This window comes from Pseudoalteromonas sp. Ld19 (assembly GCF_045064135.1).
GTDB classification, from domain to species: domain Bacteria; phylum Pseudomonadota; class Gammaproteobacteria; order Enterobacterales; family Alteromonadaceae; genus Pseudoalteromonas; species Pseudoalteromonas aliena.
In genome coordinates this window covers 1-230,686 of the sequence record NZ_JBISHA010000011.1, presented here as the reverse complement: position 1 = coordinate 230,686, position 230,686 = coordinate 1, and the positions used below count along the sequence as shown (strand labels likewise).

The 230,686-nt window shown below is 38.9% G+C and carries 202 protein-coding genes and 3 pseudogenes (1 of these 205 cut by a window edge); 77 read left to right on the top strand and 128 right to left on the bottom strand.

Going from position 1 to position 230,686, the window contains the following annotated elements; translation table 11 throughout:
• Positions 1 to 85, top strand: partial view of an NAD(P)/FAD-dependent oxidoreductase gene (locus ACJJVZ_RS02445; RefSeq protein WP_405597817.1) — the 3' end only. 1,523 nt of this gene lie to the left of the window's left edge; the window shows 85 of its 1,608 coding nt (coding positions 1,524-1,608); its start codon lies off the left edge, out of view; the stop codon is at positions 83 to 85.
• 130 nt (positions 86 to 215) lie between these two features.
• Here ACJJVZ_RS02445 and ACJJVZ_RS02440 read toward each other — a convergent pair whose 3' ends face one another.
• The 21 genes from ACJJVZ_RS02440 to dapA form a co-directional block, all read right to left on the bottom strand.
• The gene (locus tag ACJJVZ_RS02440; RefSeq protein WP_193156623.1) at positions 216 to 1,520 is read right to left on the bottom strand and encodes a DEAD/DEAH box helicase; all 1,305 of its coding nucleotides are present in this window, start codon (positions 1,518 to 1,520) and stop codon (positions 216 to 218) included.
• A gap of 90 nt (positions 1,521 to 1,610) precedes the next feature.
• Complete coding sequence (locus tag ACJJVZ_RS02435) at positions 1,611 to 2,840, bottom strand: beta-ketoacyl-ACP synthase (protein WP_405597815.1); 1,230 nt, start codon at positions 2,838 to 2,840, stop codon at positions 1,611 to 1,613.
• The gene (gene fabG / locus ACJJVZ_RS02430) at positions 2,840 to 3,565 is read right to left on the bottom strand and encodes a 3-oxoacyl-ACP reductase FabG (RefSeq protein ID WP_405597813.1); all 726 of its coding nucleotides are present in this window, start codon (positions 3,563 to 3,565) and stop codon (positions 2,840 to 2,842) included. The genes ACJJVZ_RS02435 and fabG overlap by 1 nt, the downstream gene beginning before the upstream one ends.
• Positions 3,562 to 4,017 carry a 3-hydroxylacyl-ACP dehydratase gene (locus tag ACJJVZ_RS02425; protein ID WP_405597811.1) on the bottom strand — a complete coding sequence of 152 codons (456 nt, stop codon included), beginning with the start codon at positions 4,015 to 4,017 and terminating at the stop codon, positions 3,562 to 3,564. Before ACJJVZ_RS02425 ends, fabG begins: the two co-directional genes overlap by 4 nt.
• The gene (locus tag ACJJVZ_RS02420) at positions 4,010 to 5,179 is read right to left on the bottom strand and encodes a beta-ketoacyl-ACP synthase (protein WP_405597809.1); all 1,170 of its coding nucleotides are present in this window, start codon (positions 5,177 to 5,179) and stop codon (positions 4,010 to 4,012) included. Before ACJJVZ_RS02420 ends, ACJJVZ_RS02425 begins: the two co-directional genes overlap by 8 nt.
• Complete coding sequence (locus tag ACJJVZ_RS02415; RefSeq protein ID WP_405597806.1) at positions 5,176 to 5,736, bottom strand: DUF3261 domain-containing protein; 561 nt, start codon at positions 5,734 to 5,736, stop codon at positions 5,176 to 5,178. Before ACJJVZ_RS02415 ends, ACJJVZ_RS02420 begins: the two co-directional genes overlap by 4 nt.
• The gene (locus ACJJVZ_RS02410) at positions 5,724 to 6,962 is read right to left on the bottom strand and encodes an NAD(P)/FAD-dependent oxidoreductase (RefSeq protein ID WP_405597804.1); all 1,239 of its coding nucleotides are present in this window, start codon (positions 6,960 to 6,962) and stop codon (positions 5,724 to 5,726) included. Before ACJJVZ_RS02410 ends, ACJJVZ_RS02415 begins: the two co-directional genes overlap by 13 nt.
• Positions 6,955 to 9,204 carry an MMPL family transporter gene (locus ACJJVZ_RS02405; protein WP_405597802.1) on the bottom strand — a complete coding sequence of 750 codons (2,250 nt, stop codon included), beginning with the start codon at positions 9,202 to 9,204 and terminating at the stop codon, positions 6,955 to 6,957. Before ACJJVZ_RS02405 ends, ACJJVZ_RS02410 begins: the two co-directional genes overlap by 8 nt.
• A 46-nt stretch (positions 9,205 to 9,250) precedes the next feature.
• Entirely contained in the window at positions 9,251 to 9,760 is a 510-nt protein-coding gene (locus ACJJVZ_RS02400) for an outer membrane lipoprotein carrier protein LolA (protein ID WP_405597800.1), read from the bottom strand.
• 24 nt (positions 9,761 to 9,784) lie between these two features.
• A complete protein-coding gene (locus ACJJVZ_RS02395; RefSeq protein ID WP_405597798.1) occupies positions 9,785 to 10,213 on the bottom strand; it encodes an acyl-CoA thioesterase in 429 nt (142 codons plus the stop codon).
• Entirely contained in the window at positions 10,206 to 11,750 is a 1,545-nt protein-coding gene (gene hutH, locus ACJJVZ_RS02390) for a histidine ammonia-lyase (protein WP_405597796.1), read from the bottom strand. The genes ACJJVZ_RS02395 and hutH overlap by 8 nt, the downstream gene beginning before the upstream one ends.
• Positions 11,743 to 12,711: an acyltransferase gene (locus tag ACJJVZ_RS02385; RefSeq protein WP_405597794.1), complete on the bottom strand. Its 969-nt coding sequence runs from the start codon at positions 12,709 to 12,711 to the stop codon at positions 11,743 to 11,745. Before ACJJVZ_RS02385 ends, hutH begins: the two co-directional genes overlap by 8 nt.
• Positions 12,701 to 13,450 (bottom strand): glycosyltransferase family 2 protein, encoded by a 750-nt coding sequence (locus tag ACJJVZ_RS02380; RefSeq protein ID WP_405597792.1) that lies wholly within the window; start codon positions 13,448 to 13,450, stop codon positions 12,701 to 12,703. Before ACJJVZ_RS02380 ends, ACJJVZ_RS02385 begins: the two co-directional genes overlap by 11 nt.
• The gene (locus tag ACJJVZ_RS02375; RefSeq protein WP_405597790.1) at positions 13,443 to 13,808 is read right to left on the bottom strand and encodes a thioester dehydrase; all 366 of its coding nucleotides are present in this window, start codon (positions 13,806 to 13,808) and stop codon (positions 13,443 to 13,445) included. Before ACJJVZ_RS02375 ends, ACJJVZ_RS02380 begins: the two co-directional genes overlap by 8 nt.
• Positions 13,792 to 15,156 carry an AMP-binding protein gene (locus ACJJVZ_RS02370; protein ID WP_405597788.1) on the bottom strand — a complete coding sequence of 455 codons (1,365 nt, stop codon included), beginning with the start codon at positions 15,154 to 15,156 and terminating at the stop codon, positions 13,792 to 13,794. The genes ACJJVZ_RS02375 and ACJJVZ_RS02370 overlap by 17 nt, the downstream gene beginning before the upstream one ends.
• Positions 15,149 to 15,685, bottom strand: a complete 537-nt coding sequence (locus ACJJVZ_RS02365) for a hypothetical protein (protein WP_405597786.1) — start codon at positions 15,683 to 15,685, stop codon at positions 15,149 to 15,151. The genes ACJJVZ_RS02370 and ACJJVZ_RS02365 overlap by 8 nt, the downstream gene beginning before the upstream one ends.
• A gap of 34 nt (positions 15,686 to 15,719) precedes the next feature.
• Positions 15,720 to 15,965, bottom strand: coding sequence for an acyl carrier protein (locus ACJJVZ_RS02360; RefSeq protein ID WP_077535173.1), 246 nt, complete (start codon positions 15,963 to 15,965; stop codon positions 15,720 to 15,722).
• Between the two features lie 22 nt (positions 15,966 to 15,987).
• Positions 15,988 to 16,245, bottom strand: coding sequence for a phosphopantetheine-binding protein (locus ACJJVZ_RS02355; RefSeq protein ID WP_405597784.1), 258 nt, complete (start codon positions 16,243 to 16,245; stop codon positions 15,988 to 15,990).
• Positions 16,242 to 17,024, bottom strand: coding sequence for a lysophospholipid acyltransferase family protein (locus tag ACJJVZ_RS02350; protein WP_405598167.1), 783 nt, complete (start codon positions 17,022 to 17,024; stop codon positions 16,242 to 16,244). The genes ACJJVZ_RS02355 and ACJJVZ_RS02350 overlap by 4 nt, the downstream gene beginning before the upstream one ends.
• Positions 17,017 to 17,730 (bottom strand): beta-ketoacyl synthase chain length factor, encoded by a 714-nt coding sequence (locus tag ACJJVZ_RS02345; protein ID WP_405597781.1) that lies wholly within the window; start codon positions 17,728 to 17,730, stop codon positions 17,017 to 17,019. Before ACJJVZ_RS02345 ends, ACJJVZ_RS02350 begins: the two co-directional genes overlap by 8 nt.
• 117 nt (positions 17,731 to 17,847) lie before the next feature.
• On the bottom strand, positions 17,848 to 18,765 hold the full coding sequence (gene dapA / locus ACJJVZ_RS02340; protein WP_405597779.1) for a 4-hydroxy-tetrahydrodipicolinate synthase: 918 nt from the start codon (positions 18,763 to 18,765) through the stop codon (positions 17,848 to 17,850).
• A 172-nt stretch (positions 18,766 to 18,937) separates the two neighbouring features.
• Between dapA and ACJJVZ_RS02335 the strand changes: the two genes are divergently transcribed.
• The 3 genes from ACJJVZ_RS02335 to ACJJVZ_RS02325 all read left to right on the top strand — a co-directional run bounded on the left by ACJJVZ_RS02335 (position 18,938) and on the right by ACJJVZ_RS02325 (position 21,252).
• Positions 18,938 to 19,591, top strand: a complete 654-nt coding sequence (locus ACJJVZ_RS02335) for a DUF6058 family natural product biosynthesis protein (RefSeq protein ID WP_405597777.1) — start codon at positions 18,938 to 18,940, stop codon at positions 19,589 to 19,591.
• 73 nt (positions 19,592 to 19,664) lie between these two features.
• On the top strand, positions 19,665 to 20,525 hold the full coding sequence (locus ACJJVZ_RS02330; protein WP_405597775.1) for a delta-class carbonic anhydrase: 861 nt from the start codon (positions 19,665 to 19,667) through the stop codon (positions 20,523 to 20,525).
• Positions 20,526 to 20,661: 136 nt separating this feature from the next.
• On the top strand, positions 20,662 to 21,252 hold the full coding sequence (locus ACJJVZ_RS02325; RefSeq protein WP_405597773.1) for an alpha-ketoglutarate-dependent dioxygenase AlkB: 591 nt from the start codon (positions 20,662 to 20,664) through the stop codon (positions 21,250 to 21,252).
• Positions 21,253 to 21,359: 107 nt separating this feature from the next.
• On the opposite strand, the gene ACJJVZ_RS02320 is transcribed toward ACJJVZ_RS02325, so the two are convergent.
• The 6 genes from ACJJVZ_RS02320 to ACJJVZ_RS02295 form a co-directional block, all read right to left on the bottom strand.
• Positions 21,360 to 21,764 carry a hypothetical protein gene (locus ACJJVZ_RS02320; RefSeq protein ID WP_405597770.1) on the bottom strand — a complete coding sequence of 135 codons (405 nt, stop codon included), beginning with the start codon at positions 21,762 to 21,764 and terminating at the stop codon, positions 21,360 to 21,362.
• A gap of 444 nt (positions 21,765 to 22,208) precedes the next feature.
• Entirely contained in the window at positions 22,209 to 23,102 is an 894-nt protein-coding gene (locus ACJJVZ_RS02315) for a hypothetical protein (RefSeq protein WP_405621573.1), read from the bottom strand.
• Between the two features lie 89 nt (positions 23,103 to 23,191).
• A complete protein-coding gene (locus ACJJVZ_RS02310; RefSeq protein ID WP_405597766.1) occupies positions 23,192 to 23,542 on the bottom strand; it encodes a PDZ domain-containing protein in 351 nt (116 codons plus the stop codon).
• Positions 23,543 to 23,957: 415 nt separating this feature from the next.
• Complete coding sequence (locus tag ACJJVZ_RS02305) at positions 23,958 to 24,245, bottom strand: putative quinol monooxygenase (RefSeq protein WP_405597764.1); 288 nt, start codon at positions 24,243 to 24,245, stop codon at positions 23,958 to 23,960.
• A gap of 79 nt (positions 24,246 to 24,324) precedes the next feature.
• On the bottom strand, positions 24,325 to 25,140 hold the full coding sequence (gene dkgB, locus ACJJVZ_RS02300; RefSeq protein ID WP_405597762.1) for a 2,5-didehydrogluconate reductase DkgB: 816 nt from the start codon (positions 25,138 to 25,140) through the stop codon (positions 24,325 to 24,327).
• A 424-nt stretch (positions 25,141 to 25,564) separates the two neighbouring features.
• The gene (locus ACJJVZ_RS02295) at positions 25,565 to 26,737 is read right to left on the bottom strand and encodes an MFS transporter (protein ID WP_405598164.1); all 1,173 of its coding nucleotides are present in this window, start codon (positions 26,735 to 26,737) and stop codon (positions 25,565 to 25,567) included.
• 116 nt (positions 26,738 to 26,853) lie between these two features.
• On the opposite strand from ACJJVZ_RS02295, the gene ACJJVZ_RS02290 reads away from it, so the two are divergent.
• A complete protein-coding gene (locus ACJJVZ_RS02290; protein ID WP_405597760.1) occupies positions 26,854 to 27,741 on the top strand; it encodes a LysR family transcriptional regulator in 888 nt (295 codons plus the stop codon).
• 16 nt (positions 27,742 to 27,757) lie between these two features.
• Here the strand turns inward: ACJJVZ_RS02290 and ACJJVZ_RS02285 are convergent, their stop codons facing one another.
• Both ACJJVZ_RS02285 and ACJJVZ_RS02280 read right to left on the bottom strand, forming a co-directional pair.
• Positions 27,758 to 28,237 (bottom strand): hypothetical protein, encoded by a 480-nt coding sequence (locus ACJJVZ_RS02285; RefSeq protein WP_405597757.1) that lies wholly within the window; start codon positions 28,235 to 28,237, stop codon positions 27,758 to 27,760.
• Between the two features lie 315 nt (positions 28,238 to 28,552).
• Complete coding sequence (locus ACJJVZ_RS02280; RefSeq protein ID WP_405597756.1) at positions 28,553 to 28,819, bottom strand: hypothetical protein; 267 nt, start codon at positions 28,817 to 28,819, stop codon at positions 28,553 to 28,555.
• 240 nt (positions 28,820 to 29,059) lie between these two features.
• On the opposite strand from ACJJVZ_RS02280, the gene ACJJVZ_RS02275 reads away from it, so the two are divergent.
• Both ACJJVZ_RS02275 and ykgO read left to right on the top strand, forming a co-directional pair.
• Complete coding sequence (locus ACJJVZ_RS02275) at positions 29,060 to 29,323, top strand: type B 50S ribosomal protein L31 (protein ID WP_077535161.1); 264 nt, start codon at positions 29,060 to 29,062, stop codon at positions 29,321 to 29,323.
• 1 nt (position 29,324) lies between these two features.
• Complete coding sequence (gene ykgO, locus ACJJVZ_RS02270; protein ID WP_007378871.1) at positions 29,325 to 29,459, top strand: type B 50S ribosomal protein L36; 135 nt, start codon at positions 29,325 to 29,327, stop codon at positions 29,457 to 29,459.
• 83 nt (positions 29,460 to 29,542) lie between these two features.
• Here ykgO and ACJJVZ_RS02265 read toward each other — a convergent pair whose 3' ends face one another.
• The 8 genes from ACJJVZ_RS02265 to ACJJVZ_RS02230 form a co-directional block, all read right to left on the bottom strand.
• On the bottom strand, positions 29,543 to 29,929 hold the full coding sequence (locus ACJJVZ_RS02265; protein WP_138585408.1) for an OsmC family protein: 387 nt from the start codon (positions 29,927 to 29,929) through the stop codon (positions 29,543 to 29,545).
• Positions 29,930 to 29,938: 9 nt separating this feature from the next.
• Positions 29,939 to 30,328, bottom strand: coding sequence for a cytochrome b562 (locus ACJJVZ_RS02260; RefSeq protein ID WP_182703301.1), 390 nt, complete (start codon positions 30,326 to 30,328; stop codon positions 29,939 to 29,941).
• Between the two features lie 134 nt (positions 30,329 to 30,462).
• The gene (locus tag ACJJVZ_RS02255) at positions 30,463 to 32,241 is read right to left on the bottom strand and encodes a sugar phosphorylase (RefSeq protein ID WP_405597752.1); all 1,779 of its coding nucleotides are present in this window, start codon (positions 32,239 to 32,241) and stop codon (positions 30,463 to 30,465) included.
• A 55-nt stretch (positions 32,242 to 32,296) separates the two neighbouring features.
• Positions 32,297 to 33,517 carry a glycosyl transferase gene (locus tag ACJJVZ_RS02250; RefSeq protein ID WP_138585411.1) on the bottom strand — a complete coding sequence of 407 codons (1,221 nt, stop codon included), beginning with the start codon at positions 33,515 to 33,517 and terminating at the stop codon, positions 32,297 to 32,299.
• On the bottom strand, positions 33,510 to 35,255 hold the full coding sequence (locus ACJJVZ_RS02245; protein WP_405597750.1) for an HAD-IIB family hydrolase: 1,746 nt from the start codon (positions 35,253 to 35,255) through the stop codon (positions 33,510 to 33,512). Before ACJJVZ_RS02245 ends, ACJJVZ_RS02250 begins: the two co-directional genes overlap by 8 nt.
• Positions 35,256 to 35,400: 145 nt before the next feature.
• Positions 35,401 to 36,639, bottom strand: coding sequence for a uracil-xanthine permease family protein (locus tag ACJJVZ_RS02240; protein ID WP_405597748.1), 1,239 nt, complete (start codon positions 36,637 to 36,639; stop codon positions 35,401 to 35,403).
• 9 nt (positions 36,640 to 36,648) lie between these two features.
• Complete coding sequence (gene upp, locus ACJJVZ_RS02235; protein ID WP_193156612.1) at positions 36,649 to 37,278, bottom strand: uracil phosphoribosyltransferase; 630 nt, start codon at positions 37,276 to 37,278, stop codon at positions 36,649 to 36,651.
• A 146-nt stretch (positions 37,279 to 37,424) separates the two neighbouring features.
• Complete coding sequence (locus tag ACJJVZ_RS02230) at positions 37,425 to 38,393, bottom strand: kinase (RefSeq protein WP_405597745.1); 969 nt, start codon at positions 38,391 to 38,393, stop codon at positions 37,425 to 37,427.
• 422 nt (positions 38,394 to 38,815) lie between these two features.
• Between ACJJVZ_RS02230 and ACJJVZ_RS02225 the strand changes: the two genes are divergently transcribed.
• On the top strand, positions 38,816 to 39,250 hold the full coding sequence (locus tag ACJJVZ_RS02225) for a hypothetical protein (protein ID WP_193156610.1): 435 nt from the start codon (positions 38,816 to 38,818) through the stop codon (positions 39,248 to 39,250).
• 484 nt (positions 39,251 to 39,734) lie between these two features.
• Here ACJJVZ_RS02225 and ACJJVZ_RS02220 read toward each other — a convergent pair whose 3' ends face one another.
• The 3 genes from ACJJVZ_RS02220 to ACJJVZ_RS02210 all read right to left on the bottom strand — a co-directional run bounded on the left by ACJJVZ_RS02220 (position 39,735) and on the right by ACJJVZ_RS02210 (position 42,535).
• Complete coding sequence (locus ACJJVZ_RS02220; RefSeq protein ID WP_405597743.1) at positions 39,735 to 40,709, bottom strand: transposase; 975 nt, start codon at positions 40,707 to 40,709, stop codon at positions 39,735 to 39,737.
• Between the two features lie 42 nt (positions 40,710 to 40,751).
• On the bottom strand, positions 40,752 to 41,249 hold the full coding sequence (locus ACJJVZ_RS02215; protein WP_405597740.1) for a hypothetical protein: 498 nt from the start codon (positions 41,247 to 41,249) through the stop codon (positions 40,752 to 40,754).
• 266 nt (positions 41,250 to 41,515) lie between these two features.
• Positions 41,516 to 42,535 (bottom strand): DUF4365 domain-containing protein, encoded by a 1,020-nt coding sequence (locus ACJJVZ_RS02210; protein ID WP_405597737.1) that lies wholly within the window; start codon positions 42,533 to 42,535, stop codon positions 41,516 to 41,518.
• 247 nt (positions 42,536 to 42,782) lie between these two features.
• Between ACJJVZ_RS02210 and ACJJVZ_RS02205 the strand changes: the two genes are divergently transcribed.
• On the top strand, positions 42,783 to 43,751 hold the full coding sequence (locus ACJJVZ_RS02205) for an integron integrase (RefSeq protein ID WP_405621569.1): 969 nt from the start codon (positions 42,783 to 42,785) through the stop codon (positions 43,749 to 43,751).
• 177 nt (positions 43,752 to 43,928) lie between these two features.
• On the opposite strand, the gene ACJJVZ_RS02200 is transcribed toward ACJJVZ_RS02205, so the two are convergent.
• The 5 genes from ACJJVZ_RS02200 to ACJJVZ_RS02180 form a co-directional block, all read right to left on the bottom strand.
• A complete protein-coding gene (locus ACJJVZ_RS02200) occupies positions 43,929 to 46,184 on the bottom strand; it encodes an acyl-CoA dehydrogenase (protein WP_405597732.1) in 2,256 nt (751 codons plus the stop codon).
• A gap of 494 nt (positions 46,185 to 46,678) precedes the next feature.
• Positions 46,679 to 47,707: a zinc-binding dehydrogenase gene (locus ACJJVZ_RS02195; RefSeq protein ID WP_182703134.1), complete on the bottom strand. Its 1,029-nt coding sequence runs from the start codon at positions 47,705 to 47,707 to the stop codon at positions 46,679 to 46,681.
• A 10-nt stretch (positions 47,708 to 47,717) separates the two neighbouring features.
• Positions 47,718 to 49,133, bottom strand: a complete 1,416-nt coding sequence (locus tag ACJJVZ_RS02190; RefSeq protein ID WP_405597730.1) for a TolC family protein — start codon at positions 49,131 to 49,133, stop codon at positions 47,718 to 47,720.
• Positions 49,126 to 52,278, bottom strand: coding sequence for an efflux RND transporter permease subunit (locus ACJJVZ_RS02185; protein WP_138586271.1), 3,153 nt, complete (start codon positions 52,276 to 52,278; stop codon positions 49,126 to 49,128). The genes ACJJVZ_RS02190 and ACJJVZ_RS02185 overlap by 8 nt, the downstream gene beginning before the upstream one ends.
• A gap of 9 nt (positions 52,279 to 52,287) precedes the next feature.
• Positions 52,288 to 53,457 (bottom strand): efflux RND transporter periplasmic adaptor subunit, encoded by a 1,170-nt coding sequence (locus ACJJVZ_RS02180; RefSeq protein ID WP_405597726.1) that lies wholly within the window; start codon positions 53,455 to 53,457, stop codon positions 52,288 to 52,290.
• Between the two features lie 119 nt (positions 53,458 to 53,576).
• On the opposite strand from ACJJVZ_RS02180, the gene ACJJVZ_RS02175 reads away from it, so the two are divergent.
• A complete protein-coding gene (locus tag ACJJVZ_RS02175) occupies positions 53,577 to 54,515 on the top strand; it encodes a LysR family transcriptional regulator (protein WP_077535139.1) in 939 nt (312 codons plus the stop codon).
• Here the strand turns inward: ACJJVZ_RS02175 and ACJJVZ_RS02170 are convergent.
• Together ACJJVZ_RS02170 and ACJJVZ_RS02165 are read right to left on the bottom strand one after the other, a co-directional pair.
• On the bottom strand, positions 54,512 to 55,549 hold the full coding sequence (locus ACJJVZ_RS02170; RefSeq protein ID WP_405597722.1) for a GGDEF domain-containing protein: 1,038 nt from the start codon (positions 55,547 to 55,549) through the stop codon (positions 54,512 to 54,514). The genes ACJJVZ_RS02175 and ACJJVZ_RS02170 overlap by 4 nt on opposite strands.
• A 164-nt stretch (positions 55,550 to 55,713) precedes the next feature.
• A complete protein-coding gene (locus tag ACJJVZ_RS02165; protein WP_182703140.1) occupies positions 55,714 to 56,577 on the bottom strand; it encodes a DUF6279 family lipoprotein in 864 nt (287 codons plus the stop codon).
• Positions 56,578 to 57,562: 985 nt separating this feature from the next.
• On the opposite strand from ACJJVZ_RS02165, the gene ACJJVZ_RS02160 reads away from it, so the two are divergent.
• Complete coding sequence (locus ACJJVZ_RS02160; RefSeq protein ID WP_077538754.1) at positions 57,563 to 58,288, top strand: tetratricopeptide repeat protein; 726 nt, start codon at positions 57,563 to 57,565, stop codon at positions 58,286 to 58,288.
• 112 nt (positions 58,289 to 58,400) lie between these two features.
• Here the strand turns inward: ACJJVZ_RS02160 and ACJJVZ_RS02155 are convergent, their stop codons facing one another.
• From ACJJVZ_RS02155 to dnaK, 12 genes are all read right to left on the bottom strand, one after another.
• Positions 58,401 to 59,819, bottom strand: a complete 1,419-nt coding sequence (locus ACJJVZ_RS02155) for a coniferyl aldehyde dehydrogenase (RefSeq protein ID WP_405597719.1) — start codon at positions 59,817 to 59,819, stop codon at positions 58,401 to 58,403.
• A gap of 175 nt (positions 59,820 to 59,994) precedes the next feature.
• A complete protein-coding gene (locus tag ACJJVZ_RS02150) occupies positions 59,995 to 61,470 on the bottom strand; it encodes an SLC13 family permease (protein WP_405597716.1) in 1,476 nt (491 codons plus the stop codon).
• An 8-nt stretch (positions 61,471 to 61,478) separates the two neighbouring features.
• Positions 61,479 to 62,435, bottom strand: a complete 957-nt coding sequence (locus ACJJVZ_RS02145; protein WP_405597714.1) for a porin — start codon at positions 62,433 to 62,435, stop codon at positions 61,479 to 61,481.
• Positions 62,436 to 62,612: 177 nt separating this feature from the next.
• On the bottom strand, positions 62,613 to 63,977 hold the full coding sequence (locus tag ACJJVZ_RS02140) for a sigma-54-dependent transcriptional regulator (RefSeq protein ID WP_405597711.1): 1,365 nt from the start codon (positions 63,975 to 63,977) through the stop codon (positions 62,613 to 62,615).
• Positions 63,970 to 65,700, bottom strand: coding sequence for an ATP-binding protein (locus tag ACJJVZ_RS02135; RefSeq protein ID WP_405597708.1), 1,731 nt, complete (start codon positions 65,698 to 65,700; stop codon positions 63,970 to 63,972). Before ACJJVZ_RS02135 ends, ACJJVZ_RS02140 begins: the two co-directional genes overlap by 8 nt.
• A 327-nt stretch (positions 65,701 to 66,027) precedes the next feature.
• Positions 66,028 to 66,291: a hypothetical protein gene (locus tag ACJJVZ_RS02130; protein ID WP_077535131.1), complete on the bottom strand. Its 264-nt coding sequence runs from the start codon at positions 66,289 to 66,291 to the stop codon at positions 66,028 to 66,030.
• 161 nt (positions 66,292 to 66,452) lie between these two features.
• Complete coding sequence (locus ACJJVZ_RS02125) at positions 66,453 to 66,704, bottom strand: hypothetical protein (RefSeq protein WP_282130358.1); 252 nt, start codon at positions 66,702 to 66,704, stop codon at positions 66,453 to 66,455.
• Between the two features lie 100 nt (positions 66,705 to 66,804).
• Positions 66,805 to 67,182 carry a response regulator gene (locus ACJJVZ_RS02120; RefSeq protein ID WP_405597706.1) on the bottom strand — a complete coding sequence of 126 codons (378 nt, stop codon included), beginning with the start codon at positions 67,180 to 67,182 and terminating at the stop codon, positions 66,805 to 66,807.
• Positions 67,183 to 67,289: 107 nt separating this feature from the next.
• Positions 67,290 to 67,694 carry a DUF1761 domain-containing protein gene (locus ACJJVZ_RS02115; protein ID WP_273050258.1) on the bottom strand — a complete coding sequence of 135 codons (405 nt, stop codon included), beginning with the start codon at positions 67,692 to 67,694 and terminating at the stop codon, positions 67,290 to 67,292.
• Between the two features lie 95 nt (positions 67,695 to 67,789).
• The gene (ybaK, locus tag ACJJVZ_RS02110; protein ID WP_405597702.1) at positions 67,790 to 68,251 is read right to left on the bottom strand and encodes a Cys-tRNA(Pro) deacylase; all 462 of its coding nucleotides are present in this window, start codon (positions 68,249 to 68,251) and stop codon (positions 67,790 to 67,792) included.
• A gap of 97 nt (positions 68,252 to 68,348) precedes the next feature.
• Positions 68,349 to 69,488 (bottom strand): molecular chaperone DnaJ, encoded by a 1,140-nt coding sequence (dnaJ, locus tag ACJJVZ_RS02105; RefSeq protein ID WP_182702703.1) that lies wholly within the window; start codon positions 69,486 to 69,488, stop codon positions 68,349 to 68,351.
• A gap of 203 nt (positions 69,489 to 69,691) precedes the next feature.
• On the bottom strand, positions 69,692 to 71,608 hold the full coding sequence (gene dnaK, locus ACJJVZ_RS02100) for a molecular chaperone DnaK (protein WP_405597698.1): 1,917 nt from the start codon (positions 71,606 to 71,608) through the stop codon (positions 69,692 to 69,694).
• 240 nt (positions 71,609 to 71,848) lie between these two features.
• Between dnaK and ACJJVZ_RS02095 the strand changes: the two genes are divergently transcribed.
• Positions 71,849 to 72,664, top strand: coding sequence for a thioesterase family protein (locus ACJJVZ_RS02095; RefSeq protein ID WP_405597695.1), 816 nt, complete (start codon positions 71,849 to 71,851; stop codon positions 72,662 to 72,664).
• Positions 72,665 to 72,817: 153 nt separating this feature from the next.
• Here ACJJVZ_RS02095 and ACJJVZ_RS02090 read toward each other — a convergent pair whose 3' ends face one another.
• Positions 72,818 to 73,597: an amino acid ABC transporter substrate-binding protein gene (locus tag ACJJVZ_RS02090; protein ID WP_405597692.1), complete on the bottom strand. Its 780-nt coding sequence runs from the start codon at positions 73,595 to 73,597 to the stop codon at positions 72,818 to 72,820.
• A gap of 222 nt (positions 73,598 to 73,819) precedes the next feature.
• Between ACJJVZ_RS02090 and ACJJVZ_RS02085 the strand changes: the two genes are divergently transcribed.
• From ACJJVZ_RS02085 to ACJJVZ_RS02075, 3 genes are read left to right on the top strand one after another with little or no spacing between them, the layout of a single operon-like run.
• Positions 73,820 to 74,986 carry a paraquat-inducible protein A gene (locus tag ACJJVZ_RS02085; RefSeq protein ID WP_259399006.1) on the top strand — a complete coding sequence of 389 codons (1,167 nt, stop codon included), beginning with the start codon at positions 73,820 to 73,822 and terminating at the stop codon, positions 74,984 to 74,986.
• Positions 74,983 to 76,638, top strand: coding sequence for an intermembrane transport protein PqiB (pqiB, locus tag ACJJVZ_RS02080; protein WP_405597690.1), 1,656 nt, complete (start codon positions 74,983 to 74,985; stop codon positions 76,636 to 76,638). Before ACJJVZ_RS02085 ends, pqiB begins: the two co-directional genes overlap by 4 nt.
• Positions 76,638 to 77,246, top strand: coding sequence for a PqiC family protein (locus ACJJVZ_RS02075; protein WP_405597688.1), 609 nt, complete (start codon positions 76,638 to 76,640; stop codon positions 77,244 to 77,246). The genes pqiB and ACJJVZ_RS02075 overlap by 1 nt, the downstream gene beginning before the upstream one ends.
• Positions 77,247 to 77,250: 4 nt before the next feature.
• Here ACJJVZ_RS02075 and ACJJVZ_RS02070 read toward each other — a convergent pair whose 3' ends face one another.
• The 3 genes from ACJJVZ_RS02070 to ACJJVZ_RS02060 all read right to left on the bottom strand — a co-directional run bounded on the left by ACJJVZ_RS02070 (position 77,251) and on the right by ACJJVZ_RS02060 (position 81,965).
• Complete coding sequence (locus ACJJVZ_RS02070) at positions 77,251 to 77,769, bottom strand: GNAT family N-acetyltransferase (RefSeq protein WP_405597686.1); 519 nt, start codon at positions 77,767 to 77,769, stop codon at positions 77,251 to 77,253.
• Between the two features lie 198 nt (positions 77,770 to 77,967).
• A complete protein-coding gene (locus tag ACJJVZ_RS02065; RefSeq protein WP_405597684.1) occupies positions 77,968 to 80,850 on the bottom strand; it encodes an insulinase family protein in 2,883 nt (960 codons plus the stop codon).
• Positions 80,851 to 81,218: 368 nt separating this feature from the next.
• Positions 81,219 to 81,965 carry a peptidylprolyl isomerase gene (locus ACJJVZ_RS02060; RefSeq protein WP_405597682.1) on the bottom strand — a complete coding sequence of 249 codons (747 nt, stop codon included), beginning with the start codon at positions 81,963 to 81,965 and terminating at the stop codon, positions 81,219 to 81,221.
• Positions 81,966 to 82,203: 238 nt separating this feature from the next.
• Between ACJJVZ_RS02060 and ACJJVZ_RS02055 the strand changes: the two genes are divergently transcribed.
• Both ACJJVZ_RS02055 and ushA read left to right on the top strand, forming a co-directional pair.
• Positions 82,204 to 82,374 (top strand): hypothetical protein, encoded by a 171-nt coding sequence (locus tag ACJJVZ_RS02055; RefSeq protein ID WP_167368296.1) that lies wholly within the window; start codon positions 82,204 to 82,206, stop codon positions 82,372 to 82,374.
• 92 nt (positions 82,375 to 82,466) lie between these two features.
• A complete protein-coding gene (gene ushA, locus ACJJVZ_RS02050; RefSeq protein WP_405597681.1) occupies positions 82,467 to 84,098 on the top strand; it encodes a bifunctional UDP-sugar hydrolase/5'-nucleotidase UshA in 1,632 nt (543 codons plus the stop codon).
• Positions 84,099 to 84,265: 167 nt separating this feature from the next.
• Here the strand turns inward: ushA and ACJJVZ_RS02045 are convergent, their stop codons facing one another.
• Both ACJJVZ_RS02045 and ACJJVZ_RS02040 read right to left on the bottom strand, forming a co-directional pair.
• A complete protein-coding gene (locus tag ACJJVZ_RS02045; protein ID WP_077538750.1) occupies positions 84,266 to 85,210 on the bottom strand; it encodes a hypothetical protein in 945 nt (314 codons plus the stop codon).
• Entirely contained in the window at positions 85,203 to 86,081 is an 879-nt protein-coding gene (locus tag ACJJVZ_RS02040) for a hypothetical protein (RefSeq protein ID WP_405597679.1), read from the bottom strand. The genes ACJJVZ_RS02045 and ACJJVZ_RS02040 overlap by 8 nt, the downstream gene beginning before the upstream one ends.
• A gap of 239 nt (positions 86,082 to 86,320) precedes the next feature.
• Here ACJJVZ_RS02040 and ACJJVZ_RS02035 point away from each other — a divergent pair, with 239 nt between their 5' ends.
• The 3 genes from ACJJVZ_RS02035 (at position 86,321) to ACJJVZ_RS02025 (ending at position 93,939) form a co-directional block, all read left to right on the top strand.
• A complete protein-coding gene (locus ACJJVZ_RS02035; RefSeq protein WP_405597676.1) occupies positions 86,321 to 87,187 on the top strand; it encodes a S1/P1 nuclease in 867 nt (288 codons plus the stop codon).
• A gap of 33 nt (positions 87,188 to 87,220) precedes the next feature.
• Positions 87,221 to 90,457, top strand: a complete 3,237-nt coding sequence (locus ACJJVZ_RS02030; RefSeq protein WP_138585281.1) for a TonB-dependent receptor — start codon at positions 87,221 to 87,223, stop codon at positions 90,455 to 90,457.
• A gap of 335 nt (positions 90,458 to 90,792) precedes the next feature.
• Positions 90,793 to 93,939: a carboxypeptidase regulatory-like domain-containing protein gene (locus tag ACJJVZ_RS02025; protein ID WP_405597674.1), complete on the top strand. Its 3,147-nt coding sequence runs from the start codon at positions 90,793 to 90,795 to the stop codon at positions 93,937 to 93,939.
• 51 nt (positions 93,940 to 93,990) lie between these two features.
• Here ACJJVZ_RS02025 and ACJJVZ_RS02020 read toward each other — a convergent pair whose 3' ends face one another.
• Entirely contained in the window at positions 93,991 to 94,422 is a 432-nt protein-coding gene (locus ACJJVZ_RS02020; RefSeq protein WP_405597672.1) for a MarR family winged helix-turn-helix transcriptional regulator, read from the bottom strand.
• Positions 94,423 to 94,572: 150 nt separating this feature from the next.
• On the opposite strand from ACJJVZ_RS02020, the gene hmgA reads away from it, so the two are divergent.
• Both hmgA and maiA read left to right on the top strand, forming a co-directional pair.
• Entirely contained in the window at positions 94,573 to 95,874 is a 1,302-nt protein-coding gene (gene hmgA / locus ACJJVZ_RS02015; RefSeq protein ID WP_405597669.1) for a homogentisate 1,2-dioxygenase, read from the top strand.
• A gap of 2 nt (positions 95,875 to 95,876) precedes the next feature.
• Positions 95,877 to 96,506 (top strand): maleylacetoacetate isomerase, encoded by a 630-nt coding sequence (maiA, locus tag ACJJVZ_RS02010; protein WP_273048123.1) that lies wholly within the window; start codon positions 95,877 to 95,879, stop codon positions 96,504 to 96,506.
• Positions 96,507 to 96,518: 12 nt separating this feature from the next.
• On the opposite strand, the gene ACJJVZ_RS02005 is transcribed toward maiA, so the two are convergent.
• Positions 96,519 to 96,752: a TIGR02647 family protein gene (locus tag ACJJVZ_RS02005; protein ID WP_182702720.1), complete on the bottom strand. Its 234-nt coding sequence runs from the start codon at positions 96,750 to 96,752 to the stop codon at positions 96,519 to 96,521.
• Between the two features lie 114 nt (positions 96,753 to 96,866).
• Here ACJJVZ_RS02005 and ACJJVZ_RS02000 point away from each other — a divergent pair, with 114 nt between their 5' ends.
• Both ACJJVZ_RS02000 and ACJJVZ_RS01995 read left to right on the top strand, forming a co-directional pair.
• A complete protein-coding gene (locus tag ACJJVZ_RS02000) occupies positions 96,867 to 97,169 on the top strand; it encodes a DUF1496 domain-containing protein (protein ID WP_077535109.1) in 303 nt (100 codons plus the stop codon).
• 54 nt (positions 97,170 to 97,223) lie between these two features.
• Positions 97,224 to 97,532 carry a VF530 family DNA-binding protein gene (locus tag ACJJVZ_RS01995; RefSeq protein WP_138585276.1) on the top strand — a complete coding sequence of 103 codons (309 nt, stop codon included), beginning with the start codon at positions 97,224 to 97,226 and terminating at the stop codon, positions 97,530 to 97,532.
• 52 nt (positions 97,533 to 97,584) lie between these two features.
• Here ACJJVZ_RS01995 and ACJJVZ_RS01990 read toward each other — a convergent pair whose 3' ends face one another.
• From ACJJVZ_RS01990 to ACJJVZ_RS01965, 6 genes are all read right to left on the bottom strand, one after another.
• The gene (locus ACJJVZ_RS01990) at positions 97,585 to 99,204 is read right to left on the bottom strand and encodes a diacylglycerol kinase family protein (RefSeq protein WP_405597666.1); all 1,620 of its coding nucleotides are present in this window, start codon (positions 99,202 to 99,204) and stop codon (positions 97,585 to 97,587) included.
• Between the two features lie 844 nt (positions 99,205 to 100,048).
• Entirely contained in the window at positions 100,049 to 100,672 is a 624-nt protein-coding gene (locus tag ACJJVZ_RS01985) for a TetR/AcrR family transcriptional regulator (protein ID WP_077535107.1), read from the bottom strand.
• A 171-nt stretch (positions 100,673 to 100,843) separates the two neighbouring features.
• Positions 100,844 to 102,244, bottom strand: a complete 1,401-nt coding sequence (locus ACJJVZ_RS01980) for an efflux transporter outer membrane subunit (RefSeq protein WP_405598160.1) — start codon at positions 102,242 to 102,244, stop codon at positions 100,844 to 100,846.
• Between the two features lie 11 nt (positions 102,245 to 102,255).
• Positions 102,256 to 105,390, bottom strand: a complete 3,135-nt coding sequence (locus tag ACJJVZ_RS01975) for an efflux RND transporter permease subunit (protein WP_405597663.1) — start codon at positions 105,388 to 105,390, stop codon at positions 102,256 to 102,258.
• Between the two features lie 12 nt (positions 105,391 to 105,402).
• The gene (locus tag ACJJVZ_RS01970) at positions 105,403 to 106,572 is read right to left on the bottom strand and encodes an efflux RND transporter periplasmic adaptor subunit (protein ID WP_138585920.1); all 1,170 of its coding nucleotides are present in this window, start codon (positions 106,570 to 106,572) and stop codon (positions 105,403 to 105,405) included.
• A 349-nt stretch (positions 106,573 to 106,921) separates the two neighbouring features.
• Complete coding sequence (locus ACJJVZ_RS01965; RefSeq protein ID WP_138585919.1) at positions 106,922 to 108,220, bottom strand: hemolysin family protein; 1,299 nt, start codon at positions 108,218 to 108,220, stop codon at positions 106,922 to 106,924.
• A 690-nt stretch (positions 108,221 to 108,910) separates the two neighbouring features.
• Here ACJJVZ_RS01965 and ACJJVZ_RS01960 point away from each other — a divergent pair.
• Entirely contained in the window at positions 108,911 to 110,089 is a 1,179-nt protein-coding gene (locus ACJJVZ_RS01960) for an IS4 family transposase (RefSeq protein WP_405596959.1), read from the top strand.
• A 167-nt stretch (positions 110,090 to 110,256) separates the two neighbouring features.
• On the opposite strand, the gene ACJJVZ_RS01955 is transcribed toward ACJJVZ_RS01960, so the two are convergent.
• Complete coding sequence (locus ACJJVZ_RS01955; RefSeq protein ID WP_405597659.1) at positions 110,257 to 111,366, bottom strand: arginase family protein; 1,110 nt, start codon at positions 111,364 to 111,366, stop codon at positions 110,257 to 110,259.
• Between the two features lie 456 nt (positions 111,367 to 111,822).
• Here ACJJVZ_RS01955 and udp point away from each other — a divergent pair, with 456 nt between their 5' ends.
• Entirely contained in the window at positions 111,823 to 112,578 is a 756-nt protein-coding gene (gene udp, locus ACJJVZ_RS01950) for a uridine phosphorylase (RefSeq protein ID WP_077535101.1), read from the top strand.
• A 53-nt stretch (positions 112,579 to 112,631) separates the two neighbouring features.
• On the opposite strand, the gene cdd is transcribed toward udp, so the two are convergent.
• On the bottom strand, positions 112,632 to 113,561 hold the full coding sequence (gene cdd / locus ACJJVZ_RS01945; RefSeq protein WP_405597656.1) for a cytidine deaminase: 930 nt from the start codon (positions 113,559 to 113,561) through the stop codon (positions 112,632 to 112,634).
• 121 nt (positions 113,562 to 113,682) lie between these two features.
• Complete coding sequence (gene ppc, locus ACJJVZ_RS01940; protein ID WP_077535099.1) at positions 113,683 to 116,328, bottom strand: phosphoenolpyruvate carboxylase; 2,646 nt, start codon at positions 116,326 to 116,328, stop codon at positions 113,683 to 113,685.
• A gap of 384 nt (positions 116,329 to 116,712) precedes the next feature.
• On the opposite strand from ppc, the gene ACJJVZ_RS01935 reads away from it, so the two are divergent.
• Genes ACJJVZ_RS01935 through ACJJVZ_RS01925 form a run of 3 tightly spaced genes read left to right on the top strand, consistent with a single transcriptional unit; the run spans position 116,713 to position 118,454 of the window.
• Entirely contained in the window at positions 116,713 to 117,111 is a 399-nt protein-coding gene (locus ACJJVZ_RS01935) for a thiol-disulfide oxidoreductase DCC family protein (protein ID WP_138586567.1), read from the top strand.
• A complete protein-coding gene (locus tag ACJJVZ_RS01930; RefSeq protein WP_405597652.1) occupies positions 117,108 to 117,836 on the top strand; it encodes an SDR family NAD(P)-dependent oxidoreductase in 729 nt (242 codons plus the stop codon). Before ACJJVZ_RS01935 ends, ACJJVZ_RS01930 begins: the two co-directional genes overlap by 4 nt.
• A 9-nt stretch (positions 117,837 to 117,845) precedes the next feature.
• Positions 117,846 to 118,454, top strand: coding sequence for a flavin reductase family protein (locus ACJJVZ_RS01925; protein ID WP_077535096.1), 609 nt, complete (start codon positions 117,846 to 117,848; stop codon positions 118,452 to 118,454).
• 37 nt (positions 118,455 to 118,491) lie between these two features.
• Here ACJJVZ_RS01925 and ACJJVZ_RS01920 read toward each other — a convergent pair whose 3' ends face one another.
• Positions 118,492 to 119,571, bottom strand: a complete 1,080-nt coding sequence (locus ACJJVZ_RS01920) for a M24 family metallopeptidase (RefSeq protein WP_405597650.1) — start codon at positions 119,569 to 119,571, stop codon at positions 118,492 to 118,494.
• Between the two features lie 74 nt (positions 119,572 to 119,645).
• On the opposite strand from ACJJVZ_RS01920, the gene ACJJVZ_RS01915 reads away from it, so the two are divergent.
• Together ACJJVZ_RS01915 and ACJJVZ_RS01910 are read left to right on the top strand one after the other, a co-directional pair.
• Positions 119,646 to 119,804 carry a hypothetical protein gene (locus tag ACJJVZ_RS01915; RefSeq protein ID WP_405597648.1) on the top strand — a complete coding sequence of 53 codons (159 nt, stop codon included), beginning with the start codon at positions 119,646 to 119,648 and terminating at the stop codon, positions 119,802 to 119,804.
• Positions 119,791 to 120,450 carry a DsbA family oxidoreductase gene (locus ACJJVZ_RS01910; RefSeq protein WP_282130336.1) on the top strand — a complete coding sequence of 220 codons (660 nt, stop codon included), beginning with the start codon at positions 119,791 to 119,793 and terminating at the stop codon, positions 120,448 to 120,450. The genes ACJJVZ_RS01915 and ACJJVZ_RS01910 overlap by 14 nt, the downstream gene beginning before the upstream one ends.
• A 155-nt stretch (positions 120,451 to 120,605) precedes the next feature.
• Here the strand turns inward: ACJJVZ_RS01910 and ACJJVZ_RS01905 are convergent, their stop codons facing one another.
• The 10 genes from ACJJVZ_RS01905 to ACJJVZ_RS01860 form a co-directional block, all read right to left on the bottom strand.
• A complete protein-coding gene (locus ACJJVZ_RS01905) occupies positions 120,606 to 121,106 on the bottom strand; it encodes a hypothetical protein (RefSeq protein WP_405597646.1) in 501 nt (166 codons plus the stop codon).
• Entirely contained in the window at positions 121,106 to 121,660 is a 555-nt protein-coding gene (locus tag ACJJVZ_RS01900; RefSeq protein WP_405597644.1) for a hypothetical protein, read from the bottom strand. The genes ACJJVZ_RS01905 and ACJJVZ_RS01900 overlap by 1 nt, the downstream gene beginning before the upstream one ends.
• Positions 121,661 to 121,923: 263 nt before the next feature.
• On the bottom strand, positions 121,924 to 122,202 hold the full coding sequence (locus ACJJVZ_RS01895; RefSeq protein ID WP_008171402.1) for a peptidylprolyl isomerase: 279 nt from the start codon (positions 122,200 to 122,202) through the stop codon (positions 121,924 to 121,926).
• 237 nt (positions 122,203 to 122,439) lie between these two features.
• Positions 122,440 to 124,152, bottom strand: a complete 1,713-nt coding sequence (locus ACJJVZ_RS01890) for an FAD-dependent oxidoreductase (RefSeq protein WP_405597643.1) — start codon at positions 124,150 to 124,152, stop codon at positions 122,440 to 122,442.
• Positions 124,149 to 125,906: a thiamine pyrophosphate-binding protein gene (locus ACJJVZ_RS01885; RefSeq protein ID WP_405597641.1), complete on the bottom strand. Its 1,758-nt coding sequence runs from the start codon at positions 125,904 to 125,906 to the stop codon at positions 124,149 to 124,151. Before ACJJVZ_RS01885 ends, ACJJVZ_RS01890 begins: the two co-directional genes overlap by 4 nt.
• Positions 125,896 to 127,686 carry a flavin monoamine oxidase family protein gene (locus tag ACJJVZ_RS01880; RefSeq protein ID WP_405597638.1) on the bottom strand — a complete coding sequence of 597 codons (1,791 nt, stop codon included), beginning with the start codon at positions 127,684 to 127,686 and terminating at the stop codon, positions 125,896 to 125,898. Before ACJJVZ_RS01880 ends, ACJJVZ_RS01885 begins: the two co-directional genes overlap by 11 nt.
• Before the next feature lie 241 nt (positions 127,687 to 127,927).
• Complete coding sequence (locus tag ACJJVZ_RS01875) at positions 127,928 to 128,350, bottom strand: thiol-disulfide oxidoreductase DCC family protein (RefSeq protein ID WP_405597637.1); 423 nt, start codon at positions 128,348 to 128,350, stop codon at positions 127,928 to 127,930.
• Between the two features lie 27 nt (positions 128,351 to 128,377).
• Positions 128,378 to 128,905, bottom strand: coding sequence for a response regulator transcription factor (locus tag ACJJVZ_RS01870; RefSeq protein ID WP_405597635.1), 528 nt, complete (start codon positions 128,903 to 128,905; stop codon positions 128,378 to 128,380).
• Positions 128,902 to 130,143 (bottom strand): ATP-binding protein, encoded by a 1,242-nt coding sequence (locus tag ACJJVZ_RS01865; protein WP_405598157.1) that lies wholly within the window; start codon positions 130,141 to 130,143, stop codon positions 128,902 to 128,904. Before ACJJVZ_RS01865 ends, ACJJVZ_RS01870 begins: the two co-directional genes overlap by 4 nt.
• Before the next feature lie 61 nt (positions 130,144 to 130,204).
• Entirely contained in the window at positions 130,205 to 130,609 is a 405-nt protein-coding gene (locus ACJJVZ_RS01860) for a DUF4440 domain-containing protein (protein WP_138586579.1), read from the bottom strand.
• Between the two features lie 316 nt (positions 130,610 to 130,925).
• Between ACJJVZ_RS01860 and ACJJVZ_RS01855 the strand changes: the two genes are divergently transcribed.
• Together ACJJVZ_RS01855 and ACJJVZ_RS01850 are read left to right on the top strand one after the other, a co-directional pair.
• Positions 130,926 to 132,005, top strand: a complete 1,080-nt coding sequence (locus tag ACJJVZ_RS01855; RefSeq protein ID WP_405597633.1) for a ketoacyl-ACP synthase III — start codon at positions 130,926 to 130,928, stop codon at positions 132,003 to 132,005.
• Between the two features lie 89 nt (positions 132,006 to 132,094).
• Positions 132,095 to 132,358: pseudogene (locus ACJJVZ_RS01850) on the top strand (VOC family protein); the annotation flags it as partial.
• 43 nt (positions 132,359 to 132,401) lie between these two features.
• Here ACJJVZ_RS01850 and ACJJVZ_RS01845 read toward each other — a convergent pair.
• On the bottom strand, positions 132,402 to 133,766 hold the full coding sequence (locus ACJJVZ_RS01845; protein ID WP_193156563.1) for a M17 family metallopeptidase: 1,365 nt from the start codon (positions 133,764 to 133,766) through the stop codon (positions 132,402 to 132,404).
• Positions 133,767 to 133,854: 88 nt separating this feature from the next.
• Positions 133,855 to 134,277: a hypothetical protein gene (locus tag ACJJVZ_RS01840; RefSeq protein ID WP_138583955.1), complete on the bottom strand. Its 423-nt coding sequence runs from the start codon at positions 134,275 to 134,277 to the stop codon at positions 133,855 to 133,857.
• 92 nt (positions 134,278 to 134,369) lie between these two features.
• Here ACJJVZ_RS01840 and ACJJVZ_RS01835 point away from each other — a divergent pair, with 92 nt between their 5' ends.
• From ACJJVZ_RS01835 to ACJJVZ_RS01825, 3 genes are all read left to right on the top strand, one after another.
• Entirely contained in the window at positions 134,370 to 134,546 is a 177-nt protein-coding gene (locus tag ACJJVZ_RS01835) for an oxidoreductase-like domain-containing protein (protein ID WP_404936257.1), read from the top strand.
• A 337-nt stretch (positions 134,547 to 134,883) separates the two neighbouring features.
• Entirely contained in the window at positions 134,884 to 137,460 is a 2,577-nt protein-coding gene (locus ACJJVZ_RS01830; RefSeq protein WP_405597629.1) for a TonB-dependent receptor plug domain-containing protein, read from the top strand.
• Between the two features lie 85 nt (positions 137,461 to 137,545).
• Positions 137,546 to 138,976, top strand: coding sequence for a tetratricopeptide repeat-containing sulfotransferase family protein (locus ACJJVZ_RS01825; RefSeq protein WP_405597626.1), 1,431 nt, complete (start codon positions 137,546 to 137,548; stop codon positions 138,974 to 138,976).
• Here ACJJVZ_RS01825 and ACJJVZ_RS01820 read toward each other — a convergent pair.
• Entirely contained in the window at positions 138,973 to 139,881 is a 909-nt protein-coding gene (locus ACJJVZ_RS01820) for an alpha/beta fold hydrolase (protein WP_405597624.1), read from the bottom strand. The two genes, ACJJVZ_RS01825 and ACJJVZ_RS01820, sit on opposite strands and share 4 nt — an antisense overlap.
• Positions 139,882 to 140,009: 128 nt before the next feature.
• On the opposite strand from ACJJVZ_RS01820, the gene rlmF reads away from it, so the two are divergent.
• Together rlmF and ltaE are read left to right on the top strand one after the other, a co-directional pair.
• On the top strand, positions 140,010 to 140,942 hold the full coding sequence (gene rlmF / locus ACJJVZ_RS01815) for a 23S rRNA (adenine(1618)-N(6))-methyltransferase RlmF (RefSeq protein WP_405597621.1): 933 nt from the start codon (positions 140,010 to 140,012) through the stop codon (positions 140,940 to 140,942).
• Positions 140,943 to 140,965: 23 nt separating this feature from the next.
• Positions 140,966 to 141,970, top strand: a complete 1,005-nt coding sequence (gene ltaE, locus ACJJVZ_RS01810; RefSeq protein ID WP_405597619.1) for a low-specificity L-threonine aldolase — start codon at positions 140,966 to 140,968, stop codon at positions 141,968 to 141,970.
• Here the strand turns inward: ltaE and ACJJVZ_RS01805 are convergent.
• The 6 genes from ACJJVZ_RS01805 to ACJJVZ_RS01780 form a co-directional block, all read right to left on the bottom strand.
• On the bottom strand, positions 141,944 to 142,537 hold the full coding sequence (locus tag ACJJVZ_RS01805; RefSeq protein ID WP_193156558.1) for a thymidine kinase: 594 nt from the start codon (positions 142,535 to 142,537) through the stop codon (positions 141,944 to 141,946). The two genes, ltaE and ACJJVZ_RS01805, sit on opposite strands and share 27 nt — an antisense overlap.
• 48 nt (positions 142,538 to 142,585) lie before the next feature.
• Positions 142,586 to 143,062, bottom strand: a complete 477-nt coding sequence (locus ACJJVZ_RS01800) for a methylated-DNA--[protein]-cysteine S-methyltransferase (RefSeq protein WP_138583962.1) — start codon at positions 143,060 to 143,062, stop codon at positions 142,586 to 142,588.
• Complete coding sequence (locus tag ACJJVZ_RS01795; protein WP_138583963.1) at positions 143,062 to 144,414, bottom strand: DNA-3-methyladenine glycosylase 2 family protein; 1,353 nt, start codon at positions 144,412 to 144,414, stop codon at positions 143,062 to 143,064. Before ACJJVZ_RS01795 ends, ACJJVZ_RS01800 begins: the two co-directional genes overlap by 1 nt.
• 74 nt (positions 144,415 to 144,488) lie before the next feature.
• A complete protein-coding gene (locus ACJJVZ_RS01790) occupies positions 144,489 to 145,100 on the bottom strand; it encodes a superoxide dismutase (RefSeq protein WP_077535073.1) in 612 nt (203 codons plus the stop codon).
• Between the two features lie 12 nt (positions 145,101 to 145,112).
• A complete protein-coding gene (locus ACJJVZ_RS01785; RefSeq protein WP_405597616.1) occupies positions 145,113 to 145,619 on the bottom strand; it encodes a hypothetical protein in 507 nt (168 codons plus the stop codon).
• 80 nt (positions 145,620 to 145,699) lie between these two features.
• Positions 145,700 to 146,179, bottom strand: coding sequence for a GNAT family N-acetyltransferase (locus ACJJVZ_RS01780; RefSeq protein ID WP_138583964.1), 480 nt, complete (start codon positions 146,177 to 146,179; stop codon positions 145,700 to 145,702).
• Positions 146,180 to 146,425: 246 nt separating this feature from the next.
• On the opposite strand from ACJJVZ_RS01780, the gene ACJJVZ_RS01775 reads away from it, so the two are divergent.
• The 5 genes from ACJJVZ_RS01775 (at position 146,426) to bfr (ACJJVZ_RS01755) (ending at position 152,561) form a co-directional block, all read left to right on the top strand.
• Complete coding sequence (locus tag ACJJVZ_RS01775) at positions 146,426 to 147,304, top strand: cation diffusion facilitator family transporter (RefSeq protein WP_405597615.1); 879 nt, start codon at positions 146,426 to 146,428, stop codon at positions 147,302 to 147,304.
• Positions 147,305 to 147,603: 299 nt separating this feature from the next.
• Positions 147,604 to 148,674: a PepSY-associated TM helix domain-containing protein gene (locus tag ACJJVZ_RS01770; protein WP_405597613.1), complete on the top strand. Its 1,071-nt coding sequence runs from the start codon at positions 147,604 to 147,606 to the stop codon at positions 148,672 to 148,674.
• 73 nt (positions 148,675 to 148,747) lie between these two features.
• Complete coding sequence (locus tag ACJJVZ_RS01765; RefSeq protein WP_138584641.1) at positions 148,748 to 150,883, top strand: TonB-dependent receptor; 2,136 nt, start codon at positions 148,748 to 148,750, stop codon at positions 150,881 to 150,883.
• 730 nt (positions 150,884 to 151,613) lie between these two features.
• Positions 151,614 to 152,084, top strand: a complete 471-nt coding sequence (bfr, locus tag ACJJVZ_RS01760; RefSeq protein ID WP_007375598.1) for a bacterioferritin — start codon at positions 151,614 to 151,616, stop codon at positions 152,082 to 152,084.
• Between the two features lie 12 nt (positions 152,085 to 152,096).
• Positions 152,097 to 152,561: a bacterioferritin gene (bfr, locus tag ACJJVZ_RS01755; protein ID WP_182702688.1), complete on the top strand. Its 465-nt coding sequence runs from the start codon at positions 152,097 to 152,099 to the stop codon at positions 152,559 to 152,561.
• A gap of 64 nt (positions 152,562 to 152,625) precedes the next feature.
• Here the strand turns inward: bfr (ACJJVZ_RS01755) and ACJJVZ_RS01750 are convergent, their stop codons facing one another.
• The 3 genes from ACJJVZ_RS01750 to ACJJVZ_RS01740 all read right to left on the bottom strand — a co-directional run bounded on the left by ACJJVZ_RS01750 (position 152,626) and on the right by ACJJVZ_RS01740 (position 154,555).
• Positions 152,626 to 152,820: a (2Fe-2S)-binding protein gene (locus tag ACJJVZ_RS01750; RefSeq protein WP_002960627.1), complete on the bottom strand. Its 195-nt coding sequence runs from the start codon at positions 152,818 to 152,820 to the stop codon at positions 152,626 to 152,628.
• Between the two features lie 321 nt (positions 152,821 to 153,141).
• Positions 153,142 to 153,600, bottom strand: coding sequence for a hypothetical protein (locus ACJJVZ_RS01745; RefSeq protein WP_405597609.1), 459 nt, complete (start codon positions 153,598 to 153,600; stop codon positions 153,142 to 153,144).
• Positions 153,601 to 154,216: 616 nt separating this feature from the next.
• Positions 154,217 to 154,555, bottom strand: coding sequence for a hypothetical protein (locus ACJJVZ_RS01740; RefSeq protein ID WP_193156553.1), 339 nt, complete (start codon positions 154,553 to 154,555; stop codon positions 154,217 to 154,219).
• A 525-nt stretch (positions 154,556 to 155,080) separates the two neighbouring features.
• Here ACJJVZ_RS01740 and ACJJVZ_RS01735 point away from each other — a divergent pair.
• Positions 155,081 to 155,638 carry a TMEM165/GDT1 family protein gene (locus ACJJVZ_RS01735; protein ID WP_405597606.1) on the top strand — a complete coding sequence of 186 codons (558 nt, stop codon included), beginning with the start codon at positions 155,081 to 155,083 and terminating at the stop codon, positions 155,636 to 155,638.
• An 88-nt stretch (positions 155,639 to 155,726) separates the two neighbouring features.
• On the opposite strand, the gene ACJJVZ_RS01730 is transcribed toward ACJJVZ_RS01735, so the two are convergent.
• The 3 genes from ACJJVZ_RS01730 to ACJJVZ_RS01720 all read right to left on the bottom strand — a co-directional run bounded on the left by ACJJVZ_RS01730 (position 155,727) and on the right by ACJJVZ_RS01720 (position 158,345).
• Positions 155,727 to 156,230 carry a DUF6436 domain-containing protein gene (locus tag ACJJVZ_RS01730; RefSeq protein WP_405598155.1) on the bottom strand — a complete coding sequence of 168 codons (504 nt, stop codon included), beginning with the start codon at positions 156,228 to 156,230 and terminating at the stop codon, positions 155,727 to 155,729.
• Complete coding sequence (locus ACJJVZ_RS01725; protein ID WP_405597604.1) at positions 156,227 to 157,693, bottom strand: methyl-accepting chemotaxis protein; 1,467 nt, start codon at positions 157,691 to 157,693, stop codon at positions 156,227 to 156,229. Before ACJJVZ_RS01725 ends, ACJJVZ_RS01730 begins: the two co-directional genes overlap by 4 nt.
• Before the next feature lie 97 nt (positions 157,694 to 157,790).
• Positions 157,791 to 158,345, bottom strand: coding sequence for an isochorismatase family protein (locus ACJJVZ_RS01720; protein ID WP_405597601.1), 555 nt, complete (start codon positions 158,343 to 158,345; stop codon positions 157,791 to 157,793).
• A gap of 165 nt (positions 158,346 to 158,510) precedes the next feature.
• Between ACJJVZ_RS01720 and ACJJVZ_RS01715 the strand changes: the two genes are divergently transcribed.
• Positions 158,511 to 163,019, top strand: coding sequence for an EAL domain-containing protein (locus tag ACJJVZ_RS01715; RefSeq protein ID WP_405597599.1), 4,509 nt, complete (start codon positions 158,511 to 158,513; stop codon positions 163,017 to 163,019).
• A gap of 119 nt (positions 163,020 to 163,138) precedes the next feature.
• Here the strand turns inward: ACJJVZ_RS01715 and ACJJVZ_RS01710 are convergent, their stop codons facing one another.
• Positions 163,139 to 164,032 carry a cation diffusion facilitator family transporter gene (locus ACJJVZ_RS01710; protein ID WP_405597597.1) on the bottom strand — a complete coding sequence of 298 codons (894 nt, stop codon included), beginning with the start codon at positions 164,030 to 164,032 and terminating at the stop codon, positions 163,139 to 163,141.
• Between the two features lie 213 nt (positions 164,033 to 164,245).
• On the opposite strand from ACJJVZ_RS01710, the gene ACJJVZ_RS01705 reads away from it, so the two are divergent.
• Positions 164,246 to 165,694 carry a diguanylate cyclase domain-containing protein gene (locus ACJJVZ_RS01705; protein ID WP_405597595.1) on the top strand — a complete coding sequence of 483 codons (1,449 nt, stop codon included), beginning with the start codon at positions 164,246 to 164,248 and terminating at the stop codon, positions 165,692 to 165,694.
• Between the two features lie 24 nt (positions 165,695 to 165,718).
• Here the strand turns inward: ACJJVZ_RS01705 and ACJJVZ_RS01700 are convergent, their stop codons facing one another.
• From ACJJVZ_RS01700 to ACJJVZ_RS01690, 3 genes are read right to left on the bottom strand one after another with little or no spacing between them, the layout of a single operon-like run.
• Positions 165,719 to 165,964: a hypothetical protein gene (locus tag ACJJVZ_RS01700; RefSeq protein ID WP_193156545.1), complete on the bottom strand. Its 246-nt coding sequence runs from the start codon at positions 165,962 to 165,964 to the stop codon at positions 165,719 to 165,721.
• A complete protein-coding gene (locus ACJJVZ_RS01695; protein ID WP_405597592.1) occupies positions 165,961 to 167,556 on the bottom strand; it encodes a PepSY-associated TM helix domain-containing protein in 1,596 nt (531 codons plus the stop codon). Before ACJJVZ_RS01695 ends, ACJJVZ_RS01700 begins: the two co-directional genes overlap by 4 nt.
• A complete protein-coding gene (locus ACJJVZ_RS01690) occupies positions 167,553 to 167,840 on the bottom strand; it encodes a hypothetical protein (RefSeq protein ID WP_193156543.1) in 288 nt (95 codons plus the stop codon). The genes ACJJVZ_RS01695 and ACJJVZ_RS01690 overlap by 4 nt, the downstream gene beginning before the upstream one ends.
• A 163-nt stretch (positions 167,841 to 168,003) precedes the next feature.
• Between ACJJVZ_RS01690 and ACJJVZ_RS01685 the strand changes: the two genes are divergently transcribed.
• The 4 genes from ACJJVZ_RS01685 to ACJJVZ_RS01670 all read left to right on the top strand — a co-directional run bounded on the left by ACJJVZ_RS01685 (position 168,004) and on the right by ACJJVZ_RS01670 (position 171,150).
• Positions 168,004 to 168,210, top strand: coding sequence for an undecaprenyl-diphosphate phosphatase (locus ACJJVZ_RS01685; RefSeq protein WP_405597590.1), 207 nt, complete (start codon positions 168,004 to 168,006; stop codon positions 168,208 to 168,210).
• A 205-nt stretch (positions 168,211 to 168,415) separates the two neighbouring features.
• Complete coding sequence (locus ACJJVZ_RS01680; RefSeq protein WP_007375621.1) at positions 168,416 to 168,637, top strand: hypothetical protein; 222 nt, start codon at positions 168,416 to 168,418, stop codon at positions 168,635 to 168,637.
• A gap of 216 nt (positions 168,638 to 168,853) precedes the next feature.
• The gene (locus ACJJVZ_RS01675; protein WP_405597586.1) at positions 168,854 to 170,878 is read left to right on the top strand and encodes an ATP-binding protein; all 2,025 of its coding nucleotides are present in this window, start codon (positions 168,854 to 168,856) and stop codon (positions 170,876 to 170,878) included.
• A gap of 32 nt (positions 170,879 to 170,910) precedes the next feature.
• On the top strand, positions 170,911 to 171,150 hold the full coding sequence (locus ACJJVZ_RS01670; RefSeq protein WP_405597583.1) for a hypothetical protein: 240 nt from the start codon (positions 170,911 to 170,913) through the stop codon (positions 171,148 to 171,150).
• A gap of 126 nt (positions 171,151 to 171,276) precedes the next feature.
• Here ACJJVZ_RS01670 and ahpF read toward each other — a convergent pair whose 3' ends face one another.
• On the bottom strand, positions 171,277 to 172,857 hold the full coding sequence (gene ahpF, locus ACJJVZ_RS01665) for an alkyl hydroperoxide reductase subunit F (protein WP_405597581.1): 1,581 nt from the start codon (positions 172,855 to 172,857) through the stop codon (positions 171,277 to 171,279).
• A 155-nt stretch (positions 172,858 to 173,012) separates the two neighbouring features.
• Positions 173,013 to 173,582 (bottom strand): alkyl hydroperoxide reductase subunit C, encoded by a 570-nt coding sequence (gene ahpC, locus ACJJVZ_RS01660; RefSeq protein WP_008134426.1) that lies wholly within the window; start codon positions 173,580 to 173,582, stop codon positions 173,013 to 173,015.
• Positions 173,583 to 173,860: 278 nt separating this feature from the next.
• On the opposite strand from ahpC, the gene ACJJVZ_RS01655 reads away from it, so the two are divergent.
• From ACJJVZ_RS01655 to ACJJVZ_RS01645, 3 genes are all read left to right on the top strand, one after another.
• Positions 173,861 to 174,280: a DUF3429 domain-containing protein gene (locus ACJJVZ_RS01655; protein WP_405597578.1), complete on the top strand. Its 420-nt coding sequence runs from the start codon at positions 173,861 to 173,863 to the stop codon at positions 174,278 to 174,280.
• Positions 174,281 to 174,546: 266 nt separating this feature from the next.
• Entirely contained in the window at positions 174,547 to 174,948 is a 402-nt protein-coding gene (locus ACJJVZ_RS01650; RefSeq protein WP_405597576.1) for a hypothetical protein, read from the top strand.
• 3 nt (positions 174,949 to 174,951) lie between these two features.
• Positions 174,952 to 175,767, top strand: coding sequence for a class I SAM-dependent methyltransferase (locus ACJJVZ_RS01645; RefSeq protein WP_405597574.1), 816 nt, complete (start codon positions 174,952 to 174,954; stop codon positions 175,765 to 175,767).
• Positions 175,768 to 175,788: 21 nt separating this feature from the next.
• Here ACJJVZ_RS01645 and ACJJVZ_RS01640 read toward each other — a convergent pair whose 3' ends face one another.
• A complete protein-coding gene (locus ACJJVZ_RS01640) occupies positions 175,789 to 177,393 on the bottom strand; it encodes a GMC family oxidoreductase (RefSeq protein ID WP_405597571.1) in 1,605 nt (534 codons plus the stop codon).
• Positions 177,394 to 177,495: 102 nt separating this feature from the next.
• Here ACJJVZ_RS01640 and ACJJVZ_RS01635 point away from each other — a divergent pair, with 102 nt between their 5' ends.
• The 3 genes from ACJJVZ_RS01635 (at position 177,496) to ACJJVZ_RS01625 (ending at position 180,607) form a co-directional block, all read left to right on the top strand.
• Positions 177,496 to 178,506, top strand: coding sequence for an AraC family transcriptional regulator ligand-binding domain-containing protein (locus tag ACJJVZ_RS01635; protein WP_405597568.1), 1,011 nt, complete (start codon positions 177,496 to 177,498; stop codon positions 178,504 to 178,506).
• A gap of 47 nt (positions 178,507 to 178,553) precedes the next feature.
• A complete protein-coding gene (locus ACJJVZ_RS01630; RefSeq protein WP_405597566.1) occupies positions 178,554 to 179,540 on the top strand; it encodes a Gfo/Idh/MocA family protein in 987 nt (328 codons plus the stop codon).
• Positions 179,541 to 179,743: 203 nt separating this feature from the next.
• A complete protein-coding gene (locus tag ACJJVZ_RS01625) occupies positions 179,744 to 180,607 on the top strand; it encodes an EamA family transporter (RefSeq protein WP_405597564.1) in 864 nt (287 codons plus the stop codon).
• Between the two features lie 81 nt (positions 180,608 to 180,688).
• Here the strand turns inward: ACJJVZ_RS01625 and ACJJVZ_RS01620 are convergent, their stop codons facing one another.
• The 3 genes from ACJJVZ_RS01620 to ACJJVZ_RS01610 form a co-directional block, all read right to left on the bottom strand.
• The gene (locus ACJJVZ_RS01620) at positions 180,689 to 181,678 is read right to left on the bottom strand and encodes an MFS transporter (RefSeq protein ID WP_405597562.1); all 990 of its coding nucleotides are present in this window, start codon (positions 181,676 to 181,678) and stop codon (positions 180,689 to 180,691) included.
• On the bottom strand, positions 181,678 to 181,884 hold the full coding sequence (locus tag ACJJVZ_RS01615; protein ID WP_405597559.1) for a hypothetical protein: 207 nt from the start codon (positions 181,882 to 181,884) through the stop codon (positions 181,678 to 181,680). The genes ACJJVZ_RS01620 and ACJJVZ_RS01615 overlap by 1 nt, the downstream gene beginning before the upstream one ends.
• A 72-nt stretch (positions 181,885 to 181,956) precedes the next feature.
• Entirely contained in the window at positions 181,957 to 183,051 is a 1,095-nt protein-coding gene (locus ACJJVZ_RS01610) for an NADH:flavin oxidoreductase/NADH oxidase (protein WP_138586381.1), read from the bottom strand.
• 476 nt (positions 183,052 to 183,527) lie between these two features.
• On the opposite strand from ACJJVZ_RS01610, the gene ACJJVZ_RS01605 reads away from it, so the two are divergent.
• Together ACJJVZ_RS01605 and ACJJVZ_RS01600 are read left to right on the top strand one after the other, a co-directional pair.
• Positions 183,528 to 185,933 carry a TonB-dependent receptor gene (locus ACJJVZ_RS01605; protein WP_405597556.1) on the top strand — a complete coding sequence of 802 codons (2,406 nt, stop codon included), beginning with the start codon at positions 183,528 to 183,530 and terminating at the stop codon, positions 185,931 to 185,933.
• 104 nt (positions 185,934 to 186,037) lie between these two features.
• Positions 186,038 to 187,621 (top strand): tetratricopeptide repeat-containing sulfotransferase family protein, encoded by a 1,584-nt coding sequence (locus ACJJVZ_RS01600; protein WP_405597553.1) that lies wholly within the window; start codon positions 186,038 to 186,040, stop codon positions 187,619 to 187,621.
• Positions 187,622 to 187,702: 81 nt separating this feature from the next.
• Here ACJJVZ_RS01600 and ACJJVZ_RS01595 read toward each other — a convergent pair whose 3' ends face one another.
• From ACJJVZ_RS01595 to ACJJVZ_RS01585, 3 genes are all read right to left on the bottom strand, one after another.
• The gene (locus ACJJVZ_RS01595) at positions 187,703 to 188,479 is read right to left on the bottom strand and encodes a hypothetical protein (RefSeq protein WP_405597551.1); all 777 of its coding nucleotides are present in this window, start codon (positions 188,477 to 188,479) and stop codon (positions 187,703 to 187,705) included.
• Between the two features lie 768 nt (positions 188,480 to 189,247).
• Positions 189,248 to 189,793: a DUF7010 family protein gene (locus tag ACJJVZ_RS01590; RefSeq protein WP_405597549.1), complete on the bottom strand. Its 546-nt coding sequence runs from the start codon at positions 189,791 to 189,793 to the stop codon at positions 189,248 to 189,250.
• 55 nt (positions 189,794 to 189,848) lie between these two features.
• On the bottom strand, positions 189,849 to 190,253 hold the full coding sequence (locus ACJJVZ_RS01585; protein ID WP_405597547.1) for a hypothetical protein: 405 nt from the start codon (positions 190,251 to 190,253) through the stop codon (positions 189,849 to 189,851).
• Between the two features lie 216 nt (positions 190,254 to 190,469).
• On the opposite strand from ACJJVZ_RS01585, the gene uvrA reads away from it, so the two are divergent.
• Positions 190,470 to 192,998, top strand: coding sequence for an excinuclease ABC subunit UvrA (gene uvrA / locus ACJJVZ_RS01580; protein WP_405597545.1), 2,529 nt, complete (start codon positions 190,470 to 190,472; stop codon positions 192,996 to 192,998).
• Positions 192,999 to 193,068: 70 nt separating this feature from the next.
• Here uvrA and ACJJVZ_RS01575 read toward each other — a convergent pair whose 3' ends face one another.
• Positions 193,069 to 193,956, bottom strand: coding sequence for a haloalkane dehalogenase (locus tag ACJJVZ_RS01575; protein WP_405597543.1), 888 nt, complete (start codon positions 193,954 to 193,956; stop codon positions 193,069 to 193,071).
• Positions 193,957 to 194,126: 170 nt separating this feature from the next.
• Here ACJJVZ_RS01575 and ACJJVZ_RS01570 point away from each other — a divergent pair, with 170 nt between their 5' ends.
• On the top strand, positions 194,127 to 194,639 hold the full coding sequence (locus tag ACJJVZ_RS01570; RefSeq protein ID WP_405597540.1) for a MarR family winged helix-turn-helix transcriptional regulator: 513 nt from the start codon (positions 194,127 to 194,129) through the stop codon (positions 194,637 to 194,639).
• Positions 194,640 to 194,685: 46 nt separating this feature from the next.
• On the opposite strand, the gene ACJJVZ_RS01565 is transcribed toward ACJJVZ_RS01570, so the two are convergent.
• On the bottom strand, positions 194,686 to 195,552 hold the full coding sequence (locus ACJJVZ_RS01565) for a LysR substrate-binding domain-containing protein (RefSeq protein WP_077535630.1): 867 nt from the start codon (positions 195,550 to 195,552) through the stop codon (positions 194,686 to 194,688).
• A gap of 885 nt (positions 195,553 to 196,437) precedes the next feature.
• Here ACJJVZ_RS01565 and ACJJVZ_RS01560 point away from each other — a divergent pair.
• Positions 196,438 to 197,568 (top strand): S-(hydroxymethyl)glutathione dehydrogenase/class III alcohol dehydrogenase, encoded by a 1,131-nt coding sequence (locus ACJJVZ_RS01560; protein WP_138586934.1) that lies wholly within the window; start codon positions 196,438 to 196,440, stop codon positions 197,566 to 197,568.
• Positions 197,569 to 197,848: 280 nt separating this feature from the next.
• On the top strand, positions 197,849 to 198,688 hold the full coding sequence (gene fghA / locus ACJJVZ_RS01555) for an S-formylglutathione hydrolase (RefSeq protein WP_138586933.1): 840 nt from the start codon (positions 197,849 to 197,851) through the stop codon (positions 198,686 to 198,688).
• A 152-nt stretch (positions 198,689 to 198,840) separates the two neighbouring features.
• On the opposite strand, the gene ACJJVZ_RS01550 is transcribed toward fghA, so the two are convergent.
• The 5 genes and pseudogenes from ACJJVZ_RS01550 to ACJJVZ_RS01530 all read right to left on the bottom strand — a co-directional run bounded on the left by ACJJVZ_RS01550 (position 198,841) and on the right by ACJJVZ_RS01530 (position 202,823).
• Positions 198,841 to 199,458, bottom strand: a complete 618-nt coding sequence (locus ACJJVZ_RS01550) for a LysE family translocator (protein ID WP_138586931.1) — start codon at positions 199,456 to 199,458, stop codon at positions 198,841 to 198,843.
• A gap of 70 nt (positions 199,459 to 199,528) precedes the next feature.
• Positions 199,529 to 199,726: an alpha/beta hydrolase family protein gene (locus tag ACJJVZ_RS01545; RefSeq protein ID WP_405597537.1), complete on the bottom strand. Its 198-nt coding sequence runs from the start codon at positions 199,724 to 199,726 to the stop codon at positions 199,529 to 199,531.
• 77 nt (positions 199,727 to 199,803) lie between these two features.
• Positions 199,804 to 200,028 (bottom strand): annotated as a pseudogene (locus tag ACJJVZ_RS01540) (alpha/beta hydrolase family protein); the annotation flags it as partial.
• Between the two features lie 51 nt (positions 200,029 to 200,079).
• Positions 200,080 to 200,304: pseudogene (locus tag ACJJVZ_RS01535) on the bottom strand (alpha/beta hydrolase family protein); the annotation flags it as partial.
• Positions 200,305 to 200,354: 50 nt separating this feature from the next.
• A complete protein-coding gene (locus ACJJVZ_RS01530) occupies positions 200,355 to 202,823 on the bottom strand; it encodes a S9 family peptidase (protein ID WP_405597535.1) in 2,469 nt (822 codons plus the stop codon).
• A gap of 162 nt (positions 202,824 to 202,985) precedes the next feature.
• Between ACJJVZ_RS01530 and ACJJVZ_RS01525 the strand changes: the two genes are divergently transcribed.
• The 4 genes from ACJJVZ_RS01525 to ACJJVZ_RS01510 all read left to right on the top strand — a co-directional run bounded on the left by ACJJVZ_RS01525 (position 202,986) and on the right by ACJJVZ_RS01510 (position 208,517).
• A complete protein-coding gene (locus tag ACJJVZ_RS01525; RefSeq protein WP_405597532.1) occupies positions 202,986 to 203,990 on the top strand; it encodes a LacI family DNA-binding transcriptional regulator in 1,005 nt (334 codons plus the stop codon).
• Positions 203,987 to 205,216 (top strand): glycosyltransferase, encoded by a 1,230-nt coding sequence (locus ACJJVZ_RS01520; RefSeq protein WP_405597530.1) that lies wholly within the window; start codon positions 203,987 to 203,989, stop codon positions 205,214 to 205,216. The genes ACJJVZ_RS01525 and ACJJVZ_RS01520 overlap by 4 nt, the downstream gene beginning before the upstream one ends.
• Before the next feature lie 116 nt (positions 205,217 to 205,332).
• A complete protein-coding gene (locus ACJJVZ_RS01515) occupies positions 205,333 to 206,559 on the top strand; it encodes a threonine/serine exporter ThrE family protein (RefSeq protein ID WP_077535620.1) in 1,227 nt (408 codons plus the stop codon).
• Positions 206,560 to 206,861: 302 nt separating this feature from the next.
• Entirely contained in the window at positions 206,862 to 208,517 is a 1,656-nt protein-coding gene (locus tag ACJJVZ_RS01510; protein ID WP_405597527.1) for a pseudouridine synthase, read from the top strand.
• A 23-nt stretch (positions 208,518 to 208,540) separates the two neighbouring features.
• On the opposite strand, the gene ACJJVZ_RS01505 is transcribed toward ACJJVZ_RS01510, so the two are convergent.
• Positions 208,541 to 208,759 carry a DUF6500 family protein gene (locus ACJJVZ_RS01505; RefSeq protein WP_138584811.1) on the bottom strand — a complete coding sequence of 73 codons (219 nt, stop codon included), beginning with the start codon at positions 208,757 to 208,759 and terminating at the stop codon, positions 208,541 to 208,543.
• Positions 208,760 to 209,140: 381 nt separating this feature from the next.
• Between ACJJVZ_RS01505 and ACJJVZ_RS01500 the strand changes: the two genes are divergently transcribed.
• A complete protein-coding gene (locus tag ACJJVZ_RS01500; RefSeq protein ID WP_077535617.1) occupies positions 209,141 to 209,566 on the top strand; it encodes a hemerythrin domain-containing protein in 426 nt (141 codons plus the stop codon).
• A 93-nt stretch (positions 209,567 to 209,659) separates the two neighbouring features.
• Here ACJJVZ_RS01500 and ACJJVZ_RS01495 read toward each other — a convergent pair whose 3' ends face one another.
• Positions 209,660 to 210,073 carry a hypothetical protein gene (locus ACJJVZ_RS01495; protein ID WP_077535616.1) on the bottom strand — a complete coding sequence of 138 codons (414 nt, stop codon included), beginning with the start codon at positions 210,071 to 210,073 and terminating at the stop codon, positions 209,660 to 209,662.
• A 402-nt stretch (positions 210,074 to 210,475) separates the two neighbouring features.
• Here ACJJVZ_RS01495 and ACJJVZ_RS01490 point away from each other — a divergent pair, with 402 nt between their 5' ends.
• The 8 genes from ACJJVZ_RS01490 to ACJJVZ_RS01455 are packed head-to-tail and all read left to right on the top strand — an operon-like array spanning position 210,476 to position 221,108.
• Positions 210,476 to 212,836 (top strand): TonB-dependent receptor, encoded by a 2,361-nt coding sequence (locus ACJJVZ_RS01490; protein ID WP_405597524.1) that lies wholly within the window; start codon positions 210,476 to 210,478, stop codon positions 212,834 to 212,836.
• Positions 212,837 to 212,846: 10 nt separating this feature from the next.
• Positions 212,847 to 215,000: an FAD-dependent oxidoreductase gene (locus ACJJVZ_RS01485; protein ID WP_405597522.1), complete on the top strand. Its 2,154-nt coding sequence runs from the start codon at positions 212,847 to 212,849 to the stop codon at positions 214,998 to 215,000.
• A 2-nt stretch (positions 215,001 to 215,002) separates the two neighbouring features.
• The gene (locus ACJJVZ_RS01480) at positions 215,003 to 215,836 is read left to right on the top strand and encodes a DUF547 domain-containing protein (protein WP_405597520.1); all 834 of its coding nucleotides are present in this window, start codon (positions 215,003 to 215,005) and stop codon (positions 215,834 to 215,836) included.
• The gene (locus ACJJVZ_RS01475) at positions 215,823 to 217,157 is read left to right on the top strand and encodes an ABC transporter substrate-binding protein (protein WP_405597517.1); all 1,335 of its coding nucleotides are present in this window, start codon (positions 215,823 to 215,825) and stop codon (positions 217,155 to 217,157) included. Before ACJJVZ_RS01480 ends, ACJJVZ_RS01475 begins: the two co-directional genes overlap by 14 nt.
• Positions 217,154 to 218,908: an ABC transporter permease gene (locus ACJJVZ_RS01470; protein WP_405597514.1), complete on the top strand. Its 1,755-nt coding sequence runs from the start codon at positions 217,154 to 217,156 to the stop codon at positions 218,906 to 218,908. Before ACJJVZ_RS01475 ends, ACJJVZ_RS01470 begins: the two co-directional genes overlap by 4 nt.
• A gap of 55 nt (positions 218,909 to 218,963) precedes the next feature.
• Complete coding sequence (locus ACJJVZ_RS01465) at positions 218,964 to 219,602, top strand: ATP-binding cassette domain-containing protein (protein WP_008165767.1); 639 nt, start codon at positions 218,964 to 218,966, stop codon at positions 219,600 to 219,602.
• A gap of 44 nt (positions 219,603 to 219,646) precedes the next feature.
• Complete coding sequence (locus ACJJVZ_RS01460; RefSeq protein ID WP_405597511.1) at positions 219,647 to 220,327, top strand: CDP-alcohol phosphatidyltransferase family protein; 681 nt, start codon at positions 219,647 to 219,649, stop codon at positions 220,325 to 220,327.
• A complete protein-coding gene (locus ACJJVZ_RS01455) occupies positions 220,320 to 221,108 on the top strand; it encodes a sterol desaturase family protein (RefSeq protein WP_405597509.1) in 789 nt (262 codons plus the stop codon). Before ACJJVZ_RS01460 ends, ACJJVZ_RS01455 begins: the two co-directional genes overlap by 8 nt.
• Before the next feature lie 191 nt (positions 221,109 to 221,299).
• Here the strand turns inward: ACJJVZ_RS01455 and ACJJVZ_RS01450 are convergent, their stop codons facing one another.
• A complete protein-coding gene (locus ACJJVZ_RS01450; RefSeq protein ID WP_405597507.1) occupies positions 221,300 to 223,114 on the bottom strand; it encodes an alpha/beta hydrolase in 1,815 nt (604 codons plus the stop codon).
• A 137-nt stretch (positions 223,115 to 223,251) separates the two neighbouring features.
• Here ACJJVZ_RS01450 and ACJJVZ_RS01445 point away from each other — a divergent pair, with 137 nt between their 5' ends.
• The gene (locus ACJJVZ_RS01445; protein WP_405597505.1) at positions 223,252 to 225,276 is read left to right on the top strand and encodes a winged helix-turn-helix domain-containing protein; all 2,025 of its coding nucleotides are present in this window, start codon (positions 223,252 to 223,254) and stop codon (positions 225,274 to 225,276) included.
• 60 nt (positions 225,277 to 225,336) lie between these two features.
• Here ACJJVZ_RS01445 and ACJJVZ_RS01440 read toward each other — a convergent pair whose 3' ends face one another.
• Together ACJJVZ_RS01440 and ACJJVZ_RS01435 are read right to left on the bottom strand one after the other, a co-directional pair.
• On the bottom strand, positions 225,337 to 226,809 hold the full coding sequence (locus tag ACJJVZ_RS01440) for a S41 family peptidase (protein WP_405597503.1): 1,473 nt from the start codon (positions 226,807 to 226,809) through the stop codon (positions 225,337 to 225,339).
• 284 nt (positions 226,810 to 227,093) lie between these two features.
• A complete protein-coding gene (locus tag ACJJVZ_RS01435) occupies positions 227,094 to 227,618 on the bottom strand; it encodes a hypothetical protein (RefSeq protein WP_405597501.1) in 525 nt (174 codons plus the stop codon).
• Positions 227,619 to 228,266: 648 nt separating this feature from the next.
• On the opposite strand from ACJJVZ_RS01435, the gene ACJJVZ_RS01430 reads away from it, so the two are divergent.
• Positions 228,267 to 230,285, top strand: a complete 2,019-nt coding sequence (locus tag ACJJVZ_RS01430) for a M12 family metallo-peptidase (RefSeq protein ID WP_405597499.1) — start codon at positions 228,267 to 228,269, stop codon at positions 230,283 to 230,285.
• A 189-nt stretch (positions 230,286 to 230,474) separates the two neighbouring features.
• Here the strand turns inward: ACJJVZ_RS01430 and ACJJVZ_RS01425 are convergent.
• A partial coding sequence (locus tag ACJJVZ_RS01425) for an integrase core domain-containing protein (protein ID WP_405621564.1) occupies positions 230,475 to 230,686 on the bottom strand: 212 nt, incomplete at its 5' end.

Here is a 230,686-nt window from a genome sequence, read left to right as displayed (position 1 = left end):
CTACGCTGGCGGTATTTTATCAGCAGGTATTGACGGTATTAAAGCGGCTGAAGCCGTTGCACTCTCTATGCTAGAAAACGTTTAAACTTCTTTTTGTTAACACCATTGGTCAAGTGTTTTATTACTTAATGGTGTTACTATTTTTCGAGAGGTGTTTTCACAAGGCACAAAAAAACCTGAGTAAACTCAGGTTTTTTTAAACTAAACGGCGTTAACTATGACTTTTTAAGTGACAGTTTTTCGCCTTTTAAGCTTTTACGAATACTTGATATACGTGAGCGGTTAACTGCACGAGCTTCACCCGTTGCCTGCCCTGATAATTTATTAGCGCGTGTACGGCGTAAATGCGCTGGTTTTTTACCAATTTTATCAATCAGTACTTCACGGTTACTCACTTCGTAACCTTCTAAATATACACGCTTAATCTTTTGACCAATTAGCGTTTCAATTTCGAACAAGGTGTTTTCTTCTTCACGGCTCACAAATGAGATAGCTTGCCCTTGACGACCTGCACGACCTGTACGACCAATACGGTGCACGTAATCTTCTGCAAGCCATGGCAAATCAATGTTAATTACGCGCGGTAAACCGTCAATATCGATACCACGAGCAGCCACTTCTGTAGCCACTAATACGCGCACTTTACCTTCTTTAAATTCACGAAGTGCACGACGACGATTACCTTGAGATTTATCACCGTGACAAACGCCAGCCGGAATACCATCAAGGTTAAGCTCTTTTACAAGCTCGTCTGCTGTTTCTTTCATATTTACGAATACAAGCACTTGTTGCCAGTTTTTCTTACCAATTAATTCAGAAAGTAGCTCTTGTTTACGACGTTCTTCAACAGGGTAAACAACATGCTCAACCGTGCTTGCTGTACTGTTAGTTTGATCAACACGTACTATTTCGGCTTGTTTCAATACTTTAGATGCAAATTGTTTAATCGCTGCTGGGAATGTTGCAGAGAACAGTAAAATCTGGCGCTCTTCTGCACAGCTTTTAATGACATTTTGCATATCTTCAATAAAGCCCATATCAAGCATACGGTCAGCTTCATCAAGAACAAGGTGCTTAACACTTGCAAGGCTTAAGTTACCTAAACGAATATGGTCAAATAAACGACCCGGTGTTGCAACAACAACATCAACGCCTTCTTTTAAAGAATTTGCTTGGCCGGCAGTGCTAACACCGCCAAATAAGCTCACTACTTTAAGCGATGTATGCTTTGCAAAATCTCTAAAGTTATTTGCAATTTGTTCTGCAAGTTCGCGCGTTGGCGCAAGGACTAATGCATGAGGTGCATTCGTTGTGCTGAGTTCAGACTCAACCAATTTTTGGATGATAGGTAAAGCAAACGCGGCAGTTTTGCCGGTACCAGTTTGTGCACTGGCTAAAACGTCTTTACCTTTACGAACAGCAGGGATTGCTGCGCGCTGAATGGGCGTAAGAGTGTGATAGTTAAGTTCGTCCAACGCCTGGATGATTTCAGGAGCGAAACTAAAAGATTTAAAATTCATGCTGTATAACCTACGGCCACATTATCAAGGGTCGCAAATTATACAGCAAAAACGCGTCAACAGTTAGTCATTACTTCTATTTAAACGCGTTTAATTTGCTTTATAGCGTTTAAATATTAAAGAAGTGTTAATACCACCAAACGCAAAATTATTACTCATGACATAATCGGTATTAATCTCGCGCCCTTGGTGTGTTATGTAATCAAGCAGAGCGCACTCGTCATCAACGTTGTCTAAATTAATTGTTGGGGCAAACCAGTTATCAGCCATCATATTAATGCTTGCCCATGCTTCGATAGCACCACATGCACCTAATGTATGCCCGAGGTAACTTTTTAAAGAACTTATAGGTTTGCTGCCAAGTACGTTATACGTTGCATGAGACTCGGCAATATCGCCTTTGTCTGTTGATGTACCATGCGCATTAATATAGCCAATTTCTTCTGGTTGCAGATTAGCATCTTGCAGTGCCATTTCAATCGCTAATTGCATTGTTTTTGATGTTGGTTGCGTAACGTGTTCACCGTCAGAATTACAACCAAAACCAACCACTTCTGCTAATATTGTCGCTCCGCGCGCTTTGGCATGCTCATACTCTTCTAGGATCAACGTCCCTGCACCTTCGCCTATTACTAAGCCATCACGATTTGCATCAAAGGGACGAGGTGTTAGCTTTGGTGTCTCATTTTTTGTAGATGTCGCGTAAAGGGTATCAAATACGGCGGCTTCAGTAATACATAACTCTTCAGCTCCACCAGCCACCATTATTTTTTGTCGACCAAACTTGATCGCTTCATAGGCGTAGCCTATTCCTTGAGATCCCGATGTACAAGCAGAGCTTGTTGTTATAACGCGCCCTTTTAAACCAAAAAATACACCAACATTTACCGGGGCGGTATGTGCCATCATTTTAATGTAACTGGTTGCTGTTACACCCGACATCGATCCCGTTTCCATCATATTTGCAAAAGCAAGTAAAGGCGCAGTTGAACCGGTTGATGAGCCATAAGCAATGCCCGTAGAGCCATCAGTTAGGCTTTCATGCTCAAGCAAGTTAGCTTGTTCAAGTGCACACTCTGTGGCACGCGTTGACATAAGAGATACACGCCCCATTGAACGTATTTGTTTGCGCTTATAGTGACTTGGTCGCTCAAAGTGCTTAACTGGCGCTGCTAAACGAGTATTGAGTTCGCTGGCTATATCCCATTCAGGCATAGTAACAACCGCATTTTCGCCTTTAATTAAAGCTTGTTTAAATTCACACCAATTATCGCCAAGCGCAGTAACCACTGACATCCCTGTGACTACAACACGCTTCATCAAACCATACCGCCATTAACAGAAATCACTTGGCGCGTAATGTAAGCGGCATCATCAGACATCAAAAAAGCGATGGTTCCTGCAACTTCTTTAACGCTACCCATGCGCTTAAGAGGGATCATTTTCATCATTTCATCAACGGGGAGTTCGTCAGTCATCGCAGTTGCTATTAAACCAGGTGCTACACAATTAACTGTAATTTTTCGTTTTGCTAACTCTAAAGCAAGTGCTTTAGTGGCCCCAATTATACCCGCTTTAGCTGCACTATAATTTACTTGCCCCCGATTACCCGCTATACCTGATACCGACGACATTGTAATTATTCGTCCGCCTCGACGGCTCTGTACCATAGGCATTACAGTAGGGTGTACCACATTATAAAACCCATCAAGGCCTGTACGTATAACACAATCCCAGTCTTCACCTTGCATGGCCGGAAACGCCATATCGTTAGTAATACCTGCATTGCACACTACACCGTAATAAGCGCCATGCTGAGCAATATCTTGCTCTATTTGTGCCTTTGCCTGCTCTCTATCGCAGACATCAAATTGCAGTAAGCTGGTCGTTCTACCTAAGTTATTAATTTCATCGCATGTTGCTTGAGCCTGCTCGACACCCGTTCTGCAATGCACCGCAATATCAAATCCTTGTTCTGCAAGTTTTAACGCTATTGCTTTACCAATACCACGGCTTGAACCTGTTACTAAAATTCTTTTTTTCATTGATTTTCTCTTATAAATTCCAGCGGTTCTTTTGGCTGAAATACATTAATTTTTGCTTGGCAAAGTAAGTTTTCACATTCATATATTTGGCACTCAAACACACTCAGACCAGACTCGTCTTGATACAACTTATGTGCATTTATTGTTAGCTTACTGCCTTTTTTAAAAAACGGTTGGTAAGTTTGATATTTACGTGTACCAATTAAAAAGCCGATTTTTACAGGTTTATTTCCATCATTCGCCAACGCACCAGCATAAGCAGCTATAGACTGCGCCATATATTCAATACCAACATAACTCGGTACGCCGTTTATCACTGAACTAAAAAAAGGGCTGTGCTCTGTTACAGTAACGCCGCATTGTGCTTCATCTTCGTTGTACGATAAAAGGTTGTCTATTAGAATCATAGGCGCATCATGGGGAACAACTCGCTCTATAGGGTAATTAGTCAAGGTTACTTCCCAATATTAAACTGGCGTTATTGCCGCCAAATGCGAATGAGTTTGATAAACAGTATTTGAGTATTGGCTTAAAAGCTTGCTTAATTATTTTTATATCTGCCAAATTACCTCCGCTTTTAATCACATTATATGGAAGCGCATTTTGACCACGGCCTTTTAATAATAGCCAACAAATACCAGCTTCAATTGCACCCGCTGCACCCAGAGTATGCCCTGTTAGATGCTTACTAGAACTAAGCGGCGTATTGTTGCCAAACACACGATTAATTGCAAGTGCTTCCATTTCGTCATTTTTTAAAGTGGCCGTGCCATGAGCATTAATATAATCAATGTCGCTAGGCGCTAATTGAGCACTTTGCAGCGCTTGTTGCATTGACGCTTGAGCGCCTATCCCATTTGGATCGGGTGCAGACATGTGATGCGCATCGGAGCTCTCTCCACTACCCAATAACTTAATACCACTATGTGTTATAGGCGTATCTTTAGTCATTATAAATAAAGCAGCACCTTCACCAATATTAATACCGTCTCTGTCACTAGAAAAAGGCTGACATAAGCCAGAGCTTAAAGAGGCGAGCGAACTAAAGCCATTAATTGTTAATTGACACAAACTATCTGCACCGCCACAAATAACCACATCCGCTAAATCTGCGTTTAACAACGCACGCGCACTAATTAGTGCTTTTGCACTTGAGGTGCACGCTGTAGAAATACTGTAACAAGGCCCTAATGCACCCACTTTATCTGCGACATAGTGAGCTGGCGTTGCTAATTCTTGATCGCTGTAACTAAAGTCACTAGGCCATAGCGTTGTGCTTTCATGGGATTTACGCGCTCTTTCACCGTCATGAATATTTGAGGTACTTGTCCCCATTACAACTGCGATACGTGACTTATCAATATGGGATAGTTTATTTAACGTTGGCTTGATTTGCTCCAAAGCTAAATCAATAAATGTGTGAATACGCTTTTTATTTGATAAAGCAATAGAGTGAACTTGACCAACATACAACGTAGTGTGCTCAGCGCTTAAATCTCTATTTTTGCTTAGTATAGGCGTTGCTGAATGATAGTCATTCAAGCTCTTTGTCGTTGCATGTTGGCCTATTCCCATAGCACTTACAATGCCTAAATCATTTAGCCAATATGTCACTGTGCCACCTTTTTAAATGTTATTTGATACTGATGCAAAATGTTATTCAATATGGTTGATTTATCATTATAAGCAATAGTCATCAACGTGCTGTCATCATTAAATATGCGCCGAGTGGAGCCAACTTGTTCAATTAATGCGCCGGTTAATTGCGCTTGTAAAAACTCAACGGGCCAATGTATTAAAGCAATATCAGCTAAAATATAATGTGGGTCTATGCCTTCTACCATCAGCCTGTTTATTATTTTTACTGGGCTATTTAAGGGCTTTTCGAGCTCCATTATTGGAAAACCTTGCACTGTCATCAACAATAACTTAATAGTGCCAAGCTCACTTATACCTAGTTGTGCAAACACAGTGTGTTGTTTTTGTTGATTCGAAATATGCAAAACATGTTGCCAAGATTTACCAAACATTTTTGCTGGGACGCTATTTATATTTAATTGTATATTAGGCGACAGGTAAACCATATTTTTCGATGCAGTAAAACTAGTGCATGCGTTCAATGCCACACATATAAATACAACAAAGAATGCATACCTTATTAATTTTGACATAACTGAGCCAACACATTTAAACGACGTTCACTTTGCGCAACATAAGGATTATTTGTATCCCAAGCATAGCCTGCTAAAATTGCACTGATCATTTCTCGTACTTGGGTATTTTGTTCAGAGTAAAAAATCACATCCTGAAAACGCGTATCGTACCACCCTGTTACAAATGTTCTAAAGCAATCGACTCCAGCTTGTAATGGCTGTGCATATTGGCTATTAAAATCGACGACTTCATTTTTTAAATAGCTATCAACAAGTGGCGCAATTAAATTTGCAGATTTAAGTGCAATTGTTACACCTGATGAAAATACCGGGTCTAAAAACTCTCCTGCATTACCCAATAAAGCAAAGTGTTTACCATATAACTTACTCACATTTGCCGAGTAGCCTTTAATATTTCTTGCAGGATTTAATAACTCACGTTGTGCTAACAGTGTGTTCAAATAAGGGTCTTGATCTATAAATTGATTTAGCAAATGGCTAGATTCGTCATCATTAAAACGCTCCGGCAGCGCCACAACGCCAATACTCGCAGTACCATCACTAAAGGGGATAAGCCAATACCACACATCAGAATATTGTGGATGTACGGTAATCAAAATTTTATTACGATCGAAGTTTATATCACTAATATTGTCTCTAAAATGACTAAAATAAGCGCTACGAACAGGAAAGTTAGAGGGAAGCTCTAAATCTAACAATTTTGGTAATACACGCCCAAAGCCACTTGCATCCAATACAAATCGGGCATTAACGCGGTAAGCTTGCTGCTGTTCGTTGTGCACAAGTAACGATGCGCCATTTAACTCGTCGTTATAATCGACCACCGTGTGTTGATATCGAATTTCTACGCCTTGGTCTTGTGCTTTGTCTGCTAACAACTTGTCAAAGTCGGCTCTTTTTACTTGATACGTAGTGCCAGGGCCATTAGTGAATTTTTCGGTGAAGTTTATAGTTGTATTTTGCCCCGCCCGATGAAAAGCAGCGCCATCTTTAAATTGAAAACCTAAAGACGCTGCGTTGTCATGTAACGTATCAATTAAACCTGCCTCCTCTAAGTAGGCCATACATTGCGGTAATAAGCTTTCACCAATTGAAAAACGCGGGAATACCTGTTGCTCGAGTACAAGTACCCGCCAACCTTTTTGAACTAACAAGCTACTAGCCAGAGCGCCTGATGGGCCCGCGCCAATAACAACAACATCGTACTGCTCAAGGTTATTCAATTTTTTGTTCCTTTTGAGACTTTAAAACACTCAGTGGCGATAAAAAATAAATAGCTAAAATCCCGACCATTACACTCAGCCCAAAGCTAAAAATTGCGGGGGTTTCAGATACACTGAGCATGCCAAATACCCACATTGATGACGCTGCAGATAAGCTAATCGCCAGTACATTTTTGGGCTTTAATTTATTTATTTGATAAAAAACGAGATAATCAATTGCCAGAGCAATAACAAGTAGTGCGCCAAGTAAATTAAATAACGACAAACTGCCTTGAATTGCGTTACATATCCAAAGCATACTCAATACCACAACAGATAAAATAGTTACTTGCAGAAGCGCTATCTTAATCGAAAATCGCCAGCTAAATAGCAGCCAGCTGATCAGACCCGCGAGCACCAAGCTTAATTGCAAATATTCGCGGTAGTCACTTAATAAAGCACTAATTTGTTGAGGTTTGTTATAAATATATACACCTTTGCTTTTTTCAACTTCATTAATTAATTGATCAGATGAAATACCCGAAATAGACATCCATGTTATCGATTGACTTGGCTCAACAACCATTTGAGAAAGTAGTAACGGTTTAAATATACTCGCGGCGAGTGTTTCATAAGTGAGTAACGGTGATTTTGTACTTGCAAGTGCTTGCCCTGTAACGCGCTTTGCAATATCTAAAGTCCCTTTGTTTTTAGCCTGTTCAAACACAGCCTTGTTATCGCCCTGTCTTTGTAAACTAGGCAACCAATGGCTAATGCTATTATGTTTAAAATTTGGGTCTAGTTGGGTTAAGCGTGTTAAAAATTGTTCTTGTTTTTGTAAAAGCGCTTCGTCGCTATTTGCAAACATAAAAACAATTTGTCTGTCCCATTGTCCAAGTAGTAACAAATGCTTTTTTTCGTTTAGCATTAAGTGATCGGAGCTTGCATTTAATAGCTTTACATCATCATTAAAGCTAATTGGTTTAATTAAAAATAACGCACTGATAAAGGCCAGTAATATAATAAATATTGGTGTTTTTAGGTGGTTACAATATTCAAAAACGTTGATGAGTTTTTTACTCATCAATAGGCTAGAAGGCGATAACGTGAGCGTAGATTGCCATAATGGCAAAACTAACACGGTAAATAGCCATGCACTGACCAAACCTGCAATAACAAACACCCCAACTTGAGACAATAACGTCAGTGGCGCACCAAGTAAGCAGCAATAACCTAGCGTAGTTGTAATAAGAGACAGTAAAAGCGCAGATTGTGTCCCTTTGCTGTAGCCTTTTTCATGCTCTTTTTTTGCTAAATCAGTCATACCATGAAATGCATAATCAATGGCAATACCAATCAGCGTAACTGCAAAAACAAGCGTTAATAAATGAATAGTATTAAACAGCAACACCATAGCAATAGCGCCACCAATAAGTGCACTCAGCACGGTAAAACTTGCCAATAGAATACTGTTTAAACGCCTAAACACCCAAAACACCATCGCAATGAGGGCTAATAAGCTAATGCCGCCAAACAGGCTCATCTCGTATTTTGCTTGTTTAGCATTTTCAGCCGTATGAAATAGCACACCAGAATAAGTCATGGTTAAATCAGGATAGGTTTTATTAAGTATATTAATCTGTTTAATTATCGTGTCTGCTAACTCAATTGACTTATTAACGCCTAAATTTTCAGGCGCTAAATTCGCCAAAATAATACGGTATTCAACGTCATTTAAACGTCGAGTGAGGCGACCTTGTTCAAGCGTAAACAATTGGCTTTTCTTTACGTTATTTTCAATAAATGAAGCTAAGCTCAAGCTATTATCTTTACTTAAAGTCGTACTTACAAAAGGGTTACCTAACTGATTAAGTTGCTCAAGGTAATAATGTTCAAACCTTGTTTTGCTACTTAATGCTTGCTTATAAGTGTTACTTAATAACGCATGCCTAAAAGGTGAAAATGTTTGCGCTAACTCGTTAATCGACGGAAGGTTAAATGAATTCTTAATTGCGTTATCTTTCAGCCATTGTTGAAAATCATCAAATGCTTTGTTTTTTTTATTTCCTGCAAACGAGAACATAATACGGTTAGCATTTTTTTGAAAAAATACATCTTCCGCATAGGCAATTTGAGAGTGTGATTTTGGTAACAAGCTAAACATATCTGCACTAAACGTTGGTTTAGACAGCCAAAAAGCCGCGGCAAAAAGCAAAACTAAACTGCTAAACCACCCAACAATAACGGTAATTCGTTTTGTCACTGCACTATTCCCTTAATTAACCACTGCATTATTTAAAAACATAATTTTATTTGGAATAAGTAAACTCAATTTTTGTGTTATTTCCTGAGTGCTCATTTAATGTAATACTGCTCACTTGCTTGTTACTCTCACACAAAACAAAATCACTAAACAACTGCTTTAATAACGCTTCTTTTGGCGCTAATTGTGTGCAACTATCTTGTGTTTTAATAATATTAAAACGTGTTTCCAACGCACTCATATTTACGCTGAGTAAGTCACTCAGTAATCCTACAAATTGCTCGCTACCTGGTTGTGGTACTAGTTCGCCATTTGCATCTTGGGCAAGTACTTGCCCGTTTTCGATCACGAGCTTACTCTCAACAGGCGTTTTTACATCCCAAATGAGCTTTTCGTCAATTAACGAAAAAACACCCGACGAAATAAAAGGCTTAGCAAATCCAGTAAATTGCTTATATTGCATAAACTCACCTTTAATAGCTGCAGCGTTTACTACAGAGCAAAACAGTAAAAAGCTAATGCCTATACTCAATGTAAAAAATTTCAAAAAATTCATTTGCATCGCCTATAAAATCAAAACTTAATTCAAGACCGCTTTTAACTTATTAAATAAAATAGCGGGTGACTCAAATTGCATTTCTTTAGAGCTTAATTCAACTGCAACTTGCGTCGTTGATGCTTTAGTTATGCGCTTATTGGTTAACGCATCAGTAATAACGTAGTCAATTCGCAGCCTATTTTCGTATTCTTTTAAATAAACGGCGACCTTAATTTTTTGCGTAAATACAGCCGAAGCTACATACTTAATCTGCATATCAACAATAGGCCACGCATAACCCGACTCATGCATTTGTAAATAGTCATAGTCAAATAAACGCAGCAACTCACAACGCGCCACTTCTAAATAGCGCGGGTAATTACCATGCCATACCACGTTCATAGGATCGCAATCGTGAAATGGAATTTCAATTTCTACCACATGCGTTAATAATGCACCTTTACTATTCATACAACGCCCAACGCTTGGCTTGAATATACCCTATTGTTTGCCTAAGTTCGGCTTCCATTGGTCTATCCTCTGTGAGGTTTTCAAAGTAGTCAGTTATATCGGTATACATATTTTGCATATCTTTCGTCAACGTTGAAAATTCAAGTTCACCTTGCTTAATACGTAACCTAACACCTTGAATACTGGCTAATAACGTACTTGCTAATACTTGTTCTGTTAGTTGTAGAATACGTAAACAATCACGTGATGCAATAGTGCCCATGCTCACTTTATCTTGATTATGGCACTCGGTAGAACGAGAAAAAACACTGGCCGGCATAGTTAACTTTAAGGCCTCAGCAGTGAAAGCACTACAGCCAATTTGAACCGCTTTAAAACCATGATTAATATAACGGCGCTCTGGTGCACTATCCGATAGATTTGAAGGTAACCCATTGTTGTACTTAGTATCAACCAAAGACGCAATTTGTCTGTCTGCTAAGTCTGCAAGATTTGCAACGGCTGTTTTCATACTATCCATTGCCATCGCAATATGACCACCATAAAAATGCCCTCCGTGTAATACATGCTCACCTTGGCCATCAATAATTGGATTATCGTTTGCAGAGTTAAGCTCGTTTTCTATCATATGTCTAAAAAACGGCAGGCTGTCTTGCAGCACACCAATAACATGCGGTGCACAGCGGATTGAATACCTATCTTGAAGTCTGTCTGCATTTCGAGGGTGATCATGATGGTTTAAGTCACCTCTGATCCAACGCGCAATTTGTTGCTGTCCTGGATGCGGCTTTACTGAAAATAAAATTTCATCAAAATGGTGGCTATTTCCTTTAAGCGCTAAGCTTGATAATGCCGTAATGCGGCTCGCCAATTTAGCCAAGTAATTTGCTCTATCGAACGCTAAGCACGCTAATGCAGTCATTACCGCAGTGCCATTCATGATTGCAAGGCCCTCTTTTGGCCTTAGAGTAAGTGGTTCTAAGCCAACTTTTTTCATAACCTCGGCACTATTACGTACTTGGTCTTTATAAAACACATCACGCTCACCAATCAAAGCACCTGCCACATACGATAACGGCGTTAAATCACCGCTGGCACCTACTGACCCTTCTTGTGGGATCACGGGAACGATATCGTTATTTAAATAATCTTTAAGTAAATGCAGCATTTCCCAGCTAATACCAGAATAACCTTGAGAAAGTGATGTCAAACGCGTCGCTAAAATTGCGCGCCCTTGTACTTTATTAAATACATCCCCGAGTCCACAGCCGTGAAAACGTGTTAAATGCAGAGGCAATTCATCAACTAAATCAAGCGGTACAGCCACCGTTACAGAATCACCGTAGCCAGTAGTAACACCATAAATTACACCATCTTCTGCTAAAAGCGTGTCTAAAAAACGCAAAGCGCTATTAATTTTTACATTAAAAGTTTCACAGCTATTCAATTGTACTTGAGTTTGATTAAGCGCAACTCGCACAATATCTTCAATTGATAATCGCTGATTGCCAAAAAGCTGTATGTTTTGCTCAGTCACACCTGTTCTCCATTGAGTGATCGCGAACTACCTGCTGATCACTTTTCCAAAAATCGTAAAAATTAAACCACTGATAAGGATATAAAGCTGCGTAATAACTCAAACGCTGTGCATAGTCATTAATAATAAGTGTGAGCGCCTGCTGTCGCTCTCGTCGAGGCATTTTTAATGATTGGCTATAATGCTCAAATATCACGTGATACTTTTTGCTTTTTTTATCTTTTAAACAAAACAAGAAGTAAACGGGGCAATCAAGCAGCGCGGCTAATATAAAAGGCCCCTGTGAAAATGGAGCATTCTTACCTAAAAATGGCACCTGTACCGATCGAGAAGCCGTTGTTGTGCTTGTTCTGTCGCCAACAATAACGATTATTTCTCCCTGCTCTACTTTTTCTTTTAGTAAAATAGCTAAGTCTGGCCCCATATCTGTGACTTGTATTAAATTAACCGATACTGCAGGATTTATCTTTTTAAGCATTTTATTAAATTCAACAGCATGATGGGTAAACACCAGTACATTTATTTTTTTGCTACTGCGGTGTTGGCTAAGTGCTCTGCACACCTCTAAATTACCCAAGTGAGAACCTATAAAAATAGCCCCTTGGTTTTGCTCATCTAACTCAGCAAATAAATGCTCATTAGTGTATTTAATATCACGTTGGGTGATTCGCCCAAGCCAAGCATCAATTTTATCTAATGCGCTATCTGCAAAACTACAAAAGTGCGTTAATTGTATTTTAAACGTAACAGGTTGCTTGCTGCCTTGGTAAACATTAACTTGCTTTAAAAACGCTTTAGATGCTACACGCGCTACTTTTCCTGTTAAAAAAAGATAAAAAACGACAGGAAACAAAACAATCCACAGCCCTTTTCTACCCAGTAATTTATGAGCAAATAACAGTATTTGAATACCTAAAAAATTACCGCGCTCTTGCATTTTAGACCAGTGCTTAGCGGCCATAACGCCTCTTTAATTTATGCCAAATTAACACCGGAGAGCGAATCAACATGCCAAAAAATAAGCGAGTGTGTAACCACGAAATACGCACGTTATCGTGTAATGGCTGAAAATGAGAAAGCCCATTTTCGGGGTAAATTACTTGGCTAGGTAAAAAGACAAAAGGCACGTTGCGCCAATATAAACGCACTAAAATTTCGGGGTCAAAATCCATACGTTTGCCAAGCGATACCTCATCAATTAGCTTTGTACTTTGCTCAAGCGGATACACTCTAAAGCCACACATCGAATCGACGATTGTAAAACTTAACGTCTCAATCCATACCCATACATGCGTTAAGTAACGTGCTAAATAACGGTGCTTAGGCACTGAATCGTCATATATTGGGCAGCAGCTAATCAGCGCTTTAGGCTGAGTGTTTGAAAGTGCTATTAGTTTTTTAATATCAGATAAGTCATGTTGCCCATCTGCATCAACTTGTATCGCATGCGAAAAACCTTGCTTATGTGCATGCTTTAAGCCTGTTTGTACCGCGCCGCCTTTGCCTTGGTTATCATCGTGAGTAACCACACTCAACTGCGCGTATTTTGCATTCAGGTGACTAAACACATTTTTAGCTTCGACGTTGCTTGCGTCATCAACCATAATAATTGGCACGTTAAGTTGCGACAATTGGCTCAGTACATCATCAATAACCGTAATGTGGTTATAATTTGGAATAACTATACAAAAACTATTCATTTATTAGGCTATCAAAAATAATACGCCCAGAGGCGTGTTGACCCTTAGCTGAACGATACGAAAAGGTGTATTTATTCTCAGCTTTTTGCTCAAGTAATAACTCGATTTTTATACCTGGGGTAATCACCACCTGAAACTTTAATACTTCAACATTTTTAACTGCCTGCTGAACATTATAATATTTACACATTGCGGCTACCGCCCAGTCTAATTGCACAACACCTGCGAGTATTGGGCCATCCGTAAAGTGTCCTTTGAAATAATCTAAATCATGGGGGACTAATAAACTGAGCGTGTAACCCCACTCTGTTTTTTCATAGGTAAGTAAATCAGGCTGCGTTTTAATTAACTTTTTCAAAAAGACACTCCAGCGCTTTTAAGTTTAATTTAGCTTGTGAGTTATAAGGTAATTGCTCTACAAAACGCCATTTTTTGGGAGTACAAATACGTTCAAAACGCACCAAAGCATGCGCTTTGAGTAGATTATTAGTTGCTAATTTCCCATCACTATTAAAAAACATCTGCCCCTTTTGAGTGAGTACAATAATAGCGCCTACAATTAACCGTTCACCAGGTAAAGCAATCACTTTAGCTTCACTGACCCATTCACTTGTACATAAGTGTTGCTCTAGCTCATCTAGGCTTAATCGCTTTTCTTCTAATTTTATAATCCGGTCAAACCGGCCTAGTAATCTAAATTGGCCATTTTGAAATACTTCTCCTCTATCGTCCAAAGGATAATTTTTATCGTGCACCAATGGCGAGCTCAATACCAGACGCTGATCGTTTTGCGCCCTTACTTGAATACCCGAAAATGGCTGCCAAAAGCTAACTTTATCGAGTGAAGTAACTTGTCGATATGCTATTCCGCCGGTTTCTGTACTACCAAAAACTTGTGTAACAGGCTTATTTAATTGCTTATATAGTGACACTGCATCTTCATCGAGTAATGGCCCACCTGATGAAAAAATCCATTGTAAATGCGCTTTTTCATCTACCAGCACATTGTCAATACACAAACGTTTTAATTGTGCAGGACTTGAAACAAGTACCACTTTTTTAAACGACTTTAACTTTGTTGCTATGTGCTCTGGGTAATGCAGTAATTCGGTATTAACAACATACCCCGTACTCAGGGGCCACAACAATCTAAACAGTAAACCGTATATATGTTGATGTGATACGCTCGCTATAAATACCGGCTCATCGATAAGCGTATAGCTATTGATGAGTGTGTTTAATTCTTTATTAATTACCTGCCACGTTTTTACAATTGGCTTAGCTTTACCCGATGATCCGGAAGTATAAAAAACAATCGAGCCTTCTTCTGGCCATTTTAGTTTCTCAACAGATACAAAATCAGATTGTTTGCTCAAAGTGCTAATATCTAAAAAGTCAGCTTCAAGGTTAGTTACTATCTCAGAATCACCAATAAAATAAGGGGTTTGTTTTAGTAAGGCGTTTAACGTTGCCGGTTGCCCATTAGGCGGTAAAATGACGGTACACTCACTTAGTGATAATGCAAATAAAGACACCGCAAACGTGTAAGTATCCGTACTATACAAAACAACGGATGAAGCGCGCTTTAGAGTGGAGAGTTTGGCAAAAACCTCATTTACATCATTAACAAATTGACGTTCTGAAATTTCATTATCGGTGTGGTTAAAACATGCTCTTAAACCACTACTTTGAAAAACATTAAACACCGGGATTCCTTTTTACTCTTTGCCTTACTAGCCACTCTATGGCAAATAACGTTCCCATCGCTAAATACGCAACAAAACCATTATAAAACGCCCATGTTTCTAGACTACTAAAAATACTGGTGTATAAAGCAATGCCGCCGTTTACTACAAAAAAAAGGCACCAAAGTAGCGTTACTTTTTTTGTGTAAATAACACCATTTTCATCAAGTGCTGGCTCAGTAATTCGCGCAAAAGTTTCGATAATTGAGGGCCCTTTATACAAGGAGTAGGCAAACACAATTAACATAACTACATTAATGATTACAGGATATAAGCGCAGCCCTAGGTCACTGCCCACTGTTTTAGAAATCAAAATTGTAATGACTGCTAATAATGTAGCAGGCTTTAACCACGGCATTTTATCAAACAAGGCTCTGCTAAACCAAAGTCTTAAACCAAGTAAAAACAGCAGTACTATCGTAATAATATGACTATTAAAGCGCGTAAGGCCTACATACACAATTAAAGGGTAGCACGCGAGGCAAATCATGATTAACGTTGTTAGCACTGCCTTTAGCATAGTATTAGTTAACCAATTTTTCTATTTCAGTCACTATGTCTTGCACTGTACGCACTTGTTTAAATGCATCAGGCTCGATTTTTTTGCCTGTAATTTCTCTTAATTTAACAACTAAATCGACCGCATCAATGCTGTCTAGATCAAGATCTTGGTATAGGTTAGCCTCTAAGCTAATATCTTGTGGGTCTATTTCAAATTCGTTTTCTAAAATGCCGTGTAATACATCATAAATTTCAGCAGCGGTTTTCATTTTCTTTCCTACATTGTATAAATTAAGAACGAGCTTGTTCGATAAATTCAGCTAAAGAATTAACTGACGCAAAGTGTGCTTTAGTTTGCGCTGAGTTTGCATCAATTTTTACATCAAACTGCTTTTTTATTGCAAGGCCAAGCTCTAACGCGTCAATACTATCTAACCCTAAACCATCTACAAATAAAGCGTCATCATCCTTAATATCAGCGGTGGTCATGTCTTCAAGATCAAGGCTTGAAATGATCAGTTGTTTTATTTGTTCTTTTAATTCGCTCATATGTAATTTAACTCTTGTGTAAAGTAATGTTGTAAATCTTTAGTCAATTGACGCGATTGCATTGCTGGTGAATCGTTGTCGTACGCAGCACGACTAAACGGTTTGCTCGCAAGCGCCATAGAAAAATGTGCCTGAAGTGATGCAACCTTGTACCAAGGTGTCCCTTTCGTTAATGTACTTGGTTTCATATGTATCAAAAAAGCAGTGATAGGTGCATTACACCGAATGGCAATATTTGCTGCACCACGTTTAAACTTTAATGCTTTTTGAGACTCTGTGCGTGTTCCTTCAGGAAATACAATTAAGTTATTGCCTTTTTTTAAGCTTTGCTCACATTCTTTTAACAGCTCTTGAGGATCGTCATTGCTTATGTAGCCCGCACTTTTGATCACACCTCGCATAAAAGGATTTTTAAATAAATGTGCTTTAACGACGCAATCTGCATTTTTTATTACCGAAATTAAAACAACGACATCTATTAGAGAAGGGTGATTTGCCAAAATCAGTTGGCCTTTTAAGCGCTCTATTAAAATTTTATCTTTAATATGAAAGCGAATAACCCCCGTGGCGTGCATTAAACTTACAAAAAATTTAAAACAAAAGTGTACTGTTTTACGTGCATTATATTTTTGTTTGCTGCGGTCACTTTCAAATAAACGTTGGGCAGGAAAAACCACACACGCAAGTACTAATCCTCCGAGCCCAAATATTGAAAAGCAAAACGCAGTAGCAATTACTCGCCATGCGAGTCCACATACTCTCAATGCACTGTTAAGCATGGTAAGTAAGCTGCCAATCGTGTTTAAGGGCACTATGAGCAAGTAACGCACTATTGTGCTCATGCAAAGCTCTTGCACATTGAATACTTAATGGTAACTTATTGTTATTTTTGTGTGTATTAAGTATTTTTTGCAAACTAAAATGTGCTTCACCCTCATTTGCTGCACGAATTACTAATGCAATTGAATGTGCTATTTGTTCTTCATCTGCGTATTGGCTATAAATATCAGGCAGTGTCTCATCTGTATGCACAATTAATATTTTTTGCTGTTCACAATCAATAAGTCGGGCATAGCCATCAATTAATGCATAAATAAAGCTTTCTGTACCCGCAGCAACGGAAGTTGAGGTACTTGTATTACCCTCAATTATGCTAAACAACCCTGACGCCGCATTGTGCACACTTAATCCAAAACCGGTTGGTGACAAAGGCTGATTATTAACTATATCAACCAGTAAATTAGCTGTTTTATGAAAGTCCCCATGACGAGATGAAAACACACTCGGTAAATTAACATAATTCCCCTTAGCGCTAACTTGGTAAGCAGTGTTGAGCGTCATTTTGATAAAGGGAGTCATTCGGCGTCGCTGCATCGCAGGCACCCAACTTAAATCGAATACTGAGGAATCAAACCAAGTACTTTCTTTTATTTGTCGCTGATCCGGCTTTATCCATATAGCGAGTTTTTCAACAACAAATTTCACAGATAGGGGTATTTTATTAATTACAAGGGCGGGAATTTTACCGACAATAGCAATAAAAGTAAATAATCATCAAATAAAAGCCAGCAACTAATAATTATTCAGTGCTGGCTCATATTACTAAGAAAGTAGAGCAATATTTTTTATGTCTATATAGTCAGCCTTACCACCCACGACATCGCTTTCGCTGAGTTGATTAATTAGTGGTAAACCGATTTTTTGTTGCTCATCGCTAAGCGGTAAATACGGTAATCTAAATACAGGGTTTACAGCCCCTGTCATCATTAATGCGGTATTGATTGCTATTGGGTTTGGCTCGCAGAATAACCAATTCATTAAAGGTTGTAGCGAAGTATTTAACGTATCATTTTTTGTATCCATTAACTCACGGAACAAGCAAGGAATAAGGTTAGATGTAACCGATATAACACCGTGCGCTTTATGAATGTGGCGCGCATCGTGGCTTTCGTCATCGTTACCCGACCAACATGCAATACCCTGTTGCTCATAATGGGCTATACGCTCATTACCACCACATTCTTTAACACCAATAAAATACTCGTGCTTAGCAAGTGGTTCTATTATGTCTGGCGTTAAATCTTGCCCTGTGCGCCCTGCCACGTTGTAAATAAAGGCTGGGCCAATATCAAGTACACGCTTAAAATGCTCCTTTACACCCGCAATAGACGTGCGCCCGTAATACGGATTAATTTGCAATGCCGCATCCATACCGCTAGCAAAACCATATTTAGTTGCTTTAATAGCTTCACGTGTATTGTTACTACCGGTATTACCCACAATAACAAGTTTATCACTAAATTTATTTGCACTGTGTGCGATAAGCATTAAATGCTCTTCCCAGTTCATTAACTGACCTTCGCCTGTTGTGCCTCCTACTACAATACCATCAACGCCCGCTGCAATTTGTATTTCAACGAGTTCATCGTATTTTGCTAGGTCTATTTCACCGTTTGCTAAATATGGCGTTTTAATAGCTGTAATAAGGCTTGCTTGTTTAATTTGCTCTAGGGTGCGCATAAAAATTCATTATTTATAAAACTTGCGCTATTTGTAACATACTTGCCGGTATTTTTGGAGGTGTAAGCCCACATTTAATTATAAAATATCTTGTGTTATTGAGTTTGGTAATACAAAATGAATAACTGTATATATAAACAGTGCTTTTATTTTTAACGATACCAGAGGCTTTATGCGTTTATCTGACTACTTAGCAACTCATTTTTATAACACCGATGAACTGTGCCAAGCATTAAATATAGATGCAGACATGCTTTTAGCGTGGCAAGATCGCAGCGTTTTCCCTAAACCAAGCTACTGCATTAAAAGTCAGCTGAGTTGTAGCTCATATTCAGGTTTGTATGAATGCGAAGAGTATGACGATTACTACCCCCGAGGTTGTGTAAATTGGGGACAAGGCTTACTAAAACAAAAAATAGAGTCATCGAGTCATGCTTTTAATTACTTTGCACAACAATACACCGCCAGCTTAACAAAACTAGCTCAGCAAGGGTTCAAGTTTAGCGAAGAATTATTTGGCTGCGAAATAGACGAGCATTTACAACAAGTATGGCAACAGTTTTTGTGCAGCAAGTACGGCGTACTTACCCAAAACGGACTAATTGACGAAATAGTATCGGTTGATATTGGTAGGCTCGTTGTTGACGATATTACTGAGCTGCGTAGTAAAGCAAGTTTAGATCAGGACGAACGTACTCAGTTACACCCTGCTATGAAGCTTTTAAACCGCGTATTAAGTCATGGGGCCGATCATGAAAAGCAAAGTACATTGCGCACTCGCTATATCGATGCCCTCGTTTTAAAATACGATTTATCTATTAAATAATTATTATTTTACAGCCGATTCGGTCTGCTAATTAAATGACCACGTAGTAAATAACTTTACAGGCACTAACTCAATGACACTAAAAGTAAAAATAAGCTTAATTTCTGCTGCACTAACCCTCGTTTCTTTTCATACCGTTGCTAAAGCTAACCATGAAAGCGTGAGTGACAATGTCCTAAAAATGCAGCGCGTAGCACTTGCTGAAAATACAGAAAACAAAGGTTTTGGCCCGCAGTCGCCACGTAATATTGATAACTTTACTGGCGAAAATATCATCGTTTTTTCTCCATCCCCTGCGTCATCACAGATGAACTTATGTAATATCCATTTCCATAAAAATGCAGAGCATGCCGGTGGGGAATTTAGTAAATATGCTGGTAATGGCGACGGAAAAGGGTTTCAAAGTGGTTATTTGTATTCAGGTGTTTTAACTAAAAACGAGAGTAAATCTATAAAAGCACAGATTTGTCCAAGTATCCACGGTGCACTTTCAGTTGGCGATACTATTGAAGTGCATAACGTTCATACATCAGCAATAGTTAAACCTGGCCCTACACTGGGTAGTTGTTTGAGTGATTCGATTAAAAATCCGCAACTACGTGTTGAAGCGCAAGTATACGTATTAGTGAACGATGCTAACGCACTTGATTTTACTGAAATAAGTACTGTGTCATCTGTTAATGGTTACTATCAAGCGATTGCTACACCTACAAATACGGGTGAACCTGTTGTTTATAGCGGCTCAACTACTGGCCCTAGTTACAACGAAACTGGCTCTCCTTTTCAAGTAACATGGTCAGTTAAACCAAAAGTGGCTAAAGTAGATATAAACAGCATTAGCAAATGGTGTGAAAGTAACACCTTTAACGAAGATCATGCTCATGGCGTGCGTAATCTAGTTACAAACCCAGCATTACTCTCTATCATTCAATAACTTAAATTAAGTGATAGACAAACAGCCCGCCAGTTGGTGGGCTGTATTATTAATTTTAGAGCAAATATTGCGTTTAATGAGCTAAAAGCGACTAGGCTCAGATTAGAATAAGTATTACCATGAAAGGAATTAATAAATGAAGCTGCCACTAAGTTGCGATGCGTCTTACCATTCACAGTTTATGCCTCGCTCACAAAGTACTGCCATATATGAGTGGTTAATATCACATTGTAATCTGAATGAGCCTGAGTTTATGCAAATGCCTGATGGCAGTAAAATACGTATTTTCCCTTGGCGAATGATTTTTTTAGACCCGAAATTAGAACAATCCCAGCTTTTTCCTTCATATCATGGTCGTCACAGTGCTTGGTTCCCTCTTTTAGGCCAATTACAACAGCAAATAACTGATCTTACGGGTGTCGAATTTAGTGTGGCGGTGTGCCTTTATTACCCAGACGGAGAAGAAAGCTTAAGCTTTCATAGTGATCTACCCGCGTTTGGCCCTACAGATATTATTGCGTCAATAAGTTTAGGTGCAGAGCGCGAATTTTTAATCCGCAGCCAAAGTAACACTCAAGAGCAGCATAGTCTCACGCTAGAAGATGGCTCACTCCTTATCATGGGCAAAGGATTTCAAGACAACTACCAACACGCTTTAGCGAGTGCGCATAAAGCAACCCGTCCAAGATTTAACATCTCATTAAGGCAATTTGCTTGGCCTGTTTAGCCATAAGCACTTACTATTTAACCTGAACTCTGGATAATAAATCTATCTCGGGCCGCGATTAAATCCCTCTAGATTGAAAAATTTCAATCTACAAAGATCAACACGCCCTAAGTATCAATAGATTTGAGCGAGCGTAAAAAGAGCCCTAAGCCACCAAACGCTAAAACTATAATAACAATCAAATCGAACGAGGTCATAGTACGCATACTAAATCGAACACTCGATATTACGCCAAATATTAATGCGCTTAACGAGCCAAAGGATAGTAACCACCCTAAAATATTTTTAGAATTATAAAAAATTAACCCTACTCCAAAAATAAACGGGATCATTACCATACCGCCTGTAACGCCTAAGCCACCTAAAGCATTAACACTGTAAATACGCGAACTAAGCCCAAAATTAGAGGTCACCGAAATTGCGTTTAGCAGCATATAAAAGCCACCGCACATCATAATTAAACCAATAAAAAAATGCCCAATACCACCAGAGCTTCCACCCGCACCTTTCATTATTACGACCTTTATATTAATAGTTTATTTATACAACTGATTATCAAATAGAGCATATTTTGATGCAGCTTTAACACCTGCTGTATTGTGTATTTAACACTTTTTATACTAGGGTCTGTTGAGCTTTGCGGATTAAAATTTGTTCAAACTAGGGACTATTTAATCGCGGCGCGAGGTTTGTAACCTAGTGGGCTAAGTAAAAACCGAGCAACAAAGAGTAAATAGCCCCTAGGAAGAACCCTTTGGGCAACGCCTTTTTGGCATTAATGCTGCGTTATCGCCCATTTATGGGGAATAACCACACTACATAGGCTCTGCCTTGCCTAAATACCAAACAGACTGATGCAAATTTAATCTTGAAAGATCAACAGACCCTAATTTACTTTATTAAGTGATCTACTTTGAGGTAAGAAAGTCGTGTCTATAACAAGGCAAAAATTTAGGTTACTTACAGTAACTATATCGACCAAGACCATGATTAAGGTATATGAATTTTTTATGTTCAGGTGCAAAGTAAAATGTTTCATATGAAATACAATTTCCTTTGTAAAAATTAATACGCCAATCTTTTTCATATTGTGTAATCGAACCAAATTCAGCTTCTTTGAAATAGCCCTCATCTGAATGTAAATCTACCATTGAAGATCTTTGCTCAATAAGCAAGTGAGCTAATTGCTCATCAGCAGGTATTACTAGAGGAACTTCACCATTTACATTGTTTTCAAATTTCATTGGTGTATTAAACAATATGCCGGCTTCACTACTCTCAAATGAACACAGAGCTAATTCTTTTATGTTGCTTTCGTTACAAGCTATTTCAAATAACCACTTTTTAGCACCACTACTATCAAAGAAAATAAAATCACTATTGCCATAATCAACCCTTACATCATCAGTATTCACCAATTCAGGAAACCAAAACGATAAATCATTTTTATGAATATAACTTTTCCATGACGTGTTTTCATCCCAAGAGGTATTCATCGATTCTATTGTTTTTCTTTGCTGGACAATCAATTTTTCTAACTTATTTTTCCAGCCTTGGTTACAACACTCATCACCTAAAATGCCTAAACACCATGTGAAAAATTGCTCCCTTCCTTCATCTAATTCACTAGCCAAAAGCTCTAGCTTACTTTTAATAGCCTTAGATCTAAATTCTTTTTGCTCTGCCTCCGTTAAAAAAGTAAATTCAATATAATGCTCTTTCACAACTGCGTGAGAAGGACACGATAAAAACATAAAAAGTATAATAATACACATTAGTACCGATAAAGTTAACGTTTTACGAAGAAGTGAATAAAGACTTGGTAAACTTGTAATGAGAGTGGACGCCATATTTATTTCACGCTTTGTGCAGTACTTACACCCTGCAGCAAAACGAAACATGAAGCTAAAATCAGTCCTCATCGACATGCTCAATAGACTTACCAAACACTCATAGTAACTTTTAAAGGTAATTGGCTACCATCTTCATTTTCTAAAAGTAGTTGTAGTATCTCTCCAGACTCCTTTCGCATTAATTCTTTTGCTTCACTGGCAGGACAACCCGGAATTTTACAGTTTTCGATAGCAATAATTTTCTGTCCGGCTACAATTCCTGCTTTTTCTGCTGGTGAATTAGGCTCTACTTTTTCAATAGTAAATGACGTTATTTTTGGGCTAAAAAAACCATCAGCTCCAACGTTACCCAAAACTCCAAGTTTAACCTCCTCTCCAGCCAAGGCATTTAAAGAAGTAATTGAAATTAAAATAGCTATAAATTTGAACATATACATAAACACTCCATGTATGTGGTTTAACAAGGCTGTAAAAATAACTGCAACAACCGAATTTAATTAAAAGCAACTGCCTAAAAGAGAGCAGAAATAAATCCTAATCGCTTTTGAAAACATTAAACAATGTTTGCAATCCATAAATAAGCTGCTTATGGCATCTGTTGACCTTTTAGGATTAAGATTAGTTCAATCCAAGGACAATTTAAGCGCAAAATGTGTAACCAACCGGGCTCGATAATTGCTTCTGCATTACTAAAAATTGAGTAAAGTTTCGCATATTACTAACATTCATGCATACAGCAAAGAGTAAATCTGCTGAATAGGTAATATCCTTAAAAATAAAAAGCGATGTAAGTGACATCGCCTATTTAAGTAATTCAGTCAGCTACAATATTAGCCGTATAATGAATACCTGTTAACCTATTGATTTATATACATCAATACTACTATTGGTCAAAAGCCCAGTAACTTGCGTACCAAACGCTTTAAAGTGTGGCTCGTTTTTATGCGCTTCAAAGTGCTCATCAGACGCCCACTGTTCACTAACTACATAGTCTGTATGATCATCATCACTTTTTACCGATAATTCATAACGTAAGCACCCTACTTCTTGGCGCGATGACTTTTGTAAGTTTTCAAGTGCTGTAAGCATGACATCTGCATCAATATTTTTGCACGACAGTGCCGCTATAACCGTTAACATGTGTATTCCTTTTTAAAAGTTAAGGTGTAGATAATCTACACCTTAGAATATTTAGTTTAACTTTGCGTTTTTTGTAAGTTTACTGATCCCACTGCGGCGCAAAGTCTGGTGTTGCTTGGCGGTCGCCGCAATCTAGAGCATCAATGCGGGCTATATCTTCATCATCTAATTTAACGTGGTCTTTAAAGTTATCTTCTAAGTTTTTACGCTTAGTTGATGATGGAATTGTCGTCATGCCATTAGCGTTTACCCATGCTAAAACAACTTGCGCGGGGCTTGCATCGTGCTTTTTAGCAATGTCGATAATGGTTTGATCGTTAAGTACTTTGCCTACTACAAATGGCATATACGCCGTTACGTGTATATCGTGCTGAGCACAGAATGCACGCAATTTAGTATTAGTTAAGTACGGGTGAACCTCAACCTGATTGGTAAATATTTCACGCGAGTCGAGTGTTTGCAGAGCCAAGTTTAAGTTTGCAATGGTGAAGTTAGAAACACCAATGTGCTTAGTTAAACCAAGCTGCTTCGCTTTTAGTAATTCAGTAAGGAATTCACTCATTGGTTCGTCGTTAGCAGGTGATGGCCAATGAATTAGCAGTAAGTCGACCGAATCAACTTGTAGCTTTTCAAGTGACTTTTTAACGCTTGGGATAAAGTCGCTTTTATTTAATTTGTTATTCCACACTTTGGTAGTTAAGAATATTTCACTGCGCGGAATATTGCTGTCTTTTATGGCTTGACCTACTTGCTCTTCGTTACCATAAATTTGAGCGGTATCAATATGGCGAAAACCAACTTCGAGTGCCACTTTTACTGAGTTGTAGGCTGTGTCGTCCTCTAAGCGGAATGTCCCCATACCGAGCTCTGGCATTTCTACTACACGTTTTTTCATGGTTTATCCTTATAAAATAATCGGTTTTGAAATACAAACTTCACTAGGGCGTGTTGTTCTTTGTGGATTGAAATTTGTTCAATCTAGGGGCGATTTAATCGCGGCGCGAGGTTTGTAACCTAGTGGGCTAAGTCAAAACCGAGCAACAAAGAGTTAATCGTCCCTAGAAAGAACCCAAAGGGCAGCGCATGTTTGGCATTTATGCTGCGTTATCGCCTATTTATGGGGAACAACCACGCTACATAGGCTCTGCCTTGCCTAAAAACCAAACTTACTACTGCAAATTCAACAACCAAAGGTCAGCACGCCCTATAGTTTACGAAATACACCTTTTACTTCTTATTACGACTGTCACTTAAAAATTAATGACCTCACAACAGGTATGAGGTCATTAATTTTAGTTTCAACCTTAGCAGAAGATGGTTTACGCTTGCTGAATTTCACGCTTATCAAGCATACCGCTGTAACGTGTAACACCAAGTGCTAAAACAGAGATAACGGCGCCTATCCATGCGGTATCTTGAAGGGTCATGTTCTCTACTACGCCACCGCCAATAATTGAGCCTAGTGCAATACCAATATTAAATGCGGCTATGTTTAAACCTGATGCGACATCTACCGCATTAGGCGTGTGCTTTTGTGCTTGCTTTACTACATAAAGTTGCAAGCCTGGCACATTACCAAAAGCAAATGCCCCCCAGACTAAAATAGTAAGTACAGCGGCAATTTTTGATTCCATCGTAAAGGTAAATATCAGCAAAATAATACTCAAAGTGCTGAATATAATACTTAATGCACTAATTGGGCCGCGTTTGTCGGCCAACTTTCCACCCCAGATATTACCTATTGCTACCGATACACCGTAAACCAGCATTATTAAAGCTATAGCCGAAGGCGCAAAACCTGTTTGTTGCTCTAAAATAGGTGCTAAATAAGTAAACGCTGTAAACGTGCCGCCGTAGCCTAATATAGTCATTAAATATACGAGTAATAAACGCGGTTTTACGATTACTTGTAGTTGCTCTTTAAACGTCGCTGGTATTGATTGTTTTAAGTTTTTTGGCACTAAAATAGAGCTGCCGATCAATGCAATTAAACCTAATACCGACACAACTAAAAACGTTGCACGCCAACCAAAGTGTTGGCCAATCCATGTACCTAATGGCACACCGGTTACTAGTGCTACAGTAAGCCCGGTAAACATAATGGCAATTGCACTGGCTTCTTTGTCTTTACTTACTAGGCTAGTAGCAATCATCGATCCGATTGAAAAAAACACACCATGGGCAAGCCCCGTTAAAATACGTGCAAGTATTAATGTTTCATAACTTGGCGCTTGCCAAGCAAGTAAGTTGCCCAGTACAAACAAGCCCATTAAGCTTATTAATACCACTTTACGATTCCAACGACCCGTTAAAGCTGTTAGCACCGGTGCACCAATAGCAACGCCAACCGCATATAAACTTACAAGCAAACCCGCTGAAGGTAGGCTTACGCCTAAGTCGTTTGCAATGGTGGGTACTAATCCCACTATTACAAACTCAGTTGTTCCTATTGCAAATGCGCTTAAGGTAAGCGCCCACAAAGCCAATGGCATAGTTATATCCTCATTAATATTTGAAGAATGTAGTTTGGCTAAAATATCGTTTGCAAAAAATAGCATTAGTGACAAAATACTTTTGTTAATAATGCAAAGATGGTGTTGGTATACTTATGGCTGTTCATTCAAAAACTGAAGATTTAGAAACGTTTATAACGGTAGTAGATTGCGGAAGCTTTTCGGGAGCGGCTAATTTGCTCGATCAACAAGTGGCTAAAGTGTCGCGAGCGGTATCACGCCTAGAAAATACACTGCAATGTACTTTGCTAAACAGAACAACACGCCGATTAGAGCTTACCGAAGAAGGCCATACTTTTATAAAATATGCGCGCGAAGGGTTAAATACGCTTTATACCGGTGAAGAAGCCATAAAGCTTTTAAAACAAGCGCCAAGTGGCAAGCTTAGGATAGATGCGGCAAGCCCTTTTGTATTGCACCAACTTACACCTTTAATTGGCGAATTTGCTAAGCAATACCCACACATAACGCTTGATATAACCTCGCACGACAGCATTATTGATTTACTTGAACATAAAACCGATTTAGCCATACGCATTGGTGATTTAAAAGACTCAAACTTACATGCTCGTAGACTTGGCAGCAGCCAGTTGCGTATTGTAGCCAGCCCAGAATATATAAATAATAACAAAGCAATTGCGCAAATTGATGACTTACAAAATCATAAGTTAATTGGTTTTAGTGACTCCCCTAAATTAAACACCTGGCCGTTAGTAAAACCCGCTTTATTTACGTTTTCGCTTAGCGCAAGCAGCGGTGAAACAGTGCGCCAGCTGTGCATTGCAAACCAAGGCGTTGCGCTACTTTCTCACTTTATGATTGGCAATGATCTAAAAACAGGTAAGTTAGTTGAAGTGTTACCCGCTGCAATTAGCTCACCTAATAACCGAGAAATTATACAAGCCGTGTATTATAAAAATAGTGCGGTATCATCTCGCATTACGGCGTTTTTAGATTTTATAAAGACACGATTAAATTTATAAATATGTTAACGTCAGTTTATGCTTTGTTATTAAAAAACAAACCTGAGTGTTTATTATCTGAAGATGATGAAAAAAGTGAATCCATTAAAGTTGAAACATTTTTACGCACAGTTAACTGTATTGACGATAACTCACTCTCAAGTTGCTTTTTCAGTTTGCTTAGCTCTTCTGCAGCTTCCCCTGTAGGTGCATCAGAGTTATTGGTCATTTCTTTAATTTTACCCTGCAAGCCTTTAATTGATTCGATTGCTTTATCCATTTGCACTGCGGCATCGTCGCTCGAATCTTCTGTTTTACTGTTGCTAACCGCCTTTGTCTCTTCAGTAACTGTTGGCGAGTTTGTTGTTTTTTCAGCATTTTGATTTAATAAAGTATCGGCTTTAGCCTCAGCATTTTTATCAGTATCATCCGTTTTTACAGTGTTTTTATTTAAATTACTAAGATTTGAATAGCTGTTGTCATTGTATAACTGTGAAGAAAGAGTTCCAAAGTTCATTTTTGCCTCATGTGTCTAAAAATTGACGACTTTATTTTTATAATTAAAAGCAATTATCATTCCAAACCTATCAGTAATCTGAACTATAGATAATAACCTTTTTCAAACAGCTATTTTCTTATCGCTATAGTAGATCACTAATTTAATGTAATTGGTGTTAATCTTTAAAACATCAGGAGTGCGTGAAGGGGTTTCCATTTGAATTTAATATTATAAATTCAAATGGTTTTGCCAACATTTGTACATATATAACTTTAAACGCGGTGGTTTGCTCGCTGAAGCAGCTAAATAGGGCCCACCTTATTGATTTTAAAATTAATTTTGGTGTTCGTACTGCCCTCTATACACCTCAAATACCTTTAATACGGTATGTTGCTCTTTTGATAGATTATCAAACCAATCGTCAAACAACTCATCGTTATCTTGCTCACTGAGCGCCATATAATGCGCTAATAATTCGATAATATCGTTATGGTTGCAACTTAGCGGGTTAACTTGTTGTGCTAAGGCACTATGGTCGCGCTCTCTTAGGGTATCCATTACCCCTTGATCTATATGTTCTTGTTTTATTGCGTCGCTCATACATTACCTCTGTGATCTACTGTAAATGCAGTTGTTAGTGTTTTAAATAACTTAAATATAGTTATAACAGCCTAAACGCTAATAGCCAGCATTTTTGATCTAAGTGCTTATTTTTTGATTTATTTGCGTAAATAGCCGCCAAACTGATGCTTTTCACAGCATTTAAAACTATTTGCAAAGAACAAAAAAGTGCGTTAAATTAAATGATATAATATCACATAACATTTATTGAGACGCTTTATGAAACCAAATATCCATCCTGATTACCAAGTGGTTGCCTTTCACGACACCGCTGCCGACTCTTACTTTATTATTGGCTCTACAATTAAATCCAGCCGCACAGTTGAGGTAGACGGAAAAACTTATCCGTACGTGCCAATTGATGTATCAAGTGATTCGCATCCATTTTATACAGGTAAGCAAAAAACAGTCACCACTGATGGACGTGTTGCACAGTTTAATCGTCGATTTAAGAGTCTTTCATCTGGAAAAAGCGAGGCATAACATGAAGGTACTGAGTTCACTTAAAAGTGCTAAACAGCGCGCTGGTTGTCAAATAGTTAAACGCAAAGGCCGCGTGTTCGTTATTTGTAAAAGTAATCCTCGCTTTAAAGCAGTGCAAGGGATGAAGAAAAAATAGCAGAATTGTTGTAGTGATACCGCTGGGGCGTGTTGAGTTATAATTTTCCTCAGCGGTATTTTTAACATTTTATACGTAGGTGGTTATTTAACAACTACCGAAAACTCAGGAACAGCCTGAATTACTTTTTTAACTGTACATGTATTAACAGCCGCAATAAGTGCTTTTTTATACTTTTCAGGGAAGCCCTCTGGTAAGTTAATTTCAATAGCAAATAACTTTTTACCATTGTCATCAACGTTTTCGTTATTTTGAGTCAACGTCATTCCTTGTGTTGAAATATCACGTTGCTCACAAAATTTACGTGCATAAAAGCCAGCGCATAACACCATGCTCACTAAAAAATAATCAAACGGTTCTGGGTGCTCAGCATTACCACCCGCGTTTACACTTTGATCGCTTATAACTTCTAAATCGCCAAATTTTGCGCTTTGCTTTTGGCCTTCTAACATTGAAACTGAAATTTCCATTGTGTTTCCTTATTTTCCAAACAATAATTCAAAAAAACCAGGCGGCTCGTGTAGTTCGTGGTATTTTTTACGTAAGTTATCTATATTTTTTAGTGGTGCTTTCGCGCTATCGAGCCCGTGTTCATTAGCTGCTTTTTTAGCTCGTTCAGCCTGTACTATTACTTTATCTAGGCCTTGCAATGACTGCTCAGGTTCTTTGTAAAATTTAGCGGTTTTACTTACTTTTACCAGCTTAATAAACTTATCGATTGCGATATTAAATTCTGCAAGCTCCGTTGCTTGAACAGCTTGCTTATAGGCAAGGCCAGTGTTTTTCATGTTTATTTCAAGATCAACAGGCTGATCAGCAAATACGAATGAGCTAAATAACAATGTGAAAAATATATAAAAAGACTTCATGAACAACCTTATAAGTTAAAAACGTATAGATTGTATCAAGGATATAAATGAAAGTAACTCGTGCAGTGAAATGGCTTAAAAACTAACTGTAAAGCCCCTTTACAGTTAGTTTTATATTTTAAATACTAAATAGATTACTGTAGATTGCTCAACCATACACTTTGATAGGGCTCGAGTTCAATATTCATCTGCCCTTGCTCTATTGTTTTTACTGATACTAAATCAAACCATTGCTGTGTATCTATTAAGTTTAAATCAGCGAGTATCAAGGTTTGTGATTTATCGCTTATATTATAAATACAAAATACACTTTGCCTACGATCGATACTCTGTCGCCAAAAACCAAATAATCCCCCCGCTAAATGCAGTGTAAACTGAGTGGCATTAGGGTGAAACGCGCTTTGCTTTTTGCGTACAGCCAATAGCGCTTTAATACCGTTAAATACTTTATGATGATGGCTATATTTTTCATCAATCGCTGCTAACAATTTTGACTCTTGCCAACGGTGGCGATTAATAGCTCTGTTGTGTTGAGAGTTTTCAAAACGTTCATAGTCGTTTGTGGTGCCAAGTAAGCTATGAATATAAAGCCCAGGTATCCCCTCAAGCGCAAACATAATTGCATGAGCGCACATAAATCGCTCAAGTCCAAATCTATCGGGCCCATTGTGTGTACCTTGAAGTGCATCAAACAATGCAATATTTAGTTCGTACGGTATATGTGTGCCGTCGTTACTGGTTCGCATAGATACGCGCCCGCCATATTGCATTGTAGTACTCACTAAGGACGCTACTTCGCTAGGTTGTAATAACCCTTCTACTGGGCGAAGTCCAATTCCATCGTGCGATGCTATAAAGTTAAAATATGCCGTCCCGTTTTGTGCGGGCGGCATACTCATCATCCAATGTTTAAGCGCAGTACTGTCACCACTTAATAATGTGTGGAGTAATAGTGGTGGCAATGCAAAGTTATAAATTGCGTGGGCTTCGTTAGCGTTTCCAAAGTACGACAGGTTTTCTTGATTTGGAATATTAGTTTCGGTAATTATCACAACGCTTGGCTCTACGTGCTCAATAAGCGTGCGCAATAGCCTAACAACTTCATGGGTTTGCGGTAAATTTATACAGTCTGTATTTAACTGTTTCCATAAAAATGCAACAGCATCGAGCCTAAATAAACGCACACCATAATCTAAATAATGACGAATAATACTCACAAACTCCTTTAAAACATCAGGGTTTGCAAAGTCAAAATCGACCTGATCGTGACTAAACGTACACCACACGTGTTTCCCCCCGCTTGGCGTATTTACTGTATGTAACAGTGATGATGTACGCGGGCGAACTACTTGGCTTAAATCGTCATTTAAACTGGCTGTTTTAAAGTAATCTTTACCTGGGTGTAAATCATTTAAAAAGTTTTCAAACCATACACTCCGACTCGAACAATGGTTAATCACTAAGTCAGCCATAAGCTTTACATCATTAGCTATATTCTTAATATCTTGCCAATCACCTAACGACTCATTTACTTGCACGTAATTCATTACCGCAAAGCCTTCGTCTGAGCTGTAAGGGTAAAATGGTAATATATGCAGCGCATTAAGTTGCCTATCGCATTGCTCTTTTATAAATCGGTGTAGTGTTTTAAGCGGGGCTTCCATTGGGCTCGATACAGCAAACTCGCTATCATCGTGTTGTATTATGGAATCGCCATACGCAATTAAAACGATGTCTTGCTCATCCCATCGGTTTTTATGGGGTGTAGGGTCGCGCAGTGGACTACTGCCTAAAATAACGGTAATTAGTTGCTGAGCAAGCTCAGTAATTGACAAAGGTAGCTCTACATCGTCATAAATTATTCGAAGATGCTGCTCTACCCGCTGTAAAAATAGTTCGCTAACTGAAATCACATGCGCCCCTAATATTTATTGTTTAGACTTACAGGCTAGTTAACCTGTGCTTAGGTTAACTATATTCTTTGTTATCTAACTCTACGGCTTCCTTTAAACGCTCAAGTACGTCTGGCATTGCCGATACAACGCGGTTCCAACTTGGCACAAATGGGGCTTCCATTGGGTTATCCAAAAATTGCTGACCAGCATTCATAATATTTTGCGCAAACATTTCAACTGCTTTTTCTTCTTGGTGCACATCAAGCGTTAAACCATTCATAATGGCGTCGTTATGGTAGGTTTCTATAAAGTCTAAACCAATACGGTAATACGTTGCTTTAAGTGAGCGAATAGTTTCACTGGTAAAGGTAACGCCTTGCGTTGCTAGCTTTCTAAATAAGGCTTTAGTGATATCAATCGACATTTTAGATAACCCAGCACTTTGATCATCAAGTGATAGCGCTTGGTGTTTATGGTCGTAATTATCGGCAATGTCTACTTGGCATAAACGATTATGTGAATAATTACGGTACATTTCACTTAGTACGCCAATTTCTAATCCCCAATCACTCGGTATACGAATATCGTTTAGTACATCGCGTCTAAACGAAAACTCACCCGCAAGCGGATACCTAAACGAGTCCATGTATTCTAAATAATCACGATTGCCTAATATGGTTTTAAATGAGCGCAACAGCGGTGTTACTAATAAACGAGATACACGACCATTAATTTTCCCATTTGCAGTACGCGGGTAAAAGCCTTTACAAAATTCATAGTTAAAGCGTGGGTGCGCAACTGGGTAAATTAACTTAGCAAGTAAGCTTCTGTCGTAAGTTAAAATATCGCAATCGTGCAATGCAATCGATTCAACCTCAGCTGTTGCTAATTTATAACCCATGCAATACCAAACATTTCGGCCTTTTCCAAGCTCTCGTGGCGCTACGCCAAGCGCTTGCAATTCTTTATCGAGTGCTTGCAAACGAGGACCATCGTTCCAAAGTACTTTATGGTTTTGATTTAACTCTTTAAAAAAGCCAAGTGCGTGGCGATATTGCGCCTCATCAGCTCTATCAAGGCCAATTGTAATTTGCGATAAGTAAGGTACTTCGCGTAGTTCGCTAACTATGTTTTTAAGTGCCGGCCCTTCTAACTCGCTAAATAACGACGGTAATATAAGCCCCATAGGACGCTGCTTGCTAAACCCAACTAACTCTTTTTCTAGCTCTTCAATTGGTCGGTCTGCAATATTATGTAATGTAGTAATTACGCCATTTTGGTAAAAGTCAGCCATGCGATGTTTGCTCCTTAGTAATACGTAAAATACTGCTAATACACGGCAACGATATTATTTCTTCAATCCAACCCAACGGTGCTGGCAATTGAGAGTATCGTGCTTTGTTGTGCGATAATTTAACCGGTTTTTTACTCGCCGGATTGGCAATAATAATGGCAATATTTGCTTGCTCTAACATTTGCTTATCGTTATCGCTATCACCCAGTGCTATGACTGTGAGAGGCTTTCTAAAATGTTGGGTAAACTGCTTAACTAACCACTGCTGTGCAACGCTTTTATCAGTATTTTTGGCAATATGAATAAAACGTCCGCCTATTTTTATCTCATAGCCAAGTGCTTCTACATCGTTTACAAAGGCTGTGAGCAATTCGTCGTTGCCGTACCAATAAAGAGGATCGGAGTACTCTCGTGTTTGTGCTTGCTTTGCTTGTGTGTCACTTAATCCGGTTAGCTCAGAAATTTGTTCACAGGTTAGGTTACTAAATAATTTATAATGCGCTTTGTATTTAGAATCGAGCGACGCTAAGTCACTTAATAAGCGCGATAGCGGCTTAGCTAACGCAAAGCACCAATAAGCACCTACTTTTTTACAGCCAAGCGGTTTAAGTTCAAAATAATGATCGGGCATATAAACTGCAGCGCCATTTTCAATAATAAAAGGCTGCTGAAGGTTTAAGTCATTTTGAATTTCAGTCACTTCGTAAAATGTTTTACTCGTATTAAACACCACTGGAATATATGCGCTTTGTAATTGTTGTAATAATTCGCTCACATTACTAGTGTTGTAATTGGTATGATCAAGCAAGGTGCCGTCCAAATCGGTAAAAATAATAGGTTGCAGGGTGTCGTCACTAATTAAATGCATACCACTAATATCGCGGTTGCTATCAAGTTCAATTAAAGCGTTTGCTTTAGCACTCAGTGTGTTTAAGTTCTCACGCGTAATACGTTCAAAATGAGAAATAAACCACACCAATCGCTCGTTGGTCATGGTGCCTTTACCTTCACCTTTTTTGGCTATTAGTTTTTGCTCTTGCTCTTGTCGCCATGTAAAAACATCACTAAAACTCGGTGCTTTTAGCATAACGGTATAATCAATTAGGTTAAAAACGGCTTTATATTCATTTGCTAAACAGCTATTTACACAGCGGCGCCAAACGCCTTCTTTATCAAATTGTTGCTCTAACTCGTTAAGCGGTTCACTCAATGAAAATAATGGCTGCGGCTCACTACTTACGCACCATCCTTCTAAAATAACAATATCGACAGGTTTTGAATTAGTTAGCCACTCATTTTGAGGGGCGCAATCATCTAGGTGTTTATTAAAGCGTGGTAGCGGCACATTTATATCACCCGCTAACAAACGTGAAATAGTGCAATTCATTAATTCAGTATCGTGAGTACCAGGCACGCCACGAGTCACGAATAATGGATGAACATCTTCGCCGAGTTGTTTACGCGCTTGCTTAGCTAAATAAAAATCGTCAATAGACAAAGCAATACAGTTAAGGGATGTATTTTTAGAAAACCACGTAACTAAAAAATCAGCGAGTGTTGTTTTTCCTGAGCCTTGGCAGCCATTTATAGCAACAAAAATAGGAGTATTTGTTTTTTTAGATTCGAGAATGTCATGCGCAAGTGGAACAAAATAATGTTCACTCAAATATTGATATTTTAAAGGCAGTTGGTGCTTTGCTAAAAACGGGGTTATATCCACAATATTGACCTCTGACATAGTAACTTATTTGCATACAATGCGTTCTGGGAGTTAAATGCAGATACTAGACCAATATTATTTTTTCATATATTTTAATGAGTTAAAAAAATAGCGCATTTAAAATGCGCTATTATGGTGCAAACTATTTAGCGTGTGTGCAAAATCAAGCCTGTTCAGGCTCCGCTTTTGGCAACACCAAGTTAAGCACAATGCCTAAAATAGCGCATAAACTTACGCCTTCTAAACTAAATTGGTTACCACCAACATGCATACCACCAATACCACACACTAAAATAAGCGCAACGATGCTTAAATTACGGGGTGCGGTTAAATCATCTCCCGACTTAACCAGTGTATTTAGGCCAACAACTGCAATAGATCCAAAAAGCAAAATCATAATACCGCCCATCACAGGGACTGGTATTGTTTGCAGCCCAGCCCCCATTTTAGCGATAAACGCTAACGCAATGGCAATAATTGCAGTCCACATCATTACTTTTGGATTGAAGTTTTTAGTAAGCATAACGGCCCCTGTTACCTCTGAGTACGTGGTATTAGGAGGTCCACCAAATAGTGATGCGGCTGATGTAGCTAACCCGTCACCAAACAAGGTGCGGTGCAAACCAGGTTTTTTCAAAAAGTCTTTTTTAGTGACTTGGCTAATCGCCATCATATCGCCAATGTGTTCAATTGCAGGTGCAATAGCCACAGGCACCATAAATAAAATAGCCTGCCATTTAAACTCTGGTAACGTAAAGTTAGGCACAGCAAACCATTGTGCATTATTTACTGCGTCAAATTGCACAACACCTAGAACAAGCGATAAGCCATAACCCGCAACAACCCCAGCCAGTATAGGAATAAGTTTAAATACGCCCTTTCCCCATACTGCAAAAATAAGCGTTACTAATAACGAAATCATCGAAATAAAAATAGCGTTGTTGTAATCAATTAATTGCACACTACCATCGCCACTTTTACCCATTGCCATATTTACAGCAACAGGTGCAAGCGCTAAACCAATAACCATGATGACAGGGCCTACCACTACGGGCGGTAAAATTTTATGAAGCGTAGCTATGCCTTTAAATTTCACTAACAAGCTCAATAGCATATACGCAAAACCTGCCGCCATTAAGCCCCCCATTGTCGCGGGCACACCCCACATTTGCACTGCAGCAATAATAGGTGCAATAAAAGCAAACGACGAAGCTAAAAATATAGGCACTTGCCCTTTAGTCACAAGCTGAAACAGCAAAGTACCAAACCCTGCTGTAAACAATGCCACACTCGGATCGAGCCCAGTTAATAGCGGCACAAGCACCAATGCACCAAACGCGACAAACAGCATTTGCGCACCGGTTAAAATGGTTTTTATCGAAAATGTGGCATTATTTTGCACTGAACACTCCTAAACTGTACCAAATATTTTATCACCAGCATCACCTAAGCCCGGCACTATATACCCCTTGTCGTTCAGGTGACTGTCTACTGATGCAGTAAATATTTCTACGTCTGGGTGAGCTTCAAGTGTTTTTGCAACGCCCTCTGGTGCCGCTACAAGTATAATTACTTTAATTTCTTTACAGCCTGCTTTTTTAAGCATGTCGATAGTGGCAATCATTGAGCCACCGGTTGCAAGCATTGGGTCAATAACCAAGCTTAAGCGCTGTTCAATATTACCGACTAACTTTTCAAAATAGGGGATTGGCTCTAGTGTTTCTTCATTGCGCTGCAGGCCTACAACACTTACTTTAGCAGCCGGTAATAATTGCATTACACCGTCCATCATACCAAGGCCTGCGCGTAAGATTGGCACTACGGTAATTTTTTTACCTTTAATATGTTGTACGTTTAATTTGTTACCGTCCCAACTGGTGATTTCGTTGTCTTCAAGCGGGAGGTTTTTAGTGGCTTCGTAGGTTAATAATGTGCCTACTTCAGAACACAATTCACGAAAGCTTTTAGTGCTAATGCCATGTGCGCGCATTAAACCAAGTTTATGTTGAACAAGAGGATGAGTAATAACGTGAATAGCCATGATAAAAACCTACTAAAACAATAATTAGCGGTATTTTATATTAAAAAAGGTCATTTGACCTGTAATTTTAAAGAGATTTTCATACATCGTACCTAAATACACATTATTGCTTGATATTCATGCAAGTAGCTAACACGAACTGTTTATTAAATGTTAGCGGCTAACCAGTTGTTTACCTGCTTGAGCATATAGCTATTTATTTTTTGATGCTCAGGACTCCAGCCAGCTAAAAAACGATAAAAGTCAGCCCAAGCTGCAGGCCACAAAGCGAGCCAGTCGTTAGCTATTTTATCAGCAGGTGTTTTAGGCTGATAAATCGTAATAGCTGTTTTTAAGCTATCAAAATAATATGCAAGATACTCATCAGCGCTCTCGTGTAATTGTGTATCACTTAAGCAACTAGTCATAAAATACATTACATCAACTATTCCAGTGCCCGCACCAACATACTGAAAGTCATACCCGAGTATTTTGCTGCGTTCACTAGTCGCCAATTTAGCAGCAAAGTTAGCGAGCTTCGCATCGCCATGGATCTGGGTTTTATACTCACAACGCTGTAGCTGCTCATCGATTTTATGCGCAGCGTTTTTAATATCGGACTTTTTGTTGGCGCTAGTTTTTAGTTTATTAAACTCATCTGGTCGCGTACTTAAATGCCAATAGTTACCTTGCTGCCATAAACCATCAGCGGGTTTATTTAAGTTAAACGCATGAAAGTGCGCTAGCCACTTTAATATAGCTTTAACATGTTGCTGCCCGGCTTGAACAAAGCCATGTTTGGTGAAGTCTTTAAACACCAGTGCGTACTCATCGTCTTTATTAATTGCGCTTATACATTCAATACTTTGCGCATGCGCTGGTAAATGCTGGCTATACAGCTTATAAAAAGTGTATTCGACACTATAGGAATGCTGCTTTCTTTTAAGTGCAAATTCGCTTTGCTTAATCTTAGGATGGTTTATATAACGGGGTATTTTAATAGCCTTAACTACACATGGCTCATCATCTAGCTGGCACTGCACAATACTGCCACACCCACTCCAAAGTGATGTTAGCGTATCGCCAATTTCAATCTGCTTAAAATAAGGGTGTAATAAAGGAAGGTAAAATGCCATGGTAATATTAAGTAATTAAATTTTTTGTAGTTTAACATTAGTGGGCGTTTTAATAAAACTACGGCATAAAAAAGCCCAATTTGGTTTTATACAACTCTGTATGTAAACAGCATAATATTTCTTTCTTAATGGGTGGCCAAAATCACTATGCCATTACAACCCCGTAGTCAATGAAAACAATTCAACATGAAACTCCGTCAGAAAAATAATTTCTCGTGTAATAACGCGTAATACTTTTTTAATAATTAATGTTTTATATTTCATCTGTATTTTTGAAAATGGCTCTATTTGAGCCTGACACAAAAAATACTGGCTCTTTAACTGCCAAATAGTGTGTTAAAAGACCATGAAATGATAATGAGGTAGTGTGGATAAAGACCATTGCCTTTAACACAGAAACAACATAAAAAGGTAACAAAAAAATGATAACGGAAAAGAAAGTAGTTCGCATCGAGGAAGATCCAGATATTATATGGGAAGAGTTTACCAGCAAAAATGGAAATCCGTTTCACGTTGGGCATAGAAAATCCGAAACTAAAAAAGGATCCGATTCACTTTCAGCTAAAAAAGACTTTCAAGTGGATGTTAATTGGCCACCATCTAAAGATGACAAGTGGAAAACAACTGATTCAGACTTCCTGAGAACTACTGGGATCACAAGGTATAACGTATATGGGCCAAGAGTTTCGTTTAAGGTGTATAGCTACTACCTAGAATTTACGAACGTAGAGAATTATGACTATTACTTTGTAGATGCTACTGGAGACCAGTACAATGTCAATTGCTTCAGTAGATCTAATCATTATGTGCAATACAACTCAAGTAATCCCACGATTGTCAGAGTAATCGGCTCGTAATAACAGGAACCCACCGATTAAATCGCCCTAAAAATGAAGACTTAATCGGTCGATAGCTACTAGGTAAAACTAGACTAAACAAGACAGCCACTCTAATTAAACAAATAAAACTGTGCTATTAAATTTACTTTTTCAGCTAAAAATTTATCTTTTACTAATGCGTTACTTTCATTTCCCCCCTTTAAATAAGCCATTATCACTCTTAAACCTAAATTACGCGCATGAAAATGACTGCATGATGCAGTTTTAACTTTTTACTGGGGCGTTTAAACTTTATGCGAACTAGACTAAACTAGACAGCCACTCTAATTAAACAAATAAAACTGTGATATTAAATTTACTTTTTCAGCTAAAAATTTATCTTTTACTATTGGGTTACTTTCATTTCACCCTTTAAATAAGCCATTATCACTCTTAAACCTAAATTACGCGTATGAAAAGACTGCATGATGCAGTTTTAACTTTTTACTGGGGCGTTTAAACTTTATGTGAGCAGCTTTTCGCAGTTACTTATATTGGCTCGCCGTTTTCGATTTAAATTTTCGCAATAACTTGCTTGTGAGATAGGCCTGCCTACTGCGCCATGAAATACGCGTGTAAATTGTGTGGTGAGTTTTAACCAGTTTTCTGGGGATATAGTAAGCCTTTCAAGCAAAGGAAGGTTTATATTGTCAATATGCCCGCGTTTATCATCTCGTATTATTCGCCCTGTTAGTTCAACAAGTTCAAGGTACGATTTAAGCTCAAACGGTAGCCCTTTGGGCATTATTTGACGTGGCATGCCTGCAAAGCGCTGAAGTTGTTTTGGTTGCTTGCCTTCCTTTGCGTGTGTTAAACGCTGTTTGATGCTGGTATGAGCAGATTCTTCTGGGGTGTTAGCCATTTTGGCTCTAATGGGGTTTAAATCTACATACGCCATGCAGGCCGCCAATGCGGCTTCATCTAATAACGCTTGTGAACTAAATCGTCCCTCCCAAAACCTACCAGTGCAGTTATCTTCTTTATTTGCCCTGCGCGCAATGTCTTCATTTAACACCCGCATAAACCAGCTAATACTTGATAGACGCTCTCGATATTCCTTTACTGTTTGATTAAAAAAGATAAGTTCGGCTTTACTTAGCTTCTCACCCTGTATGTACTTTTGCGTAAGTACAGTGCCTTTACAGAGTTTATGCCAACGAATAACAATCGCTTTATCATTTAGTCGATTCGCTTTTTTATCATCAACATACAGGACTAAATGGGTGTGGTTACTCATTACGGCATAAGCACAGACATCAATGCAAAATACCTTAGCTAACTCAAGCAGTTTGTCTTCAACCCAGCCTCTACGATGCTCGTAAGATTGACCCGTAAAATAGTCTTCTCCACATAAAAATGCACGGCGTACGCACCGTGATATACAGTGGTAGTACTTTGTATCAACCAAACTTATTTGACGTTTTCTTGCGATTGCCATAAGACACCCTGCTTTTTTTTTGCACTGAACAAAGCCTAGTACTTAGTTCGCCAAACTGCAAAAATTAGGATGGGTGTCACTGTTAGTTGTTGTGTTGTTTGAATTTAAAGCGACACGCCATTGCCCATGTGCGATTTTATTCCGAAGTAAACTAGGATCATAAACATAGTCATCGATTAGCGAACAGATTTTTTGATTAGTGTTTGCAACATGCCCACTGCTCTTGCCTTGTACTTTCTGCAAAGCTAATTCAACACACTTTTTCCAAGCCTCTACAATGTTTCTTTTTCCTTTGATTTTTATTTGAGTTATCTCTGAAGCAAGAAAAGAATCAGGGGTATGAATCAGTTTAGAAAATACAGCTTCAGCAAAAGCACAATAGACTTGAGCTAGTAGCTTTGTTTGAATTTCTGCTGTTGATTGCTGATCGTTTGAATAAGCGGAATTAATTGCTTTATTGATGTGTTTCCAAGCCTGCTCTAAAGCTTGAACGTTTTCGGTTTGGGCTGAAAATATATCTTCAATATCTGTATTTGTCATAACTAATTCCTAGGTGGATAAAGGACACTCTCTAAAATGCCCTTTACCCACCCGGAATCGAACCGGGATTCTACTCAAATAGAGTAGCGTCTTGCCAAATTAGACGATGAGTCCGAGACGAATTATCTAAATAAAACAAAAAGTTGTCAAGTTAAATAATGAAGCATAACGCTTTGCTCATTTGCGATTACCGTACTTTTGATTGTGCAAAAATGGCGAAGCCATGCACAAGCAAACGGGCGGTAATTGTCAAATGCAGCTATTTGTTAGGCATTCTTATCATAAGGAAACCCGATAGCATCAAAAGAAGCATAGGTAATCCGCTTATTTTCCTCAATGCTCATCCCTAAGTGATCCGTCATACTGTTTAGCTTTTCCCAGTTTGACTCGAATAAATTAAGCTGTGCTTTTAGATCCATTGTGACGTTCATACCAGGGTTTTCAGCTATTTCTTCACCTGTTAACCAGCGAGTATCACATAAGCAAGCCGCATATGCTCTAAAACCATGTGCTGGAGGGATCATATTACAAAAATATAGCCAGTTTATTCTAGGATCCGCTTTTTTATACCATCGGCGTACTTCCCTTATTTCCCAAAGTTCTCGCTTATCAAAATCATAGCCAGATACGCTGATTTCTACTTTTCCCTGAAATTTTCGACACAAGCTGTCATTAGATTCTATGCGTGAAAAAAACTCGCTAATTGGCTTTACATTCTTTGTTTCTATATCTTCTCTATCTATCGCATAATGGATAACGTCAGCCGATAATAATGTTTCATTAAATGCCCAATGAGCTTCTAATGCTTCAAGGTGGTCTTCTGCTGGCCCCACTATTTCTAATAATTTTTCTTTTGATGATATATCGAACCTGTTTTTTCTTGGAATATTCATCTTCCATCCTGTTGGGGTTCGTTCGGTATACGCAAGTTCAAAAACCTGCCAATAAGCTTGATTTAACTTATCATCATGGATAATTATTAAAATTGGATTTTTTTGATTTAAGTAATAATTTAAGTGCTTTTTTTCACCATAAAATGTGAAACCATTACTAGTCCTTGTCTTGAAAAAAGATTGACCTGACTTAACTTGAACAGCGAGAGATTGACCAGTTACAGCGCCATCTTGAGTAACAATATCCAAATAACCATCAATACCGAAATCATGCTCGTCATGATTTCTTCTGAAAATCCACTGGAATTCATCATTAACAACTTTAGAAACAGCGTTAACTCCCGTTTCTCCAGTAATTTTACTCTTTCGAATTGTTGGAAATCCATTGCTCATAGTTGATTCCGATTTCAATGCCTAACAATTTTATAGTGCGCGCGTCGCGCATCTTTCTGCCGATGTCACGCTCATGTATTAATAAATCTATTTTTAACAAATAACGTAATGTATTGCCAATTATAATTTTTTTATTGACGCTAAAGAGATTCAGAAAAAAGAAAATGCGCTCGTCGCTCATTTTCTTGAATATGAGAGCCAAACAATTAAACTGTATATTTATACAGTTAAAAATATTGGTGATGACATGAAAACACGTTCTCCATTTTTAAATTATATAGCCGATTATATGTTGGTACGTCAGTATTCATTACGCACCGTAGATACTTACCTAAGATGGATTGCATCTTATATCCATTTTCATAATAAACGCCATCCCGCCTCAATGGGAGACAATGAAGTCGAGCGCTACTTAGAACATTTAGTGTTAAAGCAAAACGTTGCACCACGTACGCAAGCGACTGCACTCAATTCATTGTCATTTTTATACAAGCACATAATAAAAAACGAACTTTCATTAAATTTAAATTTTGCCCGTAGTAAAAAACAAGCAAAGCTCCCTGTAGTGATGACCCCAGAGGAAGTTAAAATGTTGATGGCTCATTTAAATAAGCGCTATTATTTAATTGCAGCCCTTATGTATGGAAGTGGCTTAAGAGTAATGGAAGCGGTGCAATTAAGGGTGAAAGATATTGATTTTGATTATAAATGCATTCAAGTATGGAATGGAAAAGGTAATAAACACCGCATTGTTACGCTGGCCACAGAGCTGATCTCTATGCTGAGAACTCAAATTTTAAACGTTGATGACTACCTAAAGCTTGATTTAAATAACACTAAATATGCCGGCGCGTGGATGCCATATGCTTTAACAAAAAAATATCCAAGTGCCGCAAAATCGCTTGCGTGGCAGTATTTATTTCCCTCTCATATATTAAGTTCAGATCCTCAAAGTGGTGAAATAAGGCGACATCATTTTCATCACTCTTGTATTAGAAAAGAGGTTAAAAAAGCCGTCCAAAAATCAGGGTTAACAAAAATAATAACACCTCATACATTAAGACACTCTTTTGCTACTCATCTACTGCAAAATGGCGCTGATATAAGAACTGTTCAAGCTCAGCTTGGCCATTCTGATGTTAAAACCACACAAATATATACCCATGTATTGCAGCAAGGTGCTAACGGGGTTGTTAGCCCTTTTTCAAGATTATAAGCGTCTCTTTTTAATCCTCTACGCATACATATTCGCTTTAAGACCAACACCGCTATCTATCTCTACTTTAAAACACACATAAAAAAGCCCCGCTTGTTTTTACACAAGCGGGGCTCCACACTAATACTTTTCAAAAATAAAAGCGCCTAAACTGCAGGCGCTTTGCATTATTGAATTTTATTGATTAACCACGCTTTTAAGTGGGTTAACGGGCTGTGCGTTATCGTCTAGGATGTTCATATCAAAATCGAACTCATCTACACGAATCGCTTTTTCACGTTTGATGTTGTAATCAATTAACTGAACATGTTCAGCTTGCGTGATTACGTTTGCCGCTAGTGCGTTATCAAGCGTAATGTTAAAGCGTGCGCCTGCTTTAATCGTTTTAGCACGTAGTGCTTTTTTAACTTTTGATAACTCAACCAATGATGCCATTTTGGCTTTGTAAGCTTGCTCATTGATATGATGGCCATCGCCCTCTACTGGCTTAACTAAATGCGTAATTTGCGCTTTAAATGCGGTATCAAGCTGTGCTTGCTTAGCTAGTTCGCGAATTAGATCATCACTAATTTTTGGCATTTTAGTTGAGTAGTTCATTGTAATAAAACGAATAAACTTACGAGTGCCACTTGCAGGGAAGTTATCTAAAAACTTATGCAATGCTTCTTCTGCACTTTGCAGAGCAAAACGAGTCGCGTAATGGAAATACGGCGCAGCTTGCTCACGGTCACTACTTGCTACTTTTTGCTCGTAGTATTTAATTGATGCCATAGCTGCGTACAAGAAGCTCATTACATCGCCTAAACGAGCCGATAGCATTTCTGCTTGTTTTAACTTACCGCCAAGTACTAATAACGAAAAGTCAGCGTACACTGCAAGCTTTGCAGATAGTTTATGAACTGCTTTTTCGTAGTCGCGTACTTCTGGCAATTCAGAATTAGCACTTGCTGTAAATGGTAAAACACCAAGGCGGAAAGCACGTAAGCTGTTTGCTGTGCTGTAGCCAATTGTTTTACGTAAAATACCGTTAAATTCTTTATCTGCGCCTTTGTCTTCGCTATGAATTGACTCAACCATAGATTGTAAATATGGGTGACAACGCATAACACCTTGACCAAAAATCATCAGGTTACGAGTAAGAATATTCGCGCCTTCTACCGTGATGGCAATCGGTTGTGCAACATAACCACTTGCTAAGGTATTTTGTGGACCGTTTTGAATCGCTTTACCTGCTTGAATATCCATTGCTGAATCAAGTACGTCGCGACCAAGCTCTGTCATGTGGTATTTAGCGATTGCTGTAACAACCGATGGCTTTAAGCCCATGCCTAAACCTTCAGTTGTCAGTACACGCATTGCTTCTTGTAGGTATGTTTTACCTGCAATGTCAGCTAGTTTTTCTTGAATACCTTCAAATTGGCCAATCGCTAAACCAAACTGTTCACGCACTGCCGCGTATTCAGACGCTGATTTAAATGCAACTTGTGCTGTACTCACACCTAGTGCAGGTAATGAAATACCACGGCCAGCACCTAAACAGCTAACCAGCATTTGCCAACCACGACCGATATTTTTCTGTCCACCAATAACAAAGTCCATTGGTACAAATACTTTGTTACCACGTGTAGTACCGTTGTAAAAACGGATACCCATTGGATCATGGCGATTACCAAGCTCTATACCTGGGTGCTCTTTTGGAATAAGTGCACAAGTAATACCTAGGTTTTCTTTACCACCTAGTAAACCATTTGGATCAACTACTTTAAATGCTAAACCAAGTACGGTAGCAATAGGTGCAAGCGTAATGTAGCGCTTGTCCCATGTGATTTCTAAACCAAGCACTTCTTTGCCGTTATACATACCTTTAGTAACAGTACCCACATCTGGAATACCGCCGGCATCAGAACCCGCTTCAGGGCTTGTTAATGCAAAACATGGAATGTCTGTGCCATTTGCTAGACGTGGTAGGTAATGTGCTTGTTGTTCTTGCGTACCAAAATGAAGTAGTAACTCACCAGGGCCTAACGAGTTAGGTACCATTACAGTTACCGCTACCGCTGAGCTTTTAGTGGCAATTGTGCCTACAATAGTAGAGTTTGCATAAGGGCTAAACTCTAAACCACCAAACGATTTAGGAATGATAAGCGAGAAAAAACGCTCTTTTTTCAAAAATTCTAAAATGTCATTTGGTAAATGAATCCCATTTTGAATCACTGAATCGTCAATCATGCCCAATAACTCTTTTACTGGACCGTCTAAGAATGCTTGCTCGTCTGCGCTTAGTTTAGCTGCAGGTACGTCGCGTAATGCGCTGAAATCAGGTTTACCTTGGTAGATAGACCCTTCAAGCCATACATCACCCGCGTCTAGCGCTTCTTGTTCAGTGATAGAAATACTTGGCAATACTTTTTTTAATTTTGTACGTAAACTCATGATTGAACTCATCCGACCAGCTAAATAATACCTACATTACGTCATAAAAAACCGTTTAGATCAATTACTCTATCCAATAAATTAACAGTTTTTTCAATTTATTTTCTTTACCTGAACGTAAACTGTTGAAACACAAAGGCTTACAGTTGTACGCTGAAAGTAACTATTTTTATCAAAATGAAGAATAAAACAGCTAATAAACCAGGACTCTGGATAATAAATCTATCTCTAGCAGCTATTTTCAGCGCTAACTGCGTTGAATTTACTTGCAATAGGCCAGCTATTGACGCGTAAATTCGCCTTGTTTTCATTGAAAATCTCTGGCTAGAGAAAATAAATTTAAATATCACCATGATTCAATATGTTAGTAAATCTCTTAACCAGAGTTCAGGTTAATAAATAAAAATACGATTTGATAGAATGAAAAGACCATAAAAAAGACATAAAAAAACGCAACATAATAATGCTGCGTTTTTAAAAAATAGCCCTAGTATTTATGGCGCTACGTGTACAACCTGTTTGCCGGTAAAGCCACCCGCCAATTGCTTATTAAGCGCATCAGACACCGCCTGTGCATTAAATTCAACGGCGGTCAGTGTCGGCGTTTTAATATCGCCATTACACGCACCTTCTAGCAATAAGTTACCCATAAAGCTTAAACGCTGTTGCGCACACAAACTATTAGCAAGCCATGCACCGCCCAGCGATACCACGCTAATATTAGGTGCCCTACGATACATAAGCTCTTGATCAAAACAGGGTAATGGGTTTAAACATGCAATTTTGCCACAAAAACGCATTAGCTCAATATTTCGAGCTGTAGACTCTCCACCAATGGTGTCGATTACTGCGTCAAAACCTTGTGGACCAAGTTCTTTGCGAATTTTTTCACACAACTTTTTATCGTTGTAATCAAAAACCATGTCTGCACCAAGCTGTTTAACCAATTTATGGTTTCGCTTTGATGCGGTTGCAAATACATCTGCTCCGCGCTGCTTAGCATACTGAATAGCAAACTGCCCTACGGCCCCAGCTCCCCCTTCAATAAGTATGGTATCGCCTTCGCTAATACTCAGTTTATCTAAGCTAATAAGTGCAGCCATACCAGCACACGGTAAAATAGCAGCCACTGCTGGGTTTAATCCTGCAGGCAAAACCGACACCGCATAATTAGGCACTTTTGTGTATTCACTGAGCACACCTTGGTCGCCAACACTTGCGTGCCACATTACCCGCTCGCCTACATTGGGAAAAATACCTTTGCTGGCTTTTACCACCACACCTACAGCATCAAGCCCTAAAATATGAGGATATTGCCATTTACAAAAACCCGATTTAGCAAACTGCCCATCAACGGGGTTTAAGCCAACGTACTCTACTTTTATGAGTAATTCGTTATCTGCACACTCAGGTACAGGTAACTCAACGTCAGCTAAATTGATTTGCTCATTAGGCTCTGGCAATACAATGGCACGCATAGTAAGCGGTACGGTGTATTCATGTAAAACATCAGTACTGGGCATCAATATAACTCTACTTCTTAGTGTTGCTTAAAGCATAACTCCATCGCCCGTTAAATGACTGATAGGCATTAACCTTAGCAAGTAGCGATGAAATTGTGGAATCGACAGCGTTTTCTTGCGCTATTAAAACATCCTGACGTGCATCTAACAACTCAAGATAAGGAATTTGCCCTTCTTCGTACATTGCTTGAGCTTGTAAGAATGCTTTATTTGCGAAGCTATAACGATCATCAGCAAAGCGTTTTTGTTGTGCTTGATTGGTTAAAAGCTGCAGCGAAAGTTCACTTTCGTTCACGGCTTTAAGCACCACTTGTTGATAGTCGCTGTACGCCGCTTCACTTAAAAACTGTTGTGCATCGCGTTGTGCTAAAAGTGCAGGATAACTCAGTAGCGACCACTTAATTTGTGGTGCTACTTGCCATTGCTGTTGAGTATCGCTAAAGCCATTACTACCAAGACTCACAACGCCTGCAAAGCCACTTAAACTAATATCTGGTAAAAGTGCTTTGCTTGCTGCAACACTTAAACTATTCGCTTGGCTAAAGTCGTAAAGTGCTCGGCTAATATCAGGCCTTAGTGCAATTGCGTTATTTGGCTCATTAAAAGCCACCTCAAACTGATGCTCTAAAATAGCCCGTTCATTATTTAATTCAACGTGCTGCGTTAAACGTCCCGTAAGCGCAGCAAGCGTAGATAAGTCGCGGTACTTTGCATATTCAAAAGCAGGCACAAGTGCTTGTTGCTGCCTAAGCTGCGCCATTGTACGATTTAAATCAAGTTCGCTTGCAACACCTTCATCAACGCGAGCTTGTAGCACCTCAATACTTTGCTCAAGCGCCTCTATTTGCAGCGCTACAATATGCTGTTTTTCAACATTACCTTGATAGCTAACAAAGCCTTTAACAACCGCCGATACGACTTCAATTTGTAGTAAACGGACTTGCTCTGCTTGGCTCATGGCCGATGCATTTGCTGCATCAACCAGTGCCGTAATACGTCCAAATAAATCGAGCTGCCAATCAAGTGCTAAATTAGCACTCGATTGACGGCTGTTTACATCGCCTAAACCACTGCGCTTAGCACCAATTTCTACGCCACCTTGCGGCAGGTATTGTGCTTTTTGCTCACCTAGTCGTGCTAACGCACTTTTAAGTGTTAACTGGCTTGTTTGTAAATCATGATTATTTGCAAGCGCTTGGGTGACTAACAAGTCTAATTGGCTTGATCCAAGCCCTTTCCACCAGCTCGTTTCGTCAGCACCATCAAGTTGCTCTGCAACCGCCGCCTTTGCAACAAACTCATTAATTGCGTTTTGCTCACTGAGCGTATCTATTTTGCTCGCACAGCCAGATAAAAACGCAGCCACTACTACTACAGCACTTATTGTTAAGCGTGTTTTTAGCGCTTTATTTACTAACTTAGTCATGTGGTAACTCCTGCGATTTTTCTTTTTTATTTACAACAAGCATATAAAATACTGGGGTAAACAATAAGCCAAACACGGTTACACCAATCATGCCTGAGAACACTGCATTCCCCATTGCATGGCGCATTTCGGCTCCTGCTCCGGTTGCCAATACAAGCGGTATAACACCTGCTGTAAAGGCGATTGAAGTCATTAATATTGGACGTAAACGCATACGACACGCCGCTAATATTGCATCCATATGAGATAAACCGGTATCGTTTTTATCTTTTGCAAATTCAACCATCAGAATTGCATTTTTAGATGCTAAGGCTACCAATACTATTAACGCTATTTGCGTAAATATATTGTTATCTGAGCCTACAAACCACACACCAAGTAACGCTGAAAATATGGTCATTGGCACAATTAAAATAATAGCTAATGGTAAACGCAAGCTTTCGTACTGAGCAGCAAGCACCATAAATACCAGTAGCACTACCAGTGGGAACACATACACCATAGTATTACCCGCAAGTACTTGTTGATAAGTCACTTCTGTCCACTCGTATTCAATGCCGCTTGGCAAGTTATCAGCAAGTATTGCTTCAATAGCCAGTTGTGCTTGATCAGAGCTGTAACCAGGCGCTGGGCTGCCGTTAAGCTCTGCACTTGGATACCCGTTGTAATGCATTACACGGTCAGGGCCAATTGTTGGTGTAACCGTTAATACTGAGCCTAATGGCACCATGTTACCCGCGCGGTTTCTTACTTTTAAATTAAGAATTTGATCTGGGTCTAAACGGTAATCAGCGTCTGCTTGCGCATTGACCTGATACGTACGACCAAACAAGTTAAAGTCATTCACATACACTGAGCCTAAATAAATTTGCAGTGCATTAAACACTTCATCTAGAGGGATACCTTGAATAAGCGCTTGCTCGCGATCAACATCTATATCCATTTGTGGCACTTGAATACGAAAACTTGAGTAAAGCCCCATTAACGCTGGATCTTGTTGTGCTTTACCAATAACCGTTTGCAGGCTATTAAATAATGCTTCGAACCCTTTGTTTGATCGGTCTTCAATTTGTAACTTAAAACCACCCGTTGTGCCTAGGCCTTGAATTGGCGGCGGCGGGAATACCGCGACAAATGCTTCATCAATTGCGGCAAAACGTTGGTTTAACTGCGCAGCAATCGCCATCGCCGATTTACTTGGATCGGCACGGTCTTCAAACGCGTCTAAGGGCGTAAAAACAATACCGCTGTTAGGGCTATTGGTAAAACCATTTACAGACAAACCAGGAAAAGCAACCGTATTTGCAACGCCCGGAACATCTAAGGCTATTTGTTGCATCTGTCTTAATACATCTTCTGTGCGGTCAAGGCTAGCTGCATCAGGTAATTGCGCAATTGCCACTAAATATTGCTTATCTTGCTGTGGAATAAAGCCACCAGGTACGGTATCAAACAACTTAATAGTACCGCCAACGAGTGCGACATACGCCACCATTACAATCATACTTAAGCGAATTAGCTTTTTAACTAGTTTTTCATACCCTTTTGCACCACGGTCAAATACGCGGTTGAATGGTTGAAACAACCAGCGACCAAATAATTTGTTTAATAAACGTGTAAATGCATCTGGCTTTGCATCGTGCGATTTTAACAATAACGCGGCTAATGCGGGCGAAAGTGTCAAAGAGTTAAAAGCAGAAATGACGGTTGAAATGGTAATTGTTAACGCAAATTGCTTGTAAAATTGCCCCGATAAACCGGTAATAAATGCGGTTGGAATAAACACCGCGCAAAGCACAAGTGCAATCGCAATAATAGGCCCCGTAACTTCACTCATTGCAACGCGTGTTGCTTCAAGAGGCGACAAGCCTTGCTCTATATTACGTTCAACATTTTCAACAACAACAATCGCATCATCAACAACAATACCTATAGCCAGTACTAAGCCAAATAACGATAAAGTATTAATCGATACACCCAACCACTGCATCACTGCAAACGTACCAATGAGTGAAATAGGCACCGCAATAAGTGGGATAATTGACGCACGCCATGTTTGTAAAAATACAATAACGACAATAACAACCAGTACAATGGCTTCAATCAACGTTGTAATTACAGCGTCAATAGAGCCGCGTACAAATACGGTTGGATCGTAAACAATGTCGTATTTTACCCCTTCAGGGAAGTCTTTTGATAAACGTGCCATGGTTTCGCGCACTTGATCAGATAGTTCAATCGCATTAGAACCTGGGCGTTGAAATATAGGCATGGCCAATGCTGGTTGAGTGTCTAGCTCTGCGCGAAGTGAGTAAGTATCTTGCCCTAATTCAACGCGTGCAATATCAGATAAACGTGTTAATTGCCCCTCATCACCCACTTTAATAATAACGTGTTCAAACTCTTCAATGCTGTTTAAACGCCCTTTTACATTTAACAGTATTTGAAATTGACTGTCGTTTGATACCGGCTGAGCGCCTAAACTACCTGCCGCAACTTGTTGGTTTTGCGAACGAAGTGCAGTAACAACGTCGGTTGCTGTTAATTCACGTGCCGCGAGTGCATCAGGGTTTAACCATACACGCATTGAGTATTTACCAGCACCAAATAGGCGAATATCGCCGACACCCGATAAACGTGCAATTTCATCTTTAATATACAAGTCGGCATAATTAGATAAATACGCGGTATCATGTGTTTTTTCTGGCGAATATAAATGCACCACCATGGTTAAATCGGGTGATGATTTTTCAGCAACAACACCTAAGCGCTGCACCTCTTGCGGCAAACGCGGTAATGCGCTATTTACACGGTTTTGTACTTGTACTTGAGCACGGTCTAAATCTGTACCTAGTGCAAACGTTACCGTTAGGGTCATACGTCCATCACTGGTTGCTTGTGAAAACATATACAACATGTTTTCAGTGCCGTTAATTTCTTGTTCAAGTGGTGTTGCGACCGTTTGCGCAATAACGGTTGGGTTAGCGCCTGGGTAACTCGCTGTGACAACCACTGTTGGTGGCACCACTTCAGGGTATTCACTTACCGGAAGCTGAAATAAAGAAATACCACCGGCAATTAAAATAACTAAAGACAACATAGCCGCAAATATCGGCCGTTGAATAAAAAAGTGTGAAAATTTCATCAATAAACCTTATTGCTTAGCCACTAAACGTGATTCGTCATTAGAAAGAGTGAATGCAACATCACTGCTGTCTATTGTTACTGTATTTGGCTTAATTGGCATGCCTGGGCCTACACGAGCAGGACCATTTACGGCAATGACATCACCCTGTGAAAGACCTGATGTTACTGCGCGAAGCGAACCATAACGCTCACCCACAGTGACTAATTTGTACTCAAGCACGTTATTTTCGCCAACGGTTAATACAAAGCGATTTTTTAAATCGGTGCCAATGGCTCTATCTGGCACAATAACTTGCTCAGAGATTGAGTTAGCAGCTAATTTAATGCGTGCAAATGAACCCGAGCGAAGCTGGTTGTTATCTTCATCAAACACAGCGCGCACACGCAAAGTGCCTGTATAGGCATTGATTTGGTTATCAATAAAATTGATGTGCCCTTTGTATGCAAAATCGTTTTGCCCTACTTTTTGCATAACAACAGGTTGACGGCTAGCGGCTGTTACATTGCTAAAAGCACTGTTCCAAGTGCGTTCATCAATATCAAAGTACGCATACATTTGCTCGTTTGAGACAATACTTGTTAATACGCTTTGGCCCGCAATAATATTATTGCCTTTAGTAATATTTGCGCGCGAAATGACCCCATCAATTGGCGATACAATTGACGTAAACTCTAAATCAAGTTCAGCTGCTGTAAGCTGCGCTTGCAAAGCCGCAAGCTGCGCTTCACGTTGGCGTAAAACAGAGGTTCGAGATTCAGCCTGCTCAGTAGAGATTGCTTTACGCTGCGTTAAACGCACTGCTCGTTTAGCTTCACTTTTTGCTTGTTCTAACGCAGCTTGTGCACTGTTAATTTGCGCATCAAGGCTTGCAACAACCGCTGCAAATGGACGGTCGTCTAACTTAAATAATAAGTCGCCTTTTTTAACATTGTCGCCTTCATTAAATGCAATACGCTCAATGACACCTGATACGCGTGGCATTAACGCGACTTCTTGAGGAGACTCTAAGCGCGTTGTATAGGTGTGCCAGCTTTGTACTGGTTTAACTAATACCGCTGCAACATCGATTGGTTGAAGATGCTGTGCTTGAGTCGAAGGTGCTGTGCTTTCATCGGCACAACCTGCAAGTGTTAGTAATGCGCCAGCGAGTGCAGCAGCAATTAAATGTTTTTTCATGAAGACGCTCCTTTTTTAATTAGCTTTGCATAGTACGGATTAAACCTGCGGACAAAAACCATAGATTTTTAAATTCATTAATGCCAAAATGGCATCAATAACGTAGCAAAGGTGTAATTATGGATACAACCAGTCGGCTTTTAATGCTGCTTGAAGTAGTTGAACAAGGCTCTTTTGCCAAGGCAGCTGAAATTCGTAACATTGACCGCTCTGTTATCTCTAAACAAATTAGCCGATTAGAAGATGAACTCGGTGTTAGGTTATTAAACAGAACAACTCGTTCTTTTTCGTTAACCGCTGCTGGCGCAGAAATGATAAAAAAGGCAGCTGAACTTAGAGAATTACTCGGTGATACAATTCGTATGGCTGAGAATTACCATTTAGAGCCCCGAGGCGTATTAAAAATAACCTCATCTACGTTAATAGGTCGGCGCTATTTACAGCCTGTACTTAATGACTTTCAAAAACGTTTTCCACAAGTTGAAGTAGAGCTTCGCTTGGACGATCGTTTAGTTGATATTGTCTCTGAGGGGTTCGATTTGGCATTTAGAGTGGGAGAGCCAAAAGATTCATCTCTAATTGCACGTAAAATTGCGCGTAATCGTTTACTCATTGTTGCCGCTCCCGAGTTTATCAGCACTTATGGCATGCCATCCAGTATGGAAGAATTGGCCGAATTACCCGCCGCAAGTTATGCCAGTAATACGATGAGGGTTGAAACAGTTGATTATTACAACAGCTCGGGTGAACCATGTGAGCAAAAAATAAAAAGTGTATATCGCGCTAACGATGCCGAAGCTCTGCTCATGAAAGCCATATCTGGCACAGCGTATTTTGTAGCGCCGGCATTTATAATCGGTGACGAAATTACCGATGGTAAATTAATACCTATATTAACGGATGTAAAGTTGATGGATTACAGCGCAATGTATGCTGTTTATCCGCACAGAGATTTACCAGTAAGAACACGTTTATTTTTTGATGCTGTGCGCGAATACTTAGGAAAAGACAAGCCTATTTGGGAAAATAGAATCCCTAATTTTGAGCAAATGTATTAAACAGATTCTAATTCAATTTTTTGATGTGTACTTGACTTAGCATATACTTTATTACGTCCAAAGCGTTTTGCTTTATAAAGTTGTTTATCAGCTTCTTTAGCAAACTCTTCGAGTGATTGATCCTGTTGATAAGAAGCAACCCCTACACTTATAGTGATATTTATTTTTTCACCATTAATATCAATCACTGTATTCTCTATGACAGATCTTAATTTTTCAGCTGTATTTAACGCATCATCGGCATTGTTAAATGAGCTAATAAGTGCAAATTCTTCCCCACCCACTCTAAATACATACCCTTTAGCTAACGTAATTCTTAATAACGTTGCAACTTCAATAAGCACTTTGTCACCTACGTCGTGACCATATTTGTCGTTTACCTGCTTGAAGTAATCTAAATCTAATAAAAATAAGTACAACTGAGATTTATCTGTTAATTCGACCTCAAAATAATGATTCATCGAAAGTCGATTACCAGCACCCGTTAATGGGTCTAACAAGGCTAAACTTTTCAAGCGTTTAGAGGAAAGTGCTCTGCTCCCTTCAAAAACATGAGAAACAGCCCAAATACTTACATAAACAAACAGTAAATTAAGACCAAAATTTAGCGGTAAAAAAGGAAATAACGAGGCTTTATTTACTAAGATAAATACCTGTAAAAAAAGTAATGTTGCAGAAAAGATGATCCCAAAGCGCTTACCTAACAACAGGTAATACAAAACGGGTAATGCAAATGACCAAATAAACAAGCCATTTTTTATCAAAGCTAAATAGTTACCTAACACAATAACTAACGTAACTAATGCACACATAATAAGCGATTGGCGTAGTTGCAATGCATGTCTGTTTAGACGCACAAATGTGTGTACACAGTAAGCACACAGTCCCAACTCTAAATAGCCCAGTACCGCAAAATTATTAATGAGTAAATTAAACCCAGCAAAAATTAGCGATACACAACCAAAACATAAGCACATCCATCTTAAGACGTTCCTTCTTAATGCCTTAGTACTATTAAGAGCAGTAATATCCATTCAAACAACTTAATAAAAAAATAAAAATTCAGTTTAACGTGAAAAATTGAGATGACAAGCAGTGTACCTATAACAACGGTGCCTCATACGTCAAAAACACGATAGTGGCCATCTTTACTAATAATAAAACCTATCATAAATTTTTGTTGCTGGATTTGAAACGCTTAATCATTTCTAAGTTCATTAATTGTCTGCATTAAATCGTCAAAATGTTCATTAGCGCTTTTTCGTTGTTGCTTAGAAAGTGTGTTATTTAAGTCAATAAGTAAATTTATATAGAGTACTAAATTATTTTCATTCTTAGCTTTTAACTCATCACCAATAAATGCATCGCGATCGGTAATGATTATCTCAAGCTGTGTAGCAAATTGCTGTTCATCAAGTTGTAAGTTGGAAAACGTTTGCTCAAGTGCACGTAAGCGATCCCGTTTATAATCTTGCCATAGTAAAAATGTATTAATATGTTGCTCGTTAGCGGCTTTTATTAATCGCACTTGCTCAGGAGTGAGTTTGTTTAGCCATTGTTTAAAGTAATCAAACTGTTTGTCTAAACGCATGTCTTTATGTTCTTGCAAGCTGAGTTCATTGTGCTCTTTTAACTCATCATTTATATCGGCGGTTATATTATCAATAAGTTCTTTACGCTGTTTTGATGTAAGCGTTTTAGCTAACGTGATCAGAGGTTGGCTTGCATAATCAAGCAGATTTCCCCAATGACCTTTAGCAAGCGTGATTTGTTTAGTCAGCTCCTCTTTATTTAACTGTGAATTAAACATCGCTTGTAAATTTGTTAGATCTTGTTTGTATTTGAGCAGTTCAGTTTGTCTGTGCCAATTTCGCGTATTTTCAATAATTTGTTTGAGCTGTTTGGCCTGACTTTTATTTAAATCAATGTAGTCGTCTACCCAAAAAGACGAAAGCCAAGGCAAGTTATTGTAAGCAAAAGAAGTTGAGCAAGCGCTAAGTAGCAACATACTCAGCACTGTAATAATCTTCGCTATTTTTTTTATTATAATTTTACTAAACATTGTAACGCCACCTCACTACTTTAATAATATATAAACACACAATCTTTTTGATAATAGTTATCATTTAGTATTGACATGCACATCAATCTAATTAATAATCGTTCGCATAAACACAGTGTAACGACCTCAGTCCAAGGGCGTGTAGGCCTTTCGTGTTTGATTTTGCAGCAGTATGTTTGGTTTTTAGGCAAGGCAGAGCCTATGTAGTGTGGTTATTCCCCATAAATAGGTGATAACGCAGCATAAATGCCAAACATGCGCTGCCCTTTGAGCTCGATCTAGGGACGATTAACTCTTTGTTGCTCGGTTTTTACTTAGCCCGCTAGGTTACAAACCTCGCGCCGCGATTAAATCGTCTCTAGATTGAACAAATTTCAATCCACAAAGGTCAACACGCCCTAGGGAAGAAATTACAGCAAGGATGCTGATATTTAATTAAGAAGACTGTGCCGCTTCGTATCTATTACTTACTCGACCCAAGTAATAAATACCTAAGATCACAATTACTTGCTACATTGCTCATATTAGTGACGGTTGATATGACTCAAAAAAGCCCTAACGGGCTTTTTTTATTTCTTTAAATTTTCTGTGATATCTGTATCTTACACTTCTTCAGTGCAAAAAAACTTATTTTGACCTATAAAATATTATACATGTAAACGAAAAGTGCATTGTCTTGCCTTTACATTTAAGCCGGTGTAAACAGGACAATAGGCATTGTTTTTTGCAACCACATGTAAACGTTTTAATCACTCATTTATACTGACCGACTTAAAGATAGGATCTACTTAACGATAAGATTATGGCACTATCAACAAGGCAAAAATTTTACGATATTATGGGGTGCTTTAATTCGTTAGATTGTTCAAATACTTATGCCAATTGATATTAGTGCACCATGATAATGAATTTACGTTTAGTTATGCCGATGGCATTAAATTGGTATCGATACATATTGCAACTATTACTAATTGGAGACATTACTATGTCACAGTTTAATTTAAAACCATTAATACTTGCTGGCGTTTTATTTGCAAGCCCTTTTGCCCATGCAACATTAGAAGAGGGCATTATAGCCGCTAACGAAGGTCGATTTGAATACGCATTAAAAGAGTTTGAATACCTAGCCGACAAAGGTTTTGCACCTGGCATATACGAACTTGGGAAATTATATGAAGGTGGCTTTGGCGTAGTACGCGACTACCATAAAGCCGCGCAGCTTTATCAACAGGGTGTTAAAAAGAATCATGTCGATTCTATGTTCGCATTAGCTGTACTTTACGATGAAGGTAAAGGTGTTAAGCTCGATAAGCAAATGGCTTTGAGCCTATTTGAAAAAGCAGCAAATAAAAACTTACCCGCAGCACAATTTAACCTAGGTGTTATGTACGCAAACGGGGATGGCGTTAGTCACGATTTTGAACTTGCAAAAAAATGGTACGAAAAAGCGGCTGCAAATAACTATTCCCTCGCGCAATTCAACTTAGCACTCATGTATTTTGAAGGCTTAGGTATGCCTAAAGATCTCGAAAAGTCATACATTTGGAACACTATTGCTGAGTACAACGGTAATATGCAAGCAAGCCATAGCCGCAAACTCGATGAGCGTAAAATGCTCCCTAAAGAAGTTGAAGAAGCGAAAGAAAAAGCAGACGCTATATATGCAAGAATTTTAGCGGGTACTTATGCAGGCGAAGGCCGCTTATTTTAACCAACTTTAAAATAATAAAAGCTGAACTGAGCGATTTAGTAGCCGCTAATCGTTCAGCTTTTTTATTTTCTAGATTTTACCAATTCGCAATAATGCTTAACCTGCACTCTGGTTATTTAATATATAACCACTTAAGCAATTTGATCAGTAACTTACTTTGCTTAAGTAACATGCCAACCCGTGGATTAAAAGAACCAGAAACTAATGTGTTTTTAGCATGGCTAAAGGTTAAAAAACCTTCTTTACCGTGATAATGCCCCATACCTGAGTGCCCAACACCGCCAAATGGTACATCATCTGCCGTAACTTGCACTAGCGTGTCATTAACAGCAACTGTACCGCTGAGTGTTTGCTTAATAATATAGTCTTGAGCGCGTTTATCTTGCCCTAAAATATAAAGTGCTAATGGATGGTGATGTTGTTTAATGTAATCAATTGCCTCACTGAGTTTGTTATAACTCATTATCGGCAATATAGGACCAAATAACTCATCTTGCATTAGCTGCATTTCGTCTGTGACTTGAGTAACTATATGTAGCCCCATACGATGCTTTTCTGCATCTTGCTGATTTTGCTCAAGCGGTTTTACAATAGTTGCGCCGAGTTCTTGTGCTTGCGCTAAATAGCCCGATAAACGTTTGTAATGTACATCGCTAATAATCGATGTTAAGTTTTTACCTTCAACACCGTCTTTAAAATGCTTTTTATAAAGCTCGCATAATTGCTGAATAAGCTGATGCTCAAGCTCTTTAGGGACAAATACATAATCGGGCGCAACGCAAATTTGCCCTGCGTTAGCCATCTTTCCAAATAATAGTGCCTGTGCTGCTTTTTGAATATCAGCCTGCTCGGTAATGATCACTGGAGACTTACCACCAAGCTCAAGCGTAACAGGCGTTAAATTTCGACTTGCTGAGGCCATTACTAATTTACCAACCGCTGTCGAACCAGTGAATAGTAAATGGGCGAACGGGAGTGATGAAAATTCGCTTGCTACATCGCTCCCCCCCTGAATTACTTGACAATGCTCTTGCATTTCATCACTAAATAGTTTTTCAAGAACAACATTTGTATGCGGGGTAAACTCACTTAGCTTTAACATCACCCTATTACCTGCGGCAATAGCTGTAATAACAGGTACTATGGCCAATTGAATAGGGTAGTTCCACGGCGCTATAACTCCGACGACCCCTTTAGGTTGATAAGTTACACTCACTTTAGAGGGCCATAAACTTAAACCCACGGCACGATTGCTTGGCTTTGACCATTTTGGTAACTTTTTTATTATATGAGCAAGACCTTGCACTGTTGGCAAAATATCACCAAGCAACGTATCAAATGCAGTTCTATAACCAAAGTCTTTTGAAACCGCATCAACGAGCTCTTCTTCAAGCTCGACAACGCGTGCACGTAGCTTTTTTAAAATCGTAATGCGTTTATTTATAGATAAATAGGGTGTCTCTAAAAAGGCATTTTGTAAGCCATTAAACTGGGCTAATAAAGAAATCGTTTGTGGTGTATCTGTTGTCAAAATAGATTGCTCAATTTTTAAAGTTATTAGCGACTATAACCTTGTTCTGTTTTTCGAGCAATAACACTAATTTTATTTAAAGCACTCCTTTAAGAGTAAAAATATAGACACAGAGTAGTTTTGTTTTTAAACAATCAATATACAAAACTACCCTGCTATACGTGACTTGAAACGATTAGAATTTAAATACGTGAGCTGCAATCGTCATAGTGACCAGTGTTATTAAAACAATGGCGACAATATTGAGTACAAAGCCCGCCCTTATCATATCGCGCATTTGTATTTGCCCTGAGCCAAATACGATTGCGTTTGGAGGGGTTGCAACGGGCATCATAAACGCACAACTACAAGCAATAGCAGCAGGAATAACCCATACAAGAGGTGAACCCGTTATTGATTCTGCAACGGGTCCTAATAACGGTAAGAACCCTGCAGCAGTAGCTGTATTGCTGGTGATCTCAGTTAAAAATGTAATTAATGCCACCACAACAAGCACACCCATAACAAGTGGAATAGCGCTGGCGCCTTCAATTAGGTGAGCAATAAATTCAGCAAGCCCTGATGATTTAATTTGAGATGCAAGTGTAAGCCCTCCCCCAAATAACAATAAAACGCCCCACGGTACTTTAGCTGCACTTTCCCAATCAAGAATACGCTCGTCACTGCCCTTGTTTGCGGGTAAAACAAACAATAATAATGCTGCAGCAATCGCAATACCGGTATCAGAAATTTTCAGTCCTGTGATCTCGCCAAGTACAGGTCTAAATATCCAACACAGTGCTGCTAATACAAACACAAATAACACGCCTTTTTCGGCACGCTGTAGTACTCCTAAGTTTTTTAACTGCGTTAAAAATACACTTTTTGTATCAATTGGTTGATCGGCTTTCATGTTAGCATCAACTTTATATGCAAATTTAGTAAGCCAAACCCAGCTAATAATCAACATACTTAAAGCAAGAGGAACCCCTATAATCATCCACTGCGCAAAGCCAATTTCAATTTGGTAGCTATCAGATAAATAGGCAGCCATTAACGCATTAGGGGGTGTACCTATTAATGTAGCAATGCCACCAATACTAGCCCCATATGCGATTGATAATAACAATGCTTTACCAAACCCTTCATTGCTAGGATCTGATTGCTTAACTAAATTAGTTATTGAAAGCGCAATTGGTAGCATCATTACCGCCGTTGCAGTATTGGACATCCACATAGATAAAAATGCGGTTACTAGCATCATCGCTAAAATTTGCAAACTAGGCTTTGTACCTGCATAAAGCATAGTACTCAGGGCTATCCGTTTATGTAACCCCCACCGTTCCATTGCAATAGATATTAAAAATCCGCCTAAAAATAAAAAGATTAAAGGGTGTGCATAAGGTGCAGCAACCGTTTTTATTGCTGCAATATCAGCTAAGGGTGAAATAACTAATGGTAGCAAAGCCGTAGCAGGTATAGGCACAACTTCACTTACCCACCATGAGGCCATCCAAAATGCCAACCCTGCCGTATTAAATGCTGCAACCGAAATTCCCTCCGGTGGGGTCACTAGGCAAGTAAGCAACATAATACTTGGGCCCATCAATAACCAAAACCATTGCATGCTTTGCTTTTTAGGAGAATTATTTTTTAAAATTTGTTGAGTCATTATTTTTCCTAAAACTTATATTTAAGGCCAAGTGCAACACTACTGTCTGTATTTTCGTCCAAGTCTAAATCGGTATACAGTAGATAAGCGGTAGTTTGTTTATCAAATACATAGTCGAGACCAGTAGTCCATTGAGTTGCATCTGTCTGTTGGCGAAGCGCTGAATCATCCTTCGTAAACTGAATTTTTGGGACCCACTTATCAAGTGTATAGCTGGCACTTAACACATAACCATTGCCCGATTTAGTACCATCTACCGATTCAGAATGCTGGTATAGTACACCTAGCTGTAATTGTTCAAATTTATAAACACCAGCAAGACGATTTGCTTTTATATTATTAAGTGAATCAACTCGACTTAAAGAGACATAGTACGGCGTATTTTTTAAATTACGGTCGCCATAAATAAACGTGGCAGCGTAACCTGCTTTGTTGTCTTTATTATCGTCTTTTGGGGCATAAGTAAAAGAAAACTGCGTATTATGCCAAGAGTTTGAGGTATAGCTAATAGTATCGCCAAGTCGGTCCTGCCCTGCAATAACTTGTGCTATATCTGCTTGCGTTTCGTTAAAATTATCAAGCTTTCCTTCTGAGTACTTAAATCGAGTATCGTTTCTGCCTACAACGACCTCACCAAACGCACCTTTTAAACCTAAGTAAGTATTACGTGCAGTGAATGGCTCTTGTGTATCATCTTCTTCAAAGCCCTTAACTTGTACTTCATATTTAAAAACCGCAGTTAAATATTCATTTAATTTATGTGCGCCTTTAATGCCTATACGTGAGTATGGCGCCTCAATTTGAGTACCTTCTTTGGCATAACGCATTATGCCCGTATCAGTACTGGCAATTTGCACTTCGGCTTTACCGTAAACAGTGTAATCTGTAGCAAAAGCGGTGTGGGAAAATGTGGCTAAACAGCCAATTGATAGTAGTAAAATACGAGTGTGTGTAGTTTTTATCATTGTGCGCCCTGATTATTAGAATCTACTTGTTGTAGTGCTAATAAGGCAACTTTACTGCCAAGTATATAAAAACTCATCATTTCAATAACTTGATAATATAAACTATTAAGTTTTAATAAAAACGTGCGGATCAGCACACATTAAAAAAAGTGAGTAGTGTCACCAAATCCACCCATTTTAATCGGTAAACATATCTCTGTTGAGGTTGTATTTACTCATTTTATCGTAAAGTGTTTTTCGTGCTATTTGTAGTGTTTCCATCGTGTTTTTAATACTGCCATGATTTTGCTCAAGCGCGTACTCAATGAGTGACTGCTCATAAAAAGACACTTTTTCGGATAAACTCAAATCGGCAGATAAACCACCAAACTGCTGTGTTTTGACTTCTGCAAAGGCAAGCTCAGCACCGAGCAATACGGCTCGCTCTGCTTGATTTCTGAGCTCTCTGACATTGCCAGGCCAATCATATGCAACTAAACGCTGTTGTATCTCAGAACTAATTGCTGCAGGCGGCTTATGATAGCGAGTAGCCGCAATAGAACTAAAGTGCTTAAACAAAAGTAATATGTCGGCTTTTCGAGAGCGTAATGGCGGAATAGTAACGTTGACCAAACTCAGTCTGTAATATAAATCAGCCCTAAACTGACCGTTTTCAACTAGCGAAAGTAAGTTTACTTTACTCGCTGCCACAATCCTTATATCTAAATCAATTGCTTTATTGTCGCCTACGGGGGTCACTTTTCGCTCTTCTAATACGCGCAGTAACTTAACTTGCAGTGACATTGGGGTGCTTTCTATTTCATCTAAAAAAACTGTACCACCTTGAGCATATTCAAACTTGCCTTTTCGGCTCTGCGTCGCGCTCGTGTATGCACCACTTGCTGCACCAAACAATTCGCTTTCTATTAATTGCTCTGGTACAGCACCACAATTAATAGCAACAAAGTTACAACTGGAGCGATTACTTTGATCGTGCAGGTAACGCGCTACAAGCTCTTTGCCTGTCCCTGTCTCACCTTCAATCATGACATCTGTTGGTGTATCTATAATCGTGTTTAGCAAGTGCATCATATCTTGCATTTTAGGCGTATCACCCAATATACGCACACCGGGTGCTGACGTTTTTTGTACGGCCACTTTTAATGCGCGGTTTTCCATAACTAAGCTGCGTTTGTCGCATGCCCTTGCAATACAATCTAACAGATATTCATTAACCGGTTTTTCAAATAAATCATACGCGCCTAATTGCATTGCTTTGACAGCAATGGATACGTCAGCGTAGCCTGTTAAAAAGATAACAGGAAGCTCACTATCAAAAGCGGTTATTTGCTCCAAAAGTGTTAGGCCGTCCATAGTCGGCATATTTATATCGCTCAAAACGATCCCAGCAAAACGTCGGTTAAGTTTACTAAGGGCCGTACTTGCGTTATTAAAGCATTCAACGATATACCCCTCGAGGGTTAGCAATTGCTTTAAAGAGTCTCTGATCATTGCTTCATCATCAATGACTATAATGTTATTACACGATGAGCTATTAATCATGTTTGCCTTCCTGCTTATTTGACAGACTGATTATAAATTCAGCTCCGCCTTCTACCCGATTATGCGCGCTCAAGCAGCCATTAAAGGAATCAATTATCTGCTTTGATATAGATAAACCAAGCCCTAAACCATTACTCGACTTAGTACTATAAAAAGGCTCAAACAGGTTCCCGAATGCATGTTGCTCTATGCCTGCACCCGAATCTAAAATGGATAACTTTACCCGATCTTCAAAACTCTCCACCTGAAAACTTAAATTACGAACAGCAGCGTTACTCATCGCTTGGCTCGCATTCGTAATTAAATTAACCAGTACTTGCTCAAATTTAAGTGCATCTACCCAAACAATAATATTTTCATTAAAACTTGGAGGATCAACATGTATGTTGTCTTGCTTTAATTGTGCACTTGATATCATTAATGCATTATTTAATAAGCCAGCTAAAGGATAAGGCCTTAATTGCATATCTGATGGTTTACTAAAATGCTTAAGCTGGCCCACTATTTTGTGCACACGTTCAACGAGCCCTGCAATAATAGTTAAACTCTCATCTAGAGCCGAAATATTGCCTTTGATCAATAAACGTTTAGCACTAGCGAGGTAGGTATTTATTGCACTAAGCGGCTGATTAATTTCATGATTAATACCCGCACTAAGTTGCCCTATGGTGGCAAGCTTAGCCGATTGAACCAAGGCACTTTGCACTTTTTCAAGAGCTTGAGTTCGCTCTATCACTTCAAGCTCTAAACTGTGCCGTGAATACAATAATTTTTTATACCCAGCAAAACGTGTTAATAAGCTATAGCCAATAATAATGAGTAAGCTATAGATAAAAAACGCCCAAAATAAGCGAGGCACTTGTGCGGCATTAATTTTAGATATATCGACAAGTACGTGCATAGTGGCATTGAAATAACGCAGAGGCATGGCTGCTGTAACATACAATGATTTGTCTATTTTAAAGTGTGTAATGCCTTCATTACTAAATTGAAATTGCTTGATGTATTTAGGTTGATGGTCCAGATAGGCTCGACGAGATTTAATATCACGCCGTGCTGTAATATCTAGCTGAGTAAAACTATTTAAGCGCCATTGTTGAACATCTGACATTGCAATAATTTCGTCTGCTAACTGTAAATAAAAATGACTACCTTGTGATGTATTTAAGAGTTTTCTGTCATTTTCGAACTTATTTACATTCACTTTTAGCACAACAACACCTATCGCTTGGCTCTGTTTATAAACAGCTTGAGAAAAATAAATACCACGTTCCTCAGAACGCATACCTAATGCAAAATAAGCAACAGTTTCACCTGCAAATGCGCGCTTAAAGTAAGGCCTAAAAGCAAAATTGCTACCTAAAAAAGAATAATCAGTCTGCCAATTGCTACTTGCCGTTACAGCACCTTGCGGATCCAGAACAAACACATCTGATGCCCCACTGGCTTGTTGAATATCAGCAAGGTAATTATTTATAGCGCTGTAGTGCTGTTGTTCACCGTTGAGAAAATTAACCAACGACTCGTTATGCGTAAGCAACTGAGGAATGGCAGAAAAGCGGGCAAGTTCCGTATCAATATAATTGTTTAATTGAGTTACTTGACGCTTGGCCTGAAGCGCTGCTTGCCCAACATCATGAGCACGGCCAAGCCAAAACGTAACGACTAATATAAGTATGAGTAATATACCTATACTAATGATTTTTTTAGAAAAGGAGTACATTAACAGCTCGCAAAAAAATAACCGAGAGAATTTTAAGACGCTAGTGTAACGGCTAAAATCTTGCAACGATATAAACTTTTTGTTAACAAGTGTATTGTTCGTATTTAAAAACAAAAATCGCCGTAAACAAGGTGTTTACAGCGATTTGTTATACCAGCCTGCTTATATATGGGGTCTATTTAACGTTAAGAAAATTACGCTAGAACTAGGCAAAAATTTTTGTATCTAGTTGTTCTAAATAAAAAATTTTTAACGACGTTATAGTGAAATTTAATTCGTTAAATTGATCAAAGATTTATGCAGTTTGGTATTAAGCCTTAAAAGTGCTTAATTTTTAGCTGAAGCTGATCTGTTTTTAACGTATTTATATAAACCAATTAATGAAGCCGCAATCCAGAAAATTTCAATCACAAAACTGGCTAAATTAAAGTTATAACAAAGACTAATTAATAATAAAATTGCCCCTGTTAAATTCATCATATTATACATCAAGCTCGTTGGAGATGTTTTACCTAGCTGTAGTAAAAAGAATGAACCAACGACTAAAAAAGTACCTGTCATACCTATGATGTCAAATAAGAGTGCTATCACGAAACTATCCTTTATCCATTTTTAAATAACCCAAAAAACTGGCCCGATCCATGGGGAGGGTATTTTTTCATTCATTGAAACAGCAAAACCGAGGGATCTTATCAGTATGGTAAATTCTAACAAGGCCATATGTCCGCATCGAATGTTTATCAATAACCTGTTTATTTAAATGTCACTTTTCCGCCAATTATTTTATAGGCAGGGGTACCTCGTATTATCGTAACTCTTGCAAAAAGGCGATCGCACTGAGGGCAAATACAAGGCTCTTTGGTAAAATCTTGGCTGATCCGCTCTATAAAACACTTAACTAAAGCCCCTTTTCCGCCTTTTCGGTATTTAAATAATGAAGCCCTACAAGCAGAGCAAAAGATATCAACTGTCTTTGTCGGCCCTTTTTTATTAGGTTTAGCCATTTCTCCTCCATTGATTCACAATACTGGCCTCTTTGGGGTCGGTAAGTTTAGAGTAAATAACTATCTATTAAAATTAAAATAGGTATAAGCAAATACAGCATTACTTTTTATTGGCGTCTGCAATAATGAGATTTAGTTTTGTTGATAATACTTTTAAATTGAATGGTTTAATAATAAAGCCTGAGACTTTAGCTGCAATTATTTCTTTAACAGCTTCACAGCTATCTTCACATGTCACAATTAGAACAGGCAGAGATGCCAGCTTTTCATCATCACGAATTCGTTTAAGTAAAATTTTACCATCCATTTTTGGCATATATAAATCTGTAATGACTAGATCAAAGTGTTGTTGGTGCAGTAAAGTAAACGCTTGAATCCCGTCAGTTGCTTCAACAAGATCGTCAAACTGTAACTTTCTAAGCATATTTATTAATACATGACGTATTAACGGCATATCGTCGACAACCAATATTTTCATTATTTCACGACCAATTTTTAAATATTAAACCTTTGTAATACATCGAGTAAAAATACTAATCGTATCGAAAAATCAGTAATCAAATTATTCATATTACATGCATAACGTCATGGCCAAACACCTAAAATAAAGCCCATTAAGGAGAATTGTAAAATAGAAAAGCCGCTATTAATTAAGAATAATTTAGCTGGGCGTTGCTCATATATATAGCTCAGACCCAGCGAACTGCTTACCAAAAATAAACCAATAGCGAAACCGGTGCCCATACTTTGAGCTACTCCTGCGTCATTTCCCAAAAAAAGACACAATATAAATGCAGCCGTAAATACACAGACAAAGCTACCGCCAAATATCCATTTAGGGTTTGCTGATTGTAAATCAAGCTCCGTTAAACCACAGCTTTCTAACCACGCCTGCTTGAACATGATTTTCGAATACCAAATATCACCAAGCATGAACGAAGAGAGTGCAGCCACGAGTATGGCAAAATAATTAATATCAGAAAAATTCATAGATAACACCGAAGCTTTCAACAAGTAGGTTAACTTGACTGTAGTTAACATTCATCAAAGCAGCAAACTCTTAATTGTAACTATGGATCTCCATACTAAAAATCCTCAAAGCTCGCATTTGTTAGCAAAGTTAAGTCCGCAGTTTTTAGCATCACCTCTAAACCACGTTTACCTGCGCTTACATATATATGGGTAAACTGCAGTGCACTGTGATGTATAAATGTTTGCAATCTTTTCTTCTGACCAAGCGGGCTCACTCCTCCCAAAATATACCCTGTACTTGCTTGAACTTTTTGCGCTGCTGCCATCGCGACTTTTTTTGTTCTACACAATTTTGCCAATTTTTTTAAATTAACTTGTTGAGATACAGGAGTGATTGCAACGATCAATTCATTCTCATATGTTTCTAATACAAGCGTTTTATATACTTGTTCACTCTTTAAGTTTAACTTTTCAACGGCCTCCTGCCCATAATGACTATTGCTCGTATCATGTTTATAACTTAGCAGTTCAAAAGAGATTTTTTGCTTTTTGAGTAACGCTATTGCTGGTGTCATAATATTTAATGGTGTTTTTATTTACAGTAACAAAAATTATATTTAAAGCAAAAAAAACGACGCTAAAAAGCGTCGTTTTTATTTACTTAACGTAAAATTATTTAGTTAAATCATCAAAAAACTTTTTAACACCATCAAAAAAACCTTGCTCTTTAGGGCGGTTTTTCGAACTATCTGTACCCATGCTTTCATCTAATTCAGTCAGTAATTCACGTTGACGTTCGTTAAGATTAACTGGCGTTTCAATGACTACTTTACAAATTAAATCGCCTTGAGCACCACTGCGTACTGACTTAACTCCTTTACCACGCATACGAAACATTTTACCCGTTTGCGTTTCAGAAGGTATTTTAAGTTTTGCACGACCATCAAGCGTTGGCACTTCAATTTCGCCACCAAGACCTGCTGTCGTAAAGCTAATTGGCACTTCACAGTATAAATTATTCGCTTCGCGCACAAATATTTTATGTTCTCGTACCGACACCTGTACATAGAGATCACCGGCCGGAGCACCATGCATTCCAGCTTCGCCTTCACCCGTTAAGCGGATACGATCGCCTGTATCAACGCCGGCTGGAATTTTAACTGAAAGCGTTTTGGTTTTTTCTACGCGACCTTGACCGTGACACTTATTACAAGGATCTGAAATAATCTGACCTTGCCCCTGACACGTTGGACAGGTTTGCTGAACAGCGAAGAAACCTTGGCGCATTTGCACTTGGCCAGCACCATGACACGTAGTACATGTTTTAGGTTTAGAACCTGCTTTAGCGCCACTGCCATCACACGGCTCACAACCCACCCATGTTGGCACTTTGATTTCAACTTCTTTACCACGAACAGCTTCTTCTAAGCTTAAGTCCATATTGTAACGTAAATCGGAACCACGTTGTTGACGAGATTGGCGTCGACCACCGCCGCCACCAAAAATATCGCCAAATACGTCGCCAAATACATCACCAAAGTCGCCATGTCCGCCACCAAAACCACCGTGACCTCCACCGCCACCTTGTTCAAAGGCTGCATGACCATGTTGGTCATACATTTGACGTTTTTGGCTATCAGTTAAGATCTCGTACGCTTCTTTAACTTCTTTAAATTTTGATTCGAGATCTTTATCGCCTGCGGTACGATCTGGATGATATTTCATCGCTAAGCGTTTATACGCTTTTTTTATGTCTCGCTCACTCGCATCTTTGCTTACGCCGAGGACTTCGTAATAATCGCGTTTTGACATATCTATCACACTACTCTTTTCTGTTTACAGCGTAAGCTGCTGGATAAACCGATAAATCGCATCGATTTATCATTGAATTTTTGAACCTTAAACACATGCAAAAGGCGCGACAAGCTATTGCTCGCGCGCCTCATTTGTTCATCCTAACCTAAACCACCTAACCGAGTTAAGTGTTTTTGGCCAGCAAGAAGCGGTAGCAACAATTATTTGTCGTCTTTCACTTCTTCAAACTCTGCATCAACAACGTCGTCATCTTGTTTAGTTGACTGTTGTTGCTCGCCTGCATCTGCTGAACCTTGCTGCGCTTTTGCTTGAGCAATTTCCATCAGTTTTTGAGACTTTTCAGCAAGCGCTTGCGTTTTAGCTTCAATCTCTTCTTTGTTGTCGCTCTTAATTGCAGCTTCTAAATCTACAACAGCCGCTTCAATCGCTTCTTTGTCTTCGCTTGGTAATGCATCACCCGCTTCTTCAATTTGCTTACGCGTACCGTGTACTAGGGCATCAGCTTGGTTACGAGCAGCAACAAGTTCTTCAAACTTTTTATCGTCTTCAGCATGTGCTTCTGCGTCACGAACCATTTTTTCAACTTCTTCATCGCTTAAGCCAGAAGATGCTTGAATCGTGATTTTTTGCTCTTTACCTGTATCTTTATCTTTCGCAGATACATGTAAGATACCATCGGCATCAACATCAAATGTTACTTCAATTTGTGGTGTACCACGTTGTGCTGGGCGAATACCTTCTAGATTAAATTGACCTAGAGATTTATTGTCGCTTGAACGTTTACGCTCACCTTGAAGTACATGAATTGTTACAGCAGATTGGTTATCTTCAGCTGTTGAGAACGTTTGCGATTTCTTAGTAGGAATCGTTGTATTTTTCTCAATTAAAGCCGTCATTACTGAACCCATAGTCTCAATACCTAGAGATAATGGAGAAACATCAAGTAATAGTACATCTTTAACATCGCCTGCTAATACACCACCTTGAATCGCTGCGCCTACGGCTACTGCTTCATCAGGGTTAACATCTTTACGAGGCTCTTTACCGAAGAACTCCGCAACAGTTTTTTGTACTAAAGGCATACGTGTTTGACCACCAACAAGAATAATATCGTTGATGTCGCTTACTGATAAATCAGCATCAGCAAGTGCACGTTTTAATGGTTCTAAAGACTTTGTAACTAAATCTTCAACTAGTGACTCAAGCTTAGCGCGTGTCAGTTTCACGTTCATGTGCTTAGGGCCAGATGCATCAGCAGTTACGTACGGAAGGTTTACTTCTGTAGACTGTGCAGATGAAAGTTCGATTTTTGCTTTTTCAGCAGCTTCTTTAACACGTTGCATTGCAAGAGGGTCAGTTTTTAAGTCTAAACCTTGATCTTTCTTGAATTCAGCTACTAGGTAGTTGATTACACGGTTATCAAAATCTTCACCACCTAAGTGAGTGTCCCCGTTTGTAGCAAGTACTTCAAAAGTGTGCTCGCCTTCAACTTCATCAATTTCAATAATTGATAAATCGAAAGTACCGCCACCTAAGTCATATACTGCAACGATGTTTTCGCCACGGTTTTTATCCATACCGTAAGCAAGTGCCGCAGCCGTTGGCTCATTGATAATACGTTTAACTTCGAGGCCCGCAATACGACCAGCATCTTTCGTTGCTTGACGTTGTGAATCGTTAAAGTATGCAGGTACTGTGATTACGGCTTCTGTTACTTCTTCACCTAAGAAGTCTTCAGCTGTTTTCTTCATTTTTTTCAGTACTTCAGCAGAGATTTGTGGTGCAGCACGTTTTTCGCCGCCCGCTTCTACCCATGCATCGCCATTGTCGGCTTTAATGATTTTAAACGGCATGATGCCGATGTCACGTTGAACTTCTTCGTCTTCAAAACGACGACCAATTAAACGCTTAATTGCAAACAAGGTATTTGTCGGGTTAGTAACCGCTTGACGTTTAGCAGATTGACCTACTAATGTTTCACCGTCTTGCGTATAAGCAATGATAGACGGGGTTGTGCGATCGCCTTCCGCGTTTTCAATAACACGTGCTTTGCCACCATCAAGTACTGCAACACAAGAGTTTGTAGTACCTAAGTCAATTCCGATAATTTTACCCATGAAATTTCTCCAACTTCAATATTCGTTAATACGTTCGATGACTAGTAAATAGGGTTGCTGCAAACTTATTTCAACTGTAAAAATGAAAAAAAACTCATTTTTTTTGATTTATTTACAAAATAACCTTAATAATTGTAAGGAATGATGATTTTTACACCGCTTGGACTGCTTTTAATTACTGGTCTGACTAGTTTTGTTGTGTTATAAATTTATTAAATCGCACTTTAAAAGGACATCTTTATGCATTTTGAACAATTACTTGAGCAAGCAGCAAAGATAGGCAACACTAACAACATTGAGCAATCACCATCTACAATGCAGTTCCCCGAAAATTGGTGTCAGGGCAGAACCGCATTTGGCGGACTCTCAGCTGCGCTGTTATATCAAGCAATAAGAGGTAAAGTAACTGACGATCGTCGACTGCTTTCACTCAGTACCAATTTTGTAGGGCCATTACTTGCCGATACCCCCTTTTCTTTATCCGTAGAAATACTTCGACAAGGTAAAAGCAGCACGCAGGTGTTAGCTAAAGCAATTCAAAATGAACAAGTATGCGTAATAGTGCAGGCATGTTTTGCCAAAAGTAGGGAGTCGGCTATTAACGTTCCCGTCTCAAAGTCAATTAGTTTGAAACCCGTTGATGAACGCTACACATTACCTTTTATAAATGATCAGATGCCTGAGTTTTTTCAACATGTTGATTTGTGCCCACAACAAGGCGGCATGCCATTTAGCAGCGCAGAAACTTCTCATTTAGGTGGTTGGATGCGCTTTAAACATACCCCAGAGCAAATAACAGAGGCCCATGTAATTGCATTGACTGATGCTTGGCCGCCAACACTTTTACAAATGTTTAAACAACCCGCCCCAGCAAGTAGCATGTCGTGGTATTTGGAGTTTGTGCAAGAGCCAAACTTAGCACCTGGTGAATGGCTTGGCTTTGAAGCAATTACGCATCATTCAAAAGATGGTTACGGCTTAGAAGATGGTTGTATATGGTCACAATCAGGTGAGTTAATCGCTCTTACGCGCCAAACAGTGGCGTTATTTGACTAGGGCGTGTTGACCTTCGTGGATTGAAATTTGTTCAACTTAGGAGCGATTTAATCACGGCGCGAGGTTTGTAACCTAGTGGGCTAAGTAAAAACTGAACAACAAAGAGTTAATTGCCCCTAAAAAGAACCCATAGGGCAGCGTAATTAACCTTGATTAATTTGAAATTTCAGGGTTTTGTGCATATTGCGCTTCAAGGTTTACTAAAATACTGTGGTATTGGCCATTTTTAATAATATTGGCCAATCCCTCATCAAATATCTCTTGTAAAACTTTACTATTAAAATAAGCCGGTCGTGGCGCTTCTGGGAATATCGAATGAATCGCAACATGCGATGTTTTATTGGTTTGTCGATACTCATTTAAATAGTATAAGAATATACGTTTATCTAAAATAATTGTATCTACCCATCCTTTCATTAGATGATCTACCTGTGCTCTTTGATTTATCACTTCCTCATAAGAGCTAACCTTATACAAAGCCAATTTGAATGAGTGCGGTAAGTAAGCTGGCGCATGTTGAAACGCCAATATACTTTTTTCTGACAAATCATATACAGAATTAATTGTGTAGTTGTTTTTGAGTAGGCTGATAACCACATTTTGATAATTCAAAATACGCTTACTGACATAAATACCAGGTAAATAAAAGTTAGAATGATTCATTGCCACATCAATAGCACCATTGTTTAACTGATACTCCGCGCGTTTATTCGACATATATTCGATTGAAATATTATTGATACCTTGATTTTTAAATGCAGCTTTAATAATTTCTAATTGGATACCTGAATCATTTTTTTGTATTACGTAGGGAGCAACATAAGGACTGACGGCGATGATTATACTATCGGACTTTTGTACGCTACTCGACTGTGCCAAAGCCTGTAATTTAGTGCTTATTAACAGGGCCAAAACGATTAATAGGTTTTTCACTGTCGATCCTTTGTATTTTTAAGCATATAAGATATGTTTAAGCGAGTCTTCATCCACAGTACAATTGAATTTTTGAACTGACTATTGATTGAACTAGTTTGTATTTACACTCAATTTATAGCAAAATTAAACCACTCTACTTAGCATTAGGCTCACACATTGCAAACTGTATGCCCTTGTTGCGACCTAATTATAGATATACCTCGCATAATCGCAAAGCAAATGGCGCTATGTCCGCATTGCCACCATAAACTTTGCCAAGCTGATGTGAATAACGATAGCCGCATTGTAGCCCTCAGTGTTAGTGCTTTATTAATGCTGCTAAGCAGTATGTTTTACCCTTTTATTTCTTTTAGTAGCAGTGGAATAACGCAAACGATTACCCTGCCCGACGCGGCCCGTATTTTATTTAACTATGACAGTGAACTACTTGGTCTATTTATAGATTTGAGTATTATTGCCCTACCAATGGCTTTATTGCTTGTTTTAATACCTTTGCATCTTGGGCTCTTAAATACTCTCCCAGAGGGTATTGCCAGACGGCTATTAAAATTTACCCTTGCGTTAGAGCCTTGGATTATGTCGGAAATATTTTTGATCGGTGTGCTGGTAAGCATGGTTAAGATTATGTCGTTAGCCGATATTAGTTTTGGTACAAGTTTCTGGGCGTACGTATGCTTTGTAATTTTGTATATAGCCGCGCTTGCTCATTTAAACCGACCACGTTTATGGGCGCAAATAAAACCAGTAAAAATACTGACAGGGGCTGAACATGCAAAACGCGCAATTGATGAAAATATTAAAGCGTGCCATGTGTGTCATCAACTCTGTACAAGCAATGTTTGCCAGCGCTGCCACACAAAAACACACGTCAGAAACCCTTATAGTGTACAAAAAGCGGCAGCCTGGCTAATTACATCAGTAGTTTGTTATATTCCAGCTAATGTTTTACCTATTATGCATACCACAAGCTTAGGAGACGAGTCTCCTTCCACATTAATTGGTGGTGTAATCACACTATGGAAAAGTGGCTCGTACCCTATCGCCGCTATTATATTTTTAGCCAGTGTCGTTGTGCCACTAGCAAAAGCATTCGTTCTAAGCTTTTTATGCTTTATGGTTACACGGCCAGCAAATAGGCACACGAAAGGGTATACCCGCATTTATCAATTAACTGAATTCATAGGTAAATGGTCTATGATAGATGTATTCGTTGTCGCTATTTTAGTTGCCTTGGTTCAATTAGGTAATTTAATGTCGGTAACCCCAGGATTAGGCATTGTATTCTTTACGGTTATGGTAATATGCCAAATGATGGCAGCGCATGCCTTTGACCCCCGTTTATTGTGGGATTCACCTAAAAATAAAACCTCAGAGAACAAAGCATGACCGAGATTGCTGAAGTAACAAAAGAACCAAAAATTTCCGCTATCTGGATCATTCCTGCAATTGCGCTGTTAGTTGGCATGTGGATGTTATATCAATACCAAGCGAATAAAGGCCCAACTATTTTTATCCAAATGCCACAAGCAGAAGGTATTATTGCAGGTAAGACTGAAATTAAAGTCCGCAGTGTAAAGATAGGTCAAATTGATCATGTTCGTTTATCCGACACTCAAGATAGCGTCATAGCAAGTGCTCAAATAGATAAAAATTATAATAACTTATTGACTGACGACGCTAAAATTTGGGTTGTAAAACCCCGTATAGATGAAACCGGCATCAGTGGCATGAGTACACTTTTATCGGGTGTTTACTTAGAGTTTTCACCAGGTGAAAGTAAAAACGTGAAACGTACTTTCACATTACAAGATGAGCCCGCTTTAATTGGCAAAGATGTTAAGGGTGGGCGCTTTAAGCTTCTTAGCTATAATGCCGAAGTACTGGATGTAAGTACGGGAATATTTTTTAAAAACTATAAAATAGGCCAAATAGAGACCGCTGTATTTGATTGGGAAAATCAAGCAATGAAATACGGTGTGTTTATTAATGCACCTTATCAAAACTTGATCACAACAAACTCCATCTTTTGGGTAAATGCAGGCATTCAAATTGACCTATCTGCCGATGGCATCAATATTAATACAGGCTCGTTAAGTAAACTTTTAAAAGGCGGTATATCGGTTGGTTTACCTGAACAACAAGCCCCAGGTAAAATAGCTCAGGATGACCATAGCTTTTCATTGAGTCAAAGCTATAAAGAGGCACTTGAAGAGCGTTTTTATGATTTTGATTACTTCCTCATTGAGTTTGAGCAATCAGTACGCGGTCTACGCTCAGGTGCGCCTGTTGAGTATCGAGGTATGCGTATTGGTACCGTTGTAGAAGCGCCTGCTAACGTTATTATTAATGGAAAACCAGGTCATTTTAGAAATCACAACACGGCAGTTCCAGTACTCATAAAAGTAGAATACGGACGCTTATATCACGACAGTGCTTCAGCCAAAGAGTTTTGGCGAGGCAGTCTTGATGGCTGGATTGAAAATGGTATGCGCGCTTCGTTAAAACCTGGCAATTTATTAACAGGTGCAGTGTATGTTGATTTTGATATATATCCTGATGCCCCCAAAGCCTATTTAGGTAAACTTGTGCAGTATGATGTTTTTCCTAGTGTGTCGAGCGGTATAACGGTACTCGCTGACCAAGTATCCGATGTACTAAATAAAGTCAATAACTTAAAAATTGAAGATAATCTAGCGCAGATGCAAGCGACATTTACAGACTACCAAGCACTGGCGAATGAAATGCGCGAATTATTGAGCCAAAAAGATACACAAAATTTACCTGGTGACTTTAATCGTAACTTCGAAAAAATGACAAAAAGCATGGTGCAATTTGAAATCACCATGCGCCAATTTGATAAAACAATGGCCAGTTACCAAGCGGGCTCTGAGCTTCATCATCAAATACAGCAAACACTAAAAGAGTTTAAACGTTTAAGCGAAGGGCTGCAGCCATTGACTCGTGGCTTAAATGAGCAACCAAATATGCTAATTTTTGATAAGTCATTGCCGGCTGATCCAAAACCAAGGAAGCAATAATGAAATCATTATGTTTAATTACAAGCTTATTGTTACTACTCGCTGGTTGTAGCTCATCAATACAAACCGCAACACAGTATTATCAGTTTGAACAACCTATTGGTGCATCATCAAGGAACGTGAGCGAGACAAATGCGCAATTAAGAATACAAACCGTTGTGCTTAGAGGGGCTTTAAATAACGTGGGTATTGCTATGAAGATAGACAGTAACCAAATTCATGCTGCTAATTACAACTTGTGGGGCGAATCGCCAGATGTGATGTTAACCGCTTCAGCGCAACAAACTCTTTTTACTGCCATGCCGAATTGGATGGTAATAAAAGGGTTGCCGGTTATCACCGAGCTCGATCAGCAAACATTTTACGAACTTGAGTACGAAATACACCACTTTAATGGTGATATGCAAGGCAATGCTGATATTTCGGGGCTTTGGCGTTTGTACTATACACACCCAGAAACCGGACGACGCCTTGTAAGCATTCATAATTTTTCAAATGTAGTGCCTATTGATGATGACGGCTATGACGGTTTGGTATCAACACTTGAAAAAACATGGCTAAATATTAATCTAGCTGTTGCAAAAAAAATAGAGCACGCAAGGCTTTAATTATTTAACCTGAGCTCTGGTTATTTAGTAAAAATACGTTAACGGCGGTTTTATCGTTATTAATAACTGCCACACCTACTTTACTAAATCCCAGCTTAGCTAACACATTTTGCGATGCCATGTTGTTCGTTGAAGTTATGGCACTGAGTTGTGTTACCCCTAACTTATGTATATTTTGCACAAGTACATTAGCCGCTTCAAAAATATAACCCTTTTTTTCAAAACCGCTTACAAGTGCATAGCCTAAATCTGGATATTGTATTGCCGAGCGTTTATAAAGTCCCACGACGCCTACAATAACATCGTTATACAAGGTTATAATGTAAGGCCCAAAGCCTTGATTTTTATGAGCTGCAATAAATGACTGCTCAATATAATCTTTTGCATCATCCAGCGTATAAATTGCCTTGTCACCAATGTACTTTATAAAATCAGCCTGATTAACTAATTTTAGTAGCACAGCTGCATCACTTGCATTTGCATGGCGCAACAGTAATCGGTTTGTTTTAAATACAATGTTCAATGTAAGCCCTCCCTTCTATTATTTTAAGCAAGCCCTTTGATTTAACATAATTATTTATGTCTCTTAACGTATCAAAACTAAAATGCTAAAACCTTCAGGCTTTAGCCATACAGCTAAGCAACTGCTTTATAGCTATAAAATAAAAAACCAGTGTATAACTACACTGGGTTTATTTTTAACGCGTTAATAGTTAACTAGCTACTTTTGTAGTTTTATACCTTTGTAATAGGCATCAAGCGTTGTGATTTTAGTTTGATTTGGTAAATCGGCAAAATCACTTTCAATAAACTTCGTACCGCGTAACTGCACATTTAAACGTGCAGCATTAGGATTAAGCATGGTTTGCTTGTAGTAGTCTTTTATATCAGCAAGCGTTACTTTTTCAACTTCATTAATCAGCTTTTGCTTAGAATCAAAGTTAAAGTTTTCACGGTACCAATCACTGATAAGCGGGCCCATTTCATCACTTAGGTTCTTAGGTTGCTCTTTGAGGGATACCAGCGTTGCGTTTTTAAGTTGTGCAAAGGTTTCTTCAGTCATGTTATCTAGCTCAACTGCGTATTCTTTTTTAAACTTATCAAACCTAGCTTGAATCTCTTTTGGCCCTTTAACCGGCGTTTGAATAAATAAACCAATTGCAGAGTACTCTTCAATTGGGCGCGCTAATGCCCCTACTGCGTATGCAAGTTGCTCTTCAGTACGCATTTTGTCAAATGCGATAGTACTAAAATGGCCTTGTAGTATTGCAGCCTGTGCTTTTTGTTTATAGCCTGGGGTTGGATTTATTGTCATGTCAACGACGGCAACATCGGCTACATCTATATCTTTTTGTAGAACAAGCGTTTCACCCGCTTGCGGTAACCATGCTTTACTGCGAACAAAGTCAGTATGCTTATGATTGTTTGGTAAAACAGCGGCTAGCTCACCTGCTATTGCATCAATGTCTTGCTGGTTATAATTTCCATAACTAAATACACGTAAATCATTATTTGCTAATGTGCTTTGTTTTAACTCATTAAAGTCTGTTATGGTAAGCGAATCTGCCGTTTTAATAAGCGTATCTGTGTCAAAGCTGCCAGTACGAATTAGTTTTGAATATTCACCAAAAGCTTGTGCATATGGAAACTGCTTTTGTTCATTTAATAAATCTCGCTTAAAACGGTCAATAGCTTGATTGAAAGCTTGCGCTGTAATATCACTATTTAGACCACTTAACGCTTGTTTTAGAAGAATATTTTGCTTATCTGTAAAACCACTCATAGATAAAACAAGTCCGTTGCTTGGCACAAGGCTCACACTCATACCCGCGACAGCTGCTTCAGTGCTTAGCTGGCTTTGTTGAATATTGTACAAATCAGCCCAAACAGAATACAAAACTTCCGCCTTAATATCGCTCAAACCAGATTCTGTATTTATGTACACCTCAACCAAACCTTTTGGTTGTTCAGCAAATTTTTGACTTGCTTGGCGCCATACTTTTACACCATTTTTATCGTAAGCCAGCTCAGGGTGTTTTTGCTCTTTAAATGCATGCGTTTTGATTGCAAAACTTTCTGGTAATAAATTATTTACGCTTGGTAGTACCAGCTTAAACTCACTTGGTTTATTCCAGCTGGCGATTTCTTGTTCGCCAATATCACTAATACGGTATTTACCATCGTAAAAATGTAGCTTTGAATCTGTTTCTTCTTGCTGTGAAATATACCAAATACGAAGCGTATCGGCATTTAACTGCTCTAGTACTTTATTTACCGCATTAGCATCAAACTTTGCATAATGATAAGGCGCATTAATCGCGTGATTTAAAGGATAATCTTGCATGCTTTGCGTTAGTGCACTGACATAATTAAACTCATCACCTTTTTCTAAAAACTTAAACTGGTTACTGAGTGATGTGCGAATTTCATTAAAGTATTTACTGTCTACGCCTTCACGTTTGATTAAATCGATGTATTGCATGATTGTTGCGACAATCATTTCGCGATTTTTCATGCCTTCATCTGTCAGCTCTACATTTACATTTAATGACCCGTAGTTACCATACTGATTAGGTGTTGACGAAGCTGAAAGCTGAGATACCCAGCCTTTGTCGCGAAGCAGTTGCGCTGGGCTACCTAGCATTTCGTTACTTAATAGATAGGCTACAAAGCGGTTTGGTTTAACTGCAAACTCACTGTTATTATTAGCAATAGTGAAATCAAGTTGTAGCTGTTTTACATCTTCATTTGGCGCATAAAAAACACGTTTACCGCCTGCGTTATCAAAATCAAGTTTTGTTGTTACTGTTGGTTTGTCGATGTTTTTATTTTCTATATCAGCAAAGTATTTTTGTGCTTTTTGCTCCATTTCACTTATCGTTAAATTTGAAATAAGCGCAACTTTCATAATATTTGCAGAGTAATATTTATTATAAAAATCAACTGTTTCTTTATGAAGCGAGCTCCCTTCTTTGTCGCCTAATGTTTCTAAGTTACCAATTAAAAAACGATTAGCTGGGTGTTCACCCATCATTTTACGGGCTAATTTAAACTGCCCAAAGAAGTCCATTTCGCGGCGCATTGACCACTCAGCATTTACTGCATTTTTTTCTTTATCTGTGTATTCAGGGTATAACTTAGGTGTTTTAAAAAAATCAGCAAAACGGTCTAACCCTTCATCAAACGCATCGTTATTAACTTTAAACATGTAATTCGTAATATCAAGCCATGTATACGCATTGTGCGCCCCCCCGTTTTTGGTCATAAAATCAGAATACCCTTTGGTATCAGGGTAGCGATCAGTGCCTAAAAACAACATATGTTCTAAATAGTGTGCCATTCCCTGTTGCGACATAGGATCGTGTAACAAGCCGACACCAACACTCAATGAAGCTGCTGATTTTTCTGCGCTTGGATCTGAAACTAAAATAACTTCAATATCGTTGGCTAGCTTAAGAGTTTTGTATTGACGATTGTCATTCGGGCTAACAACTAAAGTGTCCGACAGTAAAGAAGCCTGTGGTGCTTGAGAGATAGGAGACGTATTCGAGCAACCGCTTAAAACAGCAAGTGCTATGGCGCTAAAGCCAATAATTTTTTTCATTTTTTTTCCATTTTAAGATAACAAAAATAAATAGCTAATTTAATATACTTAAGGTCGAAGACTAGAAACGCCTTGATAATCGCCCTATAAACGACGACTGTAGTCACAGTCAAATGAAGACGTAATACTTAAATCTATGAGCTTAAATTAACATTATCACCTAACAACAAGCCACTAAATACCATATAGTTATGTAACATATTGTAAAAATGAATACGACGGTGTGATGAGGGATAATTTTGACTCAAAAAATACATTGCGGCTCTATAGCTATCCTTTAGAGAGGGAGTGGTAGAAAATATTAGTAAGGATCCTCGTAAACATACAATACAAGTTTTATGAGCGACTTTAAAGTCGCTCATAAATATTTACTTAACCTGCTTTAACCTAGGTAATACAAGTAAGAAGGCACCTAAAATCCACGCCAGACTACCACTTGAACTGCTATTTGAAGACGATGTGTCTTTTTTAATTAAGGTATTTACTACAGCAGTTAAACCTTGTGATGAATCAGGATCATCATTTACGATTGATATACTTTCAATAGATACCAAATTGGCATTACTCATGGTTGCATCACTGCTTGAGCATTGCGCAGCAGTATAATTAACAACAGGCATTTCTTTACAATGAACCAGCGCAGCTATTTTATCAAGCGTCACTTGACTTGCCGCAGTAATTTGCCCAAACACTGTAAAACCACCATTTTGAGTATCTAGTTTTGGGCTACCTGCGCTGTTGTCAGCCATATTAAAAAACCACTGGCTTGTCGCACTATTTGCATTACCTGATTTCTTAGCCATCGCAATAGTGCCTTTAACATTTGAAAACACAGGCTCATTCACAACGGCTGGTTTAACGGTAATTGGGTCTAGTGAATCAGAAAAAGTAAATCCCCCCCCTTGAATTACAAAGTCATTTATTGAACGATGGATAACCGTTTGATTATACGAACCATCATTAATATAACTTAAAAAATTACTCACAGTTTTAGGGGTTTGCTTATCAAATAAATTGATTTCGATAACACCTTGGCTAGTTTTCATTTCTACAAGAGTTGCGGTACTTGTAAAACTAGCTGTAGCCAATAATGAGCCAATTAAAATTTTTTTCATGTTGTATTCCTGTTTTTATATTTATTTAGGAGAGTGCTTCATGGGCAGAATAATATCAGCCACTTTAAAAATCGATCTAAAAGCGATAATTAATACAAATCATACCGCATTGATAACAACTTAGTTACATTAATATTCTTTTTAGTTATACAAAACCACTAATATGTAACTAAATCATCTTTCCCAGTTCAGTACATTTGTTAATATCAATAAAAATAACAAACCATAGAAAATACCTATGTCTGATACAAACCACACAATTTGTGACTTCGGTTTACACAAAGGCCAAGCTTACACAAAATTACCTGCAAGCTTTTTAACATGGATGATAGCGGCTAAACATCACAAAGCAGAGATCGCGAGCAAAGAATTAAAACGAAGAGAGCGTGCTGCCACTAATTGTAATTAAACGAAAAAATAAATAACTACGTTTTTTTAGCATAAAACTAGTTTAAACTACCCACCTAATAAATTGAGTAGACCTTAATCCATAGGTGTTTTATGCGTATAATTATTTTTTTCACGTTTATTTTAAGTGTACTTGGCTGTACATCTTCAACTTTAGATCCTGTATCAAGTAATTCTTCTACTGAATATTTAACAATACTTCATACTAATGATAACCATGGTCGCTTTTGGCATAATGAGAAAGGTGAATATGGAATGGCGGCCCGTAAAACGCTTATCGACTCATTACGTAATGATGCACAAAAACAAGGCCATGCCGTATTACTGTTATCCGGCGGTGACATAAATACCGGCATACCTGAGTCTGACTTACAAAAAGCAGAGCCCGACTTTAAAGGAATGGCGTTAATTGGTTACGATGCAATGGCACTAGGTAATCACGAATTCGATAATCCTATCGCTATATTAAAACAGCAGCAAAAATGGGTTAATTTCCCCTTCCTATCTGCAAACATTTTTGAAAAATCGACTGGTGAACATGCGTTCGACAGTTATAAAATATTTAAAAAAAATGGATTAACCATCGCTGTGATTGGCCTCACAACAACAGACACAGCCAAAATAGGTAACCCGCAGTACATTGGGCATTTAGAATTTAAAGATCCAGTAGAAATAACAGCGGCCTTAGCAAAAAAAATTAAAGCGCAATACAATCCAGACATCACTATTGCACTTACCCATATGGGCCATTACATAGATGCTCAATTTGGTATTAATGCGCCTGGCGATGTAACGCTAGCTCGCTCATTACCTGCCAATACTCTTGATATGATAATAGGTGGGCACTCTCAAGAGCCTATTTGTATGGCAGGTAAAAATGTCAACGACGATCATTTTAAGCCAGGTCTTGCCTGTAAACCTGATCAACAAAATGGTACATACATAATGCAAGCCCATGAATGGGGGAAGTATGTTGGTAAAGCTGAGTTTAAACTTGAAAATGGTGAATTAACATTACTTGATTACAAACTTATGCCGGTTAATTTATATGTAGATAAAGTACAAGCTGATGGCTCTACCAAAGCAGTATTAGCAAACGAGTACATTAAACCAGACTCAAAACTTGAATCTTTTTTAGCGGTATATCAAGCTAAAGGCGCTAAACAAATTGAAGGTAAAATAGGCGATGTTGATGCTCGTTTAGAAGGCGACAGAAACAAAGTACGCTATCAACAAACTAACCTAGCACGGGTAATCATTCAGGCACAAATGAATACGGTAGGTGCTGATTTTGGATTAATAAGTGGTGGGGGTATTCGCAGCTCAATTGAAGCTGGGGAAGTAAGTTATAAAGACATTTTAAAAGTGCACCCTTTCAAAAACCGTATCACTTATATGGATTGGCAAGGCAGCGACTTATGGAATTATCTAAATGTAGTAACAGGCTTTCCGGCTGATTCTGGCGCTTATTTACAATATCATAAACTATCGTTTGAACGTAAAAATGGGCAACTAATTAAGGTCTCCATTAATGGGCAACCGTTGGACAAAAATAAAATTTATCGCATGAGTCTTAATAGTTACAATGCATCTGGCGGCGATGGATACCCAACGATTACTGAATTGCAAGGCTATGTAAGTACCGATGAAACCGATGCACAAGCACTTAAAAACTTTATTTCTCAAAATAGCCCTATAAAGGTAACTGAGTATTCACCAAAATAAAGGTATGAGTTGCTAAATAACCTGAGTTCAGGTTAAATGCCAAGCTGTTTAAGCAAAAAATCTTAGATTGGAAAATCACTCTCTCACGTTATTAAAATTTTACCGACGTTAGAGAGTGATTTTATGCGTTTAATAGCCCAAACACGTATACAGCTTGTTGGACTTGCTTACTTTCCTATAATTTCAATATGTCCCTTATCTATATTGACTAACCCATAACTATGTAATCGTGAACGTGAACCCTCACCATAGGCCTTTGGTGGATAATAAATATCTTTTTGATCAGGATAGTCATTCAGCACTTCATCAAGTGCAGCGCGAATTTCACTTAATGTTTTTTCAAGGCTACTATTAAAATTAGGCCGTTTTCTTACTGTATGCCCTAATTCAACTAACCGATGAAAATACTTATTTGCCAACTCAACAAGCTCATCTGGCACGTTTTTATTTTGATTAAGGACGCTATCACTATGGCGTTCGCAAAATTCAACAAGAGCCAAATAAAAACATAGAGGCTTATTAGCTAAGGACGTCTGCAAGTCAATGGCATAGGAACTAGAGAGTGTTTTACTGTTAAGGTCAATAATAAGTGAAAGCGGCGCGTGCTCGAAAGCGTCGTTGCTTAAATTTGGATGCTTTGTATTGTGACTACTTTGAACCAAAATCAATTTGAGCCACATACTCAAGCATATACTCAATACAAAAAGTATTGCAAATACAATAAAGTGGCGTACTGTTATCACTTTATTTTGCGTATTAAATATAAGTAGAACATGCCCATTATTAGCGCGTAAATAACTAACGCTCTCATCTAGCGCTAATTTAACCGTTGATTCACTCGCGGGGGTTATATTTTTAAGTGTTACATTGTTATTAGGTAGCAGACCATTTAACTTTTTAATGTAGTCGTCAATGGCTTCTTTATTACCCACATGTTTCAATAATTTATTAGATAAATCCAGAAGTGGTAAATCAAGTGCAACCTGCTTCTCTATTTCATTGATTCTTAGCTTAACTACATCTTGCTGCTTTTGCTTAGCGGAGATATAAAACACGCTGGAAAACATAGAAAATAAGATCAGGGTAAAAACCGGTATAGTCAATTTACTCATCATCCAACTCACCTTTAAAGCTGACGTTTTTAGTCTCGCAGTTCCAGTATGCCTCAACGTCTTGATAATAATGTAGCGCCTGATCTTTAGACATTGCCAATAAGTGTGTTTGAACACTACACAAGAGATCAGTATTTTGTTGCTGCATTTTTAAATACCAACGTGTTCCAGAGACATTATTACTTAACGGCGTAATATAGTTTTTTGAAAAACGCTGTGCGTCACTTTCTTTCCAAAACGAAGCAATAATGTCTACTTGCCCATTAGCCAGTAAATCGCGGAGCTCGTTGTGCGAACGAGCATACGTAACATCTAAATTAGCTAAGTTAATATCTAACTCTTTAAATGTTTGTTTCGGTAAAATATGCCCAGATCGACTTGTAGGGTAATCGAGCAAACCAACTCGCTTATCTAAAAAATACTCTTTTGTTAGACGCGGTTTCTCCCTCGATGAAATAAAAAATGCCGTGTAATCAGCAAACCCAACAACAGGCTGATAGTTATAAGTAGATTCAGCCTTAAACGCGGCCATTATATTATTCTTAGCTAAAATTAAATCTGCAATTCCCTTTCCTACAAACTCAAAACTATCTGCGGTTCTGTAACCCCAGTAACCTATTACTGAGCCATATTGTTTAGCCACAACGTTATCAGAACACAGGTTTTGTGTTAACGATTTTGCTATTTTTTTTGATTGTGTAAAAACTATCAGTTGACCATTATTACTCGTTGCCGTTGTTTGGCATTCGGTTGAGGTTTCAATCATTACCGGAAAATGTAAGTCATCGTTGTCAACAATAAATTGACCGCATATCCATGTAATAACCAGAAATAGAAACAAAAATGTAACAATTGAAGTTCTTTGCAACATGACTTTTTTAAAATTCAACGAAGTGTTACTCAAAATTAAGTTGTATAACGCATTTGAACAACTTTACTTACTTATTACAACAAGTAATTTTACTCATCAAATATAAGGCATTGAATTTAAAAGATTATGAATGAGAAATTATGAATTTTATTGAGTCCTTCCTATTAGCGCTAAAAATGAGGACAATTGACCGCATTAACTTGTAGCAACGACATGAAGCATTCATTTAGGAAGTTCTAATGCATAACAATTTAAAATACTCGATATCTTCTGCACTGTTAATTAGTGCAATTTTCACAAGCACTGATTCGTATGCTTGGGGCCAAAATGGTCATCGTATTATAGGAAAACTTGCAGAGTCTCACATAAGCGAAACAACTAAAGCTGCCATACTTCCTTATCTTGATGGTGAATCGTTAGCACAAATATCTACATGGCCTGATGAAATGCGCTCTGCCCCTGGCGAGTTTTGGCAAAAAAAATCTTCTCGCTGGCATTATATTAACGCAGCACCAAATAAAGCATTGAGCCTAAACCATGCACATACGCATGCTAAAGAGTCTGTTAGTAATATTCTTGAAGGCATTCATTATTCAATGCAAACATTGACTGATGCGAAGAGCTCACTTGATGCAAAGCAATTTAGTTTACGTTTTTTAGTGCACTTGGTCGGTGATAGTCATCAACCATTTCATGCTGGCAGAAGCGAAGACCGAGGCGGTAACAAAATTAAAGTTTCTTTTTTTAGAGAAGAAACAAACCTTCATAGTCTTTGGGATACAAAGTTAATCGAAAATCAAAACCTGTCGTATACCGAGTTTGCACAATTTATAGATACCAACAATAGTGAATTAATTGCTGACTATTTACAAAGTTCGCCAACAACTTGGCTTGAAGAATCACGTAATTTAGCAAATAAAATCTACAAATCAACGAACGAAGAAATTGGCTACAGCTACATATACAACAACACGCCGATAGTAAAAACGCGTTTACAACAAGCTGGAATTCGCTTAGCTGGATTACTCAATACTCTATTTGATCCGTCAGCCAAAGAGTTAGAAACAGCACTTAAAATGAATACTGATCAACAAACTGCAAATTAAACTTAAATAATCTACACACGGGAAATCAATATTATGACTAAGCTTCGCCTTTCGAAATTAACTGGAGCCGTAATTTTAGCTCTAGGTGTTTCTACAAGCGCAATGGCTGCTGACACTTCATCTGCAATGCGTGGTAAAATTACAACGCCTTCAGGTGGCAGTGCTGCAAACGTTAAAATTAAAGTTGTTCACCAACCAACTGGCACAATCAGCGAGTTAACAACCAATGAAAATGGTACATTTATCGCAAATGGTTTACGTGTAGGTGGTCCATATACGGTAATCATCGATTCTGACACATTCAATGATACTACAGTTGAAAATATCTTCTTAAACCTTGGTGAAACATACCGTTTAAGTTCACAACTGGCGCCATTAAATATTGAAAAGATTGAAGTGTCTGGTTATAAAATCGTTCAGCAATCTGGCGGTTCTAGCAGTACTTTTGGTGCTGATACAATCGAGAATATGCCAAGTTTTAACCGTGATATTAAAGATATTGCGCGTTTGAACCCATTAGCAAGCATCAACGGTAACGGTGAACTAACGTTTGCTGGTAGTAACCCACGTACAAACGGTTTAACCGTTGATGGTATTGGTCAAAATGATGACTTTGGTTTGAATTTTGGCGGTTACCCAACATCTCAGCCTCCTGTAGCACTTGATGCAATTGAACAAGTATCTGTCGATGTATCGCCATTTTCTGCATCTAAAGGTAACTTTGGTGGCGGTACTATTAACGCTGTAACAAAAAGTGGTACTAACGAATTTAAGTTTTCAGGCTTTTACGAAATTTCAACACCAGAACTAGCTGGTGATGTAAAAAACATTCGTGAAGAAGATGTAGATAAAGCTACAAACCTTAAGCAGTTTTCATTTACTAAAGTAGAGCCTATTCAAACTGAAAAGCGATACGGCTTTAATGTAGGTGGTGCTTTAATTGAAGACGAACTATTTTACTTCGTAAATTATGCAAAATGGTCAAGTGAACTAGATTTAGACTACGGTTTTGAAAACTCTGGTGCCGCTAACGAATTCAAAACCAGTGAAGCAAACTATAATCGTTTTATCTCTATTCTAAATGATACATACGGTTTAACCGATTCATTAGCAGGTGCACCTGAAGATACAAACGAAAGCCTGCTTGTAAAACTAAGCTGGAATGCGAGTGATAATCACCGTTTAGATTTTACATACCAATGGCAAGACGACCAAGACCAGAAAAACACAAGCACTGGCGGTAAGTCTGTTGTCATGGTTTCAAATACTTATGATTACGTAACTAAATTTAATAACTTTGCAACTAAGCTATACTCTGATTGGAATGATGATTTTTCAACAGAAATTGGCATTGCATACAAACATGTTACCTCTAATAGCGCAACACGTTCAGATATCGGCAGCGTTAAGGTATACGAAGAAGAAAAATTTGGTCGCGGCACAGGTGCTTTATACACGTTTGGTACAGATTACACTCGCCACGGCAACCGTTCTGAAACCAAAAATCTTACACTAACATTTGATGCAACTTATCTTATGGATGAGCACGAAATCAACTTTGGTGCACAGTACGAATCACTTAATTTATACAACTTATTCGCACCGAACTCTTTAGGTTCATGGCAGTTTAAGAGCTTTGATGACTTTGAGAACCGCCTTGTTGGCTTTGATACACAAGCTAGAAATAAAGATGTTAATGGTAACCAGCCATACGATTTCTCATACAGTAATGCTTATACAAATAATTCTGCAGACACAGCTTACGATGTTACCCGCAGCCAATTAGCGCTATACATTGAAGATACTTTTTATGTAGGTGATGACTTAGAAGTTACTGCGGGTGTTCGTTATGAGCGTTTAGCGTCAGATGATAAACCTAAATTAAATAAAAACTTCCAAAGTACACATGGTTTCAGCAACCAAGAAAACCTAGACGGTCTTGATATTATACTGCCACGTGTTGGTTTTAAATATTATGCAACTGAAGCACTTACAATTAGCGGTGGTATCGGTCGTTTCCAAGGTGGTATTCCTAATGTTTGGTATAACAACTCGTACCAAAGCGATGGTATTACTTTTGTTAATGCACCAAGCGAAGCAATTAACGAGTACTACACTAATAATAAAGCTGATATTACACAAGTTCCTGATGCAATTAAAAACTCATTAGAGCAAGGTGCGGGTAGCGTAGCTTATATCGATCCTGACTTTAAACTACCTTCAAGTATCCGTACTCAAGTTGGCTTTGAATATGAATTCGATTCAGAACTTTTAGGTGATGGCTTTAAATGGCAAGCTGAAATTGCTTATCATAAAAAAGAAAATGAAGCCGTATGGCACAATACTTCGATAAGACCTGTAGGCGTTGCTGCCGATGGTGTACGTGTAATTAATGAAAGTATTTATAGTGGCTCTTCACGAAACAATGTAGATACCGAAATGACTAATTCGTCAGATGATGGTCGCTCAATCATCATTTCAACAGGTATTGCTAAAGAATGGGAAAATGGCTTATTTACATCTGTAAGCTATGCACACCAAGATGTAACAGAAGCCGCTGTTGGTTCTGCATCGCAAGCTGAAGGTAACTATAAACACAATACGACTGTAAACCGCAACCAAGATATTGCAGCGCGTGGCTTTTATGAAGTTGAGCATAGCTTTAAAATTAACTTAGGTTATAGCGCTGAATTTTTCGCAGGTTATGCTACTAAGTTTAATGTTTACTTTGAACGTCGCTCTGGTCGTCCATTTAGCTACACTATGAACATGTACAAAGATAGTCATTTAGGTGACACTGAATCTTTATACTCTAATGCGGCCTATTTACCTTACATCCCAACTGGCGCAGATGATCCTAATGTAAATTGGGATAAATCTAAAATGAAGTGGTCTGAACTAGAGACGATATTAAACGAAGCTGGTATTAGCGAACGTGGACACATTTTAGCTAAAAATACCGCAACCCAACCTTGGGTTACTACAATGGACATCAGCATCAAACAAGAAATACCTGGTTTTGCTGATGGACACCGTGGTGAAGTTTACTTCATGATTGATAACTTCGCTAACCTATTAAATAGTGACTGGGGAGTCGAAAAACGCTTACGCTATTCAACTCAAACAGTTTACGATTTTGGTGGGCTTGATGACCAAGGTAGGTACTTAATTGATAGTAGCTACAATGGCACAGACGTAAGAAACTATAGCGAAATAGCAACGTCTTCGTCTGCTTGGCAGGCTAAAATTGGCGTAAGCTATAAGTTTTAAGCTGTAACTTTAGGCACATAATAAGCCTTAACTAAGTTATATTAACAACCCACTACAACTTTGTAGTGGGTTTTTTATACCTCAAATTTTCATTTCATATATTTGTCATAAAACCCGCGTAGTATATTTTTTTGCTAAATGTTATCGCACAAAAGCTGTAAATAGTTATAAGCATAACCGCTTATTAAAAAAATATTACAGTTGTATTTTATTTGTAACGAACAAATGAAGTACAATAGACAAGATGTTTAGTAAATTTAGCGCTTCGCTTTGTTCGCTAAAGCATCAAATATAAAAATATAAAAATTTAATTACTAACTACACGGGAAAATTAAATGAAAACTCAACTTCGCAAAACAGCTCTTTCACTTGCCATTGCGGCATGTGTTGGTGTAAGTGGTGCTGCAATTGCTAACGAAACAACCTCTGCAATTAAAGGTCAGATCACAGGTCCTAATGGTAATCCAGCAGCAGGAACAAAAGTAACAATTTTACATGTGCCTTCTGGATCAGTAAAAACAACGGAAGCAAATGATGCGGGTTATTTTACAGCTAAAGGCCTTCGTGTTGGTGGCCCTTATAAAGTCGTTGTAGATTCAGATGTATACGCAGACCAAGAGTTTAATAACATCATATTAAACATTGGTAACGATTACCCAGTAAACGTTTCTCTTGAGTCACAATCAAGTATGGAACAAATTGTCGTTACGGGTGCTCCAATTAGCTCTATGTCTGGTGGAACTGGTCCTGCGTCTACATTTACGCTAACGGATCTTGAAAACCAACCAGCTATCAACCGTGATTTAAAAGACATCATCCGTATTGACCCACGTATCACAATTGATGATAGCCGTGGTTCAATCAACTGTGGTGGTGGTAACCCACGTTACAACAGCTTAACGCTTGACGGGGTTCGCATGAACGATAACTTCGGTTTAAGCTCAAACGGTTACCCTACTATCCGTGCCCCTTTCTCTTTCGACTCTATTGAACAAGTTTCAGCTGAGCTAGCCCCTTTTGACGTTCAATACGGTGGCTTTACATCGTGTAACATCAACGCTGTAACTAAATCTGGTGGCAACGACGTTCACGGTGGTGTTTTCTTCGATTACACAAATGATTCAATGAAAGGCGACGAAATTGAAGGTGATGAAGTTGATAACGGTAACTACACTGAAAAACGTTACGGCTTTAACGTAGGTCTTCCACTAATTGAAGATAAACTATTTTTATTCACTTCTTACGAGAAACTTGAAGGTGTTCGTCAGTTTAACTACGACGGTTTAAACACTGGCAGCGTAACAGCTGAAGATATTACGCGCATCACTAACATCGCTCAATCTGTATATGGTTACGATGTTGGCGGTATGCCATCTAGCATGCCTGTTGAAGATGAAAAAATCTTAGTAAAACTAGATTGGAACATCAACGAAGATCACCGTGCAAACTTAATTTATAACTACAACGACGGTAATACAATTTCTCAGTCTGATACTGGTTCTAGCCGTGTTTCTTTATCAAACCACTTCTATGATCAAAGTGCTGAGTTTACGTCGATTATTGGTTCTGTATATTCTGATTGGTCAGACGATTTTTCTACTGAAGTTCGTTTAGGTAAATCAGAGCTAGATGCCACTGTTCAGTCATTAGATGCTGCAAGTAGTTTTGGTGAAATGCAAATTCGTACTGATAATGGCGGCACTGTATTCATTGGCCCAGATGATTCTCGTCAATCAAACGATTTAGACTACGACACAACTACATTTAAAGTGGCTGGTACTTACTACTTAGACCAACACACTATTACTGCTGGCTATGAATATGAAAATCTAAGCGTTTTCAACTTGTTTGTGCAGCACACTGAAGGTGAATACCGTTTTGGTTCAATCGATGAGTTTGAAGCAGGTATAGCCGACCGTATCTACTACAACAACTCAGCTGGAACAAACGATCCAACTGATTCGGGTGCTAGTTTTGAGTATGCTCAACACACGTTTTATGTACAAGATGAATACGCATTTACTGACTTAGATGCAACAATTCAGTTTGGTTTACGATATGACAAATACACAAGCGATGACGTTCCTAACTTTAACCAAAACTTCACTAGCCGTTATGGTTATAGCAACCAGTCTACATTTGATGGTATTGACTTACTGCAACCACGTGTTGGTTTCCAATGGTATGCAACTGACGAACTTGAAGTACGTGCTGGCCTAGGCTTGTTCTCTGGTGGTAACCCGAACGTATGGCTGTCTAACTCATACTCAAATGACGGTATTACTCAAATCGCTACAAGAGAACGTCAATTAAGTAATTATGATTCTGATTCAAGAACTATTGACTTATTTAACACTCCTAACGTGAATGGTGGAACTCCTGGCTTTGAAGTTCCACAAGAACTTTATGATATTATTGGTGCTACAGAAATAGGTTCTGGTGATGGTACAGTTAATGCTGTAGACCCAGATTTCGAAATTCCTTCAGAGTGGAAATACTCACTTGGTGCTACATACACAACTGAAGACGAATATGTAATTTCTGTTGACTACTTATACTCTAAGAAGAAAGATGCTGCTGTAATGCGTGACATTTCACTTCAAGATAGCGCTGAAACTACGTTTGATGGTCGCCCTATTTATGAAAGAATCGATGGTCGCGGTGGTGATTTACTTCTTACTAACGTAAGTGGTAACAGTGGTGATTCTTCAGTTATTTCTGCTGCAATCAGCAAAATGTACGACAACGGCATTAATTTTAGCTTTGGTTATGCATACACAGACGCAGACGATGTAAACCCAATGACTAGCTCTACAGCCGGTTCTAACTACGGTAACATCGCGCTTTCTAACCCAGGTAACCCTGGTGTTGCATCTTCAGATTATGAAATTCCGCATCGTTTTACTATGACGCTTGGTTACAAGCATGAGTTTGTAGACGGCTTTGAAACACGCTTTAACCTTTACGGTGAAGCATATAAAGGCTTACCTTACAGCTTTACGTTTGACGAAAGCGATCGTGTTTGGGGTGATGAAAGCTGGAATGGTAGCCGTCAATTACTTTACGTTCCACTTGAAAACGATCCAAACGTTGTTTACAACATGTCGGCTGATGAAATCAATGAATTCAATGACTTTATTGCTTCTGAAGGACTTAAACGCGGTGAAATCGCTAGTCGCAACCAACAGAATTCAGATTGGTTTGTTAAGTTTAACTTTAAGATTACACAAGAACTACCAGGCTTTATGGAAGGTCACAAAGGTGAAGCATTCTTTGTAATCGACAACCTTACAAACATGTTAAATGATGACTGGGGCGTACTTAAGAAAGGTCCTTTCGTAGGCGCTAGCATGATCAAAACATCACTAGATGATCAAGGTCGTTACGTTTACTCAGGCTTTAACGGTAATAACGCAAATACGTCAGTGCAAACTGGTGCGTCATTATGGGAAATGCGTGTAGGTGTACGTTACACTTTCTAATTTAATAATTTAAATTAGTTACTATTAAAAAAGCCCACTTTGTGGGCTTTTTTATTCTTTTAATGTGTTATTCAACTTATCAAAAACGCTCATCAATACTGCATATTCCTCTCTACTTAATGAATTTAATAATTGCTTTTCCCACGCAAGCGCATCGGGTGCTATTTGTTGATATATTTCTTGCCCTGCTTCACTGAGCATAAGTAGTACCGCCCGCTTGTCACTCTCATTCAATTGACTGCGAATTAAGCCTTTATCTATCAATACTTTTGTCGCACGCGATAACGTCGATTTATCCATATTTGCTTGAAGGCATAAATCCTTTGCGTTGCTTTGCCCATACTGCGCTAAATTAGCAAGTATTCGCCACTGAGGAATAGTTAAACCGTATTTAGTTTGATAAACCTCGGCAAAGTCGTTACTGACACGCGTTGCGATATTGGTTAATTGATAAGGTAAAAACGTTGCTAAATCTATTTGCATTTCAGGTATTCCAGCTCTGTAAAGCTTACTTATCTGTTCATTTTTATTTACACAGATGCATGTTAGCACATTTGATATTAGTCTCACTTGAGAGTATCTTACCTTAAATAATAAAAACATAAAACCAACCTTCTCTCACAGGAATCAGTAATGGCCACACAATTAAATTATATGACCGGTTTTGGAAATGAATTTGAAACACAAGCGCTGCCCGGTGCATTGCCAATAGGTCAATTTAGTCCACAAAAAGTTAAATACGATTTATACACTGAGCAATTTAGTTCAACGGCCTTCACTGCTCCGCGTGCTGCAAATCGTCGAACTTGGTTTTACCGAATTCGTCCGTCGGTGGTGCAAGGTGATTATCGTGCAATGGATAACGGTTTACTAAGAACAGCACCCATAACAGAAGCTGTAACACCACCAACAATGCTGCGCTGGAACCCAATTGATATACCTTCTGCACCGACCGATTTTATAGACGGATTAGTAACAATGGCCGCGAACGGTAGCGCAAATGGACAATCGGGTATTGGCATTCATGTATATGTAGCCAATCAGTCAATGCAAGACCGCTACTTTTGTAATGCCGATGGCGAAATGCTATTCGTCCCTCAGCAAGGTGAGTTATTAATTCACACCGAGTGCGGTAAATTAGGCATTAAACCGGGTGAAATTGCTGTGATCCCACGAGGCATCAAATTCTCTGTTGACTTAATTGACGATACTGCGCGCGGCTATATTTGCGAAAATTATGGCCATGCATTAGAGCTTGCAGAGCGTGGCCCTGTTGGTGCCAATGGTTATGCCAACGACCGAGATTTTCAATACCCAGTGGCAGCCTATGAAGATAAAGAAGGTGACTTTGAACTGGTTTCTAAGTTCAATGGTAATTTATTTAGCTGCGAAATTAAGCACTCTCCTTTTGATGTAGTCGCATGGACAGGGAATAGTTCGCCGTATAAATACGATTTATCGCGTTTTAACGTCATGAATACGGTTAGTTTTGATCACCCCGACCCGTCTATATTTACGGTATTGACGTCGCCATCAGCCACTGAAGGCATGGCGAATGTTGATTTTGTTATTTTCCCGCCTCGTTGGATGGTCGCCGAAAATACATTTAGGCCGCCTTACTATCATCGCAATATTATGAGCGAGTTTATGGGCTTAATCGAAGGTGTATATGATGCAAAAGAGCACGGTTTTGTACCAGGTGGTGCGAGTTTACACAATTGTATGTCGCCGCATGGTCCTGAAGCCGATGTATTTGAAAAAGCATCTAATGCGGAACTGGTTCCACAAAAATACGAAAATACCCTAGCCTTTATGTTTGAGTCGCGCTATATCATTTCGCCGACAAAATACGCATTAGAAGGACAAGAACGCCAGCCAAATTACACTGACTGCTGGCGTACTATTAAAAAGCAATTTACAGGCTCACAGGATTAATTATGAAATTATACAGCTACTTTCGTTCATCAGCCGCTTACAGAGTCCGTATAGCGCTTAATTTAAAAGCAATCGATCATGAACTTGCGATTGTTAACCTTTTAAAGTCAGAGCAACTTGGCGACGACTATTTAAAAATGAATCCACAAGGCTTACTCCCTGCACTTGAAACCGATGACGGCGTATTAGCCCAATCGCTTGCGATACTTGAATGGCTTGATGAAACGTACCCACAGTCGCCGTTAATTTCAGGAACTGCGTGGCAAAAAGCGAAAATAAGAAATTTAAGTTTTGCGATTGCCTGCGATATACACCCTGTTAATAATTTACGTGTCCTTAAATATCTATCAAATGAGCTAGGGGTAGATGATGAGGCTAAAAATAAATGGTATCGACACTGGATTGAGATAGGCTTTGAAAAAATAGAACTTTTGCTAAACGAAAATGATGACTATTGTATTGGTGATCAACCAACGCTCGCGGATATATGCCTAGTCCCGCAAGTGTTTAATGCTATTCGTTTTAATGTTGATATGGCTGCTTATCCAAAAATTGCAGCCATTTACGCGCGTTGTAATAAATTGGCTGCATTTAATGATGCTGCTCCGCAAAATCAGCCCGATGCAAATTGAGCTAATTTAAAACTAACGTTGTAGCGCACTATGAATAACCGTAACGTGCTCAATTAAGTCTAAGCCCAGATCAGTTAAATAACCGCCATCTGGGCTATCTATAATCCCTTTTTCAAATAACCGTTGCGCTGCACTAAGTAAACTTGGCTCTGCATCTGAATGTAATTTAATTCCCTGCATTTTACTGTCGCGTGGAAATTTAGCCAATAGCGTAAACTCTTCTATCATTGTTTGGTTAAATTGCATGTGTTCACCTTTTTATTGTTTTGTGTTTTACTAAATGTGTTGTACTAAACTTACCCTAGCATGTTTTTTAGCTTTGTGTACTATTTTTAAACTCATGACAATTTAAGGTGAAAAATGCGTAATTTATTTATTCTATGTTTTTGTTTTACTTGCTTAACATTCACAATGCTAAGCCAAGCAAATACCATCAAAACACTCTCAGTTGTCGACGCTGATCAGTTTATAAATGCCGATACCCAATGTTGGTACGACAATAAACGCTACAGCGAAGGTGCATTAATACAAATTCACTCGTTCACTTTAATTTGTGGCGCTAAAACCCCGCAACATAATAATAGCCGACTGATCTGGCTCAAACTAGATAAGCAAGGGAATGCTATTTACCCAACTAAGCCGCAAACAATTACGGTGAATTAGCCTCTATGCACGAATTAAGCTACAATACGCACAGTTTAAATAAGTAGTATGGCTATGAATAATCAACCTAAAAACCCATTACATGGGGTAACATTAGAACAAATACTTGTTGAGTTAGAACAAAGACTTGGCTGGAGAACATTAGGTGAGCAAGTTAAAATCAAGTGTTTTACTGACGATCCTAGCATTAAATCTAGTTTGAAATTTTTGCGTAAAACACCATGGGCCCGAGACAAAGTAGAGGCCCTTTATATACATACGATAAATAATAGACCTATTCGCAGACCAAAAAGTGCGCCTAGAGAAACGTCAAATAAAGCCCCGGATACAACAGGGTTTGTTTGGCCTTCTATTAAAAAGTAAATGATATAAAGATGCATAATTATATTATGCATCTTTATATCAACATCCCTTTTTACACCTCTTTACAAATAACATTAAGTGATGCTGGTACGATAGTAATTACTAAGCGTTTAGCTGTTTTAGCCTCACCATCTAACACATACCTAATCTCATTCTGTGCAGTAATTTCAACTCTTTTAGCATTGGTATGATGCGAATTTATAGCTAAATGCGTCTGAGTAATACTGCTAAACATAAGCTCTGCAATACTCAAAACTGTTGTGAAATCATCTTTGTTGGGAGTTAACCAATTCACATCAAGCAAACCATCATTATGATTTGGTTGCCCCCCCCCTTGAGCGAGTAATGTAGTAAAAGGTGCCGCATTAGCGACAATAAAGCTATTAGTGCAAATTTCTTGAGGTTCATTGTCATCGAGTTTTACAGTAAGCGATTGTGACTTTTGCTCACCAAAAGCTTGAAAGAAACCATTTAGGTAAGCTAATTGCCCTGATTTATTTTTTGCTTCTCTGTCCGCTTTCTCAATCATGGATTGTTCAAATCCAATGCCCGCCAGTAACAATACCAATTCATCATTACAATATGCCGTATCCATTAAACTTGTTTGACCATCTATAATTAAATCGCAAGCTTGCTCTACAGGAATAAATTTAGAGCTGATCCCCATTAATACATGCGCAAGTGCATTTGCTGTACCTAAAGGAATAATACCTAATTTACATTGTGTATTAACAAGTACACTGGCGACTTCTGCAACGGTTCCGTCTCCGCCACAGGCAATAATAATATCAGGTTGCTCTTTTATGGCGTGCTTAGCTAAAGTTATGCCGTTGGTTTCTTTATTGGTGGTGAGTATTTTTAAATCATAATAACTTGATAAGCGAGCAACAATTAAATGCTCCTTTTCTTGCCATAATTTAGTGCCCGATACCGGGTTTGCTATCAAAATGGCTTTATTCTTTATAACAAGTTCTCCATTTTTATGGCGTTTTGCTAAATGCCGCAATTGGTGTTTATTTAAATTTGCAGTTTCACGCGTTTCTTTGATCTGTGCGAGTATTTGATGCACATCCGCATTTTTATTCTGGCTGAGCAAGTAAGCTGCCATAACAAACACTGATCGCCCTCGGCCTAAAGCACAATGCACCACGACTCGACGATTTTCTTTGATATGATGATGGATCCAATTAATAGCCTGATTAAGCTGCGAGTGCGTCGGTACGCTGTGATCAAGCACCGGGATATTCAAATACTTTATATTTTCCTGTGTTGAGCTCCATTCTAAGCCATCAAATTCACAGGTTACGTCTAAAATGGCTGTTATTCCATTACTCTTTAGTGTGTCTATATCCGATGGAAATAATCGACAGGCTAAAAATAAATTGTTATTAATTTGCTGAATAGGCGGTACTTTATCGTGCTTGCGAGCGTATGCATTATAAATTTGAACACCGAATAAAAAAGGGATAAAGGCCCAGCGAATATAAAAAGGAATGACACCACTTTCTCTTTTTCTAAATATTTTACCCGCATTAAATAGATAAGCAGCACTTACCAGCAGAAGTGATAAAGCAGTCCAATAAAATACCAGTGAAAAGTAAACGGAGTTAACCTCCCAACCAATAAAAATAAACAGTAATGCTAATACTAAATAACTTATTGCAGCCCACATAGTTTCTCCTTTTATGTATTATTAGTTAACCTGACCGCTGGATAATAAATCTATCTCGAGCCGCTATTTTCAGCGCTAACTGCGTTGAATTTACTTGCAATAGGCCCGCTATTGATGCGTAAATTCGCCTTGTTTTCACTGAAAATCTCTGGCTAGAGAGAATAAATTTAAATATCACAATGATTCAATACGTTAGTAAATCTCTTAACCAGAGTTCAGGTTAGTTAAATCCTACTGTTCTGTAGCAAATTACGCACCACCTAATTTATTTATAAATTATAGTATACCAATTCGCTTAATTAAGTGATCTATTTTGAGGCTATGAAATCGTGTCGATAAAAAGGAAAAAATTATTACTTAGTTGTTTTTTATAAGGATTTTTATGTGGTTAGCGTGAGATTTCATCTCTCAAATTGGGTGATTATTATTGCGGATGGGTATTCGTTCATTAAGTGTAAACAAATAAACGATGATTAAATTCTATTTTAAAATCTGCCAAATTTACGTGCTTATCAGTCATAAATTCATATAACGCAATTTACTGAAATTCGTTCATGGGAGGAAGAAGCTAACAATGCGTTAGCTTTTTATGAAGACGAATCACGCTACATAGTTAATGCCTTGCCTAATACCAATTTTATTAAAAACATGATCATTCTAGCGTATTAAATAATTCACTAACGACGTTAAAAATTATTTATAGAGAACAACTATATATCATAGTTTTAGCCTTGTTATTGCGCTATTTTGTTATCGCTATAATAGTTCTCTAATTTAATGCAATTGGTATAACGACCAAATAGTCTGCTGCAAATTTAACTTCTAAAGATAAACAGGCCCTAAACTAATGTGATTCAAATGGCATTAGCAATGTTTTCATTGCTGGGCGAAGTGCGATTAAAACGGTTTCTTCTGTTAATTCGGGATAAAGTACTTTTCTCAGTAATAACCCCGCCATAACAGAAAAAATAACATTAATGCGGCTTTCTAACTCCACTTCATCAATATCTTTAATTGCACTGCGTTCACTTGTCAGTAGCTGGCGCATTTTATTACGTGCCTGAGTGTCTGCATCACGTAATAAAGTAGCTACTTTGTTGTTTCGTCCCGCTTCTGCAAGCATTTCCAAATCAACCGCACAGGCACCTGTATCAGTATCCATATGCCTTTGCACACCTATATTTAAACCATTAAGTAGTACTGTTAGTGTGTCTTGCGGCTGTCCTTCAAAACCCTCAAATATTGAAAACATTTCTTCCATATCTTTTTCAATAATGCTTTCTATGATCGCTTCTTTGCTTTCAAAGTAATTATATATATGGCCTGCACTCATTCCCGCCATTCTTGATATTTCAGCCATGCCTGCAGCATGAAACCCCTTACGGCGAAAACAATCGGCCGCAGCAGTCAGTACTTGCTGACGGCGCGCCTCTGCGAGTGCTGGATCTGTGTGTCTTTTAGTTTTCATACGAAACTCCGATACCGAATCTACCGATCCGACAATAGATGTTTTAACAAACAGTTAAGTGCGCAATATGAACATAGTTAACTGAAAAATATAAACACCCATTTAAATCTTATACGTAATTAAACAGCTGCACATGAGCTTAAGTGCAACTATTTATATTACAGCGCTTGACTAATTAAGGTGCTGGTTCCAACCACCACCTACAACTTTGTACAAGCTGATTTGACTTGCAAGTAATGCTTGCTGTCCCACAATGTGCTGTTGCTGCGCGCTGTACCACGTTCTTTGTGCATCAAGTACTTGCAAGTAACTGTCCGCACCGTTGTCGTAGCGCGCTTGCGACAAATCAAACGTTGATTGGCGGCTTTGTAGTAACATATCAAGCGCTGTTAACTGCTCTTGATAACCTTCTGTATCAGCTAATGCATCTGCTACTTCACGAAAAGCCTGTTGAATTTTTTGCTGGTAGGTAGCCAATGCAATTTCTTGATCCGCTTTTGCCACATCTAATCGAGCCTGATTTCGGCCCATATTAAAAATTGGTAAGCTCACCGATGGTACAAAACTCCATGTTCCTGAGCCTGAATCAAATAAACCACTCAATTCACTAGACGCACTGCCTGCATTGGCCGTTAAACTAATACTCGGATAAAAAGCAGCCTTAGCAATCCCTATATTCGCATTTGCAGCTAATAACAGATACTCAGCAGCTTTAATATCAGGGCGCTGCGTTAATAAGTCGGACGGTAATCCAACGGGTACTGATGGTAAACTTAAAAGTGAATGTAATGATTTACTTGGCAGTAAGTTATTCGCTACAGGTTTGCCTACAAGTAAATCCAGTGCATTTTTATCGCGTTTCAATAAACGTTTGTATGTTGCAATATCTACTTTTGCAGTCGCGACTGTGCTTCTTAGTTGCTCAAGGGTAATTTTTGAAGCTGCACCCAAATCAAAACTTTTTTGGGTCAGTGACAGTGACTCCTGCTGAGAACTTAGCGTTTCTTGGGCAAGTGCTAACAACTGTTGATCCGTGGCGTAATTTAGCCATGCATTAGCAAGTTCAGCCACCAGCGATACTTGTGTACTGTATTGACTAAGCTCAGTTGAGTATAAATTTTGCAATGCTTGCGCTGATTGATTGCGCACTTTTCCCCAAATATCCAACTCGTACGATGTAATTCCTACTGTTGCGCTATATTGAGAGCTAATTGTTGGATTATTTCCACCCGATAACTCAGCAGGCAAACGCTGGCGATTCCCTGCGCCATTAAAATCCAGTGAAGGGTACAGTGCCGAGTCTTCAATTTGATATAAACCACGTACGCGCTGCACATTAAGTACGGCTATTTGCATATCTTTATTATGCTCAAGACTTTGCGCGATTAGTGTTTGTAATTTTTCATCGCTAAAAAACTGCTGCCACTTTAAAGAAGTCACTTTTGCTTGCCCGGTATCCGATGCGTAGGCATCAGGTACTGGTAACACTAACTTTGCTTGTTCGGGTGCAAGCTGACAACCATTTAAGATAACGACTGTAATTGCACTTAAACTCAATGTTTTAAGATTGATGTTTTTTAGTCTCATTCTGCACTCTCCTTTGCAACGCTATCTGTTTTGCGGGGAAATACACGGCGAACTAATACAAAAAACAACGGCACAAATACCACAACCAAAATTGATGAGGCAAGCGTGCCACCAATAATTGAAATACCCAATGCATTTTGTGCACCAGAGCCAGCGCTAGATGCAATGGCAAGCGGTATAACACCACAAATAAAGGCCATGGAGGTCATTAAAATTGGACGCAAACGAAGGCGTACAGCAGCAATTGCAGCGTCAACCAAACCAAGTCCTTCGTCCATCTGATGAATTGCAAACTCAACAATTAATATTGCATTTTTGGACGCCAACCCTATGGTGGTTAATAAACCAACTTGTAGGTAAATATCATTGGATAATCCACCCATTAACGCCGCCATAATTGCCCCAAATATACCCAGTGGCACGATAAGCATTACTGCAAATGGTACAGACCAGCTTTCGTATAAAGCTGCCAAGCATAAAAATACAAACAATAGGGAAATACCATATAACATCGGCGCTTGCCCGCCACTTGAGCGCTCTTGAAAAGAAATACCTGACCACTCAGATGCAAAGCCATTTGGTAGCTTTTTCACTAAACGCTCCATCTCATCCATTGCTTGACCGGTACTGTAACCTGGCGCCGCACTCCCTTGGATTTCCATAGCAGAAAAACCATTGTAACGCTCTAGTCGCGGTGAACCATAAGACCAATATGAACTCGCAAAAGCTGAAAATGGGACCATGTCACCATTGTTATTACGTACATACCACTTATTCAGATCCTCAGGGACCATGCGTGCTTCAGCTTCACCTTGTAGGTATACTTTTTTAACGCGTCCACGGTCAATAAAGTCATTTACATAACTACTTCCCCACGCAGTAGAAAGCGTACTGTTTATATCACCTTGCGATAAACCAAGTGCTTGCGCTTTTGCCAAGTCTATATCTAACTGTAGCTCTGGCATGTCTTCTTGTCCGTTTGGACGAACACCTGCCAAAATAGGACTTTGGCTAGCCAACCCTAATAATTGGTTACGAGCGGCCAGTAAGCCTTCATGACCAAGGCCCACACGGTCTTGTAAAAACAAATTAAATCCGTTAGCGGTACCAAGCTCAACAATCGCAGGCGGTGGAAATGCAAATACAAAGGCTTCTTTTATTGTAGAGAAGTAACCCATTGATTTTCCTGCAACTGCGTTGACCGATAAGTCGTCACGTTGGCGTTCATCCCAATGCTTTAAATTAACAAAGCCAAGTGCTGAGTTTTGTCCAGATCCCGCAAAGCTAAAGCCAATAACGCTAAAAATACCATTCACAGCTTCAGCTTGATCGTTTAGGTAATGATTTTCTACTTTTTTTACAACTTCAAGTGTTTGCCCTGTTGTTGAACCTGCTGGCAGCATGACTTGGTTAAACAAAATACCTTGGTCTTCATCTGGTAAAAATGCCGTAGGCAAGCTTGAAAACACATACACCATACCGCCAACAATTACGCCATAAATAAGTAAGTAACGCTTAGAATGCGTAAGCATACGGCTCACAAAGTTTTGTGTACCGGCGTTTGTTTTATCAAATCCACGGTTAAATCCAGAGAAAAACTTACCAATAAAAGAACTATCGTTATGAACGTGACTCGGCTTTAAAAGCGTTGCACATAAAGCAGGCGTTAAAATAAGCGCGACTAAAACCGATAACCCCATAGCCGATACAAGCGTAATAGAAAACTGACGATAAATAACACCCGTCGAGCCACTAAAAAATGCCATTGGTATAAATACGGCTGAAAGCACCATAGCAATACCGACTAAAGCGCCTTTTATCTCATCCATTGATTTACGCGTGGCTTCAAGCGCGGAGAGTTTCTCCTCAGTCATTAAGCGCTCTACGTTTTCAACGACAACAATTGCATCATCTACCAATAAGCCTATCGCAAGTACCATCGCAAACATTGTTAGCGTATTTATTGAATACCCAAATGCGTATAAAATACCAAATGTACCAAGTAAAACCACAGGCACCGCAATGGTAGGAATGAGCGTTGCTCTAAAGTTTTGTAAGAACAAATACATCACGACGAAAACCAACACAACGGCTTCAATTAGCGTATGTATTACTTTTTCTATCGATAGCGATACAAACGGTGTTGTATCGTAGGGGATCACTGTTTGTAAACCTTCTGGAAAAAAGGGCTCTAACTCTTTAAGTGCATCTTTAACACCTTGAGCGGTATCAAGGGCATTTGCACCACTGGCTAGTTTTACACCTAGGCCTGATGCAGGTTTACCATTAAAACGTGCTATAACACCGTAGTTTTCTCCACCAAGCTCAACTCTTGCTACATCTTCAAGGCGAACAACTGAGCCATCGCTGTTAGTTTTAACTGATATTTGTTCAAACTGTTCGGCCGTTTGTAATCGACTTTGCGCCGTCACCGTTGCATTAAGCTGTTGCCCAGCAACCGCAGGCATACCCCCTAATTGACCGGCCGATACTTGAGCATTCTGCGCGCTAATTGCCGCGCTAATATCTGCTGGCGTAAGTTTAAAGTTTTGTAACTTGGCAGGGTCTAGCCAAATTCGCATAGCATATTGTGAACCAAATAATTGCGCTTCACCCACACCATTGACACGCGATACTATGTCTTGCACATTTGATGAAACATAATCACCAATGTCAATATTATTCATGCTGCCATCTTGCGACACAAATCCAACGACAAGCAGAAAGCTGTCTGCAGATTTTGCCACAACCACACCTTGCCTTTGTACTTCTTCAGGTAAAAGAGGGGTTGCTGTCGCCAATTTATTTTGTACTTGAACCTGCGCAATATCTGGATCAGTGCCCGCACTAAACGTCAGGGTTAGCGAAGCTGAACCGCTGGACTCTGATGTAGATGACATATATAGCAAGCCATCTAATCCTTTCATTTTTTGCTCTATTACTTGTGTAACAGAGTCTTCAAGAGTTTGCGCAGATGCACCTGGGTAATTTGCTGTTATGCTAATAGCCGGTGGTGCAATAGATGGATACTGCGCAATAGGTAAACTATTAATAGCTAAGATACCTGCGAGCATCACTACAATAGCAAGTACCCAAGCAAATATTGGTCTATCGATAAAAAATCGTGACATTGAAATTCTCCGTTATTGCGCTTTACCGGCGGTACCAGACGATTGAACTTCTGAAGGATTAACAGGAACACCTGGACGAATCTTTTGCAGCCCTTCAACAATTAACTGGTCGCCTTCGCTTAATCCCGCAGTTACTAACCAACTAGCGCCAACTGAGCGATCTATTTTTAATACTCTACTTTCAGCAATCCCCTCTTTGCTAGCAACCATTACTGTTGGTTCCCCCTTAGAATTACGACTAACACCACGTTGCGGCACTAAAATAGCATCCGCTTTAACACCTTCGATAATTGATGCACGTGCATACATGCCAGGCAGTAATAACTTTTCTGGATTGGGGAATTTAGCGCGTAACGTTACCGAGCCAGTGCTTGGATCGACAGTGACTTCTGAGAACTGTAAAGTGCCTTTATGAGAATACACTGAACCATCTTCCATCATTAGTTCAACGTCTGCTTGGCTCGTAGAATCAACACTTAAAGCGCCTGAAGCGATCGCTTTTTTAAGTTGCGTTAACTCGTTACTCGATTGTGTTAAATCAACATAAATCGGGTCTAATTGTGTCACAGTGGCTAAAGCCATTGTTTGGTTAGCGCTAACTAACGCACCAACCGTTACGCTTGATTTGCTAATTTGGCCACTAATAGGTGACGACACATGGCTGTAATCAAGGTTTATTTGCGCTGATTTCAATTGGGCCTTTGCCGTTAGTAATTCGGCATTTGCTTGTTTGTATGTGGCATCTGCTTCATCAAAATCTTGCTGACTTACCGCTTTTATTTTTAAAAGTTCACTATAGCGTGATGCTTTAGATTTACTGCTTGCAATACTTGCCTGTGCACGTGCAACGGCGGCTTCACTGGCCGCTAAATCAGCTTCAAATGTGGCAGGGTTAATTTGATAAAGCGCTTGGCCTTGCTCAACTTGCCTACCTTCGACAAATAAACGCGATTGCACAATACCACTTACTTGGGGACGAATTTCAGCAATTTGAAAAGCGCTAATACGTCCAGGCAGTTCTTTTTTTAAAGTAAGTGATTGGCTTTTAAGGGTCACTACGCCCACAGGGACAGCTTGAGGTGCTGAAGCTTGTGACTGCTCTACCGCCTGATCGCAACCAGTTAAAATAACAGAACCGGCAAGAACCGATAATACAAATAAAGCAATGCGGGAACGCTGCATGGTAAATACCTTTAATTTAGAGTGAACGATCATTCTAAATTAAATTCAACTATTAATATATGTTAATCAATCACTTTTTACACAAATTTACATTTATTATTTTTCCGGATGTGTAATAAGATTTGGAAGGAAATTATTTGTTATGGAACCGTGGGGTTGGTCAAATAACATGGGATGTAGTGGACTATTTTGAGGTAAGAAAATAGCGTCAATAACAAGGTAAAATTTTAACTAACCTGAACTCAGGCTATTTAATTTGTTCAAAGCTTATGCCAATTGATATTACCGACATAAAAAAAGCCAAGCGTGGCTTGGCTTATAAATAACGAGTATCGCAATTACATCAAGTTTATTGAGTTATTGCGGCTGAGGATATGACTCTTGATACAAGTAACTGCTCTACCCTTATCCCTTCAACGTCAACAACTTCAAATTTAAAACCGGCATAGGTTAAATGCTCAGCGCGTTTGGGAATGCGCTTCATGGTGTAAATTAAGAAACCAGCAACCGTTTCGTAGTGCATTTGTTCAGGAAATTCTTCTATATCTAATACTTTTGCTAAATCTGTGATTGGTGTTAAACCATCTACTAACCAAGAGTCTTTATCACGCGCTATTATCAACTCGTCACCTTGGTGGGTGATTAAATCCCCCATAAAGCCTTTCATTAAATCCTTTACAGTAACAATGCCTACCGATAAAGCATATTCATTAACAACAACGGCAAACGGTTTAGCTGCACTTTTAAAGGCATTTAGCGCCTCAGACAAACTCAGTGTTTCGGGCAAGTAAAAAACATCTGTATCAATCAGCTCATCATTGATATTAGCCGCTTCACCTTTAAGGACTTGTCGTAAAATATCTTTTGATTCAACTGAGCCATGCAACTTATCTAGGTTCCCTGACACCACTAAAAAGTGATTATGAGGATGATCAATAATTTTAGTTGCAATATCATGGCTAGATTCTTTCAAATCAAAATAAACAATTTGGTCGCGAGGAGTCATTACGCTCGATAAAAACCGCGCTTCTAAGTCAAACACATTACCTATTAATTCATATTCTTGTTTTTGTAAACTGCCGTATGCCGCACCCGCATCCATCATAGCAACAATGTCTTCGGTTGTTACATTATCTTCTCGCTCAGCAGGGACTTTGAACAACCGCAATACAAAATTAGTGACCCCGTTAAAAAACATCACCAAAGGAGTCAATGCAAAGGTCACCCAACGCATTATTGTAACCACTCTCACAGCCACCGCTTCTGGCATAATCATAGCTAAACGCTTTGGCATTAAATCAGCAAACAGAATAAATAGTGAGGTAATAGTAAAAAACGAGAATAAAAAGCTAATTTTCTCTAAGTGCGGACCTTGGTAAAACAACACCAACACACTTTCAACGTACGGCGATAAGGCCTGCTCGCCCACAATGCCACCTAATATAGCAATCGCATTGAGCGCTATTTGGATCATCGCAAAAAAAGCGCCTGGATTTTCTTGCAGTTTTAATACCGCAGCCGCCTTTACGTTACCTTCATCTGCCATTACTCGCAGTTTTATTTTTCGCGACGCTGCAATTGCTATTTCAGACATAGCAAACAACGCACTGATCAAGATCAACAAACTAATCCCGATTAAATCACCCATTTAACGCTCCAAAAAGTTAGCGCTTTTTAAACAAAAAGCAGCTGGATTATAATCGGTTTTTTAAACGCAGCAATTTATATTTAATAAATATATATAAGTCATTATATTTCAATGTGTTAAAGAGGTATTTTGAGTTGAAAGTGGGGTGTTTTACAGTGGAATATAAAATATTATGAAAATTGAGGACTGGTTTGCATCAAAGCGCTAAACGCAAGCCCTATAAATACAGGGCTTGCAATAGGACGCGATAACAACGCTATCCTAATAGTGAGAATTATACCAATCTTTTTAAAACATGATCACTTTAGCGTATTAAATAACTCACTAACTACGTTAAAAATTATTTATGTAGAACAACTATGTATCATAATTTTAGCCTTGTTATTGAGCTATTTTCTTGTCGCTATAATAGATCATTAATTTAAGGTCTGTTGATCTTTGCGGATTAAAATTTGTTCAAACTAGGGGCTATTTAATCGCGGCGCGAGGTTTGCAATCGAGTGGGCTCGGTAACTGCTCCTGCGTTACTCTAATGGCTTACATCCCTGTAAGAATAAGTAAAAACCGAGCAACAAAGAGTAAATAGCCCCTAGGAAGAACCCTTTGGGCTGACGAATCCCCAAAACGTGACAGGCACAGCAATTTATGATCTTATGTAAATCACCACAACCCACATAAGTCACAACTGCTATGCCTGACACATCAGTTTGCCATAAGTACTTTAAACATGCATTAGCGCCATTCAATAATGCCAGAGTAAAAACATTACTAAGCTGCAGTAATGCATTAATTTCGGGCAATAAACTTACCTTAACTGAAATCGGCAGAAATTTGTCTGGCGCTGTGGATGTAAAACATAAAATAAAACGCGTTGATCGCTTCTTAAAAAATACTCACCTCTACAATGAAAGGGTCGCTATCTATAAAGCATTAGCTCATCCTATTATCGACTCTTTACCAATGCTTGCAATTGCCGTTGACTGGAGCGGTGCCTGTGGTCACGACTATTACTTACTGCGAGCAAGCTTACTTGTGGATGGGCGCTCTATCGTGATTTATAACATGATTGTTGAGCAGAAGAATTTTGATAGCCCAGCAACCAACAGCCTGTTTTTAGATGAACTTTATGAAGTGCTTGGACGACATCCTAGTGTCTATATTGTAACAGACGGCGGCTTTCTTACGCCTTGGTATAGTAAAGTACGCGAACTTGGTTGGCATATGATAGGTCGATTAAGAGGCTCAATGAAGTGTAAACTAGCCATGCAATCACAATGGCATACATTAAAACAACTTAGGGCTGGTGCCAGCGATATACCAAAGGCGTTAGGTCAAGCACGACTAACTCAGTCCAGCCCGACAGCATGCGATGCATTTTTACACGTATATCATGGAAAAAATAAAGGAAGAAAAGGAAAAAGCAGATTTACGAAAGATACAAAAATGTATCAAAACTTAGCGAAAGAGCCATGGTTACTCGCGACATCAGACAATACAATGACGAGTAAGCGAGTAGTTGGTTTATATAGTAAAAGAATGCAAATAGAGCAAAATTTCCGCGATGACAAAAGTTTGAGATATGGTTTTTCGTGGCGTTTTAGTAAAAGCACCGGCATAAATAGAATAGGAATATTATGCTTGATAGCCACAATAGCGAGCACTGCGTTATGGTTTATAGGGTGTGAAGCAGAAAAAAGGAAGTGGCATATAAAATTTCAAGCAAATAGTGTTAAGAATCGCCGAGTTCTTTCATTTTTAACCTTAGCCAAGCAAGTCATAAAGCTATGTAAGAGACGTATTACACAAAGCTATATAGAAAAAAGTTTAAAAAACTTTATTTCTAATTATCAAAAAGAGGCCGCTGGATAAAGTGGGGATCCCTCAGCCCTTTGGGCTGCGCCTGTTTGGCATTGATGCTGCGTTATCGTCTATTTATGGGGAATAACCACACTACATAGGCGCTGCCTTGCCTAAATACCAAACCGACTGCTGCAAATTTAACCTTGAAAGATCAACAGACCCTAATGCAATTGGTATTACTTATTCATTGCACCAATCAAAAATGCTGAAATTTTAGCACCTTCGCGCAGCGTTGTTTCAGAGCTTGACTGACCAACCAAAGAGCTGTCGGTAAACGGCGCTATTTCCATCATGTCAGCACCTGTAATAGGGAACTCATCGGCAATAGCTGATAAAATATCAAGCGCATGTTGCGGTGTTAAACCGTTATCTTCTGGCGTACCCGTAGCAGATGCAAACTCAGCGTCCAGCGCATCAATATCAAAACTAACATACACTTCATCAACGTTACCAGCTTTTAATTGTGCAATAGCCTCAGCAGCAACTGCGGCTGCGCCACGTTCTATGATCTCATGTGCCCAATGTTGCTTAACACCAAACGTACTTTCCCAGTGCGCTTTTGGCTTACCGCTTGAACGAATACCAAATTGAATTAAATGATGCGGTGCCGGTAAAAACTCTAAAATATGTGTACACCACGAGCCAAAACATAAATCAATACCTAAGCGTTCAACGAGTAAATCTGTATGCGCGTCAAAGTGAATAATAGCAGTGCGTTTGCCCTGCTCACGCTTAGCTTTTAAGTACGCTTTAGTCAGTGGATAACTAATTGAGTGATCGCCACCAATACCAAATATGCCTTTGTCTGTAAATGTTGCGTAAAAGCTGTCGCATACGTCTTCAGTAATCGATAATGGGCTCACATAATAATCATTATCTTCATTACCGTATAACGCTTTTTGGCAGTTAGAAATTGTTGCATCATTTAGGTATTTGTCATGCAATAAATGTGGAATTACACGCACATCACCCAAATCAAACGAATGGCACTGTGGTTGTTGATCAATCAATGCTGAGCGCACAAATAACGGTCCCCAATTTGCGCCACGTAAAATACCGCCACCGCAATCAGAGCTAATACCTAACATAACCGCTTTATGCGGGGAATTTGGTAATTCATTTAACGACTCACGCCATAGGTTATCAACGTTTTCAGTTTGCCCGTAAAGTTTATTTCTCAGTGCTGCTTTTCGCTCTTTGGCTGTATTTACCGTGTATACACCATCACCTGGTGCGCACAAGCAGTGCTCAACTTTGTTTTTAAATGCTTGAAATTGTGTGCTCATAATAAACCCTTACGATTTTATATTCTGTCCGCAACTAACTAATTTTGATTAGTTATGCAAAATATTTAAAAATGCCTAAACTTCAAATAAATTCTATTTTGCTTAATAAGTCCGTGCCTGATCCGTATAAGCACATTTGCTTAAAAATAGTTAAAGCCAATATAATCAATTGAATTAATTAAACTTTAGTAATTTACAGCTAGGGCTTATTTAATTTTAGTTACGCGCTTGAGTGATACTTATTATGTCTGGTTAAACATGTCAACCACACCGTATGGCCGCGCATATAGATGCTTGATTGAATATTCATTGTTGATGAATAAATCAAATTAACTCTTTAAAATATTCATACTTAATTTTGAACAGTTAGAATAAAACGGACAATCGTCCTGTACTTGATAAACGTTTCTAGCAATCATGTTAGATTGACAACAATTTTTATAAAAAGGCTTAGCTATGGAAAAGGTATTTCACTTAGGACTATGTATTGACGATCTTAAAGGTGCAAAACTTGCAATTGTACCGGGCGACCCTGATCGTGCTGCACGCATTTCACAATTCCTAGACAATCCAACCTGCCTTGCTCAAACACGTGAATTCCATGTTTATTTAGGCCAACTTAATGGTCACTCTGTGGTTATTTGTTCTACGGGTATTGGTGGTCCATCTACGTCTATTGCTGTAGAAGAATTAGCGCAACTTGGCGTACGTAAATTTTTACGTATTGGTACAACGGGTGCTATTCAACCACATATAAACGAAGGTGACATTTTAATTAGCCAAGCATCTGTGCGTTTAGACGGTGCTAGCCAGCATTTTGCACCACTTAGCTACCCTGCTGTGTCTGACTTTTATGCAACACAAGCAATGGTACAAGCATGTAATAATTTAAATATCGATTTTCATATTGGTATTACAGCTTCAAGCGATACATTCTACCCAGGTCAAGAGCGTTACGATACGCATTCTGGTTACGTGCCAAAAGCATTCCAAGGTAGCTGTGAAGAATGGCAAAAGCTTGGTGTAATGAACTACGAAATGGAATCGGCGACATTATTTACTATGTGCGCGGCACTTGGTCTACAAGCAGCTTGTGTAGCGGGCGTACTTGTTAATCGTACTCGCCAAGAAATACCAAATGTTGACCACGGTGAAATAGAGCGAAAATCTGTCGCTGTCGTACTTGAAGCAGCTAAAGTATTACTTGATTAATACCGGCTGTTACAATAAAGCACAGCTTTTAGCTGTGCTTTATTGTATGCGGTTCACTCTTTAAGTGGGGCGCTAATTACCTCAAGTGCGGGTAAATTGCTAAAACTAGCCAATACAGCCTTTGCTACACCAGCTTGATTTTCTTGCCCTTTGGTTTCTAATAACGTAATACCCTTCACAACGCTTTCATTAAAGCTAAGACCCGCTAAAAAAAACTGACTTAATGCGCTTTGTAGTGGCGATAAGCTTGGGCTATACGCTGCATTTTCAGCATAGCTTCCATAAAAATCACCGTCATTAAACGTAACGATTTTTACTGCGCAAAAATTTTGGCTATAAGGCACGTAAGCATTAAGCGCAAAGCGGGCAAATGTTTCATCAAGGCCATCTAGATTAAATTTAGCTAACTGTGGTTTTGGATTAAATAAACTAAATTCATTACCTAAATCAGTTGGCCCAAATGAATGCGGTAGTAACTCGGCTAATGTAAATTGCTGGTTTGGGAGTAAAATATCAAATTCTTTAGCATCGGCTAGTTCATTCATAAACTGGCGACAATATCCACATGGTGCATCACTAATGGCTATTTTTAGAATTTTTTTAGCACCATTTAACCATGCATTATTAATAGCCGATTGCTCTGCGTGAACCACTAAACTCAATGCTTGATGATTAAATTCTACATTTGCACCAAAATAAAAGTGTATATCGCCATTTTCATCAAGCGCTTTAACTATTGCGCCAACGTGGAAAAGTGATACGGGAGCAACTGAAAACTCAGAAGCTAGAGGCACTAAACCTTGCAATAGTGAATCTTCCGACACCGCATATTGCGAGCATAACGCTTTAATATTATTAGAATTTAAAATGCCACGTTGGGACTTTAATTGGCTACGTAATGACGCTGTTTGCGCTACGTTTAATGAGATGTGTGAATTGGTAAGTGCTGTATCTTGCTGTACAGTAAAAGTTGCTGAAGCCATAACATTTTTTAATTATTCAATGGCTAAGTAGTTTAAAAGGTTAAGATACTAAATACCAGCCTATTTAACGCAAAAAAAGGGAGCACATCGCGTACTCCCGTTTAATTAACAAAATAACCTGTTAACCAGTATTGCGCATACCTGCTGCAATGCCCGTCATTGTTATCATTAATGCATTATCAATATCACCTTCGTTGTGCTTGTCGTTTGAGCGCGCACGACGAAGCAGCTCAACCTGTAATAAATTAAGTGGATCGGTGTACGGGTTACGTAAACTAATTGACTCTTTGATCCAAGGCTGCTCAGCTAACAGACTTTTTTGCGGGCTCAGCGATTGCACTAAAGTAATGGCTTCTTTAAGCTCTTTACGAAGCGTGATACCCAGTGGTTTGTACATATCTTCTACCAACGCGTTATCGTAATGCTCACTCAACCAACAATCGGCTTTACTAAATACCATTTCTAACATTTCTAGGCGCGATCTGAAAAACGGCCACTGCAGGCTCATTTCGTTTAGAGTTTGTGCACCATACTTCTCAAGCGCTGCTTTTAAACCGGTTAACGCACCTAACCATGCAGGAAGCATTAAACGGTTTTGACTCCAAGCAAAAATCCACGGAATAGCACGTAAACTTTCAACGCCACCATTGGGGTTACGTTTTGCAGGGCGAGAGCCAAGCGGAAGTTTAGACAGTTCAAGTTCTGGCGTTGCCATTCTAAAGTAAGGTACAAAGTTTTCATCATGGCGAACTACATTGCGGTAGTGTTCACACGACTGTTCACTAATGAGCTGCATTACTTCACGCCACTGTGGTTTTGGCTCCGGTGGTGGTAATAAGTTACTTTGCAGTACTGCGCCTGCGTAAATATTTAAGCTTTGCAGTGCAACATCGGGTAAACCAAATTTAAAGCGGATCATTTCACCTTGCTCGGTTACACGCAACCCCCCTTTTAATGAGCCTGGCGGTTGCGAATGAAGCGCTTGTGCAGCAGGTGCACCACCGCGCCCTACGGTACCACCACGGCCATGAAATAAGACCAGCTCAATCCCACGTGCATCAGCAAGTTGTACAAGTTTATCCATTGCTTCGTACTGCGCCCAACCTGCTGCCATCATGCCGGCATCTTTGGCCGAATCAGAGTAACCTATCATTACATTTTGCGTGTTTTTAATGTGCCCGCGATACCAAACATTATCAAGCAACGTGGTAATTACATCACTGCCTGCGTTTAAATCGTCGAGTGTTTCAAACAATGGCGCTACGGGTAAATCAAAGCTACAGCCACTTTCTTTTAACAATAGTTGTACCGCTAAAACATCTGATGCGGTGCGCGCCATCGAAATAATATACAGGCCAAATGTTGCCTCATCTTGCATGGCAATAACATCAAAGGTATCAAGCACTTCTTGTACATCAGCGCTGGGTTGCCAATGCTTTGGAATAAGCGGCCTACGCGAGTTAAGCTCGGTTAGTAAAAAGGCTTGTTTGTCTTGCTCTTGCCATTGGTTGTAATCGCCTAACCCTAAATAACGAGTCAGCTCTGAAAACACATCACTGTGGCGCGATGAATCTTGGCGTACATCAAGTTTAGCTAAACGCAGACCAAAACTGTTTATGCGGTATAGTAAATCAAGTAATAATCCATTAGCGACCACATTCATATTGCATTTTAACAATGAGCGATAACAAACTTCTACCGGTTGCCTAAGCTGGTTAATATCGGTGATGAGATCTTGTGAATCACTGCGCTTATTTTTAATTTTAGCGCCAAGATGCACAACGGTTTCAGCGACTTGATTTTTGAGTTTTTTCAGTACGGCTCTGTATGGTTCAAAATCTTGCCCCGCTAGTTCAATAAGCTCATCGCTGGCATCCGACATAGATAATTCAGCACTGAGCGTGTCTAGATCATGGTTGTATAAATCAAGCGCCATCCAACGACCATGATCAAGTACTTGAGTGGTCACCTGCGCAGTTACAAATGGATTGCCATCACGGTCTCCCCCCATCCATGAAGTAAATTCAATTGGACTATAATTAGCGGGTAATTCTAAGTTTAACTGCGCTTTAACATTTGCTGAAAACTCACGTAAAAAACGTGGAACCGCGTGCCAAAGACTATTTTCAATGACCGCATAACCCCATTTTGCTTCATCCACAGGAGTGGGTCGCGAGCGACGAATATCATCGGTATGCCATGCTTGACTGATAAGCTGTTCAATGCGATTTAAAATGTTACTGCGTTCTTGGGGTAAATTATCTTTTCGCTCAAGTGAAGCCAAACAATCACTCAATTCAACATGTTTGTTAATAATTGTGCGACGCGTCACTTCGGTAGGATGAGCGGTTAATACTAGATTTATGTGGAGTTTTGAGAGTGTTTCGGCCAAATGATTACTGTCTAGTTGGCCTTCTTGTGCCTTTGTCGCTAACGCTTTTAATGTTTGAGTGAGAGGATTAAGTTGGCCAAGGCCAACATCATTAAAGCGCGAAACAGTATGAAACTGCTCAGCAACATTAGCTAAATTTAAAAAATGATTAAATGAACGGGCAACTGGTAAAAGTTCTTCGTCACTCAGCGCGTGGAGTACTTTTATTAGCGCTTGACGGTCGTCTTCGTTACCACTGCGAGATGACTTTGATAAAGCACGAATTTCTTCTACTTTGTCTAAAATCGCTTGGCCTTGAGCATCTTTAATAGTTTGTCCAAGCAGTTGTCCAAGCAAATTTACATTGCCTCGCAAGGCGGTATATTGTTCACTCATTTCTCATTCTCCTTTGTCCTAGGGTCTGTTGACCTTTCAGGATTAAAATTTGTTCAATCTAGGGACTATTTAATCGCGGCGCGAGGTTTGTAACCTAGTGGGCTAAGTAAAAATCGAGCAACAAAGAGTTAATCGTCCCTAGAAAGAACCCAAAGGGCAGCGCATGTTTGGCATTTATGCTGCGTTATCGCCTATTTATGGGGAATAACCACACTACATAGGCGCTGCCTTGCCTAAATACCAAACAGTCTGCTGCAAATTCAACCTCGAAAGATAAACAGTCCCTAGAGTCTTATTAATATCATCATAAAGCGATATTTAATAGATCCATTTGCAAAGTCTTGTCGTAAAAAAGCATATATAAAATAATCACAAAGCATCTATATGATCATTTTTTACGATGGTAACTGTCCTCTTTGCAGCACCGAAATGCAGCAGCTCAAGCAAGCCGACATCAAAAAACAAATTGTGCTTGAGGATCTTAATGCGGCTGATTTTTGCGAGCGTTACCCAGCTATAAATAAAGTAAAGGCGATGAGATTTTTGCACGCTCAAAAACAATCTGGTGAGATGATTTACGGACTTGATGTAACGTATCAAGCATGGAAGTTAGTGGGCAAACATCGCTGGCTGAAAGTTCTTCGCTTGCCAATAATTCGCTTTTTCGCTGATTGCGGATACCAGTTCTTTGCAAAGTATCGACACCCTATTAGTCGATTTTTAATGCCTAAAACTCAATGCAGTAATGGCCAATGCGAAATAAAAGTAAAAGGTGATAAATGAAAACCATTATTTTATTCGGTGCCAGCAGCGCTATTGCAAAAGCCTACATTGAACATTTAGATGATTACACAGCGCAATTTAAAATAGTGTGTGTCAGCTCTGGTAATTTTGCAAGCAGCCTCAGTGCAAATATTGAACACTTTGCTACTGATTACAGCGCTGAAAGTTTGGTAAGCTTAACCCAGTTTTTAAAAGATGCTACCACTGATTTACACCAAGTTATTATGTTTAACGGTAAGCTTCATAATACCCAACACATGCCAGAAAAAAAATTAGAAGATTTAAATGCTGAATACTTTAATGAGCTTTTGAACGCAAACACCCTCACTCCACTTCTGTGCCTGCAAAGTGTATTACCACTACTGACACATAAAACGCGGTGTACTATTACCGCATTGAGCGCCCGAGTGGGCAGTATAAACGACAATAAACTCGGTGGTTGGTATACCTATCGCGCATCTAAAGCGGCACTCAATATGCTATTTAAAACAGCCGCTATAGAGCTTAGTCGTCGTGCTAAAAACACCAAATTAATTTTGTTCCACCCAGGGACTACCGACACTGAACTGTCTAAACCATTTCAAAAAAACGTACCTATCGGTAAGCTATTTACGCCTGCATTTGTAGCTAAGCAACTTTTTGAACTCACTAATAATAACCCCGAATTGGAACTAAACGGCGAACCTGCTTATCTAGATTGGCAAGGCGCTACTATACCGTGGTAAGGATTTTTAATGCATTTTACTAAAGCGCAAATAGACGCACTTGAAAAACATACTCGCACTCATTTAATTAATTCGCTTTCGGGTTATAAAAGTGCAAATTTAATAGGCACACAAGACTTACAAGGCAATACCAATTTATCGATTGTAAGCTCTGTTATTCATTTAGGCGCGCATCCACCTTTGGTAGGGATGATAATGCGGCCACACAGTGTGCCTCGCCACACGTTTGAAAACATTTTACAAAGTGGTGTTTACACTATAAATCAAGTAAATAAATCAATTTATAAACAAGCGCATCAAACATCAGCTCGCTACGATAAAGAAGAATCTGAGTTTGATGCCACAGGATTAACACCTCAATATTTTGACGATTTCACAGCCCCGTTTGTGCAAGAGAGTCGATTAAAATACGCTGTTAAATTTGTCGAAAACCAACATCTAGCAATCAATGGTACAGAGCTAGTGATTGGTGAAATAATGGATGTTTACTTAGATAAAGCAGCACTGCAAAGCGATGGTTTTTTAGATTTACAAGCGATAGAAACGGTTGCAATAACTGGCCTTGACAGCTATCACACCAGCAATAAGTTAACGCGTTTACCTTACGCTAAAAAGTAATTTAGCAGGGGCAGTTTAATCACTCCCCCTGACACTTTTAAATGATAAAAGGCTTAGGGGCGTGGGTAAGTACTTCGTAGCCTGTCTGCGTTATTAAGATGTCATCTTCTAAACGCACACCACCAAAATCTGGTACATAAATACCTGGCTCTATAGTAATAACATTACCCGCTTGCAGCGCAAAATTGTTGTGCTCAGTAATAAAAGGCTGCTCATGTAAAAACAGGCCAACACCGTGTCCTAAACCTTTCCCCGAATACTCACCGTAGCCTGAGCCATCTAAAACCTGTTGCGATGCTTGTTGTAGTGTTTTACAACTTACATTAGGTGCTAATAAACCCATTGCCGCTATTTGTGCATCGCGTACCGCGTTGTAAATGAACGTTTGTTTTTCGCTTGCTTCGCCATAAATATAACTACGTGTCATATCTGAGCGGTAGCCATTTACAACGGCACCAAAATCTAACGTAATGAAGTCACCTACAGCTAACGGGCGTTCACTTGGCGTGCCATGCGGAAGCGACGTGCGTTCAGCAAACATCAAAATGGTGTCAAATGCCATGCCTTTCGAGCCAAGCTTTTGCATTCTAAATTCAAGCTCTAATGCTAAATCTCGCTCAGTTACCCCTTGAGTAAAATATGGGAGTGTTTGCGCAAGCGCTTCATCGCTCAGCGCTGCTGCAGCTTTTAATTGCTGTACCTCCCACTCATCTTTAATTAGACGTTGTTGCTCAATAAGTCCTTGAATAGGCAAGACTGACTGTACTTTTAACTCATCAGCTACTTGCTGCCACAACGCCACATTAATAAATGCAGCATCAAAGCCCAGCATTGCGTTTGCGGGTAAAAAACGGTTGATACAATGCCCAAGCGTTTCATTATCACGATCACGACTTATAACATCAAATCCTTGGCATTCATTGCTCGCCCGTTCAAAATAACGATAGTCAGTAATTAATACACAGCTGTTTTGGGTAATTAACGCATAGGCTGCGTTACCGCTAAAGCCACTAAGGTAGCGAATATTTTCATAACCCAGCACTAACATAGCGCTAAGTCCGTGTTTGTTTAAATTGGCTTTAAATGCCGTTTGACGTTGTAGATAATTTGGTTGCATGGTTTCTCCTTTATTACGCCATCATAACAATGTTTAAAAATATAAATAAAAAATGCGATTAACGGTAATTAATAATGACTTTAGATAATTTAAGCAAAGCTAAAAAATCTGTGCTTACACGTTATTTAACCCATCTTTTTAATTTCACGATTGATAAAGCTAAATTAAACCCAATATCCTTTTTATACTCAGCTATAAGCAATCCTCAAAAGGATAAATATGAAAAACTTTAAAATTGATATCGTGTCAGACGTAATGTGCCCTTGGTGTGTTGTAGGTTATAAAAACCTAGAAACAGCACTTGAGCAACTCAAAGACGAAATGAGCGCAGATATTACGTGGCATCCTTTTGAACTAAATCCAGATATGCCAATTGAAGGTCAAGACTTAAACGAACATTTAATGCAAAAGTACAACCTAACTGAAGAGCAAGGCGACGAAAATCGTAAAAACATGTTTGAAGCAGGCCAACGTGCTGGGTTTACCTTTAACTTTGATGGCAAACGCATCATGATCAATAGCTTTGATTTGCATCGTTTATTAATGTGGGCACGTGAAGAAGGTAAGCAAACGCAGCTTAAACTTGCCTTTTTTGAAGCGCACTTCACTGATTTAAAATATTTAAATCAAGAAGAAGCGTTGCTCGACGTAGTTGAAAAAGTGGGTCTTGATAAAGAAACTGCGCGCGGTATTCTACACTCAGACAAATACGTACAAGACGTACGCCAAGAGCAAGACAATTTTAAACAAATGGGCATTACGTCAGTCCCTACGTTTATCATAAACGATAAATATGCACTCACTGGCGGACAACCAAGCGACTCATTCATTCAAGCACTTAAACAAATTAGTGAAGAAGAAGCCAAGCAAGACGCTTAACGAGTAAAATTGTTGTTTAAAACTAAAAAAGGCTGCACATTGCAGCCTTTCACTTTTAAGCGAAAAGAGTTTAGGTTGACACTGAATTTTGAACGTCCTCTTTATAGATGCTTAACAGTTAGATACTTCAAAATTAAATCTGCCTATACTGTAAACTAAATAATACTGCCTTTTAAAGGACTAGTTCTTTTTCTGGATATACTAAATTTTTTATCTGTATTTTTAGCATAGTGATAGAAATTCAAGCTAGTCAGTGTGACATCTTCAATAAACCACCCTGGTATCTTAACTAAAGAATAACCATATTTAGAAAAATGTATCTCAATTGATTTAATCACGGGCTTTTCAACAATCGTGATATGGTCTGCTTTACTTAAATCTATAACTTTTTCACCTTGAATCAATGTCTGCTCATTTAAATCGACAATAATAGGTTTTTTATTAAAAAAATCTACGAGAGAAAAAGCGATAAATATCGGTACGAGAATAATTGATAATTGGCGCAGTGTTACTGCTCTAAAGTAGGTCTCTTTATGAGACCAAGTATCAGGCGTAGTAAACCACACTATTAAGATAAAAATCACTACCGCTAAAGTCCAGCGGTGTAGACGCAAAAGTTTTTTAAGGTCAAAAGTCAATGTCATTTTTTTTAGCATTAATTTAATCTCACTTTCATTCGTATGCTATATGCGTTCCCCTCAAGTGTAAGTGACTTAAACTTAAATATTTGGTCAATTTCACTATCGAGTTTAAAGTTTATAGCATTTTTTAGGTCCTTTTCAGTAAAATACAAGTTAATTCCAAGGCCATCTAAGCTATTAATCTCATCATTTGTCTGCAACCCATCTTCGTTTTTATCATTCCAAATAAATAACTTTTCAAAAATTGGATCTAAATTGTTTATTACGTTATTACTATCATAATCAAACGTCATTAAGCCCTCTAAATCAGTAGCAGACTTTTTAGGAGAAAATAGAGAAAACATAAATTCAGTGTGTTTGTCTATAATGCCAGAACCATTCCAATCAGCAAAAAGAACAGCATTTCCTTTAGTGGGCCAACTTAATTTATCACGAATCCCATCATTATTTACATCAAATAAATATGGTGAATTGTCTAATTTTGCATAGGAAAGACCATCACCATCTAAGTCCAATATTATAGGGCGAATACTACAGCCGGCACTTCTACGTTTATGCGGAGGGATCATTGAACATACAAGATCATCGATAGCATCGTCAGCTAATTTAAAAATATTTGGTGCAAGAATAAGCTAGACACCCACTCTAATTACTTTGCAAATCGTTAGCTAAAAATGAAATAAACTAGATTAAAATGGGTGGCTAGATAAACGCTTCCCATACGGCGTCAATGCCCAAACTGGTCAGTCAAACTCAGTTAAAGGTAACGCATAGCAAGCATTACTACTCTTATTTTATATTTACCGAGGATGACGTATTTAATTACGAGTAATTAAGTGCGATAAAGTACTTTAATTACATGCCAGCCAAATTTTGTTTTAACTAGGTGCGGCTCTAAAATTGCGCCTTTAAACGCAATTTTATCAAATTGTGGAACCATTTGGCCGCGTCCAAATTCGCCTAAATCTCCGCCTTTTTTACCCGATGGGCATGACGAATACTTTTTAGCTAAGGTTTGAAACTTTGCACCTTTGCCCAACTGCTTAATAATATCTTCTGCAATCTCTTTGTGCTTAACCAAAATGTGAAGTGCGTGTGCTGTATTTGCCATGAAAAAAGCCTTTTATACCGTTAGCTAAAATTAAACGCGGCGATTTTAACACAACCCCATACACCTAGCATCTACTTATACCATAGCTATAGTTACCACACGCCTTGCAAAGATTTATAGATTTTAACTAGAATCTTATATCCGATTAAAAATGCCATTTTTACTTTTTAATAAAATAAAAATGACATTTTAACTAACTTAAATTTTTATGGCTTAAAAAAGCTTAATACAATCAAATTAAATAATCGTTTTACGTGACCTCAGGTGGTTAGCAGGGTCACGCGAATACCTTTCTTTTACCTTCATAAGATCCTCATAACTGCCAAGAAAATAGTCTTTTGTAGGAATTGCACTGTCTTTAAAGCTAATAAATGCGCCTTCAGTCCCTTCAATTTGGGTCTCTCGGCTTACCTCAATCCAATCCATTGCTCTATTAATGTAATTGTAGACTTCATTATTTTGACCTTGTTCTTTTAACTCAACAGACTCATTCCACCATGTTTGGTACTGAATAGTGTACTGCGATTTTGAATAAGGAAATGAAACGCGGGCGTTTGCTTCTTTTTCGCTTATTTCATTATAAAAAGGACCTGCAATTGCACCAAGTGTAACGTAGCTGAATAAACCTAAATCACTACTCTTAGCATTAATCAGATCTGACGTTAAGCTTTGAATTAACTGCTCTTTTCCGTTTTTTGTTAAACCGCTACCTTTTACAACCTTAGAGGTTAATTTATGGGGTGCTGGTGCATCAAAATCAGGCGTAAATGGCGTGCCATCGGCATTAGCTAAACTACCTAAACGCTTTTGCTTTTTTAATACATCGAAAAGGGAGTTTCGTGACCAATTTCCCATTAATGCACTATTATAGTTCGCTTTAGTATCTGTACCTTGATGTATTGGCGTACTATTTGGAAAGTGGTTTGAGACAAATTGTTCTAACGCTTGCCAACTTCCCTGCCAATAGCCGTACATGGTACTTGGGTGGCACAAAGGCTTGTTTTGACTGTTAGCCGCAATAGCATTAATTTTTAAATTAGTGCCTACCAGCTTGTCGGTACTTGCATTATTTATAACATCTTCCCATTGCGATAAAAGCTCAAGCGTAGACAAAGCATGTTCGTCATTAGTATTCCAGTTTATTACAAAGCGATGGATCTCGTCTGGGATCTCAAATGCTTTTACTTTAAAGTGGGTAACAATACCGTAGCTTAATGCCCCGCCACCACGTAGTGCCCATAATAGTTTTTTATGGGATGGGTCGTTTGCATCAACAATATCGTCCTCAGCATTTACTTCGATAACTTCACCGTTGCCTAATACAACCGTAGCCCCCACCAGCGATTCACAACACATTCCTTTACTGCGAGTCCATGGTCCCCAGCCTCCGCCTTGAATGAACCCCGCCAAACCGACTGTTGCGCATGTACCATGCGGTATTGTCAATGGCGGGTTATTGTCAGCAAGCTTTGGTACCACCTGAAAAAAGCGATAACCGGAGCCTATATTTGCAATATAGTCACCGTTCACTTTCTTAACGTTAAACTCTTTTAATCGGCTCAAATCTAATAAAATCACATCGGTGCCCGTACACTCCCCTTCGTGATCGTGCCCACCAGAACGAACGCGGATCGGTAAGTTTAAGCTAATTGCTTGCTTGTAAGCCTGTGCTACATTTTCTGTTGATTCACACATTACGATAACTGCAGGATTGAATCGCAAACGAGTATTAAATATAAGGGTTTGCGCTTGATACCCTGTTAAACCTGGAGTTTCAGACACCGAGGGTGATGCTTGAGTTAGCAGCTGATCATCCTTAAAACCCGAAGATTTAAGTGCTTGAACCAACCTTAGCGTATTATTCCAATAAGTTGCCATAAGGCTCTGTGCGCTTTTAAGTTGCTCGTGCGGCAGCTGCGAAACTTCATGAACTGTATTTGGGTTATTCATCGTATAGTCCCTTTATTATCCTTGTGACATATACACTCGTCACGTTTTTGACCTGTTACTGATTCTGCAAGCGTTTGGATTGCTGGCGCTAAATCATCACGTGCAATATCAACTTTAATGAGGTAAGGCGTTGACGTATCTTCATATAAGATATTAAGTGCATTTTGCAGATCCGCCACCGAATTGACATTTAAATATTTAACACCGTAAGCTTGAGCTAATGCTTCGTAGTTCCAAGAAGGTAATTCATCAAAAGGAGCAAATTTCCCCTCAGGTGTAAATGCGCAAATATCTACAAATGATTGCTCAATGGCATACACCTCGTTACTCATTACAAATACAGCGGTATTACAGTGATTACGACTCAGTGTTGAGAGTGTCTGACACATCATCATAAAACCACCATCACCTGCAATAACTATACTGCGATTATCATTAGCAAGTGACACACCCAAAGAGCATCCGGTTTCATGGCCCAATGATCCCCACGCGGCATCACTAACAAAGTGGCTTTTTTCTATGCCAATCAATCTTGCAGCCATATAAAGTGATGAACTTTCACCTAAAATAAGGTTGTAACCTTTTAAGCTACGAGATCCGTTTAACTCTTGTTGATAAAGAGTAAAGAAGCTTTCGTAGCTTATTTGACTGTGAAAATCAGCAAGCTCAGTGTTTAATGGTGTATTTAACTTAAAAGAGACTGAGTTCAAAGACGAAGTTGATCGCTCAAAATATGCCGTCAATTCGCTAATAAATACAGTTAAGCTGGTATGGATGAAGTGATCACTATTGCCAACAAGCGCACCATCCATATTAACTCTTATTAGATCAGAACCTTGCTTAGTTAGCATAGTGAGGTAATCATCAGTAAAAATAGCGCCAAGCGCTAAAATTGCATCGCACTGCGACACATAATCGAACGTTTCAGGTAATGAGGCTTCACCTGCATAGGTGCCTACAAATAAATCGTGACCGACTCCACTTCGCTCGCTGATCACCGACTTAGCTAACGTGGTAGTGGTATACGCAATATTAAGCGAAGTTAAAAGCTTCTCTACTTTATCTTGTAAACCTAATCTCGCTATTTCTATGCCAAGCATAATTACTGGCTGTTGTGCAGTTTCTAGCTTGTGTATAGCCGCGTGTAGTAATGCAGTTTGCATATTTAAATCAACGGACGTATCGGTAATAACAAGCGGGTACGCTGGAGTCGAACATTCTGCTCCCCACACATTCTGCCAAGCTTCTAAGTAAATTGGCCTTTTTTCTTTTATTGCACACGCCAACGCTGCATCGATAATTTGAGGAGCCGTTTCAGAATCTGACAGTATTTCGCTTGCCACGGTGACACTTTCAAATATAGTTTGGTTTGATTTATAGTTACCCGTTGAATGATGAAATAATGCGCCGGTATCTGCGATAATTTTTCGATCATCAATTGATGGGCTGGCCGTTATCACCACCACAGGATTTCTTTCAACATAGGCCCCTGCAATTGCGTTTATAACACTTAATGTACCGACTCCATATTGTACAGACACTGCGCCAATCCCTTTGTAACGAGCATAACCTTCGGCCGCATAACCTGCACCTAACTCCGTTATGTCGCCAATCGCATCAATACCATCAAACTTATCAAGTGCGCTCATAAACTCCTGTACATAGTCACCCGGTACTTGAAATATTTTTTCTAGGCCTTGCTCTTTTAAGCGCGTTAATAAATAGTCAGCAACCGTAAAATTATTAGTACTCATGGTTAATTCCTTCGTACGCAAATTTTGTTACTTCGTCTAGCGTTTTACTGCATGCATTAGGCTGTTTTTTTTCAATTTTATCGTTACAGGCTTTATTACAATCAACGGGTAAATAGTTATGTTGTTGCTTTAGCCAGCATGGTGTGGGTAAATCAAAAAATTCCTCGAGTGTTGATTCTGCAGTATTTAAAGCACCTTCAACCCAACCTTGCTCGTATGAGTACGCCTCACCAATAATATAAATCTTTTCTTTCTCAACAGGGTGGCGCATACGACACATAATTTCATCTAAACGGTAATTTGCTTTCCATTCATGCCATCCTCCGCCATATGGGGCGTCTCCCCAATCTTGGTAAATGGCAGAATACGGCATCGCCAATTCTTTTTGCTCATGAAGCGCTTCAATTTGTCTATGTGCGGCTTCCACCATACCTGTGGTTATTTGGCATTGGCTTTTAGGGACTATTTCTTGTGGGGTATAGCCTTCACATCCATAGCTGGGTGTGTAACCAGAATATAACTCACCCGATTCTAAGCCTTTCCAATAGGGGATAGAGCCTATGTCATTATATGACGCCATCAATAACGAGTTTGTATTTGGTAAACCGCCTGCTTGGTCGCACTCTGTTCCCATATAATATGTTTGCCTAATTGGTAAGTCGGTCACTGAACGACCTGCAACTAGGCCTAAGCTTCGCCACCAAGGCTGCTCGTAAGCCATAAACATTTTTAGCGCTTTTTGTATAAGTACTGAAGGAATATTTTCTTTTAACCACGGATCAGCAAAAAACTCCGACTCGATAAGTTCTAATGAACGTCGTGGCATTGCCAAAATTAGTTGTTTCGCTTTTACAATTTCCTGCTCAGTGACGGTTACGTCATCAATTGTTTTGCCGTATTGATCTGTACACGTTGATTGAAATATTAATTCATATCGATAATCAGGATCATTCAGGTAGTTAATTTTTACTAGCCGTTTATTCATTTGTACTTTTTCGTCTTCGGCTAAACAACTTTTTAACGCTTTAAACTGCGCGCACAGCGTTAATGGCAGTGCCTGAAATCCATCTGTGAGAGTGAGAAACTCAGTGTCATCACTGTATTCTGTTGCTGGCAGCTGAGTAACCGCACTTGCATTAGCAACATTAGCATCGTACCCGCCAGCCTCTTTCATGAATAAATAGGCTTCGTTACTTAGTACTCGCTCAAGTAAATTCCAAAAACCATACTTCCAGATCTCTTTGCCAAATACTTTAACTTTCATTTGCTCGCACAAGCTCATGTCAGCAAAACCAGGACAAATTAAGTTCATCACCTTAACTTGTAAATCCTCGGGTCCATAGCCGCGTTCAGATGCGTTTAACTTATAAGGTATTTTGTCAGGGCACTGCGCAAAATCTCGGTAACGAAAATACTGACCGCGCAAATAAAAGAGATTATTTTCACTGCCCGCTTTTATATCTTTCACAGCGGGATCTTTTGAATCAGGGTACATGGGTAAGGAAGAACCCATTGGGAAGTTTTGCGTTTTCAGGTTCAAATCATTAACTAATGCATTAACCATAACGTGATCTGAAGGAATAAAGCGCATTCCCCCCAACTCGGCAACTACATTTGGTAACCCTGGTAACTTTTTACTATATAAACGCCCGCCTATGCGGTCACTGTATTCAAATAGCGCAATACGCTTTTCTTTGCCTTCATGCTGTTGTAGCCTCCACGCGCTGTAAACACCAGACACACCGCCACCAACAATTGCTATATCAAGTTCGTTTTTCATAGTCGTCTTTTCCTTAGCTAGATTAAGCTAAAGTTACCCATAAAGACTACAAAGTTCTATTACGCTTTATTACACTCGATGGCAAATATCTGTCCAACCACATCTAGCAACGACGGTTCTTGTATTAGAAAATGAGATAAGCTGTGAAATAAACTAGACACTCGCTGTAATTTATCTGACAAAAGTTAAGATAAATATCAACGTTATTCTATTCTTAGCGGCAGCGCCAATAACAACCAAGTTACAAATAATGCGCAGCGTCGCTTGATGCGGGAATTCTACAATACTGATACTTTCCAAATAATGTATAACGATTTAAAGCGATTTTATCGTATGACCAATTATTAAACCTATTTGGTAAAACACTAAATATATTTGCGAGCTTGTACGGATAACCAAGCTGCTTAACCACTTCAAAAAAAGCATGACTTTGCGTATACGCTTTACCATTTTCAATAAACACCATTGAGGCGTATTCATTCGTCGAAAAACCAAAGTGCATTAACAACAACTCACCTTTAGGGGACTGCACGCTGCATAGTTTAAAAATAATCTTCGTATCGCTCGCAATAATAAAATTACACCACGCGCTGCACAGCTTACATTGCGCATCAAATAATATAATTTTTTGATTTTGCATTAATATAGCTGCATCATCGCTCATAACACTTTCCATAAGTTAAGTACTAAATTACTGCTGCACCGGCTTTTTTTGTAGCTTGCGCTGCAAAGTGCGCCGATGCATATTAAGTTGCCGCGCGGTTACCGACACATTGCCATTATTACTGTGTAATACTTGCTGAATGTGCTCCCACTCTAAGCGCTCTGGCGACATAACAGCATCATCAATAGCGCTAGGCGCAGACGTGACAGGCTTTGTGTTAAGCGCTTTTAATAGGGTCGTCACATCAACTGGTTTAGTAAGGTAATCGTTAGCACCTAAACGCATTGCCTCTACTGCGGTCGCAATACTTGCAAACCCAGTGAGTAGAACAATATGAGCTTGGGCAAGCAAATTACGCAGCGGCTTTATAAGTGCAAGTCCGTTATCGTCGCCTAGTTTCATGTCTAATAAAACAAAGTCCGGTAATAGTCTGCGTGCAGTGAGTAACGCATCACTTTGATTATGTGCTACTTCGCAAGTAAAGCCCTGCTTAGTTAAGCGCCTTGCTAGTGTGTTGGCTAAATTTATATCGTCTTCAACAATAAGTAACTTCATGAGGCTGTTTTCTCGGTGTTTACAATAGCAAGTTTTACTTTGGCGACAGCGCCGCCATCTGTATGATTAAACAAGGTAAGCGAGCCATTTAAACGCTCAAATGTTACATTTGATAAAAGCACAGCAAGCCCCATTCCCTGAACACTTGGCATAAGTTGCCCGCCCAGCTCTGCTAATTGTGGTGCAGAAAAACCACTGCCAAAATCACGAATTAACAAATAAACACATTTACTATGCAGGTTGTCTTGCTGCCAACTTAGCTCTAATTGAGTTTGACCTTGTTTTTGGTTTGCGAGGGTCGCATTTTGTAATAAATTTAAAATTGCAGGCAATAACATAACATCGCTCATTAGTGTTGCAGCGATAGGCGGTGTGATCCACTGAATGTGCTGATCAGGGTATTGCAGTAAAAGAGTATCCGTGATCTGTGTTTGCAGGTGCTTTACAGTTACGTGTTCTTGTGAATTTTTAAGCCGTAACTGCTCCGAAAGCTTCCTAAAATCATTAAGTTGGTTACTACACTGAATCAGCGGCGCTTGCATATGCTTAACAATAGGATTGTTTGGTTGTTGTTCTAGTAGCTCTTCAAACAATAACTGCAAGTTTGCGATGGGGGTCGCAAGTTGATGGGTTATTTGTGCAGCAGCTCCATCAAGGATAACAAGCTGCTCATTACGTAATTGTTTTTCTCGCACGTTTGCAATAATTCGCTCTCGCTCTTTAAGTGCTCGGCTCATTGCGCCAATCACAAGTGCGATTACACTGGCACTTAAAACAAAATTGACCCACATACCAATAAAGTGCCCGCTCATATTCATTTGATGCATACTGTGATCGGGCATTTTTATCAATAAAAAGCTGTAAGCTGCAATCGCTAACACGGCGATATACGCTAATCCCTTTTCACGTAATGTAACAGCAGCAATCATTATGGGAAGCAACAACAACGAAACAAACGCATTGGTTGCACCGCCACTTAGCGAAAGCAAAACAGTTAAAAACAACACATCAGCAGTGAGCTGCATTAACATACCAAACGGTTTAGCTTGGCTTACATTACGATAAGCAAATAGGCTAATTAGCTGAAAAACAGCCTCTAACGCAATAACAGTGAGTAAAGGCAGTAACGCAATTTGGTGCTCAAGTAAAAAATAAACGCTTAACACTGCGATTAACTGCACAGCAATTGCGCCGCTTCGCAGCATTAATAGTCGACTAATAGAAGGGTCGGTTCGCATTAACAAAAGGTAATTGCCCAATCAAATGTTTAATAAGGTTATTTTAACGGTTATATGATTTTTAATCATCATCCATAGAAATTGTAAACGGCGCACAAGGGGTGCCTTGATGAAACACCATTTGCCATTGCTCACCTTGTTTACGCCAAAGCGACATACGCAATGAATAATTAAATTCACTGCGAGCAGTGCGCCTATAAGCGGCTTGGTAACTTAGCTGCGCAACATCATCGCTTAGCATTCGACCTTTAAAATGTTGATTGTAAAACTGTGGCACCACTTCGGTAGGTAAACGGGTAAGCACTTGGTATTTATTAAATGTAGTGCCGTTGGCAGCAATTTCGATAAATTCATCATCAAGTAAAGCATCTAGCGCACGCTCAGATTGGCGAATTTCTGGGTCGAGTAACTGGCGCTCAGCATCAATCAAATGGTTAAATAACGACACTTTTATTTTGTTACTCATATGCTTCCCTATAATTTATAAACTTACCTAGCTATACCAACGTATTGCACAGTATTTGAGCATACGATTACTATTATTAGTTAAGTATCATAATCGCTGATACTGCCTGCCTGTCAACAGCTAAGCAACAAATAACAACCTAAACACTAACATTGTAATTCGCATTTGCTCTTTTTTAAATCAACTTATTTATAGATTGCCTTTCATTACAATTTATTACGGGGGAAAACACCTTATAAACTAGTCTTGAAAGGCAATTTTTGATATAACATCCCTATTAGTAACACACGTCAGACCACTTTTAAGAGAGCATACCATGTCTTACGCACACATCACTGGTTGGGGTAAATGCATTCCACCAGCAAGCATTAGCAACGACGAAATTAGTGAAATAGTTGATACCACCGATGAGTGGATAACCACGCGTACAGGCATTAAATCACGTCGCGTGAGTCATGTAAGTACTGCCGATTTAGCGACCATTGCAGCAAAACATGCAATTGCATGTGCAGGCGTTGATCCAAAAGATATTGATTTAGTAATATTAGCAACTTGTACACCTTCCACGGTTGTGGCAAATACCGCCTCACAAGTACAAAAAAATATTAGTGCTATAGGCGCAGCTGCTATGGATACTAACGCGGCATGTTCTGGCTTTTTATATGCGATACAAGCCGCTACAGCACAAATTCAAGCGGGTATGATCAAAAAAGCGGTGGTCATTGCCGCTGAGCGCATGACTTGGTATGTGAACTGGGCGCGCCGTGATAGCGCTGTTTTGTTTGGTGATGGCGCAGGTGCAGTCGTACTTGAAGCAGCAGATACACCAGCCGGTTTGCTTGCAACTAAAACAGGGTGCGATAGTGAAGATCGCGATATTCTACACATCACAAATTTTGGTAGCAATTTAAATAAATATGAACCAATTGGCCCATCAGATTTGTTATTTGAAGGGCGTGAAATTTTCAAACGCGCTGTAAAAGGCATGAGTGAAGCGTGTGATGATGTACTTCAGCAAGCAAATTTAAGCTTAGATGATATAAACGTATTAGTTCCTCACCAAGCAAACTTACGCATTATTCAAGCTATTCAGCACCGTTTAAAAGTACCTGATGAAAAAGTGATGGTAAACATTGGTGAGTATGGCAATACCTCAGCTGCAACAATTGCCATTGCACTATGTGAAGCGGTTGAACAAGGGTTAATTAAGCCGCATTCTAATATAATGTCTGCTGCGTTTGGAGCAGGTCTTACGTGGGCTGCAAGTTACATAAAATGGGGCGATCGTGTAACGCCTATTAATGTAAGCGATGCAGTATTACCACCGTGTAATAAAACAGGTTTAGAACTTGTAGCGCCAGCCGTTAAAGCGTGTAAAGACGCAGAGCCAAGCTAACAAAACATGTAGTAAGGCACATATAAAACGCACTTAATTAAGTGCGTTTTTGCTTTTAATAACCACCTGTTTTATACACTTGTGGTCGTTCATATAAATTAGATTTAGCCATGCCTGATGGCAGTCAAATAGAGTTATTTTCGTTTGATGGCGCACCTACAAGACCAAGCTATCCCGAAGCACAAGGCTTAAGACATTTAGCTTTTAAGGTAGCGGATGTACAGATTGCAAAAACGTATTTAGAGTCGTGCGATGTAAACGTTGAGGATATTAGAGTGGATGAAATAACCGGCAAAAAGTTTACCTTTTTTGCCGATCCAGACAATTTACCACTTGAGCTGTATGAGGTTTAATACTCATAAGCTCAAGTTATGCACTTACTATTGAATTAAAAACTTACTTATTAAAACGATTTTGTAGGTAAGTAAATACAGCCCGAATACCTAATGCTTCACCACCCGTTGGACGACCTGGTAATGCACGTAAGTTCCATGCCATTACATCAAAGTGTACCCACGGTGTTGTTGGTTCAACAAATTCTTTTAAGTAAAGTGCAGCAGTAATTGCACCACCAAACGGTGTGCTTGCGCAGTTAGCCATATCGGCTACATCACTTTTCAAAAAGCTTTTGTATTGCTCAAACAACGGAAGTTGCCAAACAGGATCATATACACTTAAACCAGCATCAATAATACCGTTTGCTACATCGCGCTCTGTTGAGAAAAAGCCCGGAAGCTCCGTGCCTAACGCAACACGACATGCACCTGTGAGGGTAGCAAAATCAATAATTAGATCTGGTTTGTCGTTTTGAGCTTCACTTAACGCATCACACAATACTAAGCGCCCTTCTGCGTCAGTGTTATCAATTTCGACCATAATACCTTTACGTGTTTTAACAACATCGCCTGGGCGAAATGCATTACGCGATACAGCGTTTTCTACCGCAGGGACAAGCACGCGTAGTCTAATTGGTAAGTTGGCTGCCATAATAAGCTGTGCTAGTGCAATAACATGCGCGGCACCGCCCATGTCTTTTTTCATATTGCGCATGCCAGAGCTTGGTTTTAAATCAAGTCCGCCGGAGTCAAAACATACGCCCTTACCTACTAGCGTAATTAACGGGGCATCGGTTGCACCCCATTTTAAATCGAGTAAACGCGGTTTGTTTTCGCTTGCACGACCCACCATATGAATAGTTGGGTAGTTTTGCTCTAGTAGTTCATCGCCAATCCACTGCGAAAATTCACCATTGTACGTTGCGGCTAAATCTTCCATTACTTGCGATAAATGCTGCGGCATCATATCCACAGCTGGGGTATTCACTAAATCGCGTGCAAGTGTAATAGCATCAGCTTGCTGACTAACACGCTCATACATGGCTTTATCGCTAATGGCTAATTGCGCTTTTGCTGTTGGCTTTTCTTTGTATTCACTAAATTCGTACCCACCAAGCACAAACCCTAAAGCAACGTGCTCTACTAATACATTATCACCTTGAATTTGATAAGTACCCATTGGCAATGTATTTGCTAAATTACCCGCAGCCCAAAAATCATCACTACTTTGCATAAGGCAAACAACGTGACTTAATTCGCCAGTTTTGGCATCAGGGATTAGCGCTAATCCTTGCTTTTCAAAGCCTGTGTTGTTTAACCAGTTTTGTATAAACGCAGATTGCTGAGTTTGCCAGTCAGATAATTCGTTTTTGAGAATAAATGATAAAGGAATACCAGAAGAAGTATGACGAAGTAATGCACTCATTAAATAGCTCGTATAATATAAAAATGGTACTTAAGAGCATATCAATAAGCACACTTAAAAGGTATCGCTAATTTGAGGTTACATTAGATTACTTTTTTAATGACTCGTTGTGAGCTTTTTTTTGATTTTCGTGACTTATTTCAGCGTCAAGTTCTTTAATTGATTTGTTCATACTAAACGAGCTTGGCAACACATCAACACCCACTATACGACCGAGCTTTACCACTAAAGGAATTGTAAGCGGTGCAAAAGGTAAAACGGCAAATACGCCTAAACCTAGCCCTTTTAAAATATCAACAAACTGTTCATTAGCGCGTTTTAATTCTGCTTTATTCGTCTGCCCTTGAGTATAGCGCCTATAAATTGAGAGCATTTCTTTTGTTTCTTGTTTTTCTTGCGCAAGTGCTATTTTAAGCGCCACCATAGCACGGCGAAAACGCAGCTGTTGGCGCTTTTTACTAATTTTAACTACCCGCCACGGTGCACGGTGAATAACTTTATATAATCGCATAACGGGCATTTTCACACAGCCCTTCTCGTTCACAAAGAATAATTTACTTATCTGAAGCGTTACTTTATTCTTTGTACACAATGAGTGCCTAGATGAAACCTTTTATGCAACCAAATACAACGCTTCTAACAATCAAGCCTGAGCGACCAAAATCTGATGAATGTTGCGGTGGAGGCAGTTGCTGTCCCTGTGTATGGGATGAGTACAAAGAAAAATTAGCAGCGTGGCGTAATGCGCAAACCTCTGAAAAAACAACTAAAAAAGTCTAAGTAAAGAAACAAAAAAGCAACATTGAAAACCCAACCTTGCATTAATAATTCTTTTTACTCTGCAATTTCACCCATTCGCTTCGTTTCCCCCTTCACCTTGAATCATTATTGCATACAGTTACTAAGTTAACTTTTTTGTTATAAAACGGTTAATTAGCAATTGCTCTCCTTGTTTTTTATCTATAGTCTGTAGATACAACGTTACTAAAGGTTGCTTAATTAATTAAACTTTAGAGGCTAAAACCTCAAATTAATATGCACTAATAGTGAGGTTGAAAAATAAATGATGAGAAATTTAACATCGAAGTAAAAATTATTCTAACTGGGGAAAATTAGAATGAAATTAAAAAACAATGCGCTAAACCAAGCAATAAAATTTGCTCTAGCTACAACAACTGCAGGGTTGTTTATTTCAAGTTCAGCTATTGCAGCCGATGAACAACAAGTTAAAGTGAACAAAAATGTAGAGAAAATTGCCGTAGTCGGTACGCGTTCAGCTCCTCGTTCAATCGGTGACTCACCCGTTCCTATTGATATTATTGGCGGTGAAGAGCTTGAAAAATCAGGCAACACCGACATGCTTGAGCTTTTAAAAGGCTCAGTACCTTCTTTTAATGTTCATCAAAATCCAATTAGTGATGCGGCATCCCTTGTTCGCCCAGCTAATTTACGAGGCTTACCTTCAGACAGCACGCTAATTCTTTTAAACGGCAAACGTCGTCATCGTGCATCTGTAATCGCATTTTTAGGCGGTGGTATTAATGATGGCGCACAAGGTGCTGACATTTCAGTTATTCCAAGCATTGCAATTAAGCAGGTCGAAGTACTTCGTGATGGCGCTGCTGCACAGTATGGTTCTGATGCAATTGCCGGTGTAATGAACTTCCAACTAAAAGATGCCTCAGAAGGCGGTAAGTTAGAAGTACGTCATGGTCAATATTACGAAGGTGATGGCGACACAACTCAAATTTCTGGAAACGTTGGCCTACCCTTTACCGACAGCGGTTTTGCTAATTTAAGCTTTCAGTATAAAACGTCTGATGCAACAAGCCGTTCAGTACAACGACCAGATGCTGCGGCACTCTCTGCTGCGGGTGTACCAGATGTATCTCCTCTGGCTCAAGTTTGGGGCGCACCTGAGGTAAATGACGATATTTCAATTTTTGGTAATGTTGGTCTAGAGCTAACTAACGACTCTGAGTTTTACATGTTTGGTAACTACTCTGAGCGTGATGTACGTGGTGGTTTTTATTACCGAAATCCGCATACTCGTTCAGGTGTGTATTCAAACGATGACGGAGGCACTCTACTGATAGCAGATTTAACTGACGATATGAGTGGCAATTGCCCGACTATCGCAATAGATGATAACGTTTTAAATAACCCAGACTATATAAGTGGGGTTGCTAACAACCCAAACTGTTTTGCTTTTAACGAAATGCTACCGGGTGGTTTTACACCAAATTTTGGCGGTAACATCACCGATACTTCTTTAACCATTGGTACTAAGGGTGAATTTACTGGTAGCTTCTTAAAAGGTGTATTCTATGACTTAAGCGGTACTGTTGGATTAAATGAATCTCGCTATTTTATCTATAACACAGTAAATGCATCATTAGGTCCTGACACACCTCGTGATTTTAGCCCTGGTAAATACGAACAATTAGAAAAGAACTTTAATTTAGACTTATCTAAAGGGTTTGATTTTGACCTTGCCTATGATGTAAACATTGCCGGCGGTCTAGAGTGGCATGAAGAAACATTCACTATCATAGCGGGTGATGAAGCATCATACACTGCAGGCCCATTAACATCTCAAGGCTTTGGCATTGGTTCTAACGGTTTCCCTGGCTTTAAGCCATCTCAAGCAGGTGAGTTTTCTCGCCGCAATTACGCTGCATTTATAGATATTGAAGCACCATTTACTGAAGAGTTTTTAATGGGCTTAGCCGTTCGTTTTGAAGATTACGACAGTTTTGGCACAACAACAAACTATAAAGTAATGGCGCAGTATCATGTAACAGAAGACTTAAATATACGTGGCTCGGTAAGTACAGGCTTTCGAGCACCTACCGTTGGTCAAGCAAATGTAAGTAATGTACAAACAAACTTAAGTGAAGGTGTACTTAGAGACTCAGCCTTACTACCACCAACAAATCCAGTTGCAGTCCAACTAGGTGGTACAGAGCTTGAGCCTGAAGAATCTCAAAGCTATACATTTGGTGCTGTTTACACCCTTGGCGATTTATTTTTAACTGTTGATTACTACAATATTCAGGTAGATGATCGGATTAGCCAATCTGAAAAAATAACACTAAGCCAAGCAGATAAAGACTCACTTACTGCTGCGGGTGTACCTAATGTTGAGGGCCTTGCTCAAGTTAGCTTTTTTACTAATGACTTTGACACGACAACGCAAGGCATTGATGTTGTAGCTAATTATACTGCAGATATCTTAGGCGGTAGCTCTACACTTAGCCTTGCATATAACTGGAATGAAACTGAAGTAACCAAATTCAGTGACATCACAGGCCCATTTAAAGTCAAACGCTTAGAAGAAGATTTACCAAACCATCGCGCTACATTTACATGGGCTCAACAATGGGAATCTATCTCAGCATTCACTCGCCTAAACTACTACGGTGAATACCAAGGCGTTCACGTGGATTATGATGCAACAGCCAAAACAGCTGATGCAGCCATTACCGTTGATGCTGAAATCACGTACTTTATGAATGAGTCTATTAGTTTTTCTTTAGGCGCTCAAAACCTGTTTGATCAAGATGCTGAAAAACTTGATTTTGCCGAAGCAGCCGGTGCGCCGAATAATAACTGGGGCGGTAAGTATTACGAAACATCTCCGTTTGGTATTAACGGCGGTTTTTACTATGCAAAAGCGACATATACTTTCTAACACCTTTGCATAAACAGTTAAGGCGAAATGTTAAGACATTTCGCCTTTTTTATTTTATAGTAAATAAAAAAATCAATGCGCAGTTATGCTACTTAAAAAAGCGAATCAACTACTCGAGCAAGGCAAACTCAAAGAAGCAGAGTTTCACTATAAAGCACTGTTAAAAAGCGATCCTGACAATGGTGAAGCCTTATTCGGCTTAGGTAAAATAGCATTAAGGTTAGCGCGTTTTGATGCAGCGGTGTATGTACTGCAAAAAGCATGTGAACGTCTACCGCGTATGCTTGAGCCATTAAATGCGTTAGCTGATGCGTTTAATGGAGTTAACTCACCTAAAGATGCATTAACCGTCCTTGAGTATGCACAAAGCATAGCAACCAATAACCCTGAACCTCATTATTATTTAGCACAACACTATCTAACTCATGGCAATTTAGATAAAGCGCATAGCACTTTTGCACATGCACTTAGTATGGGTGTTCACCCTGTTACTGCCTATATTTTATTTGAATTAGTCCAATTAGGACGTTTTGACAAAAATCATAATTATATAAGTAAGTTGCATCATTTATTAACCCAAACTAATAACTTACACCTTAAAATGGTGTGCTATTACGCGCTGGGCAAAAGCTATGACAAGCTTGATGATACTGAACAAGCATTTAGCTATTTTGTGCTCGCCAATAAGTTACAACACAAGTTAAGTAACTTTAATACTGATGAGCTCAGCCCCATTTATGATGAAATAATTAAACACAACACGCGCTCATTTATAAACAGCGGCGATAAGCAATTAATTAGCCAAATCACCCCAGTATTTATAATTGGTATGCCCCGCAGTGGCTCTACTTTGCTGGAGCAAATGCTGGCAAATCACAGCCAATATTCAAGCATTGGAGAGAGCTCGAGTGTCGGTAATGTGGTTGCATTTTTAGAGCAAAAGACGGCAGTTTCATACCCTCAATGCTTAAAACACTTAACACCTGAGCTAATTAGCAAAGCACGTGACATTTATATAAATGCACTAAAAACCGTCACACCTATTAAGCCATTTATAATAAATAAGTTACCAAGTAACTATCAATCACTTGGCCTTATTTATGTGTTGTTTCCAAATGCTAAATTTATAAATTTAACACGCGATTTTAATGCGACTGCTTTTTCTATACTTAGTAATTATTTCGCAGAAAATGAACCTTACTTTTGCTCTCTTGTAGAGTTTAAGCAATATCATGCATTATACGAAAAACTAATGCTTCATTGGCAATCGCTTAAAGGTATGCCAATTTACAACATCAGTTACGAAGCATTAGTAAACAACCCAAAACAGCAACTAACTGCATTACTTAACTTTTTAGATTGCTCCTTTGAAGAAAATTGTTTAGCATTTTATAAGCGCAAATCGGCGGTTACCACTCTTAGCAAGCATGCTATTCGAGAGCCGATTAATCGTTTAGCCATTGCAAAATGGGAGCGTTATAAAACGCCCCTACTTGAATTACTTGATGGAAGTTAACGTGTAGGGTGCGCATTAAACCAATTAAGTAAATCTTTAAATTGATCATCACGCGCACGTGGGTGCGTGAGCATATTAATATGATCGTAATCAAAATTATGCCCATGTTTACGGCCATAAATACGCATTTTTTGAACCCCCAGCCCTGATTCATCCATGAACTTTTGAATATCAATTGGCTGCGCTAATGCCTTATCGTTTACTGCAGCAATATGTAGCGTAGGTGGCAAATGCAGATTACTAATAGTGGTTGCATAATCAAAGTTATCATCAGAGTCTATCCACGGTGTTTTTTTAGCCCACTGCATACTTTGAAAGTGCGACTTTTGAGTTTCATTATCACTGCCCCACTTATAACCTTTAGCATTTAAATAGCCATGCTTTTTAGCCAGTATAGGTGCCATAAAATACCAAATAAAATTGGCTTGCAGTAACTTTTTAGGATGGTTGTTAAACAATGAGCGCTTAGAGCCAAAATAAACACAGGCCTTGACGTTATTTATGTAATCAGGGAATCGTGCGAATACACTGTTCATCAACACCCCCCCCCAAGAGTGAGCGACCCAATAGTCGGGTTTTTTACCTTCAATCACTTCTATTTGATTAATAAAAGCTGGAATATCTTCCAAAATAGCTTCTGTTTGTCCATATTCAGATTCACCCGAAATAACGGGCTTGCTATCACCTCGTCCACGTAAATCAGCCACATAGCATCGATAACCGTGCTCGGCTAAAAAAGGGGCAAGTCCTTTATTAGAGTGCGTGTAAAATATTTTTCCGTTTTCTACAGCCCCATGCATAAAAAACACCACAGGCCCTTGCTGGTTATCATCGGCTATACGACGTAAGTGTAGTGTTTGCTGAGCTGTAAAATTGATTGCTATTGATTGCTGAGAAATGGCCACGGTTGTTCCTTTTTATTTTTACCAACTCATCCTACCAGCAATATCCGCGATACCAAAGAAAATGTCTGCACTTTACTCACCAGCATTTGTTACAATTGCCACATCATATCTGTTGTTAAAATTAAGCCATGAAAGAAAATAAAGCACGCTCAAAATTACACCCTCGTAACCTACATAAAAATGGCTACGACTTTGATTTATTAACAGCAGCACTTCCTGCTCTACTGCCTTTTGTTATAACGACACCAGCGGGCACTAAAAGCATTGATTTTAGTGATAACAAAGCCGTTAAAACACTAAACCAAGCACTTTTAAAAGCACACTATAATATTGATTTTTGGGATATTCCTGAGCATAACTTATGCCCACCCATTCCAGGTCGTGTTGATTATATTCATTACTTAGCTGACTTATTAAGTGATGATAATCAACAACAAATACCGCTAGGTAAGCAAATTAAGGTGCTTGATATTGGTACTGGCGCTAACTTGGTTTATCCGCTTACTGGTACAAGTGAATATAAGTGGCACTTTACGGGCACTGATATTGATGTAGCCTCAGTAAAAATAGCAAAACAAATTGCCCAGTTTAATGGTTTAAAAATAACTCTAAAACAACAAAAAAATGCATCTCATATTTTTAAAGGCGTTATTAACCAAAAAGATTTATACCATTTAACACTCTGTAATCCGCCGTTTCATGCAAGTGAGGAAGAAGCAACCAAAGGCAGTGAGCGTAAATGGAAAAACTTAGGAAAAGCCCCCTGTAGCACACTAAATTTTGGTGGTCATAATAATGAATTATGGTGTGAAGGCGGTGAAGTTCAATTTATCTCCAATATGATCAAAGAAAGCGAAAGCGTTGCAGAGCAGGTACTTTGGTTTACGTCTTTGGTGTCTAAAAAAGATAACATTGCAGCCCTTGAAGAAGTATTAAAAGCTCACCCAATAGCCGAGTATAAAATAGTTGATATGGCACAAGGTCAAAAAATTAGCCGCTTTATTGCATGGAGCTATTTTGATAAAGAAACCCGTGAACAAATATGTAGTGAGCTTGCTTAAGCTATTAAAAGGATAAAGCCATCATGATAGATTTTCGTTCTGACACAGTGACTAAACCAACAAAAGCAATGCGCGATATTATGTATAACGCACCGGTTGGTGACGATGTATATGGTGATGATGAAAGCGTAAACCAACTAGAAGCCTATGCATGTAAGCGTTTTAATTTTGAATCTGCAATTTTTTGCAGCTCCGGCACACAAGCTAACTTGCTTGCATTAATGGCGCATTGTGAGCGAGGTGACGAATACATTTGTGGCCAAAATGCTCACAATTATAAGTTTGAAGGTGGTGGCGCAGCTGTTTTAGGCTCTATTCAACCACAACCTATCGAAAACGATGCTGATGGCAGTATCCCTTTTAATAAAATTACGGCAGCAATAAAACCAGATGATTGCCACTTTGCTAAAACTCGCTTGCTCAGCCTAGAAAATACTATTGGCGGAAAAGTACTTCCTCTTGAATACTTAGCCCAAGCACGCGACTTTGTTAATACACATAATTTAGCACTGCACTTAGATGGCGCTCGTGCATTTAATGCAGCTATTGAGCTAAATGTTGATATCACTGAAATTACAAAACACTTTGATTCAGTTTCTATTTGTTTATCAAAAGGCTTAGGCGCCCCCGTTGGGTCTTTATTATTAGGCTCGCAAGCGCTTATTAATAAAGCAAGGCGATGGAGAAAAGTACTTGGCGGTGGTATGCGCCAAGCCGGCATACTTGCAGCGGCTGGCCAATACGCACTCGAATATAATGTTAATCGTTTGAGTAACGATCATGCTAATGCACGATATTTGGCTCAAAAATTAAGTGAACTGAATGGTTTTACTGTCGATATGAGCAACACCACTAACATGGTTTATGCAACGTACGCTAGTAGTAAAAACATCAAAGAGATTGCTCAAACACTTAAACAACAAGGCATATTATTTAGCCCAAGTAAGCAGCTTAGGCTAGTAACGCATTTAGATATTACCCGCGAAGATATTGATACATTTTTAACTACTTTGTCGGCCCATATTTAACGCGGCTTTATAATGTTTGCGGCATACCGAAACATATCGGTCATTGCCGCCAATTTCTACTTGATTGCCATCGGCTATTGCTTCACCGTTTTCATCTGTACGCAGTACATGGTTAGCTTTTCGTCCACAATGGCATACAGTTTTAAGCTCTACTAACTTATCAGCCCACGCAAGCAAGTATTGCGACCCTACAAATAGCTCGCCTCTAAAATCGTTACGCAAGCCATAGCACAGCACAGGTATACCTAACTCATCAACCACATCGGTTAATTGCATAACTTGTTCTTTTGATAAAAATTGACATTCATCGACCAACACACAGTGGCGCTTTTTGTCGCTATGAAGCGATTCAATAAGATCAAAAACATCTTTACTGGCATCAAATACATGCGCATCAGCTTGTAAGCCAATACGAGATGACACTTTACCCACGCCTTGCCTATCATCAATAGCAGCGGTGAGGATCACAGGTTCCATACCGCGTTCTTTATAATTAAAAGCAGATTGTAGTAATGTGGTTGATTTACCTGCATTCATTGCAGAATAGTAAAAATATAATTGAGCCATTAGGGTGCCATCTAATAAAAAGTGCGCTTATGCTACCTTAATATTAAATTAATACAAATTTAACCCTTCATGTTTCAATAACCAGCGTTTTCTATCCAAACCTCCCGCATAACCGGTCAACTTTGCATTTGCGCCAATAATTCGGTGGCACGGTACAATAATACTAATCGGGTTTTTACCATTCGCAGCGCCTACCGCCCTTACTGCTTTCGGGTTATTGAGTTGGTTAGCAATATAGCCGTATGTTTGCGACTGCCCAAAAGGAACTGTTAATAGTGCTTGCCATACACTTTGCTGAAATACCGTCCCCTTTGTATCAAGTGGTACATCAAACGTAGTACGCTTTTTTGCAAAGTACTCGTTTAGCTGTGCAGCGCAAATAAGCACCGCCTTATTAGTGACTCGCTCAAATGGCGTATGAGGGTGTTCAACTGGTGGGTAAAAACCAACGTAACTGACACCTTTATCGGTTGCCTGAATAATTATGTCGTCTATTGGGCTTGAAATTGATGTTTGAATTATCATTATAATTGCTGCCAAAGTTGAAAGGTTAAGTAAGAGCGAAAAGGAGCGCAATTAGCAGGCTCAAAAGGATTTGCCGCCGCTTGAGCTTTTTTAACACCCAAATCGCCATCAAGTAATATATCGGGTTGGCTTTGCCCTCGCAGCTTTGCATAATTTACCGTCCAAGGGCCAATTCCCTTTAAACTAAGCCATTCGTCTAAATCGTCGTTTTGAGGGTTTAGCGCACAGAACTGCGCTAAATTATGCAGCGCATTTTTGCGCGCTTGTGGCATTTTAAAAAAGGCAAAATCACTATTAACAACAACTTCAGCTGCGGGGAAGTAAATAGCATTGCCCTCTTTTTCACCTAATTCATCAACTAACTTTGTTACTAAATTATGCGCCGCAGTAACACTCACTTGTTGCCCAAGTACCGCTCTTATTCCGGCTTCAAAACTTGACCAAATCCCTGGAAGCCTGAGCCCTTCACACACAGTAAACGCATTGTTTATATTGGCGCTTAAATGCGTTTGAATTAAATTAATGTCGGCGTCTAAATCAAGCACACGACGTATATTATTAATAACAGGTTGTAAGTACGCCGTATTGTCTATATTGATAGATACACTAAAGTGGTTTTTACTCGCTATAAATTTGGCGGTAAAGCTTCCTTTATATTTCTCACTTGCAAAAGTACGCCCGTAACTCGTTTGCGTTATCCACTCCATTGGTTTGATCAAGCGCCTTTGTAAAAAGGACTGCAAAGCAGGCCAATTATAGGGCGGCCTAAATGGTAAGGTTAATGTGAGTGTTGACGTTGGTTTTTTATCGCCACTGCGCAGCTTCGAGGGAGCTATATTTAATTGCTGCAAAAATGCATCATTAAAGCGCCTAATGCTTTTAAAGCCAGCAGCAAACGCTATTTCGGTTAAGGGTAAATGTGTTTCTTGAATCAGCTTTTTAGCAAAATGACATTGGTTAAATAATCGATATTGCGTAATCGACACACCAAAATACTGCTTAAACAACTGCCTTAAATAACGACTACTTATACCTAAACGAGCTGCTAATTTTTCGCAGTCGTGTTCATCTTGCTGATCAACTAATTGCTTAGCCCTCAGAGCTGTGGTTTTTGTACCTTGCCAAGCAGCGCTGCCTGGTGCACTGTCGGGCCTGCAACGAATGCAAGGTCTAAAGCCATCTTGCGCCGCGTTATGGGCATACTGATAATAAGCAACGTTTTTTTCGTGAGCCGTTGGTGCAGGGCAAATAGGCCTGCAATAAATACCGGTACTTTTTACCGCGACGTAAAAAAGCCCGTCAAAACGAGGATCGCGACTCTGACGTGCTTTTTGCCAATGTGAAGTGTCCATAAACGGCCCTATAAATTAACCTTATAGAGCCTAGCTTATACAAAAAAACTTACATTACTAGCCATATTCGGCACTCAACCAATAGCCAATAAATAACGCCTTTGTACTTCTTGCCAATTAATTACATTATAAAAAGCGGCGATATAGTCAGGACGTTTATTTTGATACTTCAAATAATAGGCATGTTCCCATACATCAAGACCCAAAATAGGGGTATTGCCCTGCATTAGAGGGCAATCTTGATTAGCGCTATTTTCTACAATCAACTTTTTATCTGGGGTCACACATAGCCATGCCCAACCACTGCCAAATTGGCTAATTGCAGCAGCAGTAAATTGGTCTTTAAACTTATCAAAACTGCCTAACTGTTCATTTATTGCCTGAGCAACACTACCTTCAGGTTCACCTGTGGCTTGTGGGCTCATTACTTGCCAAAATAAACTGTGATTAAAATGCCCTCCTACATGCTCTTGTACTGCTTTTTGCAAATTACTAGGCAGGCTGTTTATTCCCTTAAGTAATTTTTCAGCATTTACGTTTTCATATACAGTATCTGCTAAAGCAGCATTGGCTTTATTGATATACGTTTGATGGTGCAAAGTATGATGAATATGCATCGTTTTACTATCAATATGAGGCTCTAGTGCATCGTATTCATAATCTAGTTTAGGTAAAGTAAACGTCATAAATAGTCCTTTTTAGTGCAATTGTTTGTTTGAAGGTGTGTTTGAGCTTAAACAAAAATTAACTTGCTCAATCAGTTCTGGAAAAGAAGGGTACCTGCGTGCAAATGATACAAGTTCAGAGGAAGTTTTAATGTAATGGTGCTTACTCACTTTTTGTATATCGTAATGAGTATGCTTAATTAATGAAGAAAGTGTTAAGTGTACTTCGCATAGCCATTTGCATGCATTTTCAGGCTGTTGCATAGCTATATAGGTATCAGCTAAATTATGCGACGCAACAACAAGTGCGGGTATACAATGCTCAATAGCATGAATGACATTATTATTAATTTGTGCATATAAAAACTGCTCAAGAAGATGATCTGCAAGTGTTTTGGCTAATAAGTATTTATCGCGGGCTTCGAGTAGTGCACCTTGTTCAAATGCATAATTACCTTGCATTATGTTCGACTGCCAAGGACTTAATGCATGCTCAAGATAGAGTAAATCTGGGTGAGTTTGTTTTTGACTTGAGATCATATAATCATCTGCACGTTTAATTATTGAGTGTGTATTTAACTTACACACCCAACAGTGTAAATGCAAATGATTTTCATTAACTATTTGGCGAAATCTAACAATTCCTGCCCTGTTAAGCGATATATAATCCATTCGTTTTGAGGCTTTGCGCCTATGCTGTTGTAAAAATCGATAGCGGGTTTGTTCCAATCAAGCACTACCCATTCAAAACGACCACAATTATTACTAATGGCCTTATTAGCTAAATGTTTCATAATCGCTTTGCCAGCGCCATTGCCACGGCTATCTGGGCTTACGTATAAATCTTCAAGATACAGGCCGTTTTTACCTAACCACGTAGAATAATTATAAAAATAGACTGCAAAACCAATTGGTTCATCCCCCTCTAAACAAATTATACTGTGCGCAGTTGCGCCATCACAAAATAGCGTATCTAGTATCGCTTGCTCACTTGTTTTTACAGCTTCAGGTTCTTTTTCATAAATAGCTAATTCATTTATAAAATGTAGAATTGTTTTTGAGTCACTCGGTTGTGCATCACGAATAATTGGCTGGTTCATTATTTTTCACCTTAGGGCATACTGCTTTATTTTAAAAACTGAATCGGACTATGAGAATATACTTTCATAATGCATTAAATAAGAAGAGACGCAAGCATTGGGGTTTAAAAGCTTTGAAACATAAGCAATTAGTGTCATTAATAGTTTTATAAAACATGCTTTGATCGTGTTTTAATAATAATCGCTTACTTGTTTTACACTTAAAATTTATGAGTGCTACTTTTTAAATATAGTTTAGAGGGATTTATGGGACACAATCATTCACATAGTCATGTAGACGAAAATCAAAGTAATAAACAGCTTACGGTAGCTGTTGTCATAAACGTATTACTGACCATAGCGCAAGTCATTGGCGGGATATTTTCTGGCAGTTTATCACTTATAGCCGACGCCCTTCATAATTTAAGTGATGCTGGTGCTATTTTCATAGCCTTGGTAGCACGTAAAATAGGCAATAAGCCTGCTGACGGCACTCATCATTTTGGTTATAAACGTGCTGAAATACTCGCTACGTTATTTAATAGCAGCACGTTAATTTTAATTGGTGGGTATTTAATAGTTGAGTCTGTTTCGAGTTACTTAAATCCTCAACTAATTAATGGCTGGATTGTTGTATGGGTTGCCGCCATCGCATTAGTTGTTGATTTAGCTACCGCATTTTTAACCTACCGTGCTGGTGCAAATAACAGCATTAATATAAAAGCAGCCTTTATTCATAATATCTCAGATGCAATGGCATCTATTGTGGTCATTATTGCGGGCACCTTAATTATTTTGTATCAATGGTATATTGTTGATTTAATTGCCACTGTCCTTATTTCTATCTATGTAATTTATCATGGCGTTTTACTATTAAAACAAAGCTGCAAAATTTTAATGCAAGCAGCGCCTAACAACATTGATACACACACAATATCAAATACTATTTGCAGTAAATTTAATATCGAATCGGTAATCAGTATTAAGCTTTGGCAATTAGATGATAAAGAAAGTTACTGCGAGCTTGTTATTAGCACTCAACACCTAGTTGATTTACACATAGTAAAAAGCTTTTTGCACGACAATTTTAATATCGAAAATTGCATAATAGAAATCCAATCGATCGTAAATAAAAGCCTCACATAATGGTATTAATAATAAACCTGAACTCTGGATAATAAATCTATCTCGAGCTGCTATTTTCAACGCTAACTGCGTTGAATTTACTTGCAATAGGCCAGCTATTGACGCATAAATTCGCCTTGTTTTCACTGAGAATCTCTAGCTAGAGAAAATAAATTTAAATACCATCATGATTCAATACGTTAGTAAATCTCTTAACCAGAGTTCAGGTTAATAAGCAAAACCAAATACATGACTATTAATTAAAAACAGCTCGTATTATCATTTACAATATTGCTATTAACTCATAATGAGATACTTTTTTGAAACTTTGGTTACGTAGAATTCACTTAAGCCTTGCCCTTATTAGCGGACTATTTTTATTCATAGTGAGCTTAACCGGTGCGGTTATGATTTACGCAAAAGACATACAGCACTTAATAGAGCCTGCAAAATGGCAAGTAACACCCCAAAAAAACTTAATGCATTACGATGAACTTATACAAAATGTACAAGCTCAAACTAAGCAAACAATCACCTTTTTTATGCCTGAGCAAGCACCAAACTCAGCATGGCAATTTAGGTTAGCCAATAAACACTACGCCAGTGTTGATCCCTACTCAGGAAGTGTACTAAACATCTATGAATCAACAGATACCATTTACGGGTTTGCTATGGGCTTACATCGCTGGTTGTTATATGAAAACAGTCAGGGTGAAAAAACCTTTAGAAATTGGATGTCGGTGTGTGCTTTGCTACTTTTAGTCAACGCCTTACTCGGCTTTTACCTATGGGTTAAACCAAAAAACAGAATTAAACGGTTAGCAATAAAACCAAAAGCCAAATTTAGAGTGCTTATGTATCAATTACATACTGTGCTTGGCGTTTACTTTTTTATACCGCTTGTACTTATTGCCTTTACTGGCATGGCGTTTAATTGGAAAACACAAACTCAATCGGTCTTAGAATTTTTAACCTTTAACACCGTAGAGCAAAGACCGAAAGCACCAAAAACAATCGCATCTTTAAAAGCGGCTTTAAACTATAACGAAGCAATTAAAAATGCAGAGAACGTATTCCCAGATGGTAAAATATATAGAATTTACTTGCCTAAAAAAACCGACGATGCAATAGCGCTGAGAATGCAAAACCCTAGCGAAAGCCACGCTTACAGTTGGGTTTGGAGCAACCCATTTACTGGCAAAGTCTTAAACTCATTTGACGCAAGTAAAACCAACTTCACAACACAAGTATGGAACTTTAAATATAAATTTCATATTGGTGATTTTGCAGGCCCAATAGTGCAATTTATGTGGTTATTAATCGCCCTTTCACTCGCATTTTTTATTGTAAGTGGTGTCTATTTTTGGTTAAAGCGTCATAAATGGAAATAAATCTTATTAACACTTGCGCCATTAGTTGATAATAATTACCATTACGGAAATTATTATCAACTAAGATCCCTCAATGTTAAAAACTTCACTTTGCCTTCTTGCTGTTGCAATAAGTGCTAACACGTTCGCTGATGAAAGTAATAAAAATGAATACACTGGTGATCAGTTAGAGCACGTCATTGTGTCTGGTAGCCGTATAGCTGAAAGTATTGACGAAGTACCCGCTTCAATTACGGTTATTAATCAACAACAAATACAACAGCATTTAAAAGTAAGTTCAGAACTAGGTAGTTTACTAGCGCAAATGGTGCCAGGCCTTGCTCCCGATACCGGCAGCTCAAGCAATTCAGGACAAACACTACGCGGTCGTGCGCCTTTAATAATGATTGATGGCGTGCCGCAATCAACCCCTCTTCGTAATGGCTCTTTAGGCGTAAAAACGCTTGATGCAAGTGCTATAGCGCGCATTGAAGTAATAAAGGGTGCAACGTCTATTTATGGTAATGGGGCCTCAGGTGGCATTATTAATTACATAACGAAACAAGCCCGTAGTGATGGTAAACCGGAAGGTGAAATAAGTATTTCAAGTCGCTTTAGCGCTGTTAAATTAGCAGAAAGTGGCGGCGGTAGACTATCGGCGGCCGTAAACGGAAAGTTCGACAAACTCAGCTATCTGTTAAGTGCAAGCTATGAAGAAAACGGCGTACAACGCGATGCAAAGGGCGATATTTTAGGTTTACAATATGGTTTATCAGACTCCGAAACGCAAAACTATTTTACCAAGCTAACCTATGATTTTGATGACGAAAAACAGTTGCAGTTTAGCTACAACTTTTACAGCTCACAACAAAAAACAGACTTAGGCGATGTTACCGGCGATGGCAATATAGGGGAAAAAACATACGCTATACACGTCCCTTTAGCACTTCAAAAACAAGGTAAACCGCAAGGACCAGAAGGTAATGAAAATATAACGCTAAAGTATGTTGATTATGCGTTATTTGATAACACACAAATGACTCTCGATCTCTATAAACAAAATATAGAAAACGTATTCTTTTTCTCAACCGCGTTAGCCAATCTTGATGAAGGTTATAGCGGTGGTCAGTCTGTCATTAAATCAGACAAACAAGGGGCAAGAGCTACTTTTAATAGCCAGTTTGATTTTGAAAACGTAGCAGCTACGCTGATCTATGGTATTGACGCGTTAAACGATAAAACGTCGCAACCTTTGGTTGATGGTCGTGTTTGGGTCCCAGAGATGGACATGGAAAGTGTTGCCGGTTTTTTACAAACAAAATGGGTAATAAACGACGACATTATTATAAAAGCAGGCGTAAGAAACGAAAGCATTGATTTGAGCGTAAGTGATTATCAAACATTAAAGCTATGCAGAACCGCGTCGCAGTGTTCGGTGCCGTTAAACGTACGTGGTGATACTATTAATTACGAGGCTACAACGTATAACGCAGGTATAAAATACAATCTAACTGACGCGTTTAGCCCATTTTTTAGTTACTCGCAGGGATCTGACATTTCAGATATAGGTCGTTTACTTCGCGCCGCGACCGTTAACGATATTGCACTTATTCAAACACAAGCCTCCATAATCGATAATTATGAAGTTGGTTTTACCTCACAGTTTGAAGATGTGCGCTTTGAATTTTCCCTTTACAGAAGTACCTCAGAGCTTGGTACGAGTAATGCGTTCAACGAAGTAACAGGGGTTTACGAACCCGTACGCGCACCTCAAGAAATATGGGGTTACGAAAGTTTAGTTAACTACACGATTACTGAAGATCTTAAATTGAGCGCCACTTACAGCTACGTTGAAGGCAAAAACAGCAAAGCTGATGAATATTTAGGCGCAAGACAAATTAGCCCACCTAAAGCGACGGCTAATTTAACATGGCAAACGAATGACAAACTATCACTGGCGATGAGCTTTTTATATGTAGGCGACAGAAAGCGCTTTGATAAAAATGCACAAGGCCAATACTCTGGCGATCAAGGCCCTGTTAGTAGCTACAACACATTTAACTTAAGTGGGCAATACAATGTTAACGCCCAATGGAGTGGTTATTTTGGGATAGAAAACCTGTTCAATAGCGATTACTACCCTGCTCGAGCACAAGCATACACCTACGGTGGGTACAATATTAAAGGGTTAGGCACAACTGCAACGTTGGGCGCTACATACCAATTTTAATGAATAAACACACATTATAGGCATGCCCTGCATGCCTATATACTTAACCTGAGTTCTGGTTAAGAGATTTACTGACGTATTGAATCATGGAGATATTTAAATTGATTTTCTCTAGGCAGAGATTTTCAGTGAAAACAAGGCGACTTTACGCGTCAATAGCGAGCCTGTTGCAAATAAATTCAACCCAGTTAACGCTGAAAATAGCTGCTCGAGATAGATTTATTATCCAGAGTTCAGGTTGCTTAACAAATCCCACATAGATAAACGTCTCACTTTTTACCTAGGGCGTGTTGATCTTTGTGGATTGAGATTTGTTCAATCTAGGGGCGATTAAATTGCGGCGCGAGCTTTGTAACCTAGTGGGCTAAGTAAAAACCGAGCAACAAAAAGTTAATCGTCCCTAGAAAGAACCTTTTGGGCAGCGCATGTTTGGTCTTTATGCTGCGTTATCGCCTATTTATGGGGAAAAACCACACTACATAGGCACTGCCTTGCCTAAAAACCAAACACACTGCTGCAAATTTAACCACCAAAGTCCAATACGCCCTAGCAATCATAATCTTGCATTAGATGCTAATACAAATAAAAAACTGTCCATAAACCAAGCAGTAACGCAAACTTAAATAAGAATCAAAACCAATAGTAAAGCAATGATTTTTATAGAGAAAACTTGCAATTCATTCGATTTATACTACACTGCCTACAATTGAAATAGTTAAGGCGATTTATCATGAAAGGTAATCAAAAAGTAATCGATGCGTTTAATACATTGTTAGCTAACGAGTTAGCGGCAATCGATCAGTATTTTATACACTCGCGCATGTATGACGACTGGGGTTTAAACAAACTATACGAGCGCCTTAACCACGAAATGGAAGAAGAAAAAGATCACGCAGATTGGCTTATTAAGCGTATCTTGTTTCTAGAAGGTGTACCAAATATGACTAAGCGCCGTGATTTACTTATCGGTAGCGATGTAAAAAGCATGATGCAAAACGATTTAACACTTGAGCTTGAAGTAGTCGCGTGTGTTAAAGATGTAATCGCAATATGTGAAGAACAACAAGATTACCAATCTCGTAGCATTTTAGAAAAACTGTTATTTGATACAGAAGAAGATCATGTTTACTGGTTAGAACAACAACTTGGCTTAATTGATAAGATTGGCTCTGAAAATTATCATCAAGCACAAATGGCTTAGTAGGAGCATATTATGAAAGGCGATAAAGACGTTATTGCGGCGCTTAACAAAGTACTCGCTAATGAGCTTGTTGGTATTAACCAATACTTTTTACATGCACGCATGTTTAAAGATTTTGGCTTTACACAACTAGATAAAGCAGATTACAAAGTATCTATTCAAAAAATGAAAAACGCCGATCGTTTAATCGAGCGTATTTTATTTTTAGAAGGTTTACCAAATCTTCAAGATTTAGGCCGATTACGTATTGGTGAAAACAGCGAAGAAATGATTGCAGCTAATATGAGTTTTGAACTCGATACAATCGACGAGTTACAAAGTGCAGTGAAACTAGCTGAAAGCAAAAAAGATTATATTACTCGTGAAGCCCTTGATCACATTTTAAATGAGCAAGAAGAGCAAATTGATTGGTTAGAAACCCAACAATTACTTATTAAAAATACGGGTATTAAAAACTACTTACAGTCTCAACTGTAAATAGTAATAAGCATAAAAAAAGCAGCTATAAGCTGCTTTTTTTACATCTAAATTTTTTATGCAATTAAGCAACTTGATCCGTTACATCAGCAATCTGAATCAGCCTGCGATTAAGGATCTTTTTAGTACAGCCACAACACTTACCGCATTGGCTGCCCACTTTAAGCTCTTTAGTTAATTCACGCATGGTTGTTGCACCATCGTCAATTGTTTGCTCAATTTTTTTATCAGTCACACCGTGACATAGACAAATATACATGAATACAAACCACTCTCAATTACATTTAGTACGTACATACTAATCTAAACGAAAATAGTTATCAATTATTTTATTGGCTAATAAGTCTCTTTTTTAACTTATTTGGCCAGCGCCACTTAAGTTGAGAATTCGCGGCAGCTTGAGAATAGTTTTAATTTTAAGCAAGGCGTGGCACTCAGATTGAGATTTATTAATTAGAGTCTACCTTAAATTTAAGTAAGATTAGGTTTAGGTAAATATTTGAATGGTTAAAAACTAATTAAGGCTTTAAAAATCTTATTCTCTTGTTATAAAACGCTTAATTCTTAGTCCCAATCTTTTTCATAAAATACACCGCCCAGGAAATGCTACTTTAAAAAAGCCCCATTCTTTAGAAAGCCATTTATGAACTGTTTTATAAAGCTCATTATCTAGGTCGATACTATCATCTCGAACCCATAAATAGACTACACATTGATAATTCGGAGAATAGCTCGGGTCGATGTAAACAGAGCCAAGGCACTTGTTTTTTGACTTATTAAATACTGAATAAGCAAATGCCTGCCGTGATTCAAATTCTTGTTTATGAGCTTTTAGGCTAGCGATATTTTCTTCAAGTGTCATATCACTTTTAGGCCATTCAGAACTTAAGCCAAAAATTCCTTGTAGTCTCTTTTGACTAGACATTACGGCTTCAAAATCTAATTTTGCAACTTCGTCATCAAGAACTCTGAAATGAAAAGATTCACTGTCAAAACTCTTAGGCGGTTCGTAAGTTTCAGAAATAAAAGGGTTAAGCATACTCAGGACCTACCGGTAGTGACATTATTGTATTACGAGCCTGTAGAATAACTCGTTTTTAATTTATTTTTATTGATGGTTTAACCATAGCTGAGTTCCTATTTTGATTCAATCGATTACTGTATTTTATGCAGAATATAAAGTGGGAGTTTAATGTTGTTTTAATTGGCTTTTTGGAAGGTATTACAGGTGTTTAAGTGGCTTTTATTTAGGTTAAAAGGGCTTACCCATTCTTAATGAATCGTGTTTTGGATCTTTTCTATGTTATATGAATTAGGCAATACGATTGTCGCAATGTGAAGTAAAGGCATTCATTTTCGTTTGTCGGCGTAAGGTCGATGTAACTGGGTTTGTTACGTGATTTATGATTTGTACTTATAATATTGTTTTAATTCATAATTTATTAGAAATTAGGATAGGTATCATCCTAACTCCCATGCCGTACACCCACCCCTCTAAAATATACACTTCATTAAGCTGAGGATAAATTATATTCAACATAATAATTTTCTAGCTTGACTCTGAAATTGAATTTTCAGCGGGGCAGGATATAGTCTATTAAGTCACTCAATCGCAACAATACTACTAATGACTAAAAGGCTACCACGTCTCATTATTAGTTTATTTTTGATAAACCAATTAATGCATTCTCACTTTCACCATCATGACAACGGCTATCATTGCCGTCTCTGTTCTCTATTATTAAGGTGTATTCACTGCCATTCTTTCCTTCAGCTATTGCCATTAATATCGGTGCTAATAGATAAGTCTGCTCTGGGTATACAATTACAGGCTCGAGCTCAAATCCAGAAGCTCGTTCATAGCGAACTTCAAAAGTATTAAACGTTGAAAATACGTCTGTAATAATGCCACTACAAGTAAATACTTTAGCTTGGCTTGAAAATGATATTGTTAAAACAAGACTTAATACTACGTTTAGTAATAAATTTTTCATCTCTGTGATCCTATATTATTGACTAACCTAATTGTTAGAAAAACCATCATATCTATTAATCTTTTTGAAATTAATGACAAAAAAATTAACCTTTAATGACATAAACACATAAACACATAACCACATAACCACATAACCACATAACCACATAACCACATAACCACATAACCATAAATAGTGTCACCGCGATTATTCGTAATTTTAAAATCATAAAATTGCAAAAGACAAACTGCATATTCTAGTATTTACCGAATAAAACATTTATGGAATAATGCACGCCTCTTAAGGGAGTAGCCCGCTCAGTCTGTCAATTTATCTAAACAAATAACTAGTTAATACACTAGAAAACATATGTTTTAATAAATTGATAAACGAGTAAACTTATCAACATAATTGCACCTCACGTGCATGGTAAGTTTGTAATGTTGTAGCAAGCATTATCGGCGAGACTTAGGTGAACACTATCCTCGAGGCGGGAGATGGTTGTTTGCCTTTGTTTAACACTCCCGCCTGAAAGTAGTTTTAATGGAAGCTTTTCTTACCTCAACCGTCACTGTTACCCTTGCTGAAATAGGCGATAAAACACAGTTTTTATCATTACTTCTCGCCGCTCGTTTTCATAATAAAATTGCACTTATTATAGGCATTTTAGCTGCAACAATTATTAACCATGCTTTGTCTGCGTGGTTAGGCGATTGGCTCAGCGGTAACTTTATAACTCACTACATGCCATTGATTGTCAATATCAGCTTTATTGTTGTAGGCTTTTGGCTGCTTATTCCAGATAAAGATGAAGAGGTAACTCAAAAATACGATCATTTTGGTGCGTTTTTAGTCACTTTCGTCTTATTTTTTATTGCTGAAATTGGTGACAAAACACAAATAGCGACAATTTTGTTAGGTGCTCAATATCAATCTGTTTTTTGGGTAACACTGGGGACGACGGCTGGTATGTTAATAGCGAATGTCCCTATAATTTATGCTGGCAACACCTTGCTTAAAAAAATCCCACTAAGCAAAGTACGTGTTATTGCAGCAAGTGTGTTTGTACTGTTGGGTATATATGGTTTGATAGCACTTTAAACTGCAAAAGGGTTTATTTTAATACGTGGGATTTCGTCTTATATGATCTAATAAAGTTTATTAGATCATATAAATATGCATAATCACTCTATACTTTATTAACGCAGTAACAGCCTTTTGTATCGGTAATTAAAAGTTTTGAGTTATATCCTGCAACTAAGTTGTTTATCACGGCTTCAACAAACCCACTACCTTGCGCGCATGCTAATCCTTCAGAAAGCGGTCCAACATAAACAAAGTCACCGCTTTTGTCGATAATAATCGCAGCTGGAGTTGCTGGTACAACAGCCTTAAGCTCTTGTGTAAGTTGCAGTTGAACTACATCCAATCCTTTAGTTTTGGCTAAGGTCGTTAGCGACGAAATGTGCGACTTAGCTTGCTTAAAACATCCACAGCTTTGCTCTGTAATCAATATTAAGGATGCAACTTCTTTATTTTCCCATACCAATTGTTGTTTAAAATTATTAAACCAGCTGTTTTTTATCAGCATTTGCGTGCTATCAAATGCTTTCAGTTGCCCTACCTGAAAGTAAATAAACCCAGCTACAACAAAAAACAACCAGGTTACAATCACTGTAATAATTAGGTCTATTTGAACTTTGCAATACTTTGCTCTAAAACTTCAATACTGTCATCAATAAGCTGAACTTTAGCCGTCAACTGTTTCACTATACTTGAGTCTACATATTGGTTTTCAAGCATCTTATTGGTACTTTGAGCTATTTGCTCAGTGTTACCCGCCTGCTCTGCGACCACTTGCGCGACTGAATTTGCACTACTAGATACAGCTTTGATCTGCTCGCTCATCGCAGATATGTTTTCTTTCATCGCGGTGCTTATTTGAGTAAGATCAACAACGAAATCTACGCATTGGCCCATAGACTGCGTTGATGTTTTACTATTACTCACTAAGTTTTTAAGTGTAAGACTAATTTTATCTGTCGTTGCCTTACTATTATTAGCAAGAGAACGTACCTCATCAGCAACGACCGCAAAGCCCCTACCGTGCTCGCCCGCTCTGGCCGCTTCTATTGCTGCGTTTAAAGCTAATAAGTTAGTTTGCTCTGCAATACCCGATATTTCATTAAGTAAACCTGAAATAACATCCCCCGCACTAACTAAATGGTTGATCTGCTCTTCGGTATGATTAAGAAGTTTTAACAATTCTCTGCTTTTACTGTCCGTTTGTAAAACATCGTCTAAAGCACCACTTGCTGCTTGTGTAATGTTATCAACCTGAAGCTTTAATACTTCACTTTCTTGTTCAACTAACTTGAAGCCCTCAGCAACTTGAGCACCGGAATTTGCAATATCATCTGTTTGCTGTGTACGCTGCTGAGCAGCATCAGCCAATTGATCATGAACTTGAATAAGTTCTTGTGAATTAGTTTGTAAAGATCCTGACTGGGTTTGTACTTGCTTAATTACATCAGATAAATAATCTAATAATGTATTAAAGCCATTCACAGCTTCACTTTTTACATCATCAGCTCTTAGTGATAATTTTATATGTTCAGGGTCTAACATGATTTGCTCAGTTGCAAAACTCAGTGATGAACCCGCACGACGTTCTTGCTGCAATGTTTTAGCGATATAGCCGACAACAAGCACTTCAACTATTGCATAACAAGCGTGTATAAGCACAGTAGAAAAAGCCAGCCTATCAGGATCAAATACATAAAAACCTGTGTTTTGAGTCTGTAAATAATAAAAAGATAAGTGATGAACCGCCACAAATACGATGGCAGTGATAAATACCCGCCATTGTACAAAAACAATTAACATTGGCATTAATATAAATATCTCAAAATGTACTTCAATTAAACCGTACGCTTGTTGTATGTGCAAAAAGGAAAACATCATAATCGCTGCGGCCACTATGTGCGGTGTTACTTTGCTATCAGCTTGAGTATTTAAAAACCAAATAGGCAGCAAACTCAGCGGTAAACCAATAATAAATGCTTGTAATAATGTCCCAAAATACAAACCTATCCCTATGGATTCGATGAATAGCAAACTAAAAATAATTGTAAATAATCGACTAACATTGGACATAAAAAACCTTTAGATGTGTATTGTTTATTTTGTAACTCAGAATGCTTGGCCATTTCGTACGTAATAAAACAAAAATAAGGACATAACTCCCCGATATTTATTTAACTATAGGCAATATTTCTTTAAATGTAGGGGTTGCTGCATCTTTAGTCCATTGAAATATAATTGTTTCTGCGCACGAAATAATAGCACCGGCTTGTCGTAACTGATCAAGGGCTATGCGTACGTGCTCTTTATTTCGAGAACCGACAGCATCCGCAGCGATAATAACGTTAAAACCATTTTGTAATAAATCCAAGCATGTTTGTAACACGCATACATGTGCTTCAGTGCCAATAACTATAACTTCTGAACGCCCGTAGCTTTGCAATGTATCTACAAAATGAGGCTCTTCACACGCACTAAAAAATGTTTTATCAATGTATTCGGCCTTTGGTAATGCATTTTGTATTTGTTGATGTGTCTCCCCTAGTCCCTTTTTATACTGCTCAGTTATTAGGGTTGGCACATTATGAACCTGGCTTGCATGTGATAACTGTAGTGCACAATTTAAAACGCCCGAAAAATTTTCAATGACAGGCGCTAATCGAGCTTGCAGGTCAATAACCAAGAATAAGCTTTGGGTTGCATCAACATTAAAAATTGTACGCATAGTGACCTCATAAAATTTTAAGCTATTGTCTTATATAAGTTAGTTTAGCAGCAAAAAGAATACTGTTTTAACTTAACATCTGTTTTTGTAATTCAAAATAAAAAATACATGCTATATTTAGTACCTACCTATAACTCTATTCTATGTTAGTGAGAGAATTTATTAGTGCGTTTGAATAAATGGCTTTTTATCCTCAATACAATTGCGTTAATTTGCTTTGGAAACGTTTTCGCATCGCAAAACTATGCTCAACAGCTACAACGCATTTCTACCGATGAAGGCTTATCGCAAAGCTATGTTACAAAGTCATTACAAGACAATTTAGGTTTTATATGGATTGCAACTACACAGGGCCTAAATCGATTTGACGGTCATCAAGTTAATATCTTTGATGGGGGCGTTGGATTAGATCGTTACAACATAGCTAGTTTATTTAAAACGCATGATGACAAAATTATTGTATCAACAGAGAGCTCTGGTGCTTATTTAATCGATCCTATTAACTTAAGCACTGTAAAAATTTATTCCCAAGTTGCTTCTGAGAAATCAAATTATATTCCGCCCATTTTAGCTGTAGAGCAAACCCAAGATATCTTTTATTTTGCGATACGTAATCAAGTTTTCTCGTTTAGTACAAATAGTAAAATACTCACTTTAGAGGCTACCATTGACGATGAAACTAATCATATTCGCGCATTGAGTGTGTACAAAAACGACTTGTTCATCGGTGCAAACAAAGGATTATATTTTCAAAACTTAGCAAATAAGCAACTAACTAAACTTGAGCTACACGATCGTACGCAAAATACACTCGATAATAATGATGTTAAGTTTTTAAGTATCGACTCTCAATTAGGTCTACTCGTAGGCACCGTAGAGGGGCTCTATGCCGTAGCACTGGATGATAATACCCTTTTAAATACGTCTAAAATATCCACAATTATTCCTGAATATAATATTTGGGATTATAAAAAAACCCCCTACGGAGAGTTTATAGCCACAGAGCAAGGGCTATTCCAGTATCACCGAGACACAGGTAACACTGAGTTTATTTTAAATTTTAGCGACAGTAAGTTTAATATTACTGAAAATACAATTAATGATTTAATGGTTGATGCAACGGGTATGTTTTGGCTTGCATCGCGTACGCAAGGTGTTTTTACATGGGCTATTCAAACAAGACGGTTTAACAAAATAAAATTACCTGCTAACAATGTTATTAATGCAATTTATCAAGATAATGACGATTCAATTTGGTTTGGCACAGATAACGGCATCACCCATGCATCTGCTGATATGAAAAAATCTAAAAACTATTTAGAATCAGACGATAATAAAGCCGTTTATGGAAAGTTTTCAGTCTTTAGTATCATCCCAGCTCATTTAGAGCCTGAATCACAATATTTATGGCTAGTTCGCTACTACGACCTCATTTTATTTGATAAAAAAGCAAAGAAAATAGTTTCAAAGCAAACGATAGATTTAGAACCAAATAACCCGATTGATTTTTATGGTTTTTCCGAAATTGCAAACGATACATTTGCATATTTTAGTAACGAAAACTTTTTTATCTATAACGGAAAAACACAGAATGTACGGATAATTAAAGGACTAAAAGAGCAAATTGACCCATTCGATGCATATACGTTTCTTCGCCCTTTAGATACCCACCCTGATGAATTACTGATCAGCACATACACACACCTGTTTCGTTATAATGAAAAAACTCAAACACTTACAACACTTTACGCAGCCCAAAATAGAAAAGGTAATACGCTCTACACCATTGATGATTGGCTCATTAATAACAAAATATTATGGCTTGCTACCAGCCAAGAAGGCCTTATTGGCTTGGATTCGACGAGTTATGAGAGAAAATATCATTTTGATATGAGTGATGGCTTAAAAACTGAATCTATGTATTCTTTGCAACTAGATGAGTATGGTTTCTTATGGATAAGCAGTCAAAATGGGCTCTATCGCCTTGATACGCAAACTCAAGCTTTAACTGTTTACACCGTTAAGGATGGCCTTTCGGTTAATCAATTTAGTGTTATTGGCGCAAATAAATTAAACAATGGAAATTTAATTTTTGGCAGTAGTTATGGGGCAATCTCATTTGATGCCGCTGACTTTATCGAACAATCGCAACAAGCCCCCGTTTTTAAAACGTTAATAACTGATATTACATTGCTATCAAGGCAAGTGAATTACCACCCAATGCAATATGCATCAACTCCATTAGCACTAAACCATGACGACATTGGCCTTGAAATAAGCTTTTCAAATTTTGACTTTCACAATGCCAATAAAACATATTACAAAGTATCATTAACGGGGCCTACCTCGCTCAATTACGATAAGTTGAAATCAAATAAAATATTCTTTACTAAACTCCCACCTGGCGACTACGTTTTAAACGTGTCTTCACATAGTACAAATAGCTCTAAAATAAACGAAAGTAGTACATTACTGTTTAATATTGCTTATGCACCTTGGCAGTCACCACTTGCATACACTATTTATACTTTAAGTATTATCAGTATTTTGTTTTTACTTTTTTGGCAATACCGTCATCGTAAAATTACAATTGAAAATGCACATCGCGCAACTATTCATTCTCAAAAACAAACCGAATTAGCACTGAGAAATAATAAAAGTGGTGTTTGGGATTACAATTTAAAAAGCGAAACAGTAAACACATTGCGAGGTAATGAATTAGGCTACACTAATTTACCCGAACGTATTGAGTTAGCGTACTTTATTGCCCTTATACATCCTGATGATCGTAGAAGAGTCGAAAGCCAATGGAATATGTTCATTCAAAAAAATGAACCACTGCAAAATTGGCAAGCGACTTATAGATTACATCATAAAAATGGCCATTGGCTGTGGTTCCAAGACATTGGCCAAATTATATATAGCCCTCTATCAAACGAACCTTTGTATGTATCTGGTATATATACAAATATTACCGAGCAACGCGCCAATGAGCAGCAAGCTAATGTTCTTGGTGAAGCATTTAGCCAAATAAATGACTGGTTACTTATTCTCGATACTCAGTTAATGCCTTTTTCTGCTAACAATAGTCTTTTAGACGCGTTTTCAAGCAACTCAGCTAAGGCAAAATTAAGCACTAAATTATTAATTAAAGCAATGGGCAAAGCAAAATGTAAAAAATTTGCAGCCAAGCTAAAATCGTTGAAGCCAAAACAAAATTGGCATACGGATACTTATATTAAAACGAAAAAAAATAAAAATCACCCTATCCAACTTAGTGTTACAGCTGTTGCGAAAGAAGATAATAACGTTAGCTATTATGTGGTTGTTATTTCTGATCTGACGGAACAAAAACGAGCAGAAAACGAGTTACGCTATTTAGCAAACTACGATCCTTTAACTCGCTTACCTAATCGCAGTTTAATGTATCAAAAAATAGAAATAGCCATAGAAAAAGCGCAACAGAGCGTTACTCAATGCGCTATTTTATTTATTGATTTAGATAAATTCAAACCTGTGAACGATTCTTTTGGTCATGCTGTGGGTGATAAACTACTGTGTAACATTGCTGAACGTGTAAGCGCAATATTAGGAGAGTGCTCTACATTGGGCCGCCAAAGTGGGGATGAATTTTTAGTTTTGATCGAAAATACCAGCTCAGTAAAATCATTAAATCACACAGTAAAAGAAATCAGCGCGGAGCTTGCAAACAAAGTTATTATTGAAGATTTTTCGATTAATATATCTGCCAGCATAGGTGTTGCATTATATCCTTTCGATGCTGAAACAACCGATATATTAATTAGAAATGCTGATGTTGCAATGATGCACGCAAAACAAAATGGCAGAAACGGATTCAAGTTTTTCAACGAAAAAATGAATGAAAAAATAAAACAAAAGTTAATTCTTGAAAATAATTTAAAAGACGCGGCCAAAGACGACTTGTTTTTTAACCATTATCAACCAATTGTCGATATTGAAGCAAAAATAATTAACGGTGTCGAACTGCTTATGCGCTGGGAAAACGATGGACAACTCATATCACCGGCTCAGTTTATCCCTATTGCAGAAGAAACGGGCTTAATAGAAATGCTCACTGAGCAAGCTTTAAAACGGGCCTTATCTGAATTAGCACCCATTCTATCCAGTAATCCGTTATTTTATATTTCTTTAAATTTATCGCCAAAGCATATTCTTAAAGAAAACATAGCCAAGCGTTTACTCTCAATCCTGAACGACAACCAGATAAGTCCGATGCAGCTTCGCCTCGAGATCACCGAAAATACATTGTTGGATGATAAAGTTAAGGCTGCAAAACAGCTTCAAAAATTACAAGCGCTTGGATTCAAGTTACTCCTTGATGACTTTGGGACAGGCTATTCTTCATTAACTTATTTGAGTCAATTTCCTATTAATGTGATTAAAATCGATCAAAGCTTTGTAAATAGTATTGGCATAGATAAAGGTGACGAGTCTATCATTAAGAGTATATTTTCACTTGCTAACAACCTTGAGCTATCCTGTATCGCTGAAGGTGTTGAAACACGAGAGCAGATGGTATTTTTAACTAATATGGGATGCTATGCACAACAAGGTTATTATTTTGCTAAGCCGATGAAAGCTGAAAAGCTGTGTGAAAGTGACTGTTTCAACAAAATAATTAACTTAATTTAGAGCCTATACCTTCGTATTGACTCATCAATGAAGATATTTATACCAATTTGCTTAAATATAGAGGCGATAAAACCCGTTAAATGGCATCAAATACTGATGCCAATTGGTGTTGTTTACTACTAACTGTGTTGATGCTCGGCATGACTTTCTATTTGCAATACGCTGCTTTTAACATTAAATTTTAATGACAATAGTTGTTCTACTTTTAAACGACAGACCTCATCATGCTTTTCAATAGTACAGTGCTGTTTAAGTACCACATGGGCTCCAACTACAGCCTCTTTATCTTTACGCGTAACAGTTACGTTGTGTACGCTATGCACATGCTCTATATGAGTTATTTCGTATTCAATATCAACAACTTTTGGAAGTTTTTCTTTATTTAAACGTAACCCTTGAATACAACGAACAATGACCTTAATGCCTGTAAATAAAACAAAGAATGCGATAAGCATACTCGATAAAATATCAATAACATCCCAGCCAGTAAAATAGATAAGCACGCCAGCAATAAAAGTCGATACGGTTGAAATTAAATCAAAAAACGAATGTAAAAATACAGCATAAATATTAATACTGGCTTTACGACCTTTGTACAAAACCCACGCTGCAGCACCGTGAAACAAAAAGCCAATACCCGCAATAGACGACATCAAGAAGCTATTAATGGCAAGCTCATTGCCCTCATGATGATGAATAAAACGCTCCCCCCCTTCATATAAAATAACTAAGCTAATGGCTAAATATAAAACGCCATTAATAAGCCCACCAAATAATTCTGCTCGCTGGTGACCATCGTTGTAAGTTTTAGCGAAGTGAATAGCAAGACTTGAGGCTATTAACGCAATAAATAGCGAGCTGTTATGGACAAATAGATGCCCTGCATCTGCAAGTACTGCAAGTGAATTTGCATAATATGCGCCAATAACTTGAATGACCATGAATGAGCATGTAATTGCTAATGCAATTAATAACCGGCGGCGGGAAGCCTCGTGTGTAGTGATCTCTGTCATGAACTGTTTGAATTACCTATACTTAGAATGCAAATAAGCCTATGGACAGGCTTAGTGAGAAAAGAGTAATGATATACAGTATCAATTATAATACGTCGGTAATTCAAACGCACTAAAAAATTAGTAAAATGAATAATAATGTACTAAAAGTAGTAGAGTAAGTATAAAATATACCGTACAAAACAGTATAATTTAATAACGTGGAGTGAATAAGTGGGTTTGGATTCAACACAAGAAACATGGAGTACATTAAAACATCTTCCATTTGCTGTTTTACTTCATGATACGCAATCGCAAACCTACCAGGCGAACGCGCATGCACAAACATTATTTGATTTAAATACAAATTCCCCATTAACTGAAAATGATTTTAATCATCTCACTTTAATAAACCCTCTCAGCAAAATAACTTTCTCTATAAAATCACTGTTTAATGATTACTTACTGCCGCATACAAGTAACCAAATACTTATTGAAAAACAAGGTAATACGTTTTTACTAAATGTAAGGCTTGCACACTTTAATGAGTCGCTTTCAATGCTCGTATTTGAGCTAATTAAAAATAACGTAAATGAAGAGTATAATTTTGATAAAGTGATATCTAGCATATCAACCGATTTAATTGATATACAAATTGACGATATCGATAAGCATATTGACTATGCCCTGAAAGCCATTGGTACTGTTGCAAATGCAGATAGAAGCTACTTGTTTAGATTCAATAAAAACAATACAAAAATGAGCAATACGCATGAATGGGTGAATGAAGGCATTTTACCTTTCAAAGATACATTACAAGATGTTCCTAAAAGTGCACTGCCGTATTTTTTCAGCTTAATGAATGACACATATTTATTCAGAGTAAATGATACATCGACCCTTCCTAAAGCAGCACTCAGTGAAAAAATCGAATTTGAACAACAAGAAATAAAATCGGTATTGTGCATTGGTCTTCGTTATGAAAAAGAACTTGTTGGGTTTATCGGCTGCGATAGCGTAAAAGAACTACGGGAGTGGACCGATTTAGATTTAATAAGGTTAAAGCTTGTAGGTGAAATACTGACTAACGCATTTAAAAATATAGACTACAGAAAAAAACTAGAATTGGCTCAGCAACAACTCATTACGGCCAACAAAAAGCTAAATGAATTAGCAAATACCGATGGGTTAACAAATATAGCCAATCGACGCAGTTTTGACCGCGCACTTAAAAATGAAATCAGGCGCTGTGTGCGCAATCAGCATCCCATAGCACTGATCATATGCGACATTGATTTTTTTAAACATTTCAACGACAGCTACGGACATCAACAAGGTGACGAAGCTTTAAAAATAGTTGCAAGTACACTTAATAAGTTGTGTCATCGTCAAGGTGATTTAGCTGCGCGTTACGGTGGTGAAGAGTTTGTTATTATTTTACCCGCCACTGATGCAAAACAATGCAAAGCATTTACTGCGCTTATTCAAAAAGAAATTGAGACCTTAAATATTGAGCATCACTATTCAAATATTGCTAAGCGCCTTACTGTTAGCATGGGGTTTTATGCTTTAATTCCCAATACAAAAACACTTCCAGAAGATCTTATTAGTAATGCAGATTCCGCCCTATATAACGCAAAGAAAACAGGGCGAAATAAAGCATCCGAATTTATATCCGAATAGTGTTTACTGCATTAATTTCGTAGCTTAATTTGTTAATTGTATTGCTTTTCCAGCAATAAATGCAGTTAGCAATCCTGCAACCATTGCACCGGCAAAAGTACAAATTATACCGCCTATAACACCATAAACGCCTACCAAACAGCTTGTTGCGAATATAAACAAGCCTATTACCAACGGTAATTTAATCAACATTGTTAATGTGCTTTTACGAATGCAGAACATCATAACGAATAAACTCGTCATCGCCGTAAATATCAAAAATTCATTCATGCAGTTTTTGCCTCTATGTATGTATTTGTAGAAGCTTTTATTTTCAACGCGTAGCCAATACACATGGCCCCCACAAACATAAAGCTAGCATCAACAATAGCAACTAAGCCACTGTTTAAATTAATAATATTACTGTGACTCAATAAAATATTTAATGGCAGCACAGCACTCAATGCTAACCCACAGAGTAAAAGTGTCTGTTTAAAATAGGTTTTATAATCTACAGGCAATAACCCTATTAATAGCCAACCTAACCAAGTATAAAAGAATACAGGTCCAAAATAGCTATTTTGCGCAGCACCAATAACATTGTGATTAAGTATTACCTGCAGCGGGAAAAGCACAAAGCTTGCTAACACTAAACCACCGCAACTTCCTATAATAAAGCGGTTCCAACGCGCGTAAGCAACCTCAGATAAACTAGCATTACTCCCTCGCGTACGTTTTGCTAGCCACATCATCATCCCAGACACTGGTAAAAGTGCAGTACAAAAACCAAGTAACACCCATAGTAGTTTGATAAAAATGCCTGCAAAATTACCAAAGTGCATTGGAAATACAAGTTCTATTACTTTTATTGATATCCCTGATATATCACCAAAACTACTCATCGATTTTACAAATTCGCCATTTCCACGATAGTGCAGTAACTGAGAAGCCACCGCTTCTCCACCAAGTAAACGTAAATATACCTGCGCGTTAGCGTCATTGTTAGCCATTATTGTTGCATCTATAATCACGGCTTTTGGATAACGGCTATGTGCATTTTCTAGTATGGTGTCTAGCTGTGTCGGCTGTTTAGTATGGCTTATTACTGTTTCTGGTATAGCTGTAAAAGTTTCTATCAGCTTATTTTGATCGCCACCAAAACTCACAAAAGCGGCGGCGGGCAATAAAATAACTGTTGCCAGTCCCAAAAAAGCCCCTGAAAAACCAATCACAATATTAAATACACTTCCCCAAATACCCATTACTTTATGGCCATCACTAATCGCAATATTGAGTCCTTTGTCGCGTCTGAAAGTAAATAACTCTTTTATCAATTTGCGATGAATAAATAAGCCTGTTATCGCACTCACTAATAACGTTAACCCCAAAAAGCCAGTGAGAATTAACCCAATAGGACGACCTAAATGTAAATCAGCATGAAATTCACCAATATAGCTCGGGGCATCAGTTTTTTTATTTGCATAAAAATCTTTGCTAGGGCCGTAGTAAGTATTCACCAAAGCAAGTGTATCGGGATGAAACTGAAATACTCTGGCAACTTCCTCGCTGTAATTCTCATCTCCGTGGTGCGATTCGAATACAAGGGTTAACAGATAGAAATTATGGCCACTTGGCATAAATACATGAATATTTTCCCCAAATTCATTGGGCACTTGTTTGTGGTACTCATTGACTAAGCGATTTACTTGAACACTCGCAACGTGTTGACTAGATTGTAATTCAGGATTTGCCCATATTTTTAACTCTGGGCGAGAAAGCACAGCCAACGCACCACTAAACGCAATAATAAATAATAATACGGCGGTTATTATCCCAACCCAGCTATGTAATAAAAATAGCTTTTTTAAAGTAATCGACTTCATCCTTGCCCCTGCGTTAACGCCCAAAAACTAAATAATCCGTGTGTAGCACACAATAAACCCATCACTATAAAAGGCTGCCATACTTTTTCAGCCAAATAAGCATATATAAATAACGCTGTCCAAATGATTGGAAACAACAAAATAGGCAGCAAAATTTGCTCACTCATCTCAAAGGGTAAATAAGTGGTCATTCCAGGGATTATGATAACGGCGGTAATAAGTGCCATCACGCAGGCTAATAAGTGTCGCCGACGTGTAGCGTTAAACGTTTTTTTATTATTCATTGTTTGCTCATTAAATTTACTTAAGCATATACTAAACAGCGTATGCAAATGATAACAATTGTTATTATATTGTGCATTTGGTATTTAATGCAATTTATTAAGCACGTTTAGTTACTTTATATTAAAAAATATTGTTGATATGACGCATTAAGGGCAGAGTCTTTTGAGATTAAATTTACAGCGGTCTCTTAATTCGATTTGCTTAAACGACCTAACTGCTCTTGCTGTCGGTTTTTTAACGTCTTTTATAGTCGCCTATTTTACTATTAAACTATTCATACGCTTTCTAGAAAATTTCACTTTTGTTAGTTTTGGTCTTTACCGAATCGTATTTGGTGTTATTTTATTAACTAACCTGAATTCTGGTTAAGAGATTTAAAAACACTATAAATAATAACGATATTTAAGTCTGTTTCTCTCTAGCTAGAAATTTTTGGTGAAAACAAGGCAAATTTACGCGTCAATAGCTGGTCTATTGCAAGGAAATTCAACGCAGTTAGCGCTAAAAATAGCTGCTGAGATAGATTTATTATCCAGAACTCAGGTTAACTATAGCCTACACATAAGAGAATATTATGAGCGAAAAGATAAACGAAGAAGCACTCCACGCACTTAAAATAGCTTTTACTTACATGCCTAAAGCGATTGAAGTGACAAAATACGAATATGGCGAGCGCTACCAAAGCGTACTTGATCACATTGAAGCTGTACGTGAAACACTGCTTATTAACGATGTTGACCCAGAGGAAGTAGGCGGCGATATAAATCCTGAGTACACACCAAACTCAACCTACTAAATATAAAACACTGAGCATTATATAATCAATATTACACTCAGCGTTATATTAATGCTCTATTATTCTACAAAACATAAGGTTATAAATTTAAAGTGTACACATCAGTTTTAGTTATCATCGATAAAAACTGCTAAACTTACTTAGTAATTAATGAATATGCCTTTAATTGGCTTTTATACTGTATAAATTGAACAAAAGCTTACGGGGTGTTTTCTTTTGAATTTTCTTAGGCAATTTCACGACATAGTGTCTAACCAAAGTCTGAGCTTTGACGAAAAAATTAATCAACTTTTAGCATTCGGGCTTAATGTGTTTAACCTTGACGTCGCTATCATTAGTAAAGTTGAGGGTAAATGCTATACCGTGTTACATGCTATTACGCCAGATAACTCGCTAGAAATAGGCACTCAATTTGATCTAGAAGGCACCTACTGCGTACACACTCTTGTTGCGGGCTCCGCACTAGCATTTCATAACGTCTCGCAAAGCGCAATAGCTAATCACCCTTGTTATGCAAATTTTCAACTCGAATCGTATATTGGTGCGCCTATCAAAATAGGTGACGATATTTTTGGCACTGTAAATTTCTCCTCACTTAACCAGTCTCCTATTTTTACAGATGAAGCCTACGATTACATAGAGCTATTTGCACAATGGTTAGGCGCAGAGTTCGCACGCGCTATAACCAAAGAACAGTTAATAAAAAACAGTAACGATTTACTAAAATTAGAAAGCGTAGCAAATATAGGCACTTGGGAAGTTGATCTCACTAATAATAAAATTTATTGGAGTCAGCAAACTAAACGAATTCATCAAGTTGATGAAGACTATAACCCTGAAATGGACTCTGCAATCGATTTTTATAAAGAAGGTGCAAGCAGAGATAATATAAATAAGGCCGTAGAAAATGCTGTTCACCATGGTGAAAAGTGGCATTTAGAACTTGAAATTATAACAGCAAAAAAACAAACAATTTGGGTGTCTACCTTCGGAGAAGCACAATTTAATGGTGATCACTGCACGCGGTTATTTGGTACATTTCAAGACATTACTGAAGCGGTAACACTAAGAGAAGCGCTTAAAAAGAAAAAAGCCGAAGCGGAGCGCTTGCTAGATGATAGAAGCATGCTTTTTGCAAAAATAAGCCACGAACTCAGAACACCGCTAAATGGTATTACGGGCATGCTCACTACATTGATAGATGAGCACAGCGAAGAAAAAAGAACAGAAAAAATAAGAGTAGCGCTACGTAGCGCCGATATACTTTTGAGTATAATCAACGAAGTTCTCGATTTTTCTAAAATAAATCATGGTGAATTAAAGCTAGAACCCACTAACGTTTTACTAAAAACAACCTTTACTGATCTGGTGTCTTTATATACGCCTTTATTTAAAAGCAGTAATGTAGAGCTAGAAGTAACAAATGAAATTTCTGATAACTGCTGGGCATATTGCGATAACACACGACTAAGCCAAATTACCTCTAACTTATTAAGTAATGCGTTAAAATTTACTGAGCACGGTTGTGTAACACTGCATACATCAGTTCTTAATAACAATAATAAACTAACGTTAAACATTGAAGTAACTGATACAGGAAGAGGCATGACTAGCCAATTTCTTCAGTCTTTGTTCTCCCCTTTTACTCAAGAAGTTGATGCTAAAAATAGTAAAGGTGGCACAGGGCTTGGTCTCGCAATAGTTAAAGAACTTGTTGAGTACATGGGCGGGAAAATTAAGGTCAGCAGTAAAGTGAATCAAGGGACTACTTTTTCGCTAAATATCCCCATAGAGCTAGGTAAAGAACAAAAAGTAGAGCTAAATCCACTATCAAAAATAAATATTAACGCGTGTGAGCTTGCTGTTTTAGTGGTTGATGACAACGACATAAACAGACTTGTTCTTGATGCCTCACTGAACAAATTCAATATAAAACCAGACTTTGCAGTAGATGGACAAGACGCCATATTTAAATGCGAGCAAAAGCATTACGACCTTATTTTTATGGATTGTATTATGCCTATACTTGATGGCTTTGAGGCAACAAAACAACTGCGATCAAAAAATATCTGTACGTCCGATTCAACCTATATTGTTGCTCTTACGGCCAATACTTCATCGCAAGATAAATTGGCATGTAAGCAAGCGGGGATGGACATGTTTATTTCAAAACCATTTAAAATGCACTCATTAGAAGTCGCTATTGCCTCGGCCGCTAAGCGGCTGAAATTAAAACATTAATAAGAAAATATAATTGTATAAGGAATTCAACAATGAAAAATATATTTAGAACCGTATTGTTCGCTATATTAGCTATAGTGCTATTCAAAGGTTTTTCAACTCAACAATGGCCGCCATTAATTATTGTCATTGTGGGGATCAGTATTTTACTACTCTCAACTTTTGTTACAAAGGCAAAATCGACTAGAGGCTCGTCAAGTTTTTTAGGCGGTGGCACGTCTCATACGGATAGCCATTGCGGCGGTGGTGATTCTGGTGGTGGCTGCGATTAAATCGCATGTTAATTTTTAAGCATAAAAAAGCCGCCTTTGGAGAAGGGCGGCTTGGGTGAACAAACAGCTAAGGGTGAACGCTGTTATATCAAGAGATGTTTCTATTAAATTTTTTATTAAATAATATTAAGCAGCGCTTTGATCTTGTTCGGTTTCATCGCTGTGGCGAATTAAATAATCAAATGCGCCTAAGCTTGCCGTTGCGCCACTGCCCATTGCAATAATAATTTGTTTAAACGGAGTATTGGTCGCATCCCCCGCGCCATAAATGCCTGGTAACGAAGTCGCACCTTTAGCATCAATCAGTATTTCACCAAATTTGCTTAGCTCAAGGTCGCTGTCTTTTAACCACTCGGTATTTGGTATTAAGCCTATTTGTACAAATATACCGGCAAGTTCAAGCTCTTTGCTCTCCCCCGACACTCTATCTATGTACGTTAAGCCTGTTACTTTTTTACCATCACCAAGCACTTCGGTTGTTTGTGCACTTTTGATAATAGTAATGTTAGCCATGCTTTTAGCTTTACGAACGAGTACTTCATCAGCGCGTAATGTGTCTGCAAATTCAAGTACCGTAACGCTTTGCACAATATTGGCTAAATCTATCGCCGCTTCTATGCCTGAGTTACCACCGCCAATTACCGCAACTGGCTTACCTTTAAATAAAGGGCCATCGCAATGTGGACAATATGCCACTCCGTGGCCGCGATATTCTTGCTCACCCGGTACGTTCATTTCGCGCCAGCGTGCGCCGGTGGCAAGTACGAGCGACTTAGCTTTAAGTACTGCGCCATTTTCTAGTGTAATTTCGTAACCATTGCTATAACTAAGTGCCGCTGCCCGCTGATTATGCATTACATCTACATCGTATTCTTTAACGTGCTCTTCAAGCTGGGCAACCAATTTTGGCCCCTCTGTCGCCTTAATCGAAATAAAGTTTTCTATTGCTAATGTATCTGCAACTTGCCCGCCAAACCGGTCGGCAACAATGCCTGTATTTAACCCTTTTCGTGCTGAGTAAATCGCAGCCGATGCCCCCGCAGGCCCGCCACCAATGACAAGTACATCAAATTTATCTTTTTTACTTAGCGATTCAGCTTGGCGTTGTGCCCCTTTGCTATCTACTTTATTGAGTATGTCGGTAAGGCTTAGTGCACCTTGGCTAAATGGTTCGCCATTTAAATATACAGCCGGTACAGCTAAAATATTTCGCTCTTCTACCTCACTTTGAAATAATGCGCCATCAATCATGGCCGCTTTAATATTGCTGTTTGTCGCTGCCATAGTATTAAGTGCTTGGACTACTTGCGGGCACGTTTGGCAACTTAAACTTATGTATACTTCAAAGTTTAACTCTTGAGTAAGCGATTGTATTTGCTCAATGTCTTCGCTTTTAGCTTTACTTGCGTGTCCGCCAGTATGTAAAAGTGCTAACACTAAACTGGTGAATTCGTGCCCCATAGGTACGCCTGCAAACGTAATATGAGTGTTTTTAATTGGTGAATGTACAACCATTGACGGACGACGAGCGCTTGTATCTGGGTTGTTTGTTACCGTGAATTTATCGCTCAGTGAGGCTAAATCGTTTGCTAAGGTTTCTACCTCTGCTGATTTTTTGCTGTCATCCAAGGCAATAAGCAGCTCAACAGGTTGAGTAAGCGATTCAAAATGGCTTTTTAATTGATTTTTTATGTTGTTATCTAACATGGCTTAACCCTTTTAGGAAAATTTAAACAGCAAGCCTCCCATGTCAAATAATGCATGTGCTTAAACAAGTATATTGATATAGGAGGCACCAACAAACGTATGTTCGTTGATTTAAGGGCGGTTACCTGCCCTTACTTGATTGGAAAATCTGGTACTTAGATTTTACCAACTAGGTCTAGTGAAGGTGCAAGTGTGTCTTCACCTGGCTGCCAAGATGCAGGGCAAACTTCACCGTCGTGAGTTGCAATGTATTGTGCAGCTTGTACTTTACGAACAAGTTCTTTAGCGCTACGGCCAATACCTAAATCGTGAGTTTCGATAATTTTAATTTCGCCTTCTGGGTTCATTACAAATGTACCGCGAAGTGCTAAGCCTTCTTCTTCAATCATTACGCCAAAGCTGCGTGTAATACGTCCTGTTGGATCGCCAATCATTGGGTAAGTGATTTTACCAATTGTGTCTGACGTATCGTGCCATGCTTTATGAGTAAAATGAGTGTCAGTAGATACTGAGTAAACCTCTACGCCCATTTCTTGAAGTTGTGCGTAATGATCTGCCACATCGCCAAGTTCAGTAGGACATACAAATGTAAAATCGGCTGGGTAAAAGAAGAAGATTGACCATTTACCTAAAACATCTTTTTCAGACAATTCTACAAAGTCACCGTTGTGGTAAGCGGTTGCATTGAATGGTTGTAATTTTGTATTGATTAATGAAGTGCTCATGGTATTCCTCATTTATATTTAAGTAGAATTAAAGTTACTCAACGCAGCCGTAATATATGGCCTCTTGCGTTGGCTTGATTAATACAATACGGCCAATGGATAATTAAATAAAATTGATTGTTTAGATTAAACCAATCGATTTTTAAGATTGAACTATATAACCTCTTTTATCGTAAGCACTATTTGGACTATAGATATTGGCGAATTATTAAGATAGCTAATCGCAATACTGCTACAATACTCCCGCTTTTAATCACATAAATACAAGGCATACTATTATGGAAAAATTTATCAACCACATTCAATTAGGTTACTTAGGCTTAATCCCATTTTTAGGCTGTGTAGGTTGGCCTCTTGTGTTTGGTAGTAATAGTATTAATTTAGAGTTTTTTACTTTTTACAGCATTGCAATATTAGCATTCATGGCGGGTAACTTATGGCGTGCGGGTGAGCAACGCTACAGCGATGCAGTAAAAGCTGTACTACCTGTTATACCAGTACCGTTTTTAGCATTTTTACCTGTTGAGTGGGCGCTTGGTTGGTTAGCTGCAAGTTTTTGGCTAGTACTACTTTTTGAAAAAGCGACTGCGCAATGGCAAACCTACCATAAAGATTATCAAAAAATGCGTGTAGTACTCACCTCTGTTGTGTTTGTTTGTCACATTCTGACTATTGGTATGAGTATTTATCCTAAGTAACCTGAGCTCTGGATAATAAATCTATCTCAAGCCGCTATTTTCAGCGCTAACTGCGTTGAATTTACTTGCAATAGGCCCGCTATTGACGCGTAAATTCGCCTTGTTCTCACAGAAAATCTCTGGCTAGAGAAAATAAATTTAAATATCACCATAATTCAATGTGTTAGCAAATCTATTAACCAGAGTTCAGGTTAAATAGCAGCTGTAAACTTAAATATTGCTCGGTAATAAGGTAATATCCGCGCACTGCTATTTGAGGACACACCATGATTGACCAATTACGCCAACAACTCGATGAACTAGGCGAGAACTACATAGAGAAAAACGCTGCATTTAAAATCAAAGTGATCCCTTTTTTTTGCGCTATTCGCATTAAAAAAGATCATAAAAGTGAAGGCCGTTTAAGCTTTTATTCAAGTCAATTACTCGAAATATTTTTAGTCGTCTTATTTTTATTATTTGGTTTAACACTTTACGATACAGATGCAGGATTTACCCACGGGCCTATTCATATTGCATTTGCCATTTTAATTACTTTTAATCTTATAATTAAACAAGTCGCTATTGAAGGATTAAAAACCAGACTCGCGTTTCATCGCTTACTAGCAAAAGACTCACAAACAAATAGCGATATAAATAATACTGCTACAAACATAAACGCTAAATAAAATATGTACTTAAATCCTAAATGGCGAATACTCACTGTAGGCGATGGCGATTTATCGTTTTCAAGCGCTATACAAAATCATCTGAAGCCATATTTATTAGTCGCCTCTACCTACGATGATGCAACCACTATTGAACATAAGTATCCCGATAATGCGCTCAATAATTTAAAAGCGTATAACGTTGAAGTGCTTAATGGTTTTGATGTCACAAATACAGCGTGCTGGCAAAGCTTAGACGGTTATTTAAATAGCTTTGATGTAGTCATTTTTCAGTTTCCACTCATACCTGCGTTTGTTGGCCGTGAAGCGTTTGAAAACAACACGCGCCAAACCAGCATGAATGTACTTAACCGCGCTTTACTACACCAATTTATTAAATATGCGAACGAATTTGCGCTTGATAAAAATGGTCCAATGCTGTGTTACATTACTTCCAAAGATGTAAAACCCTATCGCGAATGGAATATAGAAGGCAGTTTAAATATCGGTTTAAGCGCTGAATATTTAGGCCAAATGCCTTTTGATATTAGTCGCTTTGAAGGCTATAAAATTCGGAACGTTGACCGCGATAAACACGTAAAAGATACCAGCGGTATAACGTACGTATTTAGCTCAAAAGCGATGAATACTCACACCAATGAATTAAGTGCACTGCTTACCAAACCAGCGTACTTAACACCAAACCATTGCCCGCTTTGTCGCGTTGGGCCATATATGGCAAATGAAGATGAAACTAAGCACATAAATGCTAAAAAACATAAGCAAATGCTGCACCTTGAAAGCGATTGGCAACAATGGCTAAACGATTTTTATAATTAAGGATCTTTGAACACGCCCTCATTAAACATTTGCGCGCTTAATTAAATCGGCTGCTTTTTCAGCAATCGCAATTACCGGTGCATTTGTGTTGCCGGTAATGATGCTAGGCATAATAGACGCATCAACTACACGTAAATTACTCATCCCATGTACTCGCAAATTATTATCCACTACAGCCATTGGATCTTGTCCCATTTTACATGTCCCCACTGGGTGATATTCGGTATCTGCAGTCTGACGAATAAATTCAATCAACTGCTCATCATTATTTATATCAAGCGGATACACCATTTTACCGCGTATGTTATCAAAGGCTTTACTTTGCATAATAGCGAGTGTTTTTTTAAGGCCCGCAAGCATTACAGTTAAATCATCTGGGTGGCTTAAATAATTAGGGTCTATAAGCGGTGCACTACGTGGATTGTTATCCGCTAACGTAATAGTGCCACGGCTTTTAGGACGCATAATACTACTGTGAATACTGTAGCCATGCCCAGTGTGTAGTTTACGACTATGATCGTCCACCAGCCCAATTACAAACTCTAGTTGTACATCGGGTGCAGGCGAGTCTTTAAATAATTTAATAAACGCATGGGATTCTGCAAAATTGCTGGTTAAACACCCATCTCGGTTACTAAACCAATTTACACACCCTTTTAAAATATGCCCTATACCATATGGGCTCAAGCCAAATGTACCTTTATTGTATTTAGCTTTAAATAATGGCACCACGGTTAAATGATCCTGTAAATTAGCGCCCACGCCGTCAAGTTCGTGTTCTACTTTAATACTATGCGCATTGAGATGATCCTTTGGACCAATGCCTGAAAGCATTAATATTTGCGGTGAATTAATCGCTCCAGCACTCAGTATTACTTCTTTTTTTGCTAGCAGATCAATAACTTGATTATAGCGCTCTATTTGCACGCCTTTTGCGGTCTTATTTTTTATATTTATTTTATTAACGTGGCTATTGGTTAATACCGTTAAATTTGGCCGGTTTAAATACGGGGTTAAATACGCTTTTGCGGCACTACAACGCTCGCCATTATGCTGAGTTACCTGCGATAAACGTGCGCCGCTTTGCTCTTTGCCATTTATATCGTCGTTTATATTAACGCCCTGCTCGACACAGGCACTTAAAAAGCACTGGTTTACATCGCTTGGATTACTTAGCTCTTGTACGTGTAGCAAACCTTGAGTGCCGTGGAGATCATTATTCACAAACGCTTTATTATTTTCGGCTTTAATAAAATAGGGCAGTAAACTTTCAAAATCCCACCCCGTATTGCCATTAGCCGCCCATTGGTCGTAATCGTATTTATTGCCTCTTATGTAAACCATCGCATTAGTCGAGCTTGAGCCACCCAGTACTTTGCCGCGTGGTACAAACCCACAACGATTATTAAGCGCTTTTTGCGGCACGGTATTGTAATGCCAGCTATTAATACCATAAGGTACGCTCGCCGCAATGCCTGCAGGCATTTGTACAAACGCACTGTTATCGCTCTTGCCTGCTTCAATTAAGCATACACTTACATTTTTATCCTCTGACAAACGCGATGCCATAACGCAGCCGCCACTACCTGCGCCAATCACAATGTAATCAAATGTTGTATTGTTCATGGTGTACCTTAATAAAAGTGTTAAATGGCCTTAACAGTAATAGTGCATAGAAAAACTCAACAAAACTTGATATTTTTAGACATCATTTATTTGAGGTTAACCATGAGCAGCCTAATCAGAGCCACGTCATTACAAGGTATAGATACGCTAATTAGCGAATTTGGCGGCGATCCGCATGAAATAATGCAAAACTGTAATATTAATAACGTTGACTTTAAAAATCTCGATAACCAATATTTACCTTATCGAGATTACGCTGGGCTATTAGAATACTGTGCTTTTAAGTTCAATTGCTCTAGTTTTGGCCTTAAGCTCGCAAGTAGACAAAATTTTGATATTTTAGGGCATGTTGCAATAGCAGCCAAAAGCAGTACTAATTTAGGGGATGCACTTACTTGGGTTATTAAATACCTTCACTTGCACAGCCCTGCACTTAGCTTAAACTCACACCCATTAGAGAATGATAAAAGCGTGTTTTTATCATTCGAAATTAATTTAAAACCATTACCGCACATAAGCCAAGTAATTGAGCTCACCATTAGTTTAGCATTAGCTGTTATTAAAAAGCTGAGTAATAACCGCTGCAAACCAATTAATATATTTTTACCAAAAAAATTAAGTACTAATACTCGTGCCTATAACACTTACTTTGGTTGTAACATTATAGAGCATCGCAACAGCGCTGGTATTGTAATCTCAAAAAGTGATTTAACTCTTGAGCTTGACCACCCTGAACTAAATAAAGTAAAAGCGGCGCTAAGCTTCTTGGCAAATAACAAAGAACACACCCAACCATTGCCCAACCAAGTTAGTGCACTAATTAGGCCTATGCTTCCTATTTATCAATGCAGTAACCAAACTATTTCAGCTGCACTGGGTATGCACCCGCGTACTCTGCATCGAGAACTTATCAAACATAATACGAGCTTTATAAAACTTAAAGATGCCACTCGCCGCGCTTTAGCTGACCACTACTTAGCGCAAAACCAATTTACAATATCGACTATATCTGAGCTTTTAGGGTATCAGGAGCAAGCAACGCTAAGTGTTAATGTTAAACGCTGGTTTGGTTGTTCTCCTCGAGCATATAGAACTAAAAAAATGTTAAACTAAACACTCTTATTATTTTTATTTAAGTTTATTTAAGCTAAGGAGTGAGCATGAACTTTGTTATTGTTGGCACTAATTTTATTAGTGACACATTGTTAGCCGCCGCAAATACGTTAAACGATTTTAATTTATACGGAGTGTGTTCGCGCGCACAGTCGAGCGGCAGAGCATTTTTAGCCAAACACCCACGCAATACACAAGCAAAAATTTTCACCTCAATAGAACAAGTATGCCAAGATAAAAATGTTGATGCCGTCTACATAGCCGCGCCAAATAGCTTACACAAACAATACGCCGTTATGTGCCTAGCAGCAGGTAAACATGTACTTGGCGAAAAGCCCTCCGCAGCAAACTCTAAAGAGCTTGCAACTATTATTGCTACCGCAAAAAAACATCAGCGCCTTTACATGGAAGCGATGATGACCACTCACTTGCCTAACTTTGCACGACTACAACAGGCAATGATAAAAATTGGCACGCCACGTAAATACATAGGTCAATATAGTCAGTATTCGTCTCGCTACGATAAATATAAAAATGGCGAGCGTCCAAATACATTTTTACCTGAATTTGCTAACGGTGCACTGGTAGATTTAGGGATTTACCCACTGTATTTATTGATTGCTCTTTGGGGAGCGCCGCAAAGCATAAGTGCCAGTGGCGTATTACTTGATACCGGCGTAGATGGCGCTGGCGATATATTACTAAACTACGCTGATAAACAAGCTGTTATTAGTTATTCTAAAATATCGCAAGGCGATAATATTACCGAAATACAAGGCGAACTTGGCCGTATTCGTATCGAGGCCATATCACAACTTAAAAAAGTAGAATTTATTGCTAATAATGGGGATCGCGAATTAGTGTCTATCGCGTTTGACGAACACTTTATGAAATTTGAAGTGAACCATTTTATGCGAATGGTTAATCAAGGTAAGTGTGAGTCAGGTGTTAATACGTATCAGCTTTCAAAAAGTGTCATGCATGTACTTGATACTGCGCGTACTCAATTAGGTGTTACTTATCCTAATGATTAACAAGTAGGGCTGTTACCCACTCAGCGGCCTTGTACAAAAAACGCCCACCAATCCTTTAGATGACTGAGCTATCGCTTCTATTTTTAGTCGTATGCACTTACCTCTAATTTAAAAAAAAGATACTATGCCGCTATTAACTCAGGCTGCGTCAACTTTACGCACACTCGCTCATTTTTGACAGACTCGTCCATTAAAGGATAAAAATGCAATCACCTTCAAAAGAATTTTTATTAGCAGTTATGTGTGTACTACTTGCTATGGTGACTATTCAATCTGGTGCTTCAATCGCTAAACAATTATTTCCTGTTGTAGGTCCTGAAGGCACAACAGCTTTAAGGCTGGGTTTTTCAGCCGTCATACTTTGCTTAGTGTTTAAACCTTGGAAACATCTACCTAGTCAAGGTAATCGCATCCCTATCATAGTGTATGGATTAAGCCTTGGTGGTATGAATATTTTATTTTATTACGCCATTGAACGTATTCCACTAGGCATTGGTGTCGCACTTGAATTTACAGGCCCCCTTGCTGTTGCTTTATTTTCCTCGCGCCGAAAACGTGATTTATTTTGGGTTGCCTGCGCTATTGCTGGCATTTTGCTTTTGCTTCCAGATATGAGTGGCCAAGATAGTCTTGATCCATTGGGTGTAGCACTTGCTCTTGGGGCGGGTGCATGTTGGGCAGGCTATATATTATTTGGCAAAAAAACGGGAGTACAAAGTTCTGGTGGAGCCACTGTCGCATTGGGCATGACTGTTGCCGCTATAGTGCTAGTGCCTTACGGCGGCATTATGCAAAGCGCCGCGTTTACATGGGAAATTATCCCATTAGGGATTGGTATTGCTATTTTATCAAGTGCATTACCTTATACACTCGAAATGGTTGCTCTGCGTAATATGCCATCGCAAGGGTTTAGCGTCATGATGAGCTTAGAGCCTGCCATTGCATCAATTGCTGGTTTTATACTTTTAGGTGAGTTACTGACTTTATGGCAGTGGCTCGCTATTTTGCTTGTTATTACTGCATCTGTTGGTAGCTCGTTTTCAAACGCAAAAAAACAGGCTACTTAATTAAGCACTAAATAATCTAAATAACCTAAATAAAGTCACCACGCAACATGGTGACTTTATTGTGCTCTGTGCGATAGTTATTTAACTCACAACCTTACTTTGCTTTTTAGTTGTAACCAAATAGCCAATCAACGAAATAAGCGGCATGCCCGTAGCAACCAGTGTAATACCTGTCCAACCGCCCGCTTCATATAATGGGCTGGCAATAAGCGAGCCTACTGCGCCACCTACAAATATACTCGTCATGTAAATAGCGTTTAAACGCGCACGGCTTTGGGGCTCAATTGCGTACACTGCACGTTGCCCGAGTACCATATTTGCCTGCACAGCAAAATCAATAAACACACCCGTTATCGCCAAAATTACTATCCCGTAAGGTAACTCAAATAAACTTGGTAAAAAGCAACCAGCCGCTATAACTTTTGCAAGTAACGATACCTGATGTGTATAGCCCTTATCTGCCAAACGCCCAACAATGGGGGCAGCTACAGCACCTGCCGCACCCACTAGTGCAAACAGTGCTATTTCTGATTGGGATAAACCATACTCACGAGAAAGCACAACCGGTACGCTTGTCCAAAATAAGCTGAACGATGCAAACATTAATGCTTGAAAAAGAGATCGTTGGCGCAGCACTGGTTGGCTTATCATTAACTGTTTAAGCGATTTTAATAACTCAAAATACGTTGTTTTATGGGTAGGTTGCCTGCTTGGAATAGCAAAATAAATTACACCTGCAATAAACACCATACACCCTGCTGCAAAGTAAAATACAGCGCGCCAACCAAAGTGATCGGCTATTAAGCTCGATATAGGTCTTGCCAACAAAATACCTAGCAACAGACCCGCCATAATATTGCCAAGAACTTGTCCGCGTTTTTCGTCAGACGATAAATGCGCAGCAAGAGGAATAAGCACCTGAACAGAAACCGAGCTCATACCTATCATTAAACATAAAATAAGCATTACATTAGGTGAATCAGCAAGTGCAGTCCCCACTAAACTCAAAAACGACACAGCTAAAGTAATAAGCATTAAACGCTTATTTTCAATTAAGTCAGCTAATGGCACTAAAAAAACAACCCCAAAGCGTAGCCTATTTGTGTAAGCGATACGATAAGGCTAGCACTGTGCGCACTTAGTCCCACCTCTGGGGCGAGTAACTCAATAATAGGTTGAGCGTAGTAAATATTGGCAACAATAAGACCACAACACAAAGCAATAATAGTAACGAGTGTATTGCTAAGTGGTTGTGGTGAAACGCCTGTTTGAGTCATGTGTGTCTCTACTTTATAAAAATAATAAAACCCAACCAGCAAGCGCGGGTTGGGTTTTGCTTAGGGCGTGTTTTATTTAATTGGAGATGGCTGCCCATGTGGGCTTGAGCGTAAATACTGTTTAGGTGCAGTTACTGTAGCGCCAAGCTCAGCAGCTGCATGCCACGGCCAATGTGGGTTATATAAAATGCCACGCGCAAGCGCTACACCATCGGCTTGCTGCTTACTAATAATATCTTCGGCTTGTTGCGCCTGTGTAATTAAACCCACCGCTATAACAGGCATTTTAACTGCTTCTTTTATGGCTGTTGCAAACGGTACCTGGAAATTAGGTTTTACCGGTATTTGTTGTTCAGGGCTTAGGCCCGCAGTACTTATATGAATAAAATCACAACCGAGTTCATCAAGCGCTTTACTAAGCACTATAGATTGTTCTAAATCCCAGCCGCCGGCAACCCAATCGGTTGCCGAAATACGCACACCCACTGCTTTTTCACTTGGGAATACCGCTCTTACTGCTTTAAACACATCAAGCAATAAGCGCATTCTGTTTTCTAGGCTGCCACCGTAATTATCATCACGCTTGTTTGAAAGTGGTGACAAAAACTGATGCAGCAAGTAACCGTGCGCACCATGTAGCTCTATTAAATCAAGGCCGAGTTCATCAGCGCGTTTAGCTGCACTTACAAAATCTTTAACTAATAAATCTATGTCATCTTGGCTCATTGCTTTTGGTATTGGGCTTTTATCATCGTACGCAATTGCAGAAGGTGCGAGCGTTTGCCAGCCATTTACGTCATCAGGTGCAATAGCGCCAACATCTTCCCACGGCTTACCTGTAGAGGCCTTACGTCCAGCATGCGCCAGCTGAATGCCAATAGGCATAGAGCTGTATTGCCTTACTGCTTTTAAGCTTTTATCTAACGCTTGTTGTGTTTCGTTATTCCAAAGCCCTAAATCGCCGTAGCTAATACGCCCTTCTGGATTTACTGCTGTTGCTTCTAAAATTAGCAATCCTGCACCACTCAAGCTCAATTGGCCTAAATGAATAGTATGCCAATCGCTAGCAGCGCCATTGTTTGCTGAATACTGACACATGGGTGCAATAATAATACGGTTATTTAACGTTACTTGCCCAAGTGATAAAGGCGAAAATAGTTGGCTCATTGTTAATCCTTAAAACACGCACAAAAAAGTGCGGACAAAATAAAAAAGAGGATACGAAGCGGCAATCAAACACGCTCACTCAAAAGCTTATGCAGTCACTTATAATGGCGACTACCACTCTTAATGGGGATAAAAACACACTTTAATAGTGCTAATAAAAGTATAAGTAATGACATTATGAAATATTAATTTTAATGTAATAATCTGTTTAACGAGCACGTCATAACACCAGCTTTAAAACATGAATGACTATTTACCTTTAAACAAGGGTGTAATTTTTAACCTAACTGTACCTAATTCCACTAAGCTATTGCTTGTATTGCCTATTAACCAAATAAAAACCCTGAAAACAATCAATATTTATTCCATAAAAGTGAATTAAAATTCAATTTAAATATTCCCAGCTACTTCACTCCCTGATAAACTGCTTAACTTAATTTACTAATGTAAAACATTTGAACTGGGGATCACTTTTTATGTTTAAACCAAGCTTGTTAACCTTGGCTATTTCGAGCGCTGTTTCTAGCGTATTTTTATTACCAAATGCAGCTCTTGCTCAAGAAGAAGTTGCCGCTAAAAACAAATCACTCGAAGTAATCGAAGTTACAGCAACGAGGCGCAGCGGCTCTGTGCAAAATGCACCGTTAAATATTACCGCCCTTGATGCAGATATTATGAAAGATCAAAATATCAATGAGCTTGCGGATGTAGCACGCTGGGTACCTGGTTTAACAATTACCGATCAAGGTGGTCGCTCTGGCTCACCTATTATTGTTCGTGGTTTAAATACAAATTCTTCTGGTCCATCGTCAGATGGCGGCACGGTATCTACTTATATAAATGAAATTCCAGTTTCGGTAGATATGCGCTTAGTAGATATTGAGCGCGTTGAAGTATTAATTGGGCCACAAGGCACCCTTTATGGTGCAGGCACATTAGGCGGTGCAATTCGTTATATGCTTAAACAGCCTGAGCTTGATTTTACATCGCTTGAAGTTTACGGCGACCTATTTCAAACAAAAGAAAGTGACTCTTTAGGTGGCGAAGGCGGCTTTATATTTAACCTGCCACTTATTGAAGACACACTTGCAGTGCGCGCCAGTTTAAATGTTTACGAAGACCCAGGTTTTATCGATTACGGTTATGTTGTGCGCGAGCCAGGTGTATCAATAACCGATCCTAATTGGAGCGACAGCTCAGCGGTTACTAACAACCTTAAAAACATAAAAGACGCCAACGGTGAAACCACCACTACTGGCCGCATTTCTGTTCGCTACAAACCAAATGAATCGTTTGAAGGGACGCTAAACTACTTTTACCAAAACCAAGATAGCGAAGGCCGCTCGATTGTTCATTACAACAGCCTTAATGCAAACAACGGTTTAAGCGACGTAATAGGTAAATACGAATCAGCTTACCGCTATGCGGAGCCCCGTGAGAAAAAAGATCAATTACTAAGCCTTGAGCTAAAAGCCGACTTAGGTTTTGCAGAGCTGGTATCGGCAACCGGTATTTCACGCTTTGATGCCGATGGCCAACGCGACCAAACAGACCTACTTATTCGTCTTGATTACGGCTACGAAGAATTCCCTTCGTTCTCTGCTTTTACCCGAGAAATAGATGAAGAAGACACCTTTACGCAAGAAATTCGTTTGGTGTCGCAAAGCGACAGTGACTTGAACTGGATTGTGGGTGGCTTTTACAACAAAACAGAAACGGATGCCTCCAGCAGAGAGTTTACTCCAAACTACGATGTATTTGTCAAAGGCGAACAAGTACGCCCTGATGCATTAGAATACTTAGAATTAACCAGCAGTAAAATCACTGAATCTGCACTTTTTGGCGAGGTGGGTTACCAAGTCACCGATAAATTAGACGTGACTATTGGTGCCCGCTTTTATGAATACGATATACAAGCAAAAGCTGCGTTTGACTTCCCACTTGCTAACACCTTATCGGGTAGCGCTGGTCCTAATGGAATCAGTATTAATTATGAAAACAGTGATGCGAGTGATAACGGGAATTTATTTAAATTTAATGCTAAGTACCAGTTTACTGATTCAGTAATGGGCTATGTAACGGTAAGTGAAGGCTTTAGAATTGGTGGCTCAAACGGCTTGGTCGCTTGCCCTGATCCACTACCTGCCGATCAGCAAACGGGTTGTGGCCAACCTGACGAAATGCTTTACGATGCTGATACCACTACAAATTACGAGCTAGGTTTTAAAAGCACATGGTTTAGAAGCCAACTACACTTTAACGCCGCGTTATTTAACGTAGATTGGGATGATGCACAAATCTCTGGCGCTACCGATGTAGGCCAATTAACGTATCTTTCAAACGCAGGCAGCGCGAATGCAAAAGGGATTGAAATTTCAACCCGTGCAATTTTATCAGATGCATTTTCGCTTTATGCAACCTATGCTTATACAAAAGCAGAGCTAACATCAGATGCCCCCTTTTTATTTAATGCCGATGGCACCGGTGGCGCAGAAGACGGCGATCGTTTACCGGGCTCACCTGAAAACCAATTTTCGATGGGTGTAAATTATCAAGCCGAGGTGTTTAACGATAAAACCCTTGATATTAACTACGGTTTAACCGCGCAAAGCGACGTACTTTCAAGAGTGGGTCTTCGTGATAACGGCGAAACACTACCGGGTTATAGCTTAAGTAATATATCTGCTAAATTAACGGCCGATGCATGGTCAACTACGCTATATGTTGATAACCTATTTAACAAATATGCAGTTACCTCAGTTCGTCGTTCAAATGCGGATATAACATCAGCGAACGGCGCCGATATACAGCGTAACTACGGCCATTACATTAATCGCCCGCTTACGGTAGGTGTTAAATTTAACTACAAATTTGAAATATAATTTAAGCGACTTTTAAACAGTCTCACTTTTTAAACACTGTTTTAAGGCTCAAATTTATTTGAGCCTTTTTATTTTCTTTTACAAAATAATAATTACCAAGAACCATGCAGCCAAATTTAAAGCAACTTCATCAAAGCGCAATTAAACATTTAAACCAAGGTAAAATAGAGCAAGCACACAAAGCCCTTGTGGAGTTAGTTACACTCAAACCTGATTTTGCTGATGGGTATTTTTTGCTGGCAATGGTTAATTTAACTGTTGGGCAAATACACAAAGCAATAAAGCTCATCGAAAAAGCCCTCACCCTTGGTCAAAGTATTGAATACACCGCGCAACTTGCTAAATGTTACGCACTTATTGGCGAATTACAAAAGGCAAAAAATACCGCATTATCGGTGTCATTAAAGCAAATAACTAAATCACTTGATGCTGATACACTCGGCGTAGCCCTTACTCAAACAGGTATTCACGAGCAAGCACTTAACTATTTTGAATGCGCTATTAAACTGGCTAATGCAGCTAACAAAGCTCAACCGCAGTTTTATTATAATTATGGTGTAAGCGCTAAGTTTTTAGGGTTATTTGATAAAGCCCAACACGCTTTTAAACATGCCATAGCGCTTTATCCGCTGCATCATCAAAGTCATTTTGCATTGAGTGATTTAACTAAAGTAAGTGTGCAAAACAATCATATTGAACGCTTAAAAAATGTATTTGAGCAAGTAACACACCCCGATGCAAAACTGCATATTGGCCATGCTTTAGCTAAAGAGTATCAAGATCTTGGTGAGTTTTCAGAGGCTTTTAACGCGTTAGAGCAAGGTAAAGTAGCAAAACGTGCTGTGCAGCCGTTTGATCATAAAAGCTCAACTGAGTTATTTGAACATATTAAACGCTTAAGTGAGCAGCACAAACAAGCGCGAGTACAAGGCAACCCAACGGCCGAACCTATTTTTGTATTAGGCATGCCCCGCTCTGGCACCACATTGGTTGAGCGTATTTTATCGAGCCACAGCGACGTGCAATCAGCCGGTGAATTACAAGACTTTGGCCTAAGTGTTAAAAATCTCAGCCAAACAAAAACACACCATGTGCTCGACACTCAAACGCTCAGTAAGGCCTACGAGCTTGATTTCAATCAGCTTGGCAGCACCTATTTAAACGCAACACGCGTAATTACAGGCAGCCATAAACACTTTGTTGATAAGCTCCCGTTTAACTTTTTTTATATCGATTTAATAACCAAAGCACTGCCAAACGCTAAAATTATTTGTATGCTGCGCGACCCAATGGACACCTGTATTGGTAACTACCGCCAGCTATTTACCATTAATAACCCCTACTATGCCTACTCACTCGACTTACTCGACACCGCTAAATTTTACAGTCGTTTTTACAAACTAATGCAGCACTTTAGCGCCCTGCACAGCAACATAAAATTACTAAAATACGAAGAGTTAGTAGTAAGTCCCGAACAGCAAATTAAAGAATTAGTCAGCTTTTGTAATTTAGAGTGGCAAGAACAGTGTATAGATTTTCACTTAAACACCGCCCCAGTTTCTACCGCAAGCAAGGTGCAAGTACGCCAGCCACTCAACAATAAAGCAATCGGTCGCTGGAAAGCGTTTAAGCCACATACTGATGAAATTGAAGATTACTTTTTGAAGCAAAATACCAGTTTTGAGTAAAGATTTTATAGCTTGGGAGTTGGGTATATGAACCTATAGATAGACGGCTTTGTGCCAATTGCAGACAGTGGTAACGCCACATTATATGTATAATTCACGCTTAACGCAGCTACGAAACAGTTTATACTTTTCTAACAACTCATCAGTTAAATTGACAATTTCAAGTGCATGCTTATTGTATTTACCAAGACGATCATCTTCGCCACTGCGGTCAGGATTTAGCTCAGGATAGAGGCAATACGTTTGATTTTCCATAACGATATGTGATGGATGATGGAAAAAATGAAGTGCAGTCCAGTTCATGACTTTTGATAAAGCTTGACCAAATTCAGTAAATTTTTCATTTAATTCTGTATTAAGAAAGTCATACTCAGTTTCTTGTGAATAATAAACAAAGTCGTGTAATCTAGCTTTATCATTTCTGCTATATGAATGGTCGTCCGTTAGCGAAGATATATATTCTGTTAGAAAATATTCCTCGAAGCCTTTCGTCACTTTTTGGTAAAGCTTTAAATCATGCTCTCGTGATAGTGCTTCCTTCTTTGCTTCACTATCAAACCTTCCATTAACTTCTATTTTTGTTTTTTCTCTTTGTAAAAGTATGTTGTGAGTTAAGCCCAAAGTAATAAGAACTATACCCACGAGAGAATCGTAGCTACCAAGAATTTTAATATTAAATTCTGTCGCTAAAATTTCATTTAAGATGTTTTGAAGAATTGAAGATGACGTTAAGCCGAGTCCCGCAATAATAACAGTCCAAGTAACCTTATTAGAAAATTCGGGAAAAAATAACCGAAATACTTTTTCTATTTTCCAGTTGATAGATAGTACTCCATGTTGATATACATATAACGCCAATATTGTGGGACGCTTAAAGAGTTAGAGTGCCGCAGGCAGGATCAGCAATGCCTTGTTATGTTTGGTGCCAAGGGGCATTTGCAATACCCCTTGGACTTTTTTAGAAGTATTGAGCGATATGAGCTATTGCTAATACAAGGCCGCTAAGCGCTGTAATAACCTTCGCCACATCAAACTTAACTTCAATGCTGAGTTTGGTTTTCATGGTTAAATTCCACTATACCGACTCAACCGGTTGAGTCATGAAAGACTCGTTTTTATATCCCGCCTTGCGAGCGGCCTGAGGTGCTATGACTAGTATAAGCAACCTCAAATCGGACGATTTCTACTGGCACAACCAGCCCAAACTTCGAGCTCCTGCTCTAAATAAGGTGTCGCCCTTTAGCCGCCTACCAAGCGACATACGGAGCTGGTGACTCCGAAACTTTAAAACATAACGTACTCAGTATTTATTATGTGCTTATTAAACCTAATGTTTAACAGTTAAGCAATGATCTTTTCCTCACGCACAGTCGCGACTAGTCTGAGAAGTTATGCAGATTAACTCATTGACTTGATGCAGCAAGCAAGATGATAATTAACAGTGAGGGCTATCAATAAATCAAAGGTGATGTCATGCGCCACCGTTTTTGACTGGCCGGTAATCGCTCAAAGCCGACTAATGAATACATTCAATTTGCAGATACTCAATACTTTAAAAACCTTTGCTATATTACCAAGCTGAAAAGTAACTCCAACAGCACACTATTTTGCCATTATAGGAGTTTGTTATTCTGTTTTTAAAACCACACCTTTCGATTGGGCAAATATTACTAGCGAAAATACTATTTCGGTTATCCCGCCAATAAAAGCGCCGATTACAAAATTGGCATTTAATACAATACACAACATGCCAGAAAACATAAGCGAAGCACCTAAAATCCAGTACACTTTCATGCCATATAAAGTGTTGAAAACTAAATAGCGAACACCAATTATCATCAGCATTATTGAATAAAACCATTCAGCTTGAAGTTTTGCTACATAAAATGCTAAAAACAAACCAACAAATAAAATAATAGTGCTTTCTAAGGCCAATTTACCTAATGGGTTTTTAGGGCCGTGATTGCCTGAGCGCTTAAGCGCTTTTGAAAGTAACATGGCTAAAGGATGTATAAACATGCCACCAAAAAACAAAGTAAGCATACTTGATTGATTTGAAAGCAGTAATGCGACAAAGCCAGCTATACACCAAACTAAGCCAGACACTAATACACCGGTTCCACCACCGAAGTATGCGAGGTTCATATTTTGTTGCGCATCTTCAAACTTCATAAAAATCCTTAATTTTAGAAATATCCCTAATTTAATATTATCGCATCGTTATTAGTTACAAATCGTTACTCGAATACACACTTAAAATAGGGAATTTATAATCGGCAAACGATACAGTTACCGATTGTGTTTCGTTGCCTTTAAAACCGAGTTTAAATTCAGTTGGCATGAATCGGCTGCCGTCAGCAAAGAGTGCAAGTAAATGCTCCTCACTTAGTTCTCGGTTGCCCGACGATAAGTTAGTAAGCGTAATAACAGCCCAGCGTTCGCCCTCTTCATTACTCATTAATACATAATTAATGATTTTGAAATCCCCTTTTTTAGGGGCTATGTTGCTATCGTTTGCAAACGATAAATGCATGCTATTTGGTACTGCACGATCAACATTAAGCGCTTTAAGTGTATCGGCCTGAGTGGCCCACGAAAACATCATTAAAATTATTATTAAGGCTTTGCTCAATGTCAGTTCCTTCTTATTAAACTATAAATCAATTTAAATTATATTCGCATTCCAACCCTATTATGTAAACAAGCAATTATCATAACTTTATGTAATATATTGAATAAGCGAGCATTCAGTGATCCTGCGATATTATTGGTAGCAGTAACGACTAATAAGAGTAAATTGTCCAAAGCGCACTTAATGTAAAAGCGCGGTTAAATAGGAGCAAAGCGTATGACAACCACACATAATGATTCAGTAATTAATTTATCAGATCCAAATAACACTATACAGGTAAGGGGCGCGCGCGTTCATAACCTAAAAAATATAGATGTTGATTTACCACGTAACGCATTGGTTGTTTTTACAGGTATATCGGGATCGGGTAAGTCGTCGCTAGCTTTTGGAACCCTATTTGCTGAGTCGCAGCATCGCTATCTTGATTCGGTATCGCCCTATGCACGTAGATTAATAGATCAAGTTGATGAGCCCGATGTTGATTCTATTGAAGGACTACCGCCTGCCGTTGCTCTGCAACAGCAACGCGGCGCGCCCTCGGTTCGTTCATCAGTGGGCAGTATAACGACAATCTCTAACGCGCTACGTATGCTTTATTCTCGTGCTGGCGATTACCCTGCTGGGCAGGGCATTTTATATGCCGATGCGTTTTCACCTAATACGCCACAAGGCGCTTGCTCAGAATGTCATGGCATAGGCCGAGTATTTGAAGTAACCGAAAAATTACTTGTGCCCGATGATACAAAAACTATTCGCCAGCGCGCCATTGAAGCGTGGCCACCAGCATGGCAAGGTAAAAATTTAAGTCGTATTCTTACCTCACTTGGTTATGACATAGATACGCCTTGGAATAAGCTTTCTAAAAAGGCACGCGATTGGATTTTATTTACCGACGACACTCCAACAGTGCCGGTATATCCAGATTACACCTATGAGCAAACGCAAAATGCGATACAAAACAACGAAGATCCAAGCTACATGGGAACTTTTTCAAGCGCTAAACGCTTTGTTTTACAGTCTTTTGCGACCACACAAAGTCCGCGTACAAAAAAACGCGTATCGCAGTTTATGCAAATATCGCAGTGCCCTACTTGCCAAGGTAAAAAACTAAAGCAAGTATCGCTCAGTGTTAAATTTGCAGGGCTTGATATTGGCGAGCTATCTCAACTTACCTTAGACGAGCTTGCTAAAAAACTAAGTAACGCCGCCAATACTAAAGTTAACAAAAACACAAAAAACCCAGAGCAAGCCATTGTTACGCAACGTATTGCCAGCGATATTCTCACCCGTATTGAAGCACTCACCATGCTTGGTTTAGGGTACTTGTCGCTAGAGCGAACAACACCTACATTATCCCCTGGTGAGCTACAGCGATTGCGATTAGCAACACAAATTCGCTCTAAATTATTTGGGGTGGTTTACGTATTAGATGAACCATCAGCGGGTTTACATCCTGCAGATACACAAGCACTTTTAAAAGCCCTTGATGAACTAATAACAGCTGGCAACTCTGTATTTGTTGTTGAGCATAACGTGAGCGTTGTTAAACACGCCGACTGGATAGTTGATGTAGGCCTTAATGCAGGAGTACACGGTGGCGAAATTATTTACAGCGGCCCTGTTGAGGGATTAAGCAAAGTAAAAAACTCTCATACCAGTCGCCATCTTTTTACTAAAAGCACTGTTGAAAACAACATTAAAAGGCAGCCAAAAACATGGCTAAAGTTAGTTGATATTGAACGTAATAACCTCAAAAAGCTCAATGCAGAATTTCCACTAGGTGTTATGACGACGGTCACTGGCGTGTCTGGCTCGGGCAAATCGAGCTTAGTGAGCCAAGCATTAGTTGAACTTGTTTACCAAGCGCTTGGGCAAAAAACAATCACAGAAGCACCAACCGACGAAGCCGATTTACTCGAGCAAGAACTACAAACCCACACCAGCGGTAAAATTACAGAGGGGATCGATAATATAAACCGACTTGTTACAGTAGATCAAAAAGCCATAGGCCGTACACCTCGCTCAAACCTAGCTACCTATACTGGTTTATTTGATCACGTGCGTAAACTATTTGCTTCAACACAAAAAGCAAAAGAGCGCCGTTACGATGCTGGGCGTTTTTCGTTTAATGTTGCTAAAGGTCGTTGTAAAAATTGTGAGGGCGTGGGTTTTGTAAGTATTGAACTGCTGTTTTTGCCCAGCGTATATTCACCTTGCCAAGTGTGCCAAGGAAAACGCTATAACAAGCAAACACTTGAGGTTACATACCGTGATAAAAACATTGCTGATGTACTTAATTTAACGGTTGAATCAGCGCACACATTTTTTGAAAATGAACCCGCAATATTGCGCGCGCTCGATGCACTTATGCAAGTAGGCCTTGGATATTTACGTTTAGGACAACCTGCAACAGAGCTTTCTGGCGGCGAGGCGCAGCGTATAAAACTAGCAACCGAACTACAACGTGCGCTCATCAAGCACACGCTTTATGTGCTTGATGAGCCAACCACAGGCTTACATCCATCGGATGTGTCAATGTTAATGTCGCAGTTAAATAGGCTAGTTAATGCAGGCAATACCGTCATTATGGTTGAACACAATATGCAAGTGGCGAGTAATAGTGATTGGATTATTGATGTAGGACCTGGTGCTGGCGATGAAGGCGGGTTAATTGTGGCGCAAGGCTCACCTGAAAAAGTAGCAAGTTCAAAGATGAGTAAAACAGCCCCATTTTTACTGCAATAATTAAAGTATGGCGCTTTTAATTGAACATAAAAGCGTCATCCATATATAACGAGTTAAACACATCCCGTTTTTATTTTGATAACCAATCAGAAATAGCTTGACCTATTTCATGCGCAGAGTCTTCTTGTATATAGTGAATACCGTTTACGGTTACCTCAGTTAAATTTGGCCATGTGCGTACAAAATCTCGTGCGTAACCAACTAAAAAAGCACCTGGCTCTGCATTAATAAATAGCTTTGGAATATCATAAGAATTGGCTAAATAACTCGCATAGTTTTTTACTAAAGCCACGGTATCGGCAGGCTCTCCAGCAATCGGAAGTTGGCGAGGGCCCGCTAAAATTGCGCGGCGATCTTCCCCTGCATTGATAAAAGGTCTGCGATATTCATCGTGTTCTTTTTGCGTTAACTGGCGCGTAATAGTTGCGGGCAATATGGTTTCAATAAAAAAGTTATCATCAAGCACCATTTTTTCGCCTTCCGCTGAGCGCAGAGTACCAATCGGACCATGTAGATCTTTAGGAAAATCGTCCCACGTTGGAAAATCGGTCACGATTGCTTCCATAAAGGCAATGGCTTTTACAGCGTCGCGATGTGTATTTGCCCAGTTAAAGCCAACGCCTGAACCCCAATCGTGCAGTACTAAAGTAACATTATTGTTTACGCCGAGCGCATCTAAAAGTGCAAATGTGTACTTACTATTTTCAGCTAATGAGTAACTTCCGTCATGGGTATTGTCTAGCTTTTGTGAATCACCCAATCCAATCATGTCGATAGCAATTAAACGCCCTTGTCCTTGCATATACGGCATAATATTTCGCCAAAGGTAGCTAGATGTAGGATTACCATGTAAAAATACGATTGGATCGCCTTCGCCCTCATCTATATAAGCCATTTTTTTATCTAAAACAGTTTTAAACTTTTTTGCATAACGTAATGTTTCTGAATCGTTTTTCATCAAATTTTTCCACTTTTTTTAAGTAATTATTAACGTTGAGTTCTTGTTTATGACTTATCGAAAGTAAATATAAGTAACACAAACCCAATTATATGATTGAGTCATACAATAATCGAAGTTATTTAATTTGTCACTATATTTATATGATCGAATCACATATAATTAAATTTATGAAAAATGAAAAATACATAGCAAATTTAATAGGCACATTCGCGACCTCTGTGGCTACTGATATAGAAAAGCAGATTGCTGAATTAGGTGGCAGAAGCCTTAGCCACGAAGCCGCATTAGTCACAATTAATAATCACCCCAATGAAACTATTGATATGTTGAGCAAAGTGCTCGATTTAACCCACTCTGGTGCTGTTCGGTTAATTAATACACTTGAAAAAGAGGGGCTGGTAGAAAGAAAAAAATCAGTAAACGATGCCCGCTCCGTTGTTTTATGTGTAACAGGTAAAGGCAGCTGTAGGGTCGAATCAATACTAAGCAATAGAGAAACGGTGACATCTAAAATACTTGAAAAATTTACTGATGAACAACAGGCAAGCTTTTTAAGTTTAATAGAAATAGCACTCGGTAATTTTTCAACCGAGCAAATAGAAGCGCGTAGAATATGTAGGTTGTGTAACGAAGGTGTATGTCGAAAACAAGGCTGCCCAGTAGAGAATGCAATAAAATAACTGAAATTTTAGGGATAATACTTTTAATAAAACAGTTAACTACCCATTATGAAAGCTGATCAGCTAAATAATCTACAAGTAACCTTATTTTTGGGGATAGATGACGGTTCTGTGGGTAAACTGCCCATATGCCTTCATCAGGAGCACGATAGTTATCTAATAATGAAACAAGCTTTCCACTTTCTAGGTGTTGTTGAACATAATAATCGGGTAACTGCACTATTCCTAAGCCTTTCAAAGCTGCATCCGTTAAACTATATCCGCTGTTATATCGTAAGCGGCCGCTTACTCGAATACTTTTTTCTTTATTTAATTCGGTAAAATGCCAATAATCGAGTGTACCCAATAAGCAGCTATGCTTATTAAGTTCTGAAATAGAATGTGGAATACCCTGTTTTTCTAAATAAACAGGAGAGGCACATACATAGTTTGTTCGCTTGCCAAGCTTTTTCGCCATCATCGAGGAATCACTCAACTTACCCAGCCTAATTGCAAGATCGTAACCATCTTCAACTAAGTCAATTTTCCTATTACTTAAATAAGCCGATACTTCAATATCACTATATAACTGCATAAAATCATTCACTAAAGGAAGTATATGCTGCTCGCCATACGTTACCGATGCGGTTAATTTGATTTTGCCTTGGGGTTTAGATTGTAAGTTAGTGATAGCACGCTCAGCGGCATCCAACCCATCCAGCACACTGCGGCAGTGCTGGTAAAAAACGCGGCCTTCTTCTGTTAAAGAAACCTTGCGTGTGGTTCGATAGAATAACTTTATATTCAAACGTTTTTCTAAAGCACTTATTTGACGGCTAACCTGTGCAGTTGATATCGCCATTTTTTTAGAAGCAAGCGTAAAACTCTCATTTTCAGCCACATAAACAAATTCGCTAATACCTTCCCACTGCATGGTTATTACCTATATGTATTAACTGCTTTAATAAATAATACATTACTATTTTTACAGTAACAAATATCATAATCACATTCCTTCACTTTGCTTGGAATATATAAAATTACTTGGGGGCATTAAATAACCTGAACTCTGGATAATAAATCTATCTCAAGCAGCTATTTTCAGCGCTAACTGCGTTGAATTTATTTTCAATAGGCCAGCTATTGACACGTAAATTCGCCTTGCTTTCACTGAAAATCTCTGGCTCAAGAAAATAAATCTAAATATCACAATAACTCAATGTGTAGTAAATATCTTAACCAGAGTTCAGGTTAAATGTACTTTTTAAGGTGCGGAATAAATGCCTCGTGTTAACTTGCAACACATAAATACTCAACTAAGCTATTAGCCAATGCGCTGCTAATCGATTATTACAGCAACATTATTGTCGACTTTTATAGGGTATTAGCATTAAACCTGCTTACATAATTTTGTATAAAAAGTTCACAATTGATTTAGTTGCGCTCGGCACGCTTCTATCGCTTAGCCGTTAACCTCAGTAGTCGCTTTTTAATAGATAGCCTGAACTCTGCTCTGGATAATAAATCTATTTCCAGCAGCGATGATCAGCGCGAACTGCGTTGAATTTATTGAGAACCTCTGGTTAGAGAAAAATAAATTTAAATATCATTATGATTCAATATGTTAGTAAATCTATTAACCAGATTTCAGGTTAGATAGATTAATCTAATACACTCCATTGTTACATGGTGGTAAAAGTAAATTGCTAATTTAGTGGATTATCATCATCAAATAAAGAGAGTAAACTAGCTTTAACATCAGACGTTTGTCTCTGAATTAAACAATTAAACTACAGATAAATTAAAAGTGAGTATAAATATGTCAGATAAATTTATAAAATCAAAAGCAGCCATTGCTTGGGGACCTAAACAGCCATTATCTATCGAAGAAGTGGATGTAATGTTGCCGCGCAAAGGTGAAGTACTGGTAAAAGTTATCGCTTCAGGCGTATGCCACACTGACGCATTTACTTTATCTGGTGATGATCCTGAGGGCATATTTCCCGTAATTTTAGGCCATGAAGGTGGCGGAATTGTTGAGCAAGTTGGTGAAGGTGTTACAAGTGTTCAAGTCGGCGACCATGTGATCCCGCTCTACACACCTGAATGCGGCGAATGTAAATTTTGTTTATCTGGTAAAACTAATTTATGCCAAAAAATTCGCGAAACCCAAGGTAAAGGTTTGATGCCAGATGGCACAACACGCTTTTATAAAGACGGTCAGCCTATTTTTCATTATATGGGTTGCTCAACGTTCTCTGAATACACAGTACTACCTGAAATCTCACTTGCTAAAGTAAATAAAGACGCGCCATTGGAAGAAGTGTGTTTACTCGGTTGTGGTGTCACAACGGGTATGGGCGCAGTGATGAACACTGCAAAAGTTGAAGAAGGCGCAACGGTTGCCATATTTGGTCTTGGCGGTATTGGTTTGTCAGCTGTTATTGGTGCAACAATGGCTAAAGCAAGTCGTATCATTGCTATTGATATTAATGAAAGCAAGTTCGAACTAGCAAGAAAATTAGGAGCGACTGATTGCATCAATCCTAAAGATTACGATAAGCCAATTCAAGATGTCATTGTTGAGTTAACCGACGGCGGTGTTGATTACTCATTTGAATGTGTTGGTAATGTAAACCTAATGCGATCTGCCCTCGAGTGCTGCCATAAAGGTTGGGGAGAGTCGGTTGTGATTGGTGTTGCTGGTGCTGGGCAAGAAATATCAACCCGCCCTTTCCAATTGGTAACGGGTCGAGTATGGCGTGGTTCGGCATTCGGTGGTGTAAAAGGCCGCACAGAATTACCTGAATATGTAGAGCGTTATTTGGCTGGTGAATTCAAATTAAGTGATTTTATTACACATACAATGGCTCTTGAAGACATTAACGAATCATTTGATTTAATGCACAAAGGCGAAAGTATCCGCACTGTTATTCATTTCGATAAGTAAGCAGCAAGTAGTACTTTTGTAAGTACTACTTATTATTGAAAAATACTTATACCAATGGCATTAAGAAATGAGTAACTATAGCAATAGGTAAATGGCTCGATAACAAAGTGAAATTACTATATTAACTTATGTTTATGAGTCATTTTTAGCACAGTACATGTGCTAAGTAACCAGCTAAAACAAGCAATTTTTTAATAAAATTGGTATTACAATCACTTTAATAAAACGATATAGCTATTTGATATTAAAAATGAAAAAAGCTGACGTTTGAGGTTTTGCCATGACGATTGAAAATATAAGTGTAAATAAAAGCTTTGGTGGCTGGCATAAACAATACAGCCACCAATCAAAAGTATTAAATTGCGCAATGCGCTTCGCTATTTACTTACCGCCACATGTATCTAGCGGTCAAAAAGTACCGGTATTGTATTGGCTTTCTGGTTTAACGTGTACCGACGAAAATTTCATGCAAAAAGCAGGCGCTTTACGTATAGCAGCAGAGCTAGGTATTGCTATTGTAGCTCCTGACACCAGTCCCCGTGGTGAAGGGGTTGCCAACGACGAAGCGTATGATTTGGGTATGGGAGCTGGCTTTTATGTAAATGCGACCCAAGCTCCTTGGAATCGCCATTATCAGATGTACGATTACATAGTGAATGAATTGCCTAATATTATTGAAGCGGCATTCCCTGTTTCAGATAAACGCGCAATTAGTGGCCACTCTATGGGCGGACACGGCGCATTAACTATCGGTTTACGTAACCCTGAACGATATTCCTCAATGTCGGCTTTCAGCCCGATTTGTAATCCCGTAAAAGCCCCTTGGGGTAAAAAAGCCTTCGCGGCCTATTTAGGTAAAGATAAAACCGCGTGGGAAAGCTATGATTCGAGTGAACTAATGCGTAAAGCGACCTTATTTATTCCAGCCAAAGTTGACCAAGGCGGTGCTGATGATTTCCTTAAGGATCAATTAAAGCCTGAGGTGTTGGAAGCTGCAGCAAAAATAAATGGTTACCCATTACAGCTCGCTATTCATGAAGGGTATGATCACAGTTATTACTTTATTTCATCATTTATAGAAGAGCATTTACGCTTTCATGATCAGCACTTAAATAAGTAACCTGAACTCTGGATAATAAATCTATCTCCAGCAGCTATTATCAGCGCTAACTGCGTTGAATTTACTTATCATACATAATGTAGAGCAATAACAACGTTCATTTTTTGTCGTTGTTATTGCTTAAGATATTATTGCTGATTGGTATAAGGAAATCAGCCTAGCGCCAACCACACACCTACTGCAACCATTAAGCTCCCAGCTATACGGTTCATCCATATAATGTTATCACCACGGGCTAAAAATAAACGCAGGCTTTTTCCACCTGTTGCATAAGCCAGCATACATAAAAATTCGCTCACCATTATTACGCTCAGTAGAACTAATAGCTGCGGGGCTACTGCATGCTCAACACTTATAAATGGTGGCAGCAAGGAAATCATAAATGCCCACCCTTTAGGATTCGCTATTGCGGTTACAAAACCCTGAGTAAAAAGCGAGCGCCTACTTACATCTTTAGGTTCTGAAGTATCAATCGACATTTTGCCTTTGGCTCGCCACATGTTAAAGCCAATATAAATTAAATACGCACCGCCTACCCATTTTAAAATAGCAAAGGCATCAGGATAATTTAGCATCACGCTTGCAACGCCTAATACAGCCGCTATGGCAACACTTGCTACACCTAATAGCTCACCTACCATCATCCATAATGTACGACGCACACCAATGCTCATACCTAAGGTCATGGCAAGGGTCATGCACATACCAGGGGTTATAGACACAAAAAAGAAGGTAGGAATAAAAACCGCCAGTGCTGCAACATCAATCATTAATTTACTCTTATATTAAAACCAAAACGCGGCTATAAGTAGCCGCGCTGTTACTTACTTATGTTTATTACTATTGCCCAGTACTTATCACTGATTCAGTAATTACATCTACCGGCTCAACTGCATCACTTAGCAAGTACTTATCTAACCACTGCGCTTGTTCCCACAGTACGTGTAATAAGCTTTTACGCGCACGATAACCATGTGCCTCATAAGGGAGCATGACCAAGCGAGCATCTTTACCTAACCCTTTTAGCGCTGCGTACATGCGCTCACTTTGCATTGGGAAGGTGCAGTGAGATTAAGAGTGGATCTTCTTGCCCTCACAGCATATGTAAAAAGCATCTATTGCCCAGCACTTACCACTGGTTCAGTAATAACCTCTACGGGCTCAACTGTATCACTTAGCAAGTACTTATCTAGCCACTGCTCTTGTTCCCACAGTACGTGTAATAAGCTTTTACGCGCACGGTAACCATGTGCCTCATAAGGGAGCATGACCAAGCGAGCATCTTTACCTAACCCTTTTAGCGCTGCGTACATGCGCTCACTTTGCATTGGGAAGGTGCCGTGAGATTGAGGGTGGGTCTTCTTGCACCCCACCGCATATGTAAAAAGCATCTATTGCCCAGCACTTACCACTGGTTCAGTAATAACCTCTACTGGCTCAACTGTATCACTTAGCAAGTACTTATCTAGCCACTGCTCTTGTTCCCACAGTACGTGTAATAAGCTTTTACGCGCACGGTAACCATGTGCTTCATAAGGGAGCATAACTAAACGGGCATCTTTACCTAACCCTTTTAGCGCTGCGTAAATACGCTCACTTTGCATTGGGAAGGTGCCGTGAGATTAAGAGTGGATCTTCTTGCCCTCACAGCATAAATGCACCTTTACTATTTGCTAGGTGTTAACTCTGTCACTGGCTCAGTAGTTACTTTTATCGACTCAACTGTATCACTTAGCAAGTACTTATCTAGCCACTGCTCTTGTTCCCACAGTACGTGTAATAAGCTTTTACGCGCACGGTACCCATGTGCTTCATAAGGGAGCATAACTAAACGGGCATCTTTACCTAACCCTTTGAGCGCTGCGTACATACGCTCACTTTGCATTGGGAAGGTGCCAGAATTAGGGTCTTCTTGTCCGTGGATCATCAGCATTGGTTCGTTAATTTTTTCAGCATGGAAAAATGGTGACATATTAGCGTACACGCTTTGTGCTTGCCAAAAATCACGCTCTTCTCCTTGAAAACCAAACGGCGTTAATGTGCGGTTATACGCGCCACTGCGCGCAATGCCTGCTTTAAATAAGTCGCTGTGTGCTAATAAGTTAGCAACCATAAACGCACCGTACGAATGCCCTGCTATTGCGATATTATTTTTATCGGCAATGCCTTTTTTAACCAATACATCAACAGCTGCTTGCGCGCTTGAGACTAACTGCTTTCTAAAGTTATCGTTTGGCTCACTGCCATCAATACCCACTATTGGCATTTTAGGGTCGTCAAATACGGCAATCCCCTTTGCAAGATAAGGCATTGGTCCCCAGTAGCCAATGTAAGTAAACGCGTAGGGTGATTCACGTACTTGCGATGCAACCGCTTTATCTTTGTATTCAAGAGGGTAAGCCCACATTAACACAGGTAACGGGCCTTGTGCTTTGTCATACCCTGGCGGCAAATAAAGCGTGCCCGAAAGCTCAACACCGTCGTTGCGTTTATAACGTAATTGCTCTTTAGTTACCCCTTTAAATGCTGGATACGGGTGCTCAAACGTTGTTAATTGCGTTAGCGTGTCATTATCTAAATCACGTATAAAAAAGTTAGGTTGCTCAGTTTTAGATTCACGAATAGTAATAAATCGCTCACCTTCGTCGTCAAGCAGTGCGCGTACACGCTCGTAGTATGGCGATTTTGATTGCCATAAACGCTTGCTGTTATTTGTTTTAACATCAAACCTATCTAAAAACGGGATATTACCTTGCTCTGAAGCACCATTACCACGCAGGTAAATATAGCGCCCGCCTACAATTTTAATCACGTTGGCGCCTAAATCGTTGCGCTCATAAATTGCACTACCTGGATCTTTATACGCATCGTTGTAACTACGCTCTGAAAACAATACACGATTTTTGTCAGCATCACGTGGCTGCACTATATAAGTACGAACTTGGCGATCGCTAAAGCGCCAATCAGTGAGCATTGCAACGTTTTCGTTGCCCCACTCCATTCCCGCATAACGGCGCTCAACTTTTGCAAATAATTTAGGCTCGCGTTTAAATGGTGCACGTAAGCTGTAAACATAATCATGATGCTCAACGTCGGTTTTCATGTCGCCGCCATCTTGCGCTTCTGCCCAAATAACCTCAGCCCCTTGATCTGCTCGCCATTCAAAATCGCGGCGGCCAGTGCGAACGCTGTCGTAACCTTGTGGAATATTGTCGGCAAGTGGCTGTTTTGCCAGCTCTGCTAAGGCATAGCCGCGCATGCCCCATATTTGCCACGTGCTTGCAAAGCGGCTGTAAGGCACTTGATACGAAAACGGCTCATTAATACCCGCGACTAATATATTGGTAGAATCAGGTGATACCGAAAACGATTTAAATAGCGCTGAGCTACCAATTGCTTGAGCATTACCATCAAGCGTTACATAAGCCAATTGCCCTTGGCCATAAAACTTAAATTGCGCTTCATCAAACGGGCTTGTTAATAAGTTTTGGTAAGTACGTGCTGGCGCTTTTTCGCCTGAACTTTGTTGAATAACCGGCACTACGTTTTGGCTGTTATTTTTAAGCCTTGGCTTGGTAAAGTTAACAGCGAGGTTTGCAACAATGGCGCTGCTATCTGGCAGCCATTTATATGGTGAGGCAGTTAGTACCGAATTTAATGCAGCGCTAGTTAACTCTTTTGCTTGTTTGGTTTCAACGCTGTAAAGCCATAAGTTGGCTTGGGTTGGTTGCTCAACAACAAAGGCTAAATATTTACTATTAGATGACCATTTAGGTGAGCGAATAATACCCGTTGGTAAGTTATTAATACTAATAACAGTGCCACTTTGAACATGCTTTAGCTCTACAGCACTAAACTTGGCACTGACACGTGAACGCGAAAAATTAGCGGGATTTAGCTTAATACCGGCAAGCTTAAGCTCTTCTTTTGCAAGCTCGTCGAGCGTCACTACACGCTTACGCTCAAATAATGCAAGCCACTGACCATCGCTTGATAAGTAACTAGAGGGTGCCAATTTAGCATCAACCAGAGCGGCAAGCTCAGGTGATGGCGTTTGATATCCTTGCTCAGCGTAGCTTGTTGGCAGCAATGTAACACTACAAATAAAGGCAACTAACAGCCTAAAAGCGTTCATGTTTTATCCTTTTGTTATTTTTTACTTTTATAAACGTATATAAACACGTTTTGCTTTGTTCATAAAGCATTAAGCTCGTTTTAAGTATTCCAATAGATGACTTAATAGTACTGTTTAAGCTACACTACAGCGCTATTTATTGACCACTGCGACACATTAAAAATGCATAACAAAACCAAATCAGTCACTATTTTTGATGTTGCAGATCTTGCCGGTGTATCAAAATCGACAGTGTCACTAGTACTTACCCAAAGCGATAAAGTAAGTGATAAAAGCAAACAAAAAGTATTAAAAGCGATTGATGCGCTGGGCTATGTTTATAACCGCGATGCGGCTGCAATGCGCTCAAGGCGATCTAACTTAGTCGCAATAATTATAAACAACCTAAACGATCCATATATGGCAAAACTTGCCACAAGTATAGAGCACTTGTTAAACGAAAATGGCTCGCAAGCCATGATCTTAAGCAGCAATAATAGCCTTGAACAACAAAAAAATGCGGTTAAAAATTTAAAAGAATACAATGCCGCTGCGTTTATTATTTGCCCCGTTGCTCACACTTGCGGCAAATGGCTCGATACACTCAGTGAACAATACAAAGTCATTACCCTAATGCGCGAAGTTCCCTTTAGCGTTGCTCCGTGTGTGTTACCTGACTATAAAAAAGCAAGCCATCTAGCCTGCATGCATTTGCTGGCGCAAGGGGTTACACATATTGCGTTTATCGGCCACGAGCTTACTTTAAGCGACTCTCAAGCACTACAAAGTGGCTTTAAGAGTGCTTGTTCGCAGCAAAATGTAACGCCTCTTGTTACCATCGCATGCAATCAAAATCAGCCGCTTGACGCTAAAAATGCGTTTATTGAAGCTTATAAAAAACAACCTCAATTAAATGCGGTAGTGTGCGCAAATGATATAATCGCGCAGGGTGTGATTGCTGCAATACACTCACTTAACATACCAGACAGCAACAATATAAACGTAGCGAGCTGCCATCATTTACCTCACTACACAGTAATGCCTGGCAATGTGAGTACTGTGGTTATTAACGCCGATGATATCGCTAAGCGGTGCCACTTAGTACTGCAAGAACTACTACAAAATATATCCCCACCAGTCAAAACACTGGTCAATGTAAACTTACAAATTAGAGATTCTAGCCAATGAAAAAAGTGCTGGTAATTGGCTACGTATGGCCAGAGCCAAATTCATCTGCTGCGGGAACGCACATGATGTCGTTATTAAATGCATTTAGAGCGCAAAACTGGGATGTGGAATTTGCAACGCCCGCACTACGTACCGACCACATGGTAAACCTTGACGACGTTGGCATAACCTGCCAAAGCATTGCACTAAACTGTGATAGCTTTGACGAATACGTAAAAGCCTATAACCCAGACATAGTGATGTTTGACCGCTTTATGATGGAAGAGCAATTTGGCTGGCGTGTAGATAAACACTGTCCGCATGCGATTAAAATTTTAGATACCGAAGACTTACAATGCCTGCGTAACGCTCGCCACGAAGCGTTCAAAGGCGAGCGTGAGTTTTCAACTAGCGATTTACACTCAGACATAGCCAAACGCGAAATAGCAGCTATTTTACGTTGCGACTTAAGCTTAATTATTTCAAGCTATGAGATGAGTTTACTCCACAGTGTATTTAAAGTAGAGTCAAACTTATTACATCACCTTCCTTTTATGGTCGATTTAAGCGCATTACCAACGAGTACTAAAACGTTTGAGCAGCGCCAACACTTTATGACCATTGGCAACTTTAGACACGCGCCAAATTGGGACGCCGTACTTTACCTACAAAAAATATGGCCACTTATTCGCAAGCAACTACCAAAAGCAGAGCTGCATATTTATGGCTCTTACCCACCGCCTAAAGCCACCGCACTTAATAACCCAAAAACAGGGTTTTTAATAAAAGGTTGGGCCGATAATGCGTTTGATGTAATGCAAAGTGCACGTGTATGTTTAGCGCCACTGCGCTTTGGCGCAGGTATAAAAGGTAAGTTACTTGAAGCTATGATAATGCAAACACCTAGCGTTACCACCAACATTGGCGCAGAGGGCATGCATAACGAGTTACCCTGGCCTGGTAAAATAGCTAACACCGCCGATGACTTTGCTGATGCAGCTGTAGAAATGTACAACAACCAAAGTGACTTTGAACAAGCACAACAAGATGGCAATACGCTACTTAATGCGCTATACAACAAAGCACAATTGAGCGCTGCGTTAATCCAAAAAATTGACACAATAAGTAGCGATTTAAGTGCTCATCGCGAAAAAAACTTCACAGGCCAAATGCTCAAACATCATACAATGCGCAGTACGCAATACATGTCGCAATGGATAGCTGAAAAAAATAAAAAATTAGATTAAAAATGACTAGACACACACAGATTAGTGTTTAAAATCGCGCCCATCGAACGTGGGCAGTTTTAGCTGTATTGTCTATATTTTTAGCTTAGTTATCGCAATATTTGGTTCAAAAAGATTTGAAAACTGCAACTTTTACAGAAAAACGCAAATTTATCGTAAAATTAGGTAAAATGCTTCATAAGTATGGCACACCAGCCTACCGCCTAGAAGCCCACCTAATGGAAGTGGCTACTTACTTAGGTCTCAAATCCTCATTTGTAATGTCGCCAACCTCTGTAACATTTGTTATTTGGACCGACGGCCACGAAGACGAGTATACCCATGTTGCGCGAGTCGATCCTGGCGATCACGATTTAGGCTCCCTTGCCGACACCGACGACCTTGTAAATCAAATGCTTGACGACAAGTTAACTTTACAAGAAGTCGATGCTCAGCTTGATGCAATTTACGTTATGCCCAACCCATACAACAAGCTTGTAACAGGTATTGCATTTGCCACTTCTGGTGGTGCCTTTGCTATGCTAATGGGTACCAGTTGGACTGACGTAATTTGGTCATCATTACTGACTCTGGTTGTTTATTTATTTGTACTTTGGTCTGGCCGCTCAAAACGTGTTGCACACATGCTAGAACCATTAGTTGCTATTGTGTCAGCCATATTGGCCTGTGCCGTGAGTGTATATATAACGCCTGAAATAAATATACGCTTAGTGGTGCTTTCAGCCATTATTGTATTTATACCTGGTTTAGCGCTTGCACTGGGGTTAGCCGAGCTAGCAGCACGGCATTTGGTGTCTGGTACCGCGCGAGTAATGGACTCGTTTATGCTACTGTTTAAACTGTATTTTGGTGGCTTCATTGGCATAGGTATTGGTTTTGCGTTATTTGGGCAAGCCGATTTTGTACAGCCAGAACCATTGCCAAAGTGGACAGCATGGCTGGCTATATTCTTACTTTGTAGCAGCTTAATCGTTATTTTTAGAACCAAACTTAAACACGCAGTTTGGTCTATTGCATCAGGCTTTATAGCGTATGGCACGAGTATCGGTTCGGCTATGTATCTTGATTACACCTTAGGTACCTTTGTCGGTGCGTTATCGGTAGGTATATTTAGTAACTTGTTTAACCGTGTTGCCAATGCGCCCGCCTCAATTGTGGCCATGCAAGGCTTGATTGTGTTAGTTCCAGGTAGTAAAACCTATATCGGCTTAAATTCTCTGATTGAAGGTCAAGACTTTGTGTACGCAGAGCATATAGGCCAACAAACGTTTTTAATATTTATGTCGCTTGTTGCAGGGCTAATATTTGCAAACGTTGCCCTACCGCCTAAAAAGAGTTTATAACTGATATTAAACACTCGCTTTACTTTAATTGAGCAAAGCGAGTTCAGCTGTCAATCACTTTACTGATATAACCTGAACTCTGGTTAAGGGATTTTCAGTGAGAACAAGGCGAATTTACGCGTCAATAGCTGGCCTGTTGCAAGTAAATTCAACGCAGTTAGCGCTAAAAATAGCTGCTCGAGATAGATTTATTATCCAAAGTTCAGGGTGATACAGTGTCCTTGAGATACTTAGTCGCTTAACTGTGAATATGTTACTATCACTTCCAATGCTTTTATTTACTGATTCATCGCCTAATTACCATGCCAAATTTTGCTCCTTGCTTTACGTTATTTTCTGAAAACATTGATAAGTTCACGCTTCCTGAAAAGTTTACCTTTCCGTTTTATTACGAGCCACAGCCATTAGCGGTTGCCGCGACTGAGCAATTACAACAGCAACTTGAAGCATTAACACATTTAAAAGCAAAAAATGCAGGTAAAATGTTTGGTGTATTAGTGGTGCAAAATACTGAGCAGCAGTTGGGTTTTTTAAGTGCTTACTCTGGACAAATTGAAGGTGATAAAGGCAATATTAGTTTTGTCCCTCCTATTTCTAGTATGCAGCTACACGACGATTGCTATTTAGCTCAAAGCGAAATAATTAATGATATTAATGCTCAAATTGAGCAGTTAGAAAATAGCGAACAACTGCATGACGTTAATTGCAAACTTGATGATGCAACACAGAGTTACCAGCAAGCGCTATTAGCTCAACAGGCAGTAATGCAAATCGGTCGCCAGCAACGAAAAATACAACGTACCGAAGGCGAATTAGAGCTGAACGAAAATGATTTTGAGCAGTTAAAAAACAAGCTTGCCGGACAGAGTATCGTAGAAAAAAAACAGTTGCAGGCACTTAAGTTACATTGGCAAAATAAAGTAGATTTACTTCAGCACGCATTAACGAAAATTACTGATGAAATAGCCCATTTAAAAAAACGCCGAAAAACACTTTCTAAAAACTTACAAAAAAAACTTTTTTCTCAATACCAATTTTTAAATGCAAACAATGAAGTTAGAGACTTAAATACCATTTTTTCAATACTACCTGAACGGATCCCACCAGCAGGCTCTGGAGAGTGTGCTGCCCCAAAGTTGCTACAATATGCGTACAAACACCACTTAAAACCGATTGCTATGGCTGAGTTTTGGTGGGGAGCCGCGCCTAAATCTGCAATCAGACAACATAAAAACTACTACCCTTCTTGTTACAGTAAATGCCAACCTATATTAGGCCACATGCTCGAGGGTTTAAACATTGAAGATAACCCGCTACTTATTAATCCGGCCGATGGAAAAGATTTAAGCATTATTTATAAAGATGACGATTTACTGGTGGTAAATAAACCCGCTGAATTTTTATCTGTACCGGGCGTTAATATTGAAGATTCTGTTTATATGCGTATTAAAACGCAGTTTCCAGAAGCATCTGGTCCGCTAATTGTGCACAGATTAGATATGTCCACTTCGGGGCTTTTAATGATCGCCTTAAATAAACGCGTTCATAAAGCACTACAAAAACAATTCATTGAACGCACAATAGATAAGCGCTATGTAGCATTAGTTGAAGGAAATGTTCCCGAAGATAGCGGAACGATTGATTTACCACTCATACTCGACTTTGATGACAAGCCACGCCAAATGGTGTGCTACAAAAATGGTAAACCATCACTTACTACATGGCATGTTTTAGAGCGTAAAAATGATGTTACACGCTTGCAGTTATACCCTAAAACAGGCCGTACCCATCAATTAAGAGTGCATTGCGCGCATCGTTTAGGACTCAACACGCCAATGGTAGGTGATACACACTACGGCCAAAAAGCGGATAGATTACATTTACACGCAGAATACTTGGCATTTACTCACCCAATAACCCAAAAACGATTAGAGTTTGAAGTAGCCGCCGATTTTTAATCAAACATTAATCGTTGAACCCGTTAAAGCCCATCTAACACCATTTGTTTGATTTTATATGCTTTTACAAAATGATCTAATTGATGGGTGTGTATCCACCATGTAGCCGCTTCCATGAGTAGCTCTGGATCGTCGTTTTTATTTGCAAAAAACGCATAAAAAGAAAGGCCTACATTTTCGCCCTTCGTCGCTATTTTTTTATCACATACAGTAATTATTTTTGCCCTTAGAGTACTTTGCATGTATACCTCATTTGAATAGTAATAGATTAACCTGCTGTTAATCGCTAATAACAGCGTAACAATAACAAAAATTCTAAAAAACAATCCTTCTAATTCACCTACAAAAGTCGCTTTTATAATATTTTTTATTTATGCACTTAAGCGTTGGTTGTAACTTGTACCTCAATGGTATCACTACTTTATCACTTTAATAAAACATACAACCATTAAATACCTATAGGCATGAAATTATTGCACTTAAATAATTGTAAAATTTACAGAATAATAATCAAAAAATGTACCATTAAAAATATAAACAATAAAATTCAATAACTTAAATATTGGCATTTAGCTTGCTCTCTATTGATATGAGCAATCAAATAACAAGTGAAAGGATTAGTTATGAATATTTTTGAAGCACTACGACATGATCACGACAAACAACGTAAATTGGTAGATGCACTTATTCAAACTCATGGCGACACAGATGAACGCCACACATTAATGGATCAGCTTAAAACAGAATTAAAAGAGCACGCAAAATTTGAAGAGCGTTATTTTTATAACCCGCTAATGCTTGATGATTTAACTCATGAAAAATCACGTCACAGTGTTGCCGAGCATCATGAAATTGATGAGTTAATTGAAGACCTTGAGGTTACCGAGATGAGTTCACCGGCTTGGCTAGTTACAGCTAAAAAGCTGCATCATTTAGTCCATCATCATTTAAGCGAAGAAGAACACGAAGTATTTCAATTGGCAGGAAAAGCACTCACTGAAGAACAAAAAGAAAGCTTAGCAAAGCAATATAACGACGCTATGCATTAATTTGAAACCGTTTAACTTAAATACACTCCCTGTGTACTGTTTGGTTATAAGGCAAATGCCTTATAACCATTTTTTCTTTTAACGATGTGGGCACTACTTAATAGTAAATTTTACGTCTTGATCACGTAATAAGTAAAGTGCAAAACACGCAGCCCACATTGGCCAAGCAGTAAAAAACAATAGATTATTAAAACCGTCGATGTACTGATTGTATGACGAGAGAGTCGATAATCCATGCATTACAAATATCAGACCGTACGTGATACGCTTTTTAATACCCGCTACAAATGCTAATACTAAAATAAGCTGCAAACCACCCAGTATATAAGCAACAATATCTGATGAACCACTGATCCCGTAAAAGTGCTCAAAAATACGTGCGCTATGGCCTGGATTTACGAATTTATCGAACGTCCACATGATCATTACGATAAAAACGCCTAAACGAAGCGATAAAAGAGACCACTGCAGACGATTTTGAACGTCAGAATTCATTGAACTTGTCATAAAACTTCCTTTAAAAATATATAAATAAACCTTGAAGTAACCAAGACCGTATAGATTCGTTTTTATTTCAAAATTTTTCAATTATTTTAATTAAAGTAGCTCTTTAACCTTGTAATTAACTTGGACTGTGGATAGTTCGGTATCAAGTACCTTGTATAGAAGTAAATACATATGAAGAGTTAACAGCTAAAAATAAGCTATAATTAAAAAAATCATTAAAAGCAAATATTTAGATTCAATGTAGACCAATTACTGTATTGGGCAATCGTTAGTTACTAACCTTAGAATGCATCTGTTTTTGTTATGTTCTAAAAAACGAAAAGAAACAAAATTTTACTGAAAGTTATTTTTAAACCTTTCGGTCTTTATCGCCATCAACATATAACCGTAGAGAGAAAACGTTTGAAACACACATACTTGGCTTTATCCTTAGCCACCATATTAAATACACCACTGAGTGCTTTTGCAGCTGAAGAATCAAAAACAACAAAAAATGATGCAATAGAACGCATTGAAGTGGCGGGCCAAGTTATTAAATCTCAAGGCCTTTCGGTTAAAGACTCTACGGTTGATGGGCCTTTTGGTGACAACTTAGCACTGCAAGATATAGCGCGCTCAGTCACCCCTATTTCAAGCGAACTGATAGAACAACTTAATATTACTACGCTGCAGGATGTGCTAGCAGTTAGCCCAAACACATACTCAGCCAGCGGGTTTGGTGCACCTAGTTTGCCAACAATTCGTGGACAGCTCGGTGAACTTTTCCAAGATGGTACACGCCGCCAAGCAGGTAACAATGGTTTTGGCGTGCCGTTATCATTTAATCCTGTAGAGCAAATAGATGTAGTAAAAGGCGCACCACCGGTTTTATTTGGTTCGAGCCAACGTAATGGTGGTTTTGTAAACCTACATTCTAAAAAAGCGTCTACTGATGAAAGTAAAGGTAAAGCGAGCTTGTCAGCTGGCCGATGGGATCAATACCGTGTTTTAGTTGATTACAGCGCACCTATTGTAAAAGACAAAGTTGGCTTTAGAGTAAGTGCTGAGCACATTGATAATGGCAGCTACTACGACTACTCTGGCACCAAAAGCGATAGCTTATTTGCAGCATTACGAATATTACCAGATGAGAAAAGCAGCTGGGATATTAATTTTGAGTTATACCAAGTTGAATTTACCGACAATGCGGGTATTAATCGTCCTACTCAAGCACTCATAGATCATGGCTTATACATTACAGGCCAAGGCGTGCAAGTAAACGGCAGCACAATACCAGCAGCAGGGTCTATCATTTCACCGACTGGGCAAGTAAAAATAGACCGTAGTACGGTACTTACCGATCCAAATAACCAAAACGAAGCCACTACCTACTTACTACACAGTATTTATAAGCGTGAACTTTCCAGCAATGCATCAATAAAAAACATTACGTATTTTCAACACTTACAACGTGAAGAAATTGCGCAAAACAGCTTTGTGGAAATTATAGACGGTGCCGATACAGCACAAAACCGTACCGAGTTAACTTATCAATGGAGTGACAAACAACAAACAATTTTTGCATTTGATGTACGTTACAACCGTGTATTAGGCTACAGCCAATTTACTACCGAAGCCGATTTACCGATTGATTTAACTGGCCCTATTTCAAATCGTCGTATTCCTTTAACCAATGCGCAACAAGCACGTTTAATTGAAATTAGTCCAGGTGTGTTTGTATCTCCTGGTGGCCAGTACGATATTACCAACGATGGTAGCGGCGACTTTAATTTATCAGACACTACGGACTCTCGCTCGTGGCAAACTGGGTTTGCTATTCAGCAAGATTCAGATTGGACAAATAAGTTTCATACAAGCGTAGGTTATCGTATTGACTATTATGATGTAGAAGCACGTGATCCAATTGCACCACAAGGTCAAGTCGCCGCCAGTGATAGCATTAACGACACGCTGCAATCGGGTCAAGTTAGCTTTAATTACAAACTAAATAATGATTACACCACTTACGGTGCGGCAAGTTATAACGAAGCTACATCAAACAGCATGGCTGGTGGCACATCACTGGGTGGCGACAACGCAATCAGTGCACAAAACTTTGCTACCGAAAACACCCTTGTTGAGTTTGGTTTAAAATACGCCCCAACCGATAGCGATTGGTACGCCGATGGCGCTTTATTTAGCCAGCGCCGTAGTTTACGTAACCGCGATGGAAGCAATACCGGTATTCGTACACAAGGGTTTGAAGGCCAAGTATTTTACGATGCCTACCCATATTGGTTAAGTGCTGGGTACAGCTATATTGATGCGCGTTACGACAACTCTGCAAGTAGTCAAGATTCAGCACAAGTCGCTGATGCATTTGACAACTCTCGTCCAGATATTATCGCTGGTACCGGCGTTGGAGCACCTAACTTTACGCCATTTGCGGCTTCAAATAGCCAAGTGCAGGGCATTCCAGAACAATCGTTCAGTTTTAACGGAAACTATTCGATAAATACGAAATGGCAGGCGGGGTTTTCAGGTCTATATACAAAGAGTTACCCATTAGACTTTTTAGCTACAGTTAAAATTCGTGATCAGTACACCTTAAACGTTAATACTAGCTACGCTTTTACACCTAGTACTAAATTGCGTTTAGATGTAAACAACGTCACAAATCAAAAAAATTGGCGCCCAGTATTTGAAGGTGGTTACTTTGGTGCAACGTTAGCTTTTCCTGAGTTACCAATAAACGCAAAGTTAACCCTTACGCATAGTTTTTAAGAGAGAGAACATGATTAAAAAAATATTTTTATTATTGATTGCAGCAGCCGCCGTAGGCTTGTTCTTTCATTTTAATTTACACCAACTACTTACGCTTGATGGCTTAAAAGGGTCGATGGATCAGTTTAACCAGTACAAAGAGCAGTCTCCCTTATTAGTTATTGGCGGGTTCTTTTTGCTATACGTAGTAGTAACTGCTCTCTCTTTACCGGGGGCGGCTATTTTAACACTGGCAGCAGGCGCACTATTTGGTCTAGTTGAAGGTTTATTGGTTGCATCTTTTGCATCAACTATTGGTGCAACGCTTGCCTTTTTAGTATCACGATATTTATTACGTGATTCTATCAAACAACGTTTTCCTGAGCGCCTAGCCGCAATTGATGCTGGTGTTGAAAAAGAAGGTGGCTTTTACTTATTCACCCTTCGTTTAGTGCCTGTTTTTCCGTTCTTTTTAATCAACTTACTAATGGGCGTTACTGCAATAAAGTCATGGACTTATTATTGGGTAAGCCAGTTAGGTATGTTAGCAGGTACATTTGTGTTTGTTCTTGCTGGTACGCAACTGGCGCAAATAGAGAGCTTATCTGGAATTTTATCATTCAACTTAATCTTATCGTTCGCTTTATTAGGTATCTTTCCATTTATTGCAAAAGGAATTTTAAACGTGTTTAAAAAACGCCGTGTATACAAAAATTATACTAAACCTAAAAAGTTCGACCGTAACATGATTGTTATTGGCGCGGGTGCTGGTGGTTTAGTAACCAGTTACATTGCCGCTGCTGTTAAAGCAAAAGTAACCCTTATTGAAGCGGGCGAAATGGGTGGCGACTGTTTAAATTATGGTTGTGTCCCAAGTAAAGCCGTTATTAAAAGCGCTAAAATTGCAGAGCAAATTCGCCACGGTGAAAACTACGGCCTAGAAAACGCAACACCACAGTTTTCGTTCAAAAAAGTAATGGCGCGTGTACATAAAGTTATTGCCGATGTAGCACCACACGACAGTATTGAACGTTACACTAACTTAGGCGTAGATGTTGTAAAAGGTTACGGTAAATTAATAGACCCGTGGACTGTAGAAATTAAACTTAACGACGGTGGCACGCAAACACTCACTGCTCGCACTATTGTTATTGCAACTGGCGCACGCCCATTTGTACCGCCATTACCTGGCATTGAAGAAACAGGTTATGTAACAAGCGATACATTGTGGAATAAATTTGCAGAGCTGGATGAGGCACCTAAAAAACTTGTCGTACTTGGTGGTGGTCCAATTGGCAGCGAATTAGCACAAAGCTTTGCACGTTTAGGTTCAAGCGTGACACAAATTGAAATGGCGGAGCGCATCATGATCAAAGAAGATCTTGAAGTGTCTACTTTTGCTCACGAAGCGTTAACCGAAAGTGGCGTTAATATTTTAACATCGCACCAAGCACTTCGCTGTGAAGCTCGCGATGGTAAAAAATATATTGTTGTTAAACATAACGACAAAGAAATAGATATTGAATACGACGAGCTATTATGTGCCGTTGGTAGAAGTGCACGCCTTAAAGGTTACGGTCTTGAAGAGCTAGGCATTGAAACAAACCGTACAGTAGTAACTAACGAATACCTAGAAACACTGTACCCTAATATTTTTGCAGCAGGCGATATTGTAGGTCCATACCAATTTACACATGTGGCAGCCCATCAGGGTTGGTACGCAGCAGTAAATGGCTTATTTGGTCACCTTAAAAAGTTTAAAGTCGATTACCGTGTTATTCCGTGGACTACGTTTATTGACCCAGAAGTTGCACGTGTTGGCTTAAACGAGCAAGACGCAAAAGACAAAGGCATAGATTACGAGATCACTCGCTTTGAATTTGAAGAGCTAGACCGTGCAATTACCGACAGCGCTACAAAAGGCTTTATTAAAGTAATTACACCAAAAGGCAAAGACAAAATACTCGGTGTTACTGTGGTGTCTGAACACGCTGGGGATTTAATTGCTGAGTTTGTACTGGCAATGAAACACGGCTTAGGTCTTAACAAAATATTAGGTACTATACACAGCTACCCTACTTGGGCTGAAGGTAACAAATACGCAGCAGGCGAGTGGAAACGCGCTCATGCACCTGAAAAAGTACTTAACTTGCTTGAAAAATACCACACTTGGCGTCGAGGTTAATTATGTTTAAAACACCTCTAAAAGCATTGTTATTTGGCTCAGCTTTAGTTGCAACATCGTTTGCAACGTCATTTTCGGCCCAAGCCCAAAACATGCACGATAGCTGGAATGCATTGTTAAATAAGCATGTTGTTACTATTAACCATAATCACAGTACTGAGGTTGATTACGCTGCCATAAAACGTGAGCAAGCACAGCTAAAAACGTATTTAGATTCGTTAACGGCTGTAACGCAAAGCGAATTTGACGCGTGGGAAAAGCCTAAGCAACTCGCTTTTTTAATCAATGCTTATAATGCGTGGACTGTAGAACTAATCGTCTCTAACCTTGCGAGTAAAGAGTATCCTGATCTTAAATCAATCAAAGACTTAGGGAGTTTTTTTAGCTCGCCGTGGAGTAAAGAGTTTGTGCCATTACTTGGCAAAACTCGCAGCCTTGATGAGATAGAGCATGATTTAATACGTGGCAGCGGTAAATACAACGACCCACGCATTCACTTTGCGGTAAATTGCGCGAGTATTGGTTGCCCAGCGCTTCGAGAAGAAGCGTATACCGCCACTGATTTAGAAAGCCAATTGCAAGAGCAAACGGTGCGTTTTTTATCAGATATGACACGTAATATGGCTCAAGAAAATACGCTAAGCGTGTCTTCAATATTTAAGTGGTACGGCGATGACTTTGAAAAAGGCTTTAGAGGTGCAAACACGCTACAGCAGTTTTTCTTGCAGTATCCTGATGCCCTTAAACTGATACCCGCTCAGCAAAAAGCACTTAGAAATGATGACATGAAAGTTAAATTTTTAGACTACAACTGGGATTTAAATGTTCGCCATTAAGTTTTGGCAAACACTGACGCGATACAGCTTTTGCTGTGTCGCGTTTTGCGTTTGTGCAATCGCAAATTTAGCTGTTTTTTCGAGCATCGCGTTTGCTAATACCGTTATCAACTCAAAGAGTGAAAGTAATTTAGTAATAAACACACAGCAGCAATCTCGATGGCAACAAGTTCAAACTCTTGGTCGCAATCAAGATGTATACTTTTATGCATGGGGCGGCGACGCGCAAATAAATGCCTATATTCAATGGGCAGCGCAGCAAGTTAAAACTAAGTACAACATTAACCTAGTGCATGTAAAATTAAGCGATACCAGCGAAGCTGTAAGCCGTGTACTTGCTGAAAAATCAGCAAACAATAACAACCAAGGCAGCGTAGATTTAATGTGGATCAACGGGGCTAACTTTGCCACCATGAGTGAGCACTCTCTGCTTTTAAAAGAATGGGCAAATAAACTCCCCTACTTTGCATTAACCGATCCGGCTAACAACCCAGCTGTAACCTTTGACTTTGGTTTACCTACCAATGGGATGGAAGCGCCATGGGGGCAAGCGTCACTTACATTTTATTACGACAGCATTGCAATAAATGGTAAGGCAAACAATAAATTGCCTACTACATTAAACGAATTATTAAACTGGAGCGCGCAAAACCCTGGTCGCTTTAGTTACCCAAAGCCGCCTGACTTTTTAGGTATGAGCTTTTTAAAATACGCCTTAGTTGTACTGCATCAGCAAAGCAGCGAAAATATTAAAGCGCAGCTAAACCAACCAGCTACAACTAAAAATACAGCGCAAGTGTTAAACCCACTGTGGGACTTTTTAGATAAATTACACCCAACTCTTTGGCGTGGTGGCACTCATTTTATGCAAAGTGGTGCTCAAATGCGCCGCTTAGTAGACGATACAGAGTTGAGTTTAGCCTTTACTTTTTCAGCACCAGAAGTACCGGCAGCTGTAAAACGCTATGATTTACCAAACAGCATTCGCAGCTATGCAATGAGTGATGGCAGTTTAAGTAATACCCATTTTGTGGCAATCCCTTACAATGCAAGCCACCAGCAAAGTGCGCAATTAGTGGCTAATTTTTTACTCAGCCCTGAGGCGCAAGCTGAAAAACAAAAAGCGCATATATGGGGCGATAAAAGCGTACTTATTCAATCAACGTTAACGCCTGATCAGCAAGCCTTATTTAAAACAGCTAAACCGCATCCAAGTGCACTGCCTTTAAACAGTATTAAACGCACATTGAGCGAACCTCATCCAAGCTGGGTAAACGCCATTATGCAAGGTTGGCAAACCCGTTATGGAGTAAGCCAATGAGCGTTATTTCAAAAAGTGTACTAGTAAATACCAAAGCAACAACGCAGTGCAGCACCGATATGTTTACGCGCATTGTAAAATTTAGCCCGCGATTTTTACTCGCTTTACTTATACTACCCGTACTTGGTGGCTTAATTAGCGTATTGCTGCCTGCCTTTGGTTATGCGCCCGTACTTGAGCAAACAACGTTTAGCTTGCAAGGTTTTAATACCCTTTGGCAAACACCTGGCCTTACCCAAATGGTTACCTTAAGCGTTGCAACAGGCTTAATAAGTACTTTGCTTGCATTTATCATTACCTTAATGATTTTAGCTGCGTTTTTTAATAGCCCGTGGCTTAACCGAATTCAGCGTTTATTGAGCCCTATATTAGTTATACCTCATGCCGCAGCGGCTATTGCGGTGGGGTTTTTAATTGCCCCTTCAGGTATGATTTCACGCTTAGCGTCGCCTTGGTTAAGCGGCTGGGAACTTGCGCCAAACGGACTATTTCCGCATGATTCGTTCGGTATTAGTATTATTTTAGGCTTAACACTCAAAGAGCTTCCCTTTTTATTATTAATGGCACTGGGCGTACTTGCTCAACCTGAGCTTGGCAAAAAATTACGCCAACAACATAAGGTTGCGCTTAACTTGGGTTATTGCCCAATGACCGCTTTTTTTAAAGTAATACTGCCAAGTCTTTATCCGCTGCTGCGTTTACCCCTTTTAGCCGTGCTTGCCTATGCAAGTGCCAGTGTAGAAATGCCACTCATTTTAGGCCCAAATACACCACCAACATTGGCCGTTGCAATAATGCATTGGTTTAACGATGTTGATTTAAACCTGCGTATTAAAGCCTCAGCAGGTGCTTTATTACAACTAGCTGTTACAGGCGGGTTATTAGCGCTTTGGCTTGGCACAGAAAAAGCCGTAAAAGTGCTATTTAGCGACTCGCTCACTAATGGAGTGCGCGAATACGGCGGATTTTATTGGCAAAAAATAACGGTCGTACTCACCACATTAGTAATTAGCTTTATACTGTTGTCACTTATTGGTTTAGTTATGTGGTCGGTTGCAGGCTTTTGGCGCTTTCCAGATGCAATGCCTGAGCAATTTACGCTACTGCATTTTAAAAGTGCGCTAATGCAGATGAGCAGCCCGCTTTTTAATACGCTAGCAATCGGTTTAGTAACCACGCTATTTACCATTATTCTTACTTTATTGTGTTTAGAATCAGAGCAGTTGAGTGACAAACCTATTTCTCGTTTTACCAGTTTAATTATTTACTTACCGTTATTAGTACCCAGTATTGCCTTTTTGTTTGGGCTAGTATGGATACAGCAATTGGTAAATAACCAAGCCGCATTTTTTAATGTGGTACTTACGCATTTACTGTTTGTGTTGCCTTATGTGTTTTTGTCACTTGCGAGCAGTTATAGGCGCTTAGATCCTCGTTTTGCTCATGTTGCAGCAAGCCTAGGCGCAGCGCCGTGTAAGGTGTTTTTTAAAGTAAAACTACCTCAGTTGTTTGCCCCTATTTTAATTGCAGCCGCACTGGGCTTAGCAATTAGTTTTGGACAATACCTCCCCACGCTTTTAGCTGGCGGCGGGCGCATAGCCACAATAACAACCGAAGCCGTTACGCTTGCCAATGGCGCAAGCAGACGCACCAGTGCCGTGTACGCTATTATGCAAATGGCGTTGCCACTTATTGGATTTATACTGGCATGGGGTTTACCTAAATATTTTTTCAAAAGTGCACGTGTTTAAACGTGCACATATTTAAAGCACCCATGTTTAACACTATCAGGGTTAAGGTTTTTTAATGCAGTCATCGTTACAGATTAAAAATTGTCAGCTTTATCGCCAAAATGAGCTGTTACTTAGCTTAAACGAGCAAGTAAATGGCGGTGAGATCCTGACTATTATGGGCCCATCCGGCAGTGGTAAATCAAGCTTATTAAATTGGCTTACGGGTACTTTACCAAGTAGTTTTAAGGCCAATGGTGAGGTGTGGCTTAATGGTCAAAATATCGATAACACACCTCCACACTTACGCCATATTGGTGTACTTTATCAAGACGCTTTGTTGTTTTCGCATTTAACTGTTGCTGGTAACATTGCCTTTGCAATGCCCAAAGGTAATAAAAAACAACGCCTTGAAAAAATAGAACACGCGCTTGAGCAAGTAGGTCTTAAAGACATGGGTAATCGTCACCCAGATAACTTATCGGGCGGGCAACAAGCCCGTGTTGCATTATTACGTATGCTGCTGAGCGAACCTAAAGCCATTTTACTTGACGAACCCTTTAGTAAACTCGACACTCAACTTCGTGTTGATACACGCGAACTCGTGTTTAGCCAAATACGCGATCATAAGCTACCTGCAATTATGGTTACTCACGACCATAGCGATGCCGACGCTGCAAATGGCAAACTCATTACGTTAAGTAGCGCACTTTAATACATGACTTTAATGAATAGCTTTAAACGCATAAGGCAACAAATATGCTAGACAAATTTATCACCCCTGTAATTAAGCCACTGTTAACACCTGTGGTTATGCTTATGCATAAACGCGGCATAACCGCCGATCAGCTAACCGTGGCAGGCTTTTTAGTTGGCTTATTAGCCGTGCCATTACTGGCGTTTGAAATGTGGTACGGCGCATTAGTTGCCATTGCTTTAAATCGAATTTTAGATGGACTTGATGGCGCATTAGCACGCTATGCAAACCAAAGTTCAAGCGCAGGTGGCTTTTTAGATATCACACTCGACTTTTTATTTTACGCGGCTATTCCGCTTGGCTTTATTTTGGCAAACCCTGAGCAAAACGCGATAGCGGGATCGTTATTACTTGCTACTTTTATTGGTACGGGCTCAAGCTTTTTAGCTTTTGCGATTGCCGCCGAAAAATTTAAACTCGAAAAACCGCAATTTAAATATAAAAGCTTTTACTACTTAAACGGCTTAACCGAAGGCACTGAAACAATAGCGCTATTTATTGCATTTTGTATTTGGCCGCAGCACTTTGCGGTTATGGCGAGCATTTTTGCTATTGCGTGTGGCATAACTATTTTTACCCGTATACATGGCGGTTATCACACACTTAAGCAACAAGAAGCCGATGCTAACAAAGCAGCTTTAAACGTGCCTAGCAGTTCAAATTCTGAGGTAATAGATGACTAATGAAGTATGGTGGCGCTTAGGCTTCTTTTTTAGCATTTTAGTTATAATGATGCTGCTTGAAGCGCAAAAACCAGCGCGCAAATCACCAATAAAAAGCAGTACACGTTGGTTTGCCAACTTTGGGTTAGTGTTTGCTTCATCAGTTGTTGCGCGCTTAGTGGTTCCCATTGGGCTAACCGCTGTAGCACTTTACAATCAAGAGCACGGCATAGGCTTATTTAATCACATAGCGCTACCAAGCAGTTTAATTATTATATTGAGCATACTTTTACTCGATATATTAATTTATTGGCAACATAGGTTATTCCATAACGTGCCTATTTTATGGCGCTTACACCGTGTACATCACGCCGATGCACACGTAGATACCAGTACAGGGCTGCGCTTCCACCCTATAGAAATTGTACTGAGCATACTTATAAAACTCATTGCAATAACTGCTCTTGGCGTACCTGCCATTGCGGTACTAATATTTGAAATAGCACTTAATGGTTTAGCATTATTTAACCATGCAAATATACGCCTACCTAATGCCATTGAAAAACCACTGCGTTTAATTTTAATGACGCAAATATTGCATCGAATTCACCATAGCCAAGTGGTTAGCGAAACTAACTCAAATTATGGTTTTAGTGTAATTTGGTGGGATAAATTATTTGGTAGCTACACAGATAAAGCGAAAAAAACCGACGCAGATATAAATATTGGCTTAAAAGAATACCCAAGCCAGAAGCAAAATGCCTCGTTGTGGGGCTTATTGATCATGCCATTTAAAAAATAAGTGAGCATAAGCTCACTTATTTAGGATATTAGAGTTGGTTTTTAATTTATTTAACCTGAACTCTGGTTAAGAGATTTTCAGTGATAGCAAGGCTGTATTTACGCGTCAATAGCGGGCCTATTGCAAGTAAATTCAACGCAGTTAGCGCTGATAATAGCTGCTCGAGATAGATTTATTATCCTGAGTTCAGCTCATTTACTTTTTATATTTGCTATTGCTTTTAAAATGTCGTCAGGGTGCTGAAAAACTGCCATATGATCGCTATTACTCAGCGGTATATATTGCCCTCCCGATTGCTCGCTAATTTGTTGGCTCCATAAAGAGCCCTCTTGTTGCCATAAGACTAAACCATCTACGTATTCTGGCTCTGCATTTTTAATATCATACGATTCAAAATCAGTATCTATAACGGAGATTGGAATGGATTTGGCTATATCGGCACTAATAACACGGTTTAAATCATCATGATAATTCATGATCTCTCTTGCTCGAGTTACTTGTTTATCAATTTGAGTACGGCTTTGACTTATTAAATCAAAATACAGCCAATCCATTTCTGCTTCATACTGTGATGGGATGAGTGTTTCAACCGTTGTGCGCTCATCAGTTAATTTATCTCGAGTCCTTTGCGTCCAATTACCTTCTTCTATATGTGTGATTAAGGTATCACCCGCGTCTCTATACCAATATACGGGCCAATCTTGATACAAGCTAATAGAGTGTGGCAGCAAAACATCAGGGTCAATCCACACCATACCGTTAAGGCTAGTTACAAATTGTGAATCAGGTGAATTTTGCCATAAATGAGCCAAAATATTTGCACTGGCAAAGCTAACAATAATTAGATCCTTTTCATTAAGCAGTCCCAACGTTTTATCTAATGCAGGCACAAAGGAAGCATACGATGGTTGCTCAGCAGAGCTACTAAAACCACTTCCAAAGCGTTCTATGACGTGTACACGATGAGTTTTTGCTATCAATGGCTGCAGTAATGAAAACCAAGCACTGTCACTATGAAAGTTTTTATTAAAGCCTGATAAAAGAATAATCGCAGGCCCCGAATGTTCAAGACCCATGCTACGTACGTGTACATCTTTTTTTTGTTGCTGATCAGTACGATATAATTTTGAATAGGTATCGAGTTTAGTTCTACTTACTGTATCAAAAAAGCTAACTACTTCATTCGTGGTGCTAAAGTCATTAAAAGTCCAGCTATGCCCACCCCCTCCAATAGCCACCAATTGGTTAATATAGGTCTCGTTTTTAAATAGATATTTAGCGATTGTTTGGTTTGTTTGTAATTGTACATCCGTATCTATGCCGTTTGCTTTAGCTATTAATTCAATAGCAAGTGTACTTGGAATTAACCCAAAGTTTGAATGTGCCCTCCCCTCAAAAGGTAAAGTCTGATCATTTTTGCCATGTACCATCATGTAGTTGGTGTCATTTTTTACCTCGCATCGTTGTGACAATTGCTCAGACATAGGTGAGGCAACTGACGCGATAGCCGTAAACTTTAACTCACTATTACACATTAAGTTTTGTGTAAATAAACCGCCTTGAGAAAACCCAACCGCAAAAAGCTCTTCATCAATAATGTTATATTTAGCTTTAACATCAGTCACAACACTTTTAACAAACCCCAAATCATCAATACCTAATCGATGAGGTTTATTGCAGTCGCATCCTTCATTCCATTCTTCAACTTTTGATTGTGGATAAACGACGATATAATTTTCTGATGCTGATTCAAACGCAGCCATACTTTGCATATTTTTTGCACCCTGACCAGAGCCATGAAAGGCCAGTAAAAGTTTATAAGACTTTTTCACATCAAAATTATTACTTGGCATTGCAATATAATAGCTTCGGTTATTTAAGTTGATTTTTGTTAAATTACTGGGTTCTGTGCTCGTCAGTTGTGAGCCTTTGTCAGTACCATTACAGCCCATTAATAATAATGTAACCGCCATTATTTTTAATAATAAATATAAATAAATACGCATTTTTTTTACTCTTATTAAATATGAGTGAGTAGCAAATCATGTATTTACTTAGTACGGCCATCGTTGCCGCTTATGTTTTTGTTATATTTATGTTATGTTTAAAAAACCGATTTAATTTCAATATCATAGAGAATCCTATGGCTGTCCGTATTTCGGCTGTTATTTTTGACGAAGAGCAACGAACATTAAAAAGTGATAGTCAAACTAGAAAACTTGAACCAAAAGTGTTCAGTTTATTAACGGCTTTACTAGCAGCTAATGGGAAAATTGTCACTCGAGATCAACTCATAGTCCACGTATGGAATAACCGTATTGTTGGCGAAGGTGCAATCAACCGTACGGTGTCTTTATTGCGGAACCATTTTTCTGCGTTCACTGATGAGACGATTATTGAAACAGTGCCTACTCAAGGGTATCGGTTAGTTGCTACTGTGACGAACACAGATATTTCGCACGATAAAATACCTGTTGATCAAAAAGTTGCGTTTAAAAGGCAATTATTTAAAAAATCCGTGCGCAATATCAAAAAAGCATCAATTATTGCAGTTACTATAGCCCTGCTATTGATTGCTCTTTTAAGTACCGTCTCCAAAGTTAAAAACGTAACGACACCGAATCAATTATCAATTGTTAGTGCACCATTGGTCGGTTTACAAGGCAGAGAATACAAGCTATCAACAACCCAATCTGGAGGGCTCATTTTATTTCATCATCTTGATAAGGATGATAGTCAATCAATCTATTTATACGATACAAAAACACATGCTCAAAACAAGATACTCACCAACTCGTTAGCAGCTATAAGCGCTGATGGGAAACGTATTGTTTATGCAACACACTATAATGAACAGTGTTTAATTTCGATTTATTATGTATTCACAAAGCAAAAACAATCTTTATTCCCATGCGATGAGCCTCCCACTTCATTAGTATGGGGAGAAAATAACACCTTTTACTTCAACAAGCGTTTTAGTAAATCTCATCCATATCAAGTATATAGCTATAATGTAAACACAAGTAGATTAAAACAGATTACAAACCCGAATAGTAAGAATAATACCAAAGGTGATTTTGATTTTTCCTACAATCATCATAACAACCAACTCGCTATTATTCGTTATATAAGCGAAAGCGAATCAACAATAATTATAAAGCTTGAAGAGCAGCAACTAAACAAACACGCAGTAAACCTTCGCCTTAAAAACTTAGTATGGCACCCAAATGGTAATACATTAATTATTGCCGACACCAATAGGCTTTTTTCACTAGATACGACTAACGGCCAATATACACTTATTAAGCAATTAGATTTTACAATTAGTTCTTTAGCGGTTATTCCAGCCAAACTGAATGCCTCGCTATTAGTAAGTAGTCTTGATGTCGTAAGCGAAATTGTAAAGTATGACACTCTAAACTACAGTCAACATATGTGGCAGCAAAGTGCGCGTACAGAGCTTCTTCCCCGAATGCAGGCGGGTACCCAAACTTTTTTATCTACGCGTTACAAAAGCCATCACTTTTGGAGAGTTAAAAACAACAAAGCCCAATTAATTGATATCGATTTTCCCTTTGACTTACAGTTTGTCCGCTACGAGCTGTCTGATGATGGCAGTCGTATTTTATTTACTAAGCACGGCGATGTTTTTGAACTAGATTTAAATAAAAATACCTATCAAAAAGTATTTATTAAAAACCGCAGTAGCTATGTTGCCAATTACGACGCACATAATAACATTATTTATAGCGGGAACTATTCTGGGCAATGGCAACTGTGGTTGTATCAACGAAGTACAGACAAACACACTCAATTAACCTTAAATGGAGGCTACAGTGGCAGAATTGTTGACAAATTCCTCTATTACTCAAAATTTAACGTAGATGGCTTATGGCGTAAAAAGTTAACAGAATCAAATGAAGAACTGGTTATTAAAGACTTTAATCGAATCAATTGGCTCAACTGGCAACTTATTAACCAAAATTTATACTTTTACCGAGAAGCTACGGGGATTTGGGCGTTCGACATCAAGACACAAAAAGAGAGTTTGATTATGCCAAAGCCTGATAATTTCGTTCATCAGTATACAATAGCACCTGATCAGCAACACATATTCTGGGTTCGCCTAAAAGCTATTCAAGGCGATATATACCAATACAGCTTTTAAATGCAATGCAGGTTATCTACTTTGTTACTGCTAATAGTAACAAAGTAGAAACAAACCAGTTTATTCGTTACTTTTAATCTCCTCAAGTAACAGACCAGTCGTCCAATCAATACCACTGAACGCGATATCGGATTTATAATAATCCCCGGCTCCTCGCGCTCTGTTAACGTACACTTTGTTAGGCACAATCACCTTGCCTAAACCTGAGGGTAAATCAGCTAAGCGCACCTCCATATACATAGAATCTGCACTGCTTGGTGCACCAAATAATTGCGTGTTTGGAAATAGTTTAAACACGTCAATGGCATCTAAGCAGGCACTCGCGCATTGCGGTGGCACTATAACAAACACCTTGGTTTTAAAGTCGCTGGTTAAGGATGTGTTTTGATCTAGCGCTGGTTGACTATCTTTTTCTTCAATATAAAACGGTTTATTGTTTTTAAGCGCTTGTGTCATCCCGCTAGCAACAGCTGTGATAGCTGCATGCGTTTCGGGCTGATCTTTCACAACCTCAATTAACGACTGCACATAGTCAGTATTATCTTTTGATGCTCTCCACCACACTTGCGTATTTTGAGACAAGCCAGCCGCATTGTGATTTACAACTTTTTCACCCCATAATCTTTTTGCTACTTGTAAGCTCCAGTAAGATGAACCACCTTGGTTATGGCGTAAATCTAATACCACGGCTTTTGCAGTAAGCAGTTTGCTACGCTGCTGTTGTATTTTTTCAAACACTTTATTGTAGGCAGCAGTTTGTTTATCGTTTACCGAAAAACTAGGCATAGCAATCCAAGCAATGTTTTTTTCAGGCCACGTTAAATCAATGGGGAGTTCATCACCGTTGTCAGCATTTTGTAAATGTTTGCTTACTGATTTAGGCCTTACTGACCAATTCAACACGTGTGTAAAAGTTTCGCCATTGGCTTTAACAAATTCACATTCTTTTAAGGGCATTAAAAATGGATTCCCCTCATCAGTTAGTAACCGCCAACCTTGCTGCCACCAATGACCTAGCTGTGCCACTTCGCCATTAAACTTAAATATTCTCTTACGCATTAAGGTCTCAATGCTTTGCCCATCACATTGGCTTACAACGTCGCCTTTGCTAATATTTTTGGCTTCGCTGTAATACACTTTTAGCGCATCGCCTCGCCATACAGCACTAAAACCTGGCCAGCGGCGCGCTGGTCGCTCTACGCTTGAAAACGCACCCGCGTGACCATCTTGTAACACAGTGTTAAAGCGCGCAATTGCAGCTACATGAACCTGCGGCCCGCTCGCTTCAACAGATAATGCTAACGCTTCTACTTTTGCTTTTTTTAATAATGCTGGAAACGCGGGATTATTAACATCAACCATACCGGGGTGGTTTAGTGCGGTTATATTGTAAGCAGCTTCTATATCACTATTAGTGATACTGCGCCACTGCTCAGGAGTTGTAGGCGCATCTGTTTTTGCAAAACCTAAAGCAGGTGTAAAAAATAAAGCACTTAGTAGAGTACCAAAACCTATTTTTGTTTTTATAATCATAGTCACTCTTTCAAATCGTTATATTAATAATTATTACATTAGGGTGTACTGACCTTTGAAAATTGAAATTCACTCAGCCTTGAGGGGTTAATCGTGGTGCAAAACTTTTAATCTAGTAAAAATAAAAAGGTGATTAATAACAAGGTAACAACTCAATAAACGAGCATGAAAACTAGCCTGTTGCATGCGTTTTAATTCAGCCTTAAATAATAACTTTAGTGAAAACAGCCAGCGCTCAGCTTAGTCAACTGACTGCAATCACTTTTAAAACCATATAGTTATAACTACCTAATAGAGGCAAGATTTCTTTGAATCTGAACCACAATATCCGTGTTATCGTACAAAAATACATTTTCATAACGGGCTGAGTGGTTAGGACTCAACCTTAATACTGTGCTTAAGTTAGCTGGTACTGACCAGCCAGCCCCCAGTTTAAGCCCATTCACAGCACGAATTGACGTCATACCTACCGCTATAGCTGCATGAAAAACTTGATTATCTATCAACCTTCGAAATGTAATAACACTGCCAGCAGGTATATGAGCTCGATAGCTCCAGCGTACATCTGAGTTCAAGTTAGCAATCCATCCTTGCCCCGAAGTAGTTAACAGTTGTGCAATTGAGATCCCCGCACCACCATGAAGCAGTTTATTACCTAAAAGGAATTTAACAAAAGCGGCCGCATCATAACAAACCCCTCTTACATATCGATTTATATCTTCTCCACCTCGAACAAGCCTAACTGCAAGTTGTAACTTTTCAGGCCCACCTAGTTGAGCAGCTCGAGCGCCTTCCGGAGTTAAATTCATTTATGTCACCTTGGTTTAAGCTTTAACGAGATTGTAGAATTACTCGTTTAAAATTTATTTTTATTGATGCATTCACCTTATCTGAGTTCCTATTTTAGGTCAATTGATTGCAATGCTTTTATATCAGATTTCAAAAAAGGGTTCAACGTTGGTTTATGGGTATTTTGGAATATATTTGAGTAGCTTATTTGAGGTTAAAAGGGCTTAACTTTCTTAATACATCAAGCTTTTCTATATTATGAAGTTTAGGTGTTTACTTTCGTTTATGCTTATAAAGCCAACTTGTACATGCCTGTATAAACCATTATGTTCCGTATTTAACCTTAAAGAAAGCAGGTTCAATAACCTCTGCATTATTATCACTTTTATAAAAATTGTTATGGGACTGTTAATTTAGATTTTCATTCTATTTGTAGAGATTTTTGTGATTAATTGTTTACAAACTGGAAATTAACCCTGATTTAATTGATATTTTTTGTAATAATTAGAGTGACTGCTAGTAATTAGGGGTGCTGACATCCTAATCTTACTTACCTGTTCAAGCAGGTATTTTAAATTATTGTAACTTTGTGTTGCTATAAATTTAAATTATTGTAATTTTAAATTGTTGTGTTATTTTTGTACCTCTATTTTAAAAGGAGTATTTAAATGAATAAAATAAAAAAGGCAATTTTCTCTGTCTCTTTACTTGCTTTAACTAACCAAGTAGTTGCTGATGAATATTTTGAACTTTTCACTAAACCTGCACCATCGAGTTTTTATAATGTCGACCAAGAAACTATTACTAATAATGAAAAAATTATATTTAATGGTATTTATAACCAAAATATAAGTGATCATCTTAGTTCTGGATCACACATATCAGTAGATTTTTTTGACAAAAAAGTTAGCTATAAAATCAATAAAATTCTAACGAAAGAACAGAACAGGACCTCGTTTCTGGGTTCTTCTACAAACTCGGATGACAACATTGCAATTTCTCAGGTTAACGGTGAAATATCCGGCTCACTATATTATCAAGGCACGCTTTATAAACTAAGAACTACACCACAGGGAAATACACTAGTTATAAAGGTCCCATCTGAAAATTTAATTGATCACTCACCCAGCTACATAGAGTACTACAGTGATGATATTTTAAATAAAAATTACGAACAGTACGATACATCTGTAGTCGATTCAGCTAGTGAATTTACTGTTGTTGTTGCTTATACCGCTGATTTTGTAGCAAGTGCTGGAAATATACCTGCCTATATGGATTTATTAGAGACAGAGACCAATGCATCATTCGCAAATAGTGGCGTAAATACCAGCGTTAGCATTGCTCATTCGTATCAAACAAATTACCAAGACAGCGGGAATTTTTCTACTGATAGAGATTATTTCGCTGAAAAATCTAATCCTGAATCTAAAGAGTTACGTAGATTACGAGACGAGCACCACGCAGACTTAATGATTGTTTTAACCGGAAATAATTATGCTTTCTGTGGTATAGCAACTGAGATTGGTGCGACAGCAGATACTGCAATAGCGTTTGCAAGAGAGAGCTGTGCAACAGGTTACTATTCTTTTGCTCATGAAATTGGCCACTTGTTTGGAGCTCGTCATATAATAAGTCAAGATAATAACTCGATTCCATTTTCTTATGGGCATGGGTACTGTAATGTTACAGAAAACACTTGGAGAACAGTGATGGCCTACCGTTGCCCAAATGGTACTGGTGGCAATCGTAACCTACACTGGTCGACTCCATTGGTTCGGATCAACGGTGAAGTCACTGGAACTGCAGAGCTAAAAAATAATGCCAGAGTGCTAAATGTAAGAGCCAACACCATAGCTAACTTTAGACAAACACCTTTAGCAACCCCGAATACACCAACCGCTAAAGTAAACGGCAATATTGTTTCTGTTGATTGGTCTGACGTACCAAGGGCTACTTCTTATAAGTTAGCAATAAAGCACAACAACGGGTCATGGACTGATTACAACTACTCCGCTTCATCATCATTTATTTCGTGGTCAAACTTAAATCCTGGCAGCAGGCAGTTTCGTGTCAAAGCATGTAAATCTGGAACCTGTTATAGCCCTTCAGGTATTTCAAATATTGTCACTAACCCTGAACCTGCTCCTGTTCCCCTACCAGCTCCTAATACTCCAACCGCGAGCGTTAGCGGAAATAATGTTTATGTAGATTGGAATGATGTGACCAACGCAGATTCATACATGGTAGCCATTAAATTTAATAATAACGCTTGGACTGACTATAAATATTCGGCTAATTCATCGTATATTTCTTGGTCTAACGTAGACCCAGGTAGTAGACAGTTTCGTGTGAAAGCCTGTAAAGCAGGGAGCTGTTACTCAGCTTCAGTATCATCGAATATAGTTATAACTCCTCATAATAGCGCTTTGCCTGCTCCAAGCACACCCACAGCAAGTGTTAATGGTAATACTATTTCTGTGAATTGGAATGACGTACCTGGTGCAGAGTCCTACATGCTTTCGATTCAATATAATAATACATGGACAGACTTTAAATATTCAGCGACGACGTCATCTATTTCTTGGTCAAACTTAGGCTCTGGTAGTAGGAAATATCGTGTTAAAGCGTGTAAAGCTGGCGTTTGCTATAGCTCTTCAAATGCCTCCAATACAGTAAGAAATTAGTCTACTTTATAGAAATAAGTTATCAGTTTATAAAGGCTCTTGCTATATGAGCCTTTATAAGCCCTCCATAACAATAGCCAATATTGATAGGCATGGAACCTACTCTTCCCCCTGTACCACTACACCCTTGATAAGAGCTAATCTCAAGTTTAAACGAATTAAACGTGACATCCGGTAATCCCCCCATTTTTAATGGAGGCTATCTGTAGAATTTCCGTTGTTTAACTTTTCCAGTTTTTGTATGGGTGTTATCCCACCTATGCCCATGTTAGGGCGTTCATTATTATAAGTCCATAACCAATCGGTAGCTTTATCTTGTAACTCACTAATATCACTGTAAATATAATGACTTAGCCAGTCATACCTAACCGTTCGATTAAACCGCTCTACATAAGCATTTT

What these genes read in the sequence shown, in the direction of transcription:
- ACJJVZ_RS02330 (WP_405597775.1), top strand. Translation starts at nt 19,665, where the DNA reads ATGACACTAAAAGTAAAAATAAGCTTAATTTCTGCTGCACTAACCCTC.
- ACJJVZ_RS02305 (WP_405597764.1), bottom strand. Translation starts at nt 24,245, where the DNA reads ATGTTAACGGTTATAGCGGCACTGTCGTGCAAAAATATTGATGCAGAT.
- ACJJVZ_RS02075 (WP_405597688.1), top strand. Translation starts at nt 76,638, where the DNA reads ATGAAATCATTATGTTTAATTACAAGCTTATTGTTACTACTCGCTGGT.
- ACJJVZ_RS02160 (WP_077538754.1), top strand. Translation starts at nt 57,563, where the DNA reads ATGTCACAGTTTAATTTAAAACCATTAATACTTGCTGGCGTTTTATTT.
- ACJJVZ_RS02280 (WP_405597756.1), bottom strand. Translation starts at nt 28,819, where the DNA reads ATGAGCGACGCAATAAAACAAGAACATATAGATCAAGGGGTAATGGAT.
- ACJJVZ_RS02220 (WP_405597743.1), bottom strand. Translation starts at nt 40,709, where the DNA reads ATGGCAATCGCAAGAAAACGTCAAATAAGTTTGGTTGATACAAAGTAC.
- ACJJVZ_RS01560 (WP_138586934.1), top strand. Translation starts at nt 196,438, where the DNA reads ATGTCAGATAAATTTATAAAATCAAAAGCAGCCATTGCTTGGGGACCT.
- ACJJVZ_RS01800 (WP_138583962.1), bottom strand. Translation starts at nt 143,062, where the DNA reads ATGATAATTCAAACATCAATTTCAAGCCCAATAGACGACATAATTATT.
- ACJJVZ_RS02435 (WP_405597815.1), bottom strand. Translation starts at nt 2,840, where the DNA reads ATGAAGCGTGTTGTAGTCACAGGGATGTCAGTGGTTACTGCGCTTGGC.
- ACJJVZ_RS02350 (WP_405598167.1), bottom strand. Translation starts at nt 17,024, where the DNA reads ATGCTTAACAGTGCATTGAGAGTATGTGGACTCGCATGGCGAGTAATT.
- ACJJVZ_RS02005 (WP_182702720.1), bottom strand. Translation starts at nt 96,752, where the DNA reads ATGCAATTTAACCAAACAATGATAGAAGAGTTTACGCTATTGGCTAAA.
- ACJJVZ_RS01525 (WP_405597532.1), top strand. Translation starts at nt 202,986, where the DNA reads ATGCATAACAAAACCAAATCAGTCACTATTTTTGATGTTGCAGATCTT.
- ACJJVZ_RS01630 (WP_405597566.1), top strand. Translation starts at nt 178,554, where the DNA reads ATGAACTTTGTTATTGTTGGCACTAATTTTATTAGTGACACATTGTTA.
- ushA (WP_405597681.1), top strand. Translation starts at nt 82,467, where the DNA reads ATGCGTATAATTATTTTTTTCACGTTTATTTTAAGTGTACTTGGCTGT.
- fghA (WP_138586933.1), top strand. Translation starts at nt 197,849, where the DNA reads ATGACGATTGAAAATATAAGTGTAAATAAAAGCTTTGGTGGCTGGCAT.
- dnaK (WP_405597698.1), bottom strand. Translation starts at nt 71,608, where the DNA reads ATGGGTAAAATTATCGGAATTGACTTAGGTACTACAAACTCTTGTGTT.
- ACJJVZ_RS02260 (WP_182703301.1), bottom strand. Translation starts at nt 30,328, where the DNA reads ATGAAGTCTTTTTATATATTTTTCACATTGTTATTTAGCTCATTCGTA.
- ACJJVZ_RS02285 (WP_405597757.1), bottom strand. Translation starts at nt 28,237, where the DNA reads ATGAACTTTGGAACTCTTTCTTCACAGTTATACAATGACAACAGCTAT.
- uvrA (WP_405597545.1), top strand. Translation starts at nt 190,470, where the DNA reads ATGACAACCACACATAATGATTCAGTAATTAATTTATCAGATCCAAAT.
- ACJJVZ_RS01690 (WP_193156543.1), bottom strand. Translation starts at nt 167,840, where the DNA reads ATGAATAATAAAAAAACGTTTAACGCTACACGTCGGCGACACTTATTA.
- ACJJVZ_RS02025 (WP_405597674.1), top strand. Translation starts at nt 90,793, where the DNA reads ATGAAAACTCAACTTCGCAAAACAGCTCTTTCACTTGCCATTGCGGCA.
- ACJJVZ_RS02265 (WP_138585408.1), bottom strand. Translation starts at nt 29,929, where the DNA reads ATGGAAATTTCAGTTTCAATGTTAGAAGGCCAAAAGCAAAGCGCAAAA.
- ACJJVZ_RS01570 (WP_405597540.1), top strand. Translation starts at nt 194,127, where the DNA reads ATGAAAAATGAAAAATACATAGCAAATTTAATAGGCACATTCGCGACC.
- ACJJVZ_RS01645 (WP_405597574.1), top strand. Translation starts at nt 174,952, where the DNA reads ATGTACTTAAATCCTAAATGGCGAATACTCACTGTAGGCGATGGCGAT.
- ACJJVZ_RS01650 (WP_405597576.1), top strand. Translation starts at nt 174,547, where the DNA reads ATGATTGACCAATTACGCCAACAACTCGATGAACTAGGCGAGAACTAC.
- dnaJ (WP_182702703.1), bottom strand. Translation starts at nt 69,488, where the DNA reads ATGTCAAAACGCGATTATTACGAAGTCCTCGGCGTAAGCAAAGATGCG.
- ACJJVZ_RS01470 (WP_405597514.1), top strand. Translation starts at nt 217,154, where the DNA reads ATGAGCGTTATTTCAAAAAGTGTACTAGTAAATACCAAAGCAACAACG.
- ACJJVZ_RS01780 (WP_138583964.1), bottom strand. Translation starts at nt 146,179, where the DNA reads ATGAACCAGCCAATTATTCGTGATGCACAACCGAGTGACTCAAAAACA.
- ACJJVZ_RS02020 (WP_405597672.1), bottom strand. Translation starts at nt 94,422, where the DNA reads ATGCAAATAGATTTAGCAACGTTTTTACCTTATCAATTAACCAATATC.
- ACJJVZ_RS01805 (WP_193156558.1), bottom strand. Translation starts at nt 142,537, where the DNA reads ATGGCTCAATTATATTTTTACTATTCTGCAATGAATGCAGGTAAATCA.
- ACJJVZ_RS01590 (WP_405597549.1), bottom strand. Translation starts at nt 189,793, where the DNA reads ATGAAGTTTGAAGATGCGCAACAAAATATGAACCTCGCATACTTCGGT.
- ACJJVZ_RS01550 (WP_138586931.1), bottom strand. Translation starts at nt 199,458, where the DNA reads ATGATTGATGTTGCAGCACTGGCGGTTTTTATTCCTACCTTCTTTTTT.
- ACJJVZ_RS02145 (WP_405597714.1), bottom strand. Translation starts at nt 62,435, where the DNA reads ATGATAAAAACTACACACACTCGTATTTTACTACTATCAATTGGCTGT.
- ACJJVZ_RS02185 (WP_138586271.1), bottom strand. Translation starts at nt 52,278, where the DNA reads ATGAAATTTTCACACTTTTTTATTCAACGGCCGATATTTGCGGCTATG.
- ACJJVZ_RS01925 (WP_077535096.1), top strand. Translation starts at nt 117,846, where the DNA reads ATGCATTTTACTAAAGCGCAAATAGACGCACTTGAAAAACATACTCGC.
- dkgB (WP_405597762.1), bottom strand. Translation starts at nt 25,140, where the DNA reads ATGAAAAAACGTGTAGTAGAAATGCCAGAGCTCGGTATGGGGACATTC.
- ACJJVZ_RS02120 (WP_405597706.1), bottom strand. Translation starts at nt 67,182, where the DNA reads ATGAAAATATTGGTTGTCGACGATATGCCGTTAATACGTCATGTATTA.
- ACJJVZ_RS01670 (WP_405597583.1), top strand. Translation starts at nt 170,911, where the DNA reads ATGAAAAATATATTTAGAACCGTATTGTTCGCTATATTAGCTATAGTG.
- ACJJVZ_RS01480 (WP_405597520.1), top strand. Translation starts at nt 215,003, where the DNA reads ATGTTTAAAACACCTCTAAAAGCATTGTTATTTGGCTCAGCTTTAGTT.
- ACJJVZ_RS02245 (WP_405597750.1), bottom strand. Translation starts at nt 35,255, where the DNA reads ATGTCAGAGGTCAATATTGTGGATATAACCCCGTTTTTAGCAAAGCAC.
- ACJJVZ_RS02170 (WP_405597722.1), bottom strand. Translation starts at nt 55,549, where the DNA reads ATGGATATTACTGCTCTTAATAGTACTAAGGCATTAAGAAGGAACGTC.
- ACJJVZ_RS01745 (WP_405597609.1), bottom strand. Translation starts at nt 153,600, where the DNA reads ATGCTTAACCCTTTTATTTCTGAAACTTACGAACCGCCTAAGAGTTTT.
- ACJJVZ_RS02000 (WP_077535109.1), top strand. Translation starts at nt 96,867, where the DNA reads ATGCGTAATTTATTTATTCTATGTTTTTGTTTTACTTGCTTAACATTC.
- ACJJVZ_RS02125 (WP_282130358.1), bottom strand. Translation starts at nt 66,704, where the DNA reads ATGGCTAAACCTAATAAAAAAGGGCCGACAAAGACAGTTGATATCTTT.
- ACJJVZ_RS01695 (WP_405597592.1), bottom strand. Translation starts at nt 167,556, where the DNA reads ATGAAGTCGATTACTTTAAAAAAGCTATTTTTATTACATAGCTGGGTT.
- cdd (WP_405597656.1), bottom strand. Translation starts at nt 113,561, where the DNA reads ATGGCTTCAGCAACTTTTACTGTACAGCAAGATACAGCACTTACCAAT.
- ACJJVZ_RS01885 (WP_405597641.1), bottom strand. Translation starts at nt 125,906, where the DNA reads ATGAGTACTAATAATTTTACGGTTGCTGACTATTTATTAACGCGCTTA.
- ACJJVZ_RS02295 (WP_405598164.1), bottom strand. Translation starts at nt 26,737, where the DNA reads ATGCCATTGGCTTTGTGGGCGCTTACCTTAAGCGCATTTGCAATAGGA.
- ACJJVZ_RS01835 (WP_404936257.1), top strand. Translation starts at nt 134,370, where the DNA reads ATGAAACCTTTTATGCAACCAAATACAACGCTTCTAACAATCAAGCCT.
- ACJJVZ_RS01435 (WP_405597501.1), bottom strand. Translation starts at nt 227,618, where the DNA reads ATGAATTTAACTCCGGAAGGCGCTCGAGCTGCTCAACTAGGTGGGCCT.
- ACJJVZ_RS01565 (WP_077535630.1), bottom strand. Translation starts at nt 195,552, where the DNA reads ATGCAGTGGGAAGGTATTAGCGAATTTGTTTATGTGGCTGAAAATGAG.
- ACJJVZ_RS01530 (WP_405597535.1), bottom strand. Translation starts at nt 202,823, where the DNA reads ATGAACGCTTTTAGGCTGTTAGTTGCCTTTATTTGTAGTGTTACATTG.
- ACJJVZ_RS01750 (WP_002960627.1), bottom strand. Translation starts at nt 152,820, where the DNA reads ATGTATATTTGTCTATGTCACGGTGTGACTGATAAAAAAATTGAGCAA.
- ACJJVZ_RS02440 (WP_193156623.1), bottom strand. Translation starts at nt 1,520, where the DNA reads ATGAATTTTAAATCTTTTAGTTTCGCTCCTGAAATCATCCAGGCGTTG.
- ACJJVZ_RS02315 (WP_405621573.1), bottom strand. Translation starts at nt 23,102, where the DNA reads ATGGCGTCCACTCTCATTACAAGTTTACCAAGTCTTTATTCACTTCTT.
- ACJJVZ_RS02395 (WP_405597798.1), bottom strand. Translation starts at nt 10,213, where the DNA reads ATGAATAGTAAAGGTGCATTATTAACGCATGTGGTAGAAATTGAAATT.
- ACJJVZ_RS01880 (WP_405597638.1), bottom strand. Translation starts at nt 127,686, where the DNA reads ATGAAAAACGAACTTGATATAGCAATTGTTGGTGGCGGTGTGTCTGGT.
- ACJJVZ_RS02400 (WP_405597800.1), bottom strand. Translation starts at nt 9,760, where the DNA reads ATGAATTTTTTGAAATTTTTTACATTGAGTATAGGCATTAGCTTTTTA.
- ltaE (WP_405597619.1), top strand. Translation starts at nt 140,966, where the DNA reads ATGATAGATTTTCGTTCTGACACAGTGACTAAACCAACAAAAGCAATG.
- ACJJVZ_RS02230 (WP_405597745.1), bottom strand. Translation starts at nt 38,393, where the DNA reads ATGGCATTTTACCTTCCTTTATTACACCCTTATTTTAAGCAGATTGAA.
- ACJJVZ_RS02210 (WP_405597737.1), bottom strand. Translation starts at nt 42,535, where the DNA reads ATGAGCAATGGATTTCCAACAATTCGAAAGAGTAAAATTACTGGAGAA.
- pqiB (WP_405597690.1), top strand. Translation starts at nt 74,983, where the DNA reads ATGACCGAGATTGCTGAAGTAACAAAAGAACCAAAAATTTCCGCTATC.
- ACJJVZ_RS01500 (WP_077535617.1), top strand. Translation starts at nt 209,141, where the DNA reads ATGAATATTTTTGAAGCACTACGACATGATCACGACAAACAACGTAAA.
- ACJJVZ_RS02065 (WP_405597684.1), bottom strand. Translation starts at nt 80,850, where the DNA reads ATGAAAAAAATTATTGGCTTTAGCGCCATAGCACTTGCTGTTTTAAGC.
- ACJJVZ_RS01840 (WP_138583955.1), bottom strand. Translation starts at nt 134,277, where the DNA reads ATGCGATTATATAAAGTTATTCACCGTGCACCGTGGCGGGTAGTTAAA.
- ACJJVZ_RS02250 (WP_138585411.1), bottom strand. Translation starts at nt 33,517, where the DNA reads ATGGCTGACTTTTACCAAAATGGCGTAATTACTACATTACATAATATT.
- ACJJVZ_RS01475 (WP_405597517.1), top strand. Translation starts at nt 215,823, where the DNA reads ATGTTCGCCATTAAGTTTTGGCAAACACTGACGCGATACAGCTTTTGC.
- ACJJVZ_RS01680 (WP_007375621.1), top strand. Translation starts at nt 168,416, where the DNA reads ATGAGCGAAAAGATAAACGAAGAAGCACTCCACGCACTTAAAATAGCT.
- bfr (WP_182702688.1), top strand. Translation starts at nt 152,097, where the DNA reads ATGAAAGGCGATAAAGACGTTATTGCGGCGCTTAACAAAGTACTCGCT.
- ACJJVZ_RS02325 (WP_405597773.1), top strand. Translation starts at nt 20,662, where the DNA reads ATGAAGCTGCCACTAAGTTGCGATGCGTCTTACCATTCACAGTTTATG.
- ACJJVZ_RS02165 (WP_182703140.1), bottom strand. Translation starts at nt 56,577, where the DNA reads ATGTTTAGTAAAATTATAATAAAAAAAATAGCGAAGATTATTACAGTG.
- ppc (WP_077535099.1), bottom strand. Translation starts at nt 116,328, where the DNA reads ATGAGTGAACAATATACCGCCTTGCGAGGCAATGTAAATTTGCTTGGA.
- fabG (WP_405597813.1), bottom strand. Translation starts at nt 3,565, where the DNA reads ATGAAAAAAAGAATTTTAGTAACAGGTTCAAGCCGTGGTATTGGTAAA.
- ACJJVZ_RS01915 (WP_405597648.1), top strand. Translation starts at nt 119,646, where the DNA reads ATGACTTTAGATAATTTAAGCAAAGCTAAAAAATCTGTGCTTACACGT.
- rlmF (WP_405597621.1), top strand. Translation starts at nt 140,010, where the DNA reads ATGAAAGAAAATAAAGCACGCTCAAAATTACACCCTCGTAACCTACAT.
- ACJJVZ_RS01700 (WP_193156545.1), bottom strand. Translation starts at nt 165,964, where the DNA reads ATGAATGAATTTTTGATATTTACGGCGATGACGAGTTTATTCGTTATG.
- ACJJVZ_RS01640 (WP_405597571.1), bottom strand. Translation starts at nt 177,393, where the DNA reads ATGAACAATACAACATTTGATTACATTGTGATTGGCGCAGGTAGTGGC.
- ACJJVZ_RS01985 (WP_077535107.1), bottom strand. Translation starts at nt 100,672, where the DNA reads ATGAAAACTAAAAGACACACAGATCCAGCACTCGCAGAGGCGCGCCGT.
- ACJJVZ_RS02195 (WP_182703134.1), bottom strand. Translation starts at nt 47,707, where the DNA reads ATGCCCAGTACTGATGTTTTACATGAATACACCGTACCGCTTACTATG.
- ACJJVZ_RS02225 (WP_193156610.1), top strand. Translation starts at nt 38,816, where the DNA reads ATGATAACGGAAAAGAAAGTAGTTCGCATCGAGGAAGATCCAGATATT.
- ACJJVZ_RS01765 (WP_138584641.1), top strand. Translation starts at nt 148,748, where the DNA reads ATGTTAAAAACTTCACTTTGCCTTCTTGCTGTTGCAATAAGTGCTAAC.
- bfr (WP_007375598.1), top strand. Translation starts at nt 151,614, where the DNA reads ATGAAAGGTAATCAAAAAGTAATCGATGCGTTTAATACATTGTTAGCT.
- ACJJVZ_RS02175 (WP_077535139.1), top strand. Translation starts at nt 53,577, where the DNA reads ATGGATACAACCAGTCGGCTTTTAATGCTGCTTGAAGTAGTTGAACAA.
- ACJJVZ_RS01625 (WP_405597564.1), top strand. Translation starts at nt 179,744, where the DNA reads ATGCAATCACCTTCAAAAGAATTTTTATTAGCAGTTATGTGTGTACTA.
- ACJJVZ_RS01635 (WP_405597568.1), top strand. Translation starts at nt 177,496, where the DNA reads ATGAGCAGCCTAATCAGAGCCACGTCATTACAAGGTATAGATACGCTA.
- ACJJVZ_RS01465 (WP_008165767.1), top strand. Translation starts at nt 218,964, where the DNA reads ATGCAGTCATCGTTACAGATTAAAAATTGTCAGCTTTATCGCCAAAAT.
- ykgO (WP_007378871.1), top strand. Translation starts at nt 29,325, where the DNA reads ATGAAGGTACTGAGTTCACTTAAAAGTGCTAAACAGCGCGCTGGTTGT.
- ACJJVZ_RS01710 (WP_405597597.1), bottom strand. Translation starts at nt 164,032, where the DNA reads ATGACAGAGATCACTACACACGAGGCTTCCCGCCGCCGGTTATTAATT.
- ACJJVZ_RS01845 (WP_193156563.1), bottom strand. Translation starts at nt 133,766, where the DNA reads ATGAGTGCATTACTTCGTCATACTTCTTCTGGTATTCCTTTATCATTT.
- ACJJVZ_RS01495 (WP_077535616.1), bottom strand. Translation starts at nt 210,073, where the DNA reads ATGACAAGTTCAATGAATTCTGACGTTCAAAATCGTCTGCAGTGGTCT.
- ACJJVZ_RS01855 (WP_405597633.1), top strand. Translation starts at nt 130,926, where the DNA reads ATGTCTTACGCACACATCACTGGTTGGGGTAAATGCATTCCACCAGCA.
- ACJJVZ_RS02135 (WP_405597708.1), bottom strand. Translation starts at nt 65,700, where the DNA reads ATGTACTCCTTTTCTAAAAAAATCATTAGTATAGGTATATTACTCATA.
- ACJJVZ_RS02055 (WP_167368296.1), top strand. Translation starts at nt 82,204, where the DNA reads ATGTCTGATACAAACCACACAATTTGTGACTTCGGTTTACACAAAGGC.
- ACJJVZ_RS02200 (WP_405597732.1), bottom strand. Translation starts at nt 46,184, where the DNA reads ATGAGTTTACGTACAAAATTAAAAAAAGTATTGCCAAGTATTTCTATC.
- ACJJVZ_RS02275 (WP_077535161.1), top strand. Translation starts at nt 29,060, where the DNA reads ATGAAACCAAATATCCATCCTGATTACCAAGTGGTTGCCTTTCACGAC.
- ACJJVZ_RS02355 (WP_405597784.1), bottom strand. Translation starts at nt 16,245, where the DNA reads ATGAGCGAATTAAAAGAACAAATAAAACAACTGATCATTTCAAGCCTT.
- ACJJVZ_RS02060 (WP_405597682.1), bottom strand. Translation starts at nt 81,965, where the DNA reads ATGAAAAAAATTTTAATTGGCTCATTATTGGCTACAGCTAGTTTTACA.
- ACJJVZ_RS01825 (WP_405597626.1), top strand. Translation starts at nt 137,546, where the DNA reads ATGCTACTTAAAAAAGCGAATCAACTACTCGAGCAAGGCAAACTCAAA.
- ACJJVZ_RS01450 (WP_405597507.1), bottom strand. Translation starts at nt 223,114, where the DNA reads ATGCGTATTTATTTATATTTATTATTAAAAATAATGGCGGTTACATTA.
- ACJJVZ_RS02385 (WP_405597794.1), bottom strand. Translation starts at nt 12,711, where the DNA reads ATGGCCGCTAAGCACTGGTCTAAAATGCAAGAGCGCGGTAATTTTTTA.
- ACJJVZ_RS02215 (WP_405597740.1), bottom strand. Translation starts at nt 41,249, where the DNA reads ATGACAAATACAGATATTGAAGATATATTTTCAGCCCAAACCGAAAAC.
- ACJJVZ_RS02335 (WP_405597777.1), top strand. Translation starts at nt 18,938, where the DNA reads ATGCGTTTATCTGACTACTTAGCAACTCATTTTTATAACACCGATGAA.
- ACJJVZ_RS01960 (WP_405596959.1), top strand. Translation starts at nt 108,911, where the DNA reads ATGCCTGACACATCAGTTTGCCATAAGTACTTTAAACATGCATTAGCG.
- ACJJVZ_RS01725 (WP_405597604.1), bottom strand. Translation starts at nt 157,693, where the DNA reads ATGTCCAATGTTAGTCGATTATTTACAATTATTTTTAGTTTGCTATTC.
- ACJJVZ_RS01460 (WP_405597511.1), top strand. Translation starts at nt 219,647, where the DNA reads ATGCTAGACAAATTTATCACCCCTGTAATTAAGCCACTGTTAACACCT.
- ACJJVZ_RS01865 (WP_405598157.1), bottom strand. Translation starts at nt 130,143, where the DNA reads ATGCGAACCGACCCTTCTATTAGTCGACTATTAATGCTGCGAAGCGGC.
- ACJJVZ_RS01975 (WP_405597663.1), bottom strand. Translation starts at nt 105,390, where the DNA reads ATGTCACGATTTTTTATCGATAGACCAATATTTGCTTGGGTACTTGCT.
- ACJJVZ_RS02415 (WP_405597806.1), bottom strand. Translation starts at nt 5,736, where the DNA reads ATGTCAAAATTAATAAGGTATGCATTCTTTGTTGTATTTATATGTGTG.
- ACJJVZ_RS01965 (WP_138585919.1), bottom strand. Translation starts at nt 108,220, where the DNA reads ATGGGTGATTTAATCGGGATTAGTTTGTTGATCTTGATCAGTGCGTTG.
- dapA (WP_405597779.1), bottom strand. Translation starts at nt 18,765, where the DNA reads ATGCGCACCCTAGAGCAAATTAAACAAGCAAGCCTTATTACAGCTATT.
- ACJJVZ_RS01775 (WP_405597615.1), top strand. Translation starts at nt 146,426, where the DNA reads ATGGGACACAATCATTCACATAGTCATGTAGACGAAAATCAAAGTAAT.
- ybaK (WP_405597702.1), bottom strand. Translation starts at nt 68,251, where the DNA reads ATGACACCAGCAATAGCGTTACTCAAAAAGCAAAAAATCTCTTTTGAA.
- ACJJVZ_RS01510 (WP_405597527.1), top strand. Translation starts at nt 206,862, where the DNA reads ATGCCAAATTTTGCTCCTTGCTTTACGTTATTTTCTGAAAACATTGAT.
- ACJJVZ_RS01910 (WP_282130336.1), top strand. Translation starts at nt 119,791, where the DNA reads ATGAAAAACTTTAAAATTGATATCGTGTCAGACGTAATGTGCCCTTGG.
- ACJJVZ_RS01610 (WP_138586381.1), bottom strand. Translation starts at nt 183,051, where the DNA reads ATGAGCCAACTATTTTCGCCTTTATCACTTGGGCAAGTAACGTTAAAT.
- ahpF (WP_405597581.1), bottom strand. Translation starts at nt 172,857, where the DNA reads ATGTTAGATAACAACATAAAAAATCAATTAAAAAGCCATTTTGAATCG.
- ACJJVZ_RS02310 (WP_405597766.1), bottom strand. Translation starts at nt 23,542, where the DNA reads ATGTATATGTTCAAATTTATAGCTATTTTAATTTCAATTACTTCTTTA.
- hmgA (WP_405597669.1), top strand. Translation starts at nt 94,573, where the DNA reads ATGGCCACACAATTAAATTATATGACCGGTTTTGGAAATGAATTTGAA.
- ACJJVZ_RS01615 (WP_405597559.1), bottom strand. Translation starts at nt 181,884, where the DNA reads ATGACTCAAACAGGCGTTTCACCACAACCACTTAGCAATACACTCGTT.
- ACJJVZ_RS01545 (WP_405597537.1), bottom strand. Translation starts at nt 199,726, where the DNA reads ATGTACGCAGCGCTAAAAGGGTTAGGTAAAGATGCTCGCTTGGTCATG.
- ACJJVZ_RS01995 (WP_138585276.1), top strand. Translation starts at nt 97,224, where the DNA reads ATGAATAATCAACCTAAAAACCCATTACATGGGGTAACATTAGAACAA.
- ACJJVZ_RS02190 (WP_405597730.1), bottom strand. Translation starts at nt 49,133, where the DNA reads ATGACTAAGTTAGTAAATAAAGCGCTAAAAACACGCTTAACAATAAGT.
- ACJJVZ_RS02290 (WP_405597760.1), top strand. Translation starts at nt 26,854, where the DNA reads ATGGCTGTTCATTCAAAAACTGAAGATTTAGAAACGTTTATAACGGTA.
- ACJJVZ_RS02180 (WP_405597726.1), bottom strand. Translation starts at nt 53,457, where the DNA reads ATGAAAAAACATTTAATTGCTGCTGCACTCGCTGGCGCATTACTAACA.
- ACJJVZ_RS01935 (WP_138586567.1), top strand. Translation starts at nt 116,713, where the DNA reads ATGATCATTTTTTACGATGGTAACTGTCCTCTTTGCAGCACCGAAATG.
- ACJJVZ_RS01575 (WP_405597543.1), bottom strand. Translation starts at nt 193,956, where the DNA reads ATGAAAAACGATTCAGAAACATTACGTTATGCAAAAAAGTTTAAAACT.
- ACJJVZ_RS01905 (WP_405597646.1), bottom strand. Translation starts at nt 121,106, where the DNA reads ATGCTAAAAAAAATGACATTGACTTTTGACCTTAAAAAACTTTTGCGT.
- ACJJVZ_RS01930 (WP_405597652.1), top strand. Translation starts at nt 117,108, where the DNA reads ATGAAAACCATTATTTTATTCGGTGCCAGCAGCGCTATTGCAAAAGCC.
- upp (WP_193156612.1), bottom strand. Translation starts at nt 37,278, where the DNA reads ATGGCTATTCACGTTATTACTCATCCTCTTGTTCAACATAAACTTGGT.
- ACJJVZ_RS02365 (WP_405597786.1), bottom strand. Translation starts at nt 15,685, where the DNA reads ATGATTTGCCTCGCGTGCTACCCTTTAATTGTGTATGTAGGCCTTACG.
- ACJJVZ_RS01605 (WP_405597556.1), top strand. Translation starts at nt 183,528, where the DNA reads ATGTTTAAACCAAGCTTGTTAACCTTGGCTATTTCGAGCGCTGTTTCT.
- ACJJVZ_RS02030 (WP_138585281.1), top strand. Translation starts at nt 87,221, where the DNA reads ATGACTAAGCTTCGCCTTTCGAAATTAACTGGAGCCGTAATTTTAGCT.
- ACJJVZ_RS01790 (WP_077535073.1), bottom strand. Translation starts at nt 145,100, where the DNA reads ATGACGTTTACTTTACCTAAACTAGATTATGAATACGATGCACTAGAG.
- ACJJVZ_RS01955 (WP_405597659.1), bottom strand. Translation starts at nt 111,366, where the DNA reads ATGAGCACACAATTTCAAGCATTTAAAAACAAAGTTGAGCACTGCTTG.
- ACJJVZ_RS01600 (WP_405597553.1), top strand. Translation starts at nt 186,038, where the DNA reads ATGCAGCCAAATTTAAAGCAACTTCATCAAAGCGCAATTAAACATTTA.
- ACJJVZ_RS01920 (WP_405597650.1), bottom strand. Translation starts at nt 119,571, where the DNA reads ATGCAACCAAATTATCTACAACGTCAAACGGCATTTAAAGCCAATTTA.
- ACJJVZ_RS01735 (WP_405597606.1), top strand. Translation starts at nt 155,081, where the DNA reads ATGGAAGCTTTTCTTACCTCAACCGTCACTGTTACCCTTGCTGAAATA.
- maiA (WP_273048123.1), top strand. Translation starts at nt 95,877, where the DNA reads ATGAAATTATACAGCTACTTTCGTTCATCAGCCGCTTACAGAGTCCGT.
- ACJJVZ_RS01830 (WP_405597629.1), top strand. Translation starts at nt 134,884, where the DNA reads ATGAAATTAAAAAACAATGCGCTAAACCAAGCAATAAAATTTGCTCTA.
- ACJJVZ_RS01970 (WP_138585920.1), bottom strand. Translation starts at nt 106,572, where the DNA reads ATGCAGCGTTCCCGCATTGCTTTATTTGTATTATCGGTTCTTGCCGGT.
- ACJJVZ_RS01440 (WP_405597503.1), bottom strand. Translation starts at nt 226,809, where the DNA reads ATGATTATAAAAACAAAAATAGGTTTTGGTACTCTACTAAGTGCTTTA.
- ACJJVZ_RS02115 (WP_273050258.1), bottom strand. Translation starts at nt 67,694, where the DNA reads ATGAATTTTTCTGATATTAATTATTTTGCCATACTCGTGGCTGCACTC.
- ACJJVZ_RS01655 (WP_405597578.1), top strand. Translation starts at nt 173,861, where the DNA reads ATGGAAAAATTTATCAACCACATTCAATTAGGTTACTTAGGCTTAATC.
- ACJJVZ_RS01520 (WP_405597530.1), top strand. Translation starts at nt 203,987, where the DNA reads ATGAAAAAAGTGCTGGTAATTGGCTACGTATGGCCAGAGCCAAATTCA.
- ahpC (WP_008134426.1), bottom strand. Translation starts at nt 173,582, where the DNA reads ATGAGCACTTCATTAATCAATACAAAATTACAACCATTCAATGCAACC.
- ACJJVZ_RS02320 (WP_405597770.1), bottom strand. Translation starts at nt 21,764, where the DNA reads ATGAAAGGTGCGGGTGGAAGCTCTGGTGGTATTGGGCATTTTTTTATT.
- ACJJVZ_RS01860 (WP_138586579.1), bottom strand. Translation starts at nt 130,609, where the DNA reads ATGAGTAACAAAATAAAAGTGTCGTTATTTAACCATTTGATTGATGCT.
- ACJJVZ_RS01720 (WP_405597601.1), bottom strand. Translation starts at nt 158,345, where the DNA reads ATGCGTACAATTTTTAATGTTGATGCAACCCAAAGCTTATTCTTGGTT.
- ACJJVZ_RS02150 (WP_405597716.1), bottom strand. Translation starts at nt 61,470, where the DNA reads ATGACTCAACAAATTTTAAAAAATAATTCTCCTAAAAAGCAAAGCATG.
- ACJJVZ_RS01890 (WP_405597643.1), bottom strand. Translation starts at nt 124,152, where the DNA reads ATGAATAACCCAAATACAGTTCATGAAGTTTCGCAGCTGCCGCACGAG.
- ACJJVZ_RS01430 (WP_405597499.1), top strand. Translation starts at nt 228,267, where the DNA reads ATGAATAAAATAAAAAAGGCAATTTTCTCTGTCTCTTTACTTGCTTTA.
- ACJJVZ_RS01990 (WP_405597666.1), bottom strand. Translation starts at nt 99,204, where the DNA reads ATGTGGGCTGCAATAAGTTATTTAGTATTAGCATTACTGTTTATTTTT.
- ACJJVZ_RS02085 (WP_259399006.1), top strand. Translation starts at nt 73,820, where the DNA reads ATGGCGCTATGTCCGCATTGCCACCATAAACTTTGCCAAGCTGATGTG.
- ACJJVZ_RS02205 (WP_405621569.1), top strand. Translation starts at nt 42,783, where the DNA reads ATGAAAACACGTTCTCCATTTTTAAATTATATAGCCGATTATATGTTG.
- ACJJVZ_RS02040 (WP_405597679.1), bottom strand. Translation starts at nt 86,081, where the DNA reads ATGTTGCAAAGAACTTCAATTGTTACATTTTTGTTTCTATTTCTGGTT.
- ACJJVZ_RS01785 (WP_405597616.1), bottom strand. Translation starts at nt 145,619, where the DNA reads ATGATCTCAAGTCAAAAACAAACTCACCCAGATTTACTCTATCTTGAG.
- ACJJVZ_RS01795 (WP_138583963.1), bottom strand. Translation starts at nt 144,414, where the DNA reads ATGGACACTTCACATTGGCAAAAAGCACGTCAGAGTCGCGATCCTCGT.
- ACJJVZ_RS02380 (WP_405597792.1), bottom strand. Translation starts at nt 13,450, where the DNA reads ATGAATAGTTTTTGTATAGTTATTCCAAATTATAACCACATTACGGTT.
- udp (WP_077535101.1), top strand. Translation starts at nt 111,823, where the DNA reads ATGGAAAAGGTATTTCACTTAGGACTATGTATTGACGATCTTAAAGGT.
- ACJJVZ_RS01505 (WP_138584811.1), bottom strand. Translation starts at nt 208,759, where the DNA reads ATGCAAAGTACTCTAAGGGCAAAAATAATTACTGTATGTGATAAAAAA.
- ACJJVZ_RS01485 (WP_405597522.1), top strand. Translation starts at nt 212,847, where the DNA reads ATGATTAAAAAAATATTTTTATTATTGATTGCAGCAGCCGCCGTAGGC.
- ACJJVZ_RS02360 (WP_077535173.1), bottom strand. Translation starts at nt 15,965, where the DNA reads ATGAAAACCGCTGCTGAAATTTATGATGTATTACACGGCATTTTAGAA.
- ACJJVZ_RS02045 (WP_077538750.1), bottom strand. Translation starts at nt 85,210, where the DNA reads ATGAGTAAATTGACTATACCGGTTTTTACCCTGATCTTATTTTCTATG.
- ACJJVZ_RS01895 (WP_008171402.1), bottom strand. Translation starts at nt 122,202, where the DNA reads ATGGCAAATACAGCACACGCACTTCACATTTTGGTTAAGCACAAAGAG.
- ACJJVZ_RS02140 (WP_405597711.1), bottom strand. Translation starts at nt 63,977, where the DNA reads ATGATTAATAGCTCATCGTGTAATAACATTATAGTCATTGATGATGAA.
- ACJJVZ_RS01455 (WP_405597509.1), top strand. Translation starts at nt 220,320, where the DNA reads ATGACTAATGAAGTATGGTGGCGCTTAGGCTTCTTTTTTAGCATTTTA.
- ACJJVZ_RS01740 (WP_193156553.1), bottom strand. Translation starts at nt 154,555, where the DNA reads ATGAAAAATTTATTACTAAACGTAGTATTAAGTCTTGTTTTAACAATA.
- ACJJVZ_RS01900 (WP_405597644.1), bottom strand. Translation starts at nt 121,660, where the DNA reads ATGATCCCTCCGCATAAACGTAGAAGTGCCGGCTGTAGTATTCGCCCT.
- ACJJVZ_RS01875 (WP_405597637.1), bottom strand. Translation starts at nt 128,350, where the DNA reads ATGAGCGATGATGCAGCTATATTAATGCAAAATCAAAAAATTATATTA.
- ACJJVZ_RS01445 (WP_405597505.1), top strand. Translation starts at nt 223,252, where the DNA reads ATGGCTGTCCGTATTTCGGCTGTTATTTTTGACGAAGAGCAACGAACA.
- ACJJVZ_RS02035 (WP_405597676.1), top strand. Translation starts at nt 86,321, where the DNA reads ATGCATAACAATTTAAAATACTCGATATCTTCTGCACTGTTAATTAGT.
- ACJJVZ_RS02095 (WP_405597695.1), top strand. Translation starts at nt 71,849, where the DNA reads ATGCATTTTGAACAATTACTTGAGCAAGCAGCAAAGATAGGCAACACT.
- ACJJVZ_RS01870 (WP_405597635.1), bottom strand. Translation starts at nt 128,905, where the DNA reads ATGAAGTTACTTATTGTTGAAGACGATATAAATTTAGCCAACACACTA.